Here is a 190,381-nt window from a genome sequence, read left to right as displayed (position 1 = left end):
CACCCCAAAGCCGACACTGGCCATCAGGCCGGCAGATGTTTTGCCAGCCTCGTCAGTCCGCGCCTCAATCCGTCCCGGTCGATGGCGCCGCCGAGCGAGACGCGTAACGCGCGAACATGGCTGTCGCACGCCGCAAAACTGGTGGCTGGGATCGCCATCATCCCTGCCTCGCGCAGCGCGCCCGCGGCTTTCGCCATGGCGCGCTCATCCGCCAGCGGAACCCACAGATGATATCCGCACGGATGCGCGGCATAACGTCCCGCCGGCAGCGCTTCCGCAGCGATCGCCTGCCGCGCCGCCGCCTCGGTCCGCGTCTCGCCGATCAGCCGGTCGTAACTGCCGTCCTCCAGCCAACGCGTCGCCAGCGCGGCCTCCAGCGGCGGCGGCATCACATTCGCATCATGCACCTCGGCCGCAAGCGCCAGCGCGTCAGCGACCGACGGCGTGCGGACATGCGCGACGCGGAGCGCCGGCGAGATCGTCTTGGAGAGGCTCGCGACATACCAGCCGAGTTCGGGCGCGAAGCTCGACAGCGGCGCGATCGGCGTTTCGGCAAGCTGGCCATAGGCATCGTCCTCGATGATCCGCACGCCATGCCGCTGCGTCACCCGCGCCAGTGCCGCGCGGTCGTCAGCCGCGATCGTCACGGTGGTTGGATTGTCGTTTGTCGGCACCACATAGAGCGCCGCTACCGTCGTCGTCCGGCATAGCGCCTCCAGCGCATCCGCCTCGACGCACGCGAGCGGCGCCAGCCGCAGCCCCGCGCGGCGCGCCAGCGCGAGAAAGCCGGGATAGACATGCGTGCCGCACGCCACGACATCGCCGCGCTCCAGCGTCGCGCCGATGATCGCGTGGAGCGCACTCTGCGCCCCAGCCGTGACAACGACCTGGCCGGCCTCGCTCGCCAGCCCCATCCGGCCGAAAATCTCCGCCCCCGCGGCGCGGTCGGCCTCACGTCCACCCGCCGGGGCATAATGCAGCCGCCCGCCCGCGCCCGGCGCGCGCAGCAGCGCGCTGGCGGTGCGCTCCCACGTCGCGAGCAACGTTCCGCCTTCGACCTCGGGCGGCATGTTCATTCCGGTGTCGCGCGGCGGCGGCCCCGCGGCGATCGCATCCTGCGGCAGCACGAAGCTCCCCGCCCGTCCGCGCGCACCGATCAGCCCGGCGCTGCGCGCCTGTTCATACGCCTTGGTAACGGTGGTAAGGTCGATCCCCAACCGCGCCGCAAGGTCGCGCTGCGGCGGCAGGCGGTCGCCGCTGCGCAACGCGCCGGTCTCGACCGCGTTCGCGATCGCATCGGCAATCACGACATATTTGGCGCCGCGCGTCCGCGTCAGGTCGGGTATCCAGCCGTCAGCCATCGGCGTCGATCATCTCTCCCTTGGCGCGCGCATTGAGCTGCGCCCACAGCGCGCCGGTGCCCGCTTCCTGCGCCCTGTTCACATATTGCGACGCGACGAGCCAGCCCTTGATCGGCTGCAGCACGGCGAGACACGGGATGACCATCAGCGGCACCGAGGTGATCAGATGCATCCACCATGGCGGGTTGAAGGCGACCTCGAACCACACGACGAGGAACAACAGCGGGAAGGCAATGAAGCAGAGCGAGAAAAACGCCGGGCCGTCATCGGGTGCCGCGAAATCATAGTCGAGCCCGCAATGCGGGCAGCGATCCTGGACCTTCAGCCAGCGCCGGAACATCTTTCCCTCGCCGCAATGCGGGCAAAGGCCGTGAAGCCCCGTCCGGTAAATCCACAGCCATTTTTCGCGGCCTTCCAGTTCGCCAGTCATCGACTCATATCCTGCAGTACCATACATAATGCCATACATAATGACGCGCATGACAAATGTCGAGGGGCGGACTAGTTCGGGGGCATGAGCGACGCGAAAATCTTCATCAGCGCGAACGAACTGCTCGCCGATTCGCTACGACTGGGCACGCAGGTGATCGACAGCGGCTTTCGCCCGACGCACCTCGTCGGCATCTGGCGCGGCGGCGCGCCGGTCGGGATCGCGGTGCAGGAACTGCTCGACTATCACGGCCACCACTGCGACCATATCGCGATCCGCACGTCGTCGTACAAAGGCATCGACGATCAGGACCCACACGTTCGCGTCTTCGCTTTGGGCTATCTCATCGATACACTGAACCCCGACGATCGGCTGCTGATCATCGACGATGTGTTCGACAGCGGCCGCAGCATCCGCGCCTTCATCGCCGAACTGAAGGCGCGCTGTCGCAACAATATGCCACGCGACATCCGCATCGCGACGGTGTGGTTCAAGCCGCGCCGCAACGTTACCGACCTCCACCCCGACTATTTCGTCCACGAAACCGACCAGTGGCTGATCTTCCCGCACGAGATCGACGGACTGACGCCTGAGGAAATCCGCCGCCACAAGCCCGAGGCGGCGATCATCCTGCGCGAAGAGAATCAGGGGGAGGAGGAGTCCGATGGCTGAAGGTTTCGTGTCGGCGGCCGAGCGCGCCGCCTTCATCGCTGGCCTGCCGAAGGCCGAACTGCATCTGCATATCGAGGGCTCGCTCGAGCCCGAGCTGATGTTCGAACTGGCGCAGCGCAACAATGTCGCCATTCCCTTCGCCAGCGTCGAAGAGGTCCGCGCCGCCTACGCCTTTTCGAACCTCCAGGATTTCCTCGACATCTATTATCAGGGGATGGGCGTCCTCCACACCGAGCAGGATTTTTACGACCTCACCGCCGCCTATTGCGCGCGCGCCGACGCCGACAACGTCCGCCACATCGAAATCTTCTTCGACCCGCAGGGCCATACGTCACGCGGCGTCGCCTTCGCGACGGTCATCGCCGGCATCACCCGCGCGCTCGACGATGCCCGGACGACCTACGGCATGACCTCGAAGCTCATCCTGTGCTTCCTGCGCCACCTTAGCGAAGCCGATGCCGAAGCGACGCTCGACCAAGCGCTGCCCTATTTGGACCGGATCGCCGGCGTCGGCCTCGATTCCTCCGAGGTCGGTCATCCGCCCTCGAAATTCGAGCGCGTGTTTGCGCGCGCGAAGGGCCTGGGCCTCAAAGTCGTCGCGCACGCCGGCGAAGAGGGGCCGCCCGCCTACGTCCACGAGGCGCTCGACCTCCTGAAAGTCGACCGCATCGACCACGGCAACCGCAGCCTTGAGGATACCGCGCTGGTCAAGCGCCTCGCGGGCGAGAACATGACCCTCACCGTCTGCCCGCTTTCGAACCTCAAGCTGTGCGTCGTCCGCGACATCGCCGATCATCCGCTCAAGACCATGCTCGACGCCGGTCTTCCCGCGACCGTCAACAGCGACGACCCCAGCTATTTCGGCGGCTATGTGAACGCCAATTACCTCGCCGTCGCCGACGCGCTCGACCTGTCGAGGGCCGACATCGTGACGCTCGCGCGCAACAGCTTCACCGGATCGTTCCTGGGCGACGCCGAAAAGGCAAGGCACCTCGCCGCGATAGACGCCTACGCCTGACGCAAGCCCTCAGCGCGGATGCAGCTTTGCGAGCGCAATCCCCGCGAGATTCTGCGCCCGCCCGATATGCCGGACCCGCGGCGCCGGGCCGGCGCCGGCCAGATCGCGGAAGGCCGCCAGATGCGCCGCCGCCGCACCGCGCGCCGGGACCCTCCCCATGGCCTGCGCCACGACCGATGCCGAATCACCGCACAGCACGAAATCGTCGATTCCTCGCTCCCGCGCGAGCCGCAGCGCGGCGATCAACGCCAGCCACTCGGCATCGAGGCTGCTTCCCTCGCCAAGGCCCCGCTCGATCATGACGGCGCCGCCCGCGACCACCGCGACCTCGATCGGACCGGGGTTCGGGCGGCATCCGCCATCGAAAAAGATCTTGGTCCGGCGCGCGGTCATTCACGCACCATAGCGGCCATCAGAAATTCCCGCGCACCGAAACCGCGAAGATCGGACCGATAAGCCGGTCGCGTTCCTCGACGAAGGCGATCGGGCTCTGGCCGCGCACGCCGGTATAGACAGTTCGATCGCGTTTCGAGCGCGCGTTGGCGATGTTGCGGATCTGCGCGCGGACGGTCAGTCCCATCACATTCTTGTGCTCGACGAAGACGTTCGCGAAGACCGGCCCCTCCCACACCTTATCCGACTGGTTGCGGCGGTAATTGGGCTGGTAGTGCGAATAATTAGCCCCCGCCCCCCACGCCCAGTCACTGCCCGGAATATCGTGGCGCACGCTGACGTCGACGACGCGATCGGTGAAGCCGCTCCACTGCCGCTTCTCGCCGGTGAAGGGATCGCGCAGCGAGCTTTTCTGGAACAGCGCGCTCGACTCGACCTTCATCCCCTTGATCCCGGCCGGATCGAGGTTGATCGTCGAAGACCATTCGACCGCGCCCGCCTTCGCCTTTGCGATATTGCCGACGCCTTCGCCACCGTTCGTGCCGACGGGCACGACATCGACGCGGTCCTCGACGTCGCGAAAGACGAGATAGAGCTTGGTCGAACCCCACGCGCCGAGCTTCTTGTTGATCTCGAGCTCGTAGCTCCAGTCCTGCTGCGGCCTCAGGTCGTTGTTGCTCTGATTCTCGTTCCCGTCGTTGAGGAAGGCGCGCGCGAGGAAGTCGTAGAAGCTGAGCTGGAGCACGCGGCGGCGAATCTTCAGCGACGCATCGAAATCGGCCGACGGCGCCCAGGCGAGCGTCAACGACCCCTTCGGGCGAAAGAAGCTGCGCGTCAGACCGTTCGCGCCCGTCTGGGTGATCGTCGAATGTTCGGCGCCCGCGACGATCTGGACGGTCAGCTTGTCGGTCAGCTTGCGCCCGAAGCTGAGCAGGCCTTCGTAGCGGTCCTCGCTGACGCCGCCGGTGCCGCCGTCGAACGGCTGGCCGACCCATGCGCCCGACGGATCGAGAACCGCGATCGACGCGACATTGTCGAGCGTGTTGAACGCCGCCTCGCCCGACAGCTGCCAATCGCCGCCGAACAGCTTCCACTGATACTCGCCGCGCGCGATCGTTTCGCCAAGGTCGCCGGTCTGCGCGAAACGGTCGCCGGTCGCGATGCCGCCCACCGGTGTCGTGACGATCTCCTGCTTGTACGGCTCGTGACTGAACCGCCGCAGCCCGATCAGCTTGAGCTTCCCCGGCCCGAAGCCGAACTGGTAATCGCCCGAAACCTCGTAATTCCAGCTGTCTGCATTTTCATAGACGGTGCGGATGCGGTCGGCAGTTCCGGGGCTCGTCCGCACGCCATCCTCATAATAGCGGTCATATTTGCGCTGATAATGCCCGCCCAGATTGGCAACCGTTTCGCCCGGCGGATCCCAGGTGATGCGCCCCGACAGCTTCGGCGTATCGTAATGCGTGTTCCAGCTGTCCTCGCGCCGCTCGATGATATTTCCCGCGCCGTCATAGATCAGCGTCGGCCCACCGGCGCCGCTGCGTGCGGAGTCGTCGTTGCTCAGCGCCGCCTCATATTCGATCTGCCCCGACCGACCGCGCACCGAAACGTCGGCGCGGGTGAACAGGGCATCGGTGTAATGGGCGCGAAACTCGGGCTTCCACGAAAACTGCCCCGAAATATTGTCGGCGCGATAGACGATATTGGCGACCTGCCCCGACAGTCCGGGGATGTCGAGCGTCGCGCCGTCGACGATCTCGATCCGCTCGACATTCTCGGCCGGGATGCGCGACAGCTGGGTGTACATGTCGTCGGCCTTGTTCGACGGTCGCTCGCCGTTGAACAGGACGTTGCCGGTGGCCTGCCCCAGTCCGCGCAAATTCTCGTTGTCGCGGATCGAGAAGCCCGGAACCTGCACGAGCATGTCATAGGCGTTCTTCGGCGCGTAGCGCGCGAAGTTGGCGGGCGCGAAGACCTGCCGCGCCGTGCCCGTCGCTCCCGCAGAGGCGGTAACCGGCAGCGGAGCATCGCCAGCGACGGTGGCATCCTGCGCCGCCACGGGCGAGGCCGACAGCGCGGCGGCGATGGCCGAAAGGCTGATCGTCGACTTCACTGGCCACCCCGCGCCGCGCGGTTCATCGCCCGGGCATATTCGGGCGACACGTCCATCGCCTTCATTCCGACGACCTCCTCGGCCGCGAGTTTCCGGTATCCCGCATCGGCCAGCCCGCGCACATAGGCGCCGTCGACACCGAGCGCCTTGCAGGCGATCGCATCCTCGACGCCGGTCAGCACCAGCGCCTCCGATCGAAGGTCGCGAACATAGTCCGGCGTGACGCCGAGCGCCGCGGCGGCGATCAGGTCGCCATTGTCCTTGGGCTTCACGCCTTCGCGCGTCAGCCCGTCGGCGAGTTCGACGGTCGCATCGACGAGCAGCATTGCGAGCAGGTCGCCCCGGTCGTCGGGGGCGAGGCCGCGCTGTTCCAGCGCCCTTTCGAACCCGGTATCGGCGGTGAAGCGGCAATCGCCTTCGCCGTCGAAGGCGCCGGTCAGCCGCCCCGAGCAGGCGAGGGTTCCGGCCTCATGGACGATGGTGAAGCTGATCGGACCCGGCCTGCCACCCAGCGCAGCCCTTGCGGCGGCAAATTCGCTCCGCGTTCCGTCGATCACGACATCGCTGCTCGATGTCTTGCGGCTGACGCGGAGCAGCGGCCCGCCATCGGACGTCGCCGGATCCGCGCGCCAGGCGATATCGCCCGGCACGGGCGGATCGGCGGCCGTGCTTGGCGCGGCGCAGGCGAAAACCGACAGCAAAGCGGCGCCGACAAGCATCATCGGGATCTTCATTGGGTGCACTCCTCCCTCCGTGCGCCGCGCGAGCGTCATCGCTCGCCGCCGCAACGGCGTTTCAAAACAGGGCTTCGATCAACGGAAGTCGGGTTTGGACGAACGTCAGGTCGCGGGCGTTTCCGGCGGCTCCGGGGGCTCGGGAACCTCGACGCGCGTCACGCGACCATCGGCGCCGCGCGCCTCGACCACCGCGCCGTGGCCAACCCGGACGGTCGCGCCCTGATCGCCCTTGCGGCCCTTCGCGGCGGCCCATCCGCCCGTGGCGCGCAGTTCGATCGCGTCATCTGCGCTGCGGATGCGCACCCCCGCCTTGCGCATGTCGGTCACAAAGTCACAGTCGACCCCCATCGCCTTCAGCGCGATCACATCGTCGATGCCGATGTCGGGGAAATGCGTCTTCATGTCGCGGGCGAAGGAGGGTTCGATGTGCAGCGCCGAAGCGCCCACCAGATCGTCGAGGCTGACGCCGGGGAAAAGGCCGCGCATTTTCTTGATATAGGCGGGATCGACGCCGGTCGCCTTGGCGCCGATGATTTCGTCGGCGGTCATCGGGCCGTTATGCTCGCGCATCTCGGCCGCATATTCGGGCGTGACGCCGACCGCGCGCATACCGATCAGCTCGTCGGCGCTCAGCGGCCGCGACGGGTCGGCAGCGGCCTCGCCGTCAGGATGGACCCCGCCCGCGGCCGCGGCGACCTGCTGCGCCGCGGCCGGGGCGGTGGCGGCGGCGGGAGCGGGGATCTCCAGCGCCACCTTTTTATCTGCGGTTGCCGAAAAGGCGGCAAGCGGCGCGGTGATACCGGCAAGCGCGACGAGGCTCGTCAGCATCCAGCCCGCGCTCGCCGGTCCGCGCTTCAGGCTGGCATCGAGCACGCGGGTGATCCGGCGCTTCAGGCTGTTCCGGCCCGGCGCGACGCCATGCGCGGCCAGCAGCGCCCCCTGATTGTCATGGCGCGCCGCGCCGACGAGCAGGGTCGCATAGTCGGGGCCGTCGATGTCGGCCATCAGCACGGCATCGTCGGCCGCCTCCTCGCGCAGCTGGTGGCTTTCACGCGCGAGCATCCACACCAGCGGGTTGAACCAGAAGACCGCGCAGGCGATCCGCGCGCCGAGCAGCTTCGCCCAGTCGAGCCGTGCGACATGCGCCAGTTCGTGCGCGATGATCGCTTCGGCCTCGTCGACCGCATCGACCGCGCGCGGATTGAGCACGATTGTCGGGCGCAGCACACCCCAGCTGATCGGCGAGCGCAGTTCCTCGCTCACCAGCAACGCGGTGCCATGTTTGAACCCCATGCGCCGCTGCGCCTCGGCAAGCGCCGACAGCCACGATCCCTCGATGAGGATTTCTGCGCGGCGGCGCATCGCGAACAGCCGCACGACCGCAAGCAGCATCACTCCGCACAGCAGCGCGAGCGGAACGAGATAGAGAAAGGGCGCGATATCGGCGAGAGCGGGAAAGGTCGCCGGCGCCGAGCCCGCGGCCTCGATCGCGGCCGGGACCGGCATCGCGACGGGGCCCGGATCGGCGGCCGGAACTCCTGAAACCATCGCCGCGACGGGCGCATCGCCGGCAAACCAATGCTGCGGCAGCGGTGCCCATTTCGGCAGAAAAAGGATCGCGGCGGGAAGCGCGAGCAGCGCCGCGAGCCCCGCATGCGCGACCATCGAGCGCTCACCCGCCGAGCGCGACCGCGCGAGCCGCAGCACGACGAGCGTGAGTCCCGCGATCACGAGCGATTTCCAAGCAAGGCCCAGCAGCATGGCGCTCGTAGTCATTTCATCCTCCCGTCGCGGGCTTTTGCGATCATCTTTTCAAGTTCGTCGAGATCGGCGCCCGTCATTTCGTCCTGCATACCGAGCAGCGCCGCGGCGGCACTCGTCGCCGATCCGTTGAAGAAGACGCGCACGACCTGGCTCAGCGCCGACTTGCGCGCCGCCTTGTCCGACACGCTCGGCGCATAGACAAAGCCGCGTTCCGACGCCTCGCGCGCCACGAAACCCTTCGCCTCGAGCCGCTTCAGCATCGCGCGGATTGCCGAACCCGACAGCGCGTCGGACAGCGCGTCGCCGATCTCGGTCACCGTCGAGGCACCGCGCTCATAGAGAATATCGACGATCTCGCGTTCGCGGGGGGGCAGGCTGGACAGCATTCGAATCACCTCGTGCGCTACATTTGTAGCGTGCTACATTTGTAGCGCATCTTTGGCAAGAGGGTTTTACTCGAATAATACACATGAGCCGTCGAACAGGATTCCCCTGACGCAATGCACCCCCTATGTAGGCGCATCGCTCAAGGAGTCCCCGATGCCGATCATGGCCGCCCGCCACTATAATGAAGGAAAGCTCGTTCGCGAGCTCGGCCCCGACGACATCATCCCCGAGGATTGCGACGACAGCGATTTCTTCTGGCTCGGCCTTTACGAGCCCACCCCCGACGAACTTGCAGGGATCGCCAAAAGGTTCGGCCTCCACCCGCTCGCGGTCGAGGACGCGCTGAAATCGAAACAGCTTCCGAAGGTCGAGATCTATGGCGACCAGCTATTCGTCATCGCCGCGACCGCGCGGCAGGAGGGGGATACGATCCAGTCGGGCGAGACCGCGATCTTCCTTGGCCGCCATTTCACGGTGACCGTCCGCCACGGCTCGGCGCGCGCGCATACCGAGGTGCGCGCGAAGCTCGAAAGCCTGCCGCACAAGCTTATGCACGGGCCCGACTATGTCCTCTACGCGATTCTCGATTTCATCGTCGACGGCTATTTCCCGGTCATCGACGCAATCGAGGACCGGCTGCTGTTGGTCGAGGAAAGCGTGATGGACACGCCGCTCGATGCCGAACAGATCCGCCATCTCTATGGCCAGCGGCACGAAATCATCCGCTTTCAGCGCATCGTCGGGCTGATGAAGGACGTCGCGAACCGGCTGATCGGCGCCGACGACCTGCCGTGGATCGACGACGCGGTACGCCCCTATTTTCGCGATATATGGGACCACGTCCAGCGCGCCGAATTCCGGCTCCAGGGCCTGCGTGAAGTCGCCGCATCGGTCGTCGACACCAATTCGCTTCTCGAACAGCAGCGCCAGGGCATGATCACGCGCCAGCTCGCCGCCTGGGCCGCGATCCTGGCCGTGCCGACCGCGATCGCCGGAGTCTATGGCATGAATTTCGAGCATATGCCCGAACTCGGCTGGACCTTCGGCTATCCCTTCGCGCTGTCGCTCATGGGCGGAATCTGCGGCCTTCTGTACCGCCGCTTCAGGCGGATCGGCTGGCTCTAGCGCCGCACCCGCGCCGCCGCGGCGGATGCAACCCGTCACCGCGTTGCACGGGGGTTTCGCCGCACCATCTTTGCGGCCTTTGATAACCCTCTTTTAACCGTCTCACCCCAAAATTAGGATATGGTCATTTCCGGATATTTCCTGCCCCCGGCCGCCGACGCCGACAGTCGGTCGGCTGCACGCCGCAAACTCAGCCTGCTCGCGCGCGGCGCCCATCATGACGGCACCGAGATCGAGGTGCTGATCCACAATATCTCGGGAACCGGGCTGCTATTCGAAAGCGATATCGAGCTTGAGGCGGGCGACCGGATCGAAATCGAACTGCCGCATGCCGGCGACATCTCGGCGGTTGTAATCTGGGCCAGCGGCCGGCTCTTCGGATGCCAGTTCGAGGGGCCCGTATCGCCCGCGACACTGAGCGCGGTCGAACTCAAGAGCGTCGTGCCCCCCGAACCCGAGGTCGAGGAAAGCCAGCCGAGCCCCGCCGACGAAGCCTTCGGCGCACGCCTGCAGCGTTTCAGGATCATGGCCGGCCTCAACCAGGCCGACGTCGCCGAACGCATCGGCGTCAGCGCGCCGTCGGTTTCGGGCTGGGAAAAGGGCCGCGCCCGCCCCAAGCACGACCGCATGGACGCACTGGCCGCGATCCTGGGCGTGCAGGTTTCCGACCTGCTCGGCGGCTTCGCGCCCGAAGGACTGCACGACCTGATCGCGCGCAGCCGCGAGCAGATCGCGCGCACGGTCGGCGTCGCACCCGACAAGGTCCGGATCATCGTCGAGCTGTAAACGGCGGCCCGGTCTTGCCGAAACCGCCCCGCTTCCGGTATAGGGTTCACAGCAACCAACAGGGAGTCCGCAGGATCATGGATCGCAACTGAACGCATCGCCGCCACGCCGTGCCTTCAGGAAAGCCTTGTCCATGCCCTCCATCACCCTCGCCAACCTCGGTTGGTCCACGCCCGACGGCCGCCCCGTCCTCTCTGACATCGACCTTCGTTTCCAGCGCGAGCGCGTCGGAGTCATCGGCCGCAACGGCGTCGGCAAATCGACGCTGCTGTACCTGCTGACCGGCGAGCGCCGGCCCGCCTCCGGCTCGCTCGCGATCGACGGCAGCGTCGCAATGCTGCGCCAGACGGTGCAGGTCGACCCGGACGAGACGATCGCCGACCTGTTCGACGCCCGCGCCTCGCTCGCGCTGCTCCGCAAGGCCGAAGCGGGCGATGCGAGCGCCGAAGACATCGGCGACGCCGATTGGACGCTCGAGGCGCGGATCGACGAAGCGCTCGCGAAGGTCGGCCTCGCGCTTCCGGCGGATACCCCGCTGGCGCACCTGTCGGGCGGCCAGCGCACGCGCGCCACGCTCGCCGCTGCGATATTCGCCGCGCCCGACTTCCTGCTCCTCGACGAACCGACCAACAATCTCGACCGGGACGGGCGCGCTGCGGTGCGCGATTTGCTGCGTGGCTGGCGCAGCGGCGCTATCGTCGTCAGCCACGATCGCGAATTGCTCGAGGAGATGGACGCGATCGTCGAAATCACCAGCCTCGGCGCCGCGCGCTACGGCGGCGGCTGGAGCGCCTATCTCGCGCGCAAGGAGATTGAACGCGCGGCGGTCGAGGCCGAACTCGCCGACGCCGAAAAGCGGCTGGATACCGCCCGGCGCGAAGCGCAGGCCGCGAACGAAAGACAGGACCGGCGCGACGCCGGTGGCCGGCGCAAGGCGGCGCGCGGCGACATGCCCAGGATCATCATCGGCGGACAGAAGCGCCGCGCCGAAGAGACACGCGCTGCGGCAAGCCGCCTTGCCGGGCGCCAGCGCGACGCCGCAGAGGCCCAGCTAACGGCGGCACGCTCGAGGGTCGAAGTCGTCGATCCGCTGTCGGCGGGGCTTCCGCCGACCGGACTGGTCGCCTCGCGAACCGTCCTCGCTCTCGACGATGTGACGGCCGGCTATGCCCCGGGGCAGCCCGTCATCCGCGACCTGTCGCTGACGATCACCGGCCCCGAGCGCATCGCGATCACCGGGCCCAATGGTTCGGGGAAATCGACCTTGCTCGCCCTTGTGGCAGGGACGATCGGCCCATGGTCGGGCGCGGTACGCACGCAGGTGCCGTTCGCGATGTTCGACCAGCGTGTATCGCTGCTCGACCCGTCGCTTTCGATCGCCGACAATTTCCTTGTGCGCAGTCCAGGGGCGACGAACAACCAGTGCCGCGCCGCGCTCGCCCGCTTCCGCTTCCGCGCCGACGCCGCGGACCGGATCGTCGGCACGCTCAGCGGCGGACAGATGTTGCGCGCCGGCCTTGCCTGCGTCCTCGGCACTCCGCAGCCGCCGCAACTGCTGATCCTTGACGAGCCAGGCAACCACCTCGACATCGAATCGCTGACCGCGATCGAAACGGGGCTTGCCGCCTATGACGGGGCGCTGCTCGTGGTCAGTCACGATCCGGCCTTTCTGGACGCGATCGGGATCACCCGCGAAATTGCGCTGGGCTGATCGCTTTGGTCAGCCTTCGGGGACCGGAAATTTGAGGCCGTGGAGCGCGACGACATGGTCGCCCTCGCACACCGGCGCGGCGATCAGCCGGATCCACCGCGTCTGCGCGCGCGCCGGGCCGATCTCGACGTCGAGCGTGAAGCCGCGACGATGCGCGATGGCATGCGCGCGCAACCGTTCCATCGCGGCGCGCGATCCCTCGCAATATTGCGCCACCGCCGCCGCCCGCGCGACGTCCGAGCCACGCGGCAGGCCGAAGAGATCGTACACCGTATCGGTCCAGCTCAGCCGGTTGGTCGCAAGGTCGCAATGCCACACGCCCGCGCCCAGCCGCGCGATCGCCTCGGCATCCTCAGGCGTTTCGGCGCCGGCCCTGCCGGGCACCCGCACGCTCGTCCGCTCGCTCCAGCCGAGGTCGAAGTGGCGCGCGCGCTCATAGAGCGGCCAGCTATGGTGGAGCGGCAAAGGGTATCGGGCTTGCACGGTTCTGTTCCTCGCCACCAGGCTAGGCGGCGCTGCTTAAGATTATCTGACGGTGCCGGGAGAAAGATCAGGCGGCCGCCAGCACTTTCGCCATCATCCGCTCCTCCTTCTCGACCCACGGCGCGAGGCTGGGGCGCGACAGGATCGCTTCGCTCCATGCTGCGGTCTTCGGGTGTTTCGCCGCGTCGATGCACGCACCGCAATGGCGCAAATTCATCAGCGGGGACGCGGCCGCAAGATCGGCGAGCGTGAAGCGGTCGCCGACCAGATAGCCCGACGCGGGGATCGCGCTCTCCAGATAATCGAGCAGCTTCGGCAATTCTTCGGCCTCGGCCTGCGCGGCCGCCGCGAGGTCGCCCTCGCGACCGAGAAATTTGGGCGAGACGATGCGGTTGAAGAACATTTTGCCGCTGCACGCCGCAAACACCGTGTCGCCGAATTCATCCCACCAGATCACGCGCCCGCGCTGCTGCGGGTCGGCCGGGATCAGCACGGGTTCGGGGTGCTTGGCCTCGAGATAATGGATGATTGCGCTCGAATCGGCGAGCAGGAAACCGTCATCGTCCATCGCCGGCATTTTTCCGAGCGGCGAGGCGGCGCGAAACCCCGGATCGGGGTCGCCGATCCCGACGCCCTTCAGCTCGAAAGCGATGCCCTTTTCGCCCAGATAACCAAGCAATTTGCGCACGAACGGCGACACCACCGAGCCATAGATGATCATCCTGCAATCTCCCTTTATTCTGCTGTCATAGCATAGGTTAAGGGCGGGGCGACGCAACCCGTGCGACGGATCCGGGCGGCAAAGAAATAAACTTGCCATCGACGCGCCGGCGTGAAACATCGGCGTTTGGAGGGGGGCGCTGCCGCGGCAGCCATCAGCAGGATGTTCGCAATGCGCCCCTCAACCTGGGCAGATCGGCTGATGGGCCTGCTCGCCCGCTTTATTGGCCTGGTCATCCTGCTCGCAACGCTCGTCGCCGCCGCCGCCAGCTTTTTCTACAACCAGTCCGAAGAGGCCGACCAGGCGGCGCGCGTCGCGATGCAGGTCAATATGCGGCTGCGCGACCATGTCTCGGTGCTCGAAGGCGTCCGCGCGCTTTACCAGTCGGACCCCAGCTCCAGCGGTCCCGGCATCCGCGCCTATCTCTCGTCGCTCCAGCCGCAGATCCGCACGCCGGGCATGGAGGGGATCGGCATCGCCGCCGCCTTCCCCGCCGACGACCCCCGACTTCCCCAAGCGCAGCTGGCGCAGAATTACGGCCAGGCGATTCGGGTCTGGCCCGCCGCCACCGACCAGAAGATCGGCTTCGCCGTGACGCTGGTCGAGCCCTATACGCCGCGCCGCCACGTCGCGCTCGGTTTCGACATGTACAGCGATCCGACCCGCCGCGCCGCGATGCGCCGCGCCTGGCAGACCGGCCAGCCGGCCGCGAGCGGCGTCGTCGTACTCGCGCAGGAACGCCTGGCCAGGAAGAAGGAGAAGGGCTTTCTGATCTATATCCCGGTCTATGCGCGCCTGCCCGCCTCGCCGCTGACCAACATCGCGACACGCCCCGGCGCGCGTCCGATCGAGGCCTTCATCTATGCGCCGTTCCGCGGCAAAGACATGATGACGGCGGTTCTTGGCGACCAGATCCGCGGCATCGACGGGATCGAGGTCTATGCCGGCGACGGGCCTAAGGCACAGCTTCTCTACAGCCAAGGCAAGGTCGGCTGGGACGCGCACGAACAAAAGCTGCGCGTTGCCGATCGCGAATGGACGATGCGCATTTCCTATGGCCGCTTTCTCGAACGGCTCGGCCGCCCTTTCGCCATCTTCGTCTTCGGCGTCCTGCTCGCCATCCTCGCGACCCAGCTCCACCGTGTCCAGCAACGCCGCGTCGGGGTGGCACAGGCGCTCGCCGCCGAGCAGGCGCGCCATGCCGAGGACCGCGAGTTGATGATCGGCGAGATGGCGCACCGCATGAAGAACGCCTTCGCCCGCATCGGTGCGCTCGCGCGCATCACCCTCCGCGAATCCGCCAGCCTGGAGGATTTCGAAACGAAATTCGACGGCCGCATGCGCGCGCTCTCCGACGCCAAACAGATGCTCGTCACTGGCGCGGTCGATACGGTCGAGCTCGGCCGCATCGTCCACCGCGAGCTGGAAATCGCCGGCTGGTCGGGCGAGCGTCTGGCGGCGCTCGACGGCCCCGTCGTTTGCCTCGATGACGAAAGAGCGCAGGCGATTACGCTTGCGGTCCACGAACTCGTCACCAACAGCATCAAATATGGCGCGCTGTCCGGACGCGGCGGCAATCTGGCCGTCGGCTGGTGCATCGAGGCCGGCCAGGTCGAATTTCGCTGGACCGAAACCGGCCTGGCCGCGCCGCCGCAGATCGACACCGAAAGCTTCGGCACCCAGTTCATCCGATCGCTGATCGAACGGCAATTGAAGGGCAGCTGGGATCGCACCGCCGTTGACAACAGCCTGACGATCCTCATCCGCTGGCCGTACGATGGCTCTGCACCCTGACGATCGCTGGCATATCTGGATCGACCGCGGCGGCACCTTTACCGATGTCGTGGCGCGCAGCCCCGACGGCACCGTCGTCACCACCAAATATCTGAGCGAAGATCCGGCGCGACCCGGCGACGCCGCGGTCAATGCGATCCGCGACCTCACTGGCGCGGGCAGCGGCCCGCTTCCGCGGCTCGCGATCCGCATGGGCTCGACCGTCGCGACCAATGCCCTCCTCGAACGCAAGGGCGGGCCGACGCTGCTCGCGATCACGCGCGGCTTCGGCGACGCGCTGACCATCGGCTATCAGGACCGGCCCGACCTCTTCGCGCGCAAACTCCAACGCACCCCGCCGCCGCACGCCGAGGTTGCCGAAATCGCCGAACGCGTCGGTCCCGAGGGTGCTGTCCTGACCCCGCTCGACGAAGAACAGGCCCGCACCGCACTGCAAGCCGCCCGCGACCGCGGGCTCGCCAGCATCGCCATCGTCCTCATGCACGGCTACCGCTACCCTGCGCACGAACAGCGCCTCGCCGCCATCGCCCGCGACCTCGGCTTCACCCAAATCTCGACCAGCCACGAGGTCAGCGCCCTCATCAAGCTGATCGGCCGCGGCGATACGACGCTCGCCGACGCCTATCTCTCGCCTGTGCTGCGCCACTATGTCGACCAGTTCGTCGGCCAACTCGGAGAGGGCATCGACCCGCAGTTCATGAAAAGCTCGGGCGGCCTCGCCTCTGCCGCCGCCTTCCACGGCCGCGACGCGATCCTCTCCGGCCCCTCGGGCGGGATCGTCGGGATGGTCGGCAGCGCCGCGCCGCTCGGCAAGACCCGCCTCATCGGCTTCGACATGGGCGGCACCTCGACCGACGTCAGCCACTATGCCGGCCGCCTCGAGCGCGACAATGAGACCATCGTCGCGGGCACGCGCATCCGCGCCCCGATGCTCCGCATCCACACCGTCGCCGCCGGGGGAGGCTCGATCTGCCGCTGGGACGGCGCGCGCCTGCTCGTCGGACCCGAGAGCGCGGGCGCGAACCCCGGCCCCGCCGCCTATGGCCGCGGCGGGCCATTGACGGTCACCGATTGCAACGTTCTGCTCGGCAAGATCCAGCCCGATCATTTCCCCAAGCTCTTCGGCCCGAACGGCGACCAGCCGCTGGACCGCGATATCGTCGTGCAGAAATTCGCGGCAATGGCGGCCGAGGTCGGAAACATCACCCCCGAAGCGCTCGCCGAAGGCCTACTCGCCATCGCGGTCCAGCAAATGGCGAACGCGATCAAGCGCATCACCATCGCGCGCGGCCACGACCTTACCCAAGGCTACAGCCTCGTCGGCTTCGGCGGCGCCGCGGGGCAGCACGTCTGCCTCGTCGCCGATGCGCTCGGCATCGACGAAATCCTGCTCCACCCGCTTGCGGGAGTGCTCTCGGCCTATGGCATGGGTCTCGCCAGGCCCTCGGCGATCCGCGAGCGCACGCTGGGCCTGAAGCTCGACGCCGATTGCGCCACCGCTCTCGCCGCCACCGAAACCGAGCTGTCGGATCAAGCCCGCGCAGATCTTGCCCCCGATGCCACGACCACCCGCGAAACCCTTCTTTTCGTTCGCCTCGCCGACAGCGACAATGCGATCGAGCTTCCGCTGGCGCCGCCCGCCGAGGTCGCTGAGGCCTTCGCCGCCGCTTTCCGCCAGCGCTTCGGCTACGCCCCCCACGACAATCTGGTGGTCGACCGCATCCGCGTCGAACTGACCGAGGCGGGCGACACGCAGGCGGCGCTGCCGCCCCCCGCACCCGGCCCTGAAACGCCCCCCGAAACCGTCAGCGCCTGGCTCGCAGGGGCAGCGCACAACGTCCCGCTCCACCAGCGTGGAGCCCTCGCGCCCGGTCGCACGATCGCCGGCCCCGCGATCATCATCGACGCACTTTCGACGACGGTGGTTGAGCCGGGGTGGAACGCAACGGTCGAGCAGGAGGGGACGCTGCGGCTCGCCAGGACAATCCTCCCCGTCGCGCAGCGATGGGGAGGTGGCAGCCCCGAGGGGGCTGACGGAGGGGCCGGGCGCGCAGCGCTCGCTTCGCCCGCAGCCCCTCCACCGTCCTTCGGACGGTCCCCCTCCCCATCGCTACGCGACGGGGAGGATCAAGAGGCATCCCCCGACCCGATCCGCCTCGAAATCTTCAACAGCCTGTTCATGGCGATTGCCGAGGAGATGGGCGGCGCGCTCCAGCACAGCGCCTCGTCGATCAACATCCGCGAGCGGCTCGACTTCTCCTGCGCGATCTTCGACGGCGAAGGGCGCCTCGTCGCCAACGCCCCGCATATGCCGGTCCACCTCGGATCGATGGGCGAAAGCGTCCGCACGATCCTCCGCCAGCGGTCCGGGGCGGACGGCCAGCCCGGCGACGGCCGCGGCATCCGGCGCGGCGACGCCTATGCGCTCAACGCCCCCTATGACGGCGGCACCCACCTCCCCGATATCACCGTCATCATGCCGGTGTTTGTGGAAAGCAGCACGCCAAGCTTCTTCGTCGCCGCGCGCGGCCACCACGCCGACCTCGGCGGCATCGCCCCCGGCTCGATGCCTCCCGACAGCAAGAGCATCGAGGATGAGGGCATCTTGTTCGACAATGTTCTGATCGTCGATGACGGCAACTTCCTCGACGCCGAGGTCCACGCCCACCTGACTGCCGGCGACTGGCCAGCACGCAACCCGGCGCTCAACATCGCCGACCTGAAGGCTCAGGTCGCCGCCTGCCAGCGCGGCGCGAGTGCGCTCGTCGACCTCAGCGCCGCCCACGGCGCCGCCACCGTCGCCGCCTATATGGCGCACGGCCAGCGTCAGGCCGAAGCCGCGGTGCGCCAGCTCATCGCGCGGCTCGATGATGGCGCGTTCACCTACGCGATGGACAATGGCGCCGAGGTTGCGGTCGCGGTGAAGGTCGACCGCGCCGCCCGCCACGTCACGATCGACTTCACCGGCTCGTCGCCGACGCTCCCCGACAATTTCAACGCACCGATGCCCGTCGTCCGCGCCGCCGTCCTCTACGTCCTGCGCACCATGCTCGACGACCCGATCCCGATGAACGAGGGCTGCCTCGCCCCCGTCACGCTGATCGTGCCAGACGATTCGATGCTCAGCCCGCGCCATCCCGCCGCGGTCGTCGCGGGCAATGTCGAGACGAGCCAGGTCATCACCGACGCGCTGTTCATCGCCTTCGGCGCGATGGCGGGTGCGCAGGGCACGATGAACAATTTCACCTTCGGCAACGAAGCGCACCAATATTATGAAACGATCGCCGGCGGCTCGGGCGCCGGGCCGGGCTTCAACGGCACCAGCGTGATCCAGACGCATATGACCAACAGCCGGATGACCGACCCCGAGGTGATGGAAATCCGCTTCCCCGTCATCGTCGAGGAATTCTCGATCCGCAAAGGCTCGGGCGGCGTGGGCCGCTGGCACGGCGGTGACGGCGCCACGCGCCGCATCCGCTTCCGCGAACCGATGGCCGCGAACATCCTCGCCAACCGCCGCCGCATCGCCCCCGCAGGCTTGGCTGGCGGCGAATACGCTGCACCCGGCCGCAACTGGGTCGAGCGCGCCGATGGTTCGGTCGAAGTGCTGGCGGCCACGGGCAGCGCGGATCTGGCTGCAGGGGATGCTTTCGTGATCGAAACGCCGGGCGGCAGCGGCTACGGGAAAGCGGGGGACGACAATTGACGGCAGCGGCGCAAATCCTCCTTCTCCCTCGATGGGAGAAGGATACGAAGCCTTATCGCGAAGCGATTAGGCGGAGTTGGATGAGGGTGAGGGCATGTCCAGGCATCATCGGCTCAGACCGAGACCGCACCCCCAACGAGGGGGAGGGAATTAAGCCATGCTCGTCCTGATCGGCATTCTCATCATCATCGCGGGCTTCCTGCTCCGCTTCAATCCGCTGCTCGTCATCATGGCCTCGGCGCTCGCGACGGGGCTCGCGGCGGGGCTCGACGTCGCCGCGATCGTCGCCGCCTTTGGCAAGGCGTTCAACGACACGCGCTATGTCTCGATCATCTGGATCGTCCTTCCCGTCATCGGCCTGCTCGAGGCTTACGGCCTCCAGCAGCATGCGCGCAGCCTGATCGACCGCATGAAGGGCGCGACGCTCGGCCGCCTGCTCACGGGCTACCTCCTGCTCCGTCAGGGCATGGCGGCGGTCGGCCTCACCTCGGTCGCGGGCCATGCCCAGACCGTGCGTCCGCTCGTCGCCCCGATGGCCGAGGCGGCCGCCGAAGCCGCCAACCCCGCGCTCAGCGATAAACAGCGCGAGGAGGTCAAGGCGCACGCCGCGGCGACCGACAATATCGGACTGTTCTTCGGCGAAGACATCTTCCTCGCGATCGGATCGATCCTGCTGATGAAGGGCGTGCTCGAAGGCTATGGCTATCAGATCGAGCCGCTGCACTTCTCGCTCTGGGCGATCCCGACCGCGATCGCGGCCTTCCTGATCCACGGCTTCCGCCTCCGCCGCCTCGAAAAGCGGATGCAAAAGACGGCGGCCGGCGCATGATCACGCTCGACTTCGTCTATATCTTCGCAGGGATCGTCTTTGCGCTTTTCGCGCTGCTCGGCCTCTATGATCGCCGCAACCCCCGACGGTTCGGCAACGCCGCCTTCTGGGGGTTGCTCGCGACCTCGATGATCCTCGGCGACTATCTGGGCGATTTCGGCAACGGGCTGCTCGTCCTCGCGCTCGTCGCGATCGCGGGCACGGGGCAGATCGGCCGCGGCCGCGGGGGAGACGTCCCCGCCGAGGTTCAGGCCGCGCGCGCCTTGCGCTACGGCAATTTCCTGCTCCTCGTCGCGCTGATCATCCCCGTCGTCGCGCTCGCGGGGACCTTTCTCTTCAAATGGATTCCCGGCCTCGCCGACCCCAAGCAGGCGACGCTCATTTCGCTCGCGATCGGCGTGCTGATTGCGCTGGCGGTCGGCATGGCGCGCCTCAAACCTCCCGCGCTCCTCCCGCTTCAGCAGGGCCGCCGCCTCCTCGACGCCGTCGGCTGGGCCGCGATCCTGCCGCAGATGCTCGCGAGCCTCGGCGCAGTCTTCGCGCTCGCGGGCGTCGGCGAGGTCGTCGGCGGCCTCATCGGCGCCGCGATTCCCGAGGGCAGCCTGTTCGGCGCGGTGCTCGCCTTCGGGCTCGGCATGGCGCTCTTCACCATGGTGATGGGCAACGCCTTCGCCGCCTTTCCGGTGATGATGGCCGCGGTCGGCCTGCCCTTGCTGATCAAACATTATGACGGCGACCCCGCGGTCGTCGCCGCGATCGGCATGCTCGCGGGCTTCTGCGGCACGCTGATGACGCCGATGGCGGCGAACTTCAACCTCGTCCCCGCCGCACTGCTCGAACTCAAAAGCCCCTATGGCGTGATCCGGGCACAGGTCGGCACCGCGCTGCCTTTGCTCGCAGTGAACATCCTCTTCATTTATATCTTCGCCTTCTAGCGCCGATCGCTCTTTCCTTTCGCATCGAGCGAAGTCGAGATGCCCGTCGGTCATCCATGCCGTCTGGGTGTCTCGACTTCGCCCGACACGAACGGATATGGAGGCCGCATGGAATTGAACCCCGACCACGCCGCCCGCTTCGCGACCGCCACCCTGTCGCACATCGGCCGCGAATATCCGTACAAAATGGACCTCGTCCTCAACGGACCCGAGGATGCGAAGCCCCCGCGCGCGCATCACCCGATTTTCCACGGCAGCTTCGACTGGCACAGCTGCGTCCACGGCTGGTGGCAGATCCTGCGGCTTGCGCGCCGCTTCCCCGACCTTGCCGTCAGTGCCGACACCCGCGCCCGCGCCGACGCGATGCTCGTGCCGGAGAAGGTCGCGGGCGAGCTGGCCTTCCTCGATCGCCCCTATTCGGCCACGTTCGAACGCCCGTATGGCTGGGCCTGGCTCCTCGCGCTCCATAAGGAAGCCGAGCGTCACGATGCCCCTTGGGCTGCCGCGCTCGAACCGCTTGCGCTCGCCTTCGCGCAGCGCTTTCACGCTTTCCTGCCGAAGATGACCTACCCGCTGCGCGTCGGCACCCATTTCAACATCGCCTTTGCGCTCCTCCTCGCACGCGACTGGGCAAGGATGCGCGACCCTGCGCTCGCGACGCTGATCGACGCGGCAGCAAAGGCGTGGTTCGCCGACGACCGCGACTGTCAGGCGTGGGAGCCTAGCGGCGACGAATTTCTCTCCTCGGCGCTCACCGAGGCGCATCTGATGGCCGTCGTCCTCGGCGAGGATTTCACCCGCTGGTTCGACGCCTTCTTTCCCCGCGCCGCGCACGAACAGCCCGCCACCCTCTTCACCCCCGCCACCGTCTCCGACCGCAGCGACGGCAAGATCGCGCATCTCGACGGCCTGAACCTCAGCCGGGCGTGGAGCTGGCGCGCCGTCGCCGCGGCGCTTGGTCCCGACCATCCCGTCTCCCCGGCCGCCGCAGCCGCCGCGCAGCGCCATCTCGCCGCCGCGCTTCCGCACGTCACCGGCGACTATATGGGCGAGCACTGGCTCGCGAGCTTCGCGTTGCTGGCGCTTGACGGGTTATAGAACTTCCGCGTCCCCGCGAAGGCGGGGACCCATCTCCGGGCGGTTCAAGATAACACCGGCAGGAGATAGGCCCCTGCCTTCGCAGGGGCACAGAACTTTGTCGACAATCCGCGAGAGCCCCGCATTGACAACCCCTGTCCTCGCGGCGAGAGACGGCGGAAAGGGGAGACCGACTGCCGATGAAAACGCTGCGCCCGACATCGTTCGACGTCGCCGAGCGCGCCGGCGTGTCGCAATCGACCGTCTCGCGCGCGCTCCGCAACTCGCCCGGTGTCAACGCCGAAACCCGCGCCCGCGTCTCCACCGCCGCACGCGAGCTCGGCTATGTCGTCGACCGCCACGCCTCGTCGCTGCGCCTCAAAAGCAGCGAGACGCTCGCGCTCGTCACCATCTGCCGCCCCGGCGAGGATCGCAGCGCGATCAACCCCTTCTATTTCGCGTTGCTCGGCAGCATCGCCGCCGCCACCTCGGCGCGCGGCTTCAACCTGCTCGTCTCCTTCCAGGAAAGCGCCGACAATTTCCGCGCCGATTTCGTCGCCAGCGGCCTCGCCGACGCGATGATCGTCATCGGCACGACCAGCAATCGCGCAGCATGGGACTATTTCGCCGAGGCGCAGCGCTCCGGGCTCGACTTCGTCTGCTGGGGCAGCCCCGGCGACCCCTTCCACTGGATGCGCAGCGACAACGACACCGGCGGCCGCCTCGCCGCCGAGCATCTGGTCGCGACCGGGCGCAAGCGCATCGCCTTCGTCGGACCGCAGCGTTCGCCGCAGCGCCAGTTCGACGAGCGCCGCGACGGGTTCGCCGCCGCGCTCGCGGCGCACGGCATCGCCCCCGTCATTGTCGAGCCCCCCGCCGCGGTCGACCGCCACGCGCAGGGCGTGGCCGCCGCTGCAGAGCTGCTCGCCTCGCATCCCGACGTCGATGCGATCTTCGCCGCGTCGGATATGCTCGCGCTCGGCGTCCTGCAGGGCCTGAAGGACGCCGGTCGCCGCATACCCGACGATGTCGCGCTGATCGGCTTCGACGGCATCCGCGCGGGCACCCTTGCCGACCCCGCGCTGACCACGATCGAGCCCGATCTCGACGCTGCCGGCGAGGCGATGGTCGCGATGGCGCTGGAGGACGATGATTTCACGCGCAGCGGCACGCGGATTCCCGTCCAACTTGCGCTCCGCGGCACGGCCTAACCGTTACACACTTCCGATTTTCCCATGTCCTTGTAACGACTTGTTATCCATGCGCGGGCACGATGCCTGACGGGGGTCGCAGGAAGCCGCATTGACGGGACAGCTTTTCATTTCACTGCTCAATCCGGGCATCGACCTGCTGTTCGCGGCTGCCTTTTTCTGGATGTGGCGTCAGCGGCAAGAACATTATATCGCCTATGCCGCCGCAGCCTATTTCTGTTCGGCGATCGCTTTCCTGATCCAGGACGTCGCGCCCGTGCTGCCGATGGAGGCGCAGCGGATTCCTGCCAATCTCGGCTTCCTGCTGACCGGCGTCTTTTTCGCTGCTGCGATCATCAAACGCTATGCGCTGCCCGTACCCTGGCGCGCGATGGCGATCACCGGCGCGATTTCGATGGGTGCCTTCCTGTGGTTCCTGCTCGGTCACCCCAGCATCAGCGCGCGCATCTATGCGATCAGCATCGGCGCCGGGCTGATCGCGTCGATGGTCGTGCGGGCGCTGTGGCCGGTCGCGAAGCCCTTCCTCATCGACAAGCTGCTCTTCTGGGTCGCGGGGCTGTCGGCGGTCAACCTGATCGTCCGTCCGGTCGTGCTTCTGTCGCTGCGCGGCGGCTTTGACAGCTATGTCGGTTTCCAGCAGTCGCTCTACTGGACCACGGTGCAGTTCAGCCAGGCGATGGTATCGATCGTCGCCGCGATCTGCCTGACCGTCGCGGTCGCGATCGACATGGTGCGCGAGCTCAAGGTCGAGGCGAATGCCGACGACCTTTCAGGCCTGCTCAACCGCCGCGGGTTCGAGGCCAATGCGACCACCGCGCTCCGTCGCTCGGCCGACGAGGGCCATGGCGTCGCGCTGCTGATCGCCGACCTCGACCATTTCAAGGAGGTCAACGATCGCCACGGTCATGCGGTGGGCGATACGATCATCGCTGCGTTCGGCGCGCATGTGCGACAGCTCGGTCCGGCGGACATGGTCGCGGGGCGCATCGGCGGCGAGGAATTCGCGATCCTGCTTCCCGGCGCCAGCATCGAGGGCGCGCGCCGGCTCGCCGAGATCATCCGCATCGGCTTCCCGACCTCGTGCGCCGAACATATCCCGCCCAGCCTCGTCCCGTCGACGAGCGTCGGCATCACCGCGGGCCGCGCCGACGAGGGACTATCCGAACTGCTGCGCCAGGCCGATCAGGCGCTTTACGAAGCGAAACGCGCGGGCCGCAATCGCGTGCGGGCGTTCAGTCCGGTGCCGGTCCGGCTCGCGGCGGGCGGCGGCTGACCAGCGGCAGCCCCCGGGCGTCACCGCGTCCGCAAGCGGTTCATGCTTCATGGGGTAATACCGAATAGCCGAGGCAATTTTCATCGCTCCCCTCCACAACGGCTTCGGGGACCAGGGGAGCAATGCGATGTTCGATGCCCTCGGCCACGGGCGCGTCCGGAGCGGCCTGCGGCCGTTCCCGGTCACGATGGCGATTTTCCTGCTCGGCAATGCCGGCCTCGCCGCGTCGGGCGGTGCCGGCTGGCTGATCGCCGCGATCGCCGCCGCCAATATCGCGCTCGCCGGCGTGGCGGTCGGCCGGCGGCTCGCCGTCCGCGACCTTCCCGGCCGCGACCGCGCACTGCGCCGGATCGAGCATCTCGCCTCGCACGATACGCTCACCGACCTGTCGAACCGCGCGCATTTCACCGACGCGCTCGATGACGCGGTCGACGCGGGCGAGCCGTTCGCGCTGCTCGCGCTCGACCTCGACCGCTTCAAGGCGGTGAACGACATCTTCGGGCACGGCGCGGGCGACGCGATATTGTGCCGCGTCGCCGACATGCTTCGCGCCGCGGTTCGCGGCACCGATATCGTCGCGCGGGTCGGCGGCGACGAATTCCTGATCATTCAGGTCGGCATCTCCGGCCCCGACGATGCACGCAAGCTCGCGAACCGCATTCTGGACACGGTGTCGACCGAGATGGACCGCGCGCGCGACCCGATGGCGGTGGGGGTGAGCATCGGCGTCGCGCTCTTCCCGCGCGACGGCGCCGATGCCGGGACGATCCGGCGCAACGCCGACATCGCGCTTTACCGCGCGAAAGCCGACGGGCGCGGCGGCGCCGCGCTTTTCGACCGGCAGATGGACAGGGTCGCCCGCGAACGCCGCACGCTCGACCGCGACCTGCGGCTTGCGGTCGCGCGCAACGAGCTTTACCTCGAATTCCAGCCGCTCGTCGCCGCCGCCGTGGGCTCGGTGGTCGGTTACGAAGCGCTGCTTCGCTGGCGCCATCCCCGGCTCGGCGAGATCGCGCCCGAGGCCTTCCTTTCCGTTGCCGAAGAAACCGGGGCGATCGTCCCGATCGGCGAATGGATGCTGCGCCAGGCCTGCACGACCGCCGCGACCTGGCCGGACACGCTAGCGGTCGCCGTCAAGATATCGGCGGTGCAGCTCCGCATACCCAATTTCGTCGCGGTCGTCCGCGACGCCCTCGACCGGTCGAGACTCGACGGCCATCGGCTCGAACTGGAGATTCCCGAGGCCGCGCTGCTGCGCAACCGTCAGCGCGCGCTGCAGACGCTCCACGAAATCCGCGCGTCGGGTGTACGCATCGCGATGGACGAATTCGGCACCGGCCCTTCGTCGCTCGGCAATCTGAAGGCCTTCCCCTTCGACAAGATCAGGATCGACCGCAGCTTCGTGGCCGCGATGCGCCATGATGCGGCCGCATCCTCGATCGTCCGCGCGATCGTCGGGCTCGGGCGCAGCTTCAACGTGCCGATCGTCGCCGAAGGGGTCGAGACCGACGAGCAACGGCGGATACTGCTTGACGCCGGTTGCCCGCAGGCCCAGGGCTATTTCTTCGGTCGTCCCGGCAAGGATCCCTTCGGCAGCACCGCGCAGCGTGACCTGAGCCCGGACCCCTGAATTCAACCTTAGCCCCTATCAGAACAGGAGAACCCACCCGATGGCGAAGCGATGCCTGCTGCGTGACGAAAAGGGCGCAACCGCCATCGAATATGGCCTGATCGCCGCGCTGATCTCGGTCGCGTGCATCGTCGCCTTCCAGTCGCTGGGTCTCAATCTCGAAACCATCTTCCTGACGATCGCGAACGCGCTGCGTTGATGAAAGCGCAGATCGCTGCACCAGCCAGCTTGAAATTGTTGTGACTGTTTCCGGGAAAAACTGGATGCCCCGTGACGATTATAACTTTAGTTTCACGGACGGTCATATCGCCTCTAACAACCTGTTATTATATATAAATTTTCCGGCGTTCATATCCTCAAGCGCGGGATCAACGTCGGCGGCGCCCGATGACCGGTCTTTCCGGTAGCAAGATCAGTGCCCGGCCGCCGCTCGAGCCCAGCGGATCAGCGAGGCGCGGTCCATCGCGCCGGATTGCCGCGCGACCTCGCGCCCGCCGGCGACGAGCACAAGCGTCGGGATCGAGCGTATCGCATAACGATGGGCGAGCGACGGTTGGGCCTCGGTGTCGATCTTCACGAGACGAATTTCCGGCTCGAGATCGCGGGCCGCCGCCGCGAAGGTCGGGGCCATCGCCTTGCAGGGCCCGCACCATTCGGCCCAGAAATCGACGAGTACGGGCAAGGTGCCGATGCGGATCAACCGGTCGAAGCGCGGCGCATCGAGTGCAAGCGGCTCGCCCTGGAATAGCGCCGCCCCGCACTTACCGCAGCGCGGCCCGTCGGCCAGCCGCGCGTGCGGCACACGGTTACCGGCATCGCAGTTCGGACAGATGAGGATTTCAGGGTCAGCCATGCCAGATTCCTCCCGGAGCATTGCCCATCGGCCTCCTGTCGGGAAGGTGGGCTGGCCGGACGAGTACTAGAGCCGCTAGAGGGGGCCGTCCTCGTCGGCAGGCGAGTGAAATTCATGCCATAGCCCGTTCAATATACCCACGCCGACCGCGAGGCCGAGACCGAGAACCCAGGTGAAATACCACATCGCTTATCCTCCGGTCAGTAAAAGTCGGGGTTGGTGCGCACCTCTTCGAGGGTGATGCGGCCAAACAGGATCTTCAGCACCCACGCCGTATAGGCGAGCACGATCGGCAGGAAGATCAGCGTCACGACCAGCATGATCCACAAGGTGAGGTGGCTCGACGAGGCGTTCCAGACGGTCAGGCTTGAGTGCGGGTCGATCGAGCTGGGCAGAATGAATGGGAACATCGACAGGCCGACGGTCGAAATGATCCCGAAAACCGCCGTCGCCGAACCGGCAAACAACATCGCCTGCCGCCGTCGCGCAATCGCGAGGTATGCGAGCGCGGGGCCGACGAAGCCGAAGATCGGCGCGAGCAGCATCCAGGGCTGCCGTTCATAATTTTCGAGCCAGGCGCCCGGCGCGGATGCCGCGGTCGTCCACCGCGGGTTCGACGGTCCGGCCGCGTCGATGGCGCCTTCAAGCCGGTATCCGATCGAGGTCGTCGCGACCATCATGCCGCCGATTGCGAAGAGGACAAGTACAAGCAGCGCAGCGAACTTGCCCAAGCGCCGGGCGCGTTCCATCACCGCGCCGTCCTCGACCTTGAGCGCAAGCCAGCCGGCGCCGTGCAATACGATCATCGCGACCGAGAGCAGCCCGGTGAGCAAGGTGAAGGGAGTGAAGAGCCCGAGCAGCGATCCCTCGTAGAAGGCCCGTAAATCGCTGTCGAGACGAAAGGGTGCGCCGATGAGGACGTTGCCCACCGCGACCCCGAACACGAGCGCCGGGACGATGCCGCCGATGAACAATGCCCAGTCCCAGCGGCTACGCCACGCGGCGTCGTCGTGCTTCGACCGATATTTGAAAGCGACGGGCCGTAGGATAAGCGCGGCCAGCACGAGGAATATCGCGAGATAGAAGCCCGAAAAACTTATCGCATAGACGAAGGGCCACGCAGCGAAGATCGCGCCGCCGCCGAGGATCAGCCAGACTTGATGGCCTTCCCAGGTCGGCGCGATGCTGTTGATCGCAAGACGGCGTTCCTCGTCGGTTCTCGCGACAAAGGGCAGCAGCGCCGCGACGCCGAGATCGTAACCGTCGGTGAGTGCGAAGCCGATCAGCAGGACGCCGAGCAAAAGCCACCAAATCAGGCGTAGGGTTTCGTAGTCGATGGGTATCGCCATGATCGTGCCTCCTTATTCGGCGGGAAGCGGGGCATAGCCCGCGCCGGGTTTGGCTGCGGTTTCTGGTGCGCCCCCCGCGAGGCGGTTCGGCTCGGGCCCCTTGCGGATACTCGCCAGCATCAACCGCATTTCGATAACGGCGAGGCCGCCGTAGAGCAGGGTGAAGGCGATGATCGTCGTCCAGAGTTGCGCCACCGTCAGGCTCGATGCGCCTAGGAATGTCGGCAGCACGCCCTCGATCGCCCAAGGTTGACGGCCATATTCGGCGAGCACCCAGCCCATTTCGATCGCGATCCACGGAAGCGGTATGATCAGAACGGCAAGGCGCAGGAACCATTTGACGTCGAAACGCCGCACGGTCGCGAAATAGAAGGCTAACGCGAAGAAGCCGATGAAGAAGAATCCGAGCCCGGCCATCAGCCGGAACAGCCAGAAGGTGACGGGAACATTGGGAACAGTGTCCCAAGCGGCCTGCATCACCTGATCGCGGCTCGCTGTCTGCGGGTCGGCGACGTAACGCTTGAGCAGCATCCCGTAGCCAAGATCGCCGCGATGTTCCTCGAACAGCGCGCGGGCCGCGGCATCGGTGCGATCGGCCTTCAGCCGCTCAAGCGCACCATAGGCGATCTTGCCGCTTTCGATACGCTCCTGCGCATGGAGGACCAGTTCGTTGATCCCCTGCACTTCGCCGGTGAGGCTGCGCGTCGAGATGAGCCCGAGCACGTAAGGCAATTTGATCTCATAATATGTCGTGCGATCCTTGACTGACGGAAAGCCGACCAGCGTCAAGCCCGCGGGCGCCTTTTCGGTGTGCCACATGGCTTCGATCGCAGCGAGCTTCATCTTCTGGTTGTCGGTCAGCGCATAGCCCGACTCGTCGCCTAGCACGACGACCGACAGCGAAGACGCGAGGCCGAAAGCCGCTGCCACCGTCAGCGATCTTTTTGCCAGCGGCGTGAAGCGGCCGCGCAGCAGGTACCAGGCCGAAATACCGAGCACGAAGACCGATGCCGTGACATAGCCAGCGCTTACCGTATGGACGAACTTGGCCTGCGCAACCGGATTGAACAGCACCGAATAGAAGTCGGCCACCTCCATGCGCATCGTCTCGGGATTGAACCGCGCGCCAACCGGATTCTGCATCCAGCCATTCGCGATCAGAATCCACAGCGCCGACAGGTTCGATCCCAGTGCGACGAGGAAGGTGACGAGCAGGTGGACCTGCCGCGATAATTTTTCCCACCCGAAGAACATCAGCCCGACAAAGGTCGCCTCGAGGAAGAAGGCCATCAGCCCCTCGATCGCAAGCGGCGCGCCGAAGATATCGCCGACATAGTGCGAATAATAGGACCAGTTCATCCCGAACTGGAATTCCATCGTCAGCCCCGTCGCGACGCCGAGGACAAAGTTGATCCCGAACAGCTTGCCCCAGAAACGCGTGATCGTGCGCCAGATTTCGCGCCCGGTGATGACATAGATGCTCTCCATGATGACAAGCATGAAAGAGAGCCCCAGGGTGAGCGGGACGAAGAGGAAATGATAAAGTGCCGTCAAGGCGAATTGCAGGCGGGAAAGCTCGACTACGGCCAGATCCATTGCGTCACTCCTGAACGGCGACTCGGACGGCGCACCGCTCTTGCCGGCGCGTCATTTAATGAATATAAGAATGTGTGAATATAAGCAAAATGTCAATCGGTCAGAATGTCTCACCTGAAAGCGTTCGGGCGTGCTCCGGAGCGGTTGTCGCGTGGATTGGCGATACGGCGGCCGCGATAATCTTCGCCCTGGCGCTGACGCGGTTGCTCGCGCCGATCGTCGCGGAAACAGGGCGAGACGATGCAGCGATCTGGATTCTTCTGCTCGTCGCAGCAGCAACGCTGCGGGGACTGGCGCAAGCGGGGGCGATGATGACCGGGTTGCGGCACGGCATGGCGATCGCCGACGCGGCGCGTGCGCGCCTCGCTCCGGCGCTGATCGCAAGCGCCGCCGGGCGCGGGCGGCTCGCCGGCGAGGATGCCGAACTTATCGTCGCGGGTGTGGACCGGATCGAACTTTATGTCGCGCGCTTCCTCCCGCTTCGCCGGGCGGCCATGCTCTCGCCGTTGCTGGTGGCGCTGGCGGCCTTCCCTGCCAGCTGGGTCGCGGCGGCGATCCTGCTCGCGACGCTCATCCCCTTCGCCATCGGCATGGCTCTTGCGGGCGGTGCTGCTCACCGTGCGAGCGAAGACCAGCTTGGCGCGCTGTCGCGGCTCGGCGGGCTGTTCGTCGATCGCGTACGCGCGCTGCCGCTGATCCTCTCCTGCGGCGCCGAGGATCGCGTGACGCGGCATATCGGCGTGGCGGCACAGGATCTTGCCACCCGCACACTCGGCGTACTGCGCGTCGCCTTCGTTTCCAGCGCGATCCTCGAATTCTTCAGCGCGCTCGCGGTCGCGCTCGTCGCGGTCTATTGCGGCTTTTCGCTGCTCGGCCTGCTCCCGTTCGCGGCGCCGGAACGCCTCGATTTCGCGCGCGCCTTTTTCGTCCTTGCGCTTGCGCCCGAATTCTATGTCGGAATGCGCCGGCTCGCGGCCGCTTATCACGAAAAGCAGCAGGGCGTGGCGGCGATGGCGGCCGTCGCCATGCGACTGGAGAGCTTCCCGCCCGCCCCCACGTCTATCGATACACCGAAACATGCCGCACGGCTCGCGCTCTCCAGCCTCGTCGTTCGGCATCCGGAAGGCGCCGCGATCGGTCCGGTGACCGCCGGATGGGACGGTCCCGGCCTGCATCTGATCATGGGGCCGAGCGGATCGGGGAAGACCAGCCTGCTGCGCGCGCTGATCGGCCAGGTGGCGATCGAGACGGGGGAAATGCGAATGGACGAGGTCGCCCTCGATCCCGCCGCGATCGCGCCGCATTGCGGCTGGGCGGGTCAGCGGGCGCTGTTGTTGCCCGATACGCTGCGTCGCAATCTGTTGCTCGATCAATCGGGAACGAGCGAGCACGAGGCGTTGGCTTTGCTCGACACGCTCGGGCTGGATGCGCTGATCGCGGCGCGTGGCAGCGGGCTCGACTGGACGATCGACGATCGCGGCAGCGGATTGTCGGGTGGCGAGCGGCGGCGCATCGGCCTCGCGCGCGCGCTGCTCGCGCCGCGCCCGATCCTGCTGCTCGACGAGCCGACAGCCGATCTGGACGCCGAAAACGCCGATGGCGTCGTCGCGCTGCTCGAAGGCGCCGCCGAAACGCGGCTGCTGATCGTCGCGACGCACGACCCACGGCTCGCCGCGATCGCCGACAGCGTCGTGGAGCTGGCATGATCGACGACCTCGTTCACGCCGCGCGACGCGGACAGCGCCGCGCCATCTTGCTCGGCATGGCGTCAGCCGCGCTCGCGGCGCTGGCTGCCGTTGCCCTGCTCGCGATGTCGGGGTGGTTCCTGACCGGCGCGGCGATCGCCGGGCTGGCCGGGGCCGCGGCGGTCAAGGCGTTCAACTATCTGGTCCCCAGCGCCGCGATCCGCGCGCTCGCGATCCTGCGCACGCTGTCGCGCTATGGCGAGCGGCTCTTCAGCCATCAGGCGATGTTGTTCGCACTCGCCGAGGTGCGCACACGCCTGTTTGCGCGCCTTGTCGCCGCGCCGCCGTCCGCTGCGCTGATCCGCGCGCGCGGCGATGTCGCAGCGCGGCTGGGCGAGGATGTGCAGACGCTGGAAGAGGCCCTGCTCCGCACCACGCTCGTCCCGTCGGGAGTCGCGACGCTGACGGGCTCGTGCGCGCTCGTCCTGCTGGCCGGCATCGTTCCCGCTGTCATATTATTCGTTGCGGCGATCGGCAGCGCGCTCGTCGCGCGCACCATCGGCGCCCGCAGCATCGCCCCCGCGCTCGCGGCCGAAAGTGCCGCGCTTGGACGGCTCAAGCAGCGCTATGTCGGCATGGCATCGGGCGGCGACGACCTTATCGTCTATGGGCTCGGTTCCGACGTCCGCGCCGCACTCGCCGATGCCGGGACACCGCTCCACACCGCGCGCGTCGCGCTGGCGCGGACGGACGCCGCCATCGGCGTCGTGCATTGGGCGCTGACCGGCGGCGCGGTCGCGGGCGTGATCGCGGCGTCGACCGCAAGTCCGCCGCTCGTTGCGCTCGCGGCGCTGGCCGCCGCGGCCGCGATGGAAATCGCCGGCGCCTTTATCCGGCTCGACCTCCAGCGCTGGAGGAGCCGCGGTGCGCGTGCGCGGCTCGACGCGATGTTTCCGGAACCGGGAACGCCGCGGGAGTATCCCGTGCCGAGCGACCGCAAGATCGAGATCACGCTCCACGGCGCGCGTCACTTGATCGAGCCCGGCTCACGCGTCGCCCTGACGGGCGCGTCGGGCAGCGGCAAGACGCGGATCCTCGAAACGCTCGCCGGCCTGCGCGACGACGCGCCCGAGCCGGTCGCGATCGGCGACGTCCCGGCCGCGCGGCTGCCACTCGCCGCCCGCCGCATCCTTTTCGCGCTCGCCGCGCAGGACGCCGCGATGATCGCGGGGAGCGTTGCCGACAACCTTTCGCTCGCGCGGCCCGGGCTCGGCCGCGCCGCGATGGCGGAGGCACTGTCGCTCGCTTGCGTCGACGATGTCGTCGCGGCGCTGCCCGGCGGGCTCAATTGCTGGCTCGGCGACGATGGCGCACGGCTGTCGGGTGGCCAGCGAAAGCGCCTGTCGCTCGCACGGGCGCTGCTCGCGGGACGCCCCTGGCTCCTGCTGGACGAGCCGAGTGAGGGGCTCGATGCCCCCACCGAAGCGCGGCTGGCCGGCAATCTCGGCACCTGGCTGGAAAGGACTGGTACCGGCCTGATCCTGGTCAGCCACCGACCGGCGATGCTCGGCCTCGTGAGCCGCCGCTTGCGGCTCTAGGGCAGGATCCTAGCGCAGGATACGCGCGAAATGGGCCGCGCTTGCGTCGCCACCGGCGGGCGGCGGCGCCGCGCGGTCGCCCAGGCGGTCGGCAAGCACGCGGATCGGTACCAACGCCTCGGGCCGCAGCCGATAGAAGATCTGCTTAGCCTCGCGCCGCGTGTCGACGATATCGGCCTTGCGCAGCACGCCGAGTTGCTGGCTGAGCAGCGGCTGGCCGATACCGGTCGCGCTTTCGATCTGGCCGACCGCTAGCTCCTGCTCGCGGATCGCGAAGACGAGCTTCAGGCGTACCGGATGCGCGAGGACACGAAGCAATTCGACCAAGGCGTCGTCTGTATCGGCACCGTCGGTCATGGCGCCCCGGCCTTGGTCGGCCGGTCTTTCGCGAGCTGATAGAACCAGCCGGTTGTGCCTTTCGCCGCCAGTGCCTCCCTGGCGAGCAGCGCGGGGGGCAGCAGGATATCGTCGCCGGGCATCCAGTCGGCGGGCGTCATCGCCGCGCCGTCGTGGGTGCGCTGAAGCGCCGCGATAGTGCGCAGCAACTCGGCGACCGATCGCCCGACCGACAGCGGGTAGATGGAGAGCGCGCGGATCACGCCGTCGGGATCGATGAAAAAGGCGGCGCGGACCGATGCGGCGTTGTTCGACGCCGGATCGACCATACCGAAGGCATGGGCGATCTCAAGCGAACTGTCCTCAACCACCGGGAAGGGAATCGCGACGCCCAGATCGTCGTGGATCGCGCGGATCCAGCCGAGGTGCGAGAAGAGGCTGTCGACCGAATGCGCGAGCAATTCGCAGCCGAGCGCGGCGAACCGATCCGCCGCGCGCGCGATCGCGACGAATTCGCTCGTGCACACCGGCGTGAAATCGCCGGGGTGCGAGAAGAAGAGCAGCCACCTGCCGCGATAGTCGCTGAGCCGCAGCGTTCCGGCTGTGCTGCGAGCGACAAAATCGGGCGCCATGTCGCCGATGCGAAGCGGTCGGGGTTCGGGGCGAGAGGCGTTGCTGTCGGGCACGGGACATCCTTTGCCGACCTGATATATATATTTCACGATATCGTGTAAATGAATGCTCGAAATCAGCCCGGCATCGCGCCCGCACCCCGGTAGAGCATATAGGCGGCGACTGCGAGCACGAGTAGCGCGAAGATCGTGTCGAGCCGCCCGCTGTGCCCCGACAGGCGCTGCGCACCCTTCAGGCCGAGCCAGCTCCCGAGCGCGCCGCCGGCGATAAACAGCCCGGCCAGCTGCCAGTCGACGAGCCCCGACCAGGCATAGTTGGCGGCCGTCGTCAGCCCGAAGGCGGTGACCGCGACGAGCGAGGTGCCGACCGCATTGATCGTCGGCATGCCCGTTGCGGCAACGATGCCGGGCACGATCAGAAAGCCGCCGCCGATTCCGAAAAAGCCGCTGAACGCTCCGCTGCCAAGGCCGTAGCCGAGCAATCGCGGGGCGTTTTCGCGGCTGATTCGCACCATTGGATCGCCTGTCCGTCCGCGCCTGCGCAGCATCACCACCGCGATGACAATCATCAGCAGCGCGAAGAGAAGGAGCAGCCTGTCGCCGTCGAAGCTTTTACCGAGTGTCGATCCCGCAAGCGCGCCGACGATACCGGCGCCGGCAAAAGTCAACCCGCACGGCCAGCGGACATGGCCGGCGCGCGCATGGTTGGCCAGACCGGCCGCGGCGTTGGCAGCCACGGCCAGCGCCGCGGTGCCGATCGCAACATGCGGTTGCGGCACGCCGACCAGATAGATCATCAGCGGCACTGCAAGTATCGACCCGCCGCCTCCGACCAGTCCAAGCGTGAAGCCGACGAGCACACCCGACAGCGCGCCGAGGGTCATCTGCGCGAGATCGAGCGTCGCGGGATCGGGCATCGCGCCAGCGCTCAGAGAATGTCGAGCGGCAGCTTGAGGTAGCGTGTGCCGTTGCTCTCGGGCTCGGGCAGGCGACCGCCGCGCATGTTGACCTGTACCGACGGCAGGATCAGCTTCGGCATCGCCAGCGTCCTGTCGCGCGCCTCGCGCATCGCGACGAAGACGTCCTCGCTCACACCGTCATGGACGTGGACGTTCGCGCTGCGCTCGGCGGCAATCGTCGTTTCCCACGCATGATTGTCGCGTCCCGGCGCCTTGTAATCATGGCACAGGAAGACGCGTGTCTCGCCCGGAAGCGACAGCAAGCGGCGGATCGATCGATAGAGCGTGCGCGCGTCGCCGCCTGGAAAGTCGGCGCGCGCGGTGCCATAGTCGGGCATGAACAAGGTGTCGCCGGTGAACAGGGCGTCGCCGATGATCCACGCCATGCATGCGGGCGTATGGCCCGGCGAGTGGAGTACGATGCCGTCGATTTCACCAACCCTGAAGGTGTCTCCGTCGGCCATCAGCCGGTCGAACTGCGATCCGTCGCGTGCAAAACGCTCGCCTTCGTTGAAGATCTCGCCGAACATCGTCTGCACGGTTCTGATATGCCGTCCGATCGCAATCCGGCCGCCCAGTTTTTCCTGCAAATAAGGCGCCGCCGACAGGTGATCGGCGTGGGCGTGGGTTTCGATCTGCCATTCGACGCTCAGCCCCTCGGCGCCGACATAGTCGACGATCGCATCGGCCGAGCCATGGCTCGTCCGGCCCGACGCCTGGTCGAAATCGAGCACAGAGTCGATGATCGCCGCCCTCCGCGTCGCAGGGTCGTGGACGACGTGCGTCGCCGTGAAGGTCGCGTCGTCGAAGAAAGTCCGGACGATGGGAGTGTGGCGGGCGCGCCGCGCGGTTTCGATCGTCGCGGCCGCCGTATCGCGGTGGAGGTCGGTCATCGGCAGTCCTTCGCTTTTCATTCGATCCCGCACAGGAGTCGCAGCCGCCATGCCGCGACCTGCACCGCCGCCCTCGCCTCGGCAAGGCGCGCAGTCGCCGCGATCGCCTCGCGCTCGGCGTCGAGCTCGGCGAGCGGCGGCCGGGCCCCCGAGCGCACTTCGAGCCGCGTGCCGCGCAGTGCCTCGCGCGCAGCTATATCGCCTTCGCGCGCAGCTTCCAGTCCGCGCTCGGCGCTTTCGAGGCCGCTCCACGCCTCGATCACCGCCTGCGTCACCTCGTCGCGCGCCTGCCGCAGCCGCGCCGCGCTTGCCGACCGCTGCGCCTCGGCCTCGCGCACACGCGCGCCGCTCGCTCCGCTGTCGAAAAAGGTCCAGCGGCCGCGCAGTCCGACGGTCATGCTGTCGGCGCGGTAATCGGGAAAGAATTGGTCGCGCACGCGCGCTCCCTCGGCAAAGACGCCGATCGTCGGGCGGTTCGAGGCCTTGGCCGCACGCACGCCGGCGTCGGCACCATCGACCGCCGCGCCGGCCTGGGCAAGCATCGCATTTGCAGCGATCGCCGCGTCGACGGCGTCGCCGAGCGATGCGGGAACTTCGGGGCGCGGCGGCAGTGGAGCGAGCACGCCGACAGTTTTGCCGGTCAACCGTTCCAACCGTGCCTCGGCTGCCGCGAGCCGGCCCTGCGCCTGAACAAGGCCCGCCTGTCCTTCGGCGCGGCGCGCCCTCGCCTGCGCGACCTCGCTGCTCGCTGCGTCGCCGACATCGTAGCGCAGCGCGGCGTCGCGCACGATCTCGTCGAGCGCGGCGACCAGCGCGGCATAACTCGCGACCAGTTCGCGTGCCGTGAGGACCTCGGCATAGCTCGACACCGTCGCGAGCGTCAGATTCTGCCGCGCCATGTCCGCGCCGATCTTTGCCGCGCGATGGCCCGCGACCGCCTGATCGAGGGCCGAGGCGATCCGTCCGCCGGCATAGAGCGGATATTCACCGACGAACTGGACCGCACTCGGCGTCACATCGTCGGCCGACAGGCCGAAATAGCCGCCGGGATCAAGCCGGCCATAACCGATGCTGCCTTCGATCCGCGCGGTCGGACCCGCCGCCGCGCGCGCCTGCGCAACCCTCGCCTCGGCGGCGCCGGCGTCGGCTTCGGCCGCGACTAGCTCGGGCGAATGCGCGCGCGTGTCGGCGATCGCCGTCGCCAGATCCTGCGCCCTCGCCCCGTGCGCCAGCGCGAAAGCTGCGAGGTTCACCGCGATCAGGACAGTTGCGCGCTTCACCGAAAGGCGGCGCCCGCACGCAGCCCGAGCCGCTTGAAGAGCATCGCGGCGGGGCAAAAGCCGGTAAAGCTTGCCTGGATCAGATTGAGCCCGGCAAAGGCGGCGAGCGCGATCCAGTATGGATGAACGAACCACGCGAGGCAAACCCCCAGCAGGACGATAAAACCGGCGAAGCGCAGTACGGCACGATCGAGATTCATCACATTTTCCTTTCGTCAGAAGCGGAGCTTGCGGATTCCCAGCGCGTGCATCGCCAGCCTTTCGTAGAAAGGCTCGCTCTCGCCCTTGCGGACCTTGCGCAGGAAATATTTCTCGAAGCCGATCTTCGCGAGATGGACCCATTTGCCCGACGCCGACCAATTGAGGTTACGCGGCGGGATTTGCGGCTGCGCGACGAAGGCGACGCCGCCGTCGCCGAAATCGGCGAGGCAGACAGCGTTCCACGTCGCCTCGTGCAGCGGCGGCTGCCCCGCGAGTTCGAGCTTCAGATTCTCCGCGATCGCGGCGACCATCGATTCGATCATGAAGCCTGTCTTCGGCACTCCGACGGGCACCGGCGTAGGGCCGACCGGCGGTATCGCGACGCAGACGCCGAGCGAATAGATGTTGATGAAGGTCGGATTGCGCTGATGCTTGTCGGCGAGGATGAAACCCCGCGGGTTGGTCAGCCCGTCGATCCCGAACACCGCATCGACGCCGCGAAAGGCGGGCAGCAGCATGGCATAGCCGAAGGCCAGATCATGGCTCGCCTTGACGCTGCCGTCCGCTGCGACTTCCTCGACATGCGCCATGCCGGGCTCGAATTTCGCGACGCGCGCATTGGTGATCCATTTGATGTGGCGATCGCGCAGCTCGCTTTCGAGCAGGCCCTTGGTATCGCCGACGCCGTCGAGCCCGAGGTGGCCGATATAGGGCTCGGCGGTGACGAAGGTCATCGGCACCCGGTCGCGGATCTTGCGGCGCCTGAGCTCGGTGTCGAGGATCAGCGCGAATTCATAGGCCGGGCCATAGCAGGAAGCGCCCTGCGCCGCGCCGACGACGATCGGGCTGGGGTTCTCGCAGAAGCGGTCGAAGGCCTTGGCAGCGGCAGCGGCATGATCGGTCGTACAGATCGAGACGGTATTCGCCTCGGGACCGAAGCCTTCGATCTCGTCGAAGGCGAGCTTCGGCCCTGTTGCAATGACGAGATAGTCATAATCGACGAACGACCCGTCATTGAGTTCGATCCGGCTTTCGGCGGGGTGGACGCGCCTGGCGCCGACCGCGGTGAAACCGATGCCCTTGCGTTTCATGACGGGAGGCAGGTGGACGCGAATCGCCTCGGGCTCGCGCCAGCGCACCGCGACCCATGGGTTGGACGGCACAAACCAGTAATTTTCCTGGTCGCAGACGACCATGACTTCGGCCTTGTCCTTCACGGCATCGCGTATCTCATAGGACGCGATCGTCCCGCCGAGCCCGGCGCCCAAGACAACGATCTTCGGAAGCGACATTCGCTTTCTCCTTGCTCCGCAGGGCAGCACTCCCTCGGGTTCGACACCCAAGCGGCAGGCGGGACTATGCCTGCCAGTCTCGATTGACGTCCATATTAGATTTTCCTAATATGCAATATACGTAATATTAGCAATATCTGAAACTACCGGCCGCTCCTAGGATGCCGATCAATCGAGGAGTTTCGCCATGCTGAGCCCATTCCGCCGTCCGCGATATAGGGGAATATCCGCACCCGGCCTCGCGGCTCTCGCACTGATGCTTTCGGCGTGCGGCGGCAACGCGCCGCCGCCAGCCGAGCGAGCGGTGGAGACAAAGGGCGAAACGCTGGTCCTTCGGCCTTCGACGGTCACCGAGTGGAAGGACGTCGGCGCGCTGGTGACGAGCGTAGACATGGCCGATGCGCGCGCGCGCATCCCCGGCATCCTCGAAAGCCTGACCATCCGCGAGGGCGATCTTGTCCGCAAGGGACAAGTGATCGGCCGCGTCGTCGACAGCAGGCTCGGCTACGAAGGCGCTGCTTATGGCGCGCAGGCGGCCGCGGCGCAGGCGCAGGTCGCGCAGGCAGAGGCCGAACTGGCACGCGTCAAATATCTCCACGCCAACGGCGTCTATACCCAGGCGCGGCTCGATCAGGCCGAGGCCGCGGCGCGCGCCGCGCGGGCGCAGGTCAACGCGGCGAAGGCGCAGCAATCGGCGGTCGGCGCGGTTGCGGGACAGGGCGCGGTCGTCGCTCCCTCGGCAGGGCGCGTCCTGACGGCGCAGGTTCCTGCGGGCTCCGCAGTCGCGGCCGGCACATCGATCGCGACGATCACCTCGGGGCCGATGGTGTTGCGACTCGAACTTCCCGAAACATTGGCGGGCAAGGTGCGCGTCGGAAGTTCGGTCCTGGCGACGGGCCTGACAGAGGGTGCAAAGGACGTTACCCCGCGCGCGACCGTCAGCCGCGTCTATCCCTCGGTGACCGGTGGGCAGATGGCCGCGGACGTCCAAATGCCGGGGCTTGCGAGCAATATGGTCGGCCGCCGGATCACCGCGCGGGTCGCGACCGGCGAGCGGCAGGCGCTCGTCGTCCCGAGACGCTTCGTCGAAACCAGCTATGGCATCGATTATGTAACGATCCGCGTCGGCAAGGATTCGGCGTCGCGCGTGCCGGTCCAGATCGCGCCGTCGGACGACCCGGCACGCGTCGAAATCCTCTCGGGCGCCGCCACGGGCGATACGCTGATCGCACCGTCGACCGGTGCGCGCCCATGAGCCTCGGCATCTCCGGGCGGCTGACGCGCGCGACGATCCAGAGCCCGCTGACGCCGCTGATGCTACTCGCGGCGATCCTTGTCGGGCTGCTCGCGATTCTGACGATCCCGCGCGAGGAAGAGCCGCAGATCAGCGTGCCGATGGTTGACCTGATGGTCGGCGCACCCGGCCTGTCGGCGAGCGATGCGGTCGAACTGGTCGGCAAGCCGCTCGAGACGATCGTCAAAAGCGTCGACGGCGTCGAACATGTCTATACGCAGGCCGAGGATGACGGGGTGATGGTGACCGCGCGCTTCCTCGTCGGTTCGGACCCCGACGATGCCGCGACGCGCATCAACGAGCGCTTGTCGGCGAACATGCACCGAATCCCGGCGGGCATCGAGCCGCCGCAGGTGACGGCGCGCGGGATCAGCGACGTGCCGATCGTCGTCCTCACGCTGTCGCCGAAACTCGGCGCGCGCGGCGAATGGACCGAACAGGCGCTGCACGCGCTCGCGACCCGGCTGCGCACCGAGGTCGCGAAGGTCGACGATGTCGGGCTGACCTTCATCGCGGGCGGGCAGGAGGAACAGCTTCGCGTCACGCCCGACCCCGCGAAGCTCGCCGCGCATGGGGTCTCGCTCGGTGCGCTGATCGACGCGGCAGCGCAGGCCAACCGCAGTTTTCCCCTCGGCACGGTGCGCGAAGGCGGTGCGGCGACGGCGGTGGTTGCGGGACAGAAAGTGCGCCGCGCCGCCGAGCTGGCGACGATCACCGTGCGCGGGGCGAACGGCAGCCCCGTCTATCTGCGCGACGTCGCGACGGTGACGCAGGGACCGGCCGAGGAGCAGGCGCGCGCGTGGCGCTGGGCGAAGGGCGAAGACGGACATTGGGCGATGGCGCCCGCGGTCAGCCTCGCCGTCGCCAAGCGTTCGGGCGCCAACGCCGTGAAAGTCTCGCACGCTGTCGTCGCGCGGGTCGAAGCGCTGCGCGGCACACTGATTCCCGCCGGGGTCGATGTCGCGGTGACGCGCAACTATGGCGAGACCGCCAACGAAAAAGCGAACGAGCTGATCTTCCACCTCGGCCTGGCGACGGTGTCGATCGTCATCCTGATCGGCTTTGCGATCGGTTGGCGCGAGGCGGCGGTGACCGCGGTGGTGATCCCGACGACGATCCTGCTCACCATGTTCGCCTCGAACCTGATGGGCTTCACGATCAACCGCGTCAGCCTGTTCGCGCTCATCTTTTCGATCGGCATCCTCGTCGACGACGCGATCGTGATGATCGAGAATATCTCGCGCCACTGGGCGATGGCCGACGCCCGCAGCCGCATCGATGCCACGGTCGATGCCGTCGCCGAGGTCGGAAATCCGACAATCATCGCGACGCTGACCGTCGTTGCGGCGTTACTGCCAATGCTCTTCGTCTCCGGGCTGATGGGCCCCTATATGGCCCCGATCCCGATCAATGCTTCGGCGGCGATGTTCTTTTCCTTTTTTGTCGCGGTGATCATCGCGCCGTGGCTGATGGTGCGGTTTGCGCGGAACACGCTCGCGCACGGCCACGACCACCATGCGACCGGCGGCAAGCTCGGAGTGCTTTACGGCCGCGTCGCCCGGCATGTGATCCGCGACCGCAAGAGCGCGCGCCATTTCCTGATCGCGGTCGGCGTCGCGACGCTCGTTGCCTGCTCGATGTTCTATTTCAAGGCGGTGACGGTGAAGCTGCTGCCCTTCGACAACAAGTCGGAGGTGCAACTCGTCCTCGACATGCCCGAAGGCACGTCGCTCGAAACGACCGGGCGAACGCTCGACGCCGCTGCGGCGATTGCGCGGCAATTGCCCGAAGCGCGATCGATGGAAGCCTATGCCGGCACCTCGGCACCCTTCAATTTCAACGGGCTGGTGCGCCATTATTTCCTGCGCAACCGCCCCGAGATGGGCGATGTGATGGTAACGCTGGCGCCCAAGGACGAGCGCGACCGGTCGAGCCACGCGATCGCGCTCGACCTGCGCGAACGTCTTCACAAGGCCCTGCTGCTGCCCCCGGGCGCATCGATCAAGGTTGTCGAAACGCCACCCGGGCCGCCGGTGCTCGCGACGCTGCTCGCAGAAATTTACGGCCCCGACGAGGCGACCCGCCGCAGAACCGCCGAGCAGGTCGAGAAATTGTTCCGCACCATCCCCTATGTTGTCGATGTCGACAACAGCTTCGGGGTGCCGCGCCCGCGGCTGCGCCTTGTTCCCGACCGCGCGCGGATGGACGCCTATGGCATTTCGGAGCGCCAGCTGCTCGACAGCATCGGCGTGCTGCTCGACGGGCAGACCGTCGGCTACGCGCCGCGGGGGCAGGGGCGCGACCCGCTCCCGATCCGCGTCGCGCTCGATCAGGCGCAGCGGACGTGGAGCGCCAGCCTCGCCGCGACCCCGGTCGCTAGCATGGGGCCGGGCGGCCGGCTCGTGCAACTGGGCGAGATCGTCGAGGCGCGCAAGGAAGCCGGCTCGCCCGCGCTGTTCCGCCGCAACGGCCGCGCCGCCGACATGGTCACCGCCGAGCTGGCGGGCGATTATGAGGCGCCGATCTATGGCATCTTCGCGGTCGACGATGCGATCGAGGCGTTCGACTGGAAGGCGCACGGGATGGAAAAACCCGTCATCCGTTTCAACGGGCAGCCCGAGAATGAAGCGGTGCCCACTTTGCTGTGGGACGGCGAGTGGGAGATTACCTGGGTGACCTTCCGCGACATGGGTGCCGCCTTTATGGTCGCGCTGCTCGCGATCTATGTGCTCGTCGTCGGGCAGTTCCGCAACTTCAAGATTCCACTCGTCATCCTGACGCCGATCCCGCTGACGCTCGTTGGCATCGTGCTCGGGCATATGCTGTTCGGTGCGCCGTTCACCGCGACCTCCATGATCGGCTTTATCGCACTCGCCGGGATCATCGTGCGCAACTCGATACTGCTCGTCGATTTCATCAATCATGCGAAAAATCCCGACAAGCCGCTGCGCGATACCTTGCTCGAAGCCGGGATGATCCGCTTCAAGCCGATTGTGCTGACCGCGGCGGCGGCGATGATCGGCGCCGCGACGATCCTGACCGACCCGATCTTCCAGGGTCTCGCCATCTCGCTGCTGTTCGGGCTTGCCTCCTCGACACTGCTGACCGTGCTGGTTATTCCCGCGATCTACATCGTCCTGCGCGACGATGGCCGCGAAGGAAGCCGCTCTCCATGACAAAGCCGACCGACCTCTCGATCCTCAAGCGCGATGCGCATGACATGGCGGGTTATTTGAAGCTGCTCGCGAACCCCGAGCGTCTGCTGATGCTGTGCCAGATGGACGAGCGCGAGGTATCGGTCGGCGAACTGACCGAGATTTCAGGGCTTTCTCAGTCGGCGGTGTCGCAGCACCTGGCGCGCTTCCGGAAACAGGGAATCGTATCGCTGCGCGGCGAGGCACAAACGCGATACTACACATTGGCGGACCCGAAGATGCAGCGGATCATCGCAGCGCTATGCGAGGCATGCAGCGAAGCATAGCCGGCAAGGGTATCCGGCCCAGGCTCACCACGCATACGTAACAGTCCTGATAAGGGGCTCCCGACCCGCCTGCTAAATCCGGGCCATGAAAGCCGCGACTCGTACCCTTTTGACTCCGGCCGCCACCGCCGACACAGTTGGCGATCGCGTGCCGACGGGACATGGATTCAAGATTCGCGGCCTTCCCATCGACACTTCTCCGGAAAACACGGCCTTCCTGCTGCGCGGTGGCGGCGACTTCGCGCCCGAGCAAAGCTATGTGAAATGTTCGCGGTGATCGAGGTCGAGACGGCGCCTCCGCTTTCAATTGCGGCGTAGCGCCATTCGATATTAGCTGAACTAGTGGCCGTCTGCGGTCAGTCTGCTTCTGGAGCCGGTAGGGTCAATTGCTGACCTTCGCCCTATCGTTCGATTGGCTGATCCCCGCGGACGCGAAGGCAGCAAGCGCAGCGACACCAAAAGCGATCGAAGCCGCTGCTCCGACGGGAGTGACGGAAAGCAAAATCGACGCAATCAGCGCCCCTGTAACTTGGCCCGAAAGCCTGGCAGTCCCCTGAACCCCTCCAGCCGAGGCGGCCCGGTCAGCGGGCGCGGCAAGAAACATCGTGCGATTATTGGGGGTCTGGAATAGCCCGAACCCGATTCCGCAGAGGATAATGCCCGATATATACACCGGAACGCTGAAGGCGAGCGGGGCCGCAGCCAAGGCCGCCAACCCGCACGCCAACACCAATGCTCCGACGGCGCACAGCCGCGCCGGATGAATGCGATCAAGAAGCCGAGCGGTAAACGGCGTGGTCAAAAACACCGCGAGCGGCCACGGGGTCATCATAAGGGCAGTGGCACGGGCCGTTAGCCCGAGCCGGTCGTGCAACGCGAAGGGCAGGATCAGCAGCGCCAGGCCCAGGGCCGTAAAGCAGGCCACCGACGCGAGGACCGATCGCGTAAAGCTGGGTGACCGAAAGAGCGTCAGCGGAAGAAATGGCGACGCTCGCCGAATGTCGCGCCGGACAAAAACCCCGAGGCCGGTCACGCCCGCCATCAAAACCAAAGCACCGAGAAGAACCGATAAGCGGGCAAGCCCGGCCGCAACCACGAAAGCGGGAACGAGCCCCGCGTAAGCCAATATGCCGATGGCATCGAGCGGCTTGCGCTCTTGGCGATGGGACGGCAGCCCGCGCGCGGCCACCAGCGCCACACCCGCCAAAAGCACGCTACCAGCGAACACGAAACGCCAGCTTCCCAGATCAAGCAATAACGCGCCGATCGTTGGTCCCGCCGCAGACAGGAGTGCAACCGTCATCGCGTTCCAGCCGATCGCCTTGCCAAACTCTTCCTCAGCGACGGTCTGGCGAAGCAGCGCCACGCCCAACGCCATGATGGACGCAGCACCAATCCCCTGCAGGATTCGGAAGATGACGAGCAAGACGATGCTGGGAGCCATGGCGGACGCCACGGCGCTGAGGCCGAACAAGGCGGAGCCGGCGACAAAGGTTGAACGGTAGCCGAAGCGCTCGCCGATCGCGGCGAGCGGCAACAAGCCTGCGACGAGCGCTCCCTGATACGCGATCACCAGCCAGGCCGCGAGCGATGGCTCGACATCAAGCGCACGCGCGATCGAAGGGAGCGCGATGTTGATGCTGGACGCATCGAGCACCGCTGCCGCCATCGCCGCAAGCACGCTGGCGATGGCAGCCCGTCGGCGCATACCGGCCGGCGGGACGGAGATCGTCGGCACAATGACGGCCTCAGGCCGCAGGAACCCAGGTCCCGCCGACATCGGCGTAGCGGACCATGGTGGTATCGTGGCGGAGATCGCGGGCCGTAAAGCGGAACTGGATCGCTGGCCCGTTGACGCAGAGCGTGTCGTGGATATCGCCGGGAAGATAGACCTGCACATTCCCGGGCCGAACGATCGTCGATCCTCGCTTCACTAGACGCGCGCCTTTGCCCGGCTCATCGACGCGCGCGTAGGTTCCCATCTCCATTTCACCGTGCAGGACACCATAGATGACCCAGCTCTGCCCATGATCGTGCGGAACGCGATAGCGCCCGTCGGCCTCGGTGTGCGCGAGCAGGACGAAGCCATGCACCGGATCGCGAAAGAGCTCGCGGCTCTCGGGACGTTCGTGGCACAGGTCTGCGAGCCACGCCTCGGTCCGCGGCGTCTGAAGCAGCTCGGTCAGGCGCGCGCTGCAATCGGCAATCAGCCCGGAGGTTAGCGGCCCCCAGTTGTCGCGAACGCGTCCAGCGAAAAGATCGAGGGCCGTTTGGGTCATCTCAAATTCCTGTCTCGTTGATGTCGAGACCGAAAATAGACCGCCAAGGGCATGGCGGAAGACGCAGCATTTGCAATCAATCTTTGCGCTTGACGCTATGTCCGAGAGACAGCCTATGGTAAAGCCGGTCCTATGGGCGGTCCCGATCTCAATCTGCTGTTCACCTTGGACGCGCTGCTTCAGCAGGGCAGTGTTGCCGGCGCGGGACGCAAGCTCGGCCTCAGCCCCTCCGCGATGAGCCGTGCCCTCGCCCGCCTCAGGACGGTGACCGGCGACCCGCTTCTCGTGCGCGCCGGTCGCGGGCTGGTCGCAACGCCCCGCGCCGAAGCGATGCGCGACGAAGTCCACCGGCTCGTCGAGGATGCCCGCGCAGTTCTGCGACCCGCGGACACGGTGGATCTCTACCGCCTCGACCGGACCTTCGTGCTCAGGACGAGCGACGGGTTCGCCGAGTCGATCGGCCCACTCTTGATTCAGCAGGTTGCCGAGGAAGCGCCGCATGTTCGCATCCGCTTCATCCGCAAGCTGGACAAGGACAGCGCGGGTCTTCGCGAGGGAGACATCGACCTCGAGACGGGCGTCGTCGGACGCGCGATCGGCCCCGAAGTGCGCGCGCAGTCGCTGTTCGTCGATCGCTATGTCGGCGTCGTTCGCGCCGGGCATCCTCTGGCCAAGGGCAACATGACCGCCGAGCGCTATGCCGAAGGTCGCCATGTATTAGTGACACGGCAAGGGCTCGATCTGGGCGGGATCGACGGGAAGCTCGATACCCTCGGCCTCGCGCGGACGATCGTCACAACCGTCGACGGCTTTGCCGCCGCACTAGCGCTGGCCAAGGGATCGGACCTTATCGCCACGGTTCCCGAGCGGCACACCGCGGGTCTTCGAGGCGGGATGACAACGTTCACGCTGCCCGTAGAGACCGAGCCGTTCACGATATCGCTGCTCTGGCACCCGCGCATGGAAGGCGACGCCGCGCACCGCTGGCTGCGCCAGCTGGTCCGGCAAGCCTGTGAAACCGCCTTTCGCGGAACGCCGGGGATCTAGGAGAAGCGGAACATGGCGTCGGACGCACGAAGCAAATGCAAATGATGCAGCTTCCGCCGTTCCGGAGGAGGCGATATTGAGGCCGCACCGCCCGGAACCGGGGGTGCTCGTAACTGGATCGATCGCCAGGCGCAGGGAGGGACGCTCATCATTGTGAAAAGCAGATTGTTAGCGCCCTTGGTGATGGCGACCTTCGACCAGACGGCGTTCCCTGCCGGGCTCAATTTCGCGCTCATAACCTTCTTCCGCGGCAAGCTTGCCGCGCCCTAGCAGCGCGCTCACTCCCCGCTTTTCAATTCCGCACGAATGCGGTCGGCAACGACCGCAAAGGATCTTCCATGTCCAAAACAGCTGTACCGATTCCCGCCTTCCCTTGGTCTCTGACAAAGATTGCCCACAGAACCACGAGCCTCCTGGCCGCGCTGGCGGTCGCCGCATCTGCTGCCGCTGTATCGGCGGAGGAAAACACGCCTCTGCCGTTCGAACGCGCGCTTCGACGCACCGTCACGATCGAGGGTGCCGAAAGCCGGCGCTTCGAGCTCGCCGCGCGCATGGCACATTATCGCGTCCCGGGGCTGAGCGTCGCGGTTATCGAGGATTGCCGCATCGTCGATGCGCGGGGGTTCGGCTCGACGATGTGGGACGGGCCCCCGGTTACTCCCGAGACACGGTTCCAGGCAGGTTCAATCAGCAAATCCGTCACTGCGATTGGGGCGTTACGCCTGGTCGAGCGCGGCACGCTTTCGCTCGATGGAGACGTGCAGCTTCAGATGAAGGGCTGGTCTTACGACAAGGCGCGCGGCCCCGTCACGCTTCGGCAGTTGCTGAGTCATACGGCGGGCACAAATCTCGAGGGAATGAAAGGCTACCTCCCCGGCGAACCTCGACCGACGCTGGCACAGATCCTGCGCGGCGAAGCGCCGGCAAATACGCCCGCCATCGTCGTCGAGAGCAACCCCGGCAGCCGCTGGAATTATTCGGGCGGCGGCTACATCGTCACCCAGGCACTCATGGGCGAGGTGACGGGGAAAGAATTCGCGCCGCTGATGCACGAGTTCGTGCTGGAACCGCTCGCGATGGCGAGCAGCAGCTTCGAGCAGCCGCCTTCAGATGCCAATGGGACTCCATCGGCTCAAGGTACGAGTGATGACGGTTCGCCCCTGCCGGGCAAATGGCGTGTCTATCCTGAAATGGCGCCCGCCGGGCTTTGGTCGACACCGAGCGACCTCGGCCGCTTCGCGATCGGCCTCGCCCGTTCGGTGCGCGGCGAGTCCGGTGCGATCATTGGGAAGGATGCCGCGGCCCAGCTCATGACGCGCGGACCCGGCAATTGGGGTTTGGGCGTGGACCTCGGCCCCACCGACGGTGCGCGCCAGATCAGTCATACCGGGAAGAATGTCGGCTTTACCTCGATGTTCATCATCTATCCGGACAGCTGCCAAGGCGCGGTCGTCATGACCAACGGCTATGACGGCGGCTGGCTCATCAACGAGGTCGTGCGCGCGATCAGCGACGTCTATCGCTGGCCCGCCGCCAACAAACTTCCCGCCCGCGCAGCGCTGCCCCTTTCCGGCCCGATCATCGAGCGGTTCGTCGGCACCTACCGCCTCCGGGACTTTCCCGCTGAGCGCTTCAGCATCACACGTAATTCGGACGGTGAGTTGGTGTGGGCGCGCGAAGGCCATGTCGGACGCAGCTTGCTGCCCGAGACGGACGGCAAGCTCTTCTCACCTGACAGCGTCATGACCATCGAAGCGCTGTCACCGTCCGAACCGCGCGCCAGCGCGGTCAAGCTCAGCTTCGGGGGCGGCTCTAACATCGCCGAGCGAACAGATTGAACAACGTAATATATGCCGATTGGGCGCCCCCCAGTGCCTGGCTGAAAAAAGACGCAAGCCGGCGTCGGTTTGAGCTTGGGGGCATCTTTTGGCGCTGCCGTACAATTATCGGTCGGCCCGCGACGCTATCCGCGTCGTGCGACCCAGGAGAGCTCTTCCTTTCAGGAACACAGAGATCTTCATCTGACGCCCGCACGGTTTCGATCGCGCGGGCGTCTTTTTTGGCGCCATGCCATCAACCGTTTGGACGAACGTAATATCGGCGACCGCGCCCGACCTTCGACATGCCGTAGCGACGACCTGAACTATTGGCCGATTGCCGTCGGTCGGCTTTGAGGGCCGCTATCCAAGAAAGCGGACATGCTTTCAAAAGCATAATTTGGAGCTCAATAGGATCGCAATTTTGGAACAGTCGCCGCAAGGCGCGAACGGCGCTCGCTGTGACAACGGCGTAGCAACCCTCTGTCAATATCAGCAGAGGAGTTACAAACATGAAAACCTGGTTCATCACCGGCGCGTCGCGCGGCTTCGGCCTTCGGATCGCCAAACTCGCTCTCGAGCAGGGCGACAATGTTGTCGCGACCGCGCGCCGCGCCGACGCCGTGATCGAGGCGCTTGGCAACCGCGAACGGTTGCTTGCGCTTCCGCTCGACGTAACCGATGAGGCGCAGGCGAATGCGGCGGTCATCGCGGCTGTCGAAGCCTTTGGGTCGATCGACGTGTTGCTCAACAATGCCGGCTTCGGGCTCCTCGGCGCGGTCGAGGAAGCCAGCGCGGAGGATGTCGAGCGCGTCTATCGCACCAATGTTTTCGGCCTGCTCAACGTCACGCGAGCGGCTCTGCCAACAATGCGCGCGCAGCGGTCGGGGCGTATCCTCAACATTTCCTCGATTGGCGGCTATCGCGGCGCGGCGGGCTTCGGCGTCTACTCGTCGACCAAGTTCGCGGTCGAGGGTTTGTCCGAAGCGCTCCACGCCGAACTTGCGCCACTTGGCGTACATGTGACGGTGGTCGAGCCCGGCTATTTCCGGACCGATTTCCTCGATGCGACCTCGCTCACGGTCAGCGGCGGCGAGATCGAGGATTATGCCGAAACTGCCGGGCGCGTCCGGCAGGTCGCTGCTGACCTGAACCACGGTCAGCCGGGCGATCCCGACAAGCTGGCGCAGGTGCTCGTCGATTTCGCCGACGCCGCGAACCCGCCGGTTCGCCTGCCGCTCGGCAGCGACACGGTCGCGGCGATCGAGGCCAAACATGTGGCGGACGCAGAGATCGTCGCAAAGTGGCGCCCAATTTCGGTGTCGACCGATTTCGCGGCGGCCGAACGGACCTGATCGAATCATTCTTGCCGGGTCCAGCGCTGCGCCGCTCTCCTCCCTCGAGAGCGGCGCAATTGCGTTCTCTACAACCGCCGCCGGAACTCGCTGGGGCTCATGCCCACTATCTTGCGGAAGCTTGCCGCGAAGGAAGAGGGTGTCTGGTAGCCGACGCAGAGTCCGATTTCGGTCACCGGCATATCGGGGTCTGCGAGCATCTCCTTGGCGCGCGCAATGCGCATCATCGTCAGCGTTTCATGCGGATTGCGGCCCGTCGCCTTCTTGAAGGCGGTGCAAAAGTGAAAGCGGCTCAGATGAACAAGCGCAGCGAGCTCGTCGAGGCCGATCTCTTCCTCCATCCTGCTGCGCATATAGGTGGTGACGCGCTTGACCTGCCAGTCGGCCAGCCCGCCGCGCCGCGCGGCGGGATCGGCCAGCGCGCCAAAGGTCGAATGGCCGCGCACCAGCTGGGTGCAGAGCAGGTCGATGGCCTGTTCAACGAAAAGGCGCGAGCTTCTCTCGCCGGATGCCGCCTCGTTACTGAGCATCGTGACGAGATTGACGACCGTCGGATCCTCGAAAGCGACGCGGTGGAGCAGGTCGAAATCGCGTCCGTTTGTGAGCTCCTCAACCGTCGATTCCAGCCGGTTATGGGTGAGATAGACATGGCTGACGTCGGACTTGCCTGCGATGTCCCAGCGCCCGTCCTGCCCTCGCGGAATGATCACCATTGTACCGACGCGCGACCGGGCGCGGATATTGATTCCCCCTGAAGCGCGCAGTGCCATGTCGCCGTCGCCGCCGTGATGCGCGACGATGACATGCGTCGGGAGGGCGGCGAGCGTGTCGTGGACCGGCCCATGCTGCCAGCGGCCGGTCAGCAAGGTATCGCCGCGTAGTCCGTCCGACATGGTCACCGGCGGCCGGTCGAGGATGCGTGCCATCCCCGCGAGCGAACCCTCGGATTCCTTCATCACAGGTTCGGCAAGCGTTGCGTTCATTCTGCCCGAACCCCTCCGAAAGCAGCCCGACGAATCGATAAGCGGCCAAATCCTGCCACGAAGGCATCGTGATCGCAATTTCGGAACAATCGCCGCAAGCCGCGAACGGCGCAGCGCCAGCCGACGATCTATCTCCGACCCATCGGACGCACTCCCGCGCCGACAGGTGAAAGCCAAAGGAGATTAGACATGAGCAAGACCATCCTCATCACCGGTACCGCTGGCGGCTTCGGCAAAGGCGCCGCGATCGGCATGGCGCGCAACGGCCACAACATCATCGCGACCGTGCAGGTTTCGTCGCAGGTCACCCCGCTGCGCGAAGAAGTCGCGGCGCTGGGTCTCAGCGAAAAGATCCGCGTCGAACGCCTCGATCTGACCGATCCCTACGATATTCGTCAGGCCCAGAAGTGGGACATCGACATCCTGTGGAACAACGCCGGCATGGGTGAAGCCGGCCCCGTCTGGGAAATCCCGCTCGACCTGGTCCGCAAGAATTTCGAGGTCAATGTTTTCCTGCCGCTCGAGCTGACGCAGGGCATCGTCCAGCGCTGGGTCCGCGAAGGAACCGCCGAAGGCAAGAAGGTCGTGTTTACCTCGTCGATGGGCGGACTGTTCACCCCGGCGAACTGGGGCACCTATGTGTCGACCAAGCACGCGCTGGAATCGGTCGCCGAAGCGCTCCAGCAGGAACTCGCCGCCTACGGCGTCAAGGTCCAGACGATCAACCCCGGTGCCTATTACACCGGCTATAACGAAACGATGGCGGACAATCCGTTCCGCTGGCTCGACGACAGCGTGAATTTCACCAAGCGCGCCGATCTGCGCAAGGGCTTCGACGATTTCTTCGCCACGCCCGAAGGCAAGATGGACGCGCAGGAAATGATCGATCGCATGATCGAGGTCGTTCCCGCCGACGAAGGCAAGTTCCGCAACGTGATGCCGAAGGCGATCGAGGACATGCTGAAGCAGCACCAGCTTGACGCCTGGGAGAACCGGATCTGACCCCGACCTGTCGGCCGCGGCCTTCCACTGCCGCGGCCGAATCTTTCCTGAAAGGATTTTGACATGAGCGTTACCCAGGAACAGGCCGACACCGCAATCGCCGCCGCCCGCAAGGCGGCTGACGCGATCGGGGTGCCGATGAACATCGCCGTCTATGACGACGGCGCGAACCTCAAAGCCTTCCTTCGCATGGACGGCGCGTTTTTGGGTTCAGCCGACATCGCGCTGAACAAGGCGCGCACCGCTGCGCTTTTCGGCTTCAACACCGAAGCACTCTACGACTTCGTCAAGCCTGGCGTCACCTCGCCCGGCTTCGATCGCACCAACGGCGGGCTGATTGTCTTTGCCGGCGGCGTGCCGGTGAAGGACACGAACGGCAAGCTGATCGGCGCGATCGGCGTGTCGGGCGGCATGGTCGATCAGGATTTTGAAGTGGCAACCGCCGCCGTTGCGGCGCTCGATTGAGGAGAGAGACGATGACCAACTGGATCAGGAATGTCGGCCGCTTCGCTATCGCGCTTGCAGCCGTGGCGATGACGGCGAAAGCTGCAGCGCAGACGAACGACGTCGATGCCATCCGCGCAACGATAGCCCGTTCGATGGATGCCTGGGCGGCAGGGACCGGCGGTCCTTATGACCTGCTCGCCGAGGACGCGGTCTGGACGATTTCAGGCAACTCGCTCGCGAGCAAGACCTATCCCACGAAGGAAGCGTTTATGAGCGAGGTCATCCGGCCGTTCAACGCGCGGATGAAGGAACGGCTGATCCCCCGCGTTCATGCGCTCTATGTTGATGGTGACACGGTGGTCGCACATTTCGACGCTGCCGGAACCGCGCGCGACGGACAGCCCTACGTCAACAGCTATGCGTGGATTCTGACGCTGAAAGATGGGCGGATCGTGCGGGCCTTCGCATTCTTCGACGCCCACGCCTTCGACGATCTGTGGACGCGGGTCACGCCGGCTCCAAAATGAGTCTGCTCCCGAGCGACGGACAGCGATTCATGCTGTCCGTCGCAAAGGAGATTGGCCGCTAGCTGACTGGCAGCTTTTGGCGGCCAAATAGAGAGAGCGGACGTTCCGCGGCAATCCGGAGCGCTCGCTCTCTAGGATGTCGAGAATTGATCGTTAGATTTCGATGCCTTCCGCCAACGTCAGGGCATCTTCCACATCAACGCCGAGGTATCGCACCGTATTTTCGATTTTGGTGTGCCCCAGAAGAATTTGAACAGCGCGCAAATTGCCAGTCGCCTTGTAGATAATCGACGCCTTCGTTCTCCGAAGCGAGTGAGTCCCATAGTCTTCGCTTCGTAGGCCGACCGCCGTGACCCACTCATCAACGAGACATATTGCCGCGTGCTCATGTGCGCTGAGTGATCGATGCGGCTTGGGAACGCATAGTCCTCGATCGATCCACCGCGACGTTCGAGCCAGGCAAGGAGGCTTCCGCGAGCATCCGACATGATTTCGAACTGAACTGGTCGACCCGTCTTCTGCTGAATTACAATTGCCCGCGTTCGCAATTCTCCGCCCGTCACCAGATCGCCGATCTTGATCTTCACCAGATCACAGCCCCGCAGTTTGCTGTCGATCGCAAGATCGAACAGCGCCCAGTCTCGAAGTCGGTGCTCGCGATCGAGATGAAAGCGAATGGCCCAAATCTGACGTGGCTTCAGTGGGCGCTTTGATCCAACCTTCCTGCCGGCATTCCACGCCGGACGTGATATCGAATAGTCAAATTCTGACCTTCCCATGATCGTTCTCCTGAGGCCAACATGGCCAAACCGGCAACGCCCAGGTTGGACAAAGGCCTCTAGGGGATGGTTGGACAGGGCGGGCGAATACCGACCGTCCCGCCCAACACGACCAAATGGGATCAGAATCGGTAGGTCAGGCCCGCGAGGACACGATGGCGGTCATATTTGCCGTCGCCTTCGCTGAGGTCCGAATAGCGATATTCGAGGCGCGCGGAAACGTGGTTGACGAGCTGGCGCTCGACCCCGCCGCCAATCACCCAGCCGTCGCGGTTCTCGGCTTCGCTCGTCGTGCCCGCAAGATCGGTGATCCGCGTCGTGACGCGCGCATTGCTGTAGCCGCCGCGAACATAGACGAGCGTTTCGGGCTGGACGAGATAGCCCGCGCGCGCGGTCAGGTCGAACGAGTATTTCGGGTCGATCAGATAGGCGCCGCTGGCGCTCGTGCCGCGGAACTTGTCGTCGTTGGTGAGGTCGAAGCTGCCCTCGGCGCCGACGACGATACGGTCACCCAGGCGGCGATCATAGCCCGCGTAAATGCCGCCGGTTAGCGCCTGCTGCTTGTCGTCGATCGCGATCACGCCTTGCGGCATTTCGGGATTCCGCACATCGTCGCCGCTCCATCCGGCCTGGGCACCGACGTACGGCCCTTCGAATTCCTGTGCCGATGCCGTGCCGGCGGTGCCGGCAGCGATGATGGCGGACGCGACCACGGTCTTGAGGATCTGCATTCTATAAGCTCCTGATGCTTGATCATCCCGCTCCACAGCGGAGCTGGTGAGCGGCAGATGAGAGTTTCTCTTGAGTTCATCAACCGCGCGCTTGTTCAAGCATCATGTCTTCATGGTGCATGATTTTCGCACAGCCTGTACGCGCAAATCCCGACCCCCTGCCGCGCGCCGGAATGGCGAACTGCTGGGGGTCAGGTTCGTGGCGATCAATGCCGCCGGAGGAAATGGTGGATGGGGTGGCCGGCGCGAATGAGGGATGTCACGCGCCGAGCCGGTCAGGGGGGCCAGTTCCTTATCCGAGGCAAGAAGCCGCGGCGGCTCGCGACATGATCGAGGATTTGGCGAACGTCGCTTGGCGAGAGGCCTGCGTCCAGCGCGGCGGCAATGTCGCGTTCGCCGAGCTGGTTCCAATACCATGCCTTCACCGAAAAACGCCGCAGCGATTCAAGCCGCGCATTCGCCAACGGAAGCGCAACATCGCCGAATAGGACCCTTTCGATGCGCGCCAGAAGTCCCTTGGGTTTCAGACTCCGCGGGCCGTCCCACGCCGCCATTTCGACGATTTCCCAATCGGTACCGGTGAGCGACCCGCCGGCTGCGCATACCGAGCGACGGTTGCACGATCTGGCAGCGCAACCGGCCGCGCGGGGCGTGTGCTCTATAATCGTGGACATTGACTGCTTTCCGAAGGGCGATCCAATTTCGATGCGGACCGCGACGCGTTCCGGCATTCGCATCGCCGGATGGATCGATCAACCGTCGCCGGGTTCAGGGATCATGGCGCCACAGTTCATGATCGCGCGGTCTCGTCGCCGCAAAGTCGGGCAGCGCGCATCATGCGGTCCTATCGCGCCCCCATTCCATCGTTCAGCGGTACACAGGTTCCATTGATGAAGGTCGATTTCGAACTGGCGAGGAACAGGGCGGTTTCGGCGACTTCGCGGACGGCGTCGAGCCGATCGATCGGCGCGCCGCGACCGTCCTGCTTTCGCGCCTTCGATACCCCGGCGTTGCCGCGCGGGGCGTCGGCGCGGCTCGGGACGATGGCGTTGGCGCGAATGCCCTGCGCACCATATTCGGTCGCGATCGCTTTGGTAAGCGCGACCAGACCTTCGATCGTCGCCCTGCGGATGCCCGATCCCACTGCGACGCCGGTCGCAGGGACGCTTGCCACATTGACGATCACCCCGCCGCCCGATTCGAGCATCACGGGAATCTGAGCGCGCATCGCATAGAAGGTGCCTGAGATATTGTTCGCGGTCATCGCATCCCACGTCGCGAGCGAGATAGCCGCGAGCGGTGTCGACGGCGCACGGACGGCGACGCCATTGACGGCCATGTCGAGCCAACCGTAACGATGCTTGGCGAACGCGGCCAGGCCGACATGATATTGGGGGTCCGCCGCGTCGCCGGGAAAAAAACAGGCCCGGCCGTTCGCCGCTTCGATCGCCGCGACGGTCTCTTCGGCGCCGTTGCCATCGTGATCGGCGACAACGACGTTGGCGCCTTCCTGCGCGAACAGCATGGCGACAGCGCGCCCGATCCCCGAGCCCGCCGCGGTGATGATCGCGGTCTGGCCCTGCAGGACCGGCGGGCGGTCTTCATCGGCGCGAACGGCCTGAAACGGGAAATCCCGGTATGTCATGCGAGCAACCCTCAAAGAGAAATCGGAAGAGGGTGGCAAATGTCATAGCGGCTTACCGGCGATCAACGGGTCGCCGGTTCATGGTTTGTGTCCTGGCAGTGCGCGAAAGCGCGCTTCACGCTCGCGGGTGATCTGCGCAACGCGCGCGACGAAAACGTCGATGAAGGTGCGAACCTTTGCCGATAGAAATTTGCGGCTTGGATAGACTGCGTAAATCTTGGTCGCGATCTGGGCGATCCCCGGAAGCACGACTTCCAGACGGCCTGCGATGACATCCTCCTCGACGATAAGGTCGGGCAATATCGCCATGCCCATGCCATCGAGGGCGAGCAAACGGGCAAGCGTTTCGCTCCCGCATTCGAGCCCGGTCTGGAACTTGACGACCTCGCGGCCAGAGGGTCCCTCGAACGGAACCGTCGCGCCGATATGCATGCCCTTGCACAGAAGCAGCCGTGCGCCGTTGAGATCGGTCAGTTTGTCCGCACGCCCGATCCGGTCGAGATAGGCGGGCGAGGCCACAAGCGGAAAGGGCATGTCGACGATTGGACGGGCAATGAGGCCCGGATCGAGCAACCCCGGAACGGTAGCGCGGAGCAAGAGGTCGAACCCTTCCTCCACCAGATTCACAACTCTGCCGCTCAGGTCGATGTCGAAACGGACGTCGGGATAGAGCGAATCGAATTCGGCGAGCATCGCTGAAAAGCGGGCGTTGTCGAACCATCGCGGCACCGCCAGCCTTAACGTGCCCTTCGGAACAACGGTGGTGTTGCCGACCGCCGCCTCGACCTCGTCAAGCGATTCGAGCGTTTGCTTTGCCTGATTGAAATAGAGCGCGCCGGTCTCGGTCAGGCTGACGTGGCGGCTGGTGCGGTTCAGCAAGCGCGTCCCGAGGCGGTTTTCGAGCGCGCGGACATGCTTGCTCGCCATCGTCGGCGACATGTCGTGCCGATCGGCGGCGGCGGTGAAGCTCTTCAATTCGACGACGGTGCAGAACACCCGAAGACTTAGCAGCGTATCCATCGATCATGCACCTACAGGACATGCTGATTGAACTCAACCCTTGTTGATGAAGTATCAGGACATGTGCATTTGGCCCTCGTCGGCAGCCGCTGGATGTCCCCCCGGGCCGCGGCTGCCGACATCCGCTTCCTATTCAACAGCCCAGGACAGATCAGCATGGCCTCTCCCAAAGTCCAGCACAGCGCCGCGCGGTTTGGCCGCGCCGCATTGCTGCTCCCCCTCCTCTTCACGGGCGCTTGCGCGTCCATCCCCAATCTGGGCGACAAGCCCGAACCGCGCGCGGTCAGCGACTATGCGTCGGCGACGGTGCTGGCCGGCGAAAGCGCCGAATGGCCTGCCGACGGCTGGTGGCAAAACTATCGCGACCCGCCGCTTTCGGGCCTCATCGACGAAGCGCTGGCGGGATCGCCCGACCTCGCCGCCGCCGCGGCGCGCATGCGGACCGCACAGGGCTATGCCCAGGCCGCTGGCGCCGCGCTGAAGCCGACCATCGACGCCTTCGGGTCGGTCGATGCATCGAAGCTCAGCCAGAACGGCACGATGCCCGCGGCCGCGACCCCCGATGGGTGGAACGACAATGGCAGCATCGGGATCGGGATGACTCTCGACCTCGACCTGTGGGGCAAGAATCGCGCCGCGATGCGCGCCGCGCGCCTCGATGCGACCGCGGCCGAACTCGAACTCGACGAAGCGCGGCTCGCGCTGACGACAGGCATCGCCGCGACCTATGCCGATCTGGCGGCGCTCCATGCGCAACGCGACAGCCTTGAATCGGCGCTCGACATCCGCACCCAGACGCTGGAGCTCGTCAAGCAGCGCGTCGACGCGGGCCTCGACAACGACAGCGCGCTGCGGCTCGCGGAGGCGCGCATTCCCCAGACCCGGTCGGATCTGGCCGCCACCGACGAAGCGATCGCGCTGACGAAGAACGCGCTGGCTGCGCTGGTCGGCGCCGGCCCCGATCGTGCTCTGACCATCGGCCGTCCCCGGATCGCCGCGCTGCAGGCGCAGCGCCTTCCGGCCGCGGCGTCGGTCGACCTTCTCGGTCGCCGTCCCGACATCGCCGCCGCGCGGGCGCGGGTCGAAGCGGCCGACCAGCGGACCAAGGAGGCGCGCGCGGCCTTCTATCCCAACATCAGCCTGTCGGCGCTGACCGGACTTCAGTCGTTCGGCGTCGACAATCTGTTCCGCGACGGTTCGCACTTCGGAAGCTTCGGCCCTGCGATCAGCCTGCCTATCTTCCACGGCGGCGCGCTCTCGGGCCAGTATCGCGGCCGCCGCGGCCAGTATGACGAGGCGGTCGCGCTTTACGACCGGCAGGTCGTCCAGGCGCTGCGCGAAACCGCCGATGCGGTGACGAGTCAGAAGATGCTGGTTCAACGGCTCGCGTCGTCGCGCGAAGCGCTCGCCGGCTACGAGGACGCCCTGCGCCTTGCGCAGCTCCGCTACAAGCAGGGCCTCTCCACCTATCTCGATGTGCTCACCGCCGAAGAATCGGTTGTCGCAGCGCGCCTCAAGGTTGCCGAGCTTCAAACCCGTAGTTTCACCCTCGACGTTCAGCTGATCCGCGCGCTCGGCGGCGGTTTCGCAGCAGCATGACCCCAAAATCCAAGGAGACAGAAAATGGCCGATAGAGATCCGGGCACCTTGCGTGCCATCGAAGAAGTCCATGCCGACGAAATGGCCGATGCCAGGACGAAGACCAAACGCAAGCAGCTGTTCGGCGCGCTTGCCGCAGGCATCGCGCTGATCGGCGGCGGCTATACCGCCTATGACGTCCTGTCGGCGTCGAAGCACGCGGTCACCGACAACGCCTATGTCGGCGCCGATGTCGCGCAGGTCACCTCGCAGGTGTCGGCGCCCGTCGCCGCCGTGCTGGTTCAGGATGCGCAGCGCGTGCGCCGCGGCGACGTTCTGGTGCGCCTTGACGACACCGACGCGAGGATCGCGGTCGCGCGCGCCGAGGCCGATCTGCAACGCGCCATCCGCCGCGTCCAGGGCCTGATGGCGACCGACAATGGTCTTGGGGCGCAAATCAGCGCTCGCGACGCGGATATCATGCGCGCCGAAGCCGAAGTGACCGCCGCCAGGGCGAGCTTCGACAAGGCGAGGATCGACCTCGACCGCCGCAAGGCTCTGGTCACCTCTGGCGCCGTGTCAGGCGACGAGCTCACCACGGTCCGCAACGCCTATGACAATGCCGCGGCGAACCTTCGCGCGGCTCAGGCGGCGCGTGCCCAGGCCGCCGCTGCGCGCAACGTCGCCGTCGGCGATCGCGACGCCAATCGCGCAATGATTGCCAACACGACCGTCGACACCAACCCCGAAGTGCTCGCGGCGCGCGCCGCGCTCGACCAAGCACGCGTCGATCTCGAACGCACGGTCATCAAGGCGCCGGTCGACGGTGTCGTTTCGCGGCGGCAGGTCCAGGTCGGACAGCGCGTCCAGCCCGGCGCCACGCTGATGCTCGTCGTTCCGGTGCAGGCGGCCTATGTCGATGCGAATTTCAAGGAAGTCGAGCTGGCCAAGGTCCGCCCCGGACAGCCGGTCAAGCTGACCTCGGACCTCTATGGCGAGGATGTCGTCTATCACGGCAAGGTCGTCGGCTTCTCGGGCGGCACCGGCGCGGCCTTCGCGCTCGTCCCCGCGCAGAACGCCACCGGCAACTGGATCAAGGTCGTCCAGCGCTTGCCCGTCCGCATCAAGCTCGACCCGAAGGAACTCGATGCGCACCCGCTGCGCGTCGGCCTCTCGATGAACGTCGACGTCCAGCTCGCCAAATAAGGCCCGGCAAAGAGGGACACGCACATGTCCATATTCAAAGCCTTTGCGGAGGCGCGAGAGGCGCCTCCGCTCACCGGCATCAAACTCTACATCGCCGCCATCCTGTTCGGCCTCGGCAACTTTCTCGTCGTGCTCGACACGACGATCGCCAATGTGTCGGTCAATACCATCGCAGGGGCCCTCGGCGTCTCCGCGAGCCAGGGAACATGGGTGATCACCTCCTATGCGGTGGCGGAGGCGATCACCGTCCCGCTCACCGGCTTTCTGGCCAAGAAATACGGCGCACAGCGCACCTTCATCATCTGTTATCTCGCGTTCGCGGCGATTTCGCTGCTGTGCGGTCTGGCGGGTTCGCTCGGCATGCTGCTCGGCATGCGTGTCCTGCTCGGCCTGTTCGGCGGGCCGATCATGCCGCTTTCGCAAATGCTGCTGCTGCGCATCTTCCCCAAGGAGAAGGCGACGCTGGCCACGGTGATCTGGGCGATGACGACGCTGATCGGGCCGGTCGCCGGTCCGATCCTCGGCGGCATCATCTGCGACAATTATGGCTGGGAATGGATCTTCTTCATCAAGGTTCCGGTAGCCGCCGCAGCGGGTGTCGTTCTGTTCATGCTGATGCGCGGCCAAGCCGATCCCAGGTTCCAGGCGATGATCGACAAGGTCGGTCTAGCGCTCCTCGTCGTCTGGGTCGGCGCGCTTCAGATCATGCTCGACGAGGGCCGCAACCATGACTGGTTCGCCAGCCACGAGATCCGCGCCCTCGGCATCATCGCCGCCATCGGCTTTGCCGCCTTCCTGATCTGGGAGCTCACCGAGAAGAATCCGATCGTCAACCTCAAGGTCTTCCGGCACCGCGGCTTCGTCGGGGCCGCGACGACCTATTCGGTTGGCTTCGGCGCCTTCTTCGCCAGCATCGTGATCCTGCCGCTCTGGCTACAGTCCAATATGGGCTATACCGCCACCTGGGCGGGCTATGCCACGGGCATCATGGGCATCCTCGCCGTGCTCTGCGCTCCGCTGGTGGGCAAGGCCGTCGACAAGTTCGACCCGCGGTTGGTCGTCTGCATCGGCATCCTCGGCCTAGCCCTGATCATGGTCTGGCGCATGCTGACCTTCAGCAACGACGTCACCTTTCAGCAAATGGCCTGGCCGACGCTCCTCACCGGCACGTTCATGGTCATGTTCTTCGTCCCCGTCACGGGGCTTGCCATGGCGAGCGTCGAACCGCACGAACAGGCCGATGCGGCCGGCCTGTCGAACTTCATGCGGACGCTCGCCGGCGCTTTCGCCACCTCGCTGATCCAGAGCGGCTGGTCGAACGCGACGCGAGCCAACAACACCGAGATCGTCAATGCGATGCAGCACGGCGACGCGGCGGTCGGCTCGATGGTCGCCCAAGGCGTTCCCGCCGACACGGCAAGGACACTGCTGTCATATGTTATCGAAGGCCAGAGCGTCATGCTGGCGACGCTCAACATGTTCGGCGTGATCGCCCTTTGTCTGGGGGCGGCAGCGACGCTCATCTGGCTGGTGCCCAAGCCCAAGGGGCCGATTGACACGAGCGGCGCGCACTAGGCGGCCGATCCGAAGCGGCCCGACAATCCGCGGATACCGGCCCGGGGACAAGAGACCCGGTGCCGGGCGACAAGAACCGGCATCGTGCCCGATCGTCAAACCGACGTCGGCGCCCGATGCCGACCACTCCCCACACAAGAAACAGAACAGGAAATCCTCATGAATATCGTCAAAAGTCTCGCAATCGCTTTCGCTTTCGTAGGCGCCGCTATAACAATGCAGGCGGCCGCCAAGGTCGAGGTCATCCAGTCTTCGTCGCCGGCGCTGGCCAAGGGCGCGACCTTCGCCTGGGCGCCGATGCGTGCCTTCGGAACCGGCGTCCCCGATCCCGCGATCACGAACGAGATCGCCGTCGATCGGCTGCGCACGACGACCGAAGCCATGCTGGAGACGCGCGGCTATCGCCTGACCGAAGACCCGGCCGAAGCAGACCTGCTGGTCGCCTACACGGTCATCATGCAGCCCGAAACCGGTGGCAAGCTGAAGGCCGATGGCGCGGACTGCGGCTTGCCCTTCTGCCCGACAGCGGGCGATTATCGATTGGACGCGAGCCAGCATACGCAGGGCACGCTGGTGCTCGACCTGATCGAGCGCGAGACCGGCCGCCTCGTCTGGCGCGCCACGTCGAAGAAGCGCGTTACGGGCAAGGACGTGTCGGAAGCCAAGTTGACGGTGCTGCTGCGCGACATGACCAAGGCGCTGCCGACGCAATGAGCGGCACCGCCGCGAACGAGGGGCCAAGCCCCAAGCCCCTCGTTCGCTCGACTTTCAGGCCGTCTGACCTTCCCACCCAGGACGCCATTCGATTATCATGAGGCTTACAGATGCGCCCGTTTCGCGCAGCCCCATTAAACCGAGCCCAAGGCAATCGTTGCGAGCGGCATCGTCAGCGCGTCGATCGAACGCCCGCTTTTGTGTGGACGCCGATGAAGGTCGGAACGGCCGGCATCAGGCGCAATGCTGACAACCGATCGCCTTGGGATTGGTCAAAAACTAGGTACCGCGGGCATATGCGTCTCGGGCCATCGTCTTAAATGGAGCGAATAGCATTGGTGAAACTCGACGGTTGGCACCTTGAATCGCTGAATGCAGTCTCCGCCGGGCTCCCTAAATGGCATAAATCTGCCATCTACCCCACACCTCTGCAAATCTGAAAATTGCGGGGTAAATCTCAACGGGATAGGAGAGAATCGCTCATCTAAGAAATTATGAGCGGCTTCAGATGAAATCTGACATGGTTCTGGATGCCCCGTGAAACAGCACAGTCGAGTTTCACGACGTCTCGGACCATCTCACTGAGGCAACAAAACCCGCCGATTTACTCGCTTTTGTTGTCTCACATCGTCTCGAGACATCTCACGCCAACCGAACACATTTGTTGGGTAAGCGTTGGGTAAAAATTTGGCGATTGTATACTTTGAAAACCCGCGGACTCGACTCCCCGCGGAATCGGGATATTCTCACGTAATCGCTAAGACGGGAGGGTGGGATGCCGCTGTATCTGGCAACATATGATTTGGTAAAAGAACAAGACGGCCACGACTACAAGCCGCTAACAGACGCATTGAAGGAATTGGACGGGGTGCGGACACAGTGGTCTGCTTGGCTACTTGACCTCAGTTCCACGAAAGCGAAAATCTATCGATATTTGGCTCAATTTATCGATGAAAATGATCGCTTGATGATTATCGAGATCGAATCAAAGCCGGTTTGGGGCAAGGCGTTTCAGGGCACAAAAGACATGATAGACCGCTACTTTCCTTAGGCGGGTCCGCGCGTTTCACAATCTGGGCAAGCTAGCTTTCCAGCGCTCCGTGCTTTCGTCGGTACTGATCTTGCGAGCCCCATCTTTAAACTTGTCGGATTGACTCCTCGAGGACCCGGCGCTCGTATCAGCCATGACCAGCACAGCTCCTAAAATTGCGTTCTTTTGCGATGAGGCAGGAAAGGATACCGACCGCTACCTCGCCGTGGGTGGCGTTATCGTAACACATAGCGACGTCTCACGCATAAGGAGCGAGTTTTTGCGTCGGAAGTCGGCTCTGAACCTAACCAAGGAGGCGAAGTGGAACTCCACAAAAAAAGCCTCGCTTGAGAAGCACCGCGCGCTCGTTCACTGGATATTCTCGCTGATCCAGAAGCGCGAACTTCTCTTCCATTGCCTCTTGGTAGATTTTCAGCGCTTTGACCATGATTTGCGGACCGACGGCGGCAAGGCCGAAAGCATGAAGCGCATGTACTACCAACTGATCCTTCATCGCCTACTCAAGAAGCATGGAACCCAGTACGATTGCTATGCCCTGATAGACCAATGCAATGAACTTGACGGTCTTCCCAAGCTTCTCAAGGGCCTCAATTCCGCCGCTAGGCCATATGGCTGCAATGACGCCTTAAAGATCATCGAGTTTCGAGACTCACAAACCGAGCCGTTGCTCCAGATCAACGACCTGCTCCTTGGCGCGATCTGCGCCCACAAGAATCGACGATTCGAGGATCAAGACGCTGGAATCTATAAGGCCAATCTAGCGGGATATGTCCTCGGCCAATCTGGCCTCCCGCATTACGACGCGGACACACCCAAAACCGCCACAGACTTTTCAATCTGGAATCTGGATTCAAAGCATTTGAAGGGCGGCGCGGGCACCTAGCGATTGCAAGCCGACCTTACGTCAGAGGTTCGGGACCCGCGCCGTAGAAAAAATGTATACTCCATCAAATTGGAACTCAAGCTGAACAGCTACGGCCTGACTCGGTTTGGACTCAGTTCGCCGCAACAGGTCCCGCAGGTAATCGCTTGCCGACGATGCCCTTCATGCCCCGCTTAAAGATGCCGAAATGGCCCTGAGCGGTGTTGCTGCGGATGCTGCGATCCTCAAGCCTTGCCATAGCTCGTAGTGCCACGGGCGGCGAAGAAAGCGCAACAAAAGCTCACTCAGGCCAAGAAAGCGGATTTGTTGGGTAAGTGTTGGGTAAACTGGGTCACGGACGGCAAAAAACCATCCCGAGCTTCATCGCTCGGCTCCCTCCAACCGACGCTCAATAATGAAGGCCTCAGAGCGTGCGCCAGCACGAATCACCAATAAATCCGTTTGCAATTCGTTGCTGTGTGAGTGCACGGATAGAATCCGAAGAACAGGGGGTTGAATTGCTACTTACCCAACAATTGTTGGGTAAATTCCGGCCGTATGCCGACCAACCCCTTGAAAATAAAGGACTTTAGGAGAAATTGGATGCCCCGTGAGGATTCGAACCTCAATAGACGGAATCAGAATCCGTAGTCTTACCATTAGACGACGGGGCAACGAGGCGGGCGCAATATGATTGCGTGGCCGTCCTGTCAAGGCCGCTGCTTCGATTTGCAACAGCCCGCTTGCCCTCCGGCATTTCGCCGCTAGCATCGCGCCATAACAAGAGGGGCCGCGCCCTGGCGCAGACCCCGCACATGGAGGTGGGTTGATGCGTCATGTCGCGATCGTCGGGTCGGGTCCGGCAGGATATTATACCGCCGAAGCATTGCAGAAAGCCGACGATATCGCGATCGACGTCATCGACAGGTTGCCCGTTCCCTATGGCCTGATCCGCACCGGCGTCGCCCCCGATCACCAGTCGATCAAGGCGGTCTCGCGCCGCTACGAAGGCGTCGCGCTCACCGACAACGTCCGCTTCGTCGGCCATGTCTCGGTCGGCACCGACGTCAGCATCGATGAATTGACGAGCCTCTATGACGCCGTGGTGCTGGCGACCGGCGCCCCGCACGATCGCCCGCTCGACATCCCCGGCGCCTCGCTGCCGGGGGTGATCGGCAGCGCGGCCTTCGTGGGCTGGTACAACGGCCATCCCGATTTCGCGAAGCTCGATCCGTCGCTCGATGCCCCCGGCGTTGTGGTCGTCGGCAACGGCAATGTCGCGCTCGACGTCGCCCGCATCCTTGCCAAGACCCCGGAGGAGTTCGCGGGCAGCGATATCGTGTCGCACGCCCGCGCGGCGCTTTCCGACAGCGCGGTGCGCGAGATCCACATTCTCGGGCGCCGCGGCCCGCACCAGATCGCCATGACCCCCAAGGAACTTGGCGAGCTCGGCCATCTCGAGCGCGCCAGCCCGCGCGTCGACCCCGCCGACCTTCCCGACGAAGGCGACGACGCCATGCTCGAACCCGGGATGCGCAAGTCGGTGACACACCTCCGCAGCTTCGCCGCGAATCCGGTCGCGAAGCCCGTGACGATCGAGTTCGACTTCTTTGCGATGCCCGTCCGGATCGAGGGAGACGGGCGCGTCGAGCGCGTGATCGTCGAACGCACGACGCTCGACGCCGACCTGCGCAGCCACGGCACCGGCGAAACCTATGCGATCGACGCGGGGCTGGTGATCAGCTGCATCGGCTATCAGACCCCGCCGATCCCCGGTGTCCCCTATGAGCATGGCCGCGGCCGCTTCGCGAGCGACGAGGGGCGGGTGCTTCCCGGGCTCTATGCGGTGGGCTGGGCCCGGCGCGGCCCGTCGGGAACGATCGGGACGAACAAGCCCGACGGTGCCCGCATCGCCGAAATGGTGCTGGAGGACATCGGGCGCGGCGCGGGCAAGGCCGGGCGCGCCGGCCTCGACGCGCTACTCGCGAACCGCGATATCGTGCCCGTCACCTTCCGCGACTGGCGCAAGATCGAAGCGGCCGAGATAGCGGCCGCGCTCGACGGCAACCCGCGCGAGAAGTTCACCAGCGTCGAGGCGATGCTCGCCGCGATCGGACGGTGAGCCCCGGCCGGGACGGCATCCGCGCACTGCTGCGCTGGCTGCTGGCGCTTGCCTATGGCTATGCGGGCTATCGCCATCTCGCGACGCCCGCGCCCTTCCTTGCGATCACGCCGGAGTGGGTACCGCAGCCCCAATTCGTCGTCGCCGCGACCGGCGTTGCCGAGCTGGCGGGCGCACTCGGGCTGATGGTCCCGCAGACGCGCAAGGCCGCGGGCTGGGGCCTCGCCCTCTATGCACTCTGCGTCTGGCCCGCGAACTTTCACCATGCGCTTGCGAACGTCGCGATCAATGGCGAGACGCTGAGCTGGTGGTACCACGGCCCGCGCCTCGCGCTGCAGCCGCTGATCATCTGGTGGGCGCTGTGGGCGAGCGGCGCGACCGACTGGCCGTTCCGCCGCCGCTAGCCTCTATTTCGCGACCGGCGTCTCGATCGGCGGCTGGCCTTTCTGGCTTGCCGCATAGGCCTCGACCGCCTTCAGCACGCGCAGCATGTTGCCGCTGGCGATCTTTTCGAGATCGGCCTGCGAATAGCCACGCTTCGCAAGCTCGGTGAACAGCGCGGGGTATCCCGACACATCCTCCATCCCGACCGGCGCCGAATCCATCCCGTCATAATCGCCGCCGAGCCCGATATGATCGACCCCGATCATCGTCTTGATATGGTCGATATGGTCGGCGACCTTCTGCACATTGGTCTTCGGCACCGGGTTTGCGGCATCCCATGCCTGCAACGCGGCCTTCGCTGCCGCCGGATCGCCCGGATAGAGCGCCTTCAGCCGCGCCTCCTCGGCCGTGCGCGCAAGCCCCTGCGCGCGGACATCGGCGTCGAGGAAGCTCGGCAGCAGGACGACCATCACGATCCCGCCATTCGCCTTGACGAGCGGCAGCACACTGTCGGGGACGTTGCGCGGATGCGGGTTCACCGCGCGCACCCCCGAATGGCTGAACATCACCGGCGCCTTCGCAACCTCCAGCGCGTCCTTCATCGTGGCTTCGCTGACATGGCTCAGGTCGACGATCATGCCGATGCGGTTCATCTCGCGCACGACCTGCCGACCGAAATCGTTGAGGCCATCGAGCGCGGGCGCGTCGGTCGCGCTGTCGGCCCACGGGATGTTCTTCGAGTGCGTCAGCGTCATGTAGCGCGCCCCGAGATCATACATCTGGCGCAGCACGGCGAGTGACGAGCCGATCGACTGGCCGCCCTCCATCCCCATCATCCCGGCGATCTTGCCCGCCTTCATCGCCTTTTCAAGCTCGGCCGAATTGGCCGCGAGCGCAAGGTCGTTCGGGTAGCGCGCGACGAGCCGTTTGGTGACGTCGATCTGTTCGAGCGTTTGCTGCACCGCCTGCTGCTCGTTGCTGTTCGCGGGCACATAGACCGACCAGAATTGCGCCCCGACATGGCCCTTGCGCAGGCGCCGAAGGTCGGTGTGCATCGCGATCACCGGCGGATCGGCGTCGGGCTTCGCGGTATCGGTCGTGTCGACGAAGTCGAAATCATTGATCATGTTGGCAGCGCGGCCGCGCAGCGCCCAGGGCACGTCATTATGGCCGTCGAACACCGGCGCCTTTTTGAGCGCGGCTTCGGCGGTCGCCTCGGGCGACTTTTGCGCCATGGTGGGAGTGGAGATCAGGGCGAATGCGGCGAGGCCGACAAGCAGGGGGGCTTTGTTCATGGCGCGCGACCCTAATGCGTTGATCGGACGGCGCAAGCCCGAGGCGGAGCGGGAGGTCGCGAGGGCGTGCGGTTTGTTTCACGCAAAGGCGCAAATACGCGAAGAAAATAAAATCTCACACAAAGACACAAAGAGGGCGCGCGCCCACGCGGATGGCAGCTTGTCGCCGCAGGCGGCCATAAAGGCGCTTCGCGTGATTATGGCGCTGCGGTTGCTGGCGTCCAGCGCCCTCTTTGTGTCTTTGTGTGAGATCCCTTTTTTCTCTCTTCTTTGCACCTTTGCGCCTTTGCGTGCGATTTTTTCTGCGCCGCACCCACGGGTCAGACTTGCCTTGACGTTCGCGTAAACCCCGCGCAGCATCGCGCGATGACGGCCTTCGACGACTGGCGCGCGCGTTCGCCCTATTATGACGAAACCCACGACGCGCTGGCGCAAAGCGTCCGCCGTTTCGTCGCGCGCGAGATCGCGCCGCACATCGACCGCTGGGAGGCCGCGGGCGAATTGCCGCGCGACCTGCACCGGAAAGCCGCCGAGGCGGGCATCCTCGGCCTGCGCTATCCCGAACAATATGGCGGCCATTCGGAAGGCTTCGACAATTTCCACGGTCTCGTGCTAACCGAGGAACTCGCCGCAGTGGGCGCGGGCGGACTCGGCGCGTCGCTGATGACGCACGGCATCGGCTTGCCCCCGATCCTTGCCCTCGGTTCCGACGAACTGAAACAGCGTATCGCGCCTCCGGTCCTCGCGGGCGACAAGATCATCGCGCTCGGCATCACCGAGGCGGGCGGCGGCAGCGACGTCGCGAACCTCAAGACGACCGCGGTGCGCGACGGCGACTCCTACCTGGTCAACGGCGGCAAGATGTTCATCACCAGCGGCATGCGCGCCGACTGGCTGACCTGCGCCGTGCGCACCGGCGGCCCCGGCGCCGCGGGCATCTCGCTGTTGCTGATCGACATGGAGAGCCCCGGCGTCGAGCGCACGCGGCTCGACAAGATGGGCTGGCGCTGCAGCGACACCGCCGCGATCCACTTCAGCGACGTCCGCGTCCCCGCCGAAAATCTGATCGGTCCCGAGAATGGCGGCTTCATCGGCATCATGCGCAATTTCAACAGCGAGCGCCTCGGCATGGCGATGGGTTGCTGCGCGATGGCGCGCGTCGCGATGGCCGAGGCCGCCGAATGGGCGCAGCAACGCGAGACCTTTGGGCGTCCGCTCGTCGGCCACCAGTCGATCCGCATCAAGCTCGCCGACATGGAACGCCAGATCGAGGCGACGCAGGCATGGGTCGACCTTTGCGCCTGGCAGGTCAAGGAGGGCAAGGACCGCCCCGCCGACTTCGCGATGCTAAAGGTGCAGGCGACGCGGATGCTCGAAGCCGTCGCGCGCGAGGCGGCGCAGATTCTCGGCGGCGCCTCCTACATCACCGGCAGCAAGGTCGAACGCATCTACCGCGAAGTGCGCGTCAACGCGATCGGCGGCGGCAGCGAGGAAATCATGCTCGATTTGGCTGGGCGGCAATTGTTCGGAGGGAAGCGCTAGGCGGTGTGCGTCAAGCCTTGCTGGGGAGGGAAGCCGTAAATCAACTGGCCATTCTCGCAAACGAAGCGGGCTGGTATTTTGGGATTATTCAGGTCCCTCTTTCCTCGCTCCAACCAAGTTGCCTCCCACTTGGCAAAAAGTCCCTCAAGCTGAGGAGGAGACATGCGATAGACCGCAGACAACTCGATTCCACGATAGAAGGCGAACAGCCAATCGACTGACCTGAAGTGCCTCAAAATTGCATCGTTAAGATGATGGTGCGTCGAGAAGCTGCGGGTCAACGACAGGTTCATCGTCTTGATCTCAAACTCCCTTCCCGACCTGTCTATCGCGTCACTTCCCGCTCGACCTGCAACAATCGTCAAATCCAGCTCGATCAATAGCTGAAGAAGCTTCCCGCCGTTGTCCTGGAAAATGTCTGAAATCCCATGCGCGGAGGCGAGAGCCTGATACTCCCGTAACGCCGGGAACAAGCGATCGAGCCGCGCCTTGTCTTTATGTGGTTTCAGCATTCTTCTTGCCTTAGCAGTTCACTAACGCTGACGCCCAAAGCCACAGCCAAGCGCTCAATATTGTCCAGAGAGATGTTCCGCTCTTGCCTTTCGACCGAACCGACGAAAGTCCGATGCAAGTGAGCCAAATCCGCTAACGCCTCTTGACTCATACCCATCGATGAGCGCAGCCGACGCAAGTTCGTTGCCAGAATGTTCCTTGTGTTTCCACCCGATTTGTGCATGGTCACAGAGACGGCGCTTGATGCCTCTATGTCTACAGCATTTGAGTAGCAGTTAGGATGATTTTCGATGCAAAGTGCCTATCGAACTGAATTTGGTGAAGCTTTTTCAGGAGACTCACTAGATTTGCTTCGGCAGATGCAGAATGAAAGCATCGATCTTGTCATTACGTCACCCCCCTTCGCGTTACAGCGCGAGAAGGAGTACGGAAATAAAGATCAGGCAAGCTACATCGACTGGCTAACAGAGTTCGCCCAGCTTGTTTTTAAGAAACTGAAACCGAGCGGTAGCTTTGTGCTCGATCTTGGTGGCGCTTACCAAAAAGGCGCCCCTTCGCGTAGCTTATATAATTTCCGCGTGCTCATAAAGTTCTGCGACGAGCTTGGTTTTCATTTGGCTCAAGAATTTTTCTGGAACAATCCATCGAAGCTTCCGAGCCCCATAGAATGGGTGAATAAAAGAAAAATTCGAGTTAAAGACTCAGTAAATACAATTTGGTGGTTTAGTAAAACTGAATGGCCAAAGGCAGACATAAGCAAGGTTCTGGTTCCATATAGCGATCGAATGAAAAAACTTCTCGACAACCCTGATCGATATTATTCGGCTGCGCAGAGGCCGAGCGGCCACGGCATCTCAAAGGGCTTCGCTACGGACAATGGGGGTGCTATTCCGAGCAATCTCCTCAATATTGCAAACTCCGAAAGCAACGGTAACTATACGAAGGACTGTAAATTGATTGGGGCGCGGGTTCACCCGGCACGTTTTCCTGCCAAAATTCCAGAATTCTTCATAAAAATGCTGACGGACGAGAATGACTTGGTCGTGGATATATTCGGTGGTTCAAACACTACGGGTCGCGCGGCTGAAACTGAGGCCCGTCGCTGGATAAGCTGCGATTTGAACCCTGAGTATGTAGCCGCATCAGCACTGCGATTTTTGCCGAGCAGCATGTCCAAAGACGAAAAGTTCGACGTCTATACACGTATCGTGAATGGCGAGACTTTAGACTTACAGGACGATATGCCAATGGCTGCCGAATGAACGCTTCTAGTCCTTTTGTGGGGGACGCCGAAACTTTGCTCGGCGACCTCGTCGACCTCCGCCGCGCGATTCATCGCGAGCCCGAACTCGGGCTGCAGAACCCGAAGACGCTTGCGAAGATCAAGGATGCGCTCGCCGGGCTGCCGCTCGAATTTCGCGAGGGGCCATCGACGACCGGGCTGGTCGCGATCCTGCGCGGTCCCGCGAACGGGCGCACGGTGCTGCTGCGCGGCGATATGGATGCGTTGCCGCTGGTCGAGGAAACGGGGCTGGATTTCACGTCAGAGATCAGCGGCGCGATGCATGCGTGCGGGCATGATACGCATGTCGCAATGCTCGTCGGCGCGGCGAAGCTGCTCTGTGCGGCGCGCGACCGGCTGCCCGGCTCCGTGATGTTCATGTTCCAGCCCGGCGAGGAGGGGCATCACGGCGCGCGCTTCATGCTCGAGGACGGGATCATAGACCCGCTTCCCGACGCGGCCTTCGCGCTCCACATCATGCCCAATGCGCCGCACGGCATTTTCGCCGGGCGCGCGGGCCCGCTGCTCGCCTCGTCGGACGTGCTGTCGATCACCGTCAAGGGTGCGGGCGGCCATGCGTCGATGCCGCACGATGCGGTCGATCCGATCCCCGTCGCCTGCGCGATCGTCACCGCGATCCAGACGATGGTGACGCGCCGCATCTCGGTCTTCGATCCCGCGGTCGTGACGATCGCCAAGATCGCGGCGGGGACGACGAACAATATCATCCCCGAAACCGCCGAGATGCTCGGCACGATCCGCACGCTGTCGCCCGAACGCCGCGCGATGGTTGCGCGCGAATTGAAGCGCCTCGCCCCAGCGATCGCCGAAGCGCATGGCTGCACCGCCGAAGTCCAGATCGACGAGGGCTTCCCCGTCACCATCTGCGATGCACGCGCGGTCGCGTTCGGCCAAGCGGTCGTCGAGCAGACCTTCGGCGAGGAAGCCTGGCTGACGATGGACAATCCGGTGATGGGCGCCGAGGATTTCTCCTACGTCCTCGAAAAAGCCCCCGGCGCGATGTTCTGGCTCGGCGCGAGCGAGGCGGGGAGCGACTGGCGCCAATGCTGCGGGCTCCACAGCAACCATATGGTGCTCGACGAAAAGGTGATGGCGCGCGGCGCGGCGCTGCACGCGGCGCTCGCCGAACGGTTCTTGAACAAAGGATTCAACGCATGATCAACATCATCGGCGCGATCGTCTCGGGCCTGATCATCGGCGCCCTCGCGCGCTTCTTTTATCCCGGCGCGGTGCAGATGGGCTGGATCGCGACGATCCTGCTCGGCGTCGGCGGCTCGCTGCTTGCCGGGCTGGTCACGACGCGCGGCGTGCGCGGCGAGTTTCATCGCGCCGGTTGCCTCGCCTCGATCATCGGCGCGATCGTGCTAATCTTCGTCGGGCGGCTGCTCGGGATCGGAGGGTAGAGAGAAAGGAATTTCTCACACAAAGACACAAAGAGGTCGGCGATGACGGCAAATGTCGAGGATTTGGCGAAGTTTGTCGTCGACTGCGGGTTCCGGCTGCACCGGAATTTGGGACCGGGGCTTTTGGAATCGGCGTATGAGGCGATTCTGGCCGATCAACTGAGGCGGGGCGGAATTCTGGTCGAGCGCCAAAAGGCGATTCCGATCAAATATGATGGTGTCGAGCTGGCTTAGGGTTTTCGGGCCGACCTGTTGCTTGAGGGGCAGTTGCTCGTCGAATTGAAATCCGTCGAACGGCTTTCGCCGCTTCATAGCAAGCAGGTGCTGACATATTTGCGCTTGCTTAACCTGCCACTCGGCGTCCTGATGAATTTTGGCGGAGCCACATTCAAAGAAGGCGTACGCCGCATAGCCAATGGCGATTTGGGTCGATGAGCTCGCGCCCTCTTTGTGTCTTTGTGTGAGAATATTTCCCTAAACCAACCTCACGGCACCAGTACCGTATCGCGCGCCTCCGCGAGCAGCTTCGGATAATCGAGCGTATAGTGCAGCCCGCGGCTTTCCTTGCGGTGGAGCGCGCTTTTCACGATCAGGTCGGCGCACTGGAGCAGGTTGCGCAGCTCGATCAGGTCGGTCGTCACGCGGAAGTGGCCGTAATAATCCTCGACCTCGCCGGTCATCATCTTGATGCGGTGCTGCGCGCGTTCGAGCCGCTTGGTGGTGCGGACGATGCCGACATAATTCCACATGAAGCGGCGGATTTCGGTCCAGTTCTGCTTGATCACCACCTCCTCGTCGGAGTCGGTCACGCGGCTCGCATCCCACGGGCGGATTGCGGGCGGCACGTCGAGCTGGTCCCAGCAATGGATGATATGCTTCGCCGCTGCCTCGCCGAAGACGAAGCATTCGAGCAGCGAGTTCGACGCAAGGCGGTTCGCGCCGTGAAGCCCGCTTTCGGTGCATTCGCCCGCGGCGTAGAGTCCCGGCAGGTCGGTGCGCCCGTCGAGGTCGATCAATATGCCGCCGCAGGTATAATGCTGCGCGGGCACCACCGGAATCGGCTGCTTCGTCATGTCGATGCCGAGCGTCAGCAGCTTTTCGTAGATGTTCGGGAAATGCCCCGCGACAAAGTCGGGGTCGAGATGGCTGATGTCTAGATGGACATAGTCGAGGCCGAAGCGCTTGATCTGATCGTCGTTCGCGCGCGCGACGATATCGCGCGGCGCGAGTTCGGCGCGCTCGTCATAATCGGGCATATAGCGGTGGCCGGTGACGGGGTGCTTCAATATGCCGCCCTCGCCGCGCACCGCCTCGGTGATCAGGAAATTCTTGACCTCCAGATTATAGAGGCAGGTCGGGTGGAACTGCATCATCTCCATGTTCGAGACGCGGCAGCCCGCGCGCCATGCCATCGCGATGCCGTCGCCGGTCGCGCCTCTGGGCGCTGTCGAGAACTGGTACACGCGCCCCGCGCCGCCGCTCGCGAGGATCGTCGCACGGCCGACATGCGCGTGGACCTTGCCGCTCTTCTCGTCGAGCGCATAGACGCCCCACACGCGGCCCGAACCCGAATAGCGTTCCTCGTGCCGCCCGGTGATCAGGTCGATGCACGCCTGCCCCGGCAGCAAGGTGATGTTCGGATGCGCTTCGGCGGTCTTCAGGAGCGCCGCCTGCACCGCCCAGCCGGTCGCGTCGTCGACATGGACGATGCGGCGGTGCGAATGGCCGCCCTCGCGCGTCAGGTGCAGCGCCTCGGCCTCCTTGTTGAAGGGGACGCCCATCTCGATCAGCCGCAGAATCGCGTGCGGCGCATTTTCGACAACGAACTCGACCGTCTCGCGCCGGTTGAGCCCCGCGCCCGCGACCATTGTGTCCTCGATATGATTCTCGAACGTATCGCCCGCGTCGAGCACCGCGGCAATGCCGCCCTGCGCCCAGGCGGTCGAGCCGCCGGTGAGCTCGCCCTTCGCGAGCACCAGCACGCGGCAATGGTCGGCGAGCGCGATCGCGGCGGTCAGCCCCGCGGCGCCCGAGCCGACGATGATGACGTCGTGGGAGAGATTTTCAGCCATTGGATTTCCGTTCGTGTCGAGCGAAGTCGAGACACCTCGCGACCTTGAGTCCCGCCGATGGGCATCTCGACTTCGCTCGATGCAAACGGAAAGAGAGGCTAGCCATTCGCCGCGCGGGTCAGGTTGAGGAAGACGTCCTCGAGATCGGCCTCGCGCGTCGAGACGTCGACGATACCGTGGCCCATCGCATTGACCGCGGCGAGCACCTCGCCCGCGTTCATACGGTCCTTGTTGTAGCTGATCGCAAGGCCGCGCTCGCCCTCGCGCTCGACCTTCTCGAACGCGGGATGCGACGGCAGCACGGTCACATCGGCGTCGAGCGTCACGACGACGATCTTCTCGCGCGCCATGTCGACCAGTTCGCGCGTCGGCTTGTTCGCGATCAGCTTGCCATGGTTGATGATCGCGATCCGGTCGCAAAGCTCCTCGGCTTCTTCCAGATAGTGCGTCGTGAGCACCACGGTGACGCCGCGGTCGTTGAGCGACTGCACATATTCCCAGAGCTGCTGGCGCAGTTCGATGTCGACGCCCGCGGTGGGCTCGTCGAGCACGATGATCGGCGGCGAATGCACCATCGCCTTGGCGACGAGCAGGCGGCGCTTCATGCCCCCCGACAGCGTGCGCGCATAGGCATCGCGCTTGTCCGACAGATGCACCGCGGCGAGCAGCGCATCCGAAATCCGCTTGTCCTTCGGAACGCCATAAAGGCCCGCCTGATTTTCCAGCGTCTCGAACGGCGTGAAAAAGGGATCGAAGACGATCTCCTGCGGCACGATGCCGATCGAATATTTGGCGTTGCGGGGGTCGGCGTCGATGTCGAAGCCCCAGATGCTCGCATGGCCGCTCGTCTTGTTGACGAGTCCCGCGAGGATGTTGATCAAGGTCGACTTGCCCGCGCCGTTCGGCCCGAGCAGTCCGAAGATCTGCCCTCGCGGTACGTCGAAACTGACATTGTCGAGCGCCTGCTTGCCCCCGGCATAGGTCTTGGAAACGGCGTCGATGCGGATGGCGGCTTCACTCATGGCCGCCTCCATAGCCGCGCGCCTTGCAGCGCGAAAGCCCTCTCGCGGCGGCGAATTCGAGCCGATCGCCGCGTTAACGCTAAATTGGCGAGTCGCGCTTATCAGCGACGATGTGAGGACCAGCCACATCATTCGCCCGCTGCCGCTGCAGCAGGGTCTAGCCGCCATTGCGCTCCTGCTCGCGCCCGCCGCCGCATCGCCGGCGCTCGCGCAGACGAGTACGCTGGGCGAGGCCGAGGTGATCATCCTGCGGCCGCTTTCCTTCTTCCGGGTCAATGACCTCGATTTCGGCGATATCATCGCGTCGGGAACCGCGGGGACTGTGCGGCTCGCGCCCGACGGGACGCGCACCCGTACCGGCGGCGCGACACTCGCCGGAAACGGCGGCGAACCCGCACGCTTTGCCGGGCTCGGCACCCCGAACCGTCAGGTCAATATCTCGCTCGGGTCGAACACGATCTGGATTACCGGGCCGGGTCCGCGGATGCGCGTGCGCAATTTCGAGATCGGATCGACCCCGACCGCGATCCTGTCGACGACGCCAACGCGCTTCACGATCGCCAGCGCGCTCGGCAACTATAATTTCCCGGTCGGCGCGACGCTCGAGGTCGGGGCGAACCAGACGCCCGGCGACTACAGCGGCACCTTCACGATCACCCTGAATTACCTCTGACAGGCGATTGCGGGCGGGCATCGCGCTTGCTAAAGGCGCGTCGATGACCCAGCCCGCGCCCCCGCCCGAGACGATCCGCACGCCCAAGACCCGCATCGCCTGCGACGGGACCGGCGACGGCCTTGCCAACGCCGCGCTCGGCCATCCGCGCGTGTGGCTGGAGATCGACCCCGACCAGGGTTTCGCCGACTGCGGCTATTGCGACCGGCGGTTCGTTCTTATCGGCGGGGTCGCCGACCACGGCTAAAGCTTAAGCGCGGATTCACCATCCCCGCGCATCTTCGATTCACGCGCCGACGCTATGGCTCTGTTCCAGACAGGAGCAGAATCGTGGGGATTCGAGGGACCAGCCAATCGCGAGCGGCGCTCCGCCGCCTCGCCATCATTTCCGTTGTCGCGGCGACCACACTCGCATCCGCCCCGGCCCTCGCGGCCGACCAGACGGGCACGGCGGCGGTCGTCGTCGTGCGGCCCAACACGCTCGTCAAATCGGACGATCTCGATTTCGGCACGCTCGTGAGCGGCCCGACCGCGGGCACCGCGACGATCAATCCCGCCACCAACGCGCGCAGCACGACGGGGGGCGTCACCGCGGTCGGTACCACGGCGCAGCGCGCGGTGTTTCAGGGCACTGGCGGCATTTTCCTGATCACCGTCACCGGCGACAACAATGTCACCCTGACCCGCTCCGGCGGCGGCGGATCGATGACCGCGACCCTCGTCCGCGCGATCACGACGAGCGGCGGCGGAATATCGATCCTCGGCTCGTCGGCGACACTGCTCCCGAGCGGGGTCCAGACCTATTATGTCGGCGGCACGCTCACCGTCCCGGCGAACCAGCCCGCGGGAGACTATAGCGGCACGTTCCAGCTCACCGTCAATTATCTCTGAGCGCTGGCGCCGCGGGACAGGCGCCCCTATATCGGGCGTATGACTAGCCCGACCGATCCCCGCCGCTTCCTCTATCGCACCGACGCGCTCGACCCCGATCTGGCGCAGAAGCTCGCCCGCGAAGCGCTCGCCAAGGCCGACGACGGCGAGCTCTACCTCCAGTATCGCGCGACCGAGAGCTTCGGCTTCGACGACGGGCGGCTCAAGACGGCGGACTATTCGACCGACGCCGGCTTTGGCCTGCGCGCCGTGTCGGGCGAGATGACGGGGTTCGCGCACGCGAGCGACGTCAGCGCCGGCGCGATCCGCCGCGCCGCCGAGACGCTCGCGCTGCTCGACCCCGCTACGCAGGCCCCCGCCGGCCCGCCGCCGCGCACCAACCGCCACCTCTATGACGAGGCGAATCCGCTCGACCTCATCCCCTTCGCGAAGAAGGTCGAGCTCTGCCAGAAGGTCGACGCCGCGGCGCGCGCGCGCGATCCGCGCGTCGTGCAGGTCTCGGTCGCGCTCGCGGGCAGCTGGTCGGTGGTCGAGATCGTCCGCGCCGACGGCTTTCTTGCGACCGACATCCGCCCGCTCGTTCGCCTCAACGTCTCGATCGTGGTCGAAGAGAATGGGCGTCGGGAATCAGGCTATTTCGGCCTCGGCGGCCGCTATATGTACGATCATCTGTTCGAGGACGCGCAGTGGAACCGCGCGATCGACGAGGCGCTCAATCAGGCGCTCGTCAACCTGCGCGCCGTCGATGCCCCCGCGGGCGAGTTCACCGTGCTGCTCGGCCCCGGCTGGCCCGGCGTACTGCTCCATGAAGCCGTCGGGCACGGGCTCGAGGGCGATTTCAACCGCAAGGGCACCAGCGCTTTTTCGGGCCGCATCGGCGAGCGCGTCGCCGCATCCGGCGTCACCGTGGTCGACGACGGCGCGATGGAAAGCCCGGTCGGCGGCGGCCGCCGCGGCTCGCTCAGCATCGACGACGAAGGCACGCCGACCGGCGAGACGGTCCTGATCGAGGACGGCATCCTCAAGGGCTATATGCAGGACCGGCTCAACGCCCGCCTGATGGGGGTCGAACCCACCGGCAACGGCCGCCGCGAGAGCTTCGCGCACGCGCCGATGCCCCGCATGACCAACACCTTCATGCGCGGGGGCAACGACGATCCCGCCGAGCTTCTGTCGCGCGTCAAGAACGGCATCTTCGCCAAGAGCTTCGGCGGCGGGCAGGTCGACATCGTGTCGGGCAAATTCGTCTTCAGCTGCACCGAGGCGTACAAGATCGAGAACGGCAAAATCGGCGACTCGATCAAGGGCGCGACGCTGATCGGTGACGGGCCGAGCGTGCTCACCAAGGTCATGGGCATCGGCAACGACATGGCGATCGACGAAGGCATCGGCATCTGCGGCAAGGGCGGCCAGAGCGTCCCCGCCGGCGTCGGCCAGCCGACCCTGCTGGTCAGCGGGCTGACTGTCGGCGGGACGGCGTAACCCAATATCGTCATGCCGGGCTCGACCCGGCATTCATGACGCCATCGCCGCCATGGACCCCGGATCAAGTCCGGGGTGACGACTGTGGTGTGCGCCTGTGACCGCCCTCACTTGGCGCGGCGCGTTTCCCTGCTTATACCCCCTTCAAACACAAGAAGAATCGGGCCGCATCATCCGCGGGGGCAGCCTCCCCGCAACAGGGAGGATTTCATGCGTTCGAGCCTGCGTTTCGTTTCTGTCGCCACCATCGCCGCGATGCTCGCCGCCGTTCCCGGCTCGGCGCAAAAGTCGACCGGCCCCAAGGAACGCTATGAGATGGACGTCGCGACGATGTCGGGCTTTGCCGCGATGGCGGGCGGGCGCGGCGGCCTCGGCGGCGCGATGAGCATGGCTTTCGGCGGCGATCCCAACAACCGCGTCGCCTACCAGCTGCTGCTCCGCCTCGGCTCGGGCCAGGCGCCGACCGCGCCGCCGCCGAAGGGCGACCATTTCTTCCAGCCGCAGGCGAAGCTCGGCAAATCGGTGCCGCTGGTCGCGCCCGAACGCAAGGAAGGGACATATCCGACCGAATTCGAACGGCCTAAGGGCCGCCTGCTCCTCTACTGGGGCTGCGGAGCGAAGGCCGGTCCCGGCCAGCCCGTCGTGATCGACTTCGCCAAGGTCGCCGCCGGACAGGTTCCTCCGAACCTCTTTTCGAGCGCGGTGCCGGTGATCCGCGAGGTCAGCCAGGCGAACAGCAAATCCTACGTCGACTGGCCGAACAGCAAGGGTGGCAAGCAGCCCGGATCGGGATCGTCGCTGCTCGGCGCGCACCGCGTCGCGAGCAACATCGGCTCCGACATCAATTTCACCCTCGCACAGGACTATATGCAGGGGCTCAGCGCCTCGACCGCGATCCAGGGCGACCAGTCGGTGATGATCCGCTGGAATCAGGTGCCGAACGCGACCGGCTATGTCGCCTGGACGATCGGCGGCATGGACCGGCAGGAGAAGGGCGGCGACATCGTCTGGTGGACGAGCAGCGCGTCGCAGCAGTTCGGCGGCGGGCTGTGGGACTGGCTGCCGCCCTCGGTCGTGGCGAACCTCATCACCAAGAAGATCGTGATGCCGCCGACGCAGACGAGCTGCCAGATCCCGGCCGAGGTCAAGAAGGCGTCGGGCGAGATGATGCTCGGCAACCTCAACGCCTTCGGGCCCGAAGCGAATTTCTCCTATCCGCCCAAGCCCGCGGGCAACGCGGTGTGGAATATCGACTGGACCGCGAAGGTGCGCTTCCGCTCGCATACGATGCTGCTGATCGGCGCCGACTTCGGCGGCATGGGCAGCTCCGGCGGGGGCACACCCGCCGAGCCCGAGAAGAAAAAGAAGTGCAAGGGACCGCTCGGCATCCCGCTGCCGACCTGCTGACCGGCCGGACCGCGCGGCTAGGGTCAGAGCGCCAATCGCCGGTCATTCCCGGTTCATCGGACTTGGTGTATAAGGCGCGCGGGTAGGGTTATTCAGACAGGAGTCGCATCATGCGCCCCATAATCCTTGCGATCCTTTCCGCCGCTGTTCTCGCAGCCGCTCCCGCAGCAGCCTCCGCGCGCGAAAAGCTCGCCCCCGAAGACCAGCTCGCCAAGCTGCTCAAGGACCGCGTCGCGGGCGAACCGCAAAATTGCATCACGCTGTCGAGCGTCACGAGCAGCCAGGTGATCGACAAGACCGCGATCGTTTACAAGATCGGCGGAACCTATTGGGTCAACCGGCCGAAGGGCGCCGAATCGCTCGACGACGACGATGTGCTGGTGACCAAGACGACGGGTAGCCAGCTTTGCAGCATCGACACCGTCCAGCTCCACGATCGCTCGAGCCATTTCTGGACCGGCTTCGTGTCGCTCGGCGAGTTCGTCCCCTATCGCAAGGTCAAGACCGCGTCGGGCCAGTAAGCGCAGCATGGCAGACGAAACGCAGGGCGTCCCGTCGCCGCCCGCCGACTGGGCGGCGCGGCTGCTTATTTTCTGGTTCGACGACCACGGCATCGACGACTGGTACGGCGGCGGCCCGGCGTTCGACGAAGCGGTCCGCGACCTCGCAGGCGACTGGCACGATGCGCTCCGCGCGCTGCCCGCCGACCATTTCCTGACCGATCCCGACACCGCGCTCGCCGCGGTGATCCTGTTCGATCAGGTGCCGCGCAACATCTATCGCAACCACGCCGACGCCTTCGCGAGCGACGATCTCGCTCGCGCGATCGCACGCGGGATCGTCGCGCGCGACTGGGACCGGAGCTTGCCCGAGATCCGGCGGCCGTTCGCCTATCTCCCCTTCGAACATAGCGAGGATATCGGCGACCAGCGCGAATCGCTGCGGCTGATGAGCCAACTCGCCGACCCGATGTTCGGTACCTATGCCCGCAAGCATTTCGATATCATCGACCGCTTCGGCCGTTTCCCGCACCGTAACGCCGCGCTCGGCCGCGCGACGCGGCCCGGCGAGGAAGCGGCGATAGAAGAGGGCAAGAATTGGTGATAGGGCCGGAGGGATACGGAGAGCAGCCATGGCAGACTTCACCGATACGCTGACCGACAAGCATATCGCCTTCATCGAGAGGCAGCCGGTCTATTTCACCGCGACCGCTGCGAGCGAAGGACGGATCAATCTGTCGCCCAAGGGCTATGCGGACAGCTTCCGCGTGTTGTCCGACCGCCAGGTCGCCTATCTCGACCTCGGCGGATCGGGCAACGAGACCCACGCGCACCTCGCCGCCGACGGGCGCATCACGATCATGTTCTGCGCCTTCGACCGCACCGCGCTGATCCTGCGCCTCTATGGCCACGGCCGCCCGGTGCTGCCCCAGGACGCCGAATGGGATGCGCTGGCCGCGAATTTCACCCTGCTTCCGGGGACGCGCCAGATTTTCGTCATCGACGTCGAAAGCGTCCAGACCAGCTGCGGCTGGGGCGTGCCGATGATGGAATTGAGCCAGGAGCGCGAGACGCTGCAGAAATATCACCGCCAGGCCGACCCCGGCCTGTGGGTCGAGAAATTCCGGGAGCGCACGAAGAGCATCGACGGCCTGCCGACGCGCGCGACCGACCGCTATTTCGCAGGCGAAGCCTGATGGCGCTCGTCGAACTCGTCCGCCTGCCGAGCGGCGCCGAGGCCGAATTGCTGCGCGGCCGGCTCGAAAGCGCGGGCGTCCACGCCGTCTGCTTCGACGCGGGGATGAACATCGCCGAGAGCGTCGGACTGCTGATCCCGGTGCGCGTGATGGTTCTTGACGAGGATCTGGCCGACGCGCGCGCGTTGATGGCCGAATTCGAAGCGGTCGGGAACGGAAGCGCCGCCTGAGCGCTTGAAAAACAGGTCATGATCAAGGTCGCCTCCTACAATATGCGCAAGGGTATCGGGCTCGATCGCCGCCGCGACCCCGGCCGCGTGCTGTCGGTGCTCGGCGAACTCGACGCCGATATCATCGCGCTGCAGGAAGCCGATCGCCGGTTCGGCACGCGCGCGAGCGCGATCCCGCCGCACATGCTCGCTGAACACAGCGACTATGAAGCCGTCGAACTGACCGACCGGCCGCACAGCATCGGCTGGCACGGCAACGCGCTGCTCGTCCGCAAGGGCGTCGAAGTCGAGGAGAGCCACGCCCTCCACCTGCCGACGCTCGAACCGCGCGGCGCGGTCGCCGCGACCTTGCGGATCGGCGGGCAGCGGCTGCGTGTCGTGGGCATGCACCTCGACATTTCGGGGCTGCGCCGCCGGCAACAGGCGCGTGCGATCCTCGACCATGTGGGCGCAGGCGAACCCTTGCCGACGATCCTGATGGGCGACTGCAACGAATGGCGGAACCGCGGCGGCTGCCTCGCCGACTTCGGGGCGCAGCATCACCTGGTCGACACCGGCCACAGCTTCCACAGCCGCAGGCCCGTGGCGAAGCTCGACCGCATCTTCGCCTCGCCCGAGCTCGAGCCCGTCGATGCAGGCGTGCACCGCAGCGCGCTCGCCGCGCGCGCGTCGGACCATCTGCCGATCTGGGCGCGCTTCAAGGCCCGATAATGCCCATAATTTAGGCAAAGTCCTGCCTCACCTGCCCAATCCGCGAACGATTACGTCTCTCGCGGACTCCAAAACCGTCACAAAATGTTAACTTTTGCGCACCCCGCGCAATCTGGCACGGCTGTTGCACCGCAACATGAGCCATAAGCAAAAGGGGGCATCATGAAGCTGATCCTGGCTATCATCAAACCGTTCAAGCTCGACGAGGTGCGCGAAGCACTGACCGGGCTCGGCATCGCCGGCATGACCGTTACCGAGGTCAAGGGTTTTGGCCGGCAAAAGGGGCAGACCGAAATCTACCGCGGTGCCGAATATGCAACCAACATGGTCCCGAAGGTGAAGATCGAGCTCGTCTGCGACGACGCGCTCGCACCGCGGGTCGTCGAAACGCTGCAGCAAAGCGCCGGGACCGGGTCGATCGGCGACGGCAAGATCTTCGTCCTCGACGTGGGTCAGGCCGTGCGCATCCGCACCGGCGAGACCGGCGAGGCGGCTCTCTAATGACGAAGGGGGAAAATATGACGTTCGCAAACAAGATTGCGGCGAGCGCGGGGGCCGCGGGCCTCGCGCTGTTCGCCGCGCTGCCCGTATGGGCGCAGGAAGCGGCGACGGCGGTCGCGGCGCCTGCCGCGCCTGCCGCCGAAGCGGCAGCGCCCGCCCCGTTCGTGCCGACGGCCGAGATGGTCAACAAGGGCGACGTGGCGTGGATGCTCGTCGCCTCGGCGCTCGTGCTGCTGATGTCGGTGCCTGCGCTCGCGCTCTTCTACGGCGGCCTTGTGCGCGCCAAGAACATGCTTTCGGTTCTGATGCAGGTGCTGACGATCGTCTGCGTCGCCGCGCTGGTCTGGTTCAGCTGGGGCTATTCGATGGCCTTCACCTCGACCGGCTCGCCCTTCCCGGCGCTGTTCGGCGGGCTCGACAAGGCCTTCCTTGCCGGCGTCGACGTCAACACCTTCGCCGCCACCTTCTCGAACGGGGTCTATCTCCCCGAATATGTCTTCGTGATCTTCCAGATGACCTTCGCCTGCATCACGCCGGCGCTGATCGTCGGGGCGTTTGCGGAGCGCGTGAAGTTCACGCCGCTGATCATCTTCACGGTGCTGTGGATGACCTTCGCCTATTTCCCGATCGCGCACATGGTCTGGTATTGGGCCGGACCGGACTTCCTCCACGCCGCGCCGACCGATTACGGCCTGCTGTGGGGCTGGGGCGCGCTCGACTTCGCTGGCGGCACCGTCGTCCACATCAATGCCGGTATCGCCGGTCTGGTCGGCTGCCTCGTGATCGGTCCGCGCATCGGCTACAACACCGAACCGATGCCCCCGCACAATCTGGTCATGACGATGATCGGTGCCTCGTTACTGTGGATCGGCTGGTTCGGCTTCAACGCCGGCTCGGGTCTCGAAGCCAATGCCTTCGGCGCGCTGGCTTTCATCAACACCTTCGTCGCCACTGCGGCGGCAGGCGTGGCCTGGGCGGTCATCGAGCAGATCGTGCACAAGAAGCCGTCGCTGCTGGGTGCGGTTTCGGGTGTCGTCGCCGGTCTGGTCGCGATCACCCCGGCGGCGGGCTTCGCCCACCCGGGCACCGCGATCATCCTCGGCGCGGTCGCCTCGCTGGTCTGCTTCTTCTTCGTCACCACGGTGAAGAAGAAACTCAATTATGACGACTCGCTCGACGTGTTCGGCATCCACGCGATCGGCGGCATCGTCGGCGCGATCGGCACCGGCTTCGTCGCCAACCCGGCCTGGGGTGGCCAGGGCTGGATCGACTATACCGCGCCCGTCGCCAAGGCCGGCGAGTTCGATCTCGCGGGTCAGGTGATGACGCAGATCTGGGCCGTCGGCACCACCGTGCTGTGGACCGGCACGGTCAGCGTCGTGCTGTTCCTCGCGCTCAAATATACCATCGGCCTGCGCCCGTCGAAGGACGTCGAGCAGGAAGGGCTCGACCTCGCCGAACACGGGGAGCGCGCCTACAATATGTAACGAGACAGGATACCCGCCGCCGCTCTCTCTCCTCTTTCAATCGGCGGCGGGATCCTACCCGGGTTCCTCCTGCGAACCACTGGCCGGGACTTGTTCCCGGCCATTTTTTCGATTGTGGCCGGCCGTTCACTGGCCGGCCTCTTTTTGCCCGGCCCTTTTTGACCGTGGCCGCGATGCAACAGCCCCCGGCCATTTTTTCGGGCCCGATTCGTCCCCCATTGCCTTGCTCTTCGCAAAAGCGCAGCATCGTTACACGCCGGGGCAACATAGCCCCGCGGAAAGCAACTGGGAGGACATCATGGTTCGCACGACCCTGCTGGCGGGGCTTTCGACGCTCGCGCTCGCCATCACCACCAATGCGGCGGCGCAAGAGACACCCGCCGAAACCTATGGCAACGACATCATCGTGACCGCGACCAAGCGCGACACGAGCATTCAGGACATTCCCTTCTCGATCAACGCGCAGACCGCCGAAGACATCCAGAAGTCTGGCGCGGTCACACTCGAAGACCTGTCGCGCAATGTCGCTGGTCTGTCGGTCCAGAACCTCGGGCCGGGGCAGAGCCAGGTTTCGGTCCGCGGCGTCTCGGCGGGGCAGGTCGTGCGCGACCAACCGGGCGTCAAGGAGCAGGTCGGCGTCTATCTCGACGAAAGCGTGATCTCGCTCTCGCTCTTCACCCCCGACCTCGACCTGTTCGACCTGAATCGCGTCGAAACGCTGCGCGGTCCGCAGGGCACGCTCTTCGGTTCGGGTTCGGTGGGCGGTACGATCCGCTACATCACCAACCAGCCGAAGCTCGGCACGGTCGAGGGCGCGGTCGAGGGCAATATCAACCTCGTCGACGGCGACGATATCGGCGGTCACCTGAAGGGCGCGATCAACCTGCCGCTCGGCGACAAGGCGGCGCTCCGCGCGGTCGGCTATTACACGCGCTACGGCGGCTTCATCAACGCGATCGGCCCGGCGGGCGGTGACGATATCAACAGCGGCGAACGCTATGGCGGCCGTCTCGCGCTGACCTTCGAGCCGAGCGACAATTTCTCGATCACCCCGCGCATCGTCTATCAGAAGGTCAAGGCCGACGGCTTCAACCGGCAGGAGATCTACAATCTCTATGCCAATCAGTTCACCACGACCCGGCCGCAGGTGACCTTTGACGAGCGCGAGCAATATCTGTTGCTGCGCGAAGCGTTCGAGGACGAAACCTTCCTCGCCGACCTCAAGATCGACGTCGGCCTCGGCGGCGCGAAGCTGACCTCGGTGACGAGCTACATCAACCGCGACATCCTCGTCAGCCGCGACGCGAGCGCGCTGACCGGATCGGTGTCGGTCGACCTCGGCTTCCCCGATGCCGCGGTGCTGCTGCCGTCGAACCTCGTCGATACGACCGACCTCGAAACCTGGACGCAGGAAGTCCGGCTGGCGTCGGACAATGACAGCCCGTTCCAGTGGGTGGTCGGCGGCTTCTATTCGAAGATCGACCGCGTCTATATGCAGCGCCTGCCCACCCCGGGTTACGACGCCTTCACCGACGCGACGCTCGGCGCCGGCACCTCGGCGGCGGTCGCGAACGGCTTCCCGGCCAATTCGCCGTACAACGCCGACCTGCCCTATGACATCAAGCAGTTCGCGATCTTCGGCGAGGTCAGCTACGACATCACCGAAGCGCTGACCGCGACGGCGGGCGGCCGCTATTACGACTTCAAGGAAACGCGCAGCTTCACCTCGGGCGGCCTGTTCGCCAACGGCGACCGCCGCACCGACAGCACCAAGTCGGACGGCTTCACCCCGCGCTTCCTGCTGTCGTACGACGTCGCCGACAATGTGACGGTCAACGCGCAGGCGTCGAAGGGCTTCCGCCTGGGCGGCGTCAACGACCCGCTCAACCTGCCGCTCTGCTCGCCCGCCGACGCGGCGCTGTTCGGTGGCTTCCAGAGCTATGACGACGAAAGCCTGTGGAACTACGAACTCGGCGTGAAGTCGGGCGGCCGCGGCTTCACCTTCAACGCCGCGGGCTTCTACAACGACATCAAGAATCTGCAGGTCACGCTCGACGCCGGCAGCTGCTCGTCGCGCATCGTGTTCAACGTGCCGAAGGCGCATTCGATGGGCCTCGAATTCGAACTGGGGCTGAACCCGACCGAAGGGCTCGATTTCAACCTGTCGGGCAGCATCATCGAAGCCGAATTCGACACCACCCTGCCCGGCGCGCTGACGACCGCGACCGGGATCCGCAACGGCAACCGCCTGCCATCGGTGCCGAAGTTCCAGTTGTCGGCCTCGGGCAGCTATGAATTCCCGGTCTCCGACACGGCGAAGGCCTATGTCGCGGCGTCGTTCCAGCATGTCGGTACGCGCTACACGCAGCCGGCGGACCAGGAAAACAACCCGCGCACCTTCGTCCATGGGCTGCCCTTCGGCGGCGCGCCGGCGAATGCATCGACCACGGTCGATCTGCAGCTGCCCGACTATCAGCTGGTGAACCTCAGCGCCGGGGTCGATTTCGACAATGGCCTGTCGCTGATCGCGTACGTCAACAATGTGTTCGACGAAAACGCCCTGCTCTCGTTCGATCGCGAACGCGGCGGGCGGGCACGCCTCGGCTACACCGTCGGGCAGCCGCGGACCTTCGGGATCACCGCGCGCAAGACCTTCTGAACGGGAAAGGGAGCGGGCTTTCGCATGCGAAAACCCGCTCCCGAAACTGCACAAAAGACTGCACAATTTTTAGGCGCGGGTGCCGCAATTTTAGCCTTTCCAACATGACATTAATATGGCATTCATTGCGTCAACAGTTTCAGGAGGGGAGAGCCTGAAAGGCTGGGCCGGGACGAAAGTTCCGGCCCTCTTTTTTTGTGCGCACCAAATTGCTGCGCTCCAAACTCGCTATTTTCAGCCATTTGTGCGGCGATAGCGCAGCATGGCGAATAGCCGCCAGCTCCCGTCTTCCTGCAGAATCGAATCGCTGACGGTCAGTATTCCGCCCTCTTCCAGAACATAGGTGGAGCGCCCGATCTCGACATCGGCGCTGCCCCATTGCGTCCACCATGTTGCACCCGAAATTCCGCCCGCGACGGGCCGGGTCCGGCCATAGCTGTCGGCCCATTTTCCGCGCACTCGCCGCTTGGCGTCGACCGCATAATTTGCGTCGGCGGAATAGCCCAGCGGCGGCGGACCCGCGATGCTCAAGCGATAGGCAAGGCGCGTCGCCCCGCCTCCGTCCGGCGCAATGTCGAGCGTTGCCGTCGCGGGCTTTCCGAACGCCTGCCCCTCCCCCGTCCAGTGGCCGTGCCAGGCGGCAAGCGACGGCGCTTCAGCGGGTACGGCGGGGGCGATGAGCGCGGCGGCCCACCAGAGCGACATCACGCCGCCATTTCCGACTGCGAGAACATGAAGGCATTGCCATCGGGGTCGTAAAAGGTGAGCAGCTTCACGAGGCCCGGAATATGCTGGATGTCGCCGTCCTGCCGGACGCCTTCGCCATCGAGATGCGCCTTTGCCGCCTCGATATCCGCGACCTCGAACACGTTCGTCGCGCCGCCGCCCTGCGTCACGGCTTCGATCTGGCTGAGCCCGATGTTCACCCCGGTCATCGGCGTCGCCAGTTCGCACCAGCCGATCGCGTCGGCGCGGTAGAGCAGCTTACACTGCAGGACGCGCTCGTACCATAGGATCGACGCGTCGATGCTCGTGACGCCCATCGAACAGGTGAGCTCGGATCCGATCTGAAGCGCCATGTCATTCCCTCCCTTGCCGAAGCCGCGCGCCGACCGGAGAATCGCCCCGGCCATATCGCTTGCCTCTATAGTCCGGTTTGTATAGTTAGTTGTAAATGCGGTCAAGCAAGCCCGACCCCCTGCTCGCCCAGCTCGGCAGCCATCGCTGGCTGGTCCCGTTGCTCGCCGACCTCGCGGCGCACAAGGGCGCCCGCTTCGTCGAGCTGATCCAGCGGCTCGGTCTGTCGCGCGACAGCCTGACGCGCACCCTCGACGCCGCAGCGGCGATCGGCTGGGTGCAGCGCAACCCCGGTCACGGCCATCCGCTCCGCCCCGAATATATCCTTACCGAACAGGGTCAGGCGGCCGCCGCGCGCGCCGCAACGATTGCCGGGGCGCAGGGTGCGATCGGCCTGCCGCCGGGCGCCGCGACGCGCTGGGGACTGCCGCTCGTCGCCGGGATCGGCGCGGGACACGACCGCTTTAACGCGCTCTCGCGCCTCCTCGCGCCCGCGACCCCCCGCGCGCTGTCGCAGGGACTGACCGCGCTCGGCAGGCATGGGCTGGTGACGCGCGAGGTCTTGGACCTGCGCCCGCCGGCGAGCCGTTATAAGTTGACGGGGCGTGGCCAGATACTTGCCAGCGCGTGTCGCTAGAAATTCGGCAGCGAGCGCCGGCTATCAGCTACAATCGCCGAGCCGTTTCGCAGTCAGCCGTATATCGAGCTTTTCGATCATCTCTTCCATGTTCTTCATCTGCGCGGCGACACCCGGGTCCATATTGGCCAAACCGGATGCGGATAGCTCGACCTTGATATTGCTCTTCATTTCGATGGCATCAGGCGAGAGCGCGCCATTGTAGTCGACGACGAAGGAGCTTCCCGGCATTCGCTGCTGATCGGTGGCGCAGGTCAGCGAACCGCCGACGGCATTGCCTTTGCGCTCAGTCGGTTCAAGCGAACAATTGTCGCCGAAGGACAGATATTTGCGCACGAGCGCTTCGTGGAAATGGGCTGCGTCGCCGCCGGAAACGCAGATACGATCGTCAACACCCCCGGGGCCGTCGGATTTGCCGAAGGCAGCGAGCTGGCCAAGACCCCCGCCCGCCAACGTGACATGATATTCGCCCGGCGTCAGATCGACGGCTTCCTCGTTCGCGGCATCGCGCGATGCACAAGCGCTGGCTGACACAAGGATGGCGGTCGCAACCGCAGCGCAACGTAAGACGGACAAGGATAACATCGAGACCCTCCAGAACACAGGCCGCTGATTTATCGCAAATATCCGTTGAAAAAGTTAATCGGTTTCAGTTCGCTAACGCCGCCTTCACGAAATCAGCCGCGCGTTCGCCGATCATGATGCTCGGGGCATTGGTGTTCCCCGAAACCAGCCGCGGCATGACGCTCGCATCGGCGACCCATAGCCCGTCGATGCCGTTCAGCTTCAGCGTCGGATCGACCACCGCATCGGCGTCGCTCCCCATCCGGCACGTCCCGACGGGGTGATAGACGGTGTCGGCGCGGCTGCGGATCAGCGCGTCGAGCGCGGCATCGTCATCGATATTGACCGGATGCCGGTCGATCCCCGCATAGTCGCCGAGCGGCGGCGCCGCGACGACACGGTGCATCATCCGCACCCCTGCCCTCAAGGTCGCGACATCGCGTTCGTCGGTCAGGAAGCCCGGATCGATCACCGGCGCCGCCGCCGCATCGGCCGACGCAAGCGTCACCGACCCGCGGCTCTCGGGACGCAGCACGCAGGCATGGACCGAAAAGCCGTGACCCTTCACCTTCGTCCGCCCGTGATCCTCGAGCATCGCGGGCACGAAATGATACTGGATGTCGGGCGCGGGCAGGTCGGGCCGCGACTTCCAGAAGCCGCCCGCCTCGGCAAAGCACGTCGTCATGATCCCGGTACGCTTCGTGCGATGCTCGAAGATCGCTTTCACCATCCGCCATGTCCCGCCGAGACTGTCGCCGAGCGGATCGGTCGAGCGCGTTTCCCAGCTCGACACATAGTCGATATGGTCCTGCAGGTCGGCGCCCACCGCCGCGCGGTCGGCTACCACGTCGATCCCCTTGTCCTTGAGATGCGCCGCGGGGCCGATCCCCGACAGCATCAGGATTTGCGGGCTGTTGAACGCCCCCGCCGACAGGATCACCCCGCCCCGCGCGCACAGCGTCTCGCGCTTCGATCCGCGCCGGATCACCACGCCGGTCGCGCGGCCGTCCTCGACGACGATCTTCTCGACCAGCGCCCCGGTGCGCACCGCAAAATTGGCCTTCTCGCGCAGCGGCTCGACATAGGCGCGCGCCGCCGACCAGCGCTCGCCCGCCTTCTGCGTCACCTGATAGAGGCCGAACCCCTCTTGGTTAGCGCCGTTGAAATCGGCCGTACGCGGCAGTTGCAGCGCCGCCGCGCTCTCGACGAAGCGCTTGCTCGTCACATTGGGCCAGCGCTGGTCCATGACGTTGAGCGGGCCGTCGGCGCCGTGGAAGTCGTCGGCGCCGCGCTCATTGCCCTCGGCGCGTTTGAAGTAAGGGAGCACATCGGCATAGCTCCACCCCGTCGCGCCGAGCGACGCCCACTGGTCGTAATCGAAGGCATGGCCGCGGATATAGACCATCGCGTTGATCGCGCTCGACCCGCCGAGCCCGCGCCCGCGCGGCTGGTATCCGGTGCGTCCGTTCAGCCCCGGCTGCGGGACCGTCTCATACCGATAGTTCGACGCGTCGGGGATGAAGGGCATGAAGCCCGGCGTCTTGACCCGCACCGTGTCGTTGCGCCCGCCCGCCTCGACCAGACAGACCGTGCGGGTGCCATCCTCGGCGAGCCGCCCCGCCGCCGCACTCCCCGCGCTGCCGCCGCCGATGACGATGATGTCGAACTGATCCATGCTATCGACTCTCCCTCGTGCCGCCTGCAGCGGTCACCCGGATGCTTACATGAATGTCATTAGCGAGCGAAGCAAGCTGCGAGATGCAACGGCTTCAGATGCAGCTGCCGAATGTACAGACCGCAACCAAAAGAAGCACAGGCGCCATACTTGTCGCAAGGAACACGATGCCCGCGACGATCAACAAGCGATTTCCCGTACGCCAACCCATCACCGTGCCCGCAAGGACCAGCGGCACGCAGACCCAGGCGGTCAACCACACCAGCGTTCCTACCGAGCCGGCGAACATGAAGAACGCTTCGCCGCGCGTGCCGAAAGCACCGACAAATATCGCTAGAACAAGCGGCACGGCGCCTGCCGCGAACACCAGCACATCCCAATATGGCCAGCGCTCCTTCGTCACTCCGCAGCTTCCTCCACCGGCCGCCCCGCGGCCCAGCGTTCCTTGATCATCGCGCTCGTCGCGCGGCTGCCATCGTGGCTCCAGCCGGGCTCGCGCCACATATAGGAGAGCTTGTGCCGCCACGGCGCGCGCCAGACATCCTTCGCGATCCCGACCCATTCATGCACCGCCGCCCACAGGATGTTGAAGCTGCCGAGCTGCTTGACGATGCCATAGCGCACCGGCTCGTCGTCACGCTCGGCGACGAAGCTGCCGAACATCCGGTCCCAGATGATGAAGACACCCGCATAATTGGCATCCAGATAGCGCGGGTTCACGCCATGATGGACACGGTGGTGCGACGGCGTGTTCATCACCGCCTCGAACCATTTCGGCATCCGGCCGATCGCCTCGGTATGGATCCAGAATTGATAGATGAGGTTCAGGCCCGCGCAGAAGAACACCATCGCGGGCGGAAAGCCGATCAGGAACAGTGGCAGGCGGAACAGGAACCCCAGGCTGAGGAAACCCGTCCAGGTCTGCCGCAGCGCGGTCGACAGGTTATAGTGCTGCGAGCTGTGATGGATGACGTGGCTCGCCCAGAACCAGCGCACGCGGTGCGCGCTGCGATGGAAGACATAATAAGCGAGATCGTCGAGGAAGAAGCAGAGGATCCACGCCCACCACCATGTCTTGAAGTCGATCCCGATGTCGAACAGGCGGTACTGGTGCAGCCACACCGCCATCGCGACGACCATCCCGCCGACGAGCGCGCTCGCGACCTGGCTCCCGGTGCCGAGCAGCAGCGAGGTCAGCGTGTCGCGCGCCTCGTACCGGCTGCGGTCGCGACGCAGCGCGACGACCATCTCGGCGATCAGCAGCAGGATGAAGGCCGGGATCGCGTAGGTGACCGGATCGGGCAGCTTATCCATGCCTCAACTCGCGCATCCGGCTCGCCCACATCCCCGCGTCCTTGCCCAATTGCAACGTCACGGCGCCGAAGGTCTTCTCCGGCATCGTCAGCGTCAGGAAATCCTTGTCGAGCCGTCCGACCGTCGCCGCGTCGACCGGGCGCGCCGCGAAATGATTGCCGTGCGCGCGCACCAGCATCATCCGCCCTTCGGCGTTGCGCACGATCGCCGCGAAACCCGCGCGGTCGCGCGCGACCTCGGTGCCGCCAAACCCCGCCTCGGCCTCTTCGGCGAGGCGGATCGCATGCGCCGCGTCCTCGATCCGCGGGTCGGCGCCCAGCCCCATCCGCCCGACCAGCCAGGCGATAAACAGCACCGCGACCAGCGAGGCGCCGGTCTGGATCAGATCGGTCGCCGTCATTTTTCGCCTGCCAACGCGTCCAGCATCGGCCGCAGCCCGGTGAGGTCATAGCCCGCCTTCGCGGCCGCATCGACGATCGCGCCAACTTCCGCGCCGCCGCGCGCCTGCGTCAAGGCCCACAGATGCGTCGAGCGCGTGCCCGACCGACAATAGGCCAGGATCGGCCCCGTCGCGTCGGCCAGCAGCTTGTCGAGCGCATCGATCTGCGCATGGCTGAACCCCGAATGGCCGATCGGGATCGCGGCATAGGCGATACCCTCGGCCGCAGCGGCGTGGGCGATATCGCCCCCTTGCGGCGCCGAAGGCTCCTCGCCGTCGGGACGGTTGTTGACGATCATCGCAAAGCCCTGCGCCTTGGCCTCGGCAACATCCTCGATCGAGATTTGCGGGGCGACACTGAAGCCGGCGGACAGGGGTCTGAAATCGCTCATCGCTGCGATCTACTCCCGCCGCCCGCTTGCTGACAAGCGCGAAGGCGCGTTGTCACTTTTCTTGCCTCGCGCATCGCTTATGCTCGACGCCATGGACGATCATTTCAAATGGGCCTTCGGCTATTGCTCGGCGCGCGGATATGCAGAGCCGGTTGAGGCGACCAATCCCCCGGCCCTGTGGTTCGAGGCCGGCAAGCCGGACCAGCTTGGCCGTTTCATTCTCGGGAACGCGTCGGGCGAAACCGCGGCCGCAGCCTTCGCCGCGGTCGATGCGCCGCATACCTATGTCGATATCGCGGCACCACGCGATGCGATTCTCCCTCACGTTCCGCGGCACTGGCACGCGCGCGATCCGATGTGGCTGATGGTGACCGGCGCCGACGTGCCGACAGCACGGCCCACGCCCGATTTCATGATCGAGGTCGAAGAAAGCGCCGACCGTTTCGAGGCTACCGCCCGGCATAGCGACGGATCCCTCGCCGCGCACGGCGTTCTCGGTATCCATGGCGCCACCGCCGTCTATGACCAGATCGTCACCGAACCCCGGTTCGGCCGGCGCGGACTCGGCTCGGCGATCATGGCCGAACTCACTCGCTGCGCCATCCAACGCGGTGCCAACGAGTGCCTGCTGGTCGCTACCGCCGACGGCAAGGCGCTCTACGAACGGCTCGGCTGGACGCTGCGCAGCGACATCGTTTCGGTGATTTCGCCCTCGGACGCCTGAAGATGTCCGGCGCCGACGGGTTCGCGCGAGACGACCTCGTGGAACCGCTCGGCATATCTGGGATGCTCGGTCCCCATCCATTTGTCCCACCAGGTGAAATAGAGGCCGTAATTGGTGTTGAAGCCGCCGCTGTGATGCAGATCGTGGTGCGTGGTCGTGTTGATCCAGCGCGTCGCCGGCGTCGACAGCCACCAGCGCGGGTGCAGCTCGAAACCCGCATGCCCCATCGCGTTGCGGATGATCTGGAAGTTGATCCACAGGAACATGACCCACACCGGCGTCGCTACGAAAAAGAGCCAGATCGGCACGAACAGGATCATCACGAACGCCTCGGGGATGGCGAAGCTGTAGGCGGCCCAGGGCGTCGGGGTGATCGAGCGATGGTGCGCGCGGTGGAAATGTTTGAACAGTCTGGGATGGTGCATCGCGCGGTGGACCCAATAGAAATAGGCGTCGTGCGCAACGACGATCGCCGCGAGCAGCGCCATGTCGCCCCAGATGCCGTAACTCCCCTCGAAACGGTGCAGCACCCCTGCATCGACGCCCCAGACGATGAACAGCGCGACGAACAGATAGACGCCGACCGTCTGCAGCGATTGCAAGAACTCGCGGCGCTTGTCGGCGGCACTCGCCTCGCGCGCCTGGATCTTGCGCGCGGCGATGCTCGACCGGCGCAGCCCCCAGACGATGGCGCTGGTGACGCTCGCGGCGACAAGGTAGCGGCCGAAATCGAAAGCGAACATCGCCGGGCCCTTTTCGAGCAATATGGCGAGGGGAGGAATGGATGCGATCATGGCGTCGTCCTTTTCGGTGGATGACCGGCATGAAGCAGTTCTGCGCTGCGCCAGCCGCGCACAGTCGAAAATCGGCTAGCCGATTCCGGAATCGGCTAGGTGCACAGACCTGTACTCGCTCGGCGTCATCCCCTCGGCGTCGCGAAAGGCGCGGTTGAACGGGCCGAGCGAACCAAAGCCCGCGTCGAGCGCGATCGTCAGGATCGGCACCTCGCGCTGCGCCGGATCGGCGAGCGCCGAGCGCACTTCGTCGAGGCGAAAGCCGTTGAGAAAGGCCGTGAAGTTGCGATGCCCCATCTCGCCGTTGATCGCGCGCCGCACGCGATATTCGGGCTCGCCGAGCCGCGCCGCGAGCGCTGCGATGCTGAACCCTTCGGCGCGATAGGCGCGCTCCTCGGCCATCACGACGCGAAGCCGCTGCGCGAGCGCCGAAGGCTCGGCGGGCCGCGCGGCCGGAGTCGGCGCGGCGTCGGGCACCGCGAACAGCTCGGCCGAGCGGAAGCGATAGAGGCCGATCGAAACGATGAAGGTCACGACGAGGATCGCGGCAAGCGTCAACGTCCGCGCCATATCGTGGCTCATATCGCGATAGTGAAACATCTCGAGGAAGCTGACCCAGATCACGAAGCCGCCGATCGCGCCGACGACACCGAGGCGGAAGCTGCGCCGCGCCTCGATTAGGTCGTTCGCGCGCCCACGCCACGCAATCCACATCCCCGCGATCGCAAAGGCGAACATGCCGATGCGCACGAGGATCCAGATCGCCGGGCTGAAATCGCCCGTCGCGGCGATCAGCACGACCTGGATCAGCGGCAGCGCACCGAACGCCGAGACGAGCGCCCAGCTTCGCCAGCCGATCCGTCGCCGGTCGTCGAACCACAGCCGCGCGAAGAGCCAGAACAGCGCGGGCACCATCACCGACAGCGCATCGGCGATCACATAGGGGAAAAGCGTCGCGCCGCCAGGATGCAGGACACGCGCCAGCAGGTAGGCGATGATGGTCCCGTTCATCGCGATCGCCACCCGCGCCGCAGGTACGGCACGATGGTCGCGCCACAGGATCGCGATCCACAGCAGGAAAAGCGCGGTTGCACCGCCGCGAATCATCGGGTCGATTGTATCGAGCGCCCCCATGCGCGCGGTGCTAGCTCAAAACTGGCGGATCACCGACAGGAAAGCATCGCCCCACGCCTCGAGCTTTTTCGTGCCGACCCCCGGAATGCCGCCAAGTGCGCTCCGTGTCGCCGGGCGCTCGCTCGCCATCGCGCGCAGCACCGCGTCGTGGAAGATCACATAGGGCGGCACCCCTGCCTCGATCGCCAGCTCGCGCCGCGTCGCGCGGAGCGCGTCGAACAGCGGATCGCCGACAGGGTTCGCCGCCGCGCGCTCGCCGCGCGACGCCCGGGTGAGGCGCCGTGCCGGCGGCTCGGCGATCAGCACCGGCACCTCGCCCTTCATCACCGCGCGCCCGGCGGGACCGAACATCAGCCCGCCATGCTCGGTCGTCTCGAGCGCCTCGCGCGCGACGAGCGTGCGGACCAGCGGCTTGATCAATCGCGCCTCCTCGCCCGCGACGATCCCGAAGACCGAGAGCTTGTCGTGCCCCCGGCTCGCAACGCGCTCGTCGGCGCGGCCCGTCAGCACCGCCTCGACATGCCCCGCGCCATAGCTTTGCCCGGTGCGATAGACCGCGCTCAGCAATTTCTGCGCCAGCACCGTCGCATCAACCTGGCTCGGCGGGTCGAGGCAGGTATCGCAATTGCCGCAGCGTTCGGGCGGATTCTCGCCGAAATGCCGCAGCAGCAGCGCACGGCGGCACTCGACCGTCTCGACCAGCGCGGCGAGCGCGTTGAGCCTCGCGCGTTCGCCCGCGATCCGGGCGTCGGGCAGTTCGGACAGCCGCATCCGCGCACGTGCGAAATCCTCGGCGCCCCACAGCATCAGCGCCTCGGCGGGGTCGCCGTCGCGGCCCGCGCGGCCGGTTTCCTGATAATAGCTTTCGATCGATTTCGGCAGCCCGGCATGCGCGACGAAGCGCACATCGGGCTTGTCGATGCCCATCCCGAAGGCGACCGTCGCGGTGACGATGCCGTCCTCCGACGCGACGAAATCATGCTGCACCCGCGCCCGCGTTTCGGGGTCGAGCCCGGCATGATAGGCCGCCACGCTGCGTCCCGTCGCGGCGGCGAGCTTCGCCGCCATTCTCTCGGCCCCGTCGCGCGTCGGGCAATAGACGATCCCCGGCCCCGGATTGGCGGCGATGAAATCGGTGAGCTGCTTCGCGGGGCTGATGCGCGGCGTCACGCGGTAGCGGATATTCGGCCGGTCGAACCCCGCGAGCACCAGCCCGTCGCTCGGAATGCCGAGCTGGACGAGAATATCCTCGCGCGTGTGCTTGTCGGCGGTCGCGGTCAGCGCGAGCCGCGGCACGTCGGGAAAGGCGTCGAGCAGCGGCCGCAGCAAGCGGTAATCGGGCCGGAAATCATGCCCCCATTCGCTGACGCAATGCGCCTCGTCGATCGCGAACAGCGCCGGACGGCGCGCCTCCATCAGCGACCGGAACCCCTCACCCGTCGCGCGCTCGGGCGCGATATAGAGCAGGTCGAGCGCGCCGTCGCGATACGCCTGCCGCGTGTCAGCGAAATCGGCATCGACGCTCGTCAGGCTCGCCGCGCGAATCCCCGCCGCGCGCGCGCCGCGCAGCTGGTCGTGCATCAGCGCGATCAGCGGCGACACGACGACGACGCAGCCGTCGAGCGCGACTGCGGGAAGCTGATAGGTCAGCGACTTGCCCGCACCCGTCGGCATCACCGCCAGCGTCCGCTCGCCCGCCATCACGCGATCAACGACCTCGGCCTGACGCCCACGGAAGGCGTCGAAACCGAAGGTGGATTTGAGCAGCGGGAGGAGAGCGGCGGCGGACATTGCCGGGTCGCGATAGGCAAAGTCGCGGGGCGGGGGAAGTCCCAAACCCGTCCGATCCCAAAGACAAAAGGGCGGGGCCCGCAGGCCCCGCCCTCTCGGCTCGCCGGGCGATCGATCAGCTGCGCGTGATCGATGCCCCGCCGTCGACCAGCGATGCGGTGCCGGTGACGAAGCTCGCATCGTCGGAGGCAAGGAAGAGCACGGCCTTCGCGATCTCGTTCGGCTGGCCGACACGCTTCACGGCGTGCAGGTTGGTCACGAAATCCTGCTTTTCGGGGCTGTCGTTGACCGCCTCGAACATGTCGGTCGCGACCCCGCCGGGGAGCACCGAATTGACGCGGACATTCTGCGGGCCATATTCGGCTGCCAGCGCCTGCGTCAGCCCGATCAGCCCGGCCTTGCTCGCCGAATAGGCCGCGCTGCCGGGGAAGGAAAAGCTGTAGCCGACGAAGGTCGAGGTGAAGATCACCGACCCGCCGCCATGCTTGACCATCTCGGCGATCTGATGCTTCGCGGCGAGGAAGGAGCCGGTGAGGTTGACCTGCAGCGCGTCGTTGAAACCCGCTTCCGATACCTCGGTGCTCGGGCCGGCTTCGCCGAAGACGCCGGCATTGTTGAACCCGATGTCGAGCCGGCCGAAATTCTTCACGGCCGCAGCGACCAGCGCCGCGTGGAAAGCTTCGCTGCGGACGTCGCCGGCAACCGCCACGGCCTTGCCGCCCGCGGCGGTGATTTCGGCGACGAGGCTGTCGAGTTCGGCCTGACGGCGCGCGCCGACGACGACGCTGGCGCCCTCGGCGGCAAAAAGTTTCGCGGTCTCGCGGCCGATCCCCGAGCTGGCGCCGGTGACGATCGCGACCTTGTTCTGCAAACGGTTCATGACTTTTCTCCTGTTCGGCGGCGGGCCCGATGCCCGTGGTCGATGCGGAGTAAGTGGACTTTGCACGTCGTTCGGAATAGACAGCAGCTCTTGGTTCTATAATTCGGAATTACCGAACAATGGACGAAATGCGCCTTCCGCGGCGAAAAGCTGATCCCCGGCGAAAGCCGGGGCCCATATCTCGACCATGATCCGCATCGAGGGAATCGCCGCCTTCGTCGCAACGGTCGAGCATGGCTCGATCAGCGGCGCCGCGCGCCAGCTTCGCCTGTCGAAATCGGTGGTGAGCGAACGCCTCGCCGAACTCGAACGCTCGCTTGGCAGCGCGTTGCTCCATCGCACCACCCGCAAGCTGAGCCTGACCGAGGACGGCACCGCCTTCCTTCCGCGCGCGCAGCGCATCGTCCGCGACGTCACCGAAGCCGCCGCCGCCATCGCCGAACGCCGCGGCACGCTCGCGGGCCCGCTGCGCATCGCCGCGCCGGTCACCTTCGGCCATATGCACCTCGGCCCCGCGCTCTATCCGTTCCTCAAAGCCCATCCCGAAATCCAGCTCACGCTCGACCTCGACGACCGCCGCATCGACGTCGCGTCGAGCGGCCACGACGCGATCATCCGCCAGGGGGTGATCGACGACACGCGCCTCATCGTCTGGAAACTCGCCAAAAGCCGCCGTATCCTCACCGCGTCCGCGGCGTATCTGGCGGAGCATGGCACGCCGCAGAGCCTCGAAGATCTCGGCGACCACCGCGGCATCTTCTACACCAATCGCGGCGTCGCCGACTGGCACTTTCGCACCGCCGACGGCCCGATTGCGATCCAGGCCAGACAGGCGCTCGGCGTCAACAACGGCGACATGATCCGCGACGCGGTGGCGGCGGGCCTCGGCATCGCGATGCTCCCCGCCTTCATCGCCGGCCCGGCGATCAAGGCAGGCACGCTCGTCGCCATCCCGCTCGCCATCCCCCCCGACGAGGAATGGATCTACATGGCGCATTCGCAGGGCCGCGACCCGTCGGCAAAGCTGCGCGCGCTGCGCGATCATCTGAAAGACGCGTTCGGCGACCCGCCTTATTGGGAGGTGGCCTAGACCGATCCGGGGTCGCGAATTGTCATGTGAAGCGGGCCGCCTCCACCCGATCGCGAACGACCATCGCCGACCTCAATAGCCCGCCGTGGCCTCGAGGAACCAGATCCGCTGCTGCGTCTCGTCGGCCCAGGCATCGACCAGTCCGCTCGTCGCGATATCGCCCTCGGCCTCGGCCGCCGCCTTCACGTCCTTGAGCTGGGCAAGCAGCGTCCGGTTGTCCTCGGCCAGCGTCCTGACCATCGCATCGGCGGTCACCGACGTGGCATCGTCGTCCTTGATCGACTGGCGGCGCGACACGTCGCCGATCGAGCGCAGCGTCGCCGCGCCATTCTTGCGAACGCGTTCGGCGATCAGGTCGGTGATGCCAAGGATCTGCGTCGCCTGTTCGTCGAACAACAGGTGCAGTTCGCGGAAGTGCGGCCCCTGAACGTGCCAGTGATAATTTTTGGTCTTGAGATAGAGCGCGAAGCTGTCGGCGAGCAGCGCGTTGAGCGCATCGGCGACGGCGGGCTGATTGTGATTGTCGGGCATGGGATGATCCTTTCGTTGACCCCTACCATGTAGGGCCGCGAACAGGAATTTTCCCATTGAACCTTTTGGTGGCTTTCATCGAATAAACCGATGAAACCAACGGTCATAAACGAGGCTCTGCTATAAGCCGAAAGCGGCCATTCCTGCGCGAACGCCCCACAGGACCAGGATCGCCGCGCCGGCATAGCGCAGGACTTGTACCGACCGCTGCGCCGCGAGCGCCGGTCCGAAGGCGAGGAAAGGGAGCAACGCCAATATCCACCCGACCAGCCCGCCCGCGGCTGCCCAAAGCCCCGCGCCGCTCGTCGCGGCGAGCGCGCCGATCAGGAAATGGCTGCGATTGCCGAATTGCAGCGCGAGCATCCGCACCGCGAGCACCGCGGGCGCCGCATCGGACATCTCCTCCGCCGGCGGGCCGAGCCGCCCGCGCCACAGCAGCGCGGCCGCCGCGCTCAGCGTTGCAAAGGCGATCAGCAGCGAAACGATCCCCTGCCCGACCATCCGGTTCAGCGCCGCGCCCGCGATCGCGGCGATCAGCGCATTGGCGATGAACGCGCCAAAAGCGATGGCGACGACGCGCCGCCGGTCTTTCCGCGCGGCGAGCAGGTCCGAAAGGAGGAGTCCCGTCCGCCCGTCGGCATTGGCGAGCGCCACGGCGACGAGGGCGAGCATGATCGCATCCATGACAAACCGCCTGCGCCGTCAGGCGCGGCGCGTCAATGCCCGAGCCGCATCGCCACCGACGCGAGCCAGGCTTCCTGCGCAGCGACGGGCAGCGGCCCGCGCGGCGCCAGCACCGCGTCGCTCATCGCGTCGAGATAGGTCAGGATCGCGGCGCGATAGCCGCCGCCCGCGACCGCCGATTCCAGCCGGCTCGCCAGCATCTCGACGGCAGCAAAGCCATTGTCGCGCGCGAGGCAGCGAATATCGTCGACCCCCTGCACGATCTGCGCGAGCGCGCAATGCGGCAGCGCCTCGGCAAGCGCTCCGATCTGTCCGCCGATACGGTCCTGGATTTCCTGATAATGGTCGGTCTGGATAGCCATCGTCCGCCCCCTGGTTCCCCAGGGAGCAGCATGCGCCCCAATGGTTAATCGGTGGTTAGGGTCAGGACCCTAGCGGTGGCGTACCGGAGAATCGGCGTCCTGCGACTGTTTGCTGCGGTACATGTCGCGGTCGGCGGCGGCGAGAATCTCGGACTCGGTCGCCCCCGCCTCCAGCATCGCGACCCCGAAACAGGCCGACAGCTGGATCGCGTGCCCGTCATAGATCGCCGGCTCGGCGCTCAGCACGTGGCGCAGGCGATTGACCTGCACGCGCGCGCCCTCTTCGGTCGACTGGTCGAGGATCAGGCCGAATTCGTCGCCGCCGATACGCGCCGCGACGTCGGTCGCGCGGATCGATTCATCGAGCCGCGTCGCGATCTGGAGCAGCGCAAAGTCGCCTGCCGCATGGCCGAAACTGTCGTTGATATATTTGAGCTGGTTGACGTCGATGAACACCACCGCCGCGCTTTCGGCGTGACGTTCGAAGCGCGCGAGGCGCTGGTGGATCGCGGTCAGGAAATAGCGGCGATTGAACAGCGGGGTCAGCGTGTCGCGTTCCGACACGCGTTCGAGCTCGGCGACCGCAATCTTCAGGATGCGGTTCTCCCGGCGCAACGCGTCGCGTTCCCTGCGCAATTCGCGCAGCTGGTCCTCGATGGAGTCAACGGATGCGAAGCCGGTCCGGTCGACCGCTATCCGTGCCCCCCCTGCGATATCCATTCCCTATCCCCGACGCATACCCTCTGGTCCGCCGGCACGATGCCGACACGATATGCGACGGAGACCCTAGCCGCCGAGTGGATACCAATCGGTAAACGCCGCCCATGGCATTTGGATGGCGTTGCCAGCGCGGCGGACAGACTCTAGGGGGATAGCAGGATGGGGATTCGGAGGGCTCTTGTGAGCGACGGGACGCCGCAGGTAGGGGTGATCATGGGGAGCCAGTCGGACTGGCCGACGATGGCGCACGCGGTTCAGATGCTGGAGGAATTCGGCATCGCGCACGAGGTGCGGATCGTCTCGGCGCACCGCACCCCCGACCGCCTCGTCGACTATGCCAAAAGCGCAGCCGCGCGCGGTTTGAAGGCGATCATCGCGGGCGCCGGGGGCGCCGCGCACCTGCCCGGCATGGTCGCCTCGATGACCCGCGTCCCGGTGCTCGGCGTGCCCGTCCAGTCGGCCGCGCTTAGCGGTGTCGACAGCCTCTATTCGATCGTCCAGATGCCCGGCGGCATCCCCGTCGCGACCTTTGCGATCGGCAAGGCGGGCGCGACCAACGCAGGCCTGTTCGCGGTATCGCTGCTCGCCAACGAATGCTCCGAACTGGCACAAAAACTTGAAGACTGGCGCGTAAAGCAGACCGACAGCGTCGCCCCGACGCCCGTGCGCGAGGGCTGAGCCCTTGCTGCCACCCGGTTCGACGATCGGCATCTTGGGCGGCGGCCAGCTCGGACGCATGCTCGCGGTCGCGGCGGCGCAGCTCGGCTACAAGGTGCATATCTACGCCCCCGACGCCGAAAGTGTCGCCGCCGAAGTGACCGCGCACCACAGTCAGGCGGCATGGGACGACGAACCGCGCCTCGCCGCTTTCGCTGCCGCCTGCGACATCGTCACCTTCGAGTTCGAGAATGTCCCCGTCGACACCGTCCGCTTCCTCTCGGGCCATGTCGCGGTGCATCCGGGCGCGAAGGCGCTCGAGATCGCGCAGGATCGTCTTGCCGAGAAGACTTTCGTCGCCGGGCTCGGCGGCCGCACCGCGCCTTTCGCATCGGTCCCCGACCGCGCCACGCTCGATGCGTCGCTTGGCGAAATCGGCGCACCCGCGATCCTCAAGACCGTGCGCATGGGCTATGACGGCAAGGGGCAGGCGCGGCTCGGGACAGCCGCCGACGCCGACACGGCATGGGAGACGATCGGCCGCCACGCCGCGATCCTCGAAGGCTTCGTCGCGTTCGAGCATGAATTTTCGGTGATTCTCGTCCGCGGCCTCGACGGCGAAGTCCGCTATTGGGATTCAACCGTCAATGTTCACGAAGGCGGCATCCTCGCGACCGCCAGCCTGCCAGCGCCGCCGATCGTCGCAGCCCAACAGGCCGAAGCGCGCGCGATGATGGCCGAGATCGCCGCCGCGCTCGACTATGTCGGTGTCCTCACCGGCGAATTCTTCGCGACCGACGCCGGGCCGGTATTCAACGAAATGGCGCCGCGCGTCCACAACAGCGGCCACTGGACGATCGAGGGCGCGGTCGCGAGCCAGTTCGACAATCATATCCGCGCGATCGCCGGCCTGCCGCTCGGCAGCACCGCAACGCGCCAGCTTCCCGTCGTCATGCGCAACCTGATCGGCGCCGACATCGCCGCGATCCCCGCGCTGCTCGCCGACGAGAATTGCCACGTCCACCATTACAGCAAGACCGAAGTCCGCGATGGCCGCAAACTCGGCCACGCCACATGGGCGGGTGCAGCGCCCGGAGCACCTCCCGCATGAACCGCCCCGAAATAACGCTGATCCTCGCGCGCGCCGCCAACGGTGTCATCGGCGCCGACGGCAAGATGCCCTGGCACCTGCCCGCCGATCTCCGCCGCTTCAAGCAGCTCACGATGGGGCGTCCGATGATCATGGGGCGCAAGACCTTCGACAGCCTTCCCGCGATCCTCGAGGGCCGCCGCCACATCGTCCTCACCCGCGATCGCGACTGGCAGGAAGAGGGCGCCGAGCCCGTCGCCACCGTCGAAGAGGCGCTGAAACTGGCCAATGCGCCGCATGTAATGGTGATTGGCGGCGCCGAAATCTACCAGCTCTTCCTGCCGCTCGCCGACCGTATCGAACTCACCGAAGTCGCGCTCTCGCCCGCCGGCGACGCGTCGATCGCGGCGCCCGACCCGGCCGAGTGGCGCGAAATCGCGCGCGAGGACCATCCCGCCGCCGACGGCCGCCCGGCCTTCGCTTTCGTCACCCTCGCCCGGAAGCGCGGATGAAGCGTTGGCTCCTCGGCCTCGCGATCGTGCTGATCGTCGCCGCGGGGGCCTTTTTCGGCCTCGCGCCCGGCATGACCGAGCGCAGCCTCAACAAGATCGACGGCAAGCCGCTCGCCGCGGTCTCCGACCATGCAAGGGCGCTGCACAAGACGCTGACCATCGTCGACCTGCACAGCGACACGCTGCTGTGGCAGCGCAGCCTGCTGACCCGCGCCGGCCGCGGCCATGTCGACCTGCCGCGGCTCGAAGACGGCAATGTCGCGCTGCAGGTGTTTTCGAGCGTCACCAAGACGCCGAAGGGCCAGAATTACGACGCGAACGGCGGCGATACCGACAATATCACCGCGCTCGCTATCGCCCAGCTCCAGCCGGTGCGGACATGGACGTCGCTCCTCGAACGCTCGCTCTGGCATGCCGAGAAGCTGAACCGCGCGGTCGCGAAGGCCGATGGCAAGCTCATCGCCGTCGCCGCGCCCGCCGACATCGACGCGCTGCTCGCCGCACGCGCCGCCAAGACGCCTCCGGTGGGCGCGATGCTCAGCATCGAGGGGCTGCAGGATCTCGAAGGCGACATCCGCAACCTCGACCGGCTGCACGCGGCCGGCTTCCGCATGGCGGGGCTCGCGCATTTCTTCGACAACGACATCGCGGGCTCGATGCACGGCCTCAGGAAATACGGCCTGACTCCGCTCGGCCGCAAGGTCGTGCCGCGGATGGAAGAGCTCGGCATGATCGTCGATATCGCGCATTGCAGCCGCGCCTGCGTCGCAGACATTCTCAAGATCGCACGCCGCCCGGTCGTCTCGAGCCACGGCGGGGTACAGGCGACGTGCAAGGTCAACCGCAACCTCGACGACGACCAGATCAGGGGCGTCTCAGCGACCGGCGGCCTCATAGGCATCGGCTATTGGGACGCCGCGATCTGCGACACCTCGCCCGCCAGCATCGCAAAGGCGATGAAGCATGTCCGCGACCTCGTCGGCATCGACCATGTCGCGCTCGGCAGCGACTATGACGGCGGCACCACGGTCCGCTTCGACACGTCCAAGCTGGTGCAGGTGACGCAGGCGCTGATCGACGCGGGCTTCACCGACGACGAGATCCGCGCCGCGATGGGCGGCAATGCAATCCGCGTCCTGCGCGCTGGTATCGTCCCGATGAAGGCGGCGTCATGATCCGCCTCGACGGCCATGACCGTATCGAGGGCGCTTTGCGCGGCGGCGTCATCGCGCTCGGCAATTTCGACGGTTTCCACGCCGGGCATCAGGCCGTCGTCGGCCGCGCGGTGCGCCATGCCAAGGACGAGGGCCGCCCCGCGATCGTCGCGACCTTTGACCCGCATCCGGTGCGCTTTTTCAAGCCCGACGTCCCGCCCTTCCGCCTGACCACGCTCGCACAGCGGCTCGAACTGTTCGGCGCGGCGGGCGCCGATGCGATGCTCGTCCTCCCCTTCGACGCGACGCTCGCGGCGACCACCGCCGAGGATTTCATCACCGAGCTCCTGCTGGGTCGCTACGGCGCGGCCGGCGTCGTCACCGGCGCCGATTTCACCTTCGGCAGGGGCCGCGGCGGCGATGTCGTGACGCTCGCCGACCATGCGCGCCGCCTCGGCTTCTTCACCGAGATGGTCGCCCCCGTCGACGATAGCGAGGAGGTCGTCTCGTCGAGCCGTATCCGCGATGCGCTCCGGTCGGGCGACTGCGCCACCGCGACGCGCCTCCTCACCCGCCCCTTCACCGTGCGCAATGTGGTGCAGCATGGCGACAAGAACGGCCGCCTGCTCGGCTTCCCGACTGCGAACCTCGACATGGGCAATTATCTTCGCCCGCGCTATGGCATCTACGCGGTCACCGGCCGCCTCCCCGACGGCCGCATCCTGAAGGGCGCCGCGAACCTCGGCATCCGCCCCAGCTTCGATCCCCCGAAGGAATTGCTCGAACCGCATTTCTTCGATTTCGCCGAAGATCTCTACGGACAGGAAATCGACGTCGCCTTCCACGCCTTCATCCGCCCCGAGGCGAAATATGACGGGATGGACGCACTGATGGCGCAGATCGCGGCGGACTGCGATGCGGCGAAGGCGTTGCTGGCCGACATCTAGGCGAAGCGAGACCTTCGACGAAACATGTCCAGACTGGCGTTAATTGCTCCCCGGCGAAAGCCGGGGTCCAGTAGCAACGGCGTGATGATAAAACAGGGCTGGGTCTACATCCTGACGAATAAGCGTAACGGCACGCTCTACATCGGCGTAACCAGCAACCTCCCCCAGCGCATCTGGCAACACCGCGAAGGCCTGATCGAGGGTTTCACAAAGACATATGGCCTGAAAACGCTCGTGTGGTTCCAGTATTTCGAAGATCTTCAGGACGCTCGCCGCCGCGAGGTACAGATGAAGGAATGGAAACGTGCCTGGAAGATCGAGTTGATCGAGGCAATGAATCCCGATTGGCGCGACCTCTACACCGACCTTATCTGACGCCGCATGGGCCCCGGCTTTCGCCGGGGATCACATACTGCCATCCCCCCTCGTGATCCCCGGCGAAAGCCGGGGCCCAGCACGCCAACGCATAATCGTGAAGGTTTGCTCCCACGCGAATCTGCGCTAAGCGCCGCCACCATGACCGATACGCCAACAGCCGAAGCACGCGACTACCGCGACACCGTCTTCCTGCCCAAGACCGACTTCCCGATGAAGGCCGGCCTGCCGCAGAAGGAGCCGCAGATTCTGGCGAAATGGATCGAGGGCAATCTGGAAAGCCAGATTCGCGAAAGCCGCCGCGGCCGCGAGCAGTTCATCCTCCACGACGGCCCGCCCTATGCCAATGGCGACATGCATATCGGCCATGCGCTCAACCATATCCTGAAAGACATGGTCGTCCGCACCCAGACGCTGAAGGGCAAGGATTCGCCATACGTGCCCGGCTGGGACTGCCACGGCCTGCCGATCGAGTGGAAGGTCGAGGAGCAATATCGCAAGAAAAAGCTGAACAAGGACGAGGTTCCGGTCGAGGAATTCCGCGCCGAATGCCGCGCCTATGCGCAGCATTGGGTCGACACCCAGCGCGAGCAGCTGAAGCGCCTGGGCATCGGCGGCGACTGGGATCATCCGTACCTGACGATGGATTATGAGGCCGAAGCGACGATCGTCCGCGAGCTGCTCAAATTCGCCGCCAACGACATGCTCTATCGCGGCGCCAAGCCGGTGATGTGGTCGCCGGTCGAAAAGACCGCGCTCGCCGAGGCCGAGATCGAATATGAGGATATCGTCTCGACGCAGATCGACGTCGCGTTCGAGATCGTGGACTCGCCGATTGAAGAGTTGAAGGGCGCATACGCGGTTATCTGGACCACGACGCCGTGGACGATCCCGGTCAACCAGGCTTTGGCCTATGGGCCGGAGGTTGAATATTCGTTTTTCAGCGCGATCAATGACGACAAAGAAATCAAGGTCCTCGTAGCCAGCGAGCTTTTGACCGGATTCCTAAACAGGACGGGCCTGCAAGTTGCGTCTGCTCCGTTGGAACGGGGTATTTTCAAAGGCTCCGACCTCGCCGGCACCATCGCCCGCCACCCGATGCACGCGCTCGGCGGCTTTTTCGCACGCCCGCGTCCCTTCCTCGCGGGCGATTTCGTCACCACCGACAGCGGCACCGGCCTCGTCCATATGTCGCCCGACCATGGCGAGGACGACTTCGACCTGTGCAAGGCGAACGGCATCGACCCCGTCTTCGCGGTCGAGGGCGACGGCAAATATCGCGCCGACTGGGGCTGGCTCGGCGGTCAGGGCTCGGTGATCAACCCCAAGTTCAACGCCCCCGACGGCCCGATCTGCACGGACCTCAAGGAAGCCGGCGCGCTGCTCGCCGCCAGCGCCGACTACAAGCACAGCTACCCCCACAGCTGGCGCTCAAAGGCCAAGGTCATCTATCGCTGCACCCCGCAATGGTTCGTGCCGATGGACAAGGTGATGACCCACATCGAGCCCAAGACCCCGCGCGAAAAGCGCTGGGAGAATGAGGGCGGCGCGATCAACCCGCATGAGGAGGATCTCTGCGACGCGCCGACGCTGCGCCAGGCCGCGATGCACGCGATCGAGCGCACGCGCTTCGTCCCCGAAAAGGGCCGCAACCGCATCGGCAGCATGGTCAAGGACCGCCCCGACTGGGTGCTGAGCCGCCAGCGCGCGTGGGGCGTGCCGATCACGCTCTTCGTCGATCGCAAGACCGGCCAGTATCTCAATGACCCGATCGTCAACGACCGCATCGTCGCGGCGGTGAAGGCGGGCGGCGTCGACGCATGGAACGACGCGCGCGCGCAGGAATATCTCGGCGATCAATATGACGCCGCGAACTACGAACGCATCACCGACATTCTCGACGTCTGGTTCGATTCGGGCTGCACCCACGCCTTCGTCCTCGAAAGCGGCCGCTGGCCCGCGCTCGTCCGCCACGACGGCGGCACACACAGCGCCGACCTTTATCTCGAAGGCAGCGACCAGCATCGCGGCTGGTTCCAGTCGTCCTTGCTCGAAAGCTGCGGGACGCGCGGGCAGGCGCCGTACAAGGCGGTGCTGACGCACGGCTTCACGATGGACAGCAAGGGCTTCAAACAGTCGAAGTCGCTCGGCAACACCACCGATCCGGTCAAGGTGATGGAGACCAACGGCGCCGACATCATCCGCCTGTGGGCGCTGTCGGTCGACTTCACCGAGGACCACCGCATTGGCGATGAAATCCTGAAGGGCGTCGCCGACCAGTATCGCAAACTCCGCAACACCTTCCGCTACCTGCTCGGCGCGCTCGACGGGTTTTCGGAAGAGGAGCGCATCACCGACGTCGCGGCGATGCCCGAGCTCGAGCGGTACATGCTCTCGCTGCTCGCCGACCTCGACGCGAAGATGGCGCAGGCGGTCGATGATTTCGACTTCAACAGCTACACGCGCCTGCTCGCCGATTTCTGCAACGAGGATCTGTCGGCCTTCTATTTCGACATCCGCAAGGACGTCCTCTACTGCGACCTCGGCCCCGCCGCCCCGCTCGGCACCGACACGCGGCGCGCCTACCGCAGCGTGCTCGACATCCTGTTCCACGCGCTCGTCCGCTACGCGACCCCGGTGCTGGTGTTCACCGCCGAGGAAGTGTGGGGCACGCGCTATCCCGATGCGGGTTCGGTCCACCTCCTCGAATGGCCGGTGCTGCCGTCGTTCGAGCACAACAAGGAACTCGTTCTACGGAATACCGAACTGCGCGAACTGCGTAGCAAGGTGACCGAAGCGATCGAACCTTTGCGTCGTGAGAAGATCGTGCGCTCCAGCCTCGAAGCAGAGGTCACGATGAGCGACCTCGAAACGATCCTGCGCGATCTCGATCCCAGCTATCTGGCTGAAGCTTTCATTTCGGGCGCCGTGCATCTTGTACCGGGGCATGACGGGATTACGATCACGCCCACCCAAAACCACAAATGCGGCCGCTGCTGGCGCCACCTCCCCGAAGTGAGCGAGGACGGCGCCTTGTGCAATCGCTGCGAGACGGTATTGGACGCCCGATGAGCACGCGTTCCCCCCATCTAGGTTTCGGTCTCGTCATCGCGGCGATCGCCTTCGTCCTCGATCAGGCCGCGAAGTGGATCGTCACCGTTCCGCTGTCGCTCGAAACCAAGCCCTATGGGCAGATCGAGCTGCTGCCCTTCTTCAACCTGACCTGGGCGCAGAATTACGGCATCTCGCTGTCGATGTTCTCCGACCAGTCGCCGACGACGCGCTGGGTGCTCGTCGCGGTGACCGGGATCGTCGCCGCCGCGGTCGCCTTGTGGATGACGCGCGAAAAGGCGAAGGGCGACGTCATCGCGCTCGCGCTGATCCTCGGCGGCGCGCTCGGCAATATCGTCGACCGCATCCGCCTTGGCTATGTCGTCGACTATGCCGACCTGCATTTCGGGGATTTCCGCCCCTTCATGATCTTCAACGTCGCCGACGCCTGCATCAGCATCGGCGTGCTTTTGCTGGTTGCGCGCGCGCTGCTCTTGGGCGAAAAGGCCCCTCCGGCGGCCGAGAGCGCAGGCGATCTGGCCGCCAAAGAGTAACGGGGCGAATTGGGAGTATTTTGTAAAGTGAACCGGACCACCGCCATTCTCGCCGCCTCGATTCTCGCGACGACACTTTCGGCCTGCGGGTCGAACAATCTGTTCAGCCGCGACCGTCCCGACGAATTCGCGGTGTCGCGTCAGGCGCCGCTCGTCGTGCCGCCCGATTTCTCGCTGACACCACCGGCGCCGGGCGCCGCGCGCCCCGGCAATGAATCGACCGCCGAACAGACGCTGAAGGCGCTCTTCGGCGGCCCCGCGCAGCGCAGCGCGACCGAGAACCAGATCATCGGCAATGCCGACGGCCAGCGCGGCGACCCCGGCGTGCGCAGCAACGTCGGCAGCCCCGACACGCAGGTCGTCGACAAGGGCCTCGTCACCCGCGACATCATCTTCGCCCCCGAAGGCGACGGCCGCGACGCGCAGGCGGCGATCCCGGGCGCGTAAGCCGCAGCCAGGGTCGTGACCCTAGTCCGCCTCGGGCGGGCATAGCGCAACCGCCTTCGTCCGCTGGTCGATCAGCAGCGCAAAATGCTGCAGCGCATGGGCGCCAGCCAGCAGTTCGGGGTAGTTTTCCGACACGCGCACCTCGACGTTCGACAGCTCGGCACCGCCGATCCGGAACGGGCCGGCGACCGTCGCGCGTCGCGTGTCGACGGTCGAGTTCGTCAGGCGCCCTTCACCTGCCGCCGCGACCGGGCCGCCGCCGACGCGGTCGAACAGCGCCTTCGGCAGGACGAAGGCGACATTGGCGCCGGTATCCAGATTGGCCTCGGCCGCAATCCCGCCGATCGTCGCGGGCACCCGGAAGGCGCGTTCATAGGCGAGGACGCCCGGCGCACCCCGCGCCAGCTCGGCCTTGCGCGTGAAGCGCAACATGCGCGACGGATAGTCGATGATCAGCAGGCCATCGCCGAAGAAGTCGCGCCCGATGATGCCGTCGAACCCCGCCTCGACCGACAGGCGCGACGCATAATCGCGGGTAATCACCTCGAGGTCGCGGCGGACGAGCCCAGCCAGATCGAGCGACGCCAGATGCACCGTGTCGACGCGCGCCGAGGCGACCCCGTCCGACGTCTCGCCGCTGCCGTGGACAGGCAGGCCCAGCCGCGCAACCAGCCGGGCATCGGCGCGCGCCATCCCGCTCGCCCCGGTGTCGACTGCGAAGACGAAGGGTCCCTGCCCGTCGACGCGCGCCTCGATATAGATGCGGCCGTCGACGGTACGGAAGGGAATGCTGAACAGCGCGTCGGCGGCGGCCGATTGCACCAGCGCGCACGCGCCGGGTTCCGCAGCCTGCGCCCCCGTGCCCGCCATCGCCAGCATCGCGGCGGCCATCCCGCCCCAATTCCATCCGCCCATGTCAAACTCCCGCCGGGTCAAAGTGTGTTGTATTGATAATACACTTTGACCCGGCGGGTCAATCAGGCGAACAGGCTCGACAGCAATGTCATCGCAACCAGGCTTTCGACCATCGCGCGCGAGGCATGGCCAAAGGCCTTGAGCCGCCCGCATTTCAGATGCTGGTTGAACCAGGCGGTCTGGAAAAAGCCGAACCAGAGCAGCCCGAAAACCGCCGCCGCCCCGCCCGCCAGCACCGACCAGTCGTGCGCCAGCTTGATCAGGATCACCCCGGCGCCGAGCAACATCGCCAGCACCGCGGCGACATAGCATTGGCTGTAGAAGGGCGCGCGCAGCGTGTCGCGATTCACCTGCAGCCCCTGCGCCCGCACCAGCCGCGTCGCCAGCATCACGGGAAACAGGCTGAAACTGACGATGCGCAGGATAATCAGGTCGGTGTTGTTGCTGACAAACGCCGCCAGCCCGACCTTGCTGGCGATCATGGCATCATCGCCGACCAGCGCGATCTCGGCCGCGTGGACGAGGATCAGCGACAAGAGCAGGAACAGCGGCGGTGACAGCGTATCGGTATATTGCTCGTCGGCCGCGTCGCCCTGCTCGATGTCCGAATAGTCCATCATCTGCAGGGGACGGACCAGCGTGCGCCACAGCGTGACCGGATAGAAGACCAGCCACGACATCACCTCGTACAGCAGGTCGTCGAGCGACTGGATGAGGTTGAAGAAGTTCATGCCGCCCCCGTTCGCGTGCGGCTACCGGTTCACGCTCGCGCGCCCGCTTCCTCGACGCCGGCGCTGTTGTGGCGCAGCGCCTTCAGCACGCAGTCGACGATCTGCGGCGCGTTGAGCCCCGCGGCGTCATATTGCGCCTGCGGCGAATCCTGGTCCTGGAAGATGTCGGGCAGGCGCATCGTGCGCAGCTTGAGCCCCGCGTCGATCAGCCCTTCGTCGCTCGCCAAGGTCAGCACATGCGCGCCGAGCCCGCCGATGCTGCCTTCCTCGATTGTCACGCACACCTCATGGGCGGCGAGCGTCCTGCGGATCAGCTCCTCGTCGAGCGGCTTCGCGAACCGCAGGTCGATCACGCTCGTCGAAAGCCCGCGCGCCTCCAGCGTGTCGGCCGCCTTCAGTGCTTCGGCGAGACGCGTGCCGAGCGAGAAGATCGCGACGGTCTTGCCGGCCCGCACGACGCGGCCCTTGCCGATCGCCAGCTTCTCGGGAACCTCGGGCAGCGGCACGCCGGTGCCGTTGCCGCGCGGATAGCGGAAAGCAATCGGGCCGGCGTCATATTCGGCCGCGGTATAGGTCATATGGACCAGTTCGGCCTCGTCGGCCGCCGCCATCACCACCATGTTCGGCAGCGTCGCGAGATAGGTGACGTCGAACGACCCGGCGTGGGTCGATCCGTCCGCCCCGACGAGCCCCGCGCGGTCGATCGCAAAGCGCACCGGCAGGTTCTGGATCGCCACGTCGTGGACGACCTGATCGTAAGCGCGCTGGAGGAAGGTCGAATAGATCGCGGCGAACGGCCGCATCCCCTGCGCCGCGAGTCCCGCGGCAAAGGTCACCGCATGCTGCTCGGCGATGCCGACGTCGAAGCTGCGGTCGGGGTGGGCCTTCGCGAATTTGTCGACGCCCGTCCCCGACGGCATCGCCGCGGTAATCGCGACGATGCGCGGATCGCTGTCGGCCAGCTTCGCCAGTGTCTCGCCGAACACATTCTGGTACGACGGCGGCCCCGGGGGCGCCTTCGCCTGTTCGCCGGTGATCACGTCGAACTTCTGGACGCCGTGATATTTGTCGGCGGCGGCCTCGGCGGGGGCATAGCCCTTGCCCTTCATCGTCACCGCGTGGATCAGCACCGGACCATGATCGCTGTCGCGTACATTCTCCAGCACCGGGATCAGATGATCGAGATTATGCCCGTCGATCGGCCCGACATAGTAAAAGCCGAGTTCCTCGAACAGCGTCCCGCCCATCGCCATGCCGCGCGCGAACTCGTCGGTCTTCTTCGCCGCCTTGTGCAGCGGCTCGGGCAGTTTGCGTGCAAAGCGCCGCGCGATCTCGCGCAGCTCCACGAACGGCCGCGACGAGACGAGCTTGGCTAGATAGGCCGAGAGCCCTCCGACCGGCGGCGCGATCGACATGTCATTGTCGTTCAGAATGACGATCAGCCGGTTGCCCGCCTGCTTCGCGTTGTTCATCGCCTCATAGGCCATGCCCGCCGACATCGACCCGTCGCCGATCACCGCGATCGCGCGGCCGGGCTCGTCCTTCAGCTTGTTCGCGATCGCAAAGCCGAGTGCGGCACTGATCGAGGTCGACGAGTGCGCCGCCCCGAACGGGTCGTACTCGCTCTCGCTGCGCTTGGTGAAGCCCGAAAGCCCGCCGCCCTGCCGCAGCGTGCGGATGCGGTCGCGGCGGCCGGTAATGATCTTGTGCGGATAGCATTGGTGCCCGACATCCCACACGATCTTGTCGCGCGGCGTGTCGAACACATAGTGAAGCGCGACGGTCAATTCGACGACGCCCAGCCCCGATCCCAGATGCCCGCCGGTGCTGCCGACGGCCGAAATCGTCTCGGCGCGCAGCTCGTCGGCGAACTGGCGGAGGTCTTCGGGCTTCAGCTTGCGGAGGTCGGCGGGGACATCCACCGTGTCGAGCAGCGGCGTATGCGGACGGTCGGTCATCGCGCCGTCATAATGGTAACCGCAGAAACTGTCGAACGAAAAGGGGCCTAATCGCCGCTCGCCGTGCCACCTTCCTCTTCGCGCGCCTTCGCCGCATCGACCTGCGCGTAAAGCCCGCGCACCATCAGGTCGGTGAACACCAGCATCACCCCGACCATCCCGACCAGCAGCGCGACCGCCGCGACCGGAAACGGGCCGATCGCCGCAATCGCGCCGCGCCGCATCGCGGCGGCAAGCAGCACCGCGACCGCCATCAGGGCATAGCCGACAAAGCGCCATGCGCGGGTCATGCTGAACCGGACCGTGCCCGCAGGCTAATCAACGATATGAAAGGATATTGGTGCATGAATGCCACGATGCAGGGGAAAGCAACCTCTCGCAAGACGAAGACGTTGCATTGATGTGACATTCGCCTACACCCCTTCGTAGAGGGGCAAGATAACAGGACAGCCATGCCCGCTTGGATTTCGCTCTTTCGCCTCTCCCGGTCCGCACCGATCCTTGCTTTCGTCTGCGCGTTCGCCGCGCCCGCCGCGATGGCCGAGGAAACCTCGCTTCCCTATGATATCGTCGAACCCGCCGACAGCGGACTCCCCGGCAGCGGCGAAGTCCCCGAACCGCCGTCCGTCGGCTATCTGCAGCGCGGCGACATCGACGACAATATCCTCCTCCCGACCCGCGGCGACGACATCGACGACGATGACGAAAGCCGCAAATGGGCGCGCGACTATTTCGCGGTGGCGGCGGGGGTGATGACGACGCCGAGCTACAATGGCTCGGACGATCGCACCCTGCTCCCCGCTTTCTACATCCGTGGCCGCGTCAGCGGTTTTTCCTTCTCGACGCGCGGCACCAACCTCCAGGTCGACCTGCTGCGCCAGCGGCGCGGGGCAAAGACCGACGTCAAGTTCGGCCCGATCGTCAGCCTGCGCAGCGACCGCACCAGCCGCATCAAGGATCCGCAGGTCGAGGCGCTCGGCGAAAAGAAGCTGGCGGTCGAGGTCGGCGCGATGGCGGGGATCAGCCACACCGGCGTGATCACCAGCCGCTACGACCAGATCGCCTTCCGCGTCGTCGCGCTCAAGGACGTGTCGGGCCGCCACGGCAGCTGGGCCTTCTCGCCGACGATCGACTACGGCACCCCGCTGTCCAAGCGGCTCTATGTCGGCGTGTCGGCGTCGATCAATTTCTACGGCAAGGGCTTCGGCCGCTATTATTTCGACATCGACCCCGCGGGCAGCGCCGCGAGCGGGCTTCCCGTCTATAACCGCGCGGGCGCGAAGGGCGGAGCGGGCAAATATACGCTCGGCCTCGCGAGCGCCTATGCGCTGTCGGGCGACCTCCGCAAGGGCTTCGTCCTGATCGGCGGCGCGCAATATGGCCGCATGCTCGGCCGCATCGCCGATTCACCGATCGTCAGCATCGCCGGCAGCCGCAACCAGTGGCTCGCGGGCGGCGGGATCGCGTATCAATTCTGACGGGTGGGGGCGATCGTAAGATCCTCCCTGTTGCGAAGCAATGGGGAGGGGGACCGCCCGCGAAGCGGGTGGTGGAGGGGCCGAGGCGTTGGCGCAAACGCCCCTCCGTCAGCGCTGCGCGCTGCCACCTCCCCATGGCTGCGCCACAGGGAGGAGCTTACGCCCGCACCCCCCAAAAAAGCGACACACGCCCTCAAACCAGCCCCGTCATCCGCATCCGCGCCTTCATCGCGGCGATGAACAGCCGCACCGACGGCAGCGCCGCGCGCGACGGTTCGAACAGCAGGTGGACCGGCAGCGCTTCGGGCTGCTCATCGGGCAGCAGCGACACCAGCCGCCCTGCATCGACCGCCGCCGCGACCTGGTAACTCAGCAGGTTCGCAATCCCGACCCCCGCCTCGGCCGCCGCCAGCGCGGCGTCGACGGTGTTGACGACGAAGCGCGGCCGCCGTTCGAAGCGCCAGCGGCCGCTCGCGAGCTGCCATTCGTTCGTCGTGCGCGGCCCCTCCATCCCGATCAGCTCGTGCCCCGCAAGTTCCGTCACCACCCCCGGCGCCCCGCGCCGCGCCAGATAGGCGGGGCTCGCGACCAGCATCTGGCGCACCCGGCCGATCCGCACCGCCTTCAGCCCCGAATCGGCGAGCGGCCCGATCCGCACCGCGACGTCGATCCCCTCCTCGACGATGCGGACGTTGCGGTCGATCAGCATCATGCGCGCGCCGAGCGCCGCATGTTCGATCAGCAGTGCATCGACGACAGGCAGCACATGCAGCCGCCCGAACATCACTGGCGCGGTGAGGTAAAGCTGCCCGCTCGGCACCGCTTCGACCCCGCGCGCCGCGCGCTCGGCATCGGCGAGTTCGCCAAGCAGCCGCCGCGCCTCGCCCAGAAAGGCGCTGCCCGCGTCGGTCAGCGACACCGCGCGCGTCGACCGGTGGAACAAGGCGGTGCCGAGCCGGGCCTCGAGCGCCGCGATCCCGCGCGTCACCGCGGGCGGCGAGCTGCCGATCTTGCGCGCCGCCGCGGCAAAGCCCCCTTCGCCCGCCACCGCGACGAACATTTCCAGCGTCAGCAGTCGGTCCATGATTATTCCATTTACCGGAATTAACTTGTTCGATCTTCCCTGATTATCACAATGTACGCAACGGCCTAAATCGGTGCGGCGAACGGAAGCATGCCCCCTCCAGCTTCCGTTCGCGCTCTGGGAAGGACGGCAGATGGCGCAGAATTACCGGCATATCGTTTTCAGCGACGCGGCGAAGGCGCTGCAGGAACAGCATGGGTCGCGCATCTCCTATGCAAAGCTCGACACGCGCCCCGTCGGCGAGATCGACGGCCTGACCGCGAAGGAGATCGACTATATCGCGCTCCGCGACAGCTTCTACATGGCCAGCGTCACCCCCGACGGCTGGCCCTATATGCAGCATCGCGGCGGCCCTGCCGGTTTCCTCAAGCATGTCGGCGGCAACCGCATCGGTTTCGCCGATTATCGCGGCAACAAGCAATACATCAGCACCGCGAACCTCGCCGCGAACGACCGCGTCTCGTTGTTTCTGATGGACTATCCGAACCGCGAGCGGCTCAAGATCGTCGGTCACGCACACAGTGTCGAGCTCGCCGACGATCCCGCGGCGGTCACCGCGTTGATGCCCGAGGGGTATCGCGCGGTGCCCGAGCGCGCCTTCTTCATCGACGTGATCGGCTGGGAGTGGAACTGCTCGCAGCATATCACGCCGCGCTTCACCGAGGCCGAAATTTCGGCGGCGATCAAGCCGATGGCCGCCGAACTCAACCAGCTGCGCGCCGAAATCGCCGCGCTCCGGGCAGAAAGGGATGACCAATGACGACCGCTTGCACGCAGGGCGCCCATCACATCGGCCTCGCCGTCCGCGACGTCGCCGAAGCGCGCGACTTCTTCGTCGAGGCGCTCGGCTTCGACGTTGCGGCCGAACGCCCCGACTATCCCGCGATCTTCGTCACCGACGGCGCGACGCTGCTCACCTTGTGGCAGGTCGCCGATCCGGCGGGCGCGACCGCCTTCGACCGCCGCGCGAACATCGGCCTCCACCATCTCGCGCTCCGCGTCGCCGACCTCGACGCGCTGCGCACCGTCTTCGCGCGCATCCAGAACCATCCGGGCACGGTCATCGAATTCGACCCCGAACCGATCCGCGAGGGTGCGACGACGCATCATTTCATCTGCGCGATGCCCGGTGGTATCCGGATCGAATTCGCGACCCCCTTCGCCTGAAAGGAAGACCGATGTCCCGCCCCCCGCTCCCGCCATTCGACCATGACAGCGCGACGCTGAAAGTCCGCCTTGCCGAGGACGGCTGGAACAGCCGCGACCCCGCTCGCGTCGCGCTCGCCTATACCGAAGACAGCGTCTGGCGGAACCGCTCGACCTTCGTCACCGGCCGCGAAGCCATCGTCGACTTCCTCGCCGGCAAATGGCAGCGCGAGCAGGATTACCGGCTGATCAAGGGGCTATGGGCCTTCACCGGCAACCGCATCGCGGTGCGCTTCGCCTATGAATGGCACGACGAGGCGGGCCAGTGGTGGCGCTCGTACGGGAACGAGAATTGGGACTTCGCCGACAATGGCGAGATGCAGCGCCGCATCGCGAGCATCAACGACCTCGCCATTGCCGAATCCGACCGGCTGTTCCACTGGGATCGCGGCGACAGCGGCCGCCGCCCCCACGACCACCCCGGGCTCGAAGAGCTCGGCCTCTGACATCTCCGTCCGCGAAAGGATCCCGGCCATGCCCTATGTCAACATCCAGATCACCCGCGAGGGCGCGACGGCCGCGCAAAAGGCCGAGCTGATCGGCGGCGTCACCGAGCTGCTACAGCGCGTCCTCGGCAAGAATCCGGCGACCACCGTCGTCGTGATCGACGAGGTCGACACCGACAATTGGGGAATCGGCGGACTTCCCGTCCTCGACTATCGGGCGAAACAGGCTTCGGGGGGACCGGCGCGATGACGAGCGGCAACGCAACCGGATTCGCTGTCATCATGTTGCTCACCGGTATCGGCATCCCGATCCTCGCCGCGCTCAACGGCGGCCTCGGGGTCCGGCTCGGCGCCCCGATGGCGGCGTCGATGATCCTGTTCGGGCTCGCCTTCCTGATCGCGACCGCGGGCGCGCTCGCAACCGGTTCGATTGGGCAGATCCGCTTCACCGCCGACATTCCGTTCCAGTTCTACTTCGGCGGCTTGTTCGTGGCCTTCTATGTGATCGCGGTGACCTTCATCGCGCCCAGGTTCGGGGTCGGCAACGCGATCTTCTTCGTCCTCGTCGGCCAGCTGATCAGCGCCGCGACGATCGACCATTTCGGCCTGTTCGGCGCGATGCGCTCGGCGATCGACGTCAAGCGCGTCGCCGGGATCGCGCTGATGGTCGCCGGGGTGTATCTCGCGCGGCGTACCGCCTAGCGCCGCGTATAGACCCAGCGCCGCGCCTTCGACCCGTCGAGCAGCGAAATCGTCGCGGTCAGCGTGTCGCCCTCGCGCGCATAGGTGATGCGCTGCGGATAATCATGCGCCGCATTCTCGAAGGTCGCGCTCGTTGCATCGCGCGCGGACAGCCGGAACGCCACCGGCGCCCCGCCGCCGGGCTGCGCCAGGTAGCTGACGGCCCCGTCGGCGCCTGCCTGCAGCCGCAGAAACTCGAATTCGCGCAGGCTTCCGTCGCGCCCCGACCGGCTCGCGCCCAGCATCACCCCGCCGCGCGGCACCGTCCAATATTCCTCGGTCCAGCGGCCCCCGCTGTCCTCGCCGCCCTCTTCGATCCACGATCCCGCCATCCAGCCGAGATCGTCGACCGTCGCGGCGGGCGCCGCCGCGGCCAGCAACAGCGCCGCCAATCCTGCGAATAATCCCGTCATACGCGCCTCCCTCCCGTATCTAGGCCGCCTCGCGCCCCGCAAAGGCTGCGCGTGCCGCGAGCACCGCGTCGAACTCGCGCTCGATCCATTCGAACAACGGGGTCAGCGAATGGCCGAGCGAGGTGCCGAGCGGGGTCAGATGATATTCGACGTGCGGCGGCACCGTCTGGAAATCGCGCCGCTCGACGAGGCCATTCGCCTCGAGCGCGCGCAGCGTCTGCGTCAGCATTTTCTGGCTGATTCCGCCGATCCGCCGCTTGAGCTCGCCGTTGCGGTGATGGCCCTGCGCGATCACCAGCAGCAGCAGCAGGCTCCAGCGATCGCCGATCAGGTCCAGGATGTCGCGCGACGGGCATCCCGCATCGCACGGATCAACCTTGTCTATCCAGTCGGGAGCCTTTTCTTTCATAGTTACCTCAAGGTGCGTACTACACTTTTGGTTCCTACCCCATCATGTTCGCTTTCGCAAGCCGGGGGCTCTCCCCTCTCCCTCCGCCCCCGGCTGCACAGGTTCAGGAAGGACAGAAACATGACCCAGGTTGCCATCGTCTATCATTCGGGCTTCGGCCATACCGACGTCATCGCCGCCGACGTCGCGCGCGGCGTCGAGGACGCGGGTGCGCGTGCGATCGCGCTGAAGATCGAGAGCGGGCAGACCGACTTCGACGCCTTTTTCGCGACGATCGCCGAATCCGATGCGATCATCTTCGGCTCGCCGACCTATATGGGCACCGTCTCGGCGCCGATGAAGGCGTTCATGGATGCCAGCGCCGCGGTCTATTTCACCAAACAGTGGAAGGACAAGCTCGGCGCCGCCTTCACCGTCTCGGGCTCGCCCTCGGGCGACAAGCTGAACACGCTGACCACCCTCGCGATCTTCGCGGCGCAGCACGGGATGCTGTGGATCGGCACCGGCCAGAACCCCGGCAACAATGACGACACCTCGGCGGCGACCGACGCCGAAAACCGCCTCGGCAGCTTCCTCGGCGCGATGGCGCAGGCCGCGAACGACAGCCCCGAGGTCACCCCGAAGGCCGGCGACCGCGCCACCGCGGCCTCGCTCGGCAAGCGCGTCGCATCGGCCGCGGCGCGCTGGCGTGCCGGCGCCCGCGAGGCCATCGCCGCCGCCTGACTTTCCGCTGCGGCGCGCTGTCTTTCGATGGACAGCGCGCCGCCGCCCGGCTAAGCATCGCTCATCCCCGGGGAGCCGCGTCTGTGATGGCCGGTTGAGAGCGGAATAGACCGCGACCCGTTGAACCTGATCCGGGTAATACCGGCGGAGGGAGGGTCGGCTTCACCCCAAAGCGAAACAGGGGCGTGAAAACCGTCTTTCGCTCCGGCTAACTGGAGCGACTGCACATGGCCGACATCGATTCCCGCCTCGACAAAGCGCAAGCCGAACCCATCGGGGTGACGACCGGACCCATTCGTGGCAGCCGCAAGGTTCATGTCGCCTCGCCCACCGGCAGCGGCATCCGCGTCGCGATGCGCGAGATCGACCTCGACCCGCACAGCGGCGAGCCCAGCGTCCGCGTCTATGACACTTCGGGCCCCTACACCGACCCCAATGCGAAGATCGACATCGCCGCCGGCCTCCCCGAACTGCGCGCCAGCTGGATCCGCGCCCGCGGCGACGTCGAGGAGGTCGCGCAGCGCGAGGTCCGGCCCGAGGATAACGGCCAGCTCGGCCCCGACCGCTCGGGCGGCGTCCCCGCCTTCCCCAACGTCCGCAAGACCGTGCTGCGCGCCAAGCCGGGGCAGAACGTCAGCCAGATGCACTATGCCCGCCGCGGCATCATCACGCCCGAGATGGAATATGTCGCGACCCGCGAAAATCTCGGCCGCGAGCGGCTCGCCGAATATGTCCGCGACGGGCAGGACTGGGGCGCCAGCATTCCCGATTACGTCACCCCCGAATTCGTCCGCGAAGAGGTCGCGCGCGGCCGCGCGATCATCCCGTCGAACATCAACCACCCCGAAAGCGAGCCGATGGCGATCGGCCGCAACTTCCTCGTCAAGATCAACGCCAATATCGGCAACAGCGCGGTCGCCAGCGACGTCGCGTCGGAGGTCGGCAAGATGGTCTGGTCGATCCGCTGGGGCGCCGACACCGTCATGGACCTGTCGACCGGGCGCAACATCCACGACACGCGCGAATGGATCATCCGCAACTCGCCCGTCCCGATCGGCACCGTCCCCATCTATCAGGCGCTGGAGAAAGTCGGCGGCATCGCCGAGGAACTGACGTGGGAGATTTTCCGCGACACGCTGATCGAACAGGCCGAGCAGGGCGTCGATTATTTCACCATCCACGCCGGCGTCCGCCTGCCTTACGTTCCCTTGGCGGCGAAGCGCGTCACCGGCATCGTCAGCCGCGGCGGCAGCATCATGGCGAAATGGTGCCTCGCGCATCACAGGGAAAGCTTCCTCTACGAACGCTTCGACGAGATTACCGAGATCATGAAGGCCTATGACATCGCCTACAGTCTCGGCGACGGCCTCCGCCCCGGCAGCATCGCCGACGCCAACGACGAGGCGCAGTTCGCCGAGCTCTACACGCTCGGCGAGCTCACCAAGCGCGCGTGGGACCAGGATGTGCAGGTGATGATCGAGGGGCCGGGCCATGTCCCGATGCACAAGATCAAGGAGAATATGGACAAGCAGCTCGAGGCCTGCGGCGAGGCGCCCTTCTACACATTGGGGCCGCTCACGACCGACATCGCGCCGGGCTACGACCATATCACCAGCGGCATCGGCGCCGCGATGATCGGCTGGTACGGCACCGCGATGCTCTGTTACGTCACGCCGAAGGAGCATCTCGGCCTCCCCGACCGCGACGATGTCAAGGTCGGCGTCGTCACCTACAAGCTCGCCGCCCACGCCGCCGACCTCGCAAAGGGCCACCCCGCCGCCAAGGTCCGCGACGACGCGCTATCGAAAGCGCGCTTCGAATTCCGCTGGCGCGACCAGTTCAACCTGAGCCTCGACCCCGACACCGCCGAGCAATATCACGACCAGACGCTCCCGGCGGAGGGCGCCAAGACCGCCCATTTCTGCAGCATGTGCGGCCCCAAATTCTGCTCGATGAAGATCAGCCAGGAAGTGCGCGAGTTTGCGAAGCTGCAAAATCAGGACAGCGCGGGCTTCATCGCCGCCGAAGAGGCCGAGAAGGGCATGGCGGAAATGAGCCAGGTCTATGAGGACACGGGGCGCGAGCTGTATATGGGTGCGGGTGGCCGGGAGCATGATTGAATAGTTGGCAATCCTCAACAGCCAGTAATCATAATTGTATTTGGGGCTAAGGGTCTCGACTCTTGGAGGGGCAATCCCCATCCAACTCCCGCCAAACATGCTTGCGTGAACGGCTGGGGGCGGGGCTCCGGCTCGCCCCTTATTTTCCGATTACTCCCCGCAACGACCAAAGCTGCGATGCTATCCTGCTCGCAGATCGGAGATCACCATTCTAAGTGCGCGGCTATAGCGTTCAAATTGCTCTACTAACTCTTCTTGCGAAAGGCGGTTGTATTGCGTTGCACGCCAGCCTCGTTCGTAGCGCACCTTTGTTCGTGAAATTCTCGGAAAAGCGATAATTTCTGCGTCTGAACCAATGAAATCCTGTTGGGTCAGAATGGCGTCACATACGATTGTCGAAAGCAGATATTTCTGAAATTCATTCAGTGTGAAATCGACCCACGGTATTACGAAGACGGGTACCAATCGGTCATTTCTAACACCGACAAATGTAGGTTTGATTGGCACCAGCAACGGCTCATCGTCCGGCCGCTTACCGATAATATACATCGCACGGAACGATCCGAACTCGGGTAGCCCTTCAATTCCCGATTTTTCGAGATATTGGCAGAATGCTGGCAAAACTTCGCGGCCTGCATTTCGGGCCGCCTGCATCGGAATTTCCTCGGCCTTTTCCAGGGCAGTTGCTGGCGTAAGATGCCCGTATGCGATCCCCGCGCAAAGCTTCTGGACCGGCTGCAGCGAATGTCGGGGAGGGTTGGCGACAAACTTCTGCAACTGGAGAACGGTGTCGTCCAAACGCCTTTTATTGTGGCGAACCCAATTCACCAAATTGGGCAGCCTCATGAGAGATTTAATTTTCTTCTCAGTATCTTCCATCAAGGTCACGCCGCTCCGGCGCTGAAGCAAGGATCAATTCGATTGAAATGACCATTCCAGGATTCACGGGCGCGGCAGACTTCCAAACCCGGTCCCATGGACCATCATCTCGATGAGAAATTCTTCTCAGTTCGGCCGCCGTGAAATCCTTATAATCGTCAATTACCGATTTGAAAAAATCCATATCATCAGCAGAAAACTGCTCTCTGGCTTCTACCATTTCACGGTCACGAACCGAATATCTTGAAATTCGATCTGATATCGGCTTGTCATCGTTATCTTTCACGGCGTGATACACTTCACGGAAAACTGGACCGTGATTCCATGCTTCTACTCGTGCCGGTGTGTATAAAATATGCCTCTCAACTAGACCTCGCTCAAAAATGAAATAAATCAGCTTGTTTAATGACATGTTTGAAGCATTTATACGCATCTCAGACAGATAGTCCAAAATCCAATTTGCAATAGCACGTACGTCATAGCCGCGTTCATCGAGGGAAACGGTAGAAAAACGTCCTCGAATAGCGCGATTCCAGTCTGTGACTTCCGGTGCATCCGACGTGTCAATTTCATCATCGGGCATAAGAGCCAAACGACTGAGCTCCGCGGCAATTTTTGGATCGATAGGTTTTTTAGCCATTATGATATCCGCGTCTTTCAGTACGCGTCGCCTTTCGTGCACTTATGATACGCCCCACAAGCGCAGTTGATCCGGGTTCCTGTTGAGGTTCAGTATGCACTACAAAAAGCAGAACGCCCAGCACCATGCCGATCGTCCTCCATCGTGCCTCGGTCTCACACGGATCGAGATCAGACAGAAGGCATGGGTCATCAAAAACTAAAACGGCAGTCTCAAAAGACACGCCATGTTTCGAGCGGTTGTCATCCGCTTTTTGGGGATCCCAAGTCCATACGACGTCAGGCACAAAATTTTCGTAGCTTAAACTACGCTATGTGTGAAGTTGAAATACCCGATATACGAAACAGCAATTTAAGCAAGGCGGTTGAGACATACAAAGCATAGTCGCACAATTTCATTTTTCAGGTAAACATGGCAGCAATCCACTCCAGCACCATGCTACACCCCCACCCGTGCCCCCGGGACACCCCTCACCATCATGGCCAAGCCGCCGCCGGAGGTGCAGGCGCAGATCGCCGCGCTGCCGCTTCGGCGGCCCCACCCGCGAGAAAAGGCTTTCCTACATTATCCCGCCATGCTTCAAGCGGCCCGGAAAGCAGCATCCTTCCCTTTACGGCGCGCCATCCTTCCGCAGCGGCCCGGCAAGCGATCGCCATTGGGCTGAACTTTCCTGAACTTTGGATGCAGGGAGCGCGCCCTGCATCCCCGGAATCGGTGGCCGTCCGCGCCCGGTATCGCATGCGAAGGCGGAGCCACGTCAACGTGACCGGGCGGCGCGCAATAGCGCCGATCGCGGGAGATCGACGCCCGCGTCGCGGCTTATCGACTATGGATGGAGGCCCGAGCCGGAATCGAACCGGCGTATACGGATTTGCAGTCCGCTGCGTCACCACTCCGCCATCGGGCCTCAGGCGCAGAATTGCGTGGAGACAGCGCCCCTAGCCGCTTTGTTTCGCAGTGGCAATCCGTTCGTTTCGCAATCTGCATCATCCGGCACGCCCTTCGATGCGCACTTGGCTCCATCCCCTTTGCCCGCTATGCGCGGCGCGGCGGGGTCTTATGGCTGTATTACTATTGCAATACAGCCATGCTTGGGCTAGAACCGCGCGATACAGGCTTGGGCCCAGGGAATCGGATAGAGACGGATGGCAACGAAATTGAGCGAGACGGGTGCGGCCGCGATGCGCGCCGCGATGATCGACAGCCAGCTGCGCACCAACGACGTCATCGACCCCGACGTCGTCGCCGCGATGGCCGCGGTGCCGCGCGAGGCGTTCGTGCCCGCCGCGCTTTCCGGCGTCGCCTATATGGACCGCGCGATCGCGCTCGGCGATGGCCGCGCGCTCAATCCGCCGCTCGTCACCGGCCGCCTGCTCGTCGAGGCGGCGGTGCGGCCCGGAATGCGCGTGCTGCTGGTCGGCGCCGCGACGGGCTATACCGCCGCGCTGCTCGCGAAGCTGGGCGCCGAGGTTCATGCCGTCGAGGAACGCGCCGACCTGATCGAGGCCGCGCGCGCCGCGGCGGGCGATCCGGCGATCGCCTGGACCCAAGGGCCGCTGGCTGCCGGCGCACCGAAAGCCGCGCCGTTCGACCGCATCATCGTCGAGGGCGCGGTCGAAGCGCTGCCCGACGCGCTCTTGGCGCAGCTTGCCGAGGGCGGGCGGATCGTCGCCGCGCGCCGCGATGGCAGCGTCTCGCGGCTCGTCCACGGCGTGAAGGCGGGTGGCACCGTCGCGCTGCGCGCCTTCGCCGACATGGACGTCGCGCCGCTGCCCGGATTTGCCGCGCCCAAGGGCTTCCGGTTCTGAGCGTTGCCCGCCCCCTCCCCCGTTTCAGGCTGAACAAGACGATGCATGACAAGATGACTATCGCAACCGGTCGCCGCGCCCGCTGGCTTGCCGGTCTCGCCTTCGGCGCGCTGGTCGCCGCATCGCCCGCGCACGCCGAAACGCTGCAGGGCGCGCTCGCCAAGGCCTATGAGAACAACCCGACCTTGACCGGCGCCCGCGCGGGGCAGCGCGCGAACGACGAGAATGTGCCGATCCAGAAGGCGGCCGGGTTGCCCTCGGTCGGCGCCAGCGTCGACTATCAGGAAAATCTGGTCGTCCCCGGCAACAGCTTCTTCACCCCCGGCCGCTCGGTTTCGACCGGCGCGCAGCTGTCGGTCCCGCTCTATCAGGGCGGCGCGGTGCGCAACGCGGTGAAGGCCGCCAAATATCGCGTCGAGGCGGGGCAAGCCGACCTCCGCGCGACCGAGGCGAGCATCTTCTCGCAGGTCGTCGGCGCCTATATGGACGTCATCCGCGACATCGCGATCGTCCAATTGAACCAGAAGAATGTGTCGGTCCTCAGGACCAATTTGCAGGCGACGAGCGACCGGTTCGAGATCGGCGACCTGACGCGCACCGACGTCGCGCAGTCGCAGGCGCGCCTCGCGCTTGCCGAGGGCGACCTGCGCACCGCCGAATCGAACCTGATCCGCAGCCGCGAAGCCTACATCCGCCTGGTCGGCGACGCGCCGACCGACCTGCAGGCGCCGCCGGTGCTGCCGAACCTGCCGACGACGGCCGAGGAAGCGGTGGCGATCGCGCTCACCAACAATCCCGACATCGACGCCGCGAACCAGCGCCTCAGCGCCGCGCGCGCCGACATCGGCGCCGCGCGGGCGACCCGCGCGCCCAAGGTTTCGGCGACGGTCAGCGGCGGCTACAACAACAACCTGAGCTCGATCCCCGCCGGCAACACGACGTCGGACAATACGACGACGAGCACGATCGCCGGCGTGTCGATGACCCTGCCGATCTTCCAGGGCGGCCGCGCCTCGGCGCGCGTGCGCCAGGCGCAGGCGCAGACCAGCCAGGCGATCGAGAATTATGTCGCGGTCGAACGCGACGTGATCGCCCAGACGCGCGGCGCCTATGCCGCGTGGCAGGCGAACGAGCGGATCATCGCCGCGACCGAACAGGCGGTCGGCGCCAACGGCCTGTCGCTCGAGGGCGTTCGCGCCGAAAACAGTGTCGGCACCCGCTCGATCCTCGACATTCTGAATGCCGAACAGGAATATCTGAACACGCAGGTCCAGCTCGTCTCGGCACGGCGCAACAGCTATGTCGCCGCTTTCTCGGTCCTCGCCGCGATGGGCAAGGCCGAAGCGCGCGACCTCGGGATCGAAGGCGGCGCGCTCTATGACCCCGAGGTCAATTATCGCCGCGTGAAGGGCCAGCTCTGGGACTGGGCCGATGATCCGAAGCCGCAGCAGCAGGCAACCGACACCAGGACGGTTCCGGCGCCCGACGCCGGCGTCCCCGCCTATGTCGAAATGGGTCCGAAACAATAAGGCTTGGCAAAGGCCGCCCCCGGCCGGTAAGATGATGGTTAACCGCCTGGTAGGGCGACCCTGATATCGTGGGGCCCGGAATGGGCAAATGGGGGCAGTAATGGGCGATCTGTCGCGGGAACCATCGATGGAAGACATCCTGTCGTCGATTCGGCGCGTCATCGCGCGCGACGAGGCTCCCGGTGCCCGCGCCCAGCGCGTCGCCGCCGCGAACGAGGATGTTCTCGACCTTCACGAAGGGGAAGCGCCAGATGATGCGATGGCCGATGCACCGCCCGTGATCCCGACCGAGGAAGAGCTGCTCTCGGCCGCCAGCGCCGATGCCACGCGCCAGTCGCTCGAAGCGCTGACCGCCGCGGTCGCGCCCGCGGTCACCGCCGCGATCCCGGCCGCCGCGACCGGCGGCCGCACGATGGAAGACGTGGTGATCGAGGCACTTCGTCCGATGCTGAAGGAATGGCTCGACGCCAACCTTCCGACGATGGTCGAGGCGATGGTCGCCAAGGAAATCAGCCGGATCACCGGCAAGAAATTCTGACAATCTCCCTTCTCCCTTGATGGGAGAAGGATATGAAGCCTTGCCGCGCAGCGGCTAGGCGGAGTTGGATGAGGGTGATCGCGCGTTTCTGCGCCGTCGCTCCGGAACGAGACCGTACGGGAAGCTACCCCGCCCAATCCTCCAGCAAATAACGCGCGATCGCCAGCGGCGGCGGCGCCATGAAGCTCGCCCCCATCTCGCCGGAGAGCGCGGCCCGCACCTCGGCGCGGTCGACCCACATCGCCGCCTCGAGCTCGGTCGTATCGATCGTCAGCGCCGTATCATGCGCGACCGCGCGGCAGCCGATCATCAGCGACGAGGGGAAGGGCCAGGGCTGGCTCGCCACATACACCACGTCCGACACCTGGATCCCCGCCTCCTCGAACAATTCGCGCGCCACCGCCTCTTCGAGTGATTCGCCAGGCTCGACGAACCCCGCGAGCGCCGAGAAGAAGCCCGGCGGAAAGCCCGGCTGGCGCCCGACGAGCACGCGGTCCTGATATTCGGCGAGCATGATCACCACGGGATCGACGCGCGGGAAATGCTCCGAACCGCAATTGCCGCACTTCCGCCCCCAGCCGCCCCGAAAAATCCCGGTCGGCGCCGCGCACACCGCGCAGAAACCGTGCCGCGCGTGCCAGTCGACCAGGCTGCGGGCGCCGCCGTAAAGCGCCGCCTCCTCGGGCGACAGCAAGGGGATCAGCCGCATCACCGTCCGCGAGCGCGCGTCGATGCGCGCGCCGGGCGCGGGCGCGCGGACGAAGCGCGGCGCCCCGGCATCGTCGATCCCGAGCAACAGCAGCGCGCGCTCGTCGGCGGGGTCCAGCGGTTCCCAGATCAACCCGCCCCGCTCGCCGGGGACGGGATCGATCCCGTCCATCGCGAGACAGGTCGCGCGCGGATCCTGCGTTGCCGCCGCAAACGCTTCCGCATCGGTACGCAGGCGATCGGCGCGGTCGAGCCGCGCTCCGGTGAAACCAAGCGGCAGCGGCATCAGGCCATCACATCCTTGTAGAAATTCTTCCCGAAATCGCGCTGGAAGGGCAGCGCCTCGGCGGGCATATATTGCGCATAGCCACCGACGCGGCAGCCGCGCTTGCGATCGACGAAGCCGATCGTTCCCGCCGCGCCGCCCCAGCCGAAAACGCCCTCGCCCGTCGGCGAGGTCGGCAGCGACACGCGCCCGCCCGCGCCGAACCCTTCGCCCTCGACGAAGCTGTTCTTCGTCGAGGCGCCCGCGGGCAACAGGTTCGACATCGCGAGCCTGGCGGTCTCGGGCTTCAGGATCCGCAGGCCGTCCGTCTCGCCTTCGCCGAGCAGCATCGCGAGGAAGCGGTCATAGTCGCGCGCGGTCGAAACGAGCCCGCCGCCGCCATAAGGGATCGGCGGCTTGTCGAGATAGATCGAGCTCGTCGCGGGATCGATCGGCAGCAAGGCGCCACCAAAGGGGGCATAGTTGGTCGAAAGCCGGCCGACGTCGGCCGCCGCGACCTGAAACCCCGTGCTCTTCATCCCCAGCGGATCGAACAGGCGCGCCTTCAGGAACAGGTCGAACGGCTGCCCCGATACGACCTCGATGACGCGGCCGAGCAGGTCGAGCCCGACCGAATAGCTCCACTGCGTGCCGGGTTCGTGTACAAGCGGCAGCTTGGCGAGCCGGTCGGCGAATTCGGCAAGGCTCGGCGCGGGCTTCGACGCCGGCAAGCCCGGAATCGGCAGGCGGCTGACCTGCCCGCCCAGAATCCCCTGCTCGTTATAGGCGTCACGCAGCGGTCCCTTCTGGACGATCCCGTAGCCGAGGCCCGCGGTATGCGTCAGCAGGTGGCGCACGGTGATCAGTGTCGTCACATCGCGCACGTCGGTCAGCGAGCCGTCGGGGGTGTTCTGAACCTTCATCTTCGCAAAGGCGGGCAGGATGTCGGCGATCGGCTGGTCGAGCTTGAGCTTGCCTTCCTCGATCAGGATCATCGCGGCGATGCCGGTGACCGGCTTGGTCATCGAATAGAGGCGCCAGATCGTGTCGCCGTCGACCGCCCGCGCCGAATCCATCGCCTGCGTGCCCGCGCCAAAGACGTCGAGCGCGCCCTGCCCCTTGCCGATCGCGGCGAGCGTCCCTGCCAGTTCGCGCCGGTCGACGAAGCCCTCGATAAAGGCCGCGGTCGCCGGATAGGCCGCGCCGCCATCGGCTTTCCACGCGAGCGCCGCCCCCGGCAGCATCAGCCCTGCGCCGCCCAGCGCGAAACCGCCCAGCAGCGCCCGGCGCGAAACCATCATGGTCATGAAATTCTCTCCCGCATCTTGTCGGTCAGTTTGCGATAGAGCGTCGGCAATCCGGCCGCGTCAAGCGCCGAAAGCGGCCACCACTCGCCTTCCCCTGCGGCATCCTTGCGTTCGCGGGCAACGAGCGTCAGGCGAAGGTCGAAATGGGTGAAACCATGATCGACCTGGACGATACCGGACTCGGCGGGCGGCACGTCGGTCCAGGCACCGCCGGGCAGCGCGCGCATTCCGCCGAGCATGCCCTTGTCGGGACGGCGGACGAGCCAGATGGCATCGTCGCGCTCGATCCAGTGCGCGACGCCATAGCGCTGCGGCTTCGCCTTTTTCGCGGGCTTGACCGGCAGCCGCTCGATATCGGCGCGGCCCCGCGCACGGCAGTCGGCCATCACCGGGCAGATGCCGCAAGCGGGCGCGCGCGGCGTGCAGATCGTCGCGCCGAGGTCCATCAGCGCCTGCGCGAAGTCGCCCGGCCGGTCGCCGGGAAGCAGCGGCGCCAGCTCGGCGCGAATTGCGCGCTTGGCGGCGGGAAGCGGGGTTTCAATGAGCCGGTGCCGGGCGATCACGCGTTCGATATTGGCGTCGATCACCACCGCCGGGCGCCCGAAGGCGATCGCGGCGACTGCCGCGGCCGTATAATCCCCGACCCCCGGCAGCGCGCGCAGCCCCGTTTCGCTATCGGGAAAATGCCCGTCATGCTCGCGGGCGACGGCGCGCGCGCAGGCGAGCAGGTTGCGGGCGCGGGCGTAATAGCCGAGCCCCGCCCAGGCCGCCATCACGTCGGCGTCGTCGGCCGCCGCCAGATCGGCGACCGTCGGCCAGCGCGCGACAAAGCGCTCGAAATAGCCGGCGACCGCCGCGACCGTCGTCTGTTGCAGCATGATCTCGGCCATCCACACGCGGTACGGATCGGGCACCGCATCGCTCCCCGGTGGAATGCGCCACGGCAACGCGCGCGCCGACCGGTCGTACCAGCCGAGCAGACGCGCGGCGAAACTGTCGATGCTGCCTGAAGTCTGGACGCTCACCCCCCGCCTATGGCATGGCGGCGGCGATGGCGAAAGCGGACACTCCCAAAGGCGAAAAGCCGAAGAAGAAGGCGGCAAAAAAGCCCGACGCCAAGCCCTATGAGCGCCCGCGCGGCGGCGAGGCGCGCTCGATCGCCGACCTCGTCCCCGAAATCGGCCGCACCGCCTTTCGCAAATTCGGCTTCATCCAGTCGTCGGTGGTCAGCCGCTGGCGCGAGATCGTCGGCGACCGGCTCGCCGACGTCACCCAGCCCGCGATGATCCGCTTCCCCGCCGGGCAGAAGGCGGGCGGCACGCTGCACCTGACGATCAGCGGCGCGCACGCCCCGATGCTCCAGCATGTGTCGCCCGACATCATCGCCGCGGTGAACCGCTTCTTCGGCTATGCCGCGATCGCCACGGTGCGGATGACGCACGGTCAGGTGACCCCCGCCGCCCCCGTTCAGCCACCCGCAATGCTCAAACCCGTACCCGAAGAATTGGGGGATAGCCTTCGCGATATCGGCGACCCGGAACTGCGTACCGTGCTCGAACGCATGGCGGCGGGGCTGGCGTCGGCACCGAAGCTCCCCCGGATCAGTTGAAGGCCACGCATGTCCCGACTTCGCCCGACCTCGCGCCGCATCGCCGTCGCAGTTGCCGCCACCGCCGCGCTCGCGCTGTTCGCCGCCGCCACGCCCGCGCAGCCCGTCCGCTGGTCGGCGAAGGTCGAAACCAGCCCGATCGGCGCCTATATCGTCGGCAACCCGAACGCGAAGGTCCGGCTCGTCGAATATTTCAGCTATACGTGCAGCCATTGCGCCGAATTCGCCAAGGCGGGCTCGGCCCCGCTCCGCACCCTCTATATCGACAAGGGGCTGGTGCTGTTCGAATATCGCAACCTCGTCCGCGACCCCGTCGACATGACCGCCGCGTTGCTCGCGCGCTGCGGCGCGCCGGCTGCCTTCGCCGGAAATCACGACGCGATCTTCGCCGCGCAGCCGGTCTGGCTCGGCAAGGTCGCCAAGGCGACCGAAGCGCAGAGGAAAAGCTGGTATCAGGGCAGCCTCGGCGACCGCGCGCGCAGGATCGCCGCCGACACCGGGCTCACCGCGATCATGCAGAAGCGCGGCTATACTACGGCGCAGATCGGCACATGCCTCGACAGCGAGGTCGCGCAGGCGGAGATCGCGGGGATGACCAACATCGGCCAGAACGCCGATCGCGTCGCGGGCACCCCGACCTTTTTCATCAACGGCCGCAACGCCGCCGTGGTCCAGTGGACCGCGCTCAAAACGAAACTCGACGCCGCCCTGAAGGGCTCCTAAGAAGCCACCATATCCCCTGTCCGGAGAGAAACCGACCATGACGAAGGCCCCGCTGCGTATCCTCCTCCTGTCCTCGCTCGGCGCGCTCGCGCTCGCGGGTTGCGGCGAAAGCAAGACCGACCCCGCCAAGGAACAGGATGTCATTGCCAAGGTCGCGGCGCCCGCGGGCAAGAGCTGGTCGGCGACGGTCAGCCAGACCGCCGACGGCGGCTATCTGATGGGCAACCCCGACGCGCCGATCAAGATTATCGAATTCGCCTCGCTGACCTGCTCGCACTGCGCCGAATTCTCGAAGGAAAGCCACGAGGAGATCAAGCGCGACTTCATCGACACCGGCCGGGTGAGCCTCGAGGTCCGCAACTTCATCCGCGATCCGCTCGACGCGATGGCGGCGGCGGTCATCCGCTGCGGCCCGGTCGACCGCTATTTCCCGCTGCAGGAAAATGTCTTCGCCTCGCAGGCCGACCTCTTCGCGGGCGCGCAGGCGAATGCCGCGGGCGGCGAAGCGGCGATGAAGCTGCCCCCGGCGCAGCGGTTCCCGGCGCTCGCCAAGGCATGGAAGCTCGACGCCTTCTTCCAGTCGCGCGGCGTCACCGCCGAACAGATCAACGCGTGCCTCGGCAATATCGACAATATCTCGAAGCTCGAACAGGGCACCAACGCTGCGGTCGAGAAATATACGATCCAGGGCACCCCGACCTTCGTCATCAACGGCCAGGTCGCCGAGGGTATCGCGACCTGGGGCCTGCTGCGCGACCGCCTGCGCACGATGGGCGCACGCTGAACGCCGGCGATCCTCCCTGCGGCGAGCCCGCGGGGAGGAGCCTTTCTAACCCCTTGCGACTCCCCCTCCGGCGCGTCATGACGGTGCGAGGGGGAATTGTGACGCAAAGGTTGCAACAGCCGCGATTCGACGACCTGCACGGGAGCTTTCCGTGCAGATAAAGCGGCTGCGCCTGACCGGTTTCAAAAGCTTCGTCGAACCCACCGAACTGCGCATCGAACCCGGCCTCACCGGGGTCGTCGGCCCCAATGGCTGCGGCAAGTCGAACCTGCTCGAGGCGATCCGCTGGGTGATGGGGGAATCCTCGCCGAAGTCGATGCGCGGCGGCGGGATGGAGGATGTGATCTTCGCGGGCACCACGCGGCGCCCGCCCCGCGATTTCGCCGAGGTCGCGATCCATTGCGATACCGAGGGGGGGGTGGTCGCGGGGCTTTCGGACGCGAGCGACGGCCACGAGATCGAAATCATCCGCCGTATCGAGCGCGGCGCGGGCAGCGCCTATCGCGCCAACGGCCGCGACGTGCGCGCAAAGGACGTCGCGCTGATCTTCGCCGACGCCGCGACCGGCGCGCACAGCCCGGCGCTCGTCAGCCAGGGCAAGATCGCCAATGTCATCGCCGCCAAGCCGACCGACCGCCGTGCAATGCTCGAAGAAGCGGCGGGCATCGCGGGCCTGCACGTTCGCCGCAAGGACGCCGAGCAGAAATTGCGCGCGACCGAAACCAATCTCGGTCGCCTCTCCGAAATCGTCGCCGATATGGAGGTGCGCGCGAACGCGCTCCGGCGTCAGGCGCGCGCGGCCGAAAAATACAAGAAACTGTCCGAGGATATCCGCGTCGCCGAAGGACGGCTGATCTATGCACGCTGGCGCGACGCCGCCGCCGCCGCCGATCAGGCGCGCCGCGACGCCGACGCCGCCGAAGCCGCGGTGAAAACCGCGCAGGCCGAACTCGAGACCGTCACGGCGGCGCAAGTCGAGGTCGCGACGCGCGTCGGCGCCGCGCGCGCCGAGGCGCAGGCGCGGCGCGATGCGCTCGCCGAGGCGACCGCGACGCTCGTCCGGCTGCAGGGCGAGGAACGCGCGGCGCGGCAGCGTCTGGAAGATCTGGCGGCGCAACAGGCGCGGCTCGCCGACGACCGGACACGCGAAGGCGAATTCGCGCGCGAAGCGCACGCCGCGCTCACCGGCCTCGACGCCGAGAGCAAAACGCTGGAGCGCGACATCGCCGCGCACGACGCAAACAAGGCCGCGCTCGTCGAGGCCAATCAGGCGGCGCAGACGCGCCTCCGCGATGCCGAGGTCGCGTTGGCGCAGGCGCGCGCCAAGGCCGCGAGCGAAGCCGCCGACCGCCGCATCGCCGTCTCGGCGCGCGACACCGCCGAAGCCGCCGTCCGCCGCGTGGCGCAGGACAAGACGCGCGTCGATGCCGAAATCGCCGCGCTCGGCGACAGCGCCGCGCTCGCCGCGACCGAGGCCGAAAGCGCCAGGGCGGCCGAAGCGGCCGAAGCCGCGATCGCCGAGGCCGAAGCCGCCTTGCAGAACGCCGAAGCCGACCGCGAAGCGACCGCCGCCGATCTCGCCACCATCGAAGCCGGTCTCGCCGAAGCCCGCGCCGCGCTCGCCGCGCTGGACGGAGAGGCGGCGACGCTCGAACGCGCGCTCGCCGCCGCGAAGAGCGACGACGACCGCATCCTCGATCAGCTTCGCGTGACGCCGGGCTATGAAGCCGCGCTCGCCGCCGCGCTGGGCGACGATCTCGATGCGGGCACCGCGAAGGACGCGGCGCGGAGTTGGGGCGGCGCCGACAAGGGCAAGAACGATCCGGTGCTTCCCGCGGGAACGCAATCGCTCGCCGATTTCGTAACCGCGCCCGCGGCACTCGCCCGCCGCCTTGCCCAGGTCGCGGTTGCCGAAAGCGACGGCGGCCAGACGCTCGCGGTCGGCCAGCGCCTCGTCACGACGGGCGGCATGATGCGCCGCTGGGACGGCTTCGTCACCCGCGGCGACGGCGCGACGGCGACCGAGCGGCTGCAACGCCAGAACCGCCTCGACGCGCTCGCCGCGCAGCGTCCGCAAGTCGAACTCGGCGTGCAGGAACTGAAGGATCGCCGCGATACCGCGGCCGCCAGGGCGGGCGAACTCGCCGAAGCCGCCGCGGCAGCCCGCAAGGGGCTCGCGCAGGCCGACGAGGCTCGCCGCGCCGCGCTGCGCGCCGCCGACCAGGCACAGGCCGCGCTCGATCGCCACCGCGACGCGACCGCGATGTTCGATCGCCGGCTTACCGAGGTCGCCGCGGCCGCGAAGGAAGCCGCCGACGCGCTCGCGGCGCAGGAAGCCGCGCTGGCAGCATTGCCGGACGACAGCATCGCGCGCGCCGCGCTCGATGCCGAGGAAGCCGCGACCGAGCGCGCGCGCACCGACGCCGGCGAAGCCCGCGACGCGCTGGCGGCACACGAACGCACCCTCGCGGCCTTGAGCGAACGGCAGGCAGTCGTCAGCGCCGAGATCAAGAGCTGGAAAGCGCGCGCCGGCGAGGCGGCGCGCCGCGTTACCGAAATGGACAAACGCGCCGAAGCCCTCGCCGCCGAAGCCGCGAAACTCGCCGACGTCCCCGAAAAGCTCGCCGCCGAACGCGGCGCGGCCGAGACACAACAATCCACCCTTCGCGAACAGGTGAGCGCCGCCGAATCGCGCGAGCGCGAAGCGGAAGCCGCGCTCCGCGAAGCCGAAACCGCGCTCACCGCGATCCGCGAGCGCGTCGCCGCGGCGCGCGAAACCCGCGCGGGCGCGGTCGCGCGCTCCGAAAATGCCGAATTGCGCCGTGTCGAGATGGGCCGCCTGTCGGGCGAGCGTTTCGAATGCCCGCCGCCGCTGCTGCCCAGGAAGGCCGGATTCGAGGAAGACAGCGTCGGCGACGCGATGCACGAATCGGCGCAGCACGACCGGCTGATCGCCGAGCGCGAGCGGCTCGGCCCGGTCAACCTCGTCGCCGCCGACGAACTTGCCGAACTCGACACCGAGCGGACACGCAACGCCGCCGAGATCGAGGAACTGACGCAGGCGGTGAACCGTCTGCGCGGCTCGATCGGCAATTTGAACCGCGAGGGCCGCGTCCGCCTGCTCGCGGCGTTCGAGACGGTGAACGAGCATTTCCAGCGGCTATTCACGACGCTGTTCAACGGCGGCCAGGCGCATCTCGAACTCGTCGATTCGGACGACCCGCTCGAAGCCGGGCTCGAAATCATGGCGCAGCCGCCGGGCAAACGGCTCGGCACGCTCACCCTGCTCTCGGGCGGCGAGCAGGCGCTGACCGCGGTCGCGCTGATCTTCGGCCTGTTCCTCACCAACCCTGCGCCGATCTGCGTCCTCGACGAGGTCGATGCGCCGCTCGACGACGCGAATATCGAGCGTTTCTGCGATCTGCTCGACCGCATGACGCGCGAGACGAACACCCGCTACCTGATCGTCACCCACAATGCGGTCACCATGGCGCGGATGCACCGATTGTTCGGGGTGACGATGATCGAGAAGGGCGTCAGCCGCCTCGTCTCGGTCGATCTCGGCGGCGCCGAGGAACTGCTCGCGGCCGAATGATTAGGGCGCGCTGCCGACCACCAGCATCGCCGCGAACACCAGAAGTCCGGCAAAGCGATTGCTGCGGAACTTGGCGAGCGCGTCGGCGCCATCGGCGGGGCTCAGCGTCACCACCTGTCCCGTCAGGTGCAATGCTGCTGGGACGAGCGCGACGAACACCAGCGGATCGGGCCGCACGCTCCACAGCGCGCCCGCCCAGCAGGCGAGCGCCGCGGCGTAGCAGAAACCGACGCCGCCCTTCACATGCGCGCCCATCGCGCGCGCGCTCGACTTCACGCCGACCAGCGCATCATCCTCGATATCCTGCAGCGCATAGATGGTGTCATAGCCGATCACCCATGCGATGCAGCCGGCATAGAGAAGCGGCAGCCCGAGCCCCCCGTCTGCATTATTGGCGCCGCCGCCGACCGCGATCCAGCCGACGAGCGCGCCCCAGCTGAAGACCAGGCCGAGCCAAGCCTGCGGCCACCAGGTGATCCGCTTCATGAACGGATAGGCGGCGACGAGCGCGAGGCTTCCCAGCGCGACAATCTGCGCCCCGCGCGGCAACTGGACGAGCACCAGCAGGCCGACCAGCGACAGCAGGATCGTCCACAGCAGCGCGTTGCGCACCGACACCGTCCCGCTCGCGACGGGCCGCGATGCGGTGCGCGCGACCTTTGCGTCGAGATCGCGATCGACGATGTCGTTATAGACGCAGCCCGCGCCGCGCATCGCGATCGCGCCGAGCAGCAGCCAGAGGAACAAGGGCCAGTGATGGAGCGCGCCGCCCGCGAGCGCGAGGCCGAAGGCGCACGGCCAATAGAGCAGCCACCAGCCGATCGGCCGGTCGAAGCGCGCGAGCAACGCATAGGGCCGCGCGCCGGCCGGCAGGAGGGCGACGAAACCCTGGAACTGGCTGTCGGGTGGCGCGGCGGTCATCGGCTCGCGCCCTAGCAGGCGGCGCGAGCCGGATAAATGATTGATTGGATGGACCCGGCCGCGATCAGGTGCATCTGGCGACCGTGCCGGTCGGGGTCGGGTTGAACCCTTCCCTCAGGTCGCGCGCTTCGCGGACGTTGAACGCGGCCGTCGTGTGGATGCGCTGCGATCCCAGCCATTTGCCATAGAGCAAGGGCTGATAGTCGTAATAGACTTCGACGAACATCACCGCGGTCCCTGCGGCGGCGGTGACTTCCTTGCCCGTCGGGCCCATGCCCGGAAAGGCGTTGCCCGTCGCGCCGTCGCCGGCGGCGCCGAAGCTCGACTGAACCCCAAGGTCGCCGTAGCAGCGCTGCCAGTGAATCCACTGCCCGCCGTCGGTGTTGCGTTCGAGGCTCGACAGGATGACGCGGCCGCGGCGTTCGAAATCCATGTTGCGTGCCTGTTTCTCGACACCCGAAAAGACTTCGTTGATGTCGATCTCGCGAATGATCGGTTGCGACAAGGAGTCGCCCGTCGCGATGCGCGATGCATTGTCCGCGGCGCCGAGCGCGATCTGGCTGACCCGCGTATGCACGAGCACGAGGTTGGCGATCTCGATTCCCCCGAAGCCGAGCAGGACGAGCAACGGCACGGTGAACGCCATTTCGACGAGCACGGCGCCGCGGCGATCGCGGCGCAGCCGCCGCATGATCGCGCGCGCGATGGTCCGCCGCGCGCTCATGGACAGCGCACCGGGCTGGCATCGGACCCGACGGCGAAGGGCTGGTTGCGTAGCACCGTTGTCTCCCTCAACGTGGTTTCCTGTGGCTGGCCCAGCATCCGCCATACGGGCAGGACGCGATCGAACTTCATCTCGACGGTGTAGAGGATGACGTCGTCGGCGCCGCCGTTGCCGCCGCGCGCGCGGTCGCTGTCCCAGACGCCGTTCCCGTTCACATCCTCGAAGCATTCGGTGTTTTGGTGCGCGCCGTCGCCATTGTCGTCGTTGAACGGTTCGGGATTCCCGACCTCGCTGAAATTGTCGTAGGCCCGGCGGGCAAAGGTCACTTCGGCGTGGGGGAATACTTTCACCACCGCCGTCTCCACCGCATCGTCGAGCGCCGTCTGGCTGGCGCCGCCCGTTTCAAGCGTCGAATCGCGCGCCGCCTTTGCGACGGCGCCTTGCAACACCTGCTTTGCGTACATCTGCCAGCTATAGTCGAAGATGCCCATCAGCAGCAGGATGAAGAGCGGCCCGGTGAAGGCGAACTCGACGAGAGCCGCGCCACGCTCGCTGTCGCGAAGCCGGCGGAGCAGGCTGGACCGGCGCGTCATTGCGACAGCCTCAGGCGCGAAATCTGCTGCGCGATCTGCGAGAAGATGCTGGCGAGCTGCGCGCTGCTGCCCGCTTCATAGGCCTTGCCCGACGATGCACAGGCGACAAGCTTCGCATTCTTGGCGTCGTCGAGGTCGACGCCAAAGCCGATGATCCAGACGACGATGCCCTTCTGCTTCGCAGCCGCGCACAGATAGCTGAGGCGGTTGGTGTGGCGCGCGATCGCATCAGAGTTATCGGTCGCACCGATGCGCTGCATCACTTGCTCGAGGCCCTGATGCGAATAATTGCTGCGCGGCGTGTTCATCTCGCCATCGGTCATGAAGATGATGTGGCGTCCGACCGGGCGGCCCATGTAATTGCCATTCTCGGCAGCGAACAGACCGTCGGGCGAGATCAGCCGTGCGCCCCACGCCATGCCGCTGTCGTGATAGGTATAACCCTGGGCTTTCAGGCCGTTGATCTTGGTGGTGAACGCGGTCTTGCCCGCATCATCCATGTTGGTCAGCTTCATGACCGGCACCGGACAGGCGCCCGTGTCGCCGAAATTCTCCGACTGCTTGCCGAAATTGGTGCTGTTGGTGGTCGAGTTCACATTGGTCGGCGACGAACGCGAATAGACGAAATAGGGAATGAACATCCGCCACTTGGTGTCGTCGTTCGCCGTCGGCACCAGGTCGATATCCATGTCATAGGTGTTCGCAGGCGGCGCGGCGTTCGACGCAAATGCGTTCGTGGCGCGCTCCATCACGCAGCCGGTCCACGGCGCGGACTGGCTCGCCCCGGCCGTCCCGGTGTTGAACGAAAGCGACGTGGACATGTTCTTCCCCGACGACACGTCGAAGGTGCGGTCGAGATAGGTGTAGGTATATTTCTCGGTCTTCGTCTGGACGGTGCTGCTCGAGTAGGTGCGCGAGCGGTATTGGCGCGTGCAGACCTTGGTCGAACTGTTGAACGACTGATTCCGGTACTGATAGTCGGTGTAGGGCGTCGTCGTCGTCGTCGTCGTCGTGCGCGTGTCGCCCGAGGTGTTCGGGCCGTTGACGGTCGTCGACGCGGTGCCGGTGATCGTCTCGCTGCCTTTCGTACAGTTGGCATTCGTCGTATTGTTGATCGTTTGCGTGGCCGACCAACCCGACCAGCTCGACGGATTCGTACTGCTGTTGTTGCTCGTGTTCCCCGTCGTCGTCCACAGCGCGGCGGTGTTCGGCTGCCGCGAGGGAACGGTGACGGTGTCGGCGATCCAGCTCGACTGCATGATCGCCCCGACGTTGACCGTGCCGCTGTAGGGCACGACGCCGATGCGCAGGCGGCCATCGCCGCGTTCGGCCGAGGTGATCGTCGTCATGAAAAGATTGGCCGCGTTCCGCAGCGCCGCGATTTTCGCGATCGTCGCGCCGCCGCCGGCATCATTGTCGGCAATCGGATCGTCCATCGACCCGGTGACGTCGAGCACGAGCATCACGTCGGTGCTCGAGATTTCGAGTTTCGCCTCGCAATTGACCGATAGCGCGAAATTCTCCTTGCCGAACATCGTCATCACCAGCGTCGGCAGCGTCGCCGCCGCGGTGCCGCCGACCGACGACGTCCCCACTGGCACCGACGAGAAGGATATGCCCGTGCTGCCGTACATCGCAGTCGGGTAGTTGAAGTTGAACATCTTGTTCGCTTCGGCCTTCTGCGTGTCGCCATAGCTGCCGCCAGCCATCGCGCGGCGGCCGGCGAGCACGCCGGCGTCGCACGCCTGCTGCAGGCGGAGCTGCGCCATATAGGCGCGGCCGATATCGACCGCGGAACCGACGATGCCGATCACCGGGATGATTGCAGCCGCCGTCAGCATCATGGCGTTGCCGCGCTGGTCGCGCAGAAGTTTCGAGGCGCCGGCCCTGAGGCCGTTCAAAATGGTCCCTCGCATGGTCTAAACCCCTCTTGGTCCAGACGCACCACCCACCCAGATGCGCGACTGGTATCCTCGCACCTAGGGGGAAACTGCTTACCAAATCGCTAATCGGCCCCCTCGACATGCGCGCATATCGGCGGGAATTCTGGCCCGTATCGGGACAGGTCGGCGATCCGGGCACGGCGCCAACGTGGCAGATGCGCCGCGCCGCGCGCTCTGCTATCGCGGCGCCATGCCCGCGACACCCGCCTGGCCGCCCGCCAGCACGCCCCGCCTCTATATCGACCAGCCGCTCGGCCCCGAAGCCGCGCCGCACATCGACGGCGCGGCTGCGCACTATCTGCTGAACGTCATGCGGCTGAGGGTGGGCGACCCGCTGTTGCTGTTCGACAATCGCAGCGGCGAATGGCTCGGGCGCATCGCCGACGCGGGCAAGCGCTCGCTCGACATCGCCATCGAGGCGCTGATGCGCCCGCGCGAGGCGGTGCCCGATCTCTGGCTCTGCTTCGCGCCGGTCAAGAAGGCGCGGCTCGACTGGATCATCGAAAAGGCGACCGAACTCGGCATCGCGCGGCTGCAACCGGTAATCACCGACCGGACGATCGTCGAACGGGTCAAGCAGGAGCGGCTCGAGGCGCAGATCGTCGAGGCGTGCGAGCAATGCGGGCGCACCGCGCTTCCCGAACTCGCCGAGCCGGTGAAACTGCCGCAGCTCCTGAAAACATGGCCCGCCGGGCGGTCGCTGCTCTTCGCCGACGAAGCGGGCGGCGAATCGCTCGCTGTCGCCCCGGCGCCGCCGCCCGCCGCGATCCTGACCGGGCCCGAGGGCGGCTTCACCACCGCCGAGCGCAATCTGCTGCTCGCACACCCCGCGGTCCGGCGCATCGCGCTCGGCCCGCGCATCCTGCGCGCCGAGACCGCGGCGATCGCGGCAATCGGGGTTTGGATGGCGGCAAACGGCGATTGGGCCTAACTGTACCAAAACTGGACATTATTGCTGCCAGTCTGGCAGTTATTAACTTCAAATTAGGGATATCGGCCGCAAAGCCTGCTCATGCAACGGCGGGACCAGAGCCGAGATCGCTGGCGTGGGGGCCAGCGGGCGCTGCTGAGGCGGGCGGCGACCATGCTTGCCTGGCTGGCGCTGGCTCTCGTCGTTGCACCCGCTGCGGCGCAGACCAGCGCGACCTACAGCAACACGGCCGCCGGCACGATCAGCGAAACCGCCACCCCCTGTACCGGGCCGATGGTGCGCACCTTCACCGTCGCGGCAAACACGCAGGTTACCGACGTCAATATCGGCGTCCAGCTCGGCCACAGCTATCGCGGCGACCTTCGCGTCACGCTGACCTCGCCTGCGGGAACCGTCGTCAATCTCATCACCAATGTCGGCACCGGCGCCGACAATCTGAACGTGCTGTTCGACGACAGCGCGGCGGCGAGCATCTCGACCCACACGGCGAACGACAACACGTCGGCGGCGCCGCCGTACCAGCGGACCTTCCGCCCCGAGGGCGCGCTCGCCGACTTCAACGGACAGGGAACCGCGGGAACGTGGCAATTGCAGATCTGCGACTCGCTGAACGGCGACAGCGGCAGTTTCACGCGCGCCGACCTGACCCTGACCAGCGTACCGCTGTCACCCTATGCCGACCTGTCGCTCGCGAAATCGGTGAGCAACGCGAACCCTTCGTCGGGCGCCAGCATCAGCTATACGCTCAGCGTGACCAATGCCGCGGCCTCGGCGCTCACCGCGACGGGCGTGACGGTGCAGGACATGCTTCCCCCGGGCGTCACTTTCACCGGCGCGTCGGGGTTCGGCAGTTACAACAGCACCACCGGGGTCTGGACCGTCGGCAGCATCCCGCCGGGCACAACGCGCACGCTGACGATCAGCGGCACCGTCTCGGCAACCGCGGGCGCGACGATCACCAATGTCGCAGAAGTCAGCGCCTCCTCGGCCTATGATTATGATTCGACCCCCGGCAACGGCGCCGCGGGCGAGGACGACTATGCCGCGGCCAGCTTCACCGTCGCCGGAACGCGGACCGCGGGAACCCCGCCGACGCTCGTCTGCCCGGCCGGGACGACGACGCTCGACTGGGACAGCGTGACGTGGAGCGCGGGGACGACCAGCGGCAGCTATGCGCTGACCGCGATCGGCACGACCGGCTTCAACATCGCGATCAGCGGCGGCGCCTTCCTCAGCAACGCGACCTATGGCGGCCAGTCGCCGACCCGGCAGAATATCGTCACCGGCGCGCTGTCTCCGGCGCAATATTCGATCTTCGAGCTGGTCGATTTCACCAGCCAAGCGGGCTCGGTCACCTCGACGATCACCCTGCCCACCGCGGTCCCCGGCGCGCAGTTCCGGCTGTTCGACGTCGACTATGCAGCGGGGCAGTTCGCCGACCGCGTCACCGTGACGGGCAGCTTCAACGGCACGAACGTCACGCCGGTGCTGACGAACGGCACCGCCAACTATGTCATCGGGAGCACCGCCTATGGCGATGTCCTGTCGGCCGACGCCAGCGCCGACGGCACCGTGACCGTGACCTTCGCGGCGCCGGTGGACAGCATCACGATCGACTATGGCAGCCACGGCCTTGCTCCGGCCAATCCGGGGCAGCAGGGGATGGCGATCCACGACTTCCTCTTCTGCCGCCCGGTCGGCAATCTGCTGATCGCCAAGACGAGCAGCGTCGTCAGCGATCCGCTGAACGGCACCACCAACCCCAAAGCGGTCCCCGGCGCGACGATGCGCTATTGCCTGCTCGTCACCAACGGCGGCAGCGCGACCACGACAGGCATCCTCGTTTCCGATCCCCTGCCCGCCACCACCACCTTCGTTCCGGGGTCGCTGCGCAGCGGGACGAGCTGCGCGGGCGCGACCACGGCCGAGGACGACGATGCGGCGGGAGCGGACGAAAGCGACCCCTTCGGCGCGGCGATCGCGGGAACCACCGTGTCCGCCAGCACCGCGACCCTGGTCCCCGCGGCAGCGATGGCGGTGACGTTCGACGTCACGGTGAACTGACACCGTCGGCGCCCCTCATGACCCCGATTGCATTCTATACCGAATAGTCTAGATGGCGCGAAATGAGCACGCGCACCGCTTCCGACAGCAACGATCCGATCATCGAAAGTCGCGACCAGCTCGCGGCGCCCATGGCCAGGGGCGAGAAGCCGAGCGATCGCTGGCGGATCGGCACCGAGCACGAAAAATTCGTCTATCGCACCGCCGACCACCGCGCCCCCTCCTATGACGAGCCCGGCGGCATCCGCGACCTCTTGATGGCGCTCACGCGCTTCGGTTGGGAGCCGGTGATCGAGGGCGGGAATGTCATCGCGCTTGCCGGCAGCGACGGCACCGTCAGCCTCGAACCCGCGGGGCAGTTGGAGCTTTCCGGCGCCCCGCTCGAAAATCTCCACCAGACCTGCGCCGAGACCGGGCGGCACCTCAAGCAGGTGAAGGAAGTCGGCGCCGAACTCGGGCTCGGTTTTCTGGGGCTCGGCATGTGGCCCGACAAGACGCGCGCCGAGCTGCCGATCATGCCCAAGGGCCGCTACAAGATCATGCTGGAGCATATGCCGCGCGTCGGCAGCATGGGGCTCGACATGATGCTGCGCACCTGCACCATCCAGACCAACCTCGACTATTCGTCCGAGGCCGACATGGTGCAGAAATTCCGCGTCTCGCTCGCGCTCCAGCCGCTCGCCACCGCGCTCTTCGCCAGCTCGCCCTTCACCGAGGGCAAGCCCAATGGCTATATGTCGTATCGCAGCCATATCTGGACCGACACCGACCCCGCGCGCACCGGCATGTTGCCCTTCGTGTTCGAGGACGGCTTCGGCTACGACCGCTATGTCGACTATATGCTCGACGTGCCGATGTATTTCGTCTTCCGCGACGGCCGATATATCGATGCTGCGGGCCTCAGCTTCCGCGATTTCCTGAAAGGCGAGCTGTCGGCTCTTCCCGGCGAACTGCCGCGGCTTTCCGACTGGACCGACCATCTCTCGACCGCCTTCCCCGAGGTGCGGCTCAAGAGCTTCCTCGAAATGCGCGGCGCCGATGGCGGCCCGTGGAACCGCATCTGCGCGCTCCCCGCGCTGTGGGTCGGGCTGCTCTACGACCAGGGCGCCCTCGACGCCGCCTGGGATCTCGTCAAGGGCTGGAGCATCGAGGAGCAGCAGGCGCTGCGCGATGCCGTCCCCAGCGAAGGGCTCGACGCCCCCGCGCCCGGCGGCGGCACCGTCGGCCAGCTCGCGCACCGCGTGCTCGACATCGCCGCGGCGGGGCTCGCCGCGCGCGGACAGGTCAATTCGATGGGCGACAACGAGGTCGGCTTCCTCGAACCGCTGCGCCGCATCGCGGCGACGGGCAAATCGCCCGCCCACGACCTGCTCGACCGCTACGAGGGGCCGTGGGACCACGACCTGTCGAAAATCTACGACGAGCTGAGCTTCTGATCGCATCGTCCCGATCGGATGGGGACCTGCCATTTGAAGCGGGCCTGTATTTCCCCTCCTGCCTGCGGGCAGTGAGATAAGGGGCAGCCATCGCTCGCAACGCGGCGATCGCCTCAGTCGGGCCCGGCCATCTCGAACTGTTCGATGACCCAGTCCTCGGCCTGCGCGCCGCCGATCCATTCCTGCATACAGGGGTGGCTGATCACCGCCTGGCAATAAGGGATGGCGAAGCGCGGGAGCGGGATCGAGTAGGTGAGGAAGCGCGTGACGACGGGGGCGAACATGATGTCGGCCGCCGACCATTCGCCGAACAGATAATCCCCCTCGCCGCCGAAGCGCGCGCGCGCTTCGGCCCAGATCTGAAGGATGCGGATGACGTCGGCCTGCACCTCGGGCAGCAGCTCGGCGGCGGGGTAGATGCGGCGGATATTCATGCTGTGGTTGCGGCGCAGCGCCGCGAAGCTCGAATGCATTTCCGCCGCCATCGACCGCGCCATCGCGCGCGCGGCCATATCGTCGGGCCAAAAGCCGCGGGTGCCGCCGGTCTTTTCGTTGAGATAGTCGATGATCGCCAGGCTGTCCCAGACGACGATGTCCTCGCCGTCCCACAGGATCGGCACCTTGCCGCCCGACGGCGCGAATTCGTCGCCCTCGCGGCGTTTCGACCAGTCCTCGTCATAGAGCGGGACGGTCACCTCCTCGAAGGGCAGGCCGCTGTGCTTCGCGGCGAGCCAGCCGCGCAGGCTCCAGCTCGAATAGGCCTTGTTGCCGATGAACAGTTTCATGGATTCTCCCTGCCCCTTTCTTCGAGGGAGGGGCGACAAAGGTCAACTCTCGACCGCCTCCAGCACCGCGGTACGCAGCTCGGCGATGCCCATGCCCTTTTCGCTGCTCGTCGCGATCACCTCGGGGTGGGCCGCCGGATGCTTGCGCGCCTCGGCCTCGGTCGCGGCCTGGACGGCGGCAAGATCGGTCGCCTTGATCTTGTCGGTCTTGGTGAGCACGAGGCGGTAACTGACCGCGGCGATATCGAGCATTTCGAGCACCTCGCGGTCGACGTCCTTGATCCCGTGGCGGCTGTCGATCAGCACCAGGGTGCGCTTCAGCACCTGCCGGCCGCGGAGGTAATCGTTCACGAGGAAGCGCCATTTCCTGACGACATCCTTCGGCGCCTTGGCAAAGCCATAGCCCGGCATGTCGACGAGCCGGAACACCAGCGGTTCGCCGACGTCGAAATAATTGAGCTCCTGCGTCCGCCCCGGCGTCACCGAAGTACGCGCGAGCCCGTTGCGGTTCGTCAGCGCGTTGAGCAGCGACGATTTGCCGACGTTCGAGCGGCCCGCGAACGCGATTTCGGGTACGCTGGGCGCCGGCAGATGCTGGAGCGCGGGCGCCGATTTCAGGAAGGCGATCGGGCCCGCAAACAGCTTGCGGGCGCGTTCGGTTCGGTCGGGATCGATGTCGTCGGTCATAAGGCCTGTGCCCCTGCGCAGGCAGGGGCCCATCTCCTGTTGTCTAAGTCCGAAACCACCGGAGATGGGTCCCCGCCTTCGCGGGGACACACACGCCAATGGGGCGGTTCTATTTCGCCGGCGCCGCCTTCAGCGCCGGGAACTTGCGATACATGAACTGCTGCTGCGCGATCGACAGGCAGTTGTTCGTGATCCAGTAGAGCAGCAGGCCCGCTGCGAACGGCGCCATGATGAACATGAACATCCACGGCATGATCTTGAACACCTGCTGCTGCACCGGATCGGTCGCCTGCGGGTTGAGGCGGAACTGCAGGAACATCGTGATGCCGAGGATCAGCGCGAGCGGCCCGATCGCGAGCAGCGAGGGCGGGGTGAAGGGCAGCAGGCCGAACAGATTCAGGAAATGCAGCGGATCGGGCGCCGACAGATCCTTGATCCACAGCGCGAAGGGCTGGTGGCGCATTTCGATCGTCAGCATCAGCACCTTGTAGAGCGCATAGAAGATCGGAATCTGGATGACGATCGGCAGGCAGCCCGCGAGCGGATTGATCTTCTCGTCCTTGTAGAGCTTCATCAGCTCCTGCTGCTGGCGCGGCTTGTCGTCCTTGTAGCGTTCCTGCAGCGCCTTCATCTTCGGCTGGACGAGGCGCATCTGCGCCATCGAATGGAACTGGCGCTGCGCGATCGGGAACATCAGGCCGCGGATGATCAGCGTCAGCAGCATGATGGCGACGCCGAAGTTGCCGACCATGCGAAACAGCCAGTCGAGCAGCTTGAAGATCGGCTTTTCGAAGAATTCGAACCAGCCCCAGTCGATCGCGTTCGACAGGCGCGGGATGCCCGCCTTGTCCTGATAGTACGACAGGATGCTGACTTCCTTGGCGCCGGCGAAGATGCGGCTGGTCGTGGTGACCTGCTTGCCAGGCGCGACCTGCGCGAACTCTCCTGCGAACGCAGCGCGGAAACCGTTGCCGGGCAGGCCGCTGAACGCCGCCGACGCCTTTTGGCCAGTGGCGGGGATGACCGCAGCAAGCCAATATTTGTCGGTGAAGCCGAGCCAGCCGGCCGAGGCGAAATCGATGGTGCTGCTCGGCGCCTTTTCGACCTCATCGTAATTGGTGAAATTGCTCTTGCCGTCGAGCAGACCCGTCGGACCTGAATGAATCGTGGTCGTGTCGTGATCTTCGGGATTGGTCGGACGGCCGCCACGATCGATAAAGGCGCCGGTTCGCGCCTGCACCGGCGCGGCGCCGGTATTGGCGATCGTCTGTCTCGCGGTGATAAGATAATTGGCGTCGATGCTATATTCGATGCGGAAGGTCTGGCCGGTCGTGTTCGACCAGCTCAGCGTCACCGGCGTCGTCGGGGTCAGCTTGGCGCCCGACGCGGCCCAGACCGTCGCGGGGCCCGGAACCTCGATGCCCTGCGCGGCCCAGCCGACGCTCGCGAAATAGGCGGCCTTGGTGTTGCCCGGCGCGAAGAGGCGCACCGGCGGCGCGTTCTTCTTGATCGTCTGGCGATATTTGGTGAGCGTCACATCGTCGATGCGCGCGCCGGCGAGGTTGATCGAGCCCGCGAGCGCCGGGGTCTCGATCGGCACGCGGTTGGCCGAGGCAACGGCGGCTTCGACGGGGACGATCGCCTGCACGGCGGGCGCGGCGGGGGTCGCGCCCGTTGCCGGCGGCGTGGCGGGCGTGCCCGGCGTGGCGGTCGCCGCGGTCGGCGAACCCGCGACGGTCTTGGTCACGTCGGGCTTCGTCGGAGTCGGGAAGAATTTCTGCGCGACGAAGTTCCAGCCCAGCAGGATGGCCGCCGACAGCAAGATTGCCGTGATCCAGTTACGCTTGTCGTCCACGCTCTTCGGTCTCTCTTCGTCTCAAAATATCGGGATAGGCCGCGCTCAAGGCACGGGGTCGTAGCCGTGACCGCCCCAGGGATGGCAGCGCAATAGCCGCTTTGTCGCGAGCCAGCCACCCTTGATCGCACCATGGCGTTTGAGCGCGACGATCGCATATTCGCTGCACGACGGGGCGTAGCGGCAGGTCGGCGGCAGGATGCGCGACGGGCCGAGTTGCCAGCCGCGGGCGATCAGGATGAGCAGCTTTGCGATCATGAACAAAGACCGGAAAACTGCCGAACTTCATTCGCGATTGCCCTTTGTTCGACACCCCGGACTTGATCCGGGGCCCATGCGACCGCGGTGGTTATGGACCCCGGATCAAGTCCGGGGTGACGATAAGGGAGAAGGGCAACGCTCATAACGCCTTCGCCGCCAGCTTCTTCGCCGCGCGCCTCAGCGCCGAATCGAGATGCTCGCCGAGTTCGGCAAAGGCGATGTCGTTGCCGCCGGGGCGCCCGATCAGCACATGGTCGGCGCCCGCGATGCCCGATTCGCGAAGCGCGGCGCGCGCAAGTTCGCGGAAGCGCCGCTTCATCCGGTTGCGAGTGACGGCGTTGCCGACCTTCTTGCTGACCGTAAAGCCGACGCCCGGCTCATCGTCGCCATCGCCGCGCGGGCGGACGAGCAGGACAAAGCCGGGCATGGGGAAGCGAAGGCCGCGGTTGGCGGCCAGAAATTCGCTGCGTTTCGATAGCGTTCGCACCAGACGGGCTGGCGCAGAAGCGCCGGCGCTTAGGCCGACAGCTTCTTGCGGCCGCGGGCGCGGCGAGCGGCCAGAACCTTGCGGCCGCCGACGGTGGCCTTGCGGGCGCGGAAGCCGTGACGGCGCTTGCGCACGAGGCGGCTCGGTTGATAGGTGCGCTTCATCGCGGTTTTCCCTAGATCTTGTCAAATGCCGTAACAGAAAAGGGCCGCCAGACGTGGGCGGCCACTGTTGGACGCGCCGATAAGCGGGATTCGGTGCAAAGTCAATCGCCATCAAGCGACTCCAGGGCGGCCCGTGCCCGCCGCCGCGCGGCGCTGACGCGGCGCATGATCCCGTCGGCGCGCTCGCCGTAGCGCGGGTGGCTGCGCTTGAAGCGGACATAGCGCCGCTTCGCCCACGCGCTGTTCTGGAGGCAGAGCATCAGGCCGACGGGGAAGAGGATGATGAAGCCGGGGCCGGGAAGCACGCCGACGACCGGCGCGGCGACGATCAGCAGCACGCCGAGCAGGAAGAGCGCGAGGCGAACCTGCGCATTACGCCGCAAGCGCTGGTAGAGGCTCCGTTTCGCCATAGGGGCGATGTGGGGAGCCTGCGGCGTGTTGCAAGGATAAAGCAGTTCGGCACGCGCGCGCCGACGATCGCGCATGTCCGCTTTGGGGTGGGAAGCGGACGTCAGCTTATGAGATACAGCACGATTGAAACGGGTATGCCTATCAGGATCGAAATGCTGACAATCGCGACGACCCAAGCTGCCGCGCGGCCATGGCGGTCGTCCACATGCTCAATAGCCGTTCGCGCAAGATCTACGATCAAGATTTCCATATCGACATCATACCGGGACCAAACATGCCCGCAATCGGTCGTTAGCAGTCATCCGCTCCAGATCGGCACGAATGGCGGCTAACGACCGGAAGCTGCCCTATCCATCATCGTCACCCCGGACTTGATCCGGGGTCCATGACTTCAGCGCTGCGGTGGATCCCGGATGAAGTCCGGGATGACGAATGACAGCATACGGCCGAAAGCGGACGTAGCTACTCCGTGCCTGCAATGGGTTTGAAATCGTAAACTTGGCAGCTGAGGCCCCGGCTCTTGAGAGGCAGAGGCGGGGTTGCCCGCTTTATCCACTTGTTCCGAAACCAGAAATCGAGCGTGCAACTATCCACGAAATCAATGACCGGAAGATTGCCTCGGAAGGCCAACACTCCATACTCTCCTGCCTCGGGGAAGACAGCACGATAGATCGGACAATTTGCTCTAGGGATCGCGAAATAGTCGACGGACCAAGCATCCAACTGCTCGTCGACCTTCAATGAACCTGCATAAACATGGATCACCCTAAAATGTGCTTTCCCGCCGTTTTTTGGCGCGTCGGTGATGACACCGTAGACAATGTTATATGAGTTTTTGAACCGCTCGGTCGCCGCTTCGCGCGCTTCCGCTCCAAGGTTACGATCGGGCGGAGGAGGCGGTAGCGGGGGGCAAGCTAGGGCCAAAGATGCACGAAACATCAGAATTGCCGTTAAGATCTTTATTCCGAGAATCCTCATCGTCCAATTCCCTGCTTGCGGGTCAATCCAATCTTGCCCTTGCCAATAGGCTCTTCTGATTTACCTGCGCCGCCTCCCTGGAATACCGAGCATTGCCGATCCGATTAGTCTCTGTGAACGAAGGAGTTTAACGACGGCTTTCCACCCCATCGCGGTCATCAACGCCGCAGAGCCCCGGTGACGCACTCCGCCACCTTCAGGCCGCCAGCCGCCACCCCGTCGCATCACCCTCCCCCGCCGAGCCCGCGTCTCCGCCCGGGGCCACCGCCAGCTCGCGCCGCGCGATCCCCGACAGTTGCAGCGCCAGCTTCGCCTTGAACGGCGGCACCCGGTCGAGTGCCCGCAGCAACAGGTTGCGCACCCCGCGCCGGACCCGCCCGCGAACCAGCGCCAGTTTGGTGAGCCGTCCCGCCAGCCCCAGCACCGCCTCGGCGGCCGGACGGCGCCGCGCGCCATACGCATCGAGCAGGCTTTCGGGCGCGCCGCGCACGACGCGCGCCAGCAACGGTGCCAGCAGCATCGCATCGACGATCCCGGTGTTCATCCCCTGCCCGCCCGCGGGGCTGTGGACGTGCGCGGCGTCGCCCATGACGAGCAGCCGACCGTCCCGATAGGTGTCGGCGACGCGGTGGTGGACGCGGAACGCCGAACTCCAGTGGACTTCGGCGACGACCGGGACGACCGCCGGCCCGCCGCGCTCGGGGCCGCGCGTGTCGAGCAAATGCTGGATCGCGGCGCGATCGGGGCGCTCGCCTTCGTGGCGGTGCGTCGCGACGATACGATGGCGTCCGCCGGGCAGCGGTGCGACGACGACCATCCCCGCGGGCGAGAAGAACAGCGACACCTCCCGCTCGCGCGGGGGCACCGCGAAGCTCACATCGGCGAGCACGAAGCTCTCTTCGTAGCGTCCGCCCTCGAAGGCGATGGTCGACGCCTCGCGCACCTTGCTGTGCATCCCGTCGCCGCCGACGACGTAGCGGGCGCGGATCGTCCGTTCGCCACTCCCGGTCGTCACGCGCACCGTCACGCCGTCCGCATCCTGCGCAAGGTCCAGCGCCTCGACGCCGCGATGTACCCGGCCGCCGAGCGCGGCGAGCCGCTCGGCCAGGATGCGTTCGGTGACGTCCTGCGGCAGCATCAGCACGAAGGGATAGCGCGACGGCAGCCGGTCGAAATCGATCGACAGCAGCCGGTGGCGCCGGTCGCGCACCGCAAAGCGCGTCATCTTCAGGCCCGCGGCCAGCATCTGCGGCACGACGCCCAGCGGTTCGAGCATTTCCAGCGTGTGCGCATGGATCACCCCGGCGCGCGACAGATTGAGGCCCGCTTCCAGCCGGTCGATCAGCAGATGGTCGATCCCCGCCTGCTGCAGCGCGGTGGCGAGCGCGAGCCCGGTGGGGCCGGCGCCGACGATCAGCACGTCGGTCTTCGTCTTCATCGTCTCGACTCCTTTTGTCAACATTTGTTGACTTTTCTCACATGGTCTTGTTTTTGTCAACAGTCGTTGATAAATGTTGCGCCATGGTCGACAAGCCGTTGAAAATGAAGAAGTCGGAACGCACGCGCGCGGCGATCGAAGCGGCTGCGCGGCGGCTGTTCGCCGAGCATGGCTATGAGCGGACGGGGATTCGCGACATTGCCGCGGCGGCGGCGATCGATCCCGCGATGGTGATCCGCTATTTCGGCAGCAAGGACCGCCTGTTTGCCGAGGTCGCCGATTTCGACCTGGGCCTGCCCGATGTCGCCAGCATCGATCCCGCGCATGTCGGGCGGACGCTCGTCGCGCATTTCCTCGCGCTGTGGGAGGGCGACAGCGCGAACGGCGGCCTGCCGGTCCTGCTCCGTTCGGCGGCGTCGAACGAATTCGCGTCGACGCGAATCCAGCAATTGTTCGCGGCCCAGGTGCTGCCCGTGCTGTTGTCGCTCGGTCCGCCCGCAACCGCGTCGCAACGCGCCGGGCTCGTCGCCAGCCAGATCCTCGGCCTCGCGCTCACGCGCTACGTCCTCGCGCTGCCTCCCGTCGTCGCGCTCGACCGCGAAACGATCCTCGCCGAGGTCGGCGCGACGGTCCAGCGTTACGCAACCGGCGGCTAGGGCAGCAGCGCGGCCAGCGCGCGTTCGACCATCTGCGCCGCGGCGTCGGCGCCGAAGCTCGCGGCGTCGAGCGAGAGTTCGAGCCACAGGCCGTCGACCATCGCGGTCAGCATGATCGCCAGCCGGTCGGGATCGCGCGCGCCGCACGCGACGAGCAATTCGCCGAGGCGCGCGCGATAGCCGGCGTAGCTCGTCGCGTGGATCGCTGCCATCCGCGCGTCACTCCGCGCCAGCGCCCAGAAGGCGGTCCATGCGCCGAGCAGTTCGGGATCGGTCACCGGCGCGCGGAAGCTCGCGGTAAGGTAAGCCGACAACCGCGCGCGCGGATCGGCGCCGGCCCCTTCCACCGCGCCCGCGAAGATCGCGTCCATCCGGTCGCTCGTCGCCTGATAGGTCGCGGCGACCAGGTCGTCGATTCCCTCGAAATAATGGCGCAGCAGCCCGGGCGACACCCCCGCCTGCGCGCAGATCGCGCGGACGCTCGTCCCCGCGAGGCCATGTTCGGCCAGCACCGCCGCGGTCGCCTCGATCAGGTCCGCCCGGCGGGCATCGGCGCTTTCGCGCGTAAAGGCTTGGCGAGCGGCGGTCATGTTGTTATACAATCGTACAACAAGGAACGAACCATGGCAACGCTGCGCGACACCTTCGACACCATCGACCCGCTCCCCACCGATTCGCTGGACGGCTGGTCGCTCCCCGCCTGGACCTACAGCGACCCCGACTTCTACGCCGCCGAAATGGACCGCATCTTCCGCCCGAGCTGGCAGGTCGTCTGCCACGACAGCGACATCCCGAACACCGGCGACTGGCATAGCATCGACTATTGCGGCGAGAGCGTGATTCTCGCGCGCGGCACCGACCGCGTCGTGCGCGCCTTCACCAACGTCTGCCGCCACCGCGGCTCCCGCCTCGTCGATGGCGCGACGGGCTGCGCGAAGAAGCTCGTCTGTCCCTATCATGCCTGGACCTACGAACTCGACGGGCGGCTCTCTGGCGTACCCGACAGCGCGAGCTATCCGACCCTTGACAAGGACAAGGCCGGACTCGTGCCCGTCGGGCTCGAACAATGGCGCGGCTTCTGGTTCGTTCGGCTGGAGGACGATGGCGGCCCGTCGGTTTCTGGCATGATGGCGCCCTATGAGGCGATGATCGACCCGTACCGTTTCGAGGAACTCGGCGCGCTGGGCCGGGTCACCATGCGCCCGCGCGCGGTGAACTGGAAAAATGTCGGCGACAATTATTCCGACGGTCTCCACATCCCGGTCGCGCATCCCGGCCTCACCCGCCTGTTCGGCAAGAGCTATGGCGTCGAGGCCGAGGATCGTGTCGACCGCATGTGGGGCGATCTGATCGACCGCCCGTCGGTCAACTGGTCCGAACGCATGTACCAGCGGCTGCTGCCGCCGGTGCCGCACCTACCCGAAACCCGTCAGCGTCACTGGCTCTATTTCAAGCTGTGGCCGAATGTCGCTTTCGACATCTATCCCGACCAGGTCGATTTCATGCAATGGCTGCCGACCGGACCGACGAGCTGCCTGATCCGCGAAATTTCCTATGTGCTCCCCGATGAGCGCCGCGAGATGAAGGCCGCGCGCTATCTCAACTGGCGGATCAATCGCCAGGTCAATGCCGAGGACACCGAACTGATCACGCGCGTCCAGATGGGCATGCAGTCGAAAAGCTTCTCGATGGGCCCGCTCAGCGACAAGGAAGTGTGCCTCAAGCATTTCTGCTCGCGGATGCGCGACCTGATCCCCGAAGCGCGGCACGAGCAGGCTCCGCCGCCGGGGTGGAGCCGGGCATGACGATAATTTTCCCGTTCGCATCGAGCGAAGTCGAGATGCCCATCGGGAGTGCGCTGCCTCACGGTGTCTCGACTTCGCTCGACACGAACGGAGACTGATATGGCTGACGTTCGCCGGGTCATCATCGTCGGCGGCGGACCCGCCGGCATGGTCGCGGGGCTGCTCTTTGCCCGCGCCGGCGTTCCCGTCACCATCCTCGAAAAACATGCCGATTTCCTCCGCGATTTCCGCGGCGACACCGTACACCCCTCGACGCTCGAGCTATTCAACGAGATCGGGCTGCTCGAAGAGTTGCTGAAGGAACCGCACGCTGCGATCGACACGATGACGCTCGATCTGCTCGGCGGTCAATATACGATCGCGACGATGAAGCATCTTCCCGTCGCGGCACGCTTCGTCGCGATGATGCCGCAATGGGATCTGCTCGATTTCATCGCCGGACAGGGCAAGCGCTACCCGACCTTCGACCTGCGCATGTCGACCGAGGCCACCGGGCTGACTAGTGATGCCGCGGGTCGGGTCAGCGGCGTGACGCTCGCGACCGGGGAGACGCTGCCCGCTCGCCTCGTCATTGCCGCCGACGGCCGCCGCTCGGTGCTGCGCGACGCCGCCGAGCTGCCGCGGGAGGATCTCGGCGCGCCAATGGACGTGCTGTGGTTCCGCGTCCCCGTTCCCGCGGGCATGGATATGTCCGAGGTCGCGCTCGGCACGATCGACAAGGGCGGCATGGTCGTCGCGATCCCGCGCGGCGACTATTGGCAATGCGCGCAGATTATCGAAAAGGGAGGCTTCGCGCCGATCGAGGCGCGCGGGATCGCCGCCTTTCGCGATCGTATCGTCGAGATTGCGCCGGGCCTCGCCGCCGGCATCGATGCGATCCAGAGCTTCGATGATGTAAAATTGCTCTCGGTTGCGCTCGACCGGCTGACGCGCTGGTCGCGTCCCGGCCTGCTCGCGATCGGCGATGCGGCGCATGCGATGTCGCCGGTCGGCGGCGTCGGGATCAACCTCGCGGTACAGGATGCCGTCGCGGCGGCGAACATGCTCGCCGCACCGCTCGCCGCAAACGCCGATCCCGATCCGCTGCTCGCGACGGTGCAGGCGCGCCGCTGGACGCCGACCACGCGGATGCAGGCGATCCAGCGTTTCGCGCACCAGCGCGTCATCGAACCGATGCTGCGCGGCGAAATCACCCGCGTGCCCTTCGCCGTCCGCCTGCTCGATGCCATCCCCCTGCTCCGCCGCATTCCGGGCCGTATCCTCGGCCTCGGCTTCGGCCGCCAGCATGTCCAATCCCCGCTTGCGAAAGAATTTTCATGACCAAAGCCTATGACGCCCTGATTATCGGTGCCGGCCACAACGGCCTCGTCTGCGCCTTCTATCTCGCGAAGGCGGGGCTCAAGGTCCGCATCGTCGAGGCGCGCGACGTCGTCGGCGGCGCCGCGGTGACCGAGGAATTTGCGCCGGGGTTCCGCAATTCGGTCGCGAGCTACACGGTCAGCCTGCTCCAGCCGAAGGTGATCGCGGACATGAAGCTCGCCGATCATGGCTATCGCGTCATCGAACGCCCGATCAGCAATTTCTTGCCGCAGGAGGATGGCGGCTATCTGAAGCTCGGCGGCGGGCTCGAACGCACGCAAAAGGAATTTGCGCGCTTCTCGGCGCATGATGCCGCGCGCCTGCCCGAATATTATGACATGCTCGAGGGCGTCGCCGACGTGCTGCGTGACCTCGCGCTCAAATCGCCGCCGAATGTCGGGGATGGGTTCAAGACATTGCTCGACGCCGCACGGCAGGGGCGCGGGCTCACCAAACTCAGCCTCTCGCAGCAGCGCGACGTGCTCGAACTGTTCACCAAGTCGGCGCGCACCTTCCTCGACAGCTGGTTCGAAAGCGAAGCGGTCAAGGCCGCCTTCGGCTTTGACGCGGTCGTCGGCAACTACGCCAGCCCCGATACGCCCGGCAGCGCCTACGTCCTCCTCCATCACGTCTTCGGCGAGGTGAACGGCAAGAAGGGCGCGTGGGGCCACAGCGTCGGCGGCATGGGCGCGATCACCCAGATGATGGCGAAGGTGTGCACCCAGCTCGGCGTCGAGATCAGCCTCGAAAGCCCGGTCGACAAGGTGCTGGTCGACGGCGGCAAGGCGGTCGGGGTCAAGCTGGTTGGCGGCGAGGAAATCGCCGCCACGCGCGTAATAGCCAATGTCGGGCCGAAATTGCTCTACGAACGGATGTTCGACGAAGGCGATATCGCCCCCGAGTTCCGCCGCCGCATCAAGGCGTTCAAGGCGGGCAGTGGCACCTTCCGGATGAATGTCGCACTCAGCGAGCTGCCGAAATTTACCTGCCTGCCCGAGCCCGGCGAGCATCACCAGTCGGGGATCATCATCGCCCCGACGCTCGACTATATGGACAAGGCCTTCCTCGACGCGAAAGAGCGTGGCTGGTCGAAGAAGCCGATCGTCGAAATGCTCATCCCCTCGACCGTCGACGACAGCTTGGCGCCTCCGGGCCAGCATGTCGCGAGCCTTTTCTGCCAGCAATTCGCGCCCGAGCTTCCGGGCGGCCGCGACTGGGACGCCGAGGAGGGCAAGGCCGCCGATACGATCATCGACACCGTCGAGGCGCATGCTCCCGGCTTCCGCGCGTCGATCGTCGGGCGCCAGATCCTCAGCCCCAAGGGGCTCGAACGCAAGTTCGGCCTCGTCGGCGGCGACATCATGCACGGCAATATGAGCCTCGACCAGCTCTGGGCCGCGCGCCCGGTGCTGGGCAACGGCGGCTATCGCGGACCGGTCAAAGGACTCTATATGTGCGGTGCGGGCACGCACCCGGGCGGCGGCGTGACCGGCGCACCGGGGCACAACGCCGCGCAGGTGATCCTACGCGATCGGGGCTTCTTCGCGCCACGCTGGCGCTGAGCGACGCATCAGGAAATAGATGGGAAGCCCCGCCGCGGTCATCGCCAGGCTCCACAAGCTCGCCTCCAGCCCGGCGCCGTAAAAAGCCCAGCAGCTATAGGCTGCACCGACGAGCGTGACCGCCGCGAAGCCCGGCGACACGCGCAGCTCGCCGCGATGTTCGAGCTTCAGTGCGGCGAGGCTGCCGACGACATAGAGGATGATCGCCGTCGAGGTCGTTACCAGCACCATGAAGGTGAAGAGCCCGGCCAGTCCGCGCGAATAATTGGCGTAAACGACGAAGCTCGCGAGCGCGCTCGACAGGATCTGTGCGGCGAGGGGCGAGCCGAACCGGTTGTCGTGGCCGAGCAGCGACGGGAGAAGACGGCGGTGCGCCAGTTCGCGGGGAATCTCGCCCTGTAGCAGGACGAAGCCGTTGAGCGCGCCGAGCGCGGCGATCGCAGCGAAGATCGCGACGACGTCACCCGCCGTCGGGCTTACAAAGGCGCCGAAGAAGGTCGCATAGGCCGCGTTGGACTGCTGGAGCGTGTCGACCGGCAGCAGCAAGGTCACCGCGGTGCAGGAGAGGAGGTAAAGCAGGCCGGTCGCCGCCGCCGCGATTAATGTCGCGCGCGGGATCGTGCGTTCGGGATCCCTTACGCGATCGCCGACAATTGCCGCGCTTTCGAAGCCGAGCAGCGCGAACAATGTCAGCGTCGCGGCGCCGCTGATCGCCGACAGGCTGACCGGCGCGGTGTGTGCCATCCCCTCGACGCGCGCCTCACCCGTACCGAGCAGCCATAGCGCGACGCCGATGGCTCCGATAACCGGCACCAGCTTTAGCAGGAGCGTGATTACCTGCGTATTCCCCGCACGCCGCACGCCGGTGAGGTTGATCAGCGTAAAGAACCACAAAAAGCCGATCGCAAGCAGCGCCGCGAGTGGCCCCTTCTCCCCCAGCCGCGGGGCAACGACGGACAGGTTGCTGATCGCCGCAACCGCCAGCGTCGCGTTCGCGGTCCAGCAGCTGATCCAGTAGCTCCACGCGACGATGAAACCGACCCCGGGACCGAAGGCCGCATTGGCATAGGTGAAGGCCGCACTGCCGCCCGGCAGGCGGCGCGACAGGCGCGCAAAGATCAGCGCGAGGCACAGCGTTCCGGTGATCGTCACGCCCCAGCCGATCACGGCGTTCCACCCGAGCGGGGCAAGGTCGCGCGGGAGCAGGAACACCCCCGACCCGATCATATTGCCCATGCCGAGCGCGATGCACATCAAAAGGCCGAGCTTTTGGCCCGGCCTTTCGATTGGGTTGGCGGTTTGCACGGCGATCAGAACTTGGCGCCAGCCTTCAATCCGAAAATTCTCGGCTTCGTAGGATAGAGCCTGGCGTAGGAACCGCAGATGCTTGGCGCGCAGGTGACGTTTTTGCTGAGAATTCCCCGTTCGTCGAAGATGTTCTGAACATAGGCGCCGATCGAATAGTTGCCCCATTCGTAGCCGAGAGAGAAGTCGGCGGTCACGAAGCCCTCCGTCGGTCCGATCGCCGTTGCGTCGGCGGGCACCAGGGATGAGATCGTCCCGCTTTGATAATTGACCCCGGCCTGGACATAAGCCTCGTTCTGGCCGAACCGGAAGACATAGCGGGCACTGCCGTTAACCTTCACCTTCGGCGTAACCGGCAAGCGCGAACCCGACGCCGCGATGATCGAACCACCATTCGCGGGATCGCACCCGTTGATGACATCGCAGAACGGCTTGGTGAGTTTCGCGTCGACATAGGTGCCGGATGCGGCAAGCGTCAGGTCCCCGAGCCGCCAGTTGATATCGGCTTCGATCCCGCGCGATCGTGCCGCCCCCGCGTTGACGGTGTAGAAAATACCCAGAAGACCGGGAAGGCTATATTGAACATCCTTCCACTCTTCCCAGAAGAGCGCACCGTTGATTCGGAGTTTCCGGTCAAAAAATTGCGTTTTCCAACCGATTTCATAGTTGGTCAGCGTGTCGGCCTGGTAAGGCGGGATGCTTTGAAGCTGCCCCAGTGCGAAGGCGTCGCGGTTGTTGCCGCCGGGCCTGAAACCGGTCGAATAGGTCGCATAGAGCATCCGGTCGTCGTCGACCTTCCACGTCAGGTTGACCTTGTGGGTCTCGCCGCTTTCGACATATTTCTTGTCGATGTTGGGGCATTCCTGCGCCGTCGTGCCGGTGCATCCAAAGACGGTGATCTGGCGGTCGACGGCGCCCGCACCGCCCGAAAACCCTTCGAGCGTATTGTGCGCGATGAAACCGCGGATACCGCCGAGCAGGGTGAGGTTGGGCAGAATGTCGAAAGCCGCCTCGCCGAACACCGCATAGTCGCGGTCGACGCGGTGAATTTCGGTGTAGAAGACATCGTTTGGACCGCCGCCGGGGACTGGCGGGCTGAACGGGGCAACGGCGTCGCTGAGCCCCTCCGTAATATATTCGGCGATGCGATCGTCGACCTGGCGCTGCATGAAGATGCCGGCCGTCATGCGGAAACGATCCGCGGCGGGCGAGCTTACGCGCAGTTCATGCGCCATTTTCTCATATTTGTCGAAGCCGCGAACCGTCTGGGTCGGATCAATGTCGTTGCCCTGGCTGTCGACCAGATAATTATAGTCGACATAACTGTCATAGGCGACGTTGAAGTAGGAATAGTCGGCGAAGCTGTCGAACTTGCGGTTGAAATAGGACCCCGAATAGGTCACGTCCCAGTCGCTGAGCTTGCCCTGGATCGTGAGCGACGCGAGATACCATTTGTCGAGCGTCCGGCTGGGCACGAAGTCGTGGTTTTCGAGATCGCCCGCGCGCGGATCGAACAGGAACTGGCCGTTCGTCTTTTGATGCTGATAGATCAAGGCCGGCGTCACCGTCCAGTCATCGTCGAGCTCGATTCCCAGAGCGGCGCGGCCGCCATAGGTTTCGACATCATTGTAATCATCCTCGGCCAAGTCGGCGTTGGAAATGGTCAGGGGCGCGTCGCCGCCGGTCGTCGTGTTGGGGCGCAAATAGGTTCGGGTGGCGAGGGTGTTGTCGATATAGCCGCCCTCGCGTTCGTAGAAGCCCATCACGCGCAGCGCCATGCGGTCATTGAGTGGCAGGTTTACATAGCCTTCGAGCGAGCCGCCGAAGTCGCCATCGCCATATTTGTTGACTTCGGCGTCGACCGAACCCGAGAAGCCGCTTGTATCGGGCTTGTTGGTGATGAGCCGCAGCGTACCGGACAGCGAACTGGCGCCATAAAGCGTACCTTGTGGGCCAGCGAGCGCTTCGACGCGCGCCATGTCATACGCGTGGATGTCGACCGAGCTGAAGATGGTCGTGACGGGAATTTCGTCGATGTAGAGACCGCTGCCGGGAAGTGGTCCCGAAGCGAGGCCGTCGCCGCCGGTTGCAATGCCGCGGAAATAAAGCTGCGACTGTCCGGGGCCGAAGGACTGATAGCTAACGCTGGGAAGCAGCTTCACATAGTCGTCGAAGCGCGAAACCTGATTTTGCTCAAGCGCGTCGGACGTCAGCGCCGTGATGCTGATCGGTACGTCCTGAATATTCTGTTCGCGCTTGTTCGCGGTGACGACAATTTCGTTGCCGTCGTCGGCATTGGCCTGCTGGGCCATGGCGACGCCCGATGTGCAAAGCATCGTCGTAGCCAGCAGCATGCCGCCGGCTTTTGTAATAGTCTTGTTGGACAATCGCATATCAGACCCCCTCGCATACGCCGATGCGTCATTAGCCGCGAGGTCTTGATCGAACGCAAGGATTGTTCGATCAGCAACTTATGGTGCGGCGCGAAATAATATGCATTGTTGCCGAATAGCAACAATTTTGCGGCGCACTTGTGACCGGAAGAAACGGCTCAGGCGGGATAATCGTCGACCACGTCGCCCAGCGCATCGCGAAGGGGCTGAAGGTAGGCTCGGTACCGTTTCCAGGCACCGACGCCTTCGCGGTTGATCGGCCGCCGCACCTGTTCGGAACTGGCCGTCTGGACGGCACGGCCATTTTCGTGGAACCGCAGGCATGCAGGGTCGTAATCGAGCCCGATGTGGGCAAGCAGCGACCGCACTTCCGCCTCCGGATCGTCGAGCAGCCGTTCGTGAAAAACGCGATGGATACGCCCCGGAAGCACCGCGTCGAAATGATCCATCAGCGCGACATAGTCGGCATAGTAACGGCCAAGATCAACGAGGTCGTAGGAGAAGCCCTGGCCGCGCGCGAAATGCTGCCGAAAGTTGGAGAAGCAGCAGTCGAGCGGGTTACGGCGCGCGTCGATGATTCGCGCGTTCGGCAGGATGAGATGAATGAAGCCGGCATGAAGCCAGTTGTTCGGCAGCTTGTCGATGAACAGCGGCTTGTCCGATTTGCGATGGACACGCGTGCGATCGAGATATTCCGAGCCGAGAGCGGCCAGCGTCGCCGCATCCATGCCGACGATCCCGCCATGCGCGGCCTTTGCGCGCGCTGCGATGACGGGGAGGTCGGGCAACTCCATGGTGCCTTCGATCGCCGGGTGGCTCGCCAGTATCTGTTCGATCAACGTCGATCCCGCGCGCGGCATGCCAAGCACGAAGATCGGATCAGACGCGGGCGTCCCGACGCCCGCGCGGGCCGACAGAAATTCGGGTGTGAACAGGCCGATCGCCCGATCGACCTGTGCGCGCGTATCATCGCGATCATAGTCGACCAGCGGTCGGCGGAGACGGTTGCCTTCGGCATAGTGGGCAAAAGCTGCGGCGACATCGTCCGCATCGTCATGGGCCTTGCCCAGCGCGAAATGGAGATGGAAGCGATCTTCGTCGGTCAGGGTGGAGCCAGCGAGGGCGTCGGTCATGGCCGCGATGTCCGCCGCGCTGAATCGCACCGTCTTCAGATTGGCCAAGCTCCACCACGCTTCACCAAGGCCGGGTTGCAGGTCGATCGCGCGGCGATAGGCCGATATGGACTCCGGCTGGCGACCGACGGTTTTGAGCATGTGTCCGTAAGACATCCAGATCTTCGGATGGTCGGCGCGCTTTTCGAGCACCGATGCATAGATTTCCAACGCCTCGTCATATTCGCCGATCCGGCCGAGTGCCGCGGCGCGCAGATTGGCATTTGCCATCCGGCCCGGGTCGGCGGCCGCGATTTCGTCGAGGATGGGGATCGCTTCCGCCGACCGCGCCTGTTTGTGCAGGACCATCGCGAGGTTCGACTTGGCGGTCAGGAAATCGGGTGCTAGCTCGACGGCCCGGCGAAGCAGCTTCTCCGCGTCCTGCATGCGGCCGATTCGCCCTGCCAGTTCAGCCAGCATGCGCATGGCGACGACGTCAAACGGATTCTGCCTGAGCCGGCCCTTGAGAAGCGGCTCGGCATCGTGGAGGCGGTTTTCGGCGAGCGCCTCGGCGGCCGAAAGCATCGCCGGGTTGCGCATCGCGGCGTCAATGGCTTGCTGCGCGGTGGTCGCGCCGATCATGCCTTCGATCGCGCCTTGGCGATCGCGCGGCGCAGCGCGTCATAACCGACCTGGCCCTGGAACAGCTGGTCGCCGACGATCCAGGTCGGGGTCGCGTTTAGCTGCAACTGCGTCGCGAGCGCGAGGTTCGAATCGATCTCGCGCTGGAACAAGGCCTCGTTCGCGGTCGCGTCGGCGCTGCCGTCGGTGACTACGCCGGCGCGCGAGGCGGCGGACGCGATCGCCGACGGGTCGAGCGACGACGCCTGGAACATTGCGTGGTGGAAGGCGTCATATTTGCCTTGCCGCGCGGCGGCGAGCGCCATGATCGCGGCGTCGCGGCTCTGCGGCGAGATGATCGGCAGTTCGCGAAACACGACCTTCAGCCGCTTGTCTTCGCGGATCAGCCGGTCAACGTCGGGAACGCTCGCGCGGCAGAAGCCGCAGGCATAATCGGTGAAGACGACGAGGGTAACGTCGCCGTCGGCATTGCCCGCCCAGGCACCGGCATAGGGCTTCTCGAGCGCCGGACGCACCGCGTCGACGGCCTTCGCCATTTCCTTGTTCCGCTGCGCCTCGAAGGCTTCGGGCACGATCTCGGGGTGCGCGCGAATATAGTCGGCGACGATCGTCTCGACCTCGCTCTTGCTCATGCCTCCGCCGAAGCGGCCGCCGAGCCAGAAGGCCGCACCAAGCAGCAACAGCGCGCCGAGCGCAACTGCCCAGAGCGGTGCAGGCAGAGTGGGCGCCGCGGCGGCGGGACGCGACGTTGCCGGACGATAGGGCGTTCGCTCGTCATCGGCCGGCCCCGAAACCGACGGCGGCGGCGCTGCCGAAGCAGCCTTGGTCCGCGCTGATTTCGCGGGACGCCGCGCAGCTGCCTCAATTGATTCGCCAGCGAACAGCGGCAGATCGGGAGCCGCTGCCGGCGCCTCGGCGATGCGAGCCCCCGCTTCTTCGCGGGCGAGCAGTTGCTCGAGCCCCGACGGCGGCGGTGCCAGTTCCTCGCGCGGTGCGGGCCGCAGCTTGGTCGCAGCACCGCCGATCCCGTCGCGGATCGTTTCGCCGCCGGCCCGCGCGGCGTTGCCGATGCCGGCCTTCGCCTTGTCGGCAACCTCGCCGAGCCCGCGCCCGGCCTCTCGCGACAATCGCGAAACCTTGTCGCCGATCGCCATCTTGTCCCACGCCTCGCCGCTCGCGCGGGCGGCGGCACGGCTCGCTTTCGCCGATCCACGCCCCACCGCGCGGGCGGCGCGGGCGATCAGTTCACCGGTTTTCGCGGCAAGTTCGCGCGAACGGCGCGGGATTTCCATCGCTTCGACACGTGCAGGAATGTCGGCCCGCTCGCCGACGTCGATCGTCCAGTCGGCGAAGGCTTCGGCGCCGTCGCGGATGCGGTCCCACAGGTTCGCGGCCCCTGCCTTGATCGTTTCGGGTTTGACTAGCGGGTCACGCGGCTTGTCGCCCGCCCTGTAGCGCGCGAGGTCGATGCCGACCGGCGGTTCGTCCTTCGGCTTTGCCAATCCGCCCTGGTCAAGCGTGTCGCGCATGGGTGCGCTCCCTGGCGTCGGGGCCGGGTCGCGCAGCCACGGCTGGTAATAATCGTCTTTCCTGTCAGTCACTTGTCGCCCTTGTGCATCGCCGACGGCGATGCGTCCCCATCGTATCTCGTTCGAATCTAGCGTCTTTTGCGCGCCTGTTCCACCTCGGCGCGCGACACCAGCGCAATATCCTGTGCACGGATCCAGTCGGGCGACCCTTCGGCCAACCCCTGCATCGCGGTTTCGGCATTACGCAGCGCCAGCGCCGACTGTCCACCCTCAAGGCTGTAACGCTCGGCCGAAGCGAGCGCCGCGCGCGGCTGGTCGCCCTTGTTCGCGTAGACGATGCCGAGTTGGTACCAAGCGAAAGGATTCTGGTTGTCGAGCGCGACCGCGGTCTTGAGCACCTTTTCCGCTTCGGCGAAATTTCCGGGATCTTCGGTCGCGATAAGTGCGTGGCCGAGCGTTGCGGCGATCAGCGGTTGCGAGCGCGAGTTGGCCACCGCCTCGCGCAACGGCGGAATCGCGTCCTTCGGCCGCCCCGATTCAAGCAGGACCTGTCCTTCGAGCTCGAGGAAATAGGGGTCGTGCGGGTTGCTTTTCAGCAACCCTTTGACCTCGCCGAGCGCCTTGTCCGGGTAAGCGCTCTTGTGCCAAGCATAGGCGCGGGCGTAGCGCGCCGGGATGCTCGTGTCGCTTTCAGGATATTTGCGCAAGGTACGGTCGGGGTCGGCGATATAGCCCGACAGTTTCGCCTTGATCCGCTGGAAACGCCCCTCGATCGCAGGGTCGGCGGGTTTGCTCCACGCCGGGTCGACGACATAGACTTCGCGTAGCGCCTGGATGCGATCGCCCGACATCGGGTGGGTACGACCATAGGCCTGATCGTCGTCCTGCTTGATGCCATAGCGGAACTCGAGATTCTGAAGCTTCTTGAAGAAGGCGAGACTGCCGCGGCCGCTGATCCCGGCCTTCGACAGATATTGCGCGCCCGCCGCGTCGGCGGTCGATTCCTGGACGCGGCTGAAGGCGAGATATTTGCCGAGCGCGGCCTGCTGGCCCGCCATCAAGATACCCATGCCGGCCTCGCCGCCGCCCGCCGCCATCGCCGCTGCGCCGAGCAGCAGGCTGAGAAGCGAAATGCCGGTCGCGGTTTTCGCGCCCTCGCTCGCCCGGATCGCGTGGCCGCCCATGACGTGCCCGAGTTCGTGCGCGAGCACGCCCTGCACTTCTTCGGCGCTGTCCGCAGCCTCGATCAGCCCGCTGAAGACATAGATGTCCTGGCTGCCCGCGACGAAGGCGTTGATGCTGCGGTCGCCGAGCAGGTGAACACGCACCTGCCCCGGCTGGAGCCCCGCCGCGACGAGCAGCGGATCCATCATGTCCTGGAACAGCGCCTCGGTCTCGGCATCGCGCAGGATCGACTGCGCCATTGCGGGGCGCACGGCAACGGCGACCATCGCCACCAAGGTCAAGAGGATGCGCGGCAACGCACGAAGGCCATGCGCCCGGTGCGCCTTGTACGACGGGGAAGCGGTCATTGCCGACTGTCTCGCGCCGCGCGCCTGAACCTCGAGTGAAGCCATGGAAGGCTTATTGGGGTTCAGCGCGCGCGGACGCAAGGTCAGCGTGTCGTTTCTGCGGTCAACCGCGTCGATCAGTTGCCAAAGGTGCGCTGCCACCAACCGCGACGAGGTTCGCCGTCGGGGCCGGTGCTGTCCTCTTGACCATCTGCGGCAACCGTTTCCCGGTCGCTCGTCGTCGCTTCCTCGGGCGCAGCCTCGACCGCGACGGCCTTCTTCGTGCGGCTCGCACGCTTTTTGGGCGCGGGCTTGACGATTTCGGCATCATCCTCGGGTTCGACCGCCGGTGCTTCGGCAGCGGGCGCCTCGACGGCTTCGGGCACCTCGGCCTCGGCAGCCGCAGCAGCCTTGGTCTTGCGCGGTGCGCGCTTGCGTTTCGGCTTCTCCTCGGCGGCGGGCGATTCCTCGACAGCCGGCTCGGGCGCAGCTTCGGTGGGGGCAGCTTCTTCCTCGCTCCCTGCCTCGGCTTCGACTTCCTCGACCTTTTTGCGACCGCGTCCGCCGCGACGGCGCTTGGGCTTCGCCTCTTCCCCTTCGGCCGCTACCGGAGCAGCCTCTTCGGCGGCCGCTTCGCGGGGATCTTCGCCAATGTCCTCGCCATCGGCAGCCTCACCCTCGGGCGCTTCGCTGCCTTCCTCATCGCGGCGACCGCGACGTCCACGGCGACGACGGCGGCGGCGCTTGCGGCCCTCGCCATCCTCGCCCTCTGGGCGTTCCTGTCGTTCGCGGCGTGCGGGGCGCTCCTCGGCTTCGGCCTCCCCGGCCTCTTCCTCTTCTTCCTCGTCCTCATCGACGAAATCGTCGTCGTCATCCTCGATCGGGGCGATCGGCGCGAAGCTGCGGCGGGCGACGGGCGGCGGCCCGCCAACCTCGATCGCCATGCGCGCGCCCTCGGTCTCGCCATCGGGCAGGATTTCGACGCTGACGCCGTAGAGTTCCTCGATCTCGCGCAGCTCGCGACGCTTTTCGTTGAGGAGGTAGAAGGTCGCCTCCTGGCTGGCGCGCAGGATGATCTTGCTGCCCTTGCCGCGTGCGGCTTCCTCTTCGATCAGGCGCAGCGCACTGAGGCCAGCCGAGCTGGCGGTCCGGACGAGGCCCGTGCCCTCGCAATGCGGGCAGGGGCGGGTCGAGGCTTCGAGCACGCCGGTGCGCAGGCGCTGGCGGCTCATCTCCATCAGGCCGAAGCCCGAAATGCGGCCGACCTGGATGCGCGCGCGGTCGTTCTTCAGCGCATCCTTCATCGCCCGTTCGACCTTTCGGACGTTCGAACCATGATCCATGTCGATGAAGTCGATGACGATCAGCCCGGCCATGTCGCGCAGGCGGAGCTGGCGCGCGATCTCGTGCGCGGCCTCGAGATTGGTGTTGAGCGCGGTCTGCTCGATATTATGCTCGCGCGTCGACCGCCCCGAGTTGATGTCGATCGACACCAGCGCCTCGGTCGGGTTGATCACCAGATAACCACCCGACTTGAGCTGGACGACGGGATTGAGCATTCCCGCGAGCTGGTCCTCGACGCCGTAGCGCTGATAGAGCGAGACCGGGTCGGCATATTGCTTCACGCGCCGCGCGTGGCTCGGCATCAGCAGTTTCATGAACTGCTTGGCCGCCTTGTAACCCTCGTCGCCCTCGACGAGCACTTCCTCGATATCCTTGTGATAGATGTCGCGGATCGCGCGCTTGACGAGGTCGCTGTCGGAGTGGATCAGCGCCGGAGCGCTCGACCCCAAGGTCTTTTCGCGGATCTCGTCCCACAGGCGCGCGAGATAGTCGAAGTCGCGCTTGATCTCGACCTTGGTGCGGCTCATCCCCGCTGTGCGGACGATGCAGCCCATCGTCGGAGGCAGGTTGAGTTCGTCGATCATCGCCTTCAGCTTGCGGCGATCGGCGCCGTTCGAAATCTTGCGGCTGATCCCGCCACCGTGCATCGTGTTCGGCATCAACACGCAATAGCGCCCGGCAAGCGACAGATAGGTGGTGAGGGCGGCGCCCTTGTTGCCGCGTTCTTCCTTCACGACCTGGACCAGCATCACCTGACGGCGGCGGATGACGTCCTGGATCTTGTAGCGGCGGCGCAGCGACATGCGATTTTCGCCGTCTTCGTCGTCGCCCCGGCGGCCACGGCCACCCTTGCGGCCATTGCGTCCGCCCTTGCTCCGCCCGCGGCGGCGATCGCCGCGGCCGTCCCTGGCCTCTTCGCCCCCGTCTTCGCCGTCGGCCTCGCCATTGTCTTCGGCGTCGTCATGCTCATCGTCGCCGTCTTCGCCCACCGTTTCGGGCGCGCGCGGGGCGTCGCCATTATCGTCACCATTATCGTCGTCATGATATTCGACATCGGCGACGTCGCCTTCGAGCTCGTCGAGGTCATCCTCGGCGCGCTGCGCCGCCGCGGCGGCATGTTCGGCCTCTTCGCGAAGCAGCGCCTCGCGATCTTCCTTCGGAATCTGGTAATAGTCGGGGTGGATTTCGCTGAAGGCCAGGAAACCGTGGCGATTGCCGCCATATTCGACGAACGCCGCCTGCAGGGACGGTTCGACGCGGGTAACCTTGGCCAGATATATATTGCCCTTGAGCTGCTTGTGCTCGGCGGACTCGAAATCAAACTCCTCGATGCGGTTTCCCTTGGTGACGGCGACCCGGGTCTCTTCCCGGTGCCGCGCGTCGATCAACATGCGCGTGGTCATTAGTATCACTCCAGGCGCGCAGTGGCGCGCCAAACAGAAAGGCCGCGACCATCCTTGGCGGACGGCGGCGGTCGATAGGGTTCAAAGAAAAAAAGACGTTATTGCCGCGCGGGGCCCGCGTCCGGTCGTGGACGCGCATGCGGTCTTTCGCCGCGACACATGCGGAAGCAAAAGCCTCCGCGTCGCGATCGAAAGAGGGCATGGCAAGCCTCATACGGCATCAACCTGTTTCGGGGCGGACGGGAAGCCGGGGCAATTTTTCGTTGGAAAAATCGCGTCAGCCGCCCGATCAGCCGGGTGGATCGACGGAGCGAGATTTTCGGCAGGTCCGGCACCGGGGCGGCCATGATCCGCGATTCGCGAGATCAGGCCTCTTCCCCTCAAAAGGCCGGACGGAGCCGGAAAGTCCTCCGTCGTGGCAGGGTGCTAGCATCGGCATGGGCCGACGGCAACCTCCACCACCCGATAAAGATGGGAGAGTGTGACCACATTGCAACCATCTCGCCGCATTCTCCCGTCTTTGCCGCACGCGTCCGGCGTGGTTAACCGCCGTTTGACACAGGCCGGCTAATAAGGGATTTGCCCTGTTGGATTGCCCCGGCACCATGGAATGACGATGATCCTGCCCTTTCTCCTCGTGGCAATCGCACCGGCCCCGGCGCTTCCGGTCGAAGCCGCGCTGCATCCTCGCCGGAGCGAAGCGGCGCGACACGCCGGTTTCTTGCGGGCCGATCGCCCGAAAAAGCGCTACAGCGTCACCGTTCCGATCGGCAAGCCGAAGCCCGCGGTGTCGCTGCCGCGGATCGAAGGCCCCGACAATCCGCGCCTGCCGCTCGTGGTGATCGACGCCGGGCACGGCGGACACGATCCCGGCGCAACTTCTCCCTACAGCGGCAAGCGCGAAAAGGATCTGACGCTGGAACTGGCGCGCGCGATCCGCGACGATCTGGTCGCCGGCGGCCGCGTGCGCGTCGCGCTCACCCGCTCGGACGACCGCTATCTCGTGCTCGAAGAACGTTACGGCATCGCGCGGCGGCTGAAAGCCGACCTGTTCCTGTCGATCCACGCCGACGCGGCGGAGAACAACCAAGCGAACGGCGCGTCGGTCTATACGCTCTCAGAGGTCGCATCCGACCGCGAGGCGGCGCGGCTCGCGGCGCGCGAGAACAAGGCGAACATCATCAACGGCGTCGACCTTGGCGCGCATAGCAACGACGTATCGTCTATCCTGCTCGACCTCACGCAGCGCGAGACGATGAATGTCGCGTCGGATTTCGCAAGACTGCTGCAGCGCGAGGCAGCGGACGAGATGACCTTCCGGACGACCGCGCACCGTTTCGCGTCGTTCGTCGTGCTCAAGGCGCCCGATACGCCGTCGGTGCTGTTCGAGACGGGCTTCATCTCGAACAGGGGCGATTCCGACTTTCTGACGTCCAAGAGCGGGCAGAAAAAGGTCGCGCGCGGAGTGCGCGACGCGGTGCAAATTCATTTCGCGCGGAAGATCGCCGCCGCGCGCTGAAACGCCTTGACCATCGCGCGGCGCGCCGACAGCTTGCCGGCGACGGGAGAGATCGATGGGGTGGAGCAACTGGTCGGGCAGCGTGACCGCGCGCGCCGAGGTCGCAAGGCCGCAAAGCGAAGACGAACTGGCCGCGCTCGTACGCCGCGCGCGCAAGGTCCGCGCGACCGGCGCCGGGCACAGTTTCATGCCGCTCTGCCAGTCGGACGAGCTGATCCTCGGCCTCGACCGGCTGGCCGGAGAGATGCGGATAGCCGCCGACCGGACCACCGCGCACATTCCGGCGGGCTGGACCATCAGGAAGCTGACCGCAGCGCTTTGGGAGGAGGGGCTGTCGCTCGCCAATCAGGGCGACGTCAATCCGCAGTCGCTGGCAGGCGCGATGGCAACCGGTACGCACGGCACCGGCGTCGACCTTGGTTCGCTGGCGACGATGGCGCGCGGTTTTCGTCTGGTCGGCGCCGACGGCACCGCGCGCTGGTGCGATGCCGCGACCGAATCCGAGCTCTATCAGGCGCAGCGGCTGTCGCTCGGGATGTTCGGGATCGCGACAGAAATCGAGGTCGCCGTCGTTCCCGCCTATCATCTCGAGGAGCGGATCGAGAAAAGGCGCTGGAGCGAGGTGCGCGAAAGCTATGACGAGCTTGCCTCGCAGCACCGCCACATCGAATTCTGGCTGTTCCCGCACGCCGACGACGTGATCCTGAAGACGCTCACGCCGTGCGATCCTTGCGATCCGCCGCCATCGACGACCGACATGGAGGAAAGCGCCTTTCGCCGCGTGCTCCATGTCGCTGCAAAACTGCCCTTCCTCACCCCCTTCCTGCAGCGCGCGATGATGCGGACGCGGTTCGACGGCCATCGCCGCGGCCCCGCCCACGCGATCTTCCCGTCCGACCGGACGATCCGCTTCGAGGAGATGGAATATGAACTGCCGCGCGCGGCGGGTCTGGCGGCGCTGGACGAAGTCGTCGGCTGGATTCGCAAGAAGCGGCTGCCGGTGACCTTCCCCTTCGAATATCGCACCGTCGCGGCGGATGATATCTGGATGAGCCCGATGAACGCCGGACCCGTCGCGGCGATTTCGATGCACCAATATGCCAGGATGCCGTGGCAAAGCCATTTTGCGGGCGCCGAGGCGATCTTCCGCAGCTTCGGCGGACGGCCGCACTGGGCGAAACGCCACACGCTGACGCGCGATGACGTCGATGCGCTTTACCCGATGGCCGAGCACTATCGCACCGCACGCCGCGCCGCCGACCCGCACGGCAAATTTCTCAACGCGCATCTGGAGAGCCTGTTTTCATGAGCGACGATTTGACCCTGCACGCGCATCTGATCGGTCGGCAGCGGTCGCGCGCCGACCTCAACACGCCCGTACTCGTGCTCGACCGGGGAGCGCTCGACCGCAATATCGCCGCGATGGCCGAACTGGCGGCGCGGCATGGCGTGGGGCTCCGTCCGCACGCGAAGACGCACAAGAGCGTCGACATCGCGCTGCGCCAGATCGCCGCGGGCGCACTTGGCGTGTGCTGCGCGAAGATCGGCGAGGCCGAAGTCCTGTGCGATGGCGGGATAACCGGCATCCTGATCACTTCACCCGTCGCGGCGCCGCGTGCGACAGAACGGCTTGCCGCGCTCGCGGCGCGTGCCGTGGGGCTGATGGCGGTCGTCGATCATCCCGCCGTCGCCCGGCGAATCGACGCAGCGCTTGCGACGGTGGGGACGACGCTCGACGTCATCATCGACATCGATCCCGGTATCGCGCGCACCGGTGTGGCGTCGGCGGAGGCAGCGGTCGCGCTGGCGGAGGCGATTGCGGGGCTGCCGAACCTCAATGGGCGCGGCGTGCAATTCTACTGCGGCTCACAGCAGCATATCGAGAATTATGCCGAACGCCGCGCGGCGATCGTCGAACGCACCGGCTATCTGAAGTCGGTGGTGGCGGCCCTGACCGAGGCGGGATTCAAGCCCGATATCGTCACCGGATCGGGCACCGGCACGCACCGGATCGATCTCGACCTCGGCGTCTTCACCGAGTTGCAGGCCGGCTCCTATGTCTTCATGGACAAGCAATATCTTGACTGCGACCTGACCGGCGACGGCAGCACTCCGTTCGAAACCGCGCTCGGCGTCGACGCGCGCGTGGTCAGCGCCAATCATTCGGGACTCGTGACGATCGACGCCGGATTCAAGTCGCTTTCGACCGACGGCGGCGTTGCGGTGGTGCGGCGCGGCGCACCCGAAACCGCGTTCTTCACCTTCATGGGCGACGAACATGCGGCGCTGATCGCGCCGGGCATCGGCGAGCAGCTCATACCCGGCGATCCGGTGACGCTGACAGTGCCGCACTGCGACCCGACCGTGAACCTCTACGATCATTATCATGTCGTCGAGGGCGACACGCTGGTTGCCATATGGCCCGTGAGCGCTCGCGGCAGAGCGCGGTAAGGCAAACCGCCGCAACGCAGCTTCCCTTTCGTTCACGCAGGCTTTAGAGGCTCTTCGCATATGGCTTCCGAGACCGCGTCCCATTTCCGCCTGCGCCTGCGCCGCGACAGCAATGCCGTCATCGCCTGGTTCCGCGAGATGTGGACACGGCGCTGGTTCCGCATCCTCGGCTATCTGGCGGGCGCGGGGCTGCTCGCCATGCTGCTGATCTGGGTGGCTTTCGCGCGCAACCTGCCGTCGGTCGACCAGCTGCGCGATTATCAGCCGCCGCTGCCGACGATGGTCCGCGACGCCGAGGGCAAGCCGGTGCACAGCTATGCGCGCGAGCGGCGCGTCCAGCTCGAATATGCGGAATATCCGCAACTGCTGGTCCGCGCCTATCTCGCGGCCGAGGATCGCACCTTCTTCGAACATGGCGGGATCGACTATCCGGGCATCATCACCGCGATCATCACCAACCTCACCAACAGCGGCCGCCCCGTAGGCGCCTCGACGATCACGCAGCAGGTCGCGAAGAACCTGCTGCTGACCAATGAGGTCAGCTACACGCGCAAGATTCGAGAGGCGATCCTCGCCAAGCGCATCGAGGCAGCGCTGACCAAGGAGCAGATTCTCGAACTCTATCTGAACGAAATCCCGCTCGGCCGTCGCAGCTTCGGCGTACAGGCCGCGGCGCGCGCCTATTTCGACAAGGATGTCGACCAGCTCGCGCTCCATGAAATGGCGTTTCTCGCGATCCTGCCGAAGGCGCCTGAAACCTATGGCCGCGCGCGCAATGCCGACAAGGCGATGGCGCGACGCAATTTCGTGCTGTCCGAAATGTACCGCAACGGCTGGATAACGGCGGCGCAGCGCGACGCCGCGCAGGCGCAGCCGCTCGGCCTTACCAACAGCGGCAACACCGCGATCGCGCAGGTCGGCGGCTATTATATGGAAGAGGTGCGGCGGCAGCTGATCGACCAGTTCGGCGAAACCCCCGAGGACGGTCCGCTGTCGGTCTATGGCGGCGGTCTGTGGGTGCGCACCGCCTATGACGGCAAGATGCAGCAGGCGACGACCAACGCGCTGCGCCGCGGCCTTATCCGCTACGACGCAGGCAAGGGCTGGTCGGGGCCGATCGCGACGATCGAAGCCGACGACCAGTGGCAGAGCCGCCTCGCGTCGAGCTTCATCGGCATTGATTACGACCAGTGGCGGATCGCGGCAGTGCTGTCGAAATCGGCAAGCGCCGCGCGGATCGGTTTCGCCAATGGTGACACGGGCAGCCTGCCCGCGAGCGCGGCGCAGCTCGGCTATCGCAAGAGCGGCGGCCCGGCCTTCTCGGCGCTGCGCCCGGGCGACCTGATCGCGGTCAGGGCGACCGCACCCGGCGTCTATCAGCTCAAGAATATCCCCGAAGTGTCGGGCGGGATGGTCGTCGAAAGCCCGCATTCGGGGCGCATCTATGCGATGCAGGGCGGCTTCGACGTCCGCCTGTCGCCCTTCAACCGCGCGACGCAGGCCGAGCGCCAGCCGGGTTCGACGATCAAGCCCTTCGTCTATGCCGCCGCACTCGACAACGGGATGACCCCCGCGACGATGATCGTCGACGGGCCTTTCTGCGTCTATCAGGGCGCGCGGTTCGGCAACAAATGCTTTCGCAACTTCGGCGGCAGCGCGGGGTCGGGCGAGCATACGATGCGCTGGGGCCTCGAACAGTCGCGCAACCTGATGACGGTGCGGACCGCGAGCCAGATCGGCATGGAACCGGTCGTCGAGACGATCCAGACGATGGGCATCGGCAAGCACGAACCCTATCTCTCGACCGCGCTCGGCGCCGGGTCGACGACGGTCGAGAAGATCACCAATGCCTATGCGATGCTCGCGAACCATGGCCGCGAACTCAAGCCGCGCCTGATCGACTATGCGCAGGACCGCCGCGGCAAGGTCATCTTCCCGAAGAATTGGCGGCCCTGCCAGGGCTGCAACATGAAGGACTGGGACGGCAAGCCGATGCCGCGCTTTGCCAAGACCGGCAAGCAGCTGATGGACCCGATGACGGCCTATCAGGTCGTCCACATGCTCGAGGGCGTCGTCCAGCGCGGCACCGCGGTGCGCCTTCGCGACCTCGGCGTCCCGCTGTTCGGCAAGACGGGGACGACCTCGGGGCCGAAGGACGTCTGGTTCGTCGGCGGGTCGCCCGACGTGATCGCGGGCGTCTATATCGGCTTCGACCAGCCGCGGAACATGGGCGGCTATGCGCAGGGCGGCAGCCTTGCGGCGCCGATCTTCAAGGAATTCTTCCAGGGGTCGCTGATGGATGCGCCGCCGGTGCCCTTCACCGCGCCGAAGGGGATTCGCATGGTGCGTATCGACCGCCAGTCGGGCCGCCGCGTCTATGGCAGCTGGCCGGGCACCGACCCCAAGGCCGCGATCATCTGGGAAGCCTTCAAGCCCGAAAGCGAACCGCGCCGCACGATCCGTGAGGACGAAATCAAACCGATCAAGACGCCGAAACGGTCGACCGGCCCTGCGCAGAAGGGATCGTCGGGCCGCACCGACACCGACTTCCTCGACGACCGCGGCGGGATTATCTGACGCCGGTAATCTGGCTTGTCACCGGCGCCCGAGCCTCTATGGCCGGTCGCATCGGATTTCAGGAGCAAAGACCATGCGCGCCGAAGCGCAGGATCATGTCGATACCATCAATGCCGCCCTCGCGTTGCTGCGCCGCTTCCTCGACTGGGACCGCGCGGTGCGCCGCCTCGACGAACTCAACGCGAAGGTCGAGGACCCGACGCTGTGGGACAATCCCAAGGCGGCACAGGACGTCATGCGCGAACGCCGCCGCCTCGATGAGGCGATCGCCGCGACGCGCGCGATCGAAAAGGAGATGGGTGACACGGTCGAACTGATCGAACTCGCCGAGATGGAAGGCGACGAGGCGCTGGTCGACGATGCCGTCGCCGCGCTGGCGACGCTCGCCGCGCGCGCCGAAGACGACAAGATCAAGGCGTTGCTCGCGGGCGAGGCCGACAGTTACGACTGCTATATCGAGGTCCACGCCGGCGCCGGCGGCACCGAGAGCCAGGACTGGGCCGAAATGCTCCAGCGCATGTACAGCCGCTGGGCCGAGAAGCGCGGCATGAAGGTCGAGCTGATCGAATATCAGGCGGGCGAGCAAGCGGGGATCAAATCGGCGACGATGCTGGTCAAGGGCGAGAACGCCTATGGCTATGCCAAGACCGAAAGCGGGGTCCACCGCCTCGTCCGCATCTCGCCCTACGACAGCTCGGCGCGGCGCCATACCAGCTTCTCGTCGGTGTGGGTCTATCCGGTGATCGACGACAATATCGAGATCGAGATCAAGGAAAGCGACCTCAAGATCGACACCTATCGCGCCTCGGGCGCGGGCGGCCAGCACGTCAACACGACCGATTCGGCGGTGCGCATCACCCACATGCCAACCGGTATCGTCGTCGCGTCGCAGATCGACCGTTCGCAGCACAAGAATCGCGCGACCGCGATGGGAATGCTGAAGGCGCGCCTTTATGAAGCCGAGCTGCAGAAGCGCGAGGCCGAAGCATCGGGCGAATATCAGGCGAAGACCGAGATCGGTTGGGGCCACCAGATCCGCTCCTACGTCCTTCAGCCCTATCAGCTGGTGAAGGACCTGCGCACCGGGGTTACCTCGACCGCGCCGGGCGACGTCCTCGACGGTGCGCTCGATCCGTTCATGGCGGCGGCGCTGTCGCAGAAGGTGACGGGCGAAAAGGTCGAGGTGGAGGACATCGACTGATGATGCGCGGCGTCCTCGCGGCGCTGGCCCTCGTGCCGCTGCTTGGCGGCTGCGACGGCCCGTGGAACGAGGACAGCGATCGTATCGAGACCGCGCGCGAATTCCCGCCTGCAGATCGACCGGTTGCGCCGATCACCTCGACCAAATGGTCGACCGAGGAAGCGCGCGACCGCGTCAACGAAGCCGATGACGTGATGGATTCCGCCGACGTCCGCCCGGGAATGACCGTCGCCGACATCGGCGCGGGCGATGGCTATTACACCGTGCGCCTCGCCCCTCGCGTCGGTGCGACGGGCCGCGTGCTCGCGCAGGATATCCAGCCCGAAGTGATCGAGCGCCTCGCCGATCGGGTCGCACGCGAGCGGCTCGACAATGTTTCGCTCAAGCTCGGCGCGGTCGACGATCCGCGACTGCCCGCGAACAGCTTCGACCGTGTGTTCATGGTCCATATGTATCACGAGATCGGCGAGCCCTATGCCTTCCTCTGGCGATTGCGCCCGGCGCTGCGGGCCGGCGGGCAGGTGATCGTCGTGGACGGCGACCGTTCGATCGCGCAGCACGGCACCCCCTTCCGCCTGCTCGTCTGCGAGTTCGAGGCGGTGGGCTACAAGCTGGTGTCGTACAACGACAAGGCGCACGCCGGCGGCTATCTCGCGCGCTTCGTGCCAGAGGGCAAACGCCCCGCGCCCGACGCGATCACAGTCTGCAAAAATCCCTAATAGGTCAGCAGCTGGTCGCTCGGCCCACTGTCGGCAAGAAAACTGACGAGACCACCCGCGCGGACCTGCGGCACCAAGTCGCTTGCCGTCATCCGCACCAGCGCCATGCCCGACTGACAGACGGTCAGCCGAACGTCCATTGCCATCGCCTCGGCGATCAGCGAGACGAGATCGGGTTGTCCCGCGGCGCGCCGCGCGGGGTCGCCGTCGAACGCGACGGGTGTGCGGAGCAGCGCCGCGGCTTCGCCCTGCAGGAAGATGCGCGCCGATCGGCCGAGCGCCGCCGCCGCCGCCGCAACTTCGAGCGCGGCATAGAAGCGCTGGCCATCGGCCGAGGCGACGATGATGCTCAGCCCCGGCATATCGGACACTCCGGATCCTTGGGCACCGCCACTTCGCGCCAGCGTCGGTCGAGCATGTCGATGATCGCGAGCTTGCCGGTCAGGGGCTGTCCCCATCCGGTGAGCGCGCGCACCGCTTCGAGCGCCGCCATCGTCCCGATCATCCCCGCAAGCGCGCCCATCACCCCCTGCTCGGCGCAGTTGATTCCGGGCCGGTCGGGGTCGTCCCCGACGAGACAGGCATAGCAGGGGCTGTCCTCCCGCCAACCTTCGTACAGCGCGACCTGCCCTTCGAACGCGCCGATCGCGGCCGAGAGCAACGGAATTCCGAGCGCAACGGCGGTGCGGTTGACGGTCAGCCGCGTTTCGAAATTATCGCAGCCATCGAGGATCAGGCCGGCACCGGTCAGCAGAGCATCGGCGTTGCCCGCATCGAGCCGCCGGGGAACCGCGACGGCCTCGACATGCGGATTGATCCGCCGCGCCGCGTCGGCGGCGACGTCGGCCTTGGGGGATCCGATATCGGCGTCGGCAAATAGAGGCTGGCGCTGGAGATTGCTGCGCTCGACGACATCATGGTCGATGATCGTCAGTTGACCGATGCCCGCCGCCGCAAGATAGGTAATCGCCGGACAACCGATCCCGCCCGCACCGATGACCGCGACATGCGCGGTCTTCAGCTTCGCCTGCCCCGCGCCGCCAAAGGCGGGCAGGATGATCTGGCGTGCATAGCGGTCGAGTTCGGCGTCCGACAGCAACGCCTATTCGCCCGGCTGGCGGAGTTTCATCGCGGACAGCGAGCCGACATTTTCGGGGATATTGTCATCTTCGATCGCGTCGTCACCGGTGCCGCTCGCGACGCCGGTCGACCCAAAGCCTCCGGCCCCGCGGGCGGTTTCATCGAGCGTCTCGACCTCGGCAAAGACGGCGCGCTGGACGGGCGCCGGGACGAGCTGCGCGATGCGGTCGCCACGCGTGATCTCGAAATTATCCTCCGACAGGTTGGCGAGGATCACCTTCACTTCGCCGCGATAGTCGCTGTCGATCGTGCCCGGCGTGTTGAGACAGGTGATACCGTGCTTGAGCGCCAGACCCGATCGCGGGCGAACCTGTACCTCATAACCGGGCGGGATCGCCATCGCGAAGCCGGTCGCGACCGCGTGGCGCGTGCCCGGCCGCAGGGTCAGCGTTTCGGCGGCGACGACGTCCATCCCCGCTGCGCCGCCCGACGCATAAGCGGGAAGCGGCAGGCCGCCGCCGTTCGGCAGGCGCTGGATGGCGATCTCAATCGGAATTAGCGGGTGCACGGGTTGCGAGTTCATCGGCGATCTTTTCCATCAATTTGCGGGCGACCGCGTTTTTGGGCAGCCGGTCCCAACTATCTACGCCTGCTTTGCTAACGATATGTGCCCGGTTCGTCTCGCCCCCCATCGGGTCGACGGAGACGTCGTTGGCGACGATCCAGTCGCAGCCCTTGCGTGCGAGCTTGGCCTCGGCATGCGCGATCACATCGTTGGTTTCGGCGGCGAAGCCGATCAGCAGCGGCGGGCGCTGCGGGCTTTTCGCGACGCTGGCGAGAATATCGGGATTCTCGGCGAGCGCCAGCGGCGGCACGGCGCCGCTGCCGTCTTTCTTGATCTTTTGCGGCGCGGTGTCGGCCGCACGCCAGTCGGCGACCGCAGCAACCATGATCGCGGCGTCGACCGGCAGGCCCGCTTCGACCTCGGCCGCCATCTCGCGCGCGGTCTCGACATCGACCCGGATCACTCCGGGGGGCGTCGGCAGATCGACGGGGCCGGCGATCAACAGCACCTCGGCGCCCGCTTCGGCGGCGGCGGCGGCGATCGCGAAGCCCTGCTTCCCGCTCGAGCGGTTGGCGATGTAGCGCACCGGGTCGATCGGCTCGTGCGTCGGGCCGGCGGTTATCAGGATGCGGCGGCCGAACAGCGGGCGATGGCTCGCGGGCGCGAAGTCGGGCTGGCCGGCGAGCGGGATCGGGGCGGGCGCGTTGGCGAGCGTCCGGTCGATCGCCGCCTTGATCGCTTCGGGTTCGGGCAAGCGGCCCGGGCCATATTCGCCGCACGCCATTTCGCCCTCGTCGGGCTCCATCACGGTGACACCGTCGCCGCGCAGCGTCGCGACGTTGCGGCGCGTGGCGGGGTGCAGCCACATGCGGACGTTCATGGCGGGCGCCGCGAGCACGGGCTTGTCGGTCGCGAGCAAAAGCGTCGTTGCCATATCGTCGGCGATGCCCGCCGCCATCTTTGCAAGCAGGTCCGCGGTCGCCGGCGCGACGACGACCAGGTCGGCCTCGCGGCTCAGCTGGATATGCCCCATTTCAACCTCGTCCTTCAGGTCGAAAAGATTTGTATATACTTTATTTTCGGACAGCGCGGCGAGCGTCAGCGGGGTCACGAACTGCTCGCCCGCGCGGGTGAGCACGCAGCGCACGACATAGCCCGACTTGCGAAGCAGCCGGATGAGTTCGATGCTCTTGTACGCAGCGATACCGCCACCGATGATGAGCAGGATGCGGGGATTGGCCATCGTTTCAGTATCCCGTCAGCAGGACGTCGAGCGCCCCGACAATCGTGAAATGCTCGCTTTCCAGATTGGCGATCGGACGTTGCAGACGGTCTCGCGGGATCGCGAAGATCAATTGGGTGGCCATTATCAGTTCCTCGCCATTGATGGCAAAGGCCGGGTTGAGCCGGGGAACCGGTTCAAAACCCTTCGCCGGCATGAGCGGCACCACGACACGCGTTACGAGATCGCCAAGCAATTCGCTCTGACAATCGAGCAGATAGCCCAATCCGCGCGAGCCCGGATAAACGTCGTACCGCGCCATCAAAACTGCCGGTATTTGTCATAAGGCATGCCATTTTTGCGGATATATTCGTTCCAGCTCTCGATGGCCGCGCGGTTTTCCTCTTTCCACGCGGCGTCTCGCGCCTTCTTGACCTCGGCGGCAAGGCCGGACTGGCAGGCATCGCTGACGTTGATGCCCAGCTTTTTCGCTTCTTCGACAAGCTCGGCATTCAATGAAACATTGGTTGCCTTTTTGGGCCCTTCGAATCGCGCTGGACGGTTCACCACCATTCTCCTTGCGCATAATCTATGCGCAGATCGCTCCCCGTTCAACCCATCCAGTTCAGAGCCGCCGCCCCGGCCGCCGCGCCTGCCAGCGCGGTCAGCGCATACCGCCACCAGCGCCGCGTCGCGCGCTTTTCCCACATCAGGGGAATGTCGGGCAGCGGCGGTGCGGGCGGCGCGGCGCCTTTCTTGGGCAATTGCTGATCGAGGCGGCGAATGATGTCGGGGATCAGCGCCAGCGTCTTGCCCTGTTCGCGGAGGCCATCGGCGAGCGCGGCTTCGGGGCCGAGTTCGTCGCGGATCCATTCGCTTACAAACGGGCCGGAAACGTCCCACATGTTGATCTTCGGATTGAGCATCGTCGCGACGCCCTCGACCATCACCATCGTCTTTTGAAGAAGGAGGAGGTGCGGCTGCGTCTGCATGTCGAAATCGCGCGTGATCGCGAACAGCCCGTCGAGCATCTGACCGACGCTGAGCTCGCTCACCGGCTTGCCACGCATCGGCTCGCCGACCGCGCGCAGCGCCGTCGCGAACTCCTCGACGCTGTGATAGTCGGGCACGTATTGCGCCTCGAAATGAATCTCGGCGACGCGGCGGTAATTGCCCGTTGTCAGGCCATAAAGGATTTCGGCGAGCCAGTAGCGCGCCTGCCGGTTGATCCGCCCCATGATACCGAAATCGACCGCGGCGATCGTCCCATCGGCCTTCACGAACAAATTGCCCTGGTGCATGTCGGCGTGGAAGAAGCCCTCGGCGATCGCCTGCCGCAGAAAGGCGTTCACCAGATTGCCCGACAAGGCCTCCATGTCGTGCCCCGCCGCGATCAGCTGATCGCGGTGCGAAATCTTGATGCCGTCGATCCAGTCGAGCGTCATCACGCGATTGGCGGTGCGATCCCAGTCGATCGCGGGTACCTCGTAAGTCGGTACGGCCGCCATCGCGTCGGCGAGCTCCGACGCCGAAGCCGCCTCGCGGCGCAGGTCGAGTTCGCGCAGCGTCCAGCGGCGGAAGTTGGCGATGACCTGCCGCGGGCGGAGGCGGCTCGCCTCGCCGCCGAGCGCCTCGAGATGCGCGGCGGCCCATTCATAGGTTTCGATGTCGCGCGCGAACTGCTTGTCGATGCCGGGGCGGCGGACCTTGACCGCGACCCTGCGGCCGTCGGTCGTCACCGCCCGGTGGACCTGGGCGATCGAGGCCGAGCCGACGGGTTCGGGTTCGAATTCGCTATAGAGGCTTTCGAGCGGAGCTTCGAACGTCGATTCGATTTCTTGCCGGATGCGGTCGAAAGCGACGGGCGCGAGCGCATCTTGCAGGGTCAGCAGGTTGCGCGCGGCTTCCTCGCCGACGAGATCGGGACGCGTTGCGAGCGTCTGGCCAAGCTTGACCGCGGCGGGGCCGATCGCCTGAAAGGCCGCGGCATAGTCGGGCACCGCGGGCTGGATCGTCCCGAAGCGCGCAATGCGGCACAGGCGCTTGACCCCCGGCGGGGTCTGCGGCGCGCTCTCGATCCCGCGCAGCGCGCCGTGGCGCGCGAGGATGCGTCCCCACTTCAGCAAGCGGGCAATATGGGTGATCGGTCGGGTCAAGCTTTCCACCCACTGTGGATCGCGACGAGGCCGCCCATGATCGGCTCGACCTTCACCGCTGTGAAGCCCGCCTCGCGGATCATCCGCGCGAATTCGGGCATCGGCGGGAAGCGGCGGATCGATTCGATCAGGTAGCGATAGCTGTCCTCGTCGTCGGCGATCAGCTTGCCGAGCTTCGGCACTAAATGATGCGAATAGGCGTCATAGACCTGTGCGAAGCCCGGCCATTCATTGGTCGAAAATTCGAGGCAGAAGAAACGCCCGCCAAAGCGCAGCACGCGGTGCGCTTCCTTCAGCGCCGCAGGGATGTCGGTGACGTTGCGGATACCGAAGGCGATCGTATAGGCGTCAAAAAACTGGTCGGGAAAGGAGAGCTTCTCGGCATTCTGTTCGGACCAGACGAGCGTGTCGATCCCGCGCTCCGCCGCGCGCTCCATGCCCACGCCGAGCATGTCCGGGTTGATGTCGGCGACAGTGATGCTGGCGCCCGACCGCTCCATGCGGAAGGCGATGTCGCCGGTGCCACCCGCCATGTCGAGGATCGTCTCGCCCTCGCGCGGTTTGACGCGGCGCACGAAGCGATCCTTCCACAGGCGATGCATGCCGCCCGACATCGCATCGTTCATGATGTCATATTTGCGCGCGACGCGGCTGAACACTTCGCCGACCATCGCGGTCTTCTCGCCCGCGGGGACTTGCTCATAGCCGAAGCTGACGGTTTCCGGAGTGGCCATGCGATTGCGCTTTCATGCGGGGAGAAACAAAGTCTGACCGGCCTTTAGCCAAGGGTTGAAGCGCAAGCAAATGGCGCGTAGCCGGTTCGTCGATATGCCCGAACTTCCCGAAGTCGAAACCACCGTTCGCGGCCTCACGCCCTTCCTCGAAGGGCAAAGGCTGGTCGCTGTCACGACCTTCCGCCCCGACCTCCGCCGTCCCTTTCCCGCCGACCTTGCGCAGCGACTGAGCGGCGCGACGGTCACCAGCCTGTCGCGGCGCGCCAAATATGGCATCGTCTCGACCGACCGCGACGACCATATGATCTTCCACCTCGGCATGTCGGGGCGCTGGCGGACCGAGGGCGGCGAGGCGGGCAAACATGACCATCTGCTGCTGGAGACGGCCGCGGGACACCGGCTGTTCCTGCACGACCCGCGGCGGTTCGGATCGGTCGACCTGGTGAACGGCGACCCGCTCGCGCTGTTCCCGTCCTTCGTGTCATTGGGCCCCGAGCCGCTGTCGGACGATTTCGATGCCGCCTATCTGGCGCGCGCGCTGGCGGGACGCCGGGCGCCGATCAAGGCGATGCTGCTCGACCAGACAATCGTAGCCGGGCTCGGCAACATCTATGTCTGCGAGGCGCTGAACGTGGCGAAGATTTCGCCGCTGAGACCAGCGGCCGATGTGTCCAGGGCGAAACTGGCCGCGCTCGTGCCGGCAATCAAGGACGTCCTGATCGCGGCGATCGCCGCGGGCGGATCGACCTTGCGCGATTTCCTGAGCCCCGAGGGCGATCTGGGCTATTTCGCCAAGGACTGGCGCGTCTATGGCCGCGAAGGCGGGACGTGCGAATGCGGCGGCAAGATTGAACGCACGGTGCAGAGCGGCCGCTCGACCTTTCATTGCCCGAAATGCCAGCGTTAGGGGCGTTTCGCGGTTGACCCGAAATGACAATCTGGCTATGGGCGCACCCTTCGAGCAGGGTCCGGTCGTCCGGAACCGGCCGCATCCGGACATTGATTCGCTGCTTTCGCGCGATTCGGCTGCTCCGCTGAGGCTGTGCTCCGACCATGTAGACCGTTTGAAAGACTAGAGGAATTTATGGCCAATACGCCGCAGGCAAAGAAGCGCATCCGCCGCAACCAGGCGCGTGCCACGATCAACAAGAATCGCGTTTCGCGCATCCGCACGCTGGTGAAGAAGGTCGAGGCCGCCGTCGCTTCGGGTGACAGGGACGCTGCGGCGACCGCGCTGAAGGCGGCACAGCCCGAAATGGCGCGCGGCGTTGCCAAGGGCGTGCTCCACAAGAACACGGTCGCCCGCAAATATGCGCGCCTGACCAAGAGCGTGAACGCGATCGCCTAACCGCGCGATCGCCTGAACCCATTGTCCCGAAAGGGAACAAAAAGGACCCGTCGGCACCCAGTCGGCGGGTCCTTTTTTATGGCCCACTTTGTGACTCGGCGATGGCATTTGTGTTGCAGCGCGGTAAGTCACGGAATTCTCGCGATTCGCTAGCGTCACAAACGATGTCACAAATAATATATTGAAATTATTGAATAAAAATTGATCTTGGCGCGATTCCTGACCCCATCGGGAGTCAAGATTTTTATTTCAGTATTTTTACATGAGCGCCCCTTGATCGACTCGGCACCGCCTGCCTAGACAGGGGTGTCGTCGGCCTTCGCTGGCGGCCGCCACATCGACATGATTCGTTCTTTTTCGGACTGCGTGTCCGGGACAGGAGGCTTGCGCCCTAGGCGTGGGCTGTGACGGACCAGTATGTGCGCAGGCCGCGCGAAGCGTCTGGACGGTGGGGGACTTCAGGGGGCGACACGGGTGATACAAAGCAGGAATCGGCATGGGATGGACGCAAGGGATGGGGCTGTGAGCGGTGGAGACGCCGCTATGCTCTGGCCGCGCGTTGCAGAGGGGCTGCGCCGCGACCTCGGCGCGCGCACCTTCGACCATTGGCTGAAGCCGGTCCGCTTTGCCGACTATTGCGCACTTTCGGGCGTCGTGACGCTCGAGACCGCCAGCCGCTTTTCGGCAAACTGGATCAACGAACGCTTTGGCGAACGGCTCGAACTCGCGTGGCGGCAGCAATTGCCCACGGTGCACGGGGTAACGGTGCGCGGCGGCGCAGCGGCCGCCGACCGTGCGACCGCCCTTTCGTCGCAGCCGCTCCCCGCGTTCGAGGCGCCGCAACCGGCCCCCACCGCGAACCCTGCCCTGCTCGGTTTCGATCCGCGCCTCTCGTTCGACCGTTTCGTCGTCGCGCGCTCGAACATTCTCGCCGCCAATGCCGCACGGCGCATGGCGATGGCCGAGACACCGCAGTTCAACCCGCTCTATCTCTGCTCGGGTACCGGTCAGGGCAAGACGCATCTGCTTCAGGCGATCGCGCAGGATTATGCCGCGTCGCACCCGACCGCGAATATCATCCTGATGTCGGCTGAGAAGTTCATGCTCGAATTCGTCGGCGCGATGCGCGGCGGCGACATGATGGCGTTCAAGGCGCGGCTGCGCGCCGCCGACCTGCTGCTGCTCGACGACCTGCAGTTCGTGATCGGAAAGAATTCGACGCAGGAAGAGCTGCTTCACACGATCGACGACCTGATGACCGCGGGCAAGCGCCTCGTCGTCACCGCCGACCGGCCGCCGGCGATGCTCGACGGGGTCGAGGCACGGCTCCTGTCGCGCCTGTCGGGCGGGCTCGTCGCCGACATCGAGGCGCCCGAGGATGATCTTCGCGAACGGATCATCCGCCAGCGGCTCGCCGCGATGCCGATGGTCGAGGTCCCCGACGCGGTCGTTGCCTATCTGGTCAAGCATTTCACCCGCAACATCCGCGAGCTCGAAGGCGCGCTCAACAAGCTGCTTGCCTACGCCGCGCTCACCGGCACGACGGTCGACCTCGCGCTCGCCGAAGACCGGCTGGCGGAGAATGTTCGCAGCGCTCGCCCGCGGATCACGATCGACGAGATCCAGCGCGCAGTGTGCGCTCACTACCGTCTCGACAAGTCGGAAATGGCCTCGAAGCGCCGCGTCCGCGCCGTCGCCCGCCCGCGTCAGGTCGCGATGTATCTCGCAAAGGAACTGACGCCGCGCTCTTATCCCGAGATCGGTCGCCGCTTCGGCGGGCGCGACCATTCAACGGTGATTCACGCCGTACGCACGGTCGAGGCGCTGCGCGTCGCCGACAGCGAACTCGACGCCGAAATTGCCGCCATCCGGCGCAGCCTGAACAGCTGATTGGGTCGCACCAAGGAAAAGGCCCGGCTTCCCTGGGGAGGCCGGGCCTTTTTTCTTGTCGCCTGTCGCCGGGATCAGCCCTTTTCGGGGGGCGCCACGGTGATGCGGACGCGCTCGCCCGAATTGCCGGGGAAGCCCGTGAACATCGCCTCGACGAGGTTCGGGACGATCGCCTGCAGATTATTGTCGCGCGACTGCGCTTCGGCATGGCCTTCGAACAGGCGATAACCATCGGCGGCGCGGTTGATCTGGAGGTTGAGGCCGCTGGTGTAGACGGTGTAGCTCGACACGTCGTTATAACCCCAGCCGGGTCCGAAACCGCCCCACAGGAAGGGGTCGCGATAGCCATAGACATAGCGGCGGCCGCCCGAACCGCGGACGATCACGGGGCGATAATAGGAAGGGCCCCAGCCGCCGTACCATGGATCGCCGAAGCCAGGGCTCGAGACGACCTTCTCGCGGCCCTTGTCGACGCCATAGTCCATGCGGACGACAAGATCCGGGCGCTCCCCGCCGCTCACGGGTCGATAGCCGTAGCGGGTGAGTTCGCCCGCCACGAGATTGGCATATTGGCCGAACTCGATGCCGCCCTGCAACGCGGGATTGCTCGCCTCGATCGCAAAACTCTGGCCCTGCGGCGCGGGAAGCTGCGTCTGGAAGCGCGCGACATCGGCCTTGAAAGGCGTCGCGCAGCTTGCGAGCGCCAGTGCGGCACCCGTCATGGCGGCCAGGCCGAGATGCCGGAAATTGATCTTGCTCATGTCTCTGCTCCGTGATTCGGATCGGCACACACGGCGCCTTTTATAGCATGACTATATCGATGCGACTTAACCTTGGTTGAACCCGCTTCGTCGCGCGGCGGTTCCATCTCCCCGATATGGGGAGGTGGAACCGGCAAACAAGATTTTTCATAATGAGACGAAGGTTTAACGGCAGAGCCCAAGCGCCGCATAGGCGGCATCGAGCGTCGGCTTGGCCAGCGCCGCGGCGCGCGCCGCGCCGGCTTCCAGCGCCGCGTCGATCGCTGCCGGATCGGCCTTCAAGTCGGCAAAGCGCGTCGCGATCGGCCGCAGCGTCTCGACGAGCAATTCGCCGAGTGCCGGCTTGAACGCCCCGAACCCCTGCCCCGCAAAGCGCGCGAGCACCTGATCGACGCTTTCATCGGCCATCGCGGCATAGATCGAAACGAGATTGGCCGCCTCGGCCCGGCCTTCCAGCCCCGCGGCTTCGGACGGCAGCGGTTCGGGATCGGTCTTCGCCTTGCGGATCTTCGCCATGATCGTATCGGGATCGTCGATCAGGTTGATCCGGCTCGCGTCACTCGGGTCCGATTTCGACATCTTCGCCGTACCGTCGCGCAGGCTCATGATCCGCGCCGCGGTCGGCGGGATCGTCGGCTCGGGAAGCGTGAAGGTCTCGGTCCCGGTATCGAGGTTGAACTTGGTCGCGATGTCGCGCGCGAGCTCGAGATGTTGTTTCTGATCGTCGCCGACCGGGACATGCGACGTCTGATAGAGCAGCACGTCGGCCGCCTGCAGTACCGGATAGGCATAGAGGCCGACGCTCGCGCCCTCACGGTTCTTGCCCGACTTTTCCTTGAACTGCGTCATCCGGTTGAGCCAGCCGATCCGCGCGGTGCAGAAGAGCAGCCAGGCGAGTTCGGCATGCGCGGGGACGCGCGCCTGGTTGAACAGGATCGCCTTGTCGGGGTCGATACCGGCCGCCATCAGCGCCGCCGCCATTTCGCGCGTGTTCGCGGTGAGCTCGGCCGGGTCGTTGTGGACGGTGATCGCGTGAAGGTCGGCGAGGAAGTAAAGCTTTTCCCCCGGCATATCGTCCTGCATCCGCACCCAGTTGCGAATCGCGCCCAGATAATTGCCGAGGTGCAAATTTCCGGTGGGCTGGATGCCCGATAGCGTCCGCATGTCTTATTCCTTCGTGGCCACCGCGCCATTGCGGCGCCGCCGCGTCAGCATGGCGAGCAGATCCTTGTCAAGCGCGCCGGTCGCGAAGGCGGCGGCGAAAAAGACCATGCCGCCCGCGGCGACGAGGATGGCGAGCGACCAGATGCGCTCGAAGGCACTGCCGCCGTAAAAGGGCTCCATCAGCGGCATCATATAGAGGAGCAATGCCGCCATCGCCGCGACCGCGACCAGCTGGCGCGCGATGCGCCCGGCGAGCTTCGCCGTGAAATGGAACCAGCCGCGACGATGAAGCACCGTATAGAGCAACAGGCAATTGACCGACGCCGACACCGCGGTCGCTCCGGCGAGCCCGACGATGCCATAGCGTTCGACGACATAGAGGTTGATCGCGATGTTGACGAGCAGCGAGGCAAGCGCGGTCCACACCGGCGTCTTGGTATCCTCGCGCGCGAAGAAGCCGGGATTGAGGATTTTCACGATCACATAGGCGGGCAGGCCGCAGATGAGCGCGACGACGATTTGCGCCATGATCACGCCGTCGCCGGCCGTAAACTTGCCCCCGACGAAGAAGGCGGTGACGAACGCCGGAGCGCAGATCGCGAGCGCGGCGGCGGCGGGGAGCGTCAGCAGCGTGGCGATTTCGAACGCGTTCGCCTGCAACCGCTGTGCCTCCGATGCGTCGCCGCTGTGGATGTGGCGCGAGAGCATCGGCAGGATCGCGGTGCCCAGCGCGATGCCGACGATCCCGAGCGGCAACTGGTTGAGCCGGTCGGCGAGCTTGAGCAAAGTCAGCGACCCCTGCGGCAGCGAGGTCGCGAAGAAGGTGTCGACGAACTGGCTGACCTGATAGATGCCGGCGCCGAAGGTCGCGGGCA

The 190,381-nt window shown here is 65.7% G+C and carries 187 protein-coding genes, 2 tRNA genes, 3 pseudogenes and 1 riboswitch (1 of these 193 cut by a window edge); of the genes and pseudogenes, 96 read left to right on the top strand and 96 right to left on the bottom strand.

Annotated elements, in window-relative coordinates; all coding sequences use genetic code 11:
- Positions 1-23: 23 nt before the first annotated feature.
- Together QOL79_RS14085 and QOL79_RS14080 are read right to left on the bottom strand one after the other, a co-directional pair.
- Positions 24-1,361: an aminotransferase-like domain-containing protein gene (locus QOL79_RS14085; protein WP_283420003.1), complete on the bottom strand. Its 1,338-nt coding sequence runs from the start codon at positions 1,359-1,361 to the stop codon at positions 24-26.
- On the bottom strand, positions 1,354-1,791 hold the full coding sequence (locus tag QOL79_RS14080) for a DUF983 domain-containing protein (protein ID WP_058456243.1): 438 nt from the start codon (positions 1,789-1,791) through the stop codon (positions 1,354-1,356). The genes QOL79_RS14085 and QOL79_RS14080 overlap by 8 nt, the downstream gene beginning before the upstream one ends.
- Positions 1,792-1,875: 84 nt before the next feature.
- Here QOL79_RS14080 and QOL79_RS14075 point away from each other — a divergent pair, with 84 nt between their 5' ends.
- Together QOL79_RS14075 and QOL79_RS14070 are read left to right on the top strand one after the other, a co-directional pair.
- The gene (locus QOL79_RS14075; RefSeq protein WP_283420002.1) at positions 1,876-2,463 is read left to right on the top strand and encodes a phosphoribosyltransferase; all 588 of its coding nucleotides are present in this window, start codon (positions 1,876-1,878) and stop codon (positions 2,461-2,463) included.
- On the top strand, positions 2,456-3,481 hold the full coding sequence (locus tag QOL79_RS14070; protein WP_283420001.1) for an adenosine deaminase: 1,026 nt from the start codon (positions 2,456-2,458) through the stop codon (positions 3,479-3,481). Before QOL79_RS14075 ends, QOL79_RS14070 begins: the two co-directional genes overlap by 8 nt.
- A gap of 9 nt (positions 3,482-3,490) precedes the next feature.
- On the opposite strand, the gene QOL79_RS14065 is transcribed toward QOL79_RS14070, so the two are convergent.
- The 5 genes from QOL79_RS14065 to QOL79_RS14045 form a co-directional block, all read right to left on the bottom strand.
- On the bottom strand, positions 3,491-3,874 hold the full coding sequence (locus tag QOL79_RS14065) for a reverse transcriptase-like protein (RefSeq protein WP_283420000.1): 384 nt from the start codon (positions 3,872-3,874) through the stop codon (positions 3,491-3,493).
- 19 nt (positions 3,875-3,893) lie between these two features.
- On the bottom strand, positions 3,894-5,987 hold the full coding sequence (locus QOL79_RS14060; protein WP_283419999.1) for a TonB-dependent receptor plug domain-containing protein: 2,094 nt from the start codon (positions 5,985-5,987) through the stop codon (positions 3,894-3,896).
- Complete coding sequence (locus tag QOL79_RS14055; RefSeq protein WP_283419998.1) at positions 5,984-6,721, bottom strand: hypothetical protein; 738 nt, start codon at positions 6,719-6,721, stop codon at positions 5,984-5,986. Before QOL79_RS14055 ends, QOL79_RS14060 begins: the two co-directional genes overlap by 4 nt.
- 105 nt (positions 6,722-6,826) lie before the next feature.
- The gene (locus tag QOL79_RS14050) at positions 6,827-8,500 is read right to left on the bottom strand and encodes a M56 family metallopeptidase (protein ID WP_283419997.1); all 1,674 of its coding nucleotides are present in this window, start codon (positions 8,498-8,500) and stop codon (positions 6,827-6,829) included.
- Complete coding sequence (locus QOL79_RS14045) at positions 8,497-8,874, bottom strand: BlaI/MecI/CopY family transcriptional regulator (protein WP_058456236.1); 378 nt, start codon at positions 8,872-8,874, stop codon at positions 8,497-8,499. Before QOL79_RS14045 ends, QOL79_RS14050 begins: the two co-directional genes overlap by 4 nt.
- 154 nt (positions 8,875-9,028) lie before the next feature.
- Between QOL79_RS14045 and corA the strand changes: the two genes are divergently transcribed.
- From corA to QOL79_RS14030, 3 genes are all read left to right on the top strand, one after another.
- Entirely contained in the window at positions 9,029-10,000 is a 972-nt protein-coding gene (gene corA, locus QOL79_RS14040) for a magnesium/cobalt transporter CorA (RefSeq protein WP_204992339.1), read from the top strand.
- Between the two features lie 120 nt (positions 10,001-10,120).
- Positions 10,121-10,786, top strand: coding sequence for a helix-turn-helix domain-containing protein (locus QOL79_RS14035; RefSeq protein ID WP_282945868.1), 666 nt, complete (start codon positions 10,121-10,123; stop codon positions 10,784-10,786).
- 133 nt (positions 10,787-10,919) lie between these two features.
- Entirely contained in the window at positions 10,920-12,497 is a 1,578-nt protein-coding gene (locus QOL79_RS14030; protein WP_283419996.1) for an ABC-F family ATP-binding cassette domain-containing protein, read from the top strand.
- A gap of 9 nt (positions 12,498-12,506) precedes the next feature.
- Here the strand turns inward: QOL79_RS14030 and QOL79_RS14025 are convergent, their stop codons facing one another.
- Positions 12,507-12,980 (bottom strand): hypothetical protein, encoded by a 474-nt coding sequence (locus tag QOL79_RS14025; protein ID WP_283419995.1) that lies wholly within the window; start codon positions 12,978-12,980, stop codon positions 12,507-12,509.
- Between the two features lie 67 nt (positions 12,981-13,047).
- Positions 13,048-13,701 (bottom strand): glutathione S-transferase family protein, encoded by a 654-nt coding sequence (locus tag QOL79_RS14020; RefSeq protein ID WP_282945862.1) that lies wholly within the window; start codon positions 13,699-13,701, stop codon positions 13,048-13,050.
- Between the two features lie 171 nt (positions 13,702-13,872).
- Here QOL79_RS14020 and QOL79_RS14015 point away from each other — a divergent pair, with 171 nt between their 5' ends.
- The 9 genes from QOL79_RS14015 (at position 13,873) to QOL79_RS13975 (ending at position 26,355) form a co-directional block, all read left to right on the top strand.
- The gene (locus QOL79_RS14015; RefSeq protein WP_283419994.1) at positions 13,873-15,495 is read left to right on the top strand and encodes a CHASE domain-containing protein; all 1,623 of its coding nucleotides are present in this window, start codon (positions 13,873-13,875) and stop codon (positions 15,493-15,495) included.
- On the top strand, positions 15,479-19,201 hold the full coding sequence (locus QOL79_RS14010) for a hydantoinase B/oxoprolinase family protein (RefSeq protein WP_283419993.1): 3,723 nt from the start codon (positions 15,479-15,481) through the stop codon (positions 19,199-19,201). The genes QOL79_RS14015 and QOL79_RS14010 overlap by 17 nt, the downstream gene beginning before the upstream one ends.
- A gap of 157 nt (positions 19,202-19,358) precedes the next feature.
- Positions 19,359-20,030, top strand: coding sequence for a DUF969 domain-containing protein (locus QOL79_RS14005; protein WP_283419992.1), 672 nt, complete (start codon positions 19,359-19,361; stop codon positions 20,028-20,030).
- Positions 20,027-20,965, top strand: coding sequence for a DUF979 domain-containing protein (locus tag QOL79_RS14000; RefSeq protein ID WP_058456227.1), 939 nt, complete (start codon positions 20,027-20,029; stop codon positions 20,963-20,965). Before QOL79_RS14005 ends, QOL79_RS14000 begins: the two co-directional genes overlap by 4 nt.
- A gap of 108 nt (positions 20,966-21,073) precedes the next feature.
- Complete coding sequence (locus tag QOL79_RS13995; RefSeq protein WP_283419991.1) at positions 21,074-22,063, top strand: DUF2891 domain-containing protein; 990 nt, start codon at positions 21,074-21,076, stop codon at positions 22,061-22,063.
- Between the two features lie 179 nt (positions 22,064-22,242).
- The gene (locus QOL79_RS13990; RefSeq protein WP_283419990.1) at positions 22,243-23,253 is read left to right on the top strand and encodes a LacI family DNA-binding transcriptional regulator; all 1,011 of its coding nucleotides are present in this window, start codon (positions 22,243-22,245) and stop codon (positions 23,251-23,253) included.
- Positions 23,254-23,344: 91 nt separating this feature from the next.
- Positions 23,345-24,526, top strand: a complete 1,182-nt coding sequence (locus QOL79_RS13985; protein WP_283419989.1) for a GGDEF domain-containing protein — start codon at positions 23,345-23,347, stop codon at positions 24,524-24,526.
- 127 nt (positions 24,527-24,653) lie between these two features.
- Positions 24,654-26,156: a putative bifunctional diguanylate cyclase/phosphodiesterase gene (locus tag QOL79_RS13980; RefSeq protein ID WP_283419988.1), complete on the top strand. Its 1,503-nt coding sequence runs from the start codon at positions 24,654-24,656 to the stop codon at positions 26,154-26,156.
- A 40-nt stretch (positions 26,157-26,196) separates the two neighbouring features.
- Positions 26,197-26,355 carry a Flp family type IVb pilin gene (locus QOL79_RS13975; RefSeq protein WP_082657512.1) on the top strand — a complete coding sequence of 53 codons (159 nt, stop codon included), beginning with the start codon at positions 26,197-26,199 and terminating at the stop codon, positions 26,353-26,355.
- A 213-nt stretch (positions 26,356-26,568) separates the two neighbouring features.
- Here the strand turns inward: QOL79_RS13975 and trxC are convergent, their stop codons facing one another.
- The 4 genes from trxC to QOL79_RS13955 all read right to left on the bottom strand — a co-directional run bounded on the left by trxC (position 26,569) and on the right by QOL79_RS13955 (position 29,954).
- Positions 26,569-27,009 carry a thioredoxin TrxC gene (gene trxC, locus QOL79_RS13970; protein ID WP_058456222.1) on the bottom strand — a complete coding sequence of 147 codons (441 nt, stop codon included), beginning with the start codon at positions 27,007-27,009 and terminating at the stop codon, positions 26,569-26,571.
- 75 nt (positions 27,010-27,084) lie between these two features.
- The gene (gene cydX, locus QOL79_RS13965) at positions 27,085-27,195 is read right to left on the bottom strand and encodes a cytochrome bd-I oxidase subunit CydX (protein ID WP_204992325.1); all 111 of its coding nucleotides are present in this window, start codon (positions 27,193-27,195) and stop codon (positions 27,085-27,087) included.
- A gap of 14 nt (positions 27,196-27,209) precedes the next feature.
- Positions 27,210-28,358, bottom strand: coding sequence for a cytochrome d ubiquinol oxidase subunit II (gene cydB, locus QOL79_RS13960; RefSeq protein WP_283419987.1), 1,149 nt, complete (start codon positions 28,356-28,358; stop codon positions 27,210-27,212).
- A 12-nt stretch (positions 28,359-28,370) separates the two neighbouring features.
- A complete protein-coding gene (locus tag QOL79_RS13955) occupies positions 28,371-29,954 on the bottom strand; it encodes a cytochrome ubiquinol oxidase subunit I (RefSeq protein WP_058456220.1) in 1,584 nt (527 codons plus the stop codon).
- 89 nt (positions 29,955-30,043) lie between these two features.
- On the opposite strand from QOL79_RS13955, the gene QOL79_RS13950 reads away from it, so the two are divergent.
- Positions 30,044-31,660: an ABC transporter ATP-binding protein/permease gene (locus QOL79_RS13950; RefSeq protein ID WP_283419986.1), complete on the top strand. Its 1,617-nt coding sequence runs from the start codon at positions 30,044-30,046 to the stop codon at positions 31,658-31,660.
- A complete protein-coding gene (locus tag QOL79_RS13945) occupies positions 31,657-33,237 on the top strand; it encodes an amino acid ABC transporter ATP-binding/permease protein (protein WP_283419985.1) in 1,581 nt (526 codons plus the stop codon). Before QOL79_RS13950 ends, QOL79_RS13945 begins: the two co-directional genes overlap by 4 nt.
- A 9-nt stretch (positions 33,238-33,246) precedes the next feature.
- Here the strand turns inward: QOL79_RS13945 and QOL79_RS13940 are convergent, their stop codons facing one another.
- The 7 genes from QOL79_RS13940 to QOL79_RS13910 form a co-directional block, all read right to left on the bottom strand.
- Positions 33,247-33,594, bottom strand: coding sequence for an ArsR/SmtB family transcription factor (locus QOL79_RS13940; RefSeq protein ID WP_283419984.1), 348 nt, complete (start codon positions 33,592-33,594; stop codon positions 33,247-33,249).
- Positions 33,591-34,259 carry a peroxiredoxin gene (locus QOL79_RS13935; protein ID WP_283419983.1) on the bottom strand — a complete coding sequence of 223 codons (669 nt, stop codon included), beginning with the start codon at positions 34,257-34,259 and terminating at the stop codon, positions 33,591-33,593. Before QOL79_RS13935 ends, QOL79_RS13940 begins: the two co-directional genes overlap by 4 nt.
- A 62-nt stretch (positions 34,260-34,321) precedes the next feature.
- On the bottom strand, positions 34,322-35,122 hold the full coding sequence (locus QOL79_RS13930; RefSeq protein ID WP_283419982.1) for a sulfite exporter TauE/SafE family protein: 801 nt from the start codon (positions 35,120-35,122) through the stop codon (positions 34,322-34,324).
- Positions 35,123-35,133: 11 nt separating this feature from the next.
- Positions 35,134-36,057, bottom strand: a complete 924-nt coding sequence (locus QOL79_RS13925) for an MBL fold metallo-hydrolase (protein ID WP_283419981.1) — start codon at positions 36,055-36,057, stop codon at positions 35,134-35,136.
- 17 nt (positions 36,058-36,074) lie between these two features.
- A complete protein-coding gene (locus QOL79_RS13920) occupies positions 36,075-37,337 on the bottom strand; it encodes a TolC family protein (RefSeq protein ID WP_283419980.1) in 1,263 nt (420 codons plus the stop codon).
- Positions 37,334-37,537: a YgaP family membrane protein gene (locus QOL79_RS13915; RefSeq protein ID WP_058456216.1), complete on the bottom strand. Its 204-nt coding sequence runs from the start codon at positions 37,535-37,537 to the stop codon at positions 37,334-37,336. The genes QOL79_RS13920 and QOL79_RS13915 overlap by 4 nt, the downstream gene beginning before the upstream one ends.
- 15 nt (positions 37,538-37,552) lie before the next feature.
- The gene (locus QOL79_RS13910; protein WP_283419979.1) at positions 37,553-38,830 is read right to left on the bottom strand and encodes an NAD(P)/FAD-dependent oxidoreductase; all 1,278 of its coding nucleotides are present in this window, start codon (positions 38,828-38,830) and stop codon (positions 37,553-37,555) included.
- A gap of 187 nt (positions 38,831-39,017) precedes the next feature.
- Between QOL79_RS13910 and QOL79_RS13905 the strand changes: the two genes are divergently transcribed.
- The 4 genes from QOL79_RS13905 (at position 39,018) to QOL79_RS13890 (ending at position 43,882) form a co-directional block, all read left to right on the top strand.
- Positions 39,018-40,085 (top strand): efflux RND transporter periplasmic adaptor subunit, encoded by a 1,068-nt coding sequence (locus QOL79_RS13905; RefSeq protein ID WP_283419978.1) that lies wholly within the window; start codon positions 39,018-39,020, stop codon positions 40,083-40,085.
- Positions 40,082-43,300, top strand: a complete 3,219-nt coding sequence (locus QOL79_RS13900; protein WP_283419977.1) for an efflux RND transporter permease subunit — start codon at positions 40,082-40,084, stop codon at positions 43,298-43,300. The genes QOL79_RS13905 and QOL79_RS13900 overlap by 4 nt, the downstream gene beginning before the upstream one ends.
- Positions 43,297-43,605, top strand: a complete 309-nt coding sequence (locus QOL79_RS13895; protein ID WP_283419976.1) for an ArsR/SmtB family transcription factor — start codon at positions 43,297-43,299, stop codon at positions 43,603-43,605. The genes QOL79_RS13900 and QOL79_RS13895 overlap by 4 nt, the downstream gene beginning before the upstream one ends.
- An 85-nt stretch (positions 43,606-43,690) precedes the next feature.
- Positions 43,691-43,882 (top strand): hypothetical protein, encoded by a 192-nt coding sequence (locus tag QOL79_RS13890; protein ID WP_283419975.1) that lies wholly within the window; start codon positions 43,691-43,693, stop codon positions 43,880-43,882.
- Between the two features lie 105 nt (positions 43,883-43,987).
- Here the strand turns inward: QOL79_RS13890 and QOL79_RS13885 are convergent, their stop codons facing one another.
- Together QOL79_RS13885 and QOL79_RS13880 are read right to left on the bottom strand one after the other, a co-directional pair.
- The gene (locus QOL79_RS13885) at positions 43,988-45,343 is read right to left on the bottom strand and encodes an MFS transporter (protein ID WP_283419974.1); all 1,356 of its coding nucleotides are present in this window, start codon (positions 45,341-45,343) and stop codon (positions 43,988-43,990) included.
- A gap of 10 nt (positions 45,344-45,353) precedes the next feature.
- Positions 45,354-45,884 (bottom strand): cupin domain-containing protein, encoded by a 531-nt coding sequence (locus QOL79_RS13880; protein WP_204992314.1) that lies wholly within the window; start codon positions 45,882-45,884, stop codon positions 45,354-45,356.
- A gap of 132 nt (positions 45,885-46,016) precedes the next feature.
- Between QOL79_RS13880 and QOL79_RS13875 the strand changes: the two genes are divergently transcribed.
- The 3 genes from QOL79_RS13875 (at position 46,017) to QOL79_RS13865 (ending at position 50,103) form a co-directional block, all read left to right on the top strand.
- The gene (locus QOL79_RS13875) at positions 46,017-46,931 is read left to right on the top strand and encodes a LysR family transcriptional regulator (RefSeq protein WP_283419973.1); all 915 of its coding nucleotides are present in this window, start codon (positions 46,017-46,019) and stop codon (positions 46,929-46,931) included.
- Positions 46,932-47,482: 551 nt separating this feature from the next.
- A complete protein-coding gene (locus QOL79_RS13870) occupies positions 47,483-48,769 on the top strand; it encodes a serine hydrolase domain-containing protein (protein ID WP_283419972.1) in 1,287 nt (428 codons plus the stop codon).
- Positions 48,770-49,260: 491 nt separating this feature from the next.
- The gene (locus tag QOL79_RS13865) at positions 49,261-50,103 is read left to right on the top strand and encodes an oxidoreductase (RefSeq protein WP_282950388.1); all 843 of its coding nucleotides are present in this window, start codon (positions 49,261-49,263) and stop codon (positions 50,101-50,103) included.
- A 68-nt stretch (positions 50,104-50,171) separates the two neighbouring features.
- Here the strand turns inward: QOL79_RS13865 and QOL79_RS13860 are convergent, their stop codons facing one another.
- Positions 50,172-51,086: a helix-turn-helix transcriptional regulator gene (locus QOL79_RS13860; RefSeq protein WP_282950389.1), complete on the bottom strand. Its 915-nt coding sequence runs from the start codon at positions 51,084-51,086 to the stop codon at positions 50,172-50,174.
- A gap of 189 nt (positions 51,087-51,275) precedes the next feature.
- On the opposite strand from QOL79_RS13860, the gene QOL79_RS13855 reads away from it, so the two are divergent.
- The 3 genes from QOL79_RS13855 (at position 51,276) to QOL79_RS13845 (ending at position 53,062) form a co-directional block, all read left to right on the top strand.
- Complete coding sequence (locus tag QOL79_RS13855; RefSeq protein ID WP_282950390.1) at positions 51,276-52,088, top strand: SDR family oxidoreductase; 813 nt, start codon at positions 51,276-51,278, stop codon at positions 52,086-52,088.
- A gap of 63 nt (positions 52,089-52,151) precedes the next feature.
- Positions 52,152-52,553, top strand: a complete 402-nt coding sequence (locus QOL79_RS13850; protein WP_283419971.1) for a GlcG/HbpS family heme-binding protein — start codon at positions 52,152-52,154, stop codon at positions 52,551-52,553.
- Positions 52,554-52,564: 11 nt separating this feature from the next.
- Positions 52,565-53,062, top strand: coding sequence for a nuclear transport factor 2 family protein (locus QOL79_RS13845; RefSeq protein WP_282950392.1), 498 nt, complete (start codon positions 52,565-52,567; stop codon positions 53,060-53,062).
- A 153-nt stretch (positions 53,063-53,215) separates the two neighbouring features.
- On the opposite strand, the pseudogene QOL79_RS13840 reads toward QOL79_RS13845, so the two are convergent.
- The 5 genes and pseudogenes from QOL79_RS13840 to QOL79_RS13820 form a co-directional block, all read right to left on the bottom strand.
- Positions 53,216-53,841: pseudogene (locus QOL79_RS13840) on the bottom strand (tyrosine-type recombinase/integrase).
- A 122-nt stretch (positions 53,842-53,963) separates the two neighbouring features.
- On the bottom strand, positions 53,964-54,572 hold the full coding sequence (locus QOL79_RS13835) for an outer membrane protein (protein ID WP_283419970.1): 609 nt from the start codon (positions 54,570-54,572) through the stop codon (positions 53,964-53,966).
- 275 nt (positions 54,573-54,847) lie between these two features.
- Positions 54,848-55,246 carry a hypothetical protein gene (locus QOL79_RS13830; RefSeq protein WP_283419969.1) on the bottom strand — a complete coding sequence of 133 codons (399 nt, stop codon included), beginning with the start codon at positions 55,244-55,246 and terminating at the stop codon, positions 54,848-54,850.
- A gap of 170 nt (positions 55,247-55,416) precedes the next feature.
- Positions 55,417-56,217, bottom strand: a complete 801-nt coding sequence (locus tag QOL79_RS13825) for an SDR family NAD(P)-dependent oxidoreductase (RefSeq protein WP_283419968.1) — start codon at positions 56,215-56,217, stop codon at positions 55,417-55,419.
- Between the two features lie 78 nt (positions 56,218-56,295).
- On the bottom strand, positions 56,296-57,237 hold the full coding sequence (locus QOL79_RS13820) for a LysR family transcriptional regulator (protein ID WP_282950397.1): 942 nt from the start codon (positions 57,235-57,237) through the stop codon (positions 56,296-56,298).
- Positions 57,238-57,393: 156 nt separating this feature from the next.
- On the opposite strand from QOL79_RS13820, the gene QOL79_RS13815 reads away from it, so the two are divergent.
- The 6 genes from QOL79_RS13815 (at position 57,394) to QOL79_RS13790 (ending at position 64,244) form a co-directional block, all read left to right on the top strand.
- Positions 57,394-58,836, top strand: coding sequence for an efflux transporter outer membrane subunit (locus QOL79_RS13815; RefSeq protein WP_283419967.1), 1,443 nt, complete (start codon positions 57,394-57,396; stop codon positions 58,834-58,836).
- A 24-nt stretch (positions 58,837-58,860) separates the two neighbouring features.
- Positions 58,861-60,021 carry an HlyD family secretion protein gene (locus QOL79_RS13810; protein WP_283419966.1) on the top strand — a complete coding sequence of 387 codons (1,161 nt, stop codon included), beginning with the start codon at positions 58,861-58,863 and terminating at the stop codon, positions 60,019-60,021.
- A 24-nt stretch (positions 60,022-60,045) separates the two neighbouring features.
- Complete coding sequence (locus tag QOL79_RS13805; RefSeq protein ID WP_283419965.1) at positions 60,046-61,596, top strand: DHA2 family efflux MFS transporter permease subunit; 1,551 nt, start codon at positions 60,046-60,048, stop codon at positions 61,594-61,596.
- Between the two features lie 216 nt (positions 61,597-61,812).
- Positions 61,813-62,310, top strand: a complete 498-nt coding sequence (locus tag QOL79_RS13800; RefSeq protein WP_283419964.1) for a DUF4136 domain-containing protein — start codon at positions 61,813-61,815, stop codon at positions 62,308-62,310.
- A 775-nt stretch (positions 62,311-63,085) separates the two neighbouring features.
- The gene (locus QOL79_RS13795) at positions 63,086-63,361 is read left to right on the top strand and encodes a hypothetical protein (RefSeq protein WP_283419963.1); all 276 of its coding nucleotides are present in this window, start codon (positions 63,086-63,088) and stop codon (positions 63,359-63,361) included.
- Positions 63,362-63,494: 133 nt separating this feature from the next.
- Entirely contained in the window at positions 63,495-64,244 is a 750-nt protein-coding gene (locus QOL79_RS13790) for a DUF3800 domain-containing protein (protein ID WP_283419962.1), read from the top strand.
- Between the two features lie 579 nt (positions 64,245-64,823).
- Here the strand turns inward: QOL79_RS13790 and QOL79_RS13785 are convergent.
- Positions 64,824-64,897 (bottom strand) — tRNA-Gln (locus QOL79_RS13785).
- Between the two features lie 155 nt (positions 64,898-65,052).
- Between QOL79_RS13785 and QOL79_RS13780 the strand changes: the two genes are divergently transcribed.
- Positions 65,053-66,345, top strand: a complete 1,293-nt coding sequence (locus QOL79_RS13780; protein WP_283419961.1) for an FAD-dependent oxidoreductase — start codon at positions 65,053-65,055, stop codon at positions 66,343-66,345.
- Entirely contained in the window at positions 66,342-66,749 is a 408-nt protein-coding gene (locus tag QOL79_RS13775; RefSeq protein ID WP_283419960.1) for a DoxX family protein, read from the top strand. The genes QOL79_RS13780 and QOL79_RS13775 overlap by 4 nt, the downstream gene beginning before the upstream one ends.
- A 3-nt stretch (positions 66,750-66,752) precedes the next feature.
- Here QOL79_RS13775 and QOL79_RS13770 read toward each other — a convergent pair whose 3' ends face one another.
- The gene (locus QOL79_RS13770) at positions 66,753-68,024 is read right to left on the bottom strand and encodes a dipeptidase (RefSeq protein WP_058457697.1); all 1,272 of its coding nucleotides are present in this window, start codon (positions 68,022-68,024) and stop codon (positions 66,753-66,755) included.
- On the opposite strand from QOL79_RS13770, the gene QOL79_RS13765 reads away from it, so the two are divergent.
- Both QOL79_RS13765 and QOL79_RS13760 read left to right on the top strand, forming a co-directional pair.
- Entirely contained in the window at positions 68,023-68,370 is a 348-nt protein-coding gene (locus tag QOL79_RS13765; RefSeq protein ID WP_058457698.1) for a hypothetical protein, read from the top strand. The genes QOL79_RS13770 and QOL79_RS13765 overlap by 2 nt on opposite strands.
- 20 nt (positions 68,371-68,390) lie before the next feature.
- Positions 68,391-69,566 (top strand): acyl-CoA dehydrogenase family protein, encoded by a 1,176-nt coding sequence (locus tag QOL79_RS13760; protein WP_058457699.1) that lies wholly within the window; start codon positions 68,391-68,393, stop codon positions 69,564-69,566.
- On the opposite strand, the gene QOL79_RS13755 is transcribed toward QOL79_RS13760, so the two are convergent.
- Positions 69,563-70,078, bottom strand: a complete 516-nt coding sequence (locus tag QOL79_RS13755) for a PDDEXK family nuclease (RefSeq protein ID WP_197410185.1) — start codon at positions 70,076-70,078, stop codon at positions 69,563-69,565. The genes QOL79_RS13760 and QOL79_RS13755 overlap by 4 nt on opposite strands.
- Entirely contained in the window at positions 70,072-70,302 is a 231-nt protein-coding gene (locus QOL79_RS13750; protein ID WP_058456826.1) for a helix-turn-helix domain-containing protein, read from the bottom strand. Before QOL79_RS13750 ends, QOL79_RS13755 begins: the two co-directional genes overlap by 7 nt.
- A 67-nt stretch (positions 70,303-70,369) precedes the next feature.
- Between QOL79_RS13750 and QOL79_RS13745 the strand changes: the two genes are divergently transcribed.
- The 4 genes and pseudogenes from QOL79_RS13745 (at position 70,370) to QOL79_RS13730 (ending at position 73,220) form a co-directional block, all read left to right on the top strand.
- Positions 70,370-71,341 (top strand): DNA-methyltransferase, encoded by a 972-nt coding sequence (locus tag QOL79_RS13745; RefSeq protein WP_058456825.1) that lies wholly within the window; start codon positions 70,370-70,372, stop codon positions 71,339-71,341.
- Positions 71,338-72,540: a M20 metallopeptidase family protein gene (locus tag QOL79_RS13740; protein WP_058456824.1), complete on the top strand. Its 1,203-nt coding sequence runs from the start codon at positions 71,338-71,340 to the stop codon at positions 72,538-72,540. The genes QOL79_RS13745 and QOL79_RS13740 overlap by 4 nt, the downstream gene beginning before the upstream one ends.
- Entirely contained in the window at positions 72,537-72,785 is a 249-nt protein-coding gene (locus QOL79_RS13735) for a GlsB/YeaQ/YmgE family stress response membrane protein (protein WP_204992304.1), read from the top strand. The genes QOL79_RS13740 and QOL79_RS13735 overlap by 4 nt, the downstream gene beginning before the upstream one ends.
- 42 nt (positions 72,786-72,827) lie before the next feature.
- A pseudogene (locus QOL79_RS13730) lies at positions 72,828-73,220 on the top strand (GxxExxY protein).
- A gap of 50 nt (positions 73,221-73,270) precedes the next feature.
- Here QOL79_RS13730 and nadB read toward each other — a convergent pair.
- Entirely contained in the window at positions 73,271-74,857 is a 1,587-nt protein-coding gene (nadB, locus tag QOL79_RS13725; RefSeq protein ID WP_283419959.1) for an L-aspartate oxidase, read from the bottom strand.
- A 98-nt stretch (positions 74,858-74,955) separates the two neighbouring features.
- Positions 74,956-75,879 (bottom strand): ABC transporter ATP-binding protein, encoded by a 924-nt coding sequence (locus tag QOL79_RS13720; RefSeq protein WP_283419958.1) that lies wholly within the window; start codon positions 75,877-75,879, stop codon positions 74,956-74,958.
- 112 nt (positions 75,880-75,991) lie between these two features.
- On the opposite strand from QOL79_RS13720, the gene QOL79_RS13715 reads away from it, so the two are divergent.
- From QOL79_RS13715 to QOL79_RS13655, 13 genes are all read left to right on the top strand, one after another.
- Entirely contained in the window at positions 75,992-76,552 is a 561-nt protein-coding gene (locus QOL79_RS13715; protein WP_283419957.1) for a DUF4402 domain-containing protein, read from the top strand.
- Between the two features lie 43 nt (positions 76,553-76,595).
- Positions 76,596-76,799 carry a zinc-finger domain-containing protein gene (locus QOL79_RS13710; RefSeq protein ID WP_204992300.1) on the top strand — a complete coding sequence of 68 codons (204 nt, stop codon included), beginning with the start codon at positions 76,596-76,598 and terminating at the stop codon, positions 76,797-76,799.
- A gap of 83 nt (positions 76,800-76,882) precedes the next feature.
- The gene (locus QOL79_RS13705) at positions 76,883-77,443 is read left to right on the top strand and encodes a DUF4402 domain-containing protein (protein WP_204992299.1); all 561 of its coding nucleotides are present in this window, start codon (positions 76,883-76,885) and stop codon (positions 77,441-77,443) included.
- Positions 77,444-77,482: 39 nt separating this feature from the next.
- The gene (gene tldD, locus QOL79_RS13700; RefSeq protein WP_283419956.1) at positions 77,483-78,925 is read left to right on the top strand and encodes a metalloprotease TldD; all 1,443 of its coding nucleotides are present in this window, start codon (positions 77,483-77,485) and stop codon (positions 78,923-78,925) included.
- A 210-nt stretch (positions 78,926-79,135) separates the two neighbouring features.
- Entirely contained in the window at positions 79,136-80,332 is a 1,197-nt protein-coding gene (locus QOL79_RS13695; protein ID WP_283419955.1) for a hypothetical protein, read from the top strand.
- Positions 80,333-80,442: 110 nt separating this feature from the next.
- The gene (locus tag QOL79_RS13690) at positions 80,443-80,853 is read left to right on the top strand and encodes a hypothetical protein (protein WP_283419954.1); all 411 of its coding nucleotides are present in this window, start codon (positions 80,443-80,445) and stop codon (positions 80,851-80,853) included.
- Positions 80,854-80,860: 7 nt separating this feature from the next.
- Complete coding sequence (locus QOL79_RS13685; protein ID WP_283419953.1) at positions 80,861-81,436, top strand: DUF924 family protein; 576 nt, start codon at positions 80,861-80,863, stop codon at positions 81,434-81,436.
- Positions 81,437-81,464: 28 nt separating this feature from the next.
- Complete coding sequence (locus QOL79_RS13680) at positions 81,465-82,028, top strand: pyridoxamine 5'-phosphate oxidase family protein (RefSeq protein WP_283419952.1); 564 nt, start codon at positions 81,465-81,467, stop codon at positions 82,026-82,028.
- A complete protein-coding gene (locus QOL79_RS13675; protein ID WP_283419951.1) occupies positions 82,028-82,258 on the top strand; it encodes a putative signal transducing protein in 231 nt (76 codons plus the stop codon). Before QOL79_RS13680 ends, QOL79_RS13675 begins: the two co-directional genes overlap by 1 nt.
- Positions 82,259-82,276: 18 nt before the next feature.
- Positions 82,277-82,969, top strand: coding sequence for an endonuclease/exonuclease/phosphatase family protein (locus QOL79_RS13670; protein ID WP_283419950.1), 693 nt, complete (start codon positions 82,277-82,279; stop codon positions 82,967-82,969).
- 162 nt (positions 82,970-83,131) lie between these two features.
- Positions 83,132-83,470: a P-II family nitrogen regulator gene (locus tag QOL79_RS13665; protein WP_003043080.1), complete on the top strand. Its 339-nt coding sequence runs from the start codon at positions 83,132-83,134 to the stop codon at positions 83,468-83,470.
- 17 nt (positions 83,471-83,487) lie between these two features.
- Positions 83,488-84,957, top strand: a complete 1,470-nt coding sequence (locus QOL79_RS13660; RefSeq protein ID WP_283419949.1) for an ammonium transporter — start codon at positions 83,488-83,490, stop codon at positions 84,955-84,957.
- Between the two features lie 298 nt (positions 84,958-85,255).
- Complete coding sequence (locus QOL79_RS13655; protein ID WP_283419948.1) at positions 85,256-87,616, top strand: TonB-dependent receptor; 2,361 nt, start codon at positions 85,256-85,258, stop codon at positions 87,614-87,616.
- Between the two features lie 234 nt (positions 87,617-87,850).
- Here QOL79_RS13655 and QOL79_RS13650 read toward each other — a convergent pair whose 3' ends face one another.
- Both QOL79_RS13650 and QOL79_RS13645 read right to left on the bottom strand, forming a co-directional pair.
- The gene (locus QOL79_RS13650; RefSeq protein ID WP_283419947.1) at positions 87,851-88,321 is read right to left on the bottom strand and encodes a hypothetical protein; all 471 of its coding nucleotides are present in this window, start codon (positions 88,319-88,321) and stop codon (positions 87,851-87,853) included.
- Positions 88,321-88,695, bottom strand: coding sequence for a VOC family protein (locus tag QOL79_RS13645; RefSeq protein ID WP_283419946.1), 375 nt, complete (start codon positions 88,693-88,695; stop codon positions 88,321-88,323). Before QOL79_RS13645 ends, QOL79_RS13650 begins: the two co-directional genes overlap by 1 nt.
- 95 nt (positions 88,696-88,790) lie before the next feature.
- On the opposite strand from QOL79_RS13645, the gene QOL79_RS13640 reads away from it, so the two are divergent.
- Positions 88,791-89,330 carry a winged helix-turn-helix transcriptional regulator gene (locus QOL79_RS13640; protein WP_283419945.1) on the top strand — a complete coding sequence of 180 codons (540 nt, stop codon included), beginning with the start codon at positions 88,791-88,793 and terminating at the stop codon, positions 89,328-89,330.
- A 24-nt stretch (positions 89,331-89,354) separates the two neighbouring features.
- Here QOL79_RS13640 and QOL79_RS13635 read toward each other — a convergent pair whose 3' ends face one another.
- The 6 genes from QOL79_RS13635 to QOL79_RS13610 all read right to left on the bottom strand — a co-directional run bounded on the left by QOL79_RS13635 (position 89,355) and on the right by QOL79_RS13610 (position 93,714).
- Positions 89,355-89,864, bottom strand: a complete 510-nt coding sequence (locus QOL79_RS13635) for a DUF3617 domain-containing protein (protein WP_283419944.1) — start codon at positions 89,862-89,864, stop codon at positions 89,355-89,357.
- A 115-nt stretch (positions 89,865-89,979) separates the two neighbouring features.
- The gene (locus tag QOL79_RS13630) at positions 89,980-91,569 is read right to left on the bottom strand and encodes a GMC family oxidoreductase (RefSeq protein WP_283419943.1); all 1,590 of its coding nucleotides are present in this window, start codon (positions 91,567-91,569) and stop codon (positions 89,980-89,982) included.
- 94 nt (positions 91,570-91,663) lie between these two features.
- Positions 91,664-91,972 (bottom strand): hypothetical protein, encoded by a 309-nt coding sequence (locus QOL79_RS13625; RefSeq protein ID WP_283419942.1) that lies wholly within the window; start codon positions 91,970-91,972, stop codon positions 91,664-91,666.
- Positions 91,969-92,883 (bottom strand): sterol desaturase family protein, encoded by a 915-nt coding sequence (locus QOL79_RS13620; protein WP_282949476.1) that lies wholly within the window; start codon positions 92,881-92,883, stop codon positions 91,969-91,971. Before QOL79_RS13620 ends, QOL79_RS13625 begins: the two co-directional genes overlap by 4 nt.
- Positions 92,876-93,283, bottom strand: a complete 408-nt coding sequence (locus QOL79_RS13615; protein WP_204992283.1) for a hypothetical protein — start codon at positions 93,281-93,283, stop codon at positions 92,876-92,878. The genes QOL79_RS13620 and QOL79_RS13615 overlap by 8 nt, the downstream gene beginning before the upstream one ends.
- Positions 93,280-93,714: a protein tyrosine phosphatase family protein gene (locus QOL79_RS13610; RefSeq protein ID WP_283419941.1), complete on the bottom strand. Its 435-nt coding sequence runs from the start codon at positions 93,712-93,714 to the stop codon at positions 93,280-93,282. Before QOL79_RS13610 ends, QOL79_RS13615 begins: the two co-directional genes overlap by 4 nt.
- Positions 93,715-93,805: 91 nt before the next feature.
- Between QOL79_RS13610 and QOL79_RS13605 the strand changes: the two genes are divergently transcribed.
- The gene (locus QOL79_RS13605; RefSeq protein ID WP_283419940.1) at positions 93,806-94,438 is read left to right on the top strand and encodes a GNAT family N-acetyltransferase; all 633 of its coding nucleotides are present in this window, start codon (positions 93,806-93,808) and stop codon (positions 94,436-94,438) included.
- Here the strand turns inward: QOL79_RS13605 and QOL79_RS13600 are convergent.
- The 4 genes from QOL79_RS13600 to QOL79_RS13585 form a co-directional block, all read right to left on the bottom strand.
- Positions 94,372-95,232, bottom strand: coding sequence for a sterol desaturase family protein (locus tag QOL79_RS13600; RefSeq protein ID WP_283419939.1), 861 nt, complete (start codon positions 95,230-95,232; stop codon positions 94,372-94,374). The genes QOL79_RS13605 and QOL79_RS13600 overlap by 67 nt on opposite strands.
- A gap of 75 nt (positions 95,233-95,307) precedes the next feature.
- Complete coding sequence (locus QOL79_RS13595) at positions 95,308-96,366, bottom strand: AraC family transcriptional regulator (protein WP_283419938.1); 1,059 nt, start codon at positions 96,364-96,366, stop codon at positions 95,308-95,310.
- A gap of 15 nt (positions 96,367-96,381) precedes the next feature.
- Positions 96,382-98,157: a DNA helicase RecQ gene (gene recQ, locus QOL79_RS13590; protein WP_283419937.1), complete on the bottom strand. Its 1,776-nt coding sequence runs from the start codon at positions 98,155-98,157 to the stop codon at positions 96,382-96,384.
- A gap of 115 nt (positions 98,158-98,272) precedes the next feature.
- Positions 98,273-99,037, bottom strand: a complete 765-nt coding sequence (locus QOL79_RS13585; RefSeq protein WP_058456802.1) for an SDR family oxidoreductase — start codon at positions 99,035-99,037, stop codon at positions 98,273-98,275.
- A 187-nt stretch (positions 99,038-99,224) separates the two neighbouring features.
- Here QOL79_RS13585 and QOL79_RS13580 point away from each other — a divergent pair, with 187 nt between their 5' ends.
- Positions 99,225-100,127 carry a LysR family transcriptional regulator gene (locus tag QOL79_RS13580; RefSeq protein WP_282949469.1) on the top strand — a complete coding sequence of 301 codons (903 nt, stop codon included), beginning with the start codon at positions 99,225-99,227 and terminating at the stop codon, positions 100,125-100,127.
- A 72-nt stretch (positions 100,128-100,199) separates the two neighbouring features.
- Here the strand turns inward: QOL79_RS13580 and QOL79_RS13575 are convergent, their stop codons facing one another.
- The 4 genes from QOL79_RS13575 to QOL79_RS13560 all read right to left on the bottom strand — a co-directional run bounded on the left by QOL79_RS13575 (position 100,200) and on the right by QOL79_RS13560 (position 102,424).
- Entirely contained in the window at positions 100,200-100,658 is a 459-nt protein-coding gene (locus QOL79_RS13575) for a Dps family protein (RefSeq protein ID WP_283419936.1), read from the bottom strand.
- Between the two features lie 120 nt (positions 100,659-100,778).
- Complete coding sequence (locus tag QOL79_RS13570; RefSeq protein WP_283419935.1) at positions 100,779-101,342, bottom strand: hypothetical protein; 564 nt, start codon at positions 101,340-101,342, stop codon at positions 100,779-100,781.
- 32 nt (positions 101,343-101,374) lie between these two features.
- Positions 101,375-101,704 (bottom strand): hypothetical protein, encoded by a 330-nt coding sequence (locus QOL79_RS13565; RefSeq protein ID WP_058456798.1) that lies wholly within the window; start codon positions 101,702-101,704, stop codon positions 101,375-101,377.
- A gap of 69 nt (positions 101,705-101,773) precedes the next feature.
- Positions 101,774-102,424, bottom strand: coding sequence for a GGDEF domain-containing protein (locus QOL79_RS13560; protein ID WP_283419934.1), 651 nt, complete (start codon positions 102,422-102,424; stop codon positions 101,774-101,776).
- A gap of 180 nt (positions 102,425-102,604) precedes the next feature.
- Here QOL79_RS13560 and purE point away from each other — a divergent pair, with 180 nt between their 5' ends.
- From purE to QOL79_RS13515, 9 genes are all read left to right on the top strand, one after another.
- Entirely contained in the window at positions 102,605-103,102 is a 498-nt protein-coding gene (gene purE, locus QOL79_RS13555) for a 5-(carboxyamino)imidazole ribonucleotide mutase (RefSeq protein ID WP_283419933.1), read from the top strand.
- A gap of 4 nt (positions 103,103-103,106) precedes the next feature.
- Positions 103,107-104,192 carry a 5-(carboxyamino)imidazole ribonucleotide synthase gene (locus QOL79_RS13550; RefSeq protein ID WP_283419932.1) on the top strand — a complete coding sequence of 362 codons (1,086 nt, stop codon included), beginning with the start codon at positions 103,107-103,109 and terminating at the stop codon, positions 104,190-104,192.
- Positions 104,189-104,683: a dihydrofolate reductase gene (locus QOL79_RS13545; RefSeq protein ID WP_058456796.1), complete on the top strand. Its 495-nt coding sequence runs from the start codon at positions 104,189-104,191 to the stop codon at positions 104,681-104,683. Before QOL79_RS13550 ends, QOL79_RS13545 begins: the two co-directional genes overlap by 4 nt.
- Complete coding sequence (locus tag QOL79_RS13540; RefSeq protein WP_283419931.1) at positions 104,680-105,858, top strand: dipeptidase; 1,179 nt, start codon at positions 104,680-104,682, stop codon at positions 105,856-105,858. The genes QOL79_RS13545 and QOL79_RS13540 overlap by 4 nt, the downstream gene beginning before the upstream one ends.
- Positions 105,855-106,784 (top strand): bifunctional riboflavin kinase/FAD synthetase, encoded by a 930-nt coding sequence (locus QOL79_RS13535; protein WP_283419930.1) that lies wholly within the window; start codon positions 105,855-105,857, stop codon positions 106,782-106,784. Before QOL79_RS13540 ends, QOL79_RS13535 begins: the two co-directional genes overlap by 4 nt.
- A gap of 84 nt (positions 106,785-106,868) precedes the next feature.
- The gene (locus QOL79_RS13530; protein ID WP_282949530.1) at positions 106,869-107,159 is read left to right on the top strand and encodes a GIY-YIG nuclease family protein; all 291 of its coding nucleotides are present in this window, start codon (positions 106,869-106,871) and stop codon (positions 107,157-107,159) included.
- A 141-nt stretch (positions 107,160-107,300) separates the two neighbouring features.
- Positions 107,301-110,231 (top strand): isoleucine--tRNA ligase, encoded by a 2,931-nt coding sequence (ileS, locus tag QOL79_RS13525; protein ID WP_283419929.1) that lies wholly within the window; start codon positions 107,301-107,303, stop codon positions 110,229-110,231.
- Positions 110,228-110,764, top strand: coding sequence for a signal peptidase II (lspA, locus tag QOL79_RS13520; protein WP_283419928.1), 537 nt, complete (start codon positions 110,228-110,230; stop codon positions 110,762-110,764). The genes ileS and lspA overlap by 4 nt, the downstream gene beginning before the upstream one ends.
- A gap of 27 nt (positions 110,765-110,791) precedes the next feature.
- Positions 110,792-111,211, top strand: coding sequence for a DUF3035 domain-containing protein (locus QOL79_RS13515; RefSeq protein WP_204992267.1), 420 nt, complete (start codon positions 110,792-110,794; stop codon positions 111,209-111,211).
- Positions 111,212-111,232: 21 nt separating this feature from the next.
- Here QOL79_RS13515 and QOL79_RS13510 read toward each other — a convergent pair whose 3' ends face one another.
- The 4 genes from QOL79_RS13510 to QOL79_RS13495 form a co-directional block, all read right to left on the bottom strand.
- Positions 111,233-112,126: a retroviral-like aspartic protease family protein gene (locus tag QOL79_RS13510; RefSeq protein WP_283419927.1), complete on the bottom strand. Its 894-nt coding sequence runs from the start codon at positions 112,124-112,126 to the stop codon at positions 111,233-111,235.
- 62 nt (positions 112,127-112,188) lie between these two features.
- Positions 112,189-112,857, bottom strand: coding sequence for a hypothetical protein (locus QOL79_RS13505; protein WP_283419926.1), 669 nt, complete (start codon positions 112,855-112,857; stop codon positions 112,189-112,191).
- A 29-nt stretch (positions 112,858-112,886) separates the two neighbouring features.
- Positions 112,887-114,815: a 1-deoxy-D-xylulose-5-phosphate synthase gene (gene dxs / locus QOL79_RS13500; RefSeq protein WP_058456789.1), complete on the bottom strand. Its 1,929-nt coding sequence runs from the start codon at positions 114,813-114,815 to the stop codon at positions 112,887-112,889.
- A gap of 47 nt (positions 114,816-114,862) precedes the next feature.
- Positions 114,863-115,105, bottom strand: a complete 243-nt coding sequence (locus QOL79_RS13495) for a hypothetical protein (protein ID WP_204992265.1) — start codon at positions 115,103-115,105, stop codon at positions 114,863-114,865.
- Positions 115,106-115,267: 162 nt separating this feature from the next.
- Between QOL79_RS13495 and QOL79_RS13490 the strand changes: the two genes are divergently transcribed.
- Complete coding sequence (locus QOL79_RS13490) at positions 115,268-116,293, top strand: MipA/OmpV family protein (protein ID WP_283419925.1); 1,026 nt, start codon at positions 115,268-115,270, stop codon at positions 116,291-116,293.
- A gap of 193 nt (positions 116,294-116,486) precedes the next feature.
- Here the strand turns inward: QOL79_RS13490 and QOL79_RS13485 are convergent, their stop codons facing one another.
- Complete coding sequence (locus tag QOL79_RS13485; protein WP_058456786.1) at positions 116,487-117,377, bottom strand: LysR substrate-binding domain-containing protein; 891 nt, start codon at positions 117,375-117,377, stop codon at positions 116,487-116,489.
- Positions 117,378-117,510: 133 nt separating this feature from the next.
- Here QOL79_RS13485 and QOL79_RS13480 point away from each other — a divergent pair, with 133 nt between their 5' ends.
- Genes QOL79_RS13480 through QOL79_RS13460 form a run of 5 tightly spaced genes read left to right on the top strand, consistent with a single transcriptional unit; the run spans position 117,511 to position 119,731 of the window.
- Positions 117,511-118,137 (top strand): pyridoxamine 5'-phosphate oxidase family protein, encoded by a 627-nt coding sequence (locus tag QOL79_RS13480; RefSeq protein WP_283419924.1) that lies wholly within the window; start codon positions 117,511-117,513, stop codon positions 118,135-118,137.
- Complete coding sequence (locus tag QOL79_RS13475) at positions 118,134-118,544, top strand: VOC family protein (RefSeq protein WP_283419923.1); 411 nt, start codon at positions 118,134-118,136, stop codon at positions 118,542-118,544. Before QOL79_RS13480 ends, QOL79_RS13475 begins: the two co-directional genes overlap by 4 nt.
- Positions 118,545-118,555: 11 nt before the next feature.
- Positions 118,556-119,029: a nuclear transport factor 2 family protein gene (locus tag QOL79_RS13470; RefSeq protein ID WP_283419922.1), complete on the top strand. Its 474-nt coding sequence runs from the start codon at positions 118,556-118,558 to the stop codon at positions 119,027-119,029.
- A 28-nt stretch (positions 119,030-119,057) separates the two neighbouring features.
- Positions 119,058-119,279 carry a tautomerase family protein gene (locus QOL79_RS13465; RefSeq protein WP_058456783.1) on the top strand — a complete coding sequence of 74 codons (222 nt, stop codon included), beginning with the start codon at positions 119,058-119,060 and terminating at the stop codon, positions 119,277-119,279.
- Positions 119,276-119,731 (top strand): DMT family transporter, encoded by a 456-nt coding sequence (locus QOL79_RS13460; RefSeq protein ID WP_283419921.1) that lies wholly within the window; start codon positions 119,276-119,278, stop codon positions 119,729-119,731. The genes QOL79_RS13465 and QOL79_RS13460 overlap by 4 nt, the downstream gene beginning before the upstream one ends.
- Here QOL79_RS13460 and QOL79_RS13455 read toward each other — a convergent pair.
- Together QOL79_RS13455 and QOL79_RS13450 are read right to left on the bottom strand one after the other, a co-directional pair.
- A complete protein-coding gene (locus tag QOL79_RS13455; protein ID WP_283419920.1) occupies positions 119,728-120,183 on the bottom strand; it encodes a DUF6265 family protein in 456 nt (151 codons plus the stop codon). The genes QOL79_RS13460 and QOL79_RS13455 overlap by 4 nt on opposite strands.
- A 19-nt stretch (positions 120,184-120,202) precedes the next feature.
- A complete protein-coding gene (locus tag QOL79_RS13450) occupies positions 120,203-120,592 on the bottom strand; it encodes a winged helix-turn-helix transcriptional regulator (protein ID WP_282949453.1) in 390 nt (129 codons plus the stop codon).
- A 120-nt stretch (positions 120,593-120,712) separates the two neighbouring features.
- Here QOL79_RS13450 and QOL79_RS13445 point away from each other — a divergent pair, with 120 nt between their 5' ends.
- Both QOL79_RS13445 and thiC read left to right on the top strand, forming a co-directional pair.
- Complete coding sequence (locus QOL79_RS13445) at positions 120,713-121,315, top strand: flavodoxin family protein (protein WP_283419919.1); 603 nt, start codon at positions 120,713-120,715, stop codon at positions 121,313-121,315.
- Positions 121,316-121,373: 58 nt separating this feature from the next.
- Positions 121,374-121,485: riboswitch (TPP riboswitch) on the top strand.
- Positions 121,486-121,542: 57 nt separating this feature from the next.
- Positions 121,543-123,435 (top strand): phosphomethylpyrimidine synthase ThiC, encoded by a 1,893-nt coding sequence (gene thiC, locus QOL79_RS13440; protein WP_283419918.1) that lies wholly within the window; start codon positions 121,543-121,545, stop codon positions 123,433-123,435.
- A gap of 180 nt (positions 123,436-123,615) precedes the next feature.
- Here thiC and QOL79_RS13435 read toward each other — a convergent pair whose 3' ends face one another.
- The 4 genes from QOL79_RS13435 to QOL79_RS13420 all read right to left on the bottom strand — a co-directional run bounded on the left by QOL79_RS13435 (position 123,616) and on the right by QOL79_RS13420 (position 125,861).
- Positions 123,616-124,314, bottom strand: a complete 699-nt coding sequence (locus tag QOL79_RS13435; RefSeq protein ID WP_283419917.1) for a hypothetical protein — start codon at positions 124,312-124,314, stop codon at positions 123,616-123,618.
- Complete coding sequence (locus QOL79_RS13430) at positions 124,301-124,954, bottom strand: Panacea domain-containing protein (protein ID WP_283419916.1); 654 nt, start codon at positions 124,952-124,954, stop codon at positions 124,301-124,303. Before QOL79_RS13430 ends, QOL79_RS13435 begins: the two co-directional genes overlap by 14 nt.
- The gene (locus tag QOL79_RS13425; protein ID WP_283419915.1) at positions 124,947-125,240 is read right to left on the bottom strand and encodes a BrnT family toxin; all 294 of its coding nucleotides are present in this window, start codon (positions 125,238-125,240) and stop codon (positions 124,947-124,949) included. Before QOL79_RS13425 ends, QOL79_RS13430 begins: the two co-directional genes overlap by 8 nt.
- 547 nt (positions 125,241-125,787) lie before the next feature.
- Positions 125,788-125,861 (bottom strand) — tRNA-Cys (locus QOL79_RS13420).
- A gap of 238 nt (positions 125,862-126,099) precedes the next feature.
- Between QOL79_RS13420 and QOL79_RS13415 the strand changes: the two genes are divergently transcribed.
- From QOL79_RS13415 to QOL79_RS13405, 3 genes are all read left to right on the top strand, one after another.
- The gene (locus tag QOL79_RS13415; protein ID WP_283419914.1) at positions 126,100-126,762 is read left to right on the top strand and encodes a protein-L-isoaspartate O-methyltransferase family protein; all 663 of its coding nucleotides are present in this window, start codon (positions 126,100-126,102) and stop codon (positions 126,760-126,762) included.
- A 53-nt stretch (positions 126,763-126,815) separates the two neighbouring features.
- Positions 126,816-128,291 (top strand): TolC family outer membrane protein, encoded by a 1,476-nt coding sequence (locus QOL79_RS13410; RefSeq protein WP_283419913.1) that lies wholly within the window; start codon positions 126,816-126,818, stop codon positions 128,289-128,291.
- A 127-nt stretch (positions 128,292-128,418) separates the two neighbouring features.
- Positions 128,419-128,829 (top strand): DUF2497 domain-containing protein, encoded by a 411-nt coding sequence (locus QOL79_RS13405; protein WP_082657863.1) that lies wholly within the window; start codon positions 128,419-128,421, stop codon positions 128,827-128,829.
- Positions 128,830-128,953: 124 nt separating this feature from the next.
- On the opposite strand, the gene nudC is transcribed toward QOL79_RS13405, so the two are convergent.
- Genes nudC through QOL79_RS13390 form a run of 3 tightly spaced genes read right to left on the bottom strand, consistent with a single transcriptional unit; the run spans position 128,954 to position 132,134 of the window.
- The gene (gene nudC / locus QOL79_RS13400; protein ID WP_204992248.1) at positions 128,954-129,823 is read right to left on the bottom strand and encodes an NAD(+) diphosphatase; all 870 of its coding nucleotides are present in this window, start codon (positions 129,821-129,823) and stop codon (positions 128,954-128,956) included.
- On the bottom strand, positions 129,823-131,109 hold the full coding sequence (locus QOL79_RS13395; protein ID WP_283419912.1) for a serine hydrolase domain-containing protein: 1,287 nt from the start codon (positions 131,107-131,109) through the stop codon (positions 129,823-129,825). Before QOL79_RS13395 ends, nudC begins: the two co-directional genes overlap by 1 nt.
- Positions 131,106-132,134 carry an A/G-specific adenine glycosylase gene (locus QOL79_RS13390; RefSeq protein ID WP_283419911.1) on the bottom strand — a complete coding sequence of 343 codons (1,029 nt, stop codon included), beginning with the start codon at positions 132,132-132,134 and terminating at the stop codon, positions 131,106-131,108. The genes QOL79_RS13395 and QOL79_RS13390 overlap by 4 nt, the downstream gene beginning before the upstream one ends.
- A 26-nt stretch (positions 132,135-132,160) precedes the next feature.
- Here QOL79_RS13390 and QOL79_RS13385 point away from each other — a divergent pair, with 26 nt between their 5' ends.
- The 4 genes from QOL79_RS13385 to smc all read left to right on the top strand — a co-directional run bounded on the left by QOL79_RS13385 (position 132,161) and on the right by smc (position 137,820).
- Entirely contained in the window at positions 132,161-132,718 is a 558-nt protein-coding gene (locus QOL79_RS13385; RefSeq protein ID WP_058456828.1) for a DUF721 domain-containing protein, read from the top strand.
- A 9-nt stretch (positions 132,719-132,727) separates the two neighbouring features.
- Positions 132,728-133,441: a DsbA family protein gene (locus tag QOL79_RS13380; protein ID WP_283419910.1), complete on the top strand. Its 714-nt coding sequence runs from the start codon at positions 132,728-132,730 to the stop codon at positions 133,439-133,441.
- A 37-nt stretch (positions 133,442-133,478) separates the two neighbouring features.
- The gene (locus QOL79_RS13375; protein WP_204992244.1) at positions 133,479-134,225 is read left to right on the top strand and encodes a thioredoxin domain-containing protein; all 747 of its coding nucleotides are present in this window, start codon (positions 133,479-133,481) and stop codon (positions 134,223-134,225) included.
- A gap of 151 nt (positions 134,226-134,376) precedes the next feature.
- Positions 134,377-137,820, top strand: a complete 3,444-nt coding sequence (gene smc / locus QOL79_RS13370; protein WP_283419909.1) for a chromosome segregation protein SMC — start codon at positions 134,377-134,379, stop codon at positions 137,818-137,820.
- Here smc and ubiA read toward each other — a convergent pair whose 3' ends face one another.
- The 4 genes from ubiA to QOL79_RS13350 all read right to left on the bottom strand — a co-directional run bounded on the left by ubiA (position 137,821) and on the right by QOL79_RS13350 (position 141,974).
- Positions 137,821-138,741 (bottom strand): 4-hydroxybenzoate octaprenyltransferase, encoded by a 921-nt coding sequence (gene ubiA, locus QOL79_RS13365; protein WP_283419908.1) that lies wholly within the window; start codon positions 138,739-138,741, stop codon positions 137,821-137,823.
- 64 nt (positions 138,742-138,805) lie between these two features.
- On the bottom strand, positions 138,806-139,465 hold the full coding sequence (locus QOL79_RS13360; RefSeq protein WP_283419907.1) for a TadE/TadG family type IV pilus assembly protein: 660 nt from the start codon (positions 139,463-139,465) through the stop codon (positions 138,806-138,808).
- Positions 139,462-140,058, bottom strand: coding sequence for a TadE/TadG family type IV pilus assembly protein (locus QOL79_RS13355; RefSeq protein ID WP_058456766.1), 597 nt, complete (start codon positions 140,056-140,058; stop codon positions 139,462-139,464). The genes QOL79_RS13360 and QOL79_RS13355 overlap by 4 nt, the downstream gene beginning before the upstream one ends.
- Positions 140,055-141,974, bottom strand: coding sequence for a pilus assembly protein (locus tag QOL79_RS13350; protein WP_283419906.1), 1,920 nt, complete (start codon positions 141,972-141,974; stop codon positions 140,055-140,057). The genes QOL79_RS13355 and QOL79_RS13350 overlap by 4 nt, the downstream gene beginning before the upstream one ends.
- 217 nt (positions 141,975-142,191) lie before the next feature.
- Between QOL79_RS13350 and QOL79_RS13345 the strand changes: the two genes are divergently transcribed.
- The 3 genes from QOL79_RS13345 (at position 142,192) to QOL79_RS13335 (ending at position 146,432) form a co-directional block, all read left to right on the top strand.
- Positions 142,192-142,932, top strand: coding sequence for a 16S rRNA (uracil(1498)-N(3))-methyltransferase (locus tag QOL79_RS13345; protein ID WP_283419905.1), 741 nt, complete (start codon positions 142,192-142,194; stop codon positions 142,930-142,932).
- A gap of 153 nt (positions 142,933-143,085) precedes the next feature.
- Complete coding sequence (locus QOL79_RS13340) at positions 143,086-144,996, top strand: proprotein convertase P-domain-containing protein (RefSeq protein ID WP_283419904.1); 1,911 nt, start codon at positions 143,086-143,088, stop codon at positions 144,994-144,996.
- A gap of 62 nt (positions 144,997-145,058) precedes the next feature.
- Positions 145,059-146,432 (top strand): glutamate--cysteine ligase, encoded by a 1,374-nt coding sequence (locus QOL79_RS13335; protein ID WP_283419903.1) that lies wholly within the window; start codon positions 145,059-145,061, stop codon positions 146,430-146,432.
- 113 nt (positions 146,433-146,545) lie between these two features.
- Here QOL79_RS13335 and QOL79_RS13330 read toward each other — a convergent pair whose 3' ends face one another.
- From QOL79_RS13330 to QOL79_RS13285, 10 genes are all read right to left on the bottom strand, one after another.
- Complete coding sequence (locus tag QOL79_RS13330; protein ID WP_283419902.1) at positions 146,546-147,217, bottom strand: glutathione S-transferase family protein; 672 nt, start codon at positions 147,215-147,217, stop codon at positions 146,546-146,548.
- 42 nt (positions 147,218-147,259) lie between these two features.
- Complete coding sequence (gene yihA, locus QOL79_RS13325; RefSeq protein ID WP_283419901.1) at positions 147,260-147,904, bottom strand: ribosome biogenesis GTP-binding protein YihA/YsxC; 645 nt, start codon at positions 147,902-147,904, stop codon at positions 147,260-147,262.
- Between the two features lie 109 nt (positions 147,905-148,013).
- Positions 148,014-149,759, bottom strand: coding sequence for a membrane protein insertase YidC (gene yidC, locus QOL79_RS13320; protein ID WP_283419900.1), 1,746 nt, complete (start codon positions 149,757-149,759; stop codon positions 148,014-148,016).
- A 45-nt stretch (positions 149,760-149,804) separates the two neighbouring features.
- Positions 149,805-150,017 carry a membrane protein insertion efficiency factor YidD gene (yidD, locus tag QOL79_RS13315; protein ID WP_058456758.1) on the bottom strand — a complete coding sequence of 71 codons (213 nt, stop codon included), beginning with the start codon at positions 150,015-150,017 and terminating at the stop codon, positions 149,805-149,807.
- Positions 150,018-150,159: 142 nt separating this feature from the next.
- Positions 150,160-150,507: a ribonuclease P protein component gene (gene rnpA, locus QOL79_RS13310; RefSeq protein WP_058810749.1), complete on the bottom strand. Its 348-nt coding sequence runs from the start codon at positions 150,505-150,507 to the stop codon at positions 150,160-150,162.
- A 29-nt stretch (positions 150,508-150,536) separates the two neighbouring features.
- Positions 150,537-150,671, bottom strand: a complete 135-nt coding sequence (rpmH, locus tag QOL79_RS13305) for a 50S ribosomal protein L34 (protein WP_003046693.1) — start codon at positions 150,669-150,671, stop codon at positions 150,537-150,539.
- Between the two features lie 101 nt (positions 150,672-150,772).
- Positions 150,773-151,081: a hypothetical protein gene (locus tag QOL79_RS13300; RefSeq protein WP_283419899.1), complete on the bottom strand. Its 309-nt coding sequence runs from the start codon at positions 151,079-151,081 to the stop codon at positions 150,773-150,775.
- A 101-nt stretch (positions 151,082-151,182) separates the two neighbouring features.
- Positions 151,183-151,332: a hypothetical protein gene (locus tag QOL79_RS13295; RefSeq protein WP_204992099.1), complete on the bottom strand. Its 150-nt coding sequence runs from the start codon at positions 151,330-151,332 to the stop codon at positions 151,183-151,185.
- Positions 151,333-151,544: 212 nt separating this feature from the next.
- Positions 151,545-152,060, bottom strand: a complete 516-nt coding sequence (locus QOL79_RS13290; protein WP_283419898.1) for a hypothetical protein — start codon at positions 152,058-152,060, stop codon at positions 151,545-151,547.
- A 196-nt stretch (positions 152,061-152,256) separates the two neighbouring features.
- Entirely contained in the window at positions 152,257-153,498 is a 1,242-nt protein-coding gene (locus QOL79_RS13285; protein WP_283419897.1) for an FAD-dependent monooxygenase, read from the bottom strand.
- 83 nt (positions 153,499-153,581) lie between these two features.
- Here QOL79_RS13285 and QOL79_RS13280 point away from each other — a divergent pair, with 83 nt between their 5' ends.
- Positions 153,582-154,154, top strand: a complete 573-nt coding sequence (locus QOL79_RS13280; RefSeq protein ID WP_283419896.1) for a TetR/AcrR family transcriptional regulator — start codon at positions 153,582-153,584, stop codon at positions 154,152-154,154.
- Here the strand turns inward: QOL79_RS13280 and QOL79_RS13275 are convergent.
- Entirely contained in the window at positions 154,151-154,744 is a 594-nt protein-coding gene (locus tag QOL79_RS13275; RefSeq protein WP_282949428.1) for a TetR/AcrR family transcriptional regulator, read from the bottom strand. The two genes, QOL79_RS13280 and QOL79_RS13275, sit on opposite strands and share 4 nt — an antisense overlap.
- Before the next feature lie 33 nt (positions 154,745-154,777).
- On the opposite strand from QOL79_RS13275, the gene QOL79_RS13270 reads away from it, so the two are divergent.
- The 3 genes from QOL79_RS13270 to QOL79_RS13260 all read left to right on the top strand — a co-directional run bounded on the left by QOL79_RS13270 (position 154,778) and on the right by QOL79_RS13260 (position 158,880).
- Positions 154,778-155,959, top strand: coding sequence for an aromatic ring-hydroxylating oxygenase subunit alpha (locus QOL79_RS13270; RefSeq protein WP_058456289.1), 1,182 nt, complete (start codon positions 154,778-154,780; stop codon positions 155,957-155,959).
- A 99-nt stretch (positions 155,960-156,058) separates the two neighbouring features.
- Positions 156,059-157,279, top strand: a complete 1,221-nt coding sequence (locus tag QOL79_RS13265; protein ID WP_058456290.1) for an FAD-dependent oxidoreductase — start codon at positions 156,059-156,061, stop codon at positions 157,277-157,279.
- Positions 157,276-158,880 (top strand): phytoene desaturase family protein, encoded by a 1,605-nt coding sequence (locus QOL79_RS13260; RefSeq protein WP_058456291.1) that lies wholly within the window; start codon positions 157,276-157,278, stop codon positions 158,878-158,880. Before QOL79_RS13265 ends, QOL79_RS13260 begins: the two co-directional genes overlap by 4 nt.
- Here the strand turns inward: QOL79_RS13260 and QOL79_RS13255 are convergent.
- The 6 genes from QOL79_RS13255 to QOL79_RS13230 all read right to left on the bottom strand — a co-directional run bounded on the left by QOL79_RS13255 (position 158,842) and on the right by QOL79_RS13230 (position 170,119).
- A complete protein-coding gene (locus tag QOL79_RS13255; protein WP_058800178.1) occupies positions 158,842-160,134 on the bottom strand; it encodes an APC family permease in 1,293 nt (430 codons plus the stop codon). The two genes, QOL79_RS13260 and QOL79_RS13255, sit on opposite strands and share 39 nt — an antisense overlap.
- Before the next feature lie 56 nt (positions 160,135-160,190).
- Positions 160,191-162,539: a TonB-dependent receptor gene (locus tag QOL79_RS13250; RefSeq protein ID WP_197410169.1), complete on the bottom strand. Its 2,349-nt coding sequence runs from the start codon at positions 162,537-162,539 to the stop codon at positions 160,191-160,193.
- 197 nt (positions 162,540-162,736) lie between these two features.
- On the bottom strand, positions 162,737-164,332 hold the full coding sequence (locus QOL79_RS13245) for a tetratricopeptide repeat-containing sulfotransferase family protein (RefSeq protein WP_058456294.1): 1,596 nt from the start codon (positions 164,330-164,332) through the stop codon (positions 162,737-162,739).
- Positions 164,329-165,861, bottom strand: coding sequence for a DsbA family protein (locus tag QOL79_RS13240; protein WP_283419895.1), 1,533 nt, complete (start codon positions 165,859-165,861; stop codon positions 164,329-164,331). The genes QOL79_RS13245 and QOL79_RS13240 overlap by 4 nt, the downstream gene beginning before the upstream one ends.
- A 128-nt stretch (positions 165,862-165,989) precedes the next feature.
- Entirely contained in the window at positions 165,990-167,393 is a 1,404-nt protein-coding gene (locus QOL79_RS13235) for a M48 family metalloprotease (RefSeq protein WP_502957493.1), read from the bottom strand.
- A gap of 116 nt (positions 167,394-167,509) precedes the next feature.
- Complete coding sequence (locus QOL79_RS13230) at positions 167,510-170,119, bottom strand: Rne/Rng family ribonuclease (protein ID WP_283419894.1); 2,610 nt, start codon at positions 170,117-170,119, stop codon at positions 167,510-167,512.
- Between the two features lie 610 nt (positions 170,120-170,729).
- Between QOL79_RS13230 and QOL79_RS13225 the strand changes: the two genes are divergently transcribed.
- The 6 genes from QOL79_RS13225 (at position 170,730) to QOL79_RS13200 (ending at position 178,586) form a co-directional block, all read left to right on the top strand.
- A complete protein-coding gene (locus QOL79_RS13225; protein WP_502957492.1) occupies positions 170,730-171,638 on the top strand; it encodes an N-acetylmuramoyl-L-alanine amidase family protein in 909 nt (302 codons plus the stop codon).
- Positions 171,639-171,693: 55 nt separating this feature from the next.
- Positions 171,694-172,947 carry a D-arabinono-1,4-lactone oxidase gene (locus tag QOL79_RS13220; RefSeq protein ID WP_283419893.1) on the top strand — a complete coding sequence of 418 codons (1,254 nt, stop codon included), beginning with the start codon at positions 171,694-171,696 and terminating at the stop codon, positions 172,945-172,947.
- Positions 172,944-174,089, top strand: a complete 1,146-nt coding sequence (locus QOL79_RS13215) for a DSD1 family PLP-dependent enzyme (protein WP_283419892.1) — start codon at positions 172,944-172,946, stop codon at positions 174,087-174,089. Before QOL79_RS13220 ends, QOL79_RS13215 begins: the two co-directional genes overlap by 4 nt.
- Positions 174,090-174,149: 60 nt before the next feature.
- On the top strand, positions 174,150-176,666 hold the full coding sequence (locus tag QOL79_RS13210; protein WP_283419891.1) for a penicillin-binding protein 1A: 2,517 nt from the start codon (positions 174,150-174,152) through the stop codon (positions 176,664-176,666).
- Positions 176,667-176,739: 73 nt separating this feature from the next.
- Entirely contained in the window at positions 176,740-177,867 is a 1,128-nt protein-coding gene (gene prfB, locus QOL79_RS13205; protein ID WP_283419890.1) for a peptide chain release factor 2, read from the top strand.
- 2 nt (positions 177,868-177,869) lie between these two features.
- Positions 177,870-178,586, top strand: a complete 717-nt coding sequence (locus QOL79_RS13200) for a class I SAM-dependent methyltransferase (protein ID WP_282949527.1) — start codon at positions 177,870-177,872, stop codon at positions 178,584-178,586.
- On the opposite strand, the gene QOL79_RS13195 is transcribed toward QOL79_RS13200, so the two are convergent.
- The 8 genes and pseudogenes from QOL79_RS13195 to QOL79_RS13160 all read right to left on the bottom strand — a co-directional run bounded on the left by QOL79_RS13195 (position 178,583) and on the right by QOL79_RS13160 (position 184,343).
- Entirely contained in the window at positions 178,583-178,948 is a 366-nt protein-coding gene (locus QOL79_RS13195; RefSeq protein ID WP_283420017.1) for a DsrE family protein, read from the bottom strand. The two genes, QOL79_RS13200 and QOL79_RS13195, sit on opposite strands and share 4 nt — an antisense overlap.
- Positions 178,936-179,685, bottom strand: coding sequence for a HesA/MoeB/ThiF family protein (locus QOL79_RS13190; RefSeq protein WP_283419889.1), 750 nt, complete (start codon positions 179,683-179,685; stop codon positions 178,936-178,938). The genes QOL79_RS13195 and QOL79_RS13190 overlap by 13 nt, the downstream gene beginning before the upstream one ends.
- Positions 179,686-179,787: 102 nt before the next feature.
- A pseudogene (gene dut, locus QOL79_RS13185) lies at positions 179,788-180,249 on the bottom strand (dUTP diphosphatase); the annotation flags it as partial.
- On the bottom strand, positions 180,212-181,474 hold the full coding sequence (gene coaBC, locus QOL79_RS13180) for a bifunctional phosphopantothenoylcysteine decarboxylase/phosphopantothenate--cysteine ligase CoaBC (RefSeq protein WP_283419888.1): 1,263 nt from the start codon (positions 181,472-181,474) through the stop codon (positions 180,212-180,214). The pseudogene dut and the gene coaBC, both read right to left, overlap by 38 nt.
- 4 nt (positions 181,475-181,478) lie before the next feature.
- Positions 181,479-181,775, bottom strand: a complete 297-nt coding sequence (locus QOL79_RS13175; RefSeq protein ID WP_058456306.1) for a CcdB family protein — start codon at positions 181,773-181,775, stop codon at positions 181,479-181,481.
- Positions 181,775-182,020, bottom strand: a complete 246-nt coding sequence (locus tag QOL79_RS13170) for a type II toxin-antitoxin system CcdA family antitoxin (protein ID WP_082657818.1) — start codon at positions 182,018-182,020, stop codon at positions 181,775-181,777. The genes QOL79_RS13175 and QOL79_RS13170 overlap by 1 nt, the downstream gene beginning before the upstream one ends.
- A 44-nt stretch (positions 182,021-182,064) precedes the next feature.
- Positions 182,065-183,609, bottom strand: coding sequence for a 2-polyprenylphenol 6-hydroxylase (ubiB, locus tag QOL79_RS13165; protein ID WP_282949412.1), 1,545 nt, complete (start codon positions 183,607-183,609; stop codon positions 182,065-182,067).
- The gene (locus QOL79_RS13160) at positions 183,606-184,343 is read right to left on the bottom strand and encodes a class I SAM-dependent methyltransferase (RefSeq protein ID WP_058456308.1); all 738 of its coding nucleotides are present in this window, start codon (positions 184,341-184,343) and stop codon (positions 183,606-183,608) included. Before QOL79_RS13160 ends, ubiB begins: the two co-directional genes overlap by 4 nt.
- Before the next feature lie 94 nt (positions 184,344-184,437).
- Here QOL79_RS13160 and mutM point away from each other — a divergent pair, with 94 nt between their 5' ends.
- The 3 genes from mutM (at position 184,438) to dnaA (ending at position 187,581) form a co-directional block, all read left to right on the top strand.
- Positions 184,438-185,250, top strand: coding sequence for a bifunctional DNA-formamidopyrimidine glycosylase/DNA-(apurinic or apyrimidinic site) lyase (mutM, locus tag QOL79_RS13155; RefSeq protein WP_283420016.1), 813 nt, complete (start codon positions 184,438-184,440; stop codon positions 185,248-185,250).
- Between the two features lie 177 nt (positions 185,251-185,427).
- Positions 185,428-185,691: a 30S ribosomal protein S20 gene (rpsT, locus tag QOL79_RS13150; RefSeq protein ID WP_282949411.1), complete on the top strand. Its 264-nt coding sequence runs from the start codon at positions 185,428-185,430 to the stop codon at positions 185,689-185,691.
- Positions 185,692-186,234: 543 nt separating this feature from the next.
- Positions 186,235-187,581 carry a chromosomal replication initiator protein DnaA gene (gene dnaA / locus QOL79_RS13145; protein WP_283404304.1) on the top strand — a complete coding sequence of 449 codons (1,347 nt, stop codon included), beginning with the start codon at positions 186,235-186,237 and terminating at the stop codon, positions 187,579-187,581.
- Between the two features lie 74 nt (positions 187,582-187,655).
- Here dnaA and QOL79_RS13140 read toward each other — a convergent pair whose 3' ends face one another.
- The 3 genes from QOL79_RS13140 to murJ all read right to left on the bottom strand — a co-directional run.
- Positions 187,656-188,342 (bottom strand): DUF4136 domain-containing protein, encoded by a 687-nt coding sequence (locus tag QOL79_RS13140; RefSeq protein WP_204992212.1) that lies wholly within the window; start codon positions 188,340-188,342, stop codon positions 187,656-187,658.
- A gap of 165 nt (positions 188,343-188,507) precedes the next feature.
- Positions 188,508-189,506 carry a tryptophan--tRNA ligase gene (trpS, locus tag QOL79_RS13135; protein WP_283419887.1) on the bottom strand — a complete coding sequence of 333 codons (999 nt, stop codon included), beginning with the start codon at positions 189,504-189,506 and terminating at the stop codon, positions 188,508-188,510.
- 3 nt (positions 189,507-189,509) lie between these two features.
- Positions 189,510-190,381, bottom strand: the 3' portion of a protein-coding gene (gene murJ / locus QOL79_RS13130; protein WP_283419886.1) for a murein biosynthesis integral membrane protein MurJ. The gene runs 739 nt beyond the window's last position; only the last 872 of its 1,611 coding nucleotides appear in the window; its start codon lies off the right edge, out of view; its stop codon occupies positions 189,510-189,512.

The organism is Sphingopyxis sp. Geo48 (genome assembly GCF_949769155.1).
GTDB lineage: Bacteria > Pseudomonadota > Alphaproteobacteria > Sphingomonadales > Sphingomonadaceae > Sphingopyxis.
This window is presented reverse-complemented; position numbering and strand designations above follow the sequence as displayed.

What these genes read in the sequence shown, in the direction of transcription:
- QOL79_RS13805 (WP_283419965.1), top strand. Translation starts at nt 60,046, where the DNA reads ATGTCCATATTCAAAGCCTTTGCGGAGGCGCGAGAGGCGCCTCCGCTC.
- QOL79_RS13615 (WP_204992283.1), bottom strand. Translation starts at nt 93,283, where the DNA reads ATGACGGCGACCGATCTGATCCAGACCGGCGCCTCGCTGGTCGCGGTG.
- QOL79_RS14085 (WP_283420003.1), bottom strand. Translation starts at nt 1,361, where the DNA reads ATGGCTGACGGCTGGATACCCGACCTGACGCGGACGCGCGGCGCCAAA.
- QOL79_RS13860 (WP_282950389.1), bottom strand. Translation starts at nt 51,086, where the DNA reads ATGAACGCAACGCTTGCCGAACCTGTGATGAAGGAATCCGAGGGTTCG.
- lspA (WP_283419928.1), top strand. Translation starts at nt 110,228, where the DNA reads ATGAGCACGCGTTCCCCCCATCTAGGTTTCGGTCTCGTCATCGCGGCG.
- QOL79_RS13655 (WP_283419948.1), top strand. Translation starts at nt 85,256, where the DNA reads ATGGTTCGCACGACCCTGCTGGCGGGGCTTTCGACGCTCGCGCTCGCC.
- QOL79_RS13375 (WP_204992244.1), top strand. Translation starts at nt 133,479, where the DNA reads ATGACGAAGGCCCCGCTGCGTATCCTCCTCCTGTCCTCGCTCGGCGCG.
- QOL79_RS13290 (WP_283419898.1), bottom strand. Translation starts at nt 152,060, where the DNA reads ATGAGGATTCTCGGAATAAAGATCTTAACGGCAATTCTGATGTTTCGT.
- QOL79_RS13270 (WP_058456289.1), top strand. Translation starts at nt 154,778, where the DNA reads ATGGCAACGCTGCGCGACACCTTCGACACCATCGACCCGCTCCCCACC.
- QOL79_RS13975 (WP_082657512.1), top strand. Translation starts at nt 26,197, where the DNA reads ATGGCGAAGCGATGCCTGCTGCGTGACGAAAAGGGCGCAACCGCCATC.
- QOL79_RS13240 (WP_283419895.1), bottom strand. Translation starts at nt 165,861, where the DNA reads ATGCGCGACACGCTTGACCAGGGCGGATTGGCAAAGCCGAAGGACGAA.
- QOL79_RS13665 (WP_003043080.1), top strand. Translation starts at nt 83,132, where the DNA reads ATGAAGCTGATCCTGGCTATCATCAAACCGTTCAAGCTCGACGAGGTG.
- cydX (WP_204992325.1), bottom strand. Translation starts at nt 27,195, where the DNA reads ATGTGGTATTTCACCTGGGTTCTCGGTCTCGGCCTCGCGGTCGGCGTG.
- QOL79_RS13195 (WP_283420017.1), bottom strand. Translation starts at nt 178,948, where the DNA reads ATGCCGGGGCTGAGCATCATCGTCGCCTCGGCCGATGGCCAGCGCTTC.
- QOL79_RS13430 (WP_283419916.1), bottom strand. Translation starts at nt 124,954, where the DNA reads ATGGCTAAAAAACCTATCGATCCAAAAATTGCCGCGGAGCTCAGTCGT.
- QOL79_RS13580 (WP_282949469.1), top strand. Translation starts at nt 99,225, where the DNA reads ATGATCCGCATCGAGGGAATCGCCGCCTTCGTCGCAACGGTCGAGCAT.
- QOL79_RS13760 (WP_058457699.1), top strand. Translation starts at nt 68,391, where the DNA reads ATGACGGCCTTCGACGACTGGCGCGCGCGTTCGCCCTATTATGACGAA.
- QOL79_RS13395 (WP_283419912.1), bottom strand. Translation starts at nt 131,109, where the DNA reads ATGACCATGATGGTTTCGCGCCGGGCGCTGCTGGGCGGTTTCGCGCTG.
- QOL79_RS13910 (WP_283419979.1), bottom strand. Translation starts at nt 38,830, where the DNA reads ATGTCGCTTCCGAAGATCGTTGTCTTGGGCGCCGGGCTCGGCGGGACG.
- QOL79_RS13675 (WP_283419951.1), top strand. Translation starts at nt 82,028, where the DNA reads ATGGCGCTCGTCGAACTCGTCCGCCTGCCGAGCGGCGCCGAGGCCGAA.
- QOL79_RS13825 (WP_283419968.1), bottom strand. Translation starts at nt 56,217, where the DNA reads ATGACATACCGGGATTTCCCGTTTCAGGCCGTTCGCGCCGATGAAGAC.
- QOL79_RS13650 (WP_283419947.1), bottom strand. Translation starts at nt 88,321, where the DNA reads ATGTCGCTCTGGTGGGCCGCCGCGCTCATCGCCCCCGCCGTACCCGCT.
- QOL79_RS13790 (WP_283419962.1), top strand. Translation starts at nt 63,495, where the DNA reads ATGACCAGCACAGCTCCTAAAATTGCGTTCTTTTGCGATGAGGCAGGA.
- QOL79_RS14010 (WP_283419993.1), top strand. Translation starts at nt 15,479, where the DNA reads ATGGCTCTGCACCCTGACGATCGCTGGCATATCTGGATCGACCGCGGC.
- QOL79_RS13740 (WP_058456824.1), top strand. Translation starts at nt 71,338, where the DNA reads ATGAACGCTTCTAGTCCTTTTGTGGGGGACGCCGAAACTTTGCTCGGC.
- QOL79_RS13595 (WP_283419938.1), bottom strand. Translation starts at nt 96,366, where the DNA reads ATGGGGGCGCTCGATACAATCGACCCGATGATTCGCGGCGGTGCAACC.
- QOL79_RS13545 (WP_058456796.1), top strand. Translation starts at nt 104,189, where the DNA reads ATGAACCGCCCCGAAATAACGCTGATCCTCGCGCGCGCCGCCAACGGT.
- QOL79_RS14030 (WP_283419996.1), top strand. Translation starts at nt 10,920, where the DNA reads ATGCCCTCCATCACCCTCGCCAACCTCGGTTGGTCCACGCCCGACGGC.
- QOL79_RS13865 (WP_282950388.1), top strand. Translation starts at nt 49,261, where the DNA reads ATGAAAACCTGGTTCATCACCGGCGCGTCGCGCGGCTTCGGCCTTCGG.
- QOL79_RS13855 (WP_282950390.1), top strand. Translation starts at nt 51,276, where the DNA reads ATGAGCAAGACCATCCTCATCACCGGTACCGCTGGCGGCTTCGGCAAA.
- QOL79_RS13610 (WP_283419941.1), bottom strand. Translation starts at nt 93,714, where the DNA reads ATGAGCGATTTCAGACCCCTGTCCGCCGGCTTCAGTGTCGCCCCGCAA.
- cydB (WP_283419987.1), bottom strand. Translation starts at nt 28,358, where the DNA reads ATGGCGATACCCATCGACTACGAAACCCTACGCCTGATTTGGTGGCTT.
- QOL79_RS13780 (WP_283419961.1), top strand. Translation starts at nt 65,053, where the DNA reads ATGCGTCATGTCGCGATCGTCGGGTCGGGTCCGGCAGGATATTATACC.
- QOL79_RS13215 (WP_283419892.1), top strand. Translation starts at nt 172,944, where the DNA reads ATGAGCGACGATTTGACCCTGCACGCGCATCTGATCGGTCGGCAGCGG.
- QOL79_RS13800 (WP_283419964.1), top strand. Translation starts at nt 61,813, where the DNA reads ATGCAGGCGGCCGCCAAGGTCGAGGTCATCCAGTCTTCGTCGCCGGCG.
- QOL79_RS13645 (WP_283419946.1), bottom strand. Translation starts at nt 88,695, where the DNA reads ATGGCGCTTCAGATCGGATCCGAGCTCACCTGTTCGATGGGCGTCACG.
- trxC (WP_058456222.1), bottom strand. Translation starts at nt 27,009, where the DNA reads ATGGCTGACCCTGAAATCCTCATCTGTCCGAACTGCGATGCCGGTAAC.
- QOL79_RS13445 (WP_283419919.1), top strand. Translation starts at nt 120,713, where the DNA reads ATGACCCAGGTTGCCATCGTCTATCATTCGGGCTTCGGCCATACCGAC.
- QOL79_RS14065 (WP_283420000.1), bottom strand. Translation starts at nt 3,874, where the DNA reads ATGACCGCGCGCCGGACCAAGATCTTTTTCGATGGCGGATGCCGCCCG.
- QOL79_RS13930 (WP_283419982.1), bottom strand. Translation starts at nt 35,122, where the DNA reads ATGCCCGATCCCGCGACGCTCGATCTCGCGCAGATGACCCTCGGCGCG.
- QOL79_RS13460 (WP_283419921.1), top strand. Translation starts at nt 119,276, where the DNA reads ATGACGAGCGGCAACGCAACCGGATTCGCTGTCATCATGTTGCTCACC.
- QOL79_RS13255 (WP_058800178.1), bottom strand. Translation starts at nt 160,134, where the DNA reads ATGTGCATCGCGCTCGGCATGGGCAATATGATCGGGTCGGGGGTGTTC.
- QOL79_RS13815 (WP_283419967.1), top strand. Translation starts at nt 57,394, where the DNA reads ATGGCCTCTCCCAAAGTCCAGCACAGCGCCGCGCGGTTTGGCCGCGCC.
- QOL79_RS13600 (WP_283419939.1), bottom strand. Translation starts at nt 95,232, where the DNA reads ATGATCGCATCCATTCCTCCCCTCGCCATATTGCTCGAAAAGGGCCCG.
- QOL79_RS13875 (WP_283419973.1), top strand. Translation starts at nt 46,017, where the DNA reads ATGGGCGGTCCCGATCTCAATCTGCTGTTCACCTTGGACGCGCTGCTT.
- QOL79_RS13495 (WP_204992265.1), bottom strand. Translation starts at nt 115,105, where the DNA reads ATGACCCGCGCATGGCGCTTTGTCGGCTATGCCCTGATGGCGGTCGCG.
- QOL79_RS13945 (WP_283419985.1), top strand. Translation starts at nt 31,657, where the DNA reads ATGATCGACGACCTCGTTCACGCCGCGCGACGCGGACAGCGCCGCGCC.
- recQ (WP_283419937.1), bottom strand. Translation starts at nt 98,157, where the DNA reads ATGTCCGCCGCCGCTCTCCTCCCGCTGCTCAAATCCACCTTCGGTTTC.
- QOL79_RS13880 (WP_204992314.1), bottom strand. Translation starts at nt 45,884, where the DNA reads ATGACCCAAACGGCCCTCGATCTTTTCGCTGGACGCGTTCGCGACAAC.
- QOL79_RS14000 (WP_058456227.1), top strand. Translation starts at nt 20,027, where the DNA reads ATGATCACGCTCGACTTCGTCTATATCTTCGCAGGGATCGTCTTTGCG.
- QOL79_RS13480 (WP_283419924.1), top strand. Translation starts at nt 117,511, where the DNA reads ATGGCGCAGAATTACCGGCATATCGTTTTCAGCGACGCGGCGAAGGCG.
- QOL79_RS13585 (WP_058456802.1), bottom strand. Translation starts at nt 99,037, where the DNA reads ATGAACCGTTTGCAGAACAAGGTCGCGATCGTCACCGGCGCCAGCTCG.
- QOL79_RS13895 (WP_283419976.1), top strand. Translation starts at nt 43,297, where the DNA reads ATGACAAAGCCGACCGACCTCTCGATCCTCAAGCGCGATGCGCATGAC.
- QOL79_RS13335 (WP_283419903.1), top strand. Translation starts at nt 145,059, where the DNA reads ATGAGCACGCGCACCGCTTCCGACAGCAACGATCCGATCATCGAAAGT.
- QOL79_RS13575 (WP_283419936.1), bottom strand. Translation starts at nt 100,658, where the DNA reads ATGCCCGACAATCACAATCAGCCCGCCGTCGCCGATGCGCTCAACGCG.
- QOL79_RS13755 (WP_197410185.1), bottom strand. Translation starts at nt 70,078, where the DNA reads ATGCTGAAACCACATAAAGACAAGGCGCGGCTCGATCGCTTGTTCCCG.
- QOL79_RS13660 (WP_283419949.1), top strand. Translation starts at nt 83,488, where the DNA reads ATGACGTTCGCAAACAAGATTGCGGCGAGCGCGGGGGCCGCGGGCCTC.
- QOL79_RS13220 (WP_283419893.1), top strand. Translation starts at nt 171,694, where the DNA reads ATGGGGTGGAGCAACTGGTCGGGCAGCGTGACCGCGCGCGCCGAGGTC.
- QOL79_RS14005 (WP_283419992.1), top strand. Translation starts at nt 19,359, where the DNA reads ATGCTCGTCCTGATCGGCATTCTCATCATCATCGCGGGCTTCCTGCTC.
- QOL79_RS13795 (WP_283419963.1), top strand. Translation starts at nt 63,086, where the DNA reads ATGCCGCTGTATCTGGCAACATATGATTTGGTAAAAGAACAAGACGGC.
- QOL79_RS13350 (WP_283419906.1), bottom strand. Translation starts at nt 141,974, where the DNA reads ATGCGAGGGACCATTTTGAACGGCCTCAGGGCCGGCGCCTCGAAACTT.
- QOL79_RS13560 (WP_283419934.1), bottom strand. Translation starts at nt 102,424, where the DNA reads ATGGATATCGCAGGGGGGGCACGGATAGCGGTCGACCGGACCGGCTTC.
- ubiA (WP_283419908.1), bottom strand. Translation starts at nt 138,741, where the DNA reads ATGACCGCCGCGCCACCCGACAGCCAGTTCCAGGGTTTCGTCGCCCTC.
- tldD (WP_283419956.1), top strand. Translation starts at nt 77,483, where the DNA reads ATGACTAGCCCGACCGATCCCCGCCGCTTCCTCTATCGCACCGACGCG.
- QOL79_RS13225 (WP_502957492.1), top strand. Translation starts at nt 170,730, where the DNA reads ATGACGATGATCCTGCCCTTTCTCCTCGTGGCAATCGCACCGGCCCCG.
- QOL79_RS13830 (WP_283419969.1), bottom strand. Translation starts at nt 55,246, where the DNA reads ATGTCCACGATTATAGAGCACACGCCCCGCGCGGCCGGTTGCGCTGCC.
- QOL79_RS13980 (WP_283419988.1), top strand. Translation starts at nt 24,654, where the DNA reads ATGTTCGATGCCCTCGGCCACGGGCGCGTCCGGAGCGGCCTGCGGCCG.
- QOL79_RS13690 (WP_283419954.1), top strand. Translation starts at nt 80,443, where the DNA reads ATGCGCCCCATAATCCTTGCGATCCTTTCCGCCGCTGTTCTCGCAGCC.
- QOL79_RS13345 (WP_283419905.1), top strand. Translation starts at nt 142,192, where the DNA reads ATGCCCGCGACACCCGCCTGGCCGCCCGCCAGCACGCCCCGCCTCTAT.
- QOL79_RS13385 (WP_058456828.1), top strand. Translation starts at nt 132,161, where the DNA reads ATGGCGAAAGCGGACACTCCCAAAGGCGAAAAGCCGAAGAAGAAGGCG.
- QOL79_RS13250 (WP_197410169.1), bottom strand. Translation starts at nt 162,539, where the DNA reads ATGCTGCTGGCTACGACGATGCTTTGCACATCGGGCGTCGCCATGGCC.
- QOL79_RS14055 (WP_283419998.1), bottom strand. Translation starts at nt 6,721, where the DNA reads ATGAAGATCCCGATGATGCTTGTCGGCGCCGCTTTGCTGTCGGTTTTC.
- QOL79_RS14035 (WP_282945868.1), top strand. Translation starts at nt 10,121, where the DNA reads ATGGTCATTTCCGGATATTTCCTGCCCCCGGCCGCCGACGCCGACAGT.
- QOL79_RS13230 (WP_283419894.1), bottom strand. Translation starts at nt 170,119, where the DNA reads ATGACCACGCGCATGTTGATCGACGCGCGGCACCGGGAAGAGACCCGG.
- QOL79_RS13870 (WP_283419972.1), top strand. Translation starts at nt 47,483, where the DNA reads ATGGCACATTATCGCGTCCCGGGGCTGAGCGTCGCGGTTATCGAGGAT.
- QOL79_RS13510 (WP_283419927.1), bottom strand. Translation starts at nt 112,126, where the DNA reads ATGGGCGGATGGAATTGGGGCGGGATGGCCGCCGCGATGCTGGCGATG.
- QOL79_RS13360 (WP_283419907.1), bottom strand. Translation starts at nt 139,465, where the DNA reads ATGAGCGCGCGGCGGACCATCGCGCGCGCGATCATGCGGCGGCTGCGC.
- dnaA (WP_283404304.1), top strand. Translation starts at nt 186,235, where the DNA reads ATGCTCTGGCCGCGCGTTGCAGAGGGGCTGCGCCGCGACCTCGGCGCG.
- QOL79_RS13210 (WP_283419891.1), top strand. Translation starts at nt 174,150, where the DNA reads ATGGCTTCCGAGACCGCGTCCCATTTCCGCCTGCGCCTGCGCCGCGAC.
- QOL79_RS13990 (WP_283419990.1), top strand. Translation starts at nt 22,243, where the DNA reads ATGAAAACGCTGCGCCCGACATCGTTCGACGTCGCCGAGCGCGCCGGC.
- QOL79_RS13900 (WP_283419977.1), top strand. Translation starts at nt 40,082, where the DNA reads ATGAGCCTCGGCATCTCCGGGCGGCTGACGCGCGCGACGATCCAGAGC.
- QOL79_RS13735 (WP_204992304.1), top strand. Translation starts at nt 72,537, where the DNA reads ATGATCAACATCATCGGCGCGATCGTCTCGGGCCTGATCATCGGCGCC.
- QOL79_RS13140 (WP_204992212.1), bottom strand. Translation starts at nt 188,342, where the DNA reads ATGAGCAAGATCAATTTCCGGCATCTCGGCCTGGCCGCCATGACGGGT.
- QOL79_RS14070 (WP_283420001.1), top strand. Translation starts at nt 2,456, where the DNA reads ATGGCTGAAGGTTTCGTGTCGGCGGCCGAGCGCGCCGCCTTCATCGCT.
- QOL79_RS13640 (WP_283419945.1), top strand. Translation starts at nt 88,791, where the DNA reads ATGCGGTCAAGCAAGCCCGACCCCCTGCTCGCCCAGCTCGGCAGCCAT.
- QOL79_RS13530 (WP_282949530.1), top strand. Translation starts at nt 106,869, where the DNA reads ATGATAAAACAGGGCTGGGTCTACATCCTGACGAATAAGCGTAACGGC.
- QOL79_RS13605 (WP_283419940.1), top strand. Translation starts at nt 93,806, where the DNA reads ATGGACGATCATTTCAAATGGGCCTTCGGCTATTGCTCGGCGCGCGGA.
- QOL79_RS13235 (WP_502957493.1), bottom strand. Translation starts at nt 167,393, where the DNA reads ATGACCGCTTCCCCGTCGTACAAGGCGCACCGGGCGCATGGCCTTCGT.
- nadB (WP_283419959.1), bottom strand. Translation starts at nt 74,857, where the DNA reads ATGGCTGAAAATCTCTCCCACGACGTCATCATCGTCGGCTCGGGCGCC.
- QOL79_RS13850 (WP_283419971.1), top strand. Translation starts at nt 52,152, where the DNA reads ATGAGCGTTACCCAGGAACAGGCCGACACCGCAATCGCCGCCGCCCGC.
- QOL79_RS14020 (WP_282945862.1), bottom strand. Translation starts at nt 13,701, where the DNA reads ATGATCATCTATGGCTCGGTGGTGTCGCCGTTCGTGCGCAAATTGCTT.
- trpS (WP_283419887.1), bottom strand. Translation starts at nt 189,506, where the DNA reads ATGCGGACGCTATCGGGCATCCAGCCCACCGGAAATTTGCACCTCGGC.
- QOL79_RS13455 (WP_283419920.1), bottom strand. Translation starts at nt 120,183, where the DNA reads ATGACGGGATTATTCGCAGGATTGGCGGCGCTGTTGCTGGCCGCGGCG.
- QOL79_RS13925 (WP_283419981.1), bottom strand. Translation starts at nt 36,057, where the DNA reads ATGACCGACCTCCACCGCGATACGGCGGCCGCGACGATCGAAACCGCG.
- yidD (WP_058456758.1), bottom strand. Translation starts at nt 150,017, where the DNA reads ATGATCGCAAAGCTGCTCATCCTGATCGCCCGCGGCTGGCAACTCGGC.
- QOL79_RS14045 (WP_058456236.1), bottom strand. Translation starts at nt 8,874, where the DNA reads ATGCTGTCCAGCCTGCCCCCCCGCGAACGCGAGATCGTCGATATTCTC.
- QOL79_RS13285 (WP_283419897.1), bottom strand. Translation starts at nt 153,498, where the DNA reads ATGAAGACGAAGACCGACGTGCTGATCGTCGGCGCCGGCCCCACCGGG.
- QOL79_RS13435 (WP_283419917.1), bottom strand. Translation starts at nt 124,314, where the DNA reads ATGGAAGATACTGAGAAGAAAATTAAATCTCTCATGAGGCTGCCCAAT.
- QOL79_RS13995 (WP_283419991.1), top strand. Translation starts at nt 21,074, where the DNA reads ATGGAATTGAACCCCGACCACGCCGCCCGCTTCGCGACCGCCACCCTG.
- QOL79_RS13770 (WP_058457697.1), bottom strand. Translation starts at nt 68,024, where the DNA reads ATGAACAAAGCCCCCCTGCTTGTCGGCCTCGCCGCATTCGCCCTGATC.
- rpmH (WP_003046693.1), bottom strand. Translation starts at nt 150,671, where the DNA reads ATGAAGCGCACCTATCAACCGAGCCGCCTCGTGCGCAAGCGCCGTCAC.
- QOL79_RS13765 (WP_058457698.1), top strand. Translation starts at nt 68,023, where the DNA reads ATGGCGCGCGACCCTAATGCGTTGATCGGACGGCGCAAGCCCGAGGCG.
- QOL79_RS13905 (WP_283419978.1), top strand. Translation starts at nt 39,018, where the DNA reads ATGCTGAGCCCATTCCGCCGTCCGCGATATAGGGGAATATCCGCACCC.
- QOL79_RS13565 (WP_058456798.1), bottom strand. Translation starts at nt 101,704, where the DNA reads ATGGCTATCCAGACCGACCATTATCAGGAAATCCAGGACCGTATCGGC.
- QOL79_RS13950 (WP_283419986.1), top strand. Translation starts at nt 30,044, where the DNA reads ATGTCAATCGGTCAGAATGTCTCACCTGAAAGCGTTCGGGCGTGCTCC.
- QOL79_RS13475 (WP_283419923.1), top strand. Translation starts at nt 118,134, where the DNA reads ATGACGACCGCTTGCACGCAGGGCGCCCATCACATCGGCCTCGCCGTC.
- QOL79_RS14080 (WP_058456243.1), bottom strand. Translation starts at nt 1,791, where the DNA reads ATGACTGGCGAACTGGAAGGCCGCGAAAAATGGCTGTGGATTTACCGG.
- QOL79_RS13355 (WP_058456766.1), bottom strand. Translation starts at nt 140,058, where the DNA reads ATGACGCGCCGGTCCAGCCTGCTCCGCCGGCTTCGCGACAGCGAGCGT.
- QOL79_RS13405 (WP_082657863.1), top strand. Translation starts at nt 128,419, where the DNA reads ATGGAAGACATCCTGTCGTCGATTCGGCGCGTCATCGCGCGCGACGAG.
- QOL79_RS13820 (WP_282950397.1), bottom strand. Translation starts at nt 57,237, where the DNA reads ATGGATACGCTGCTAAGTCTTCGGGTGTTCTGCACCGTCGTCGAATTG.
- prfB (WP_283419890.1), top strand. Translation starts at nt 176,740, where the DNA reads ATGCGCGCCGAAGCGCAGGATCATGTCGATACCATCAATGCCGCCCTC.
- QOL79_RS13835 (WP_283419970.1), bottom strand. Translation starts at nt 54,572, where the DNA reads ATGCAGATCCTCAAGACCGTGGTCGCGTCCGCCATCATCGCTGCCGGC.
- QOL79_RS13200 (WP_282949527.1), top strand. Translation starts at nt 177,870, where the DNA reads ATGCGCGGCGTCCTCGCGGCGCTGGCCCTCGTGCCGCTGCTTGGCGGC.
- QOL79_RS13410 (WP_283419913.1), top strand. Translation starts at nt 126,816, where the DNA reads ATGACTATCGCAACCGGTCGCCGCGCCCGCTGGCTTGCCGGTCTCGCC.
- mutM (WP_283420016.1), top strand. Translation starts at nt 184,438, where the DNA reads ATGCCCGAACTTCCCGAAGTCGAAACCACCGTTCGCGGCCTCACGCCC.
- QOL79_RS13380 (WP_283419910.1), top strand. Translation starts at nt 132,728, where the DNA reads ATGTCCCGACTTCGCCCGACCTCGCGCCGCATCGCCGTCGCAGTTGCC.
- rpsT (WP_282949411.1), top strand. Translation starts at nt 185,428, where the DNA reads ATGGCCAATACGCCGCAGGCAAAGAAGCGCATCCGCCGCAACCAGGCG.
- QOL79_RS14075 (WP_283420002.1), top strand. Translation starts at nt 1,876, where the DNA reads ATGAGCGACGCGAAAATCTTCATCAGCGCGAACGAACTGCTCGCCGAT.
- QOL79_RS13940 (WP_283419984.1), bottom strand. Translation starts at nt 33,594, where the DNA reads ATGACCGACGGTGCCGATACAGACGACGCCTTGGTCGAATTGCTTCGT.
- QOL79_RS13295 (WP_204992099.1), bottom strand. Translation starts at nt 151,332, where the DNA reads ATGGAAATCTTGATCGTAGATCTTGCGCGAACGGCTATTGAGCATGTG.
- QOL79_RS13160 (WP_058456308.1), bottom strand. Translation starts at nt 184,343, where the DNA reads ATGGCCACTCCGGAAACCGTCAGCTTCGGCTATGAGCAAGTCCCCGCG.
- QOL79_RS13275 (WP_282949428.1), bottom strand. Translation starts at nt 154,744, where the DNA reads ATGACCGCCGCTCGCCAAGCCTTTACGCGCGAAAGCGCCGATGCCCGC.
- QOL79_RS13570 (WP_283419935.1), bottom strand. Translation starts at nt 101,342, where the DNA reads ATGGATGCGATCATGCTCGCCCTCGTCGCCGTGGCGCTCGCCAATGCC.
- QOL79_RS13745 (WP_058456825.1), top strand. Translation starts at nt 70,370, where the DNA reads ATGCAAAGTGCCTATCGAACTGAATTTGGTGAAGCTTTTTCAGGAGAC.
- QOL79_RS13540 (WP_283419931.1), top strand. Translation starts at nt 104,680, where the DNA reads ATGAAGCGTTGGCTCCTCGGCCTCGCGATCGTGCTGATCGTCGCCGCG.
- QOL79_RS13915 (WP_058456216.1), bottom strand. Translation starts at nt 37,537, where the DNA reads ATGAATCTCGATCGTGCCGTACTGCGCTTCGCCGGTTTTATCGTCCTG.
- QOL79_RS13750 (WP_058456826.1), bottom strand. Translation starts at nt 70,302, where the DNA reads ATGCACAAATCGGGTGGAAACACAAGGAACATTCTGGCAACGAACTTG.
- QOL79_RS13710 (WP_204992300.1), top strand. Translation starts at nt 76,596, where the DNA reads ATGACCCAGCCCGCGCCCCCGCCCGAGACGATCCGCACGCCCAAGACC.
- QOL79_RS13330 (WP_283419902.1), bottom strand. Translation starts at nt 147,217, where the DNA reads ATGAAACTGTTCATCGGCAACAAGGCCTATTCGAGCTGGAGCCTGCGC.
- QOL79_RS13685 (WP_283419953.1), top strand. Translation starts at nt 80,861, where the DNA reads ATGGCAGACGAAACGCAGGGCGTCCCGTCGCCGCCCGCCGACTGGGCG.
- QOL79_RS13245 (WP_058456294.1), bottom strand. Translation starts at nt 164,332, where the DNA reads ATGATCGGCGCGACCACCGCGCAGCAAGCCATTGACGCCGCGATGCGC.
- QOL79_RS13175 (WP_058456306.1), bottom strand. Translation starts at nt 181,775, where the DNA reads ATGGCGCGGTACGACGTTTATCCGGGCTCGCGCGGATTGGGCTATCTG.
- QOL79_RS14015 (WP_283419994.1), top strand. Translation starts at nt 13,873, where the DNA reads ATGCGCCCCTCAACCTGGGCAGATCGGCTGATGGGCCTGCTCGCCCGC.
- QOL79_RS13505 (WP_283419926.1), bottom strand. Translation starts at nt 112,857, where the DNA reads ATGAACTTCTTCAACCTCATCCAGTCGCTCGACGACCTGCTGTACGAG.
- dxs (WP_058456789.1), bottom strand. Translation starts at nt 114,815, where the DNA reads ATGACCGACCGTCCGCATACGCCGCTGCTCGACACGGTGGATGTCCCC.
- QOL79_RS13845 (WP_282950392.1), top strand. Translation starts at nt 52,565, where the DNA reads ATGACCAACTGGATCAGGAATGTCGGCCGCTTCGCTATCGCGCTTGCA.
- yihA (WP_283419901.1), bottom strand. Translation starts at nt 147,904, where the DNA reads ATGACCGACGACATCGATCCCGACCGAACCGAACGCGCCCGCAAGCTG.
- QOL79_RS13630 (WP_283419943.1), bottom strand. Translation starts at nt 91,569, where the DNA reads ATGGATCAGTTCGACATCATCGTCATCGGCGGCGGCAGCGCGGGGAGT.
- QOL79_RS13620 (WP_282949476.1), bottom strand. Translation starts at nt 92,883, where the DNA reads ATGGATAAGCTGCCCGATCCGGTCACCTACGCGATCCCGGCCTTCATC.
- QOL79_RS13955 (WP_058456220.1), bottom strand. Translation starts at nt 29,954, where the DNA reads ATGGATCTGGCCGTAGTCGAGCTTTCCCGCCTGCAATTCGCCTTGACG.
- QOL79_RS13890 (WP_283419975.1), top strand. Translation starts at nt 43,691, where the DNA reads ATGAAAGCCGCGACTCGTACCCTTTTGACTCCGGCCGCCACCGCCGAC.
- QOL79_RS13810 (WP_283419966.1), top strand. Translation starts at nt 58,861, where the DNA reads ATGGCCGATAGAGATCCGGGCACCTTGCGTGCCATCGAAGAAGTCCAT.
- QOL79_RS13720 (WP_283419958.1), bottom strand. Translation starts at nt 75,879, where the DNA reads ATGAGTGAAGCCGCCATCCGCATCGACGCCGTTTCCAAGACCTATGCC.
- QOL79_RS13535 (WP_283419930.1), top strand. Translation starts at nt 105,855, where the DNA reads ATGATCCGCCTCGACGGCCATGACCGTATCGAGGGCGCTTTGCGCGGC.
- QOL79_RS13260 (WP_058456291.1), top strand. Translation starts at nt 157,276, where the DNA reads ATGACCAAAGCCTATGACGCCCTGATTATCGGTGCCGGCCACAACGGC.
- QOL79_RS13680 (WP_283419952.1), top strand. Translation starts at nt 81,465, where the DNA reads ATGGCAGACTTCACCGATACGCTGACCGACAAGCATATCGCCTTCATC.
- QOL79_RS13485 (WP_058456786.1), bottom strand. Translation starts at nt 117,377, where the DNA reads ATGGACCGACTGCTGACGCTGGAAATGTTCGTCGCGGTGGCGGGCGAA.
- thiC (WP_283419918.1), top strand. Translation starts at nt 121,543, where the DNA reads ATGGCCGACATCGATTCCCGCCTCGACAAAGCGCAAGCCGAACCCATC.
- QOL79_RS13265 (WP_058456290.1), top strand. Translation starts at nt 156,059, where the DNA reads ATGGCTGACGTTCGCCGGGTCATCATCGTCGGCGGCGGACCCGCCGGC.
- QOL79_RS13470 (WP_283419922.1), top strand. Translation starts at nt 118,556, where the DNA reads ATGTCCCGCCCCCCGCTCCCGCCATTCGACCATGACAGCGCGACGCTG.
- QOL79_RS13695 (WP_283419955.1), top strand. Translation starts at nt 79,136, where the DNA reads ATGCGTTCGAGCCTGCGTTTCGTTTCTGTCGCCACCATCGCCGCGATG.
- corA (WP_204992339.1), top strand. Translation starts at nt 9,029, where the DNA reads ATGCCGATCATGGCCGCCCGCCACTATAATGAAGGAAAGCTCGTTCGC.
- ileS (WP_283419929.1), top strand. Translation starts at nt 107,301, where the DNA reads ATGACCGATACGCCAACAGCCGAAGCACGCGACTACCGCGACACCGTC.
- QOL79_RS13670 (WP_283419950.1), top strand. Translation starts at nt 82,277, where the DNA reads ATGATCAAGGTCGCCTCCTACAATATGCGCAAGGGTATCGGGCTCGAT.
- QOL79_RS13280 (WP_283419896.1), top strand. Translation starts at nt 153,582, where the DNA reads ATGGTCGACAAGCCGTTGAAAATGAAGAAGTCGGAACGCACGCGCGCG.
- QOL79_RS13465 (WP_058456783.1), top strand. Translation starts at nt 119,058, where the DNA reads ATGCCCTATGTCAACATCCAGATCACCCGCGAGGGCGCGACGGCCGCG.
- QOL79_RS13300 (WP_283419899.1), bottom strand. Translation starts at nt 151,081, where the DNA reads ATGGCGAAACGGAGCCTCTACCAGCGCTTGCGGCGTAATGCGCAGGTT.
- QOL79_RS13450 (WP_282949453.1), bottom strand. Translation starts at nt 120,592, where the DNA reads ATGAAAGAAAAGGCTCCCGACTGGATAGACAAGGTTGATCCGTGCGAT.
- nudC (WP_204992248.1), bottom strand. Translation starts at nt 129,823, where the DNA reads ATGCCGCTGCCGCTTGGTTTCACCGGAGCGCGGCTCGACCGCGCCGAT.
- QOL79_RS13340 (WP_283419904.1), top strand. Translation starts at nt 143,086, where the DNA reads ATGCTTGCCTGGCTGGCGCTGGCTCTCGTCGTTGCACCCGCTGCGGCG.
- coaBC (WP_283419888.1), bottom strand. Translation starts at nt 181,474, where the DNA reads ATGGCCAATCCCCGCATCCTGCTCATCATCGGTGGCGGTATCGCTGCG.
- QOL79_RS13490 (WP_283419925.1), top strand. Translation starts at nt 115,268, where the DNA reads ATGCCCGCTTGGATTTCGCTCTTTCGCCTCTCCCGGTCCGCACCGATC.
- QOL79_RS14050 (WP_283419997.1), bottom strand. Translation starts at nt 8,500, where the DNA reads ATGACTACGAGCGCCATGCTGCTGGGCCTTGCTTGGAAATCGCTCGTG.
- QOL79_RS13415 (WP_283419914.1), top strand. Translation starts at nt 126,100, where the DNA reads ATGGCAACGAAATTGAGCGAGACGGGTGCGGCCGCGATGCGCGCCGCG.